We start from the raw sequence: 228875 nt of genomic DNA, 5'->3' as shown, positions 1-228875 counted from the left end.
TGCAGCACCTCCTGCGGCACGGCGAAACCGCCGTCGCGTGCGTCGAGCATGAAGTCGACCGCATAAGGCGTGGTAAAGGTCTCGATCGGGCTGGTGCCGCCCCAGAAGCTGAAGTGCCCATTGGCAGCCTGGAACGAGGCGATGCGTGCGAGCGCACTCTCCACCGCCGCCTTGCGTGCAGCCTCGCCGAGGCCCGCCGTGTTCAATGCATGCGCGGTCTTCTCGTCGAGGTAGAGCGCCGCATAACCCTTGCTGGTGGTCTGCTCGATGCAGCCATACGGATAGAGCAGCAGATCGTGCAGGGCCGCGCTGTAAGGCAACGGCGGCAGCATGCTCAGGGTCAGGCGGTTGCGCACCGTCGGCAGCACCAGGCCGCTCATCGCACTGCCATCCAGGCGTGCCGGCTTGCCCTCCTCGATCGCCATCGGCACGGTGCTCAGCACTTCCGGCCAGGCGTTACGCACGGCGAACTCGAAGTGGCGATCCACCTTGTAGTCGTTCAGTTCGGCGTGGATGTCGATCTTGGCCACGGCAACGCCGGCATCGGCGGCGACAGGCATGGTCAACGTCGTGCCGGCGCCATCCTTCAACGGCACGCTGCGGGTGGCATCGCTCACCTTGATAAGGCCATCCGCCTTCACGCTGACCTTGGCAACGCCGTCCTTACCCGAAAGATTCTTCAGGTCGATGCTGATCTTCGCCTTGTCGCCGGCCGCCATCACCCGTGGCGTGCTCGGCTCCACCACCAGCGGAGCGCGCACGGTGACCGCGCCGTCGGCGTTGCCGAAGCGCTCGTCCGCATAGGCCAGCGCGGCGAGCCGCAGGCTGCCGTTGAAGTCGGGCACCGGCAGATGCACCGTCGCCCGGCCCTGCGCATCGAACTGCACCGGCGCCGCGAACAGATCGACGATCTGCACCTTCGGGTTGAGGCGCGCACCGTGCGGCAAACCCTTGCCACTCATATCGCCGCCGTAGCGCAGCTTGGCTTCGGCACCCTCCATCGCCTCGATGACGCGGCTATACAGATCGTAAGCCTCCACGCTCAACGCGCGCTTGGCGAACATCCACACCCACGCGTCCGGCACCGGATAGCTGGTGATATTGAGCACGCCCTGGTCGACGGCCGAGACAGTGACGTAAGCCTTCTTGCCGGAGAGACCTTCCGCCTGCACCGTCACGTCGAGCGCATGCCCGGGGCGCATCAGTGCCGGAGCGGTGAGCTTCAGCGAAATGCGCCGGTCGTTGCGCTCCATCGCCACGTGCTCCACACCCATGGCGCGCGCCGGCGTGGTCTTTTCGGAAGCATCGCCGCCGCGGAACACCGTCGCCACCACGTAGACATCGTGGCGTTCCCATTCCTTGGTGACGGGGATCTCGAACGTCGCGCCGGCGGTGGCGTCGATAGTGCGGCTGTAGAGCAGATGATCCGATTCCACCAGCAGCAGGCCCGGACCATCGTGCGGCGGCGTCACCGTCACCTTCATGGTGTCGCCGGCGCGGTAGCGGGCCTTGTCCAGCGCAAGCTTCACCTTGTCCGGGCGCGCTTCTTTGCCGGTGTTCTGGTCTTCCCAGCTATAGCCGGCGAAGAACGGGAACACCGAAGTGAGCTTGGTTTCGGGGTCATAAACCTCCAGCCGATAGCCGCCCCATTGCACGGGGAAGTCCACTTTCGCGCGCTGGCCAGCGGCGACGTCGATGTCCTTCTCTTCCACGAGCGTCAGCTGCACGTTGGCGTTGGATTTCCATTCGTCGCCGTGTTCGTACAGCCAATAGAAGTCACGGCTTTCCTGCTGCAGGCGCACCTTCAAGTGCTTGCCCGCCACCAGCTTGCCGTCCATATCGGCACGCATCACTTCGAATGCAGCGCGCCCCTCGCTCGGCGCACCTTGCTTGGGATCGAACAGCGGACGGACGCCCGTCAAGACAGGCGCCGGCCAGTACACGCGATTGAGCATGCGCGTCACCGCACGGCCGCCGGTCTCGTACACGCTGCCGGACAACGTCGCCGTCAGCGGCGCCACGGGCTTCACTTCGTCGGGCAGGTCGATGTCCTGTTCCAGATGGCCTTGCGCGTCGAGCTTGGCGTCGAGCACGTCCGCGGCATCCTTGGGCAGATCCACCAGCGGGTCGCCGAAGAACACGTCGGCCAACGCCGGCAGCGGATGCACTTCGGGCTTGACCAGCAGCTTGGCCGTCACGCGGTTGCCATCGGCCGGCGCGCCATACAGATAGCTGGAAGACACCGCCAGCTTCAGCGGCTCGGACGGCGCCAGGCGCGCCTGCGGGCTGGAGAGATCGAGCTTCAGGCGCTCCGGAAGAAACTCCTCCACATGGAACGGAAAAGCCTGCACCGCTTCCTTGCTGGCCGGATCGAGGCGGAACTCCAGCTGCCACAGGCCGGTGGGCGCGTCCTCCGGAATGGTGCGGCTCAGTTCGAAATAGTTGAGGTCTTTCGGATCCAGCTTGGTATCGACCAGGCTGCGCCCATCGGGCTGCTTCAGGCGCACGAACAGCGCCTGCTGCTTCATCGCCCGTCCGTCGTAGTCGCGCAGCAGCGCGGAGGCGCGCAAGGTCTCGCCCGGGCGGTACAGGTCGCGGCCGGACCAGGCGAACACTTCGAACGGCGCCTGCTTGCGGCCCGTCACGTCGAAGTTGGAGATATCCAGCGCCGGCCGATTGAACGGCAGCACGGAGACGTCCTTACCCTTGCGGGCGATAAGCACGTCGGTGGGGTCGACCTTGTAGGCGATCAGCGCGTTGCCGTTGTCGTCAGTGGTGGCTTTCAGCTTGGCGGTGCCGTCGGCATTGTCCACCTCCACCGCGACGCCGCTTACCGGCGAGCCGTCATGCAGCGACGCCACATGCAGCAGCGCGTTGTCGCGATAGACGCGCAGATGCAGGCCCAGGTCGCTGACGAAGAACACCGCCGTGTCATAGCTGCCGGAGTACGTGCCGCCTTGCTTGAGCACCGCCATGTAGACGCCGGGCTGGGCCAGCTCTGCCACCTTCTGCACCGGGATATAGGTGATGGTGCGGGCATTCGGCTCGCCGTCCAGCGTGTAGTGATTGGCGTAGACCGATTCCCCCATGTCGGTGATGGGACGGCGGGTGCGCTTGTGGTCGTTGCAGCGATCCCAGGTGCTGATCTCGTGGCCGAGGTCGTAATTGTTGCGATGCTTGTTGGCTGGGAAGGCGCAGAACACATCCGAGATGGAGTCATCACGCACGCGGAAGAACTCGATATCCGCGTCGTGGACATTCATCGACACCAGCGGCAGGCCGCGCGATCCCCGTGCAGGCAATACGCTGCCCGAGGAAGCAAAGCCCACGGCAGCCGGCATATTGCCGGAATAGACATCGTGCTTCTGATCCGCGCCGATCGAACGCCCGTCGGCCGCCAATAACCCGCCGCGCACCTGCACCGCGTAATGCTGGTCGGCCTGCACGAACGGAAATACCAGCGTCTTGCCATCGTCCTTGAGGCTCCAGCTCCCGCTGATCGCTTCGCCATTGGAGCCGGCGACCGAAAGCAGCTTGTCGAAAGATTGTGCGGATGCCAGTGGTGCGTTGAACACCAAAGCCAGTTCCGTCCGCGTGTCCTCGGTACGAGAGCCTGCACTGAGCAGGGCAAAGGCAGCCTTTTCCGCCTGCCCCGCCGAGGACGCCGGCGCGGGGTGCCCCTGCAAGGCGGGCTTATCGCTTTCGTGATGGCCGCAACCGGCCAGGGAGACCGCCACGCACAGCGCAAAACCGACCACGCCAAAGACGCGGCCGCCAAACAGTTTCCGATCCATAGATATTCCCCCAAGGTACGAAAACAGTCTGGCACGCATTTATGGCCGAATCGAGGCTTGGGGGTAGCGCCTTGATTGAATCTGCATTTAATGGGGATGAGTCCAGCCCGTCCCGTTTTAACCGCCACTACCGGCGTAGGTTGGGGTGAGCCAACGGCGAACCCCAACATCGCGATACGCTTGAAGGTGCCGATGTTGGGGTTCGCCTGCGGCTCACCCCAACCTACGCCGTCGCCTCTGGATCAGGCGCCGGCCAGCGATTTCTCGATCCGCCGCATCAATCCATCGAACGCCCGATCGCTCAACCAGCGCCGCAGGAACAGGATCGTCCGCGCGCCTCCGCCTGTGGCGTAACGCGTGCGCGGACGCGAAGCGCGCAGCGCACGTGAGATCGTCTTGGCCACGACATCCGGCGGCGACACCATCGACGACTTGTCGCTCGCGGCGAACAGGCGCGCATGCATGGCGGCTTGTTCGGCGTAGGCGGTGTGGCCGGAGTAACGCAGCATGCCCTCCTGGGCAATGCCGGCCCATTCCGTGCGAATGCCGCCAGGTTCCACCACCACCACATCGATGCCGAACGGCGCCAGCTCCATGCGCAGGCAATCGCTCAATCCTTCCACCGCGAACTTGGTGGCGTGATACCAGCTGCCCAGCGGCTCGTGCATCTTGCCGCCGATCGAGGTGATGTTGACGATGGTGCCGGAGCGCTGCGCGCGCATCATGGGCAGGCAGAGTTGGATCAGGCGGGCCAGGCCGAAGACGTTGACTTCGAACTGGCGGCGGCCCTCGTCCAGGGGCACGTCTTCCAGCGAGCCGTAAGACCCGTAGCCGGCGTTATTGATCAGCGCATCCAGGCGCCCTTCGCGTTGGGCGATGGCTTCCACTGCCTGGACGATCGAAGCGTCGTCGGTCAGATCCAGCGGAAGCACCTGGATGCCGGCGTCGGACAAGCTTTTCATGCGGTCCACCCGGCGCGCGGCCGCGTAGACTTTGTATCCCTCCAGCGCAAGGCGGCGCGCGGTCGCCTCGCCTATGCCCGACGAGGCGCCGGTAATCAGTACGGTTTTGCTCATGGCCAGTCACTTGGTGGTTTGCGGACCCTGAGCCTAAACTAGGGCCTATACCCCCTAGTCAAGGCCTACGCCATGCTGATCGCTGAATTCTGCCGGCGCGCCGGGCTGACGCGCGACGCCGTACGCCTCTACGTCAAGCTCGGACTGATCAGGCCTAGCGCCGGCGCGTCCGGCAGCAACCGCTACCAGCAATTCCACGAGGCCGACGTCGATCGCATCGCCCTGATCAAGGTCGGCCAGCAACTGGGCTTTACGCTGAAACAGATCGTCACCTTGAACGAGGAATACGAAGCCGGCGGCATCGATCAGGCACGGCGGCTGGCGGTGATGCAGGCGCAATTGGCGCAGGTGGACGAGAAGGCCACGCAGCTCGGCAAGCTGCAGAGCTATCTGCGGGCGAAGATCGCCTGGATCGAAGCGGGCGAGCATGGCGACGAGCCGTCGTTCTGCGGGCTGGAGGTGGTTAATCGCATGGTGGGCGGCAAGCGCACGCGGCTTGCTTGAATGCGTTGAGGATAACTTCGGCCAACGAGGAGCCCGGCACCCGACGCCACCACCGTAGGTTGGGGTGAGCCGAAGGCGAACCCCAACGGCGCGATGCGTTGCAAGGTGGGAATTAATGGGGACAGGTGCAGTTATCTTTATTAATTGGACCCGCCCCCATTTTTATTACGTACTCCACGTAGCAAACAGCGAAATCCCCATACCCAGCGACACCAGGCCAGTGACCAGCTGCAGCAGCCGCAGGTACGGCGTTATTTCGTTGATGGAGCGGCCAGGCCGCAACACCGCGCGCTGCAGCCCGGCGGAATAAGGCAGCGCCGACGAAACAGCAAACACCGAAACAAGCGCCAGCACCGTAAGCGGCCCCGGCAGACCCGGCCGGCTGGCGAGGTGGAACTGGTTGTCGCCGAGGAGCAATACATTCCAGACCACGATGGCCAACAGGGCGGCGCTCCAGCGGAAAGCGAAGCCGGAAGGCCGCTCCACCGCCTTGCCTTGCGGCCTGAAACCCACGGAGCGGATGTCATCCAGCACCGCCTCCCTGTTTCCCATGCACCAGAAGACGACTTTCTCCGGATAGTCCAACCGGTTGTGGTTAATGCGAATGCCGCTGGACAGAATGGGGATGGAGCCATAGAGCTCGAACGACACCACTTCCTGATCGGTGAACGTATAGGTCCCGAGCGTTGAAAGCTTGAGTTCTTGCGCGCGGGCAGTCAGTGTTGCCAATGGCCATGACGCATTTACCCAGCCAATGCGCGACCCACCGGTGAACGACACTTCTTTCATGGCTTTGCCTGTCCTTGCTGTTGATCGGCCTGAAGCTGCCGGGCCTTGTCGTACAACTGCTGGGCCTTCGCCTGCTCGCCCTTTGCCTTGTACCCATCGGCCAAGCTGTCCCACGCATTGGCGGATGCGGGAAAGAACTCGGTATTCAGCGCCAGCACCCGGATGGCCGCGTCCGCGCTGAGGAATTCCAGCGCGGCATAGCCGGTGTTATTGATGGTGCGCTCCAGCGCTTCGCCCTGGAGTGGCGTGCCGGCCCGGATCTTCTTTCCGGCTTCCGGCCCAGTCGACGGCGCCAACGCATAAGCCATGAGCTTTTCCGACAGCACTTCCGCCGGAAACTTTTCCGGCGCTACCGTGGCCATAGCGCTGCCGATCAAGGTGCGCGACCAGACGTTCTTTGCGCTGCCGTTGCTCAGATAGATAAAGACATAGGTATCGTCGTCGAGGCTGTCCTTGTAGACGACGCGTACCCGCACCCGCGCACCGCCGTCATGTCCGGCATGCCGATAAGCCCCGCTCTCGCCGTATTCCCAGCCGGTGGAGAAGTCGCCCCGGCGACCGTCGGACAAGTTCTGCGGCTGCCAGAACTGCTGCAGCGAAGCCTTGCTTACGAGCTCGCCGGAACTCAACGCTTGCAAGAACCTCGCGAGGTCGTCCAGCGTGAGGTAAAGCTCCGCATGTCCATAGCTGTAGGCCGGCCACGCAATCTCGGTTTCCCGCTGCGGCTTGCCGTTCTTGCCGAGATAACCCAGGGCGACGCCGCTGGCCGGCAGCGAAGGCCGGCCCAGCCAGGTGTGCTTCAAGCCGAGTTTCCGGATGATGCGTTCGCCCGCAATCTGCGGATAAGGCTGGCCGTAATGCGCTTCGAGCAAAGCCGACAGCACCAGATAGTTGGTCTGCGTATAGCGCGCACGGGTGCCGGGCGCGAACAGCATCGGTTTAGGTCCAAGCGATGCGAAGACGTCCTGCATGCTGGCCGGGAAAGCCGTGGGCTGCTCGTTGTCGGAAAAATAATCCGGCACGCCGGAAGTGTGGTTGAGGAACTGGCGCACCGTGATTCCGCGCCAGCTTTCCGGCAATCCCTGCAGATAAAGACTGGCCGGTTTATCCAGATCCACCGCCCCCTGCTCGACCAGCTGCATCACCAGCGTGCTGACGAAAAGCTTGCTCAGCGAATAAACCGGAAAGATGGTGCGGGCAGTGATTTTTTCCTTGGCCTGGAGATTGGCATAACCATCCACGCCGCGAAAAACTTCCTTGCCGTTATGTGTCACCAGCACCGCCTGCCCGGCCATGCCGTAACGCTGCCCGTTGACCTGTAACTGCCGGTTCATGGCGTCCGACAGCGAGTCCTTGCCAGCGCAGGCGATGGCCGGCAGCAGCAACACAAGCACGAGTGCGACGATGGATAGACGACGAGTGTTCAAGGCCTTCCTTTTCCTTCGCCTAGTTCCTGAGCTAGCCCGATGAGCAAGCCTTCAGGCCCGCGGATATAGCAAAGCCGATACACGCTGCCGTAGTCGACCACCTCGCCCACCAGCTGCGCGCCATGCTTGCGCAGCCGTGCGAGCGTGTCGTTAAGGTCGTCCACGGCAAACATCACGCGCAGATAGCCCAGGGCATTCACCGGAGCGTTGCGGTGATCCGCCACGACAGTCGGCGCGAGAAAGCGGGAGAGTTCGAGACGGCTATGGCCATCCGGCGTGCTCATCATGGCGATCTCGACATGCTGGTCGCCCAGGCCCGTGACGCGGCCGGCCCATTCGCCTTCGATGGTGGCGCGGCCTTCGAGATTGAGGCCAAGCTCGCGGAAGAAGGCGATGGTCGCATCGAGGTCTTCGACGACGATGCCTACGTTGTCCATGCGTTTGATAGCCATGCGTTCTGTCTCCAAGCGCCAGTGTTCCGGCAACTGACGTTCCACGGGAACGGAGGCGACTGCCTCCCTCCCGCCTATGGTTGATTGAGCTGGATTCTCGCTAACCAGCGTGGCGCCACGTCGGGACTCTTTTCGAGCAGCAGCGCTTTGAAATCATCGAGCAACGTGTTCAGCGCCTCGATGAATTCGCTCGGGTCGAATGCAATGTCCTGCCATGCCTCATCGCCTTCGGCATCGGAGATATCGGAGCCCACGATGGAGAAGTAGCCCTGGCCATCCCGGCACGAGAACTCGAAAGCCGGCTGGCCCTGCTCTCCCTCGTCGAAGACATGGCACCCGCCATCTTCACTCAACGCCCTCGCCGCCCGCTGCAACTCCACCAGCCAATCGCGCATGCAGACATCGTCCGGCCCCCAATAACCCATATACGGAACAAGACGGCCCTGGATTTCAAGCCGGAGGCCGCCGTGGATATGGGCCTCCGGGGTCAACTGCTCCAATGGGCGCCGGGTGGTGCTGGCCACGACGGGGTTCTCCAGCCACATGCGCACGGTCGACGGCATGCCGCTCATTGCTCACCGGCGCCTTGTGCATTCAGGTCGATCCGGTTCTTGGTCGCGCCGTCCTCGAACACCGCCTTATCGAGACGCCATTTCCCCACGGCCTCCACCGCCAGAACGTAGACCGTGCCTTTGCCCTTGGGGCCTTCCACATTGAAAGCCAGATTGGCCCTTCCATCAGCGCCCGACACCTGGATGCTGCCGGTAGGGATACCTGGCGTGATAGGCGTGCCCAATAGCTGCGACACCTCGGTACTGGCCTGCACCTCGCTGACGGCGAGCTTGTAGGCGTCGGAGCTTTTCATGATGGAGATGACGCTCCAGAAGAGGCCGCCGACCGCCAGCACGAGCGCGACCAGGACAACCGGCCCCCACATGGCCCATTTGCGCTGCGTGCGCTTGAAAGCTTCAACGCTTTCCCAGCGCTTGTTCTGCCATGCCCATGCGCTGCCCTTGATGCCAAGAATGACCCACATCGGGATATTGACGATGGGCACGAACATAAGGAACGCGATGGGCGTGTTGTTTGCCGCGCCCCAGATCCAGGTGAGGAAGAAAGCGCCCCAGTTCCATTTGTCGATTTCCGGCGGTACGACTGCTTTGCGGCCGCCGCCTGATGTGTTTTCCATGCTCCCCCCAAAAGATTCAGTTGATGCGTAATGCCGATTCACGGCGTGAAGTTGGCCGACAGCCTGAGCTTGGCGTCGTTGCGAAGGTATGGCTTGACTCTCTTATGCACCGGAACGTTACGAAAGTGCTCCAGGAAGCAAGTAAAGACCGCGTTCTCTGCCATTCCACCAGCCGCGACAGCCCCGTTGATCAGTTCCGCTAGCGCTTTGCACTGCTTATCCGACAGCTCGACCCTGCCGAGCAATGGCATCAAAGCCATATATACGACATGGGGGTTTGAGCTAAGAGGAGACTCGCCGTCACGCCACTCAGCCCACTCGGATGCAAACTCGGGAATGATCGAGGACAGCTGGCGGACGAGGTCCGCTTGTGATGCAAAGTCAATAGCCATAGGTGGCTTCCATATCGAATTACGCCCACGTCCTTAGTTATCCGCCTCACCTTCCTCAACCTTCTCCGAGCGTCTCCACCACTCCCAAAGGAGCGCTGCCATCACAACAGCCGCGAACAGAACGAAGCCGCCCGTCTCCTCTCTTACCACCGGCGGCTCATTGCCCCTCTGCGTTATCACCACAAACTTGAAAGAAAGCAGCAGCACATAGTTTCGACGGTGGTAGCTTTCTCCGCCCTCGAATCGATCGCGCCCGCCCAGCACTAAAGGTGTCTGCCCTTTATATGCAGCAAGGGCTTCATTGAATGCCGGAAGCGGCGTCGAGCGGGACCAGAGCGACGCCAAGAAGATCCCGACGGCGCAGAACACCACAAGCCCGATCAGCCGCTTGATGCCGCTTGTTTTCAAGTAGACCCCCAAATCGGCCGAAAGACCCGACTAGCGCAACGGTGCCGCCACATCCGGCTTCTCAAACGCCACCGCATCCAACGCCGCCTCACTCGGCAGATCGCCGAATTCCCCCGTCCGCAGAAAGTCATATACCTTCGCCGCCAACTCCGGACGCGTGCGCAGCCACTGGAACGTCCCGCCATGCTGGGCGCGATGCAGAATCATCATGCGGCTGTTGGGGAACCAGGGCAGCATGGCGAGGGTGTTTTCCATCGGGGTCGAAGGATCCCAATCGCCCTGCACGAACAATACGGGTGTCGTATCCCGCACCGGGCGCCGGAAACTTTCGCCGGCATCCGGCGTGGCCCACTCGCCCTTGGTCGCCAGATAACCGGCGAAATTCCAGCTGCCGATGATCGGCAGCGCGGGATCGTTGCGTAGCAGCGCCTTACGCTCGGCGCTCATATCCAGGCCGATATTGATCAGCGGATTGATCAGCGAACGCGGCTCGCCCGCGCGGGCGGCCACGGCATCTTTGGCCCAGGCGTCGTAATGCCGGTGATAGAGATTGAGTACGAAGCGCGGGAAGGTGGCGGCGTGCTGCGAGGCGTCGAGCAATGCGGATTGGTAATCCTCCACGCCGAGCACCACGCGCTGCGTTTTGCCGCTGGCGTCTTTCACCGTGACGGTGACCGGCGCCTTGGCCAGGCGTTCGCGCACCTCCCACATGGCGGCAACCAGGCCGCCCGCCGGCAGCCAGGGTTTCAGCGCGGGATCCTGGTCCGCCTCCCACGCGATGCGCTGATAGACGGCGTAGACCTGCGAAGGCATGTCGTAGCCGTAATCGAGCGGCTCGGCCGAGGTAATCACCGCGCGCGCCACCAGCCCCGGATGGGCTTTCATCACGGCGAATGCCCATTGCGAACCGAAGCTCGCACCGAGCGCGCTGATTTTGTCGTAGCCGAGCGCGTGGCTGAGATCGGCCACGTCATCGGCAATCTCGTTAATGGAATAACCGGAGAGATCGGCCTGCGGATACGCGGCCTGCGCGCGCCGGGCCAGGTCGCGGGTGACGTCGATATCGTCGGCCGCCACAGTGGGCCGGTCCAGTGGCAAGGCCTTGCTGGGGATTTCCATGCGGTCGCCGCGCAGCGTATAGCCGCGCTGCTCGATCACGATCAGGTCGGCCACCTGCGCATAGGCCTGCCAGGCTTTGACACGCCGCTGCGCGGTGTCGTCGCGGTCGAGCACGATGTCCAGCATGGTGACGCCCGGGCCGCCCACCAGCAGCACGATCGGCGGCGCCTTGGTGGGGTGCGCCGCCTTGACCCGCGCAAAGCCGACGCCGATCAGCCGGCTGCCGGGTTTGGCGCGGTTCTCCGGCACGTAGAGCGTGCCGATTTCGTAGGGCATGGTGGTGCCGTCGTTGGCCGTGGCGACGCCGGTTTCGATCACCGTCTCGCCGGCGTGGCGGGGCGATTCGGTGGCGGCGGAGGACGACAGGCTGAAGAGCGTTGAGGCGGCGGCGAATGCGTAAGGCGCGATGCGGAACGTCATGGACCGGATCCTTTCCTTGGCGGTGCGGCGACGGAGGCTGGGCGGACTACCGCCGGCTTCTTTACCACAGGATGCGTGGGGTGCGCCTGGGCCGGATTGCCCATAAATAAAATGGCGGCAATCACTTCACGTGATTACCGCCATTTCTTTTGTTACCAAGGGGACGGGTGCCATTATTCCACCTTAACCAGCCTCGCCTCTTTGATGCGCAGCACTAGCAAGCAAGTCGCCGTAGCGGAACCAGCTCAGCATCCAGCCCTTCGCAATCCCGCTGGCTGCACCCGTACCAACGGGAGCCATCGGCCCTCCACTCTCCGCCCATGTTGTCATTCCCGAAGCTGCAGTTGTCGAATACGCATTCGACCAACCGACAGCCAGCGAACGAACCTCCGTGGAAGGCGCAATGCTTGAACGTAACGCCGACCAAGGTCGCCACGTTGAACATGCATAGATAGAAATCGCATTGTTCAAAGGTGCAGTCGATAAAGGAAGCATCGTTATGCAAGCCTTCGCCACGGATCCCGCGAAAGGTGCAGAAGACGAAGGCCTGGTCTTCCCAGGGAATCTCTTCTGGTGCGCAGTTCTCAAAGACTTCATTCTCGATTGGCATAAGGCCTTGTCCCTGATGCGCGGGATCCGTTCGTCGAAGCGGATGGCGAATGATTCGTTGAGAATTCTCCCCGAAGCATACGTTCGCGGAGTGGATATCCATCGACTTGAGCCGAGGCACTAGAGCTAAAGGTCAATGGTGCCACCCCGTTTTCCTCTGCTCGCGACACTCGGATTAGACCTAAATGCAGTTGGCAAAGTACGCATCCATGCAGCTTTTGGGGCATCGCGGTTGCGATACGGGCACCGGACTACAGACAACCCCAGGTTGCTTTGCTAGTTTTCTTCGCGTTGCCCGCGCTGTTGTTGAAGACGCGTCGCGGGCAACCATGGCAGCAATGTCGTGAGAGCGCGGGCCAAGGGTGCGTCAACACCCCTGACCCGCTAACCATCACCAACGCTTGGAGTTGATCATGGCTACCCCAGATCATACGGCACACGGCCGCCCGCCGATCCCCTCGGCGGCATCCTCACCACCCACTCGGGCTGTCCGACGACCACGCGGACACGGTTGAAGCACCGCGGTTTAAGAGTTTTCGCAGGAAAGATTCCGAGCCGTCCTACCCGGCGCGTCGCCTTGCGCGACGGCGAAAGCTTCTGACACCGCCACACATTTCATCCATCAAGCCGCCCGGCGCCCATCCTGTGGGCCTCCGGTGACCCCTCGAGTCCGTACGGTCGCGGCACGCCGAGCTTTCAGCGGCGTGCCGTTCTCGGACGAGGGCCGCGGCATCCAGCAAGGAGTTGCTTATGGACACTGTTTTCGGCGAACCCCGGATCGTGCGCCACGCCATCTACTACACCGCCCCGGAGGCGGGGCCGGATGCGTTGTTGAATGACGCCACGGAGTGGTTGCAGTACGCGTGCAGCTCAGTCCGATTGTTGGCGGAGCTGGTGCGAGAAGGCGGCGAGGTCGATGCGGACCGACTGCCGGTGATGTTGGAGGGGATTGGGGTGTTTATCGATATGGGGATGCGGTGCGCGGCGCAGGCGCATTTGAGGATGCAGTGGGGGCAGGTGCGGGAAGAGGTGGAGTCCGAAGGCGCGGAGCCATGATTGTCTCCAATTAACTACTCCTGCCCTCCTGGCAATTTTTGCTCCCCAATGTGTGCACACGCGGGGCGCGGCGCAGGCGCATCTGCGGATGCAGTGGCAGCAGGTGCAAGCGAAGGTCTAACTGCCGGTGAGCCCTGACTGATGTTCTTGCTCGTCATTCCGGCGTAGGCCGGAATCCAGTAGCGGTATGGTTTGATCGAAGCGATCCGTGTGCGCTATTGCGGCTGAGACGTTGCGTCTTTGCGACAGCGCGATCATCGGGCATTTCCGTCACTGGATTCCGGCCTACGCCGGAATGACGATAGGGCGTAACGACTGAATTCGTCACTTGCAAGAGGTAAGTGGCCCCGCAGCGAGAGCTCGACTGCAATGTGCAATGATCCTGTCGCGATATTTTACGACAAGCATTCACCGAAGCTTGATGCGCTACCGTCTTAATCTTCACCATTGCAGGGGGAAAGCCGAAAGGAGTTCGACGATGAAATTGTATGTAATGTCAGGATTGGTATCCGCGTTGCTGGTGTTTGCGCCTTATGTGCTCGCTACGGAGGGTGCGCAGGTAGCCTCCGTAAGTCAGCCGAGCTCAGAACAAAGCGGCTCCTTGGAGCTGGCTGCTGCTCCCATCAAGTCGCCACGCGATCTTGAGCTTCACCTCAAGAGCCATCCAGGCGATTCCCCTTTAATGGTGATGCCACCGCTCAATAGGCGGTTGTTCCTGGACAGCCTTCGGTTCAATGAGAAGGGAGTGACAACGCTCCGGTATGACGTCCTGGAATCGCTGACTCCCACGGAGGCGTACCAGATCCTGAGTCTGTTCGGCATGCAGGGATTGACGCCGCAGTTGAATCTTCGGGGCAGCTCGCCGCTCGATAAGAAGGTCATGTCCATCACCCCCTCTCTCTTGCCTTTGAAGGATTACTACTGCGAAGGCAAAGGTACGTGCAGGCAGGGAAGCAACGTCGCTTGTGGCGATGCTTGTTAAGCCCATCTGGCCTTATAAGGAGATTTCCCGATGAAGCAGTTGACCTTGCTCGTCCTTTCCCTCGGCATCACCGTCACCTCTTTCGCTGCAAATGCCTCCGACCAGAGCGACTCCCAAGCACTCGCCAGTGCACGGGCCAAGATGGACGTCGAGCTGGCGCTGGCCCCCGTTAAGACGGCCAACGATCTGACCAACTATATGGCCGCTCACCGGGACGGGAGCGCCTTCGATCAGCTCTCGCCTCTCAATAAAGAGCTGTTTCTCCGGTCCCTGACATTCGACAACCATGGACTCTCCAGCTTTAACTACGCAGCATTGAGTGGACTCAAGCCTGCTCAGGTGTATCAGGTCCTCGGCATATTCGGCATGCAGAGCATGACGACTGATACTCTGCAAAGGAACGGTGTGCGTACGAATGCCACTGGCATCACGCCGCTGCTCGAGCCCCTGAAGGGCTACCGCTGCGCGGGTGGCCATACCTGCATGACGGACGACACGGCCGCGTGCACCAGCAATTGTTGAACGATGAAAGGGGGCGTATCCCGCCCCCTTTCTTAGATGGGTCGGAGAGGAATCTGCATGTTGGCTCGGCTGCTGTTTTTCTTTGTAGTAACCGCAAGCGTTCTCTTTTCAGTTTCGGTGCGAGCAGGCGACGACGAGCTCACCAGCTGGGAGAAGGCTTATCTGGAGCTCGAAAAGGTATCGCGCGATAACGCCGGGTCCGAGGACAGAACCCATCTGATCTCCGCTAGCTACGCCAAGCTGTTCAAGAGCGTGGCGTCGACGGACTTGGCCAAGGTAACATCTCGGGACCTCCACGCCATGTTCATGGCAGCGGCATCCGTGGATTTCTACGAGACCACGGATGCGCATCTTTCGGATCTTCGCCGGGTCATCGCGGCGCTGGAAGATCGTCACGATGCATCCGCCGGCGAAGTCGAGAAATTCTACGCCGCCCTGTTCCAAGGCCGGAAATTCGATGAAATGGCAACGTTCTATGCCAGGCATCAGGACGCGGGCTTGGCAAAGCCCATCGCCTATCGTGGCGCGCCGGTCGGTGACGTGCGCCACGCAGTACTAAAGGTGGACCCCATCGGCAATGAAGTATCCGGAAGCCAAGTCGACCTCGACAAAGGAGCCCGCATCCTCGTGGTGGCTCATCCACTTTGCCATTTCACGCAGAACGCCACGGCGACCATCGAATCCGATGCCACCTTGGCGAAGGCTTTTGGATCAGCGTCTATATGGGTAGCACCGGCTGACCGTGGCGTCGACCTCGCCCCTTTCCAGGACTGGAACAAAAAGCACGTCGGCACACCGATGACTATCGCCTACGCTGCCGACGATTGGCCTGAGGTTCGCATCTGGCAGACACCCACCTTTATCTTTCTCAAGGATGGGAAAGTGACAGGAGAAGTCATTGGCTGGCCGAAGGAAGGGAATTCTGAAGCACTGCGACGGGAGATGTTGAAGCTTGGCTTGCTTCAAGCGCATTGAAGATGCATGACTCACGCTGGCGCGTAAGCGCCAGGAAGCTTATCGGCAAAGCCTACGTGATCGAGTCCATCCAACTACTTTCGTCCCCCTTGGCCAGTAATCAGGCTGGCAAGGCTGTCAAAGTCAGCCACCAGACCCGAGATAGTTACGTTGCGGCCATTGCGAAGCGAAATCTCAAGCTGAGCGCTTCGACTCCCATCGATTCGCTTTGCTTCAACGATGTCGGATATGGAGAACTCGCGTTTGAAGTAACTGCCCACGGACACGCGGCCACCTTCGATCGTCACGCGATACTTCAGAAAGTAGGCGCCAACGCTTGCTGCAAACAGCGCGAACAGCCAGAGGAAGCTCGCGAACTTCAGGAAGTCCATGTTTCCAGCGGCGCCGGGCAAGAAAGGCGCGCCGACGAAGAGAAGTCCGATACCGAACATCAGGTAAGCGAGCGCCAGGGGAAATTTGTAGACGAGGCGACCGTCAACCACTTGGTGACGAGTTCGAGATCCCAGCGCGGCGACCGCTGCGAGGACAACGCCTACTACAACAGGTGTCAATGGGGCAAGGTTCATCACTGTTGAATGTCCAAAATGAGGGTTCGTCTCTTCAATTTAGATAAGTTGGCAACTCAGCGAGGTCAGGTGGCAGAGAACGGAACCGAGATCAGAGCGAGTCCACTTTCGGCTCGAATCGATTCGGAAAACCCCAAACGCACAGCCGAGCACCAAGCCATACGCCAACCCCGGCCGAGAGTGGCAGTTCCCAAAGCCACCGGACTTTGGCGTCGAATACTCCCAGTACGAAATAGCCAACGCCAGCCGCCATCATGCACAGCCCGCCGACGTAGAACGTTTGAAGCGGCTCATTGAACCTCAGGGAGGTTGCATACAGCGTTGGGCGCATCCATCGCGCCTCGCTCCAAGGATTCATGGCTCGCATATCCCGCAGAGAAATACCGGCCGAACGGAAGTTTCGCCAGTTTTTGAGGATTAGTTTTGTAACTATCATTTTAAGCCTCTAATTTAATTAGCGCAGGAATATAAAAAACAAAAAGGCAGCATCGCTGCTGCCTTTTTGTTATAGCGCCAGCGCATAGACTTATCCGCACTTAGAATACCCACAATTCAAACAAGTCTGACACCCATCCATCAACACCAGCGCCTTCGTATTGCACTTGGCGCACAACGTAGCCCCCGGCGGGAACCCGTTGCTCGACTCACCCGCAGCCGCCTCAGCTTCAACGCTCGGCGCCGCCTGGCTCACCTCAGTGTTTTTTTTTGCGCCCGCCTCATAGGCCGCGCGCTTCTCGGCAATCAGACGCTTGGTCGACTCGTCCATCTCCGGGTCGTGGATCAACCCGATGGTCTTCATATGCTGCTCGATCACCGCGCCGATCTCGGCCACGATGCTGGGCATATAGATGCCGCCAGGCTTGAAGTAGCCGCCGCGGGGGTCGAACACCGCCTTCATCTCTTCCACCAGGAAGGTGACGTCGCCGCCCTTGCGGAACACGGCGGAGATGATGCGGGTGAGCGCGACGATCCACTGGAAGTGGTCCATGTTCTTCGAGTTGATGAAGATCTCGAAGGGGCGGCGCTGCTCGTGGGGCGTGCCGGCGTTGAGCACGATGTCGTTTACGGTGACGTAAAGCGCGTGCTCGAACAGCGGCGACTTGATCTTGTAGGTGGAGCCGACCAGCGTCTCGGGACGCTCCAGGCTCTCGTGCATCTGGATGACTTCCGCCTTGGGCGCCTCCTTGGGCGCGGCGGGAACGGCTACTGCGGCGGGCGCGGCCTTGTCCTCGGGCTTGACGACGTTATAGCCCTTGATCTTCTTTTCGATCTTGATCGCCATAGGGATGCTTCTTTTTTCTGATGTTGGCGGGAGGAGCGGCGCTGCACGGCCACAGGCCGGAAACGCACCGGCCCGGCACAAAGGCCGGGCCGGCACGTATTACGGCTTACTTCTTCTTGCGGGCGACCTTCTTGGCCGGCTTGCGCGCGGTCTTGACGGCGGCCTTCTTGCTGGCAGTGGACCTCTTGACCGCCTTCTTGGCGGTCTTCTTCACGGCGGCCTTCTTGGCCGTCTTCTTCACGGCCTTCTTGGCCGTCTTCTTGCTGCTGACCTTCTTTGCAGCCTTGCGGGCCGTCTTCTTCACGGCCTTCTTGGCGGTCTTCTTGGCGCCGGCCTTCTTGGTCGCCTTCTTCGCGACCTTCTTGGCGGCGGCCTTCTTCACCGCCTTCTTGGCGGTCTTCTTGGCGCCCGCTTTCTTCACCGCCTTCTTGGCGGCTTTCTTGGCGGTCTTCTTGGCAGCGGCCTTCTTCACTGCCTTCTTGGCGGCCTTCTTGGCCGGAGCGGCCTTCTTGGCAACCTTTTTAGCAGCCTTCTTGCGCGCCTTCTTGGGGGCGGCAGGGGCTTCGGCAGCAGCCGGGGCTTCCGGCATGGCCGGCGTGGCGATCGAATCGAAATCGGTATCAATGGACATCTGGGTTTCCCCTCCGACGTGAGTTCAGTACTTGGCGTGGGCCTGCGTGTATCAAGGCTTCAAAACAGCTTTCCGGACACAGGCCGACGGTTGCATGGCAACCGCCGGCCTGTGCTCAAAACTTGCCGTAATAGCCTTCCTTCAAGGCATCAAATAGGTTTGCGGCGGTGTGCAGCTCCCCGTCGTATTCCACTTCTTCGTTGCCTTTCAGTTCGATAACGCTACCGTCTTCCAATTCGAAGCGGTAGAGGGTGCTCTCAAGATCGGCTTCCTTCACCAGCACGCCCTGGAACGCGGCGGGGTTGAAACGGAAGGTCGTGCAGCCCTTGAGGCCCTGTTTATAGGCGTAGAAGTAGATGTCCTTGAAATCTTCGTACGGATAGTCCGTGGGCACGTTCGCGGTCTTGGAGATCGAGGAATCGATCCATTTCTGCGAGGCGGCCTGGATATCCACGTGCTCTTTGGGCGTGATGTCGTCGGCGGAGACGAAGTAATCCGGCAGCTTGGACTGCGGATCGTCGCTGAACGGCATGGCAGCGGCATTGATGAGGCCGCGGTAGGCGAGCAGCTCGTAGCTGTACACCTCGACCTTTTCCTTGGTCTTGCGGCCTTCGCGGATCACGTTGCGCGAATAGTGGTGGGCGAAGCTCGGTTCGATGCCGTTGCTGGCGTTGTTGGCCAGCGACAGCGAGATGGTGCCGGTGGGCGCGATCGAGCTGTGGTGGGTGAAGCGGGCGCCGACTTCGGCGAGCTCAGCCACCAGGTTCGGCGCCACCGAGGCCACGCGCTGCATGTAGCGGCTGTACTTGGCGTGCAGCACGCGGCCGGGGATGGCGTCGCCCACCTTCCAGCCGTCGGCGGCCATTTCCGGGCGCTTGCGCAGCATGTCGCCGGTGACGGTGAACTCCTGCGCCAGGATCGGGGCCGGGCCCTTTTCCTTGGCCAGGTCCAGCGCCACTTCCCAGCCGGCCACGGCCATCTCGCGCGAGACGTCCTCGGTGAAGGCCACCGCGTCGGCGTTGCCGTAGCGCATCTTCAGCATGGTGATGGTGCTGCCCAGACCCAAAAAGCCCATGCCGTGGCGGCGCTTGGACAGGATCTCGTTGCGCTGCTGCTGCAGCGGCAGGCCGTTGATCTCGACCACGTTGTCGAGCATGCGGGTGAACACCTTCACCACTTCGCGGTATTCGTCCCAGTCGAAGCGGGCCTTGGGGCCGAAGGGGTCGCGCACGAAGGTGGTGAGGTTGATCGAGCCCAGCAGGCAGGAGCCGTACGGCGGCAGGGGCTGCTCGCCGCAGGGATTGGTGGCGCGGATGTGCTCGCACCACCAGTTGTTGTTCATCTCGTTGACCTTGTCGATCAGGATGAACCCCGGCTCGGCGTAGTCGTACGTCGAGACCATGATCATGTCCCACAGATGGCGGGCGCGGATGTGGCCGTAGATCTTGCAGGCGACCAGGCCGTCCTCGCGGGACACGTAGTTCTGGTGGGTGGGCCACTCGCGCCACACCACCTTGGCCGGGTCGGTCAGGTCGATCTCGTCCTGCTCCTTCACGTGCACCGGGAAGACCATCGGCCAGTCCTGGTCGTGCTCCACCGCCTGCATGAAGCCGTCGGTGATCAGCAGGCTCAGGTTGAACTGGCGCAGGCGGCCGTCCTCGCGCTTGGCGCGGATGAATTCCTTGACGTCCGGATGGCTCACGTCGAACGTGCCCATCTGCGCGCCGCGGCGGCCGCCGGCGGACGACACCGTGAAGCACATCTTGTCGTAGATATCCATGAAGGACAGCGGGCCGCTGGTGTAGGCGCCGGCGCCCGACACGTAGGCGCCGCGCGGGCGCAGCGTGCTGAACTCGTAGCCGATGCCGCAGCCGGCCTTCAGGGTGAGACCCGCTTCGTGCACCTTCTCCAGGATGTCGTCCATGGAGTCGGTGATGGTGCCCGACACGGTGCAGTTGATGGTGGAGGTGGCGGGCTTGTGCTCCAGCGCGCCGGCGTTGGAGGTGATGCGGCCGGCGGGAATGGCACCGCGGCGCAGCGCCCACAGGAAGCGCTCGAACCAGTGCTGGCGCAGCTCCGGCGTGGCTTCCACTTCGGACAGCGCGCGCGCGACGCGCTGGTAGGTTTCGTCGACGCTGCCGTCGACCGGATCGCCCGACTTGGCTTTCAGGCGGTATTTCTTGTCCCAGATATCGTAGGACGCTGGCTGCAGCGGAATCATGGCGACGCCGTCTCGATTGATTTCCGCACCCACAGCTGGTGCACGCACAGTGCTCATCGGCTTCCTGACCTCCCGGTTTGGCCTCACGGCCCCGTTGTTTTTTCTTAGTCTGGTTTGGACCGTCCGCGCGTACGTCGCTGTGTGCGAGGCCGTGCCTGGCGTCCCCCTGCCGACTCTGCGACAACTCCCCCTAGAGCTGTCACTTTGGCACCAGCATTAGTTGGAGCGCCGGCGCCTATACACAAGATGTTGTGGTGCGAACGGAGGTGCAAGTTACCCCTGGGATCGTCCGATGTCAAAGATTTTTGCGCGCGATCACGTTCGGAACTGTCAGCGTTGAGTTACGTCGAAGTGAGCGGCTTTCCGACGCGCGTGTCGGTGCTTAGCTGATGTGCGCGACAGGTATTTCGGAGGGCTCGGTAGGGCTTGTCTGAAGCCGCTGTCGTCCCGACAAAGTGGCCGTGCCGCGCGTCTTAAGATGCCGGCCGGCCGATCGACCAGAACCGCCGCGTCCCTCGCCGGATGCGCTCACTCGAAAGGGAGTCGTTTTCCATGTCGCACCGCCGTATCCGTCCGCTCGCCGCCCTGTTCGCCGCCGTGCTCGGCCTGGCCGCGCCGCTGGCCAGCCAGGCTTCCCTGCCCGCTACCGTCGACGGCCAGCCGCTGCCCTCGCTGGCGCCGATGCTGGAGAAGGTGACGCCGGCGGTGGTGAACATCTCCACCAAGACGCGCGTGCAGGTGCGCGATCCGTTCTTCGACGACCCGGTGTTCCGCCAGTTCTTCGGCGTGCCCGGCACGCAGCGCGAGCGGGTGGCGCAGAGCCTGGGTTCGGGGGTGATCGTGGATGCGGCCAAGGGCTACATCCTCACCAACAATCACGTGGTGGGCGGCGCGGACGACATCACGGTAAGCCTGCAGGACGGCCGCGACTTCAAGGGCAAGCTGATCGGCACCGACCCGGACACCGACGTGGCGGTGGTGCAGATCCAGGCCACCGGATTGCAGGCGCTGCCCATTGCCGATTCCTCGAAGCTGCGCGTAGGCGATTTCGTGGTGGCGGTAGGCGATCCCTTCGGGCTCAGCCAGTCGGTAACGTCGGGCATCGTGTCGGCGCTGGGGCGTTCGGGCTTAGGGGGAACCGGCTACCAGAACTTCATCCAGACCGATGCCTCGATCAACCCCGGCAACTCCGGCGGCGCGCTGGTGAACCTGCGCGGCGAGCTGGTGGGCATCAACACCATGATTTTCTCGCCCTCCGGCGGCAACGTGGGCATCGGCTTCGCCATTCCCACCAATCTCGGCCGCGACGTGATGGAGCAGCTGATCGCGCACGGCAAGGTGAGCCGCGGCAACCTCGGCATCGAGACCCAGGACATTACCCCGCGCATCGCCCAGGTGCTGGGCCTGAAGAACGCCAGCGGCGCGGTGGTGACGCGGGTGAGCGCGGGCTCCGCCGCGGACGGCGCCGACATCGAGACCGGCGACGTGATCACCGCCATCGACGGCAAGCCGCTGCGCAACTCGCAGGAACTGCGCAACGCCGAGGGCCTGCTGCCGGTGGGCAGCACGGTGAAGCTGACGGTGCAGCGCAATGGCGCCAACCGCGAAGTGACCGCGAAGCTGACGCCGGAGAAGCTGGCGACGGTGGATGGGGCGGCGCTGGATCCGCGCCTGGCCGGGGTGACGTTCAGCGATCTGCCGCAGAGCCTGCGCAGCCAGGGCGTGGCTGGCGTGGCGGTGCAGAGTGTGAAGCCGGGGAGCCGGGCGGCGCTGGCCGGGCTGGGTGTGAGCGACGTGGTGATCGGCGTGGGGAATGCGCGGATTCCGAACCTGGCGACGTTGAAGCGGCTGGCCGGGGTGAAGCCGCGTCAATTGGTGCTGGTGGTGTCGGGGGATGAGGGTGTGCGGTACGTCGATGTGCGTTGATGCGACGCGCTCCAGAACATCGCGGCTTTAGCCCCTCTCCCACCGGGAGAGGGGTTGGGGTGAGGGTACGGGCGGAGTAGCAAGAGTGATGTACACCGCTCCGGCCGGACCCTCATCCGGCTGCCGCCACCTTCTCCCGGTGGGAGAAGGATTCAGGTGTGAGAACTGAGGGGTTCTCGCGAACGCTTTCACACTTCCGATGTTCTCCCGGGTGAACACGTGACGCCCGTCGCATCACCCCCTGATATCCACCCCTCCCGTCAGCCCCCATTTCATTTTCTTGCCCCACGATGGCAGGCGAGGGAGTTTCCGGGCGTTTTTTCTGACCCCGAGCGCATTGATTCGCTTGATTGTTCTCAAGCAGCCGGATGAAATACCGCAGCTTTGTCCGACGCATGCGCGCCATGACGGCAGTACGCGGTCCCATCTCCAGTCGAACCCCGGGGTTTCCCATACCTATGTCTTTCCGTCTCGCACGCATCCTTTCCGTCGCGCTGCTCAGCGTTGCCGCCGCTTCCGCGGCGCAGGCCGCGCCCAAAGCCAAGACTTCCAAGAAGCCCGCCCAGCCGGCCGCTCCCACGCTGGTCTGGCGCGGCGACCAGGCGACGGCGCGCGGCCTGGTTACCGACGTGGCCAAGGCCTACGAAAAAGCCGGCAAGGGCAAGATCGAGGTGCAGCCGTTCAACACGGTCTCGGGCCTGGATGCGGTGGCCAAGGGCACCGCCGATTTCGCCGGTTCCGCGCGCGGTCCGGACGGTACGGCCGAGAGCAGCCTGGTGTTCACGCCGGTGGCGTGGGATGCGCTGGTGATGATCACCTACCCGTCCAACCCGGTGAACAGCCTGACCCTGAGCCAGGTGCACGACATCTACTACGGCAAGATCACCAACTGGAAGGACGTCGGCGGCAACGATCAGGAGATCGACCTGTACGCCGTGGCCAGCCCCGGCGACGGCGTGGAATACAGCCTGCGCAAGCTGCTGTTCGGCCGCGGCAACCAGCCGGTGGCGGCGCCGCGCCTGTACGTGAACACCATGAAGCTGGAAGAGGCGGTGACGCTGGATCCGAAGGCGCTGGGCGTGACCACGCTGGCCGGCGTCAGCGGCAACCGCAAGGTGAAGACGATCAACATCAACGGCACCCCGCCGAGCCCGGCCACGGTGAAGGACGGCAGCTATCCGCTGTTCATCCCGGTCTACCTGATCACCAGCGACAACAGCCCGAAGGTGGCGCAGCTGAAGGTGTTCATGGACTTCCTGGGCACCGACGCCGCACGCGACGTGGCCCGCAAGCACGACCTGGTGCCGTACGACGAGGCGCCGGCGCTGGCCGAGCTGGACGTGTCGCGCCGCGCCAAGATCCTGGCCGAAGTGGGCGCCCGCCCGGTGTCGAACGAGCCGGCCGCGACGCCGACGCCGGTGGCCGCGCCCGGCGCGATGTACGCCTCGCGCGTGGCGACCTCGCCGACCTCCGAGCTGACCCAGCAGTCCAAGCAGGACCTGCAGGCGCGCAACGACGCCAGCGCCGAGAAGAAGGCCGAAGCCGTGGCCGCCGCCACCGGCGACAAGACCTACATCGTGGCCAAGGGCGACACGCTGTCGTTGATCGCCAAGAAGAATTCGGTGACCGTCGCCGACCTGCGCAGCTGGAACGATCTGAAGAACGACAACGTGAAGATCGGCCAGGTGCTGAAGCTGGGCCTCTGACGCGCACCGTGCGCATCCGGGCCCTCACGCTCGACCTCGACGACACGCTCTGGCCGGTACTCCCCGCGCTGGAGCGTGCCGACCAGGAGCTGGACGCCTACCTGCGCCAGCATTACCCCGACGTAGCGCGCGCCTGGCCCATTCCGGCCATGCGCGCCCTGCGTGCCCAGGTGGCGCAGGAACACCTGGAACTCGCCCACGACTTCACCGCCCAGCGCCACATCACCATGCAGCGCGCCTTCACCGCGTGCGGCATCGCGGAAGCGCCACTGGACGTGCTGTGGGACATCTACTTCACCGCCCGCAACAGCGTGGAGCTCTACGCCGACAGCCTGCCGGCCCTGCAACGCATCACCGCCACCTTCCCCGTCGCCAGCCTCACCAATGGCAATGCGGACCTCGACATGATCGGGATCCGCGCGCATTTCGCGCATCACATCTGTGCGCGGGATACCGGGATTGCGAAGCCCGATCCGCGGATTTTTTCCGCAGCCGCGGAACGTTTAGGGGTGGCGCCTGAGGAAATCCTGCATGTCGGGGACGATCCGGTGCTGGATGTGGCCGGGGCGCGCGAGGCCGGGTTGCGCACGGCTTGGATCAATCGTGAGCGCGTGGCGTGGCCGGAGGCGCTTGGGGCGCCACCGGAGTTGGATCTGGCCGATATGACGGCGCTGGCGGATTGGTTGGAGATACAGAGCGCTGCGAAGTGAAGCTCTTCTCCCCTCCGGGGAGTACGCGGGGAGCGCACAGGGATGTGCGCGGCTTTGAGGAGCGAGGAAGATGCCGGCAGGCAGATGAGGGAGCGCTCTAGCGACGACTCTTCAACGAAGCGAAGAAAAGCTCTTGGCTTTCTCGACCCTCAGCTCATTGCTCCGCCCGGCCCCTCACCCCGACCCTCTCCCCGGAGGGGAGAGGGGGATGTCGATTAACGCGAAAATCGAGCAAAGAGCACGCGGCGCAGCCGCGGCGTTCCGCTTGCGCGCTTTTGCTCTTGATCTCCCGGGTCCCCTTGGCGCCGGCGGTGAGGGCTGGACGAAAAGGCCCCGCAGGGGGCGGGGACACGATGTCCCCGCCTTTTTGATCAGGGCAAGGATGCCCTGTCAAAAAGCCCGGCCAGCCCTCACGGACCCGTAGGTGGCGTAGCCACCGGAGGGCGCCAAGCAGGGTGCCCTCTCTTTTTGGTTACTTTTTCTCTGGGCACGCAGAGAAAAAGTAACTCGCCCCGCGGCAGCGGGGCGAAACCCTCGCCAAAGGCGAGACCCACAAACCTCACCACGACAACCAAGCCATACAGTGGCTGGATTCCGGCCTACGCCGGAATGACGGCTAGGAAGTGGCGACGCAGTCGCCCAACCACCCAAAAGCGCGCATCATTGCGCGCCACGCCAAGCAAGCCGCGCCCCCGCGCGGCGATGGAGTCCCATGTCCCTGATCGAACGCAAACCCGGCGACCGCCAAACCATCGCCCTCGAAACCACCGACACGACCCACCTCGCCGCCAGCAAAAAACGCCTCAGCGCCGCCCAGCGCAAATGGCTGGAACAAACCGGCTTCGAAGCCGCCCCCGGCAGCATCGCCCTGCTCCCTGACGTCAACGGCAAGCTGCAGCGCGTGCTCGCCGGCGTCGACGCAGGCGATGCGCTCAACGCCATCGCCCACCTGCCGAAAACGCTGCCCGAAGGCAGCTACCACCTTGCCGACGAAGGCGTACTCGCCGACCCCGCACAGGCCGCCCTCGGCTGGGCCCTCGGCGCCTACGAATTCACCCGCTACCGCAAGGCCAGGCGCGCACCGGCCACCCTGGCCGTCAAGGCCGCCGAGCTGAAGACGCTGGCCCCGCTGGTCGACGCCACCGCGCAGGTGCGCGACCTGGTCAACACGCCCACCGAGGACATGGGCCCGAAGCAGCTCGCCGAAGCGGTGAACCAGCTCGGCAAGGCCTACAAGGCCAAGGTGCGCGAGTGGGTCGGCGACGAGCTGCTCAAGGCCAACTTTCCCACCATCCACGCCGTGGGCCGCGCCAGCCATCGCGCGCCGCGCCTGATCGAACTGACTTGGGGCAAGAGCGGCGATCCGCTGCTGTCCGTGGTCGGCAAGGGCGTGTGCTTCGACACCGGCGGCCTGGATCTGAAAGCCGCCGACGGCATGCGCTGGATGAAGAAGGACATGGGCGGCGCCGCGCACGCGATCGCGCTGGCGCGCCTGATCATGGACGCGAAGCTGCCGCTGCGCCTGCAGCTGCTGATCCCGGCGGTGGAGAACGCGGTGAGCGGCAATGCGCTGCGTCCGGGCGAGGTGGTGATCACCCGCGCCGGCCTCAGCGTGGAGATCGACAACACCGACGCCGAGGGCCGCCTGGTGCTGTGCGACGCGCTGACCTATGCGGGCGAGCAGCAGCCGGACCTGATCGTGGATTTCGCCACGCTCACCGGCGCCGCGCGCGTGGCGCTGGGGCCGGACCTGCCGGCGCTGTTCGCCAACCGCGACGAGCTGGCCGAGCAGGCGCTGGCCGCCGGCCAGGCCGTGCAGGACCCGCTGTGGCGCCTGCCGCTGTGGCGTCCGTACCGCAAGATGCTCGACTCCTACCTCGCCGACTTCGCCAACAGCGGCGCCTCGCGCCACGCGGGCGCGATCACCGCGGCGCTGTACCTGGAGCGCTTCGTCGCCGACACCACGCCGTGGCTGCACCTGGACACGTATGCATGGAACGATGGCGACCGCCCGGGCCGTCCGCGCGGCGGCGAGGCGATGGGCCTGCGCGCGCTGTTCGCGCTGCTGCAGAAGCGCTACGCGCGGGCGTAGCCCGCAGGTTGGAGTGAGCCGCAGGCGAACTCCAACGTTGCGCATCGGCAGGCGGCGGTATGCGTTGGGGTTCGCTGCGCTCACCCCAACCTACACCGGAAGCCGTGGACATCGCGGCCCAATTCGTGGGCGATGTCGGCCAGCACGCGCTGCAGGCGCAGCAGCACGTCGTCGCTGCGGAAGCGGCGCAGGCGGTAGCCCTTGCCTTCGAGGGTGCGGGTGCGCGCGCAGTGGTAGCACGGCGCGGCCTGCACGCGACCGTCGTCGATCTCGACGATCAGCCGCGCCGGCACGCAGACCATGTCGACCAGATAACCGGCGATCAGATGGTGGCGGCGGAAGCGGTAGCGGACGGTGTCCTCGCCCTGCAGCGCCAGCCACAGGCGGCGCTCGGCGTGGACGCATTGCTGGCGTTGCTGGTCGGCCTGGCGGCGGAGGTGGTGCATGGGGCGTTCCTGGCGATCGGGGGAAGCACAGTGGGCGCCTGCGCCCCCTGCCCCGGCCATCGGGCGTCGCCGCGCCGCACGGTCGGTTCGCGCCACGGCCGCAAGGCAGGTTCCAGCGACATCGTGTAGGCCGGCGCCAGTGCCGGCCGGCATGACCTTCGGCGATGTTGCCTAGGACACTTCACTGCCATGCTTAGTACTTCACTCACCGGGAGCCTCCCCATGCCGACCCTTCGCCCCCGCCTGCTCGCCCTGGGCCTGGCCGCCCTGCTGGGCACCCCCGCCGCCTTCGCCGCCGACACGCCGGAAAAGCTGCCCGAGCAGCCGCCGCTCAGCGCGCAGACGCAGCGTTCCGGCGGCGAAATGCCGGCCGAGCAGCAGCGGCTGAACTTCGATCACGCCGAGCTGCACTTCGCGGTGGACATCCCCAAGGAGACGCTGGACGCCACGGCGCGGCTCACCTTCAGCGCGCGCGCAGCGACCGACGTGCTGCTGCTGGACCTGGATCCGGAGCTGAAGATCAGCGGCATCGCACTGGACGGCAAGGCCTTGCCGACCAGCGCCTGGAGCAACCCTGACGGCCGCCTGCGGATTTCCCTGACCAAGCCGCTGGCCAAGGGCGGCAAGACCACGGTGGATATCCGCTACGGCGGCAAGCCGCACGTGGCCAAGCGCGCGCCCTGGGACGGCGGCTTCGTATGGGCCAAGACCGAGGACGGCCAGCCGTGGATCGCCACCGCGGTGGAAGGCGAAGGCTGCGACATGTTCTGGCCGTGCATCGACCATCCGATGGGCAAGCCCGACCTGGTCGACACCTATGTCACCGTGCCCAAGTCGCTGGCCGCGCCGGGCAACGGCGTGCTGGTGGACATCAAGGATGCGGGCGCGAATCACACCTACCATTGGCGCGCCAAGCATCCGACCACCTATGCGATCTCGCTCAATATCGGCCCGTTCGACGTGCTGAAGGGCGACTACAAGAGCCATTACGGCAACACCATCCCGATGCAGATGTGGTACCTGCGCGGCCACGAGGCGCAGGCGAAGCAGCTGTTCGGCGAGTTTCCGCGCATGCTCGACTTCTTCGAGGAGCAGATCGGCCCCTACCCGTTCGGCGACGAGAAGATGGGCGTGGTGGAAACGCCGCATCTGGGCATGGAGCACCAGACCATCAATGCCTACGGCAACGGCTACCCGCGCAGCGAGTTCGGCTTCGACTGGCTGCTGCAGCACGAGTTCTCGCATGAGTGGTTCGGCAACCAGGTGACCAATGTCGACTGGGACGACATGTGGATCCACGAGGGTTTCGGCACGTATATGCAGCCGCTGTACGGCCAGTATCTGTACGGCGACATGCCCTACTTCTCGATGCTGCAGACCGAGCGCACGGCGGTGAAGAACGTGCACCCGATCGTGGCCGGCCGCCATCAGTTCGAGCACGAGGTGTACGACGCCGACACCGGTCCGGCCAACGACATCTACTACAAGGGCTCGCTGATGCTGCACACGCTGCGGCAGACGATCGGCGACAAGGCCTTCTTCGAGACGGTGCGCCGGCTGGTATACGGCCGCCCGGATCCCAAGCCCGGCAATTTCGCACCGCACTATGCGACGACGCGCGATTACATCGATATCGTCAAGCAGGTGACCGGGAAGGATATGGGCTGGTTCTTCGATGTGTACCTGTACGAATCCGCATTGCCGGCGCTGGAAGTGAAGCGCGAGGGCGACACGGTGTCGCTGCACTGGAAGGTGCCGCACGACAAGCCGTTCCCGATGCCGGTAGAGGTGCAGGTGGGCGACGCCATGCAGACGCTGCCGATGGCGGATGGCAACGGTTCGCTGAAGGCGCCGGCCGGCGCGCTGGTGGTGGTGGACCCGCGCAGCAAGGTGCTGCGCGACCTGCCGCACGTCGACGCGTACCGGCAGTGGAAGAAGGAAGAGATGGAGAAGCAGGCTAAGGCGAAGAAGGGGTAATCGCCCGCCCTGCTTTTGCCCCCTCTCCCCTCCGGGGAGAGGGTTGGGGTGAGGGGCCGGTCGGAGCGAAGCACTGAGGGCTACCGCTACCTGAAAGCTCTACCTCGCTTCGCCCGAACCCGGCCGCAAGCCCCGCCCCCTCACCCCGGCCCTCTCCCCGGAGGGGAGAGGGAGGTGGAAGGCTCCGCCGAAGAACCAAACAACCGCCGCAACGTACGAAACACCACCCGCACCCCCCGCACGATCTTCGGCAACAACCACACCATCAACACCACGAACAAGCCCAGCACCACCAGCAGCGCCAGCGGGTGCTGCCACATCAGGTAGAACATGCCGGCCCAGGTGAGGTCTTCGCTCACGCTGGCGCCCCAGTTGCTGAAAGGCTCCGGCGAGGTGTTGATCAGCGCGCGCGTGCCGGACTTGGCCAGATGCGTGCTCGACACCAGCGCACCGCCGAGCAGCGCCGCGGCAGCCTGCATCGCCGGCGACGCGTCCTTGAACACTCCCCACGCCAGCAGCGTCCCGGCGGGGATGCGGATAAAGGTGTGGATCGCATCCCACGCGCTGTCGAACGCGGGAATCTTGTCGGCGAGGAATTCGCCGAGCATCAGCACGCCGGAGACGATCAGCACCCAATTGTCGCCGAGCATCTCCAGCCCCGGCGGCAGGTGCACCACGCCGAAACGGCCGAGCAGGCCGGCCAGGAAGACGGTGGCGTAGAGGCGCACGCCGCTGGCCCAGGCCAGGCCGCCGGCGAGCGCGACGTTCGATAGCGTGTCCATGGCGGGCCTCCGCGGGTGCGTCGGCGCTTATGTAGCACAGGCGTAGGTTGGGGTTCGCCTGCGGCTCACCCCAACCTACGCCGGGTGGTGCATGGGGCATAAAAAAAGCGGCGCTTTCGCGCCGCCTTTTGTACTTCTCTGCCGAGGCTCAGTGCGAACCGGGTGCCGCATTCGTCTCCGGCGTGGCCGCCGCGGTGGCGCTCGGCGAGAACTTGCCGCCGTACGGCAGCACCTCGGCCGCCAGCTTGGCGTCGCCCTTGATCAGGCCCACGGCGTCGAACAGGATGTGCGCCGTTTCGTCCAGCTGCGGGTCGGCGGCCTTCTTGGCGTCGTCTTCCTGCTTGAGCTGGGACTTCAGGCTGCGCTCGTTCGGGTTGAGGCCGTCGTCCAGGCCGTCGCGGTCGTCGTTGAAGCTGTTGCCGTCGATGGCCTTGTGGCGGGCGCGGAAGTCGGCCTGGATGCCTTCCTGTTCCTTGCGCTCGGCCTGGCGCTGGGCGAGGTTGAGCGAGATGGTGGTCTTGTCGCGCATCTTCCGGTACTGCGCCAGCTCGTCGAGCATCAGCTTCCAGCCCGGCGCCTTGGCCGCGCGCGCATCGTGCTTGGCCTGCAGCTGGCCCAGGTAGGCCTTCAGGTCGGCCACCGGCTTGTAGTCCGGCGCGGGCGCGATCTGCGTCCACTGCAGGGCGTTGTCGTAGGTGGATTCGCCGAAGTCCTTCTCGTCGCCGCTCTTGGGGAAGCCGATGTCCGGCGTCACGCCCTTGAGCTGGGTGGAGCCGCCGTTGATGCGGAAGAACTCGGCGATGGTCATCTTCAGCTCGCCCAGCTGCGGCTTTTCCTTGGTGCGGCTGGCGAAGCGGTCGAGGTCGACCAGGTTCTGCACGGTGCCCTTGCCGAAGGTGGGCTGGCCGATGATCAGGCCGCGGCCGTAGTCCTGGATGGCGGCGGCGAAGATTTCCGAAGCCGAGGCCGAGCCGCGGTTGACCAGCACCGCCATCGGGCCGCTCCAGGCCATGCCCGGATCGTCGTCGCCCTGCACGTCCACCTGGCCGCGCGCATCGCGCACCTGCACCACCGGGCCCTTGTCGATGAACAGGCCGGTGAGCTCGTTCGCCTCGGTAAGCGAACCGCCGCCGTTGTTGCGCAGGTCCATGATCACGCCTTCCACGCCGGCCTGCTTCAGCTCGCCGAGCAGCTTGGACACGTCGCGGGTGGCGCTCTTGAAGTTCTTGTCGCCTTCGCGGCGCGCGCCGAAGTCGGAATAGAAGGTGGGCAGGTCGATCACGCCGATCTTGCGGCTGACGTTGCCGTCCTTGATCTCGATGATCTTCTTCTTGGCGGCCTGTTCTTCGATGCTGACCTTCTGGCGCACCAGCGAGATCACCTCGTGCTTGCCGTCCACGCCCACGTCGGCGGGCAGGATCTCCAGCCGCACGGTGGTGTCCTTCTTGCCGCGGATCAGCTTGACCACGTCGTCGTTGCGCCAGCCGATCACGTCGACGATGGCGCCGTCGGCGCCCTGGCCCACGCCGACGATGCGGTCGCCCGCATGCACCTTGCCGGACTTGGCGGCCGGGCCGGCCGGCACCACTTCGCTGACCACCACGTATTCGTCGCGCACGCCCAGCACCGCGCCGATGCCTTCCAGCGACAGCTTCATGGAGATGTCGAAGTTTTCCGCCGCGCGCGGGCCGAGGTAGTCGGTGTGCGGGTCGGTGGATTCGGCATAGGCGTTCATGAACGACTGGAACGCGTCCTCGCCGTCCAGCTGGCGCACGCGCTCGATGTAGTTGGCGTAGCGCTTGTCCAGGGTCTTGCGGATCTCGTCGTCGCTCTTGCCGGCCAGCTTCAGGCGCAGCCAGTCGTTGGTGGTGCGCTCGCGCCACAGGGTGTCGAGCTCGGCCTGGTCCTTGGGCCAGTCGGCCTTCTTGCGGTCGTAGGCGTAGGTCTCGTTGGTGTCGAGCTTGAAGCCCTTCTTGAGCAGCTCGCGCGCGTAGCTCATGCGGTCGACGGCGCGCTGCACGTAGAGGTTGAACACCGAGAACGGGCCGGAGAGGTCCTGGTTCCAGATAGCGTCGTCGAACTGCGTCTTCAGCGGCGCGAACTTGGCCATGTCGGCCTGGGTGAAGAACACCTTCTCACCATCCAACGCGTCGAAGTAGGCCTTGAAGATCTTGGCCGACATGGCGTCGTCGAGCGGCTGCGCGTCGTAGTGGAAACGCGTGAGGAAGCGCGCGGAAAGCTGCGCCGCCTGGGCCTGGGTGAGCGTGGCCTTCAGCGGCAGCGACGAGGCCTTGCGGCCGGTGGTGCCGCCGGTGAGGTCCGCGGCCGACTGCGCTTGCGCGCCGCCGACGGTGAAGGCGAGCAGCAATGCGAGCGAGACGGTACGCAGTTTCATGAAGTTCTCTTTAGGCATGCTCGGTGACACCAGCGGCGTGGGCTTGCAGGTCGGCGTGATAGGACGAGCGCACCAGCGGGCCGGAAGCGACGTGGCCGAAGCCCATCGCCTCGCCGGCTTCGCGCAGCGCCTCGAATTCGTCGGGAGTCCAGTAGCGCACGACCGGGTGGTGATGCGGCGTGGGCTGCAGGTACTGGCCGATGGTGATCATGTCCACGTCATGGGCGCGTAGATCGCGCATGGTCTCCAGCACCTGCTCCATGGTCTCGCCCAGGCCCAGCATGATGCCGGACTTGGTGGGGACTTCCGGATGCTGCGCCTTGAAGCGCTTGAGCAGGTCCAGCGACCACTGGTAGTCCGCGCCGGGGCGCACTTCGCGGTAGAGGTGCGGCACGGTTTCCAGGTTGTGGTTGAACACGTCCGGCGGGAAATCCTTCAGCACTTCCAGCGCGCGCTCCATGCGGCCCTTGCCGCGGAAGTCGGGCGTGAGGATCTCGATCTTGATGTCGGGGCTGGCATGGCGCGTGGCGCGGATGCAGGCGGCGAAGTGCTCGGCGCCGCCGTCGCGCAGGTCGTCGCGGTCGACCGAGGTGATCACCACGTAGCGCAGGCGCATGTCGCGGATGGTCTCGGCCAGGCGGGCGGGCTCGAGCGGATCGGGCGCGGCCGGACGGCCGTGGGCCACGTCGCAGAACGAGCAGCGGCGGGTGCACACCTCGCCGAGGATCATGAAGGTGGCGGTGCCCTTGCTGAAGCACTCGTGGATGTTCGGGCAGGAGGCTTCCTCGCACACCGTCACCAGCGAGTTCTCGCGCAGGCGCGCCTTCAGCTGCTGCACGGCGTTGCCCTGCGGCAGGCGCACGCGGATCCAGCTGGGCTTGCGCAGCACGGGGGTGTCGGTTTCGAAGCCGGCGCGGTTGCGCGCGATCTTGTCGTTGCCGAGCTGCTTTTCGACCGCTTGTTTGTCGGCGGGCGTGCCGCTGACGACGCTGATCGGGATGACCTTGGAGGGGGACATATCGCTCATGTAGGCAAGCTCAGACCGCTACGCGAGCGGGTAGTTCGGGGATGACGGGAGCGGCGGACTCGGCGGTGAAATCGAACTGGCGGCAGAACTCCTCGACCAGTGCGTCTTCCACCTCCGCCAGCCGCGACGGACCGCCCAAGTCTAGCACCTGGGTGACCTGCAAACCCTTGTAGCCGCAAGGGTTGATGCGGTGGAACGGCTCCAGGTCCATGTTCACGTTGAAGGCCAGGCCGTGGAAGCTGCAGCCCCGCCGCACGCGCAGGCCCAGGGCGGCCACCTTGGCGCCGGCCACGTAGACGCCGGGGGCGCCGTCCAGGCGGGCCGCGCCGATGTTCCAGCGCTCCAGGGTGTCGATGATGGCCTGCTCGATCTTGCACACCATCTCGCGCACGCCGACGCCGGCGCGGCGCAGGTCGATCAGCGGATAGGCCACGATCTGGCCGGGGCCGTGATAGGTGACCTGGCCGCCGCGGTCCACCGGCACCACCGGGATCTCGCCGGGCGCCAGCACGTGTTCCATCTTGCCGGCCTGGCCCAGGGTGAACACCGGATCGTGCTCCAGCACCCACAGCTCGTCGGGGGTGTCGGGGCCGCGCTGGTCGGTGAACGCGCTCATGGCCTTCCAGGTCGCCTCGTAGGGCTGGCGGCCGAGGCGGCGGATTTTCAGCGGCTGGGACATGGGGACAACCGGGAAACGTAGAGGGTCGGGATGAGGTGCGGCCGGGTTCCGGGGCTTGCAAGGGCGCGGAGCGCGTCTCCGCGGCACCGATACGGCCGGCCCGAAACGGCGCGGGCCGGGAAAACCCGGCCCGCGCGTGGGATTACAGCGTGAAGCGGATATCCGGGTCGGCGCGCAGGCTGGCGTGCGCCTGGTCGTACTGCTCGCGGTTCTCGCAGCGGAAGCTGACCGTGACCGAGAGGAAATTGCCTTCGCGCGAGCTGCGGTGCTTCACCGTCTCGTGCAGCACGTGCAGGCCGATGCCCTCCAGGATCGCCGGCACGCGCTTGGGCAGGTCCGCATTGGCGTTGCCCATGGCGGTGATTTCGAATTCGCCGGGGAACTGGAAACCCTGGCCTTCGTTCTGCGCCTTGATCGAATCGATGTCCTGCATGGCGGTACCTCGTGCTTACTTCTTGGCTTCGTCAGGCTTCTTGTCGCTGTGGAACCACAGCATGATGCTGTCCCACAGGCGGCCGAAGAAGCCGGCCTGCGGCGCGTCCTCCAGCGCCACCAGCGGCAGGTTCTGCACCGGCTGGCCGTCCAGGGTGACGCGCAGCGTGCCGATCTGCTGGCCCTTGGTGAACGGGGCGATGAGGGTGGCGGGCACGTCCACGGTGGCCTTGAGCTTGTCGTAGTCGCCGCGCTTGACGGTGACCAGCACGTTCTCGCCCACGCCCAGCGGCACCTGGTCGGCCTTGCCCTTCCACAGGCGCGGCGTGGCCAGCGGCTTGTTGGCGTCGTAGAGCTTGTGGGTTTCGTAGAAGCGGAAGCCGTAGTTCATCAGCGCCAGCGCGGCATCGGCGCGCGCCTTCTCGCTGCTGGCGCCCATCACGATGGCGATCATGCGCGCCTCGCCCTGCTTGGCCGAGGCGGCCAGGCAGAAGCCGGCGGCGGCGGTGTGGCCGGTCTTGATGCCGTCGACGCTGGGGTCGCGCCACAGCAGCAGGTTGCGGTTGTGCTGCTTGATGCCGTTCCACTCGAAGTCCTTCACCGCCGAGATGGCGTAGTCCTCGGGGAAGTCGTGGATCAGCGCGCGCGACAGCAGGGCGATGTCGCGGGCGGTGGTGTAGTGGTTGGCGATCGGGTAGCCGGAAGCGTTCTGGAAGTTGGAATTGACCATGCCCAGCTGCTTGGCGTACGCGTTCATCAGGTTGGCGAACGCGCCTTCGCTGCCGGCGGTGTGCTCGGCCAGCGCGATGGCGGCGTCATTGCCGGACTGGATGATCATGCCGTACAGCAGGTCCTTCAGCGGCACCTGGCTGTTGAGCTTGAGGAAGCTGGTGGAACCGTCGGTGCCGGCGCCGCCGCTGCGCCAGGCGTTCTCGCTGATGGTCACCTGGTCGTTCATGTGGACCTTGCCGTTGGCGACCTCGGCCGAGACCACGTAGTCGGTCATCACCTTGGTGATCGAGGCCGGCTCCACGCGCACGTCGGGGTCCTTGGCGGCGAGCACCTGGCCGGTGGCGTAGTCCATCAGCACCCAGCTCTTGCCGTCCACGTCCGGCGGCGGCGGCACCGGCGCTTCGGCCACCACCGGCCGCGGCACGGGCGCGGGCTTCGGGGGCGTCTGCTGGGCGACGGCGGCGGTGCCGATCACCAGGGCGGCGATGGCAAACGGAGCGAGGGTACGGCGGAGGAGATTCATCGTTCTGAGAGGTCCGGTTTCGATAGGGCTGGCGCCGGAGCGCCGGAAGGGCAATGCGTCAGTCTACCGCGACCTGCGGACGCGGCAGTCCCATGTCTTCGATCCTGGCGGTGACTTCGTCGGCGCTGTCGACGTCGGCGATGGGTCCCACCCGCACGCGCCGCACGCTGCGGCCGTTGATTTGGGCATCCACCACCTGTACCGGCGCGAAATTCGCGCTGCGCAGCTTCTGCGCCACGCGCTCGGCATTGGCGTTGTCGGCGAAGGCGCCGACCTGCAGGTAGATGCCGGGCTTCGGCGGCGCACCGGCGCTGCTGCTGGCAACGGGTGCGGGCGGCGGGGGCGGCAGGTCCTGCAGCGGCTCGCCCGGCGTGATCGCGCGCACTTCCACCAGGCCGGTGCCCTTCGGGTACACGCCGATCTTCACCGCGGCGGCGTAGGAGAGATCGATCAGGCGGTTGTCGTGGAACGGCCCGCGGTCGTTGATGCGCACGACCACGCTCTTGCCGTTCTCCAGGTTGGTGACGCGCGCGTAGCTCGGCAGCGGCAGCGTCTTGTGCGCCGCGCTGAACTGGTACATGTCGTATTCCTCGAGGCTCGAGGTCTTGTAGCCGTGGAACTTGTTGCCATAGAACGAGGCGATGCCGCGCTCCACGTAGCCGCTCGCGTTCGGCAGCACGGTGTAGGTCTGGCCGAGCACGCTGTAGGGCGACTTGTTGCCGTACAGCGCGCGCGGTTCCACTTTCGGCACGGGCTCGACCAGCTTGCTGATGTCCGGCGGCGGGCCATCCGGCACGCTGTCGGCGTTGTCGCGGTAGCGGCTGCTCTGCGGGCGGCTGACGTCGTCGTCGACGCCGCGGCGCGAACCGCCCTCCGGCGACGGCCGGTACGCCCCGCCGCTGCTGCTGCGCCCCGGCGTATAGCCGCCGGATTTCGACGGCCGCGGCTTGCTGCCGCCGCAACCGGCCAGGGCGAGCATGGCGACCGCCAGCAGCGGCAGCGCGAGGCTAGGTTTCATCGACGCTCCCGCACGCCGTCGGCAATGGCCTGGGCGAGCTGGTGCACCGCCAGCGCGTACAGCGGGCTGCGGTTGTACTTGGTGATCACGTAGAAGTTCTGGAAAGTGAACCAGTACTCCGGCCCGTACGGCCCCTGCAGCGACTGCAGGCTGCTGCCCAGGCCCGGATCCATCGGCTGCAGCGGCGCATAGCCCCAGGCCATCAGCTGCTCCAGCGGCCACTGCGGCTTGGAATCCTTCACTTCGATCGGCCGCGCGGCGGCGTCGGGCTGCGCGCGCGCCACCACCGGCGCGCCGGTGACCCATCCATGCCTGGCGAAATAGTTGGCGACGCTGCCGAGGACGTCCGGCAGCGAATCGTGCAGGTCGATATGGCCGTCGCCGTCCTCGTCCACGCCGAAGTCGCGGATGCTCGACGGCATGAACTGGCCCCAGCCCTGCGCACCCGCATAGGAACCGGTGAGCGTATCCGGCGGGCCGGCGAGCATGCTGTCCGGCAGGCTCAGCAGCACCTTCAGCTGCTCGCGGAAGAACGCGGCGCGCGGCGGGTAATACAGGCCCAGCGTGACCAGCGCATCGAGCACCTTGTACTTGCCGGTGTTGCGCCCGTAGAAGGTTTCCACGCCGACGATGGCCACGATGTATTCCGGCGCCACGCCGTATTTCCTGCCGATGCGCTCGACCAGCTCGAGGTGCTGCAGATAGAACGCGATGCCGTCGTCGATGCGCTTGTCGGTGATGAAGATCGGCCGGTAGTCCTTCCACGGCTTGGCTTCGGCCGGGCGGCTGATGGCGTCGAGGATGCTCTGCTGTTTCTTCGCGCCGTCGAGCAAGGCGTTCAACCGGGCCGGATCCTTGCCGGTTTCCTTGGCGACTTCGGCGACCAGCTGCGCCTGTCCCGGGTGGGTCTGGGCCTGGGCTGTCGTCAGTGCGGCAGCGGCGGCGAGGCCCAGGGCGGCAATCCATTGCAGGGGACGGGGCATGGCAATCTCGGTCATCAGGCTACTTCGCTGTAAAACGCTGTGCGCGCAAGAGCCTAGCACGCATGGCGGCGCAAACCCTGGCGGAAAGCGGGCGTGCGCGGAGCCGGTTCAGTGACGCGAACCGCCGCGGCGCGGCTCAGTCGTGCATCTTGCGGTTGGCGTGGATCGACATCAGCACGCCGAAGCCGGTGAGCAGCGACACGGCCGAGGTGCCGCCGTAACTGATCAGCGGCATCGGCACGCCAACCACCGGCAACATGCCGGCGACCATGCCGCCGTTGACGAACACGTAGACGAAGAAGCTCATGCCGATGGCGCCGGCGAGCAGGCGCGAATAGGTTTCGCGCGCTTCCATGGCGATCCACAGGCAGCGGCCGATGATGAAGGCGTACAGCGCCATCACCGCGGCCACGCCGACCAGGCCGAACTCCTCGGCGAACACCGCGAAGATGAAGTCGGTGGTGTGCTCGGGCAGGAAGTCCAGGCGCGACTGCGTGCCGTGCTGCCAGCCCTTGCCGAACAGGCCGCCGGAACCCACCGCGATCTGCGACTGGATGATGTGCCAGCCGTTGCCCAGCGGGTCCGATTCCGGATCGAGCAAGGTGCGCACGCGGTTGCGCTGGTATTCGTGCAGGAAATGCCAGGCCACCGGCACCATGCCGCCCACCGCGGCGAGCAGGCTGCCGATCTTCCACCAGGCCATGCCGGACAGGAACAGCGCGAACGCGCCGGCGCCGGAGACCAGCACGGCGGTGCCCAGGTCCGGCTGCTCGGCGATCAGGGCGGCGGGAATGCCGATGAGAATGCCGACCGTGACGATGTCCTTCCACGACGGCGGCAGCTGCCGCGGGTGCAGGTACCACGCCACCATCATCGGCACGGTGAGCTTGAGCAGCTCCGACGGCTGGAACGACATCACGCCCAGGTTGAGCCAGCGCTTGGAGCCGCTGCGGATCTCGCCCACGCCGGCCACCACGATCAGCAGGAACACGCTGCCGGCGTAGAGCCAGGGCGTCCAGCCGCGCAGCACCGAGGGCGGGATGCGCGAGATCAGCAGCAGCAGCATGCCGCCGATGACGAAGCGCGCGGCCTGGCCGGTGATCATCGCCATGCTGCCGCCGCTGGCGCTGTACAGCGTGACCAGGCCGGTGATGGCCAGCAGCAGCAGGCCGAAGGCCAGCGGCAGGTCGATGCGCGGACGCGTCAGCAGGCGGCGCAGGAAGCGGGTCAGGCGGACCTGGAGTTCGTCGATCATTGATGGCCTCCGTCGTCCTGCTGGCCGCTGTCGTCGTGCCCGCTCTGATCACGATCGGACGGCAACTGCGCCGGCACATCGGCGGGCGTGGCCATCGGCGTGTCTTCCGGCACCTCCGGCACGCTGCTGGCGTTGGCCGGCAGGCCGCCCTGCTCCGGCGCATTGCGCGCGGGCACGGCGCCGCCCTGGCTGGCCAGCCAGGCTTCCATGATCTTGCGCACGATGGGGCCGGCGTCCGACGCGCCCCACGCGCCCTGTTCGAGCATCGCGGCCACGGCGATGCGCGGCGCGTCGGTGGGCGTGTAGCCGATGAACCAGGCGCGGTGGCGGGTGGCCAGGTAGGCGGTGTTCTTGTTGTTGTCGTAGTCGTTGCTGCGGCGGGAGAAACGCTCCGCCGTGCCGCTCTTGCCGGCCACCACATAGGGGAAGCCGGTGAACTGGCCCTTGCCGGTGCCTTCGGTGATCACCGCTTCCATGCCCTGGTTCACCACGTTCCAGTAGTTGTCCTTGTGGATCAGGGTGGGACCGCTGGGCGGATTGGGCAGCGGCACGCGCGACTCCTTCACCGCCGAGGTGGCCATCACCAGGCGCGGCGCATACGGCGTGCCGTGGCCGGCAAAGGTGGCCGTGGCGTGGGCGAGCTGCAGGGTGGTGACGTTCCAGTAGCCCTGGCCGATGCCGGCCAGGATGGTCTCGCCCGGGAACCAGCCGTACTTGCTGCGCGTGGCCTTCCATTCGCGCGAAGGCAGGATGCCTTCGACTTCGCCGAGCAGGTCGATGCCGGTCTTGTGGCCGAAGCCGAGACTGCCCATCCAGGCGCTGAGGCGGTCGATGCCCAGGTCCAGCGCGAGCTTGTAGAAGTAGGTGTTGGTGGAGTGCTGGATGGCGCGCACCATGTTCACCACGCCGTCGCCGCCGCGCTTGTCGTCGCGATAGCAGCGCTGCTGGCCGGGGATGCAGAACTCGCCGGTGGAAAGCACGGTGTCTTCCGGCCGCCGCACGCCGTACTCCAGGCCGCCCAGCGCGAGGAACGGCTTGACCGTGGAGCCTGGCGGGTAGGCGCTCTTCAATGCGCGGTTGAGCAGCGGCTTGTCTTCGGCGGTGGTGTAGGCGACGTAGTCGGTCTTGCTGATGCCGTTGACGAACAGGTTGGGGTCGAAGCTGGGCACGCTGACCATGGCCATGACCTGGCCGTTGCGCGGGTCGATCGCCACCGCCGAGCCCGGGCGGCCGGCGAAGGCGTCGGTGGCGGCCTTCTGCACGCGCGCATCGATGCTCAGGTACAGATTCTTGCCGGGCTTGGGCGCGTGGGTTTCCAGCACGCGCTGCACGCGGCCGTCGGCGTTCACTTCGACCAGCTCGTAGCCGGGCTCGCCGTGCAGCATGTCCTCGTAGGAGCGCTCCAGGCCGCTGCGGCCGACGTGGCTGGTGCCCTTGTAGCGGTCCGGGTCGAGGCGGTTGAGGTCGTCGGCGTCGATGCGGCCGACATAGCCGATGACGTGCGCGAACAGCTGCCCGTACGGGTAGCGGCGGGTGAGGTACGGCACCACGTCCAGGCCCGGGAATCGCCAGCGGTTGATGGCGAAGCGGGCGATCTCGTCTTCGGTGAGGTGCAGCTTCAGCGGCACGCTGTCGAAGCGGCGGTTCTGCTTGAGCTGCTTGCGGAAGGCTTCGACGTCGTCGTCGCCGAGCGGGATCACGTCGCGGATGCCGGCCAGCATGGCCGGCATGTCGGGCACCTGCTCGGGCACCACTTCGAGGCGGAAGGCCGGCACGTTGTCGGCCAGCAGCACGCCATTGCGGTCGAAGATCAGCCCGCGTGCGGGCGGGATGGCGCGCGGCTTGACGCGGTTGTTCTCCGAACGCAGCGCGAACTCGTCATGGCGCTGCACCTGCAGGTAGCTGTAGCGCACCACCAGCACGGAAAGGCCGAGCAGGATCAGCGCGAAGCCGACGAAGGCGCGCCAACGGAATAGGGTGCTTTCGCCCCGGGAGTCCTTGATCGAGCGGCGACGCAGGGCCATGGCGCTATTGCAGGCGCAGCCGCAGGCGCAGGTCGTCCATCAGCAGGAACAGGAACGGCCAGAGCGCGGCGCCGACGAACGGCGAGATCCACCAGGTGGCGGGCGGGAACGATTCGCCGGCAAAGGCGCGCACGATCAGCAGCACCACGCGGTCGTTCAGCAGCAGGGCCAGCACGGCCAGGGTCTGCTGCCACATCGGGAAGAAGCGCAGCCGCGAGCGGAAACGCAGCGCGATGAACACCAGCGCGCACAGGCGCATGGCCTGCTCGCCGAGCAGCACGCCGTCGAGCAGGTCCGCGCACAGGCCGATGCAGAAGGCCAGGCCCAGGCTGACGCGCTGGTCGCCGGCTTCCAGCGCCCAGTACAGCAGGAACAGCGCCGGCCAGTACGGCTTGAACGGCTGCAGCGCGCCGGGCAGCGGCACGAGCATGGACAGCAGGGCGAATGCCAGGGAACCGGAGAACCAGAGCAGGCCAACGCGTTGCTTGTTCATGGCACGGTGCTCGCGGAGGCGGGGGTTGCCGAGGCAGGAGTAGCCGAGATGGGCGTGACGCGCGGCAGCGTGGCTGCGGTGGCGGCCGGGGCGGGTGCGAGGTCGGCCGGCGGGCCGGCCTGGGTGGCGGGTTCCGGCGGGCCGGCGGGTTCGGCCTGGTCGTGCAGGATCAGCACGTCCTCGCTGCGGTCCAGATCGGCGGTGGGACGCGCGCGGCCTTCCAGGAACATGCCCGAAGCGCCCGGCTCCACGCCGCGGATTTCGCCCACCGGGAAGCCCGGCGGGAAACGGCCGCCGAGGCCGGAAGTAAGCAGCTTGTCGCCCGGGCGCACGTCGGCGGCCATGGAAATGTTGGGCAGGCTGAGCAGGTCGCCGTCGCGCGAGCCGTAGGCCACGGTGCGCAGGCCGGTGCGCTCCACCACCACGGGGATGGCGTGGTCCGGATCGGTCACCAGCATGACCAGCGAGGTGCGCGGCATCACTTCCACCACCTGGCCGATCACGCCGTGCGCGTCGATCACCACCTGGCCCTTCTTCACCCCGTCGCGCTCGCCGACATTGACCAGCATGCGGTGGCGGTAGCTGCCCAGGTCCACGTCGATGACGCGGGCCAGCTGGACGTTGAGTTCCAGGCTGTGCTGGGTGGCCAACAGCTCCTTCAGGCGCTCGTTCTGCTCGGCCACCGAGGCCATGCGATTGAGCTTGGCGTTGGCCAGCAGCAGGTCTTCGCGCAGGCGCTGGTTCTGCTCGGTGAGCAGCTGGCGGTCGGCGAAGGCCACGCTGAGGTTGCGCATGCCGGCGGCGGGCATGCCGGCGAGGCGGTAGACCGGTTCGACCACGGCCGAGGTGGTGTAGCGGATACGCCACATCCAGCCGTTGCGATGGTCCAGGACCATCAGCACCATGGCGAACGCGAGATAGAGGATGAGGCGCAGGGTGCCGGCAACCGTGCCGGCAAACAGGGGCGAGGAGTCCTCGCGAGCGAGTGCCATCCCCTGCCCCTTTAGCGCTTATTCGGCGGCGAAGAAGTCGCTGCCGTGCTGGTCGATCAGCTCCAGCGCCTTGCCGCCGCCACGGGCCACGCAGGTGAGCGGCTCGTCGGCCACCATCACGTGCAGGCCGGTCTCTTCGGAGATAAGGCGGTCCAGGTCGCGCAGCAGGGCGCCGCCGCCGGTGAGCACGATGCCGCGCTCGGCCACGTCGGAGCAGAGCTCCGGCGGGGTCTGCTCCAGCGCCGACTTCACCGCGGCGACGATGCCGGACAGCGGCTCGTGCAGCGCTTCCAGCACCTCGTTGGAGTTGATGGTGAACATGCGCGGCACGCCTTCGGCCAGGTTGCGGCCGGAGATTTCGATCTCGCGCACGTCGGTCTGCGGGAACGCGCAGCCGATCTCCATCTTGATGCGCTCGGCGGTGGATTCGCCGATGAGCGTGCCGTGGTTGCGGCGCACGTAGTTGATGATGGCCTCGTCGAAGCGGTCGCCGCCGACGCGGACCGACTGCGAGTAGACGATGCCGTTGAGCGAAATCACCGCCACTTCGGAGGTGCCGCCGCCGATATCCAGCACCATCGAGCCGCGCGCCTCGTGCACCGGGATGCCGGCGCCGATCGCGGCGGCCATGGGCTCCTCGATCAGGAACACGTCGCGGGCACCGGCGCCTTCGGCCGATTCCTTGATGGCGCGGCGCTCCACCTGGGTGGAGCCGCAGGGCACGCAGACCAGCACGCGCGGGCTAGGACGCAGCAGGCGCGAACGGTGGACCTGCTTGATGAAGTGCTGCAGCATCGCCTCGGTCATGGAGAAGTTGGCGATCACGCCATCCTTCATCGGACGCACGGTGGCGATGTTGCCGGGGGTGCGGCCCAGCATCTTCTTGGCGTCGCTGCCGACGGCGGCGACGGCGCGGGGGCCGCCCGGGCCACGATCCTGGCGGATAGCGACTACGGAAGGTTCGTTCAGAACGATGCCCTGTCCACGCACATAAATCAGCGTATTGGCTGTGCCCAGATCGATGGAGATGTCGTTGGAGAAGATCCCGCGAAACTTCTTGAACATGGGGCCGCCGTGCGTCGATCTGGCTAAAAAGTAAGCGCGCCAGTCTAAAGACGCGGACACTTGCGCGCAAGGACAATATCGTTAAGAAAGCCTTGTACGACGGGGTGATATGCCAACTTTCGCGCAGGCCGCATGAGTTGGATTTTTCAAAGAGTGATCGCCCTGGCGATCGGATATCGGTAAAATTCGCAACTTTGGCCGGGACGGTATCCCGGCCATTGGTCCGACCGCGCTTGCGCGGCCCGTTCACTAGCCCGGGGACACCCACGAATCATGTCTGCCGTTATCTGCGGTTCGTTGGCATACGACACCATCATGGTCTTCCAGGACCAGTTCAAGAACCACATCCTGCCCGACCAGGTGCACATCCTGAACGTGTCGTTCCTGGTGCCGCGGATGCGTCGCGAGTTCGGCGGTTGCGCCGGCAATATCGCCTATAACCTGAAGCTGCTCGGCGCCGATCCGCTGCCGGTGGCCACGGTGGGCCAGGATTTCGGCCCGTATCGGGCGCATATGCAGGAATGCGGGATCCGCCTGGATTATGTGCGCGAGTTCGGCGACCAGTTCACGCCGCAGTGCTTTATCACCACGGATCTGGATAACAACCAGATTACGGCGTTCCATCCCGGTGCGATGTTGAGCGCGCACGAAAATCATGTGCGGGATATTCCTGAGATCAGCTTCGCGATTGTCGCGCCGGATAGCCGCGATGCGATGCTGCAGCACGTGGATGAGTTTTCGGCGCGGAATGTGCCGTTTATTTTCGATCCGGGCCAGGCGATGCCGTTGTTCAACGGCGATGAGTTCCGCTCGATGATCGAGAAGTCGACGTATGTGATCGTCAACGATTACGAGTCGCAGCTGCTGCAGTCGCGTACGGGCTGGAGTGCGGAAGACATCGCGAGCCGGGTGAAGGCATACATCGTGACGCTGGGTCCGCGTGGGTCGCTGATTCATACCGATGGCATCACGCACGAGATCCCGCCGGCGCGCGAACGCAAGGTGGTGGATCCCACCGGCTGTGGCGATGCTTATCGTGCGGGCCTGATCTTCGGGATCATGCGCGGGAAGGATTGGCCGACGATCGGACGGATGGCGTCGCTGATGGGTGCGCTCAAGGTCGAATATCCGGGGACGCAGAATCAGCGCTTCGATTACGCGCTGTTTGCGACGGAGTTTGAGGAACAGTTTGGGTATGGGTTGGATTGACCTCAGTTAATTCAAATTGACTTGGGTTGGTTAATTCAAGTTGATGTGGAAAAGGCCTCCTGGATGGGAGGCCTTTTTTGTTTTGGGACTTGCTTGGTAGCACTTCTTTTGAAGCCGTCTGGCTTTGGTGGTGCGTTGCCCGTTGGCACGCAGCCAGTCGTTACCGGGACTGATCTGGTGCTAGACCGATCGCCAGGTCGCGATGGCCCGGCTCTTTACCCTGGATCGCTATCGCATCGATCACGCCGCGGCGGATACAAAATCCGTGACGATGCTGGCCGTCGGCGCTGACTTTGAGTTGCAAGGCGGGCAAGTGGATCGATTTCGCTAGCTTTGCCTAGCGCGAAAACGCTGATACCGCTACGCACCTGTGTTTGCTGGCAGATACGACGGGCGCTTCGAGTCGAGCTCAATGAGTGGAACGTCTGCCATGCGCTGCAGGCCTGCATTGCTGACGCGAGAGCGCCGCATTTTCGACTTGAAGGCTGCTGCAGATTATCTATTCGGATTAACTCGTGCCGCATCGAGTGCTAATGACGGCGTGGATATCGAGCACATGGCGGAGCTAATGCAGTGATTATGTTCGGACCAAGAAAAAACCCTCACCGAGACGGTGAGGGTTTTTAGGATAAAGCCCCTGGCGATGACCTACTCTTGCATAGCAAGCTACACTACCATCGGCGCAGCTGCGTTTCACTTCCGAGTTCGGGATGGGATCGGGTGGGGCCACAGCGCTATCGTCGCCAGGGAAGGGGTGGGGGCAGCGCAGTTTGGTGCGCCAAGCCCCGCAAAGGGGTAAACGAGTGACAAGCGTCTGGTGAATCGGGATGTTCGCTAAGGATTATGCGAAGCGTCTTGGGGTTATATGGTCAAGCCGCACGGCTCATTAGTACGCGTAAGCTCAATGCATTGCTGCACTTCCACACCGCGCCTATCAACCACCTAGTCTAGATGGGGCCTTAAGGAGTCTCTGGGACTCGGGAGATCTCATCTTGGGGCGTGCTTCCCGCTTAGATGCTTTCAGCGGTTATCACTTCCGTTCGTAGCTACCGGGCAATGCCATGGGCATGACAACCCGAACACCAGCGGAACGTCCACTCCGGTCCTCTCGTACTAGGAGCAGCCCCCCTCAAATCTCCAACGCCCACGACAGATAGGGACCGAACTGTCTCACGACGTTCTGAACCCAGCTCGCGTACCACTTTAAATGGCGAACAGCCATACCCTTGGGACCGACTACAGCCCCAGGATGTGATGAGCCGACATCGAGGTGCCAAACACCGCCGTCGATATGAACTCTTGGGCGGTATCAGCCTGTTATCCCCGGAGTACCTTTTATCCGTTGAGCGATGGCCCTTCCATACAGAACCACCGGATCACTAAGACCTACTTTCGTACCTGCTTGATCCGTCGATCTCGCAGTCAAGCACGCTTATGCCTTTGCACACAGTGCGCGATGTCCGACCGCGCTGAGCGTACCTTCGTGCTCCTCCGTTACTCTTTGGGAGGAGACCGCCCCAGTCAAACTACCCACCACACACGGTCCCCGATCCGGATTACGGACCTAGGTTAGAACGTCAAGCACTTCAGGGTGGTATTTCAAGGATGGCTCCACCGAAACTAGCGTCTCGGTTTCATAGCCTCCCACCTATCCTACACAGAAGAACTCAACGTTCAGTGTGAAGCTGTAGTAAAGGTTCACGGGGTCTTTCCGTCTTGCCGCGGGAACGCTGCATCTTCACAGCGATTTCAATTTCACTGAGTCTCGGGTGGAGACAGCGCCGCTGTCGTTACGCCATTCGTGCAGGTCGGAACTTACCCGACAAGGAATTTCGCTACCTTAGGACCGTTATAGTTACGGCCGCCGTTTACTGGGGCTTCGATCAAGAGCTTCGCCTTGCGGCTGACCCCATCAATTAACCTTCCAGCACCGGGCAGGCGTCACACCCTATACGTCCACTTTCGTGTTTGCAGAGTGCTGTGTTTTTGATAAACAGTCGCAGCGGCCAGGTTACTGCGACCCTTCTCAGCTCAGCTACGCACGTAGCCACCAAAAAGGGCGCACCTTCTCCCGAAGTTACGGTGCCATTTTGCCTAGTTCCTTCACCCGAGTTCTCTCAAGCGCCTTGGGATTCTCACCCTGCCTACCAGTGTCGGTTTACGGTACGGTTTCTCTGCAGCTGAAGCTTAGTGGCTTTTCCTGGAAGCGTAGTATCAGTCACTTCGCCCTAAAGGGCTCGTCTCGGTGCTCGGTGTATGTGATCCCGGATTTGCCAAAGATCACCACCTACCGCCTTTCCCCGGGACAACCAACGCCCGGTAGACCTAACTTTCTCCGTCCCCACATCGCACTGCAGACAAGTGCCGGAATATTAACCGGCTTCCCATCGACTACGCATTTCTGCCTCGCCTTAGGGGCCGACTCACCCTGCGCCGATGAACGTTGCGCGAGGAAACCTTGGGCTTTCGGCGTGCGGGCTTTTCACCCGCATTATCGTTACTCATGTCAGCATTCGCACTTCCGATACCTCCAGCAGGCTTCTCAACCCACCTTCACAGGCTTACGGAACGCTCCTCTACCGCGCACACAAAGTGTGCACCCCGAGCTTCGGTGTAGTGCTTAGCCCCGTTAAATCTTCCGCGCAGGCCGACTCGACCAGTGAGCTATTACGCTTTCTTTAAAGGGTGGCTGCTTCTAAGCCAACCTCCTGGCTGTCTGTGCCTTCCCACATCGTTTTCCACTTAGCACTAACTTTGGGACCTTAGCTGCGGGTCTGGGTTGTTTCCCTTTTCACGACGGACGTTAGCACCCGCCGTGTGTCTCCCGTACAGTCTGTCCTGGTATTCGGAGTTTGCCATGGTTTGCTAAGTCGCGATGACCCGCTAGCCATAACAGTGCTCTACCCCCAGGAAGATACATACGAGGCGCTACCTAAATAGCTTTCGAGGAGAACCAGCTATCTCCGAGTTTGTTTAGCCTTTCACTCCTATCCTCAGCTCATCCCCATCTATTGCAACAGATGTGGGTTCGGTCCTCCAGTGCGTGTTACCGCACCTTCAACCTGGCCAAGGATAGATCACTCGGTTTCGGGTCTACTGCCAGAGACTATGCGCCCTATTCAGACTCGGTTTCCCTTCGCCTCCCCTAGACGGTTAAGCTCGCCACTGACAGTAAGTCGCTGACCCATTATACAAAAGGTACGCAGTCACCCTTGCGGGCTTCCACTGCTTGTACGTATACGGTTTCAGGGTCTATTTCACTCCCCTCTCCGGGGTTCTTTTCGCCTTTCCCTCACGGTACTTGTTCGCTATCGGTCGGTCAGGAGTATTTAGCCTTGGAGGATGGTCCCCCCATGTTCAGACAGGGTTTCACGTGCCCCGCCTTACTCAATTTCACACAACGTGCCTTTTCGCCTACAGGGCTATCACCTGCTATGGCCGGCTTTTCCAAACCGTTCGGCTAAAACATGCTGTGCTTTTGGGCTAGTCCGCGTTCGCTCGTCGCTACTGACGGAATCTCGGTTGATTTCTTTTCCTTCGGGTACTTAGATATTTCAGTTCCCCGAGTTCGCTTCACAGAGCTATGTATTCACTCAGTGATACTGCTTACGCAGTGGGTTTCCCCATTCGGACATTGCCGGATCAAAGCTTGTTGCCAGCTCCCCGACACTTTTCGCAGGCTGCCACGTCCTTCATCGCCTCTGACCGCCAAGGCATCCACCGTATACGCTTGGTCGCTTGACCATATAACCCCAAGTCGCCTCGGGATCACACGTCCAAACAACGCGTTCGCTTAATTGCCTCAACGACACATCTCGATTCGGTTTCGAACCAAGACGCTTGTCACTCGTTTACATTTTCAAAGAACACGAAATCGGCCACAGTGCCGTCTCGCTTCAAAATCTTTTTGTGTGCGCTACATATCCGCGTGGAACTGGTGGAGCCAGTCGGGATCGAACCGACGACCCCCTGCTTGCAAAGCAGGTGCTCTCCCAGCTGAGCTATGGCCCCTTAGTGGTGGGTCTGGGAGGACTCGAACCACCGGCCTCACCCTTATCAGGGGTGCGCTCTAACCACCTGAGCTACAGACCCATAAAGCTTTCGAGGCCGCCCCTTGCGGAGCGCGCCTTTCACGCCATTGGCGTGCGGATATGCAGGTGTCTTGTGTGGACGTCTTACGTCAGCGGTTCTGTCGTTCTCGAAAGGAGGTGATCCAGCCGCACCTTCCGATACGGCTACCTTGTTACGACTTCACCCCAGTCATGAACCACTCCGTGGTCGTCGCCCTCCTTGCGGTTAGGCTAACGGCTTCTGGAGCAACTCACTCCCATGGTGTGACGGGCGGTGTGTACAAGGCCCGGGAACGTATTCACCGCAGCATAGCTGATCTGCGATTACTAGCGATTCCGACTTCACGAAGTCGAGTTGCAGACTTCGATCCGGACTGGGATCGGCTTTCTGGGATTGGCTCCACCTCGCGGTATTGCAACCCTCTGTACCGACCATTGTAGTACGTGTGTAGCCCTGGCCGTAAGGGCCATGATGACTTGACGTCATCCCCACCTTCCTCCGGTTTGTCACCGGCAGTCTCCTTAGAGTTCCCACCATTACGTGCTGGCAACTAAGGACAAGGGTTGCGCTCGTTGCGGGACTTAACCCAACATCTCACGACACGAGCTGACGACAGCCATGCAGCACCTGTGTTCTGATTCCCGAAGGCACTCCCGCATCTCTGCAGGGATTCCAGACATGTCAAGGCCAGGTAAGGTTCTTCGCGTTGCATCGAATTAAACCACATACTCCACCGCTTGTGCGGGCCCCCGTCAATTCCTTTGAGTTTCAGTCTTGCGACCGTACTCCCCAGGCGGCGAACTTAACGCGTTAGCTTCGACACTGATCTCCGAGTTGAGACCAACATCCAGTTCGCATCGTTTAGGGCGTGGACTACCAGGGTATCTAATCCTGTTTGCTCCCCCACGCTTTCGTGCCTCAGCGTCAGTGTTGATCCAGATGGCCGCCTTCGCCACTGATGTTCCTCCCGATCTCTACGCATTTCACCGCTACACCGGGAATTCCACCATCCTCTATCACACTCTAGCTCTCCAGTATCCACTGCCATTCCCAGGTTGAGCCCGGGGATTTCACAGCAGACTTAAAGAACCGCCTACGCACGCTTTACGCCCAGTAATTCCGATTAACGCTTGCACCCTTCGTATTACCGCGGCTGCTGGCACGAAGTTAGCCGGTGCTTATTCCTCAGGTACCGTCAGCCCCGCCGGGTATTAGCCGGCAGTATTTCGCTCCTGATAAAAGTGCTTTACAACCCGAAGGCCTTCTTCACACACGCGGCATTGCTGGATCAGGCTTTCGCCCATTGTCCAATATTCCCCACTGCTGCCTCCCGTAGGAGTCTGGGCCGTGTCTCAGTCCCAGTGTGGCTGATCATCCTCTCAGACCAGCTATCGATCGTCGCCTTGGTGAGCCATTACCTCACCAACTAGCTAATCGAACATCGGTCCATCCAACCGCGCGAGGTCTTTCGATCCCCCGCTTTCTCCCGTAGGACGTATGCGGTATTAGCGTAAGTTTCCCTACGTTATCCCCCACGTCTGGGCAGGTCCCGATGCATTACTCACCCGTCCGCCACTCGCCACCCACAGTATTGCTACTGCTGTGCTGCCGTTCGACTTGCATGTGTTAGGCATGCCGCCAGCGTTCAATCTGAGCCAGGATCAAACTCTTCACTTAAGTTTTCGAACATCCGAAGATGCTCTATCTTTCTGAAGCGTTGTCCTAACCATAAAACGTCAAGCTTTTGAATTGACTCTTAGGTTAGACGCTTGCATTTGTTGGACATGAATCCATCCAACGCAAGACGCCCACACAAGTCACCTGCGCACACTGTCAAAGATCAATCACTTGCGATCCGTTCTTCGAATCGCCCCGAGACGTTTCGTCCCGGGTGAGCCGCCCATTCTACATCGTCTTTCCGGTCCGTCAACACCTGCAGCGAAGAATTTTCATCGTGCCGTGTTGCCGTGGAACCCTTCGTCGAAGGCGTTTCGTCGAAGGGGCGAGAATCATATCGTCCATCCAGGAATCTGTGAAGGGGTTGCGCGGAAAATTTTTCCATCAGATGACAATCCGCGCCCCGCTACACTCGCGCGCATCCACTCACCTATAGAGAAGGACTCGAGGTAGCGATGAAAAGCCTGCTAGTAGCGCCCCTGTTGTTCGCCATCACCGCATGCGCCGCCGCGGCGCCTTCGTCACAGCCCAGCGTGACGCTGCACGGCAAGCGTTTCACCACCGAGTTCGCCATTACCGATGCCACGCGTGCGCGCGGCCTGATGATGCGCACCTCGCTCGCGCCCGATCACAGCATGCTGTTCGTGTTTCCCGATACCGATCAGCGCTCGTTCTGGATGAAGAACACGCTCATCCCGCTCGACATCCTGTACTTCGATGCCGACCGCAAGCTGGTCTCGATGCAGCTCGACGTGCCGCCGTGCAAGGCGGACCCGTGCGCCACCTACCCGAGCAATGCCCCGGCCCGCTACGTACTGGAGCTGCCCGCGGGTACCGCCGGCCGCATCTATGCGACGCCGGGCGACGAACTGACGGTGGAAGGAAACGTCGGCAAGGTGGAGTGATCGGCCGTTGCGGCCTGATCGTGTGCGATGGGCACGCCGATGCGGAATGGAATCAGCGATTCGGGAAGCAGCTTTTCCAGGGCATCCCAATCGTCTTCGAACGGTACGAACTGTTGCATGTGAGGCTCCCTGCTGAAGCGTCCCTCTGCGAGGGACGCGGGAGCATCAGAACACGCGGTCCGGTCAATGCGATGGCAAATTCGGGCCGCGTGCTGACAGAAGCGGGAGCGCTTTCAGTCGACCTCGACCATTTCGAAGTCGGCCTTGGTCGCGCCGCAGTCCGGGCAGGTCCAGGTATCGGGCACGTCTTCCCAGCGGGTACCCGGATCGATGCCTTCGTCGGGCACGCCCTCGGCTTCGTCATAGATAAAGCCGCAGACCACGCACATCCACTTCTTGTTGGGAGAGCCCTGACTCATCGTTATTGCGCTGCTTGAAAAGGGAACAAGAGGCGCATTCTCGCAACTCGGCCGGCCGTGCGGAAGCGTACGGCGACCATTCGCCACCAGATTCCATGCATCCGAAGCTCAGAAACCCCGGCCTCTACGCCATTACCGACGGCCCCCGCGACGGCCTGCTGGCCGCCGTGGCCCAGGCGCTGGAAGGCGGCGCCCGCCTGGTCCAGTACCGCGACAAGAGTACCGACCCGGCCCGCCGCCATGCCGAAGCCGCCGCGCTGCGGCAGCTCTGCGCCGGCCATGGCGTGCCGCTGATCGTCAATGACGACGTCCGGCTCGCCGCCGCCATCCAGGCCGACGGCGTGCATCTGGGCGAGCACGATCCCGCGCTCGCGGCCGCCCGCGCGGCGCTGGGCGCGCAGGCGATCATCGGCGTGTCCTGCTACGACTCGCTCGAACGCGCGCAGGAGCTGGCCGCGGCCGGCGCCGACTACCTCGCCTTCGGGGCCTTTTTCCCGTCGCCGACCAAGCCGCTGGCCCGCCGCGCCGCGCCGGAACTGCTGCGGCAGAGCGCCGCGCTGGGCCTGCCCCGTGTGGCGATCGGCGGCATCACGCCGGACAATGCCGGCTCCCTGGTGGACGCCGGCGCGGATTATCTGGCGGTGATTTCCGCCCTGTTCGGCGCCGCCGACGTGCGCGCCGCCGCGCAAACCTTCTCCGCCCTGTACACCACTGCTTCCGGAACCCCGCGATGACCAACCACGAACTCTTCCAGCGCGCCAAGCAACTGATGCCGGGCGGCGTGAACTCGCCCGTGCGCGCCTTCAAGTCGGTCGGCGGCGAGCCGTTCTTCACCGCGCGCGCCGATGGCGCCTATCTATGGGACGTGGAAGGCAAGCGCTATATCGACTACGTGGGTTCGTGGGGCCCGATGATCGTCGGCCACAACCATCCGCGCGTGCGCGAAGCGGTGGAGCGGGCGATCAAGGACGGTCTTTCGTTTGGCACGCCCTGCCCCGCCGAAGTCACCATGGCCGAGACCATCACCCGCCTGGTGCCGTCGGTGGAGATGGTGCGCATGGTCAATTCCGGCACCGAAGCCACCATGTCGGCGATCCGCCTGGCCCGCGGCGCCACCGGCCGCAGCAAGATCGTGAAGTTCGAAGGCTGCTACCACGGCCACGGCGACAGCTTCCTGGTGAAGGCCGGCTCCGGCGCGCTCACCTTCGGCGTGCCCACCTCGCCCGGCGTGCCGAAGGCGGCGGCGGACCTCACGCTCACCCTCGCCTATAACGACCTGGCCGCGGCCGAGACGCTGTTCGCCGAGCACGGCAGCGATATCGCCGGCCTGATCATCGAGCCGGTCGCCGGCAACATGAACTGCATCGCGCCGAAGGACGGCTATCTGCAGGGCCTGCGCGATCTATGCACGCGCCACGGCGCGCTGCTGATCTTCGACGAGGTGATGACCGGCTTCCGCGTGGCGCTGGGCGGCGCGCAGGCGCATTACGGCATCACGCCGGACCTGAGCACCTTCGGCAAGATCATCGGCGGCGGCATGCCGGTGGGCGCCTATGGCGGCCGCCGCGAGCTGATGGAACAGATCGCACCGGCCGGCCCGATCTACCAGGCCGGCACGCTCAGCGGCAATCCGGTGGCGATGGCGGCGGGCCTGGCCATGCTGGAGCTAATCCAGGAACCGGGCTTCTACGACCGCCTCGCCGCGCGCACGCGCCTGCTGGCCGATGGCTTCCAGGCGGTGGCCGACGGCGAAGGCGTGCCGTTCAGCACCAACCGCGTGGGCGGCATGTTCGGCCTGTTCTTCACCTCGGAGAAGGTCGAAAGCTACGCCCAGGCCACCGCGGCCGACACTGCCGCGTTCAGCCGCTTCTTCCACGGCATGCTGGAGCGCGGCGTGTATCTGGCGCCGTCGGCGTTCGAAGCCGGCTTCCTGTCCAGCGCGCACAGCGACGAAGACATCGCCGCGACGCTGGAAGCGGCCCGCCAGACCCTGCGCGCCACTCGCGCCTGAAACGAAACCGGCGCCGCGTTCGCACGCGGCGCCGGATACCCGTACGAAGTGGATCAGCGCTTGCCGACGAAATCGGTCAGCGCCGCGCGCAGGCGCGACAGGCCTTCGGCCAGATCCGCATCGGTGATGTTCAGCGGCGGCACGAAGCGCAGCACATCGGGGCCGGCCTGCAGCACCAGCAAGCCGTGCGCCGCGGCGTGATCGAGCACTTCGCCTGCGCGCCCCTTGTACGGCTCCGCCAGCACCGCGCCGATCATCAGGCCGCGGCCGCGCACGCCCTCGAACAGGTGCAGTTCCGCATCGATCGCCGCCAGCCCGTCGCGCAGCGCCTGCGCCTGCCGCGCGACATTCGCCATCAGCTCCGGGGAACCCAGCTTGCGCAGCGCCACCCGCGCCACCGCCGCGGCCATCGGGTTGCCGCCGAAGGTGGTGCCATGCGCGCCGTACTGCATCACTTCGGCCACCCTGGGGCCGGCCAGCATGGCCCCGACCGGGAAACCGCAACCCAGCGCCTTGGCCAGGGTGACGATGTCCGGCGTCACACCGTCCTGCGCATGCGCGAACAGCGTGCCGGTGCGGCCCATGCCGCACTGGATCTCGTCCAGCACCAGCAGCGCCTCGTGCGCGTCGCACAGTTCGCGCGCGCGGCGGATAAAGGCCGGCGACGCGGGCACCACGCCGCCTTCGCCCTGCACCGGCTCCAGCATCACCGCGGCTACGTCGCCCTGGGCGAACGCCGCTTCCAGGCCGGCGACGTCGTTGAAATCGAGATAGCGGAAGCCGCCCGGCAGCGGCTCGTACTGTTCCTGGTACTTCGGCTGCGCGGTGGCGGTCACCGCAGCCAGGGTGCGGCCGTGGAAGGAACCGCGGAAGGTCAGGATCACGCGCTGTTCCGGCGCGCGGCCCTTGGAGGCGGCCCACTTGCGCACCAGCTTGATCGCGGCCTCGTTCGCCTCGGTGCCGGAATTGCACAGGAACACGCGCTCGGCGAAGCCCGACGCCTGCACCAGCTCCTCGGCCAGGCGCAGCGGCGGCTCGGTGTAGAACACGTTGCTGCTGTGCCAGAGCTTGTGCGCCTGGGTCACCAGCGCGTCGAGCAGGTCCGGGTCCTGGTGGCCCAGCGCGTTCACCGCGATGCCGGCGCCGAGGTCCACGTAGTCGCGCCCTTCGGTATCCCACACGCGCGCGCCTTTGCCGTGATCCAGTACGACCTCGCGGGGTCGGTACACCGGCAGCCAGTAGCGCTTGCCGAGTTCGATCAGGGACGACGAGGAATCCTGCGCGTGCATGTAAAGGGCTCCGGGCATTGCCATGCGGCAACACCGCTGAATGGTTGAGTGGGGAAAACGCCTGCTTGGGAGCGGGGCGTCCCGCATCGTAGAACCAGCGCCCGCGCATTTCCACGCGCCATGCGCGGGCGTTGTCCGCCCGGGCGTTACAGCGGCACGCCGGTGTTACATCTCTTCACGGAGGTTCCGCGCCTTGCGGGGGGCCATCGCGCTGCGCCGCGCCCAGCCATCGGTGCAACACCGCTGTTACAGCAGCCCTGGAGGCGTTTTCGCAAGCCGTTGAAATTGTTCGGCACTGCTCGTGCCGGGAGGCTGGCACGCCACTTGCCCTATGAATCAGCGACCCAGTTCAAAGCCATCCCCTCCGATGGCGACGCGGGCGGTAACCCGGCGATCCCTGTGGCCGGGCACCAACGGAGGCCCCCGGCTGACCCCTGTAGGCCGGGGGCCCTCCGTCTCTTCCTTGCCCGCATTCCGGACCTGGACGTAGGTTGGGGTGAGCCAAAGGCGAACCCCAACAGTGCGAGACGTCAGGATGCGGCCATGTTGGGGTTCGCTGCGCTCACCCCAACCTACGGCGCTGCGCCGGAATGACGAACTGCGATCAGCGCAGCTGTTCCAGCGCCAGCCCATGCTTCTTGCACAGGCGATAGATGGTGACGCGCGAGACCTTCAGCCGCCGCGCGCACTCGCTCACGTTGAAATGGCATTCGCGCAGGCAGCTGATCACCGCCTCGCGCTCCGCGGCCACGCGCGCGCTGCCCAGCGTGGCGCGGCCCGAGGGCATCTGCGACACATGGGCCAGGTCCAGGTCTTCCGGCGTGATCAGCGCATCCTCCGCCACCACCGCCGCGCGCTGCACGCGGTTGAGCAGCTCGCGCACATTGCCGGGCCAGCCGAAATGGCGCATCGCCTGGCGCGCGGCGCTGCTGAAGGTGCGCGCGTGGCTGCCGTGGTGTTCGCGGAACGCGTCGAGGAAATGCTGGGCCAGCAGCACCACGTCGTCCTCGCGCTCGCGCAGCGCCGGCATATGCAGGCGCAGCACGTTGAGGCGGTAGTACAGGTCTTCGCGGAAGCGGCCCTGTTCCACCGCGCGCTCCAGGTCCACGTGCGTGGCCGCCAGCACGCGCACGTCCAGGGTGATCGATTGGCTGCTGCCCACGCGCTCCAGCGTGCCTTCCTGCAGAAAGCGCAGCAGGCTGGTCTGCGCGTCGGCCGGCAGGTCGCCCACCTCGTCGAGAAAGACCGTGCCGCCGGCCGCGGTCTCGAAATGGCCCAGGCGCCGCGCATTGGCGCCGGTGAAGGCGCCGCGCTCGTGGCCGAACAGTTCGGACTGCACCAGGTTCGGCGGCAGCGCGCCGCAGTTGATCGCCGCGAACGGGCGCCCGGCGCGCCGCGACAGGCTGTGCAGCGCGCGCGCCGCCACTTCCTTGCCGGTGCCGGTTTCGCCGGTGATCAGCACCGGCAGGTCCACCGGCGCGTACTTGCGCACGCTGGCGATCACCGCGCGGGTGGCCTTGCTGTGTCCGGTGATGCCCAAGTCGTCCGGCTCCGCCGCGACGATGTCGCCGCCGAGATAACCCAGGGAATCGAGCAGGCGGTCGACGTCGACCGGTGCGGTGAAGACATCGACGCAGGTGTCGATCATGCCGCCCAGGGCCGGCTCGCCGGCCGGCATCTCCGCCGGCATCAGCGCCAGCCAGGGCAGGCCCGGGTGGGCGTCCATCACCAGTGCCATCGCGGTCATGCTCGCGGCCTCGGCTTCGCGCAGATCCGCCACCGCCACCACGGTATTGCCGCCGCGCGTGCCGATGCCGCCCACGGCGGAAGCGTCGGCGACGCGGACATACCAGCCGGCCCGGTTAAGACGCATGCGCTCGGTGGCGCTGGGCTGGCCGAACCACACGACGCAGCGCTTGGCGTCTGCCTTGCTCACAGCCATGGGCCTTTCCCCCGTCGCCGGTCTCGGACGTGGCGCGGTCTCCCAGCCGCACCCTGCGGTCACGTTCCGCAGTCCCTTCCCCCGGGGTTGCTACAGAAGTGTGATATGCCTCACACGTTATAGGTTCACGGGTGTCATGGGCACCGGCCGAATGGACGGCGCAGGGTCAGCCAGATGGGGGAGCGGGCGCCCGGCGCGCCCGCTGAACGGCACTCACCAGACGCCGGTATTGGCCATCGAGGCCCACGGTTCCTGCGGCGGCAGATGGCCGCCGCGCTGCAGCAGCTCGATCGAGATCAGGTCCGGCGAGCGCACGAAGGCCATGTGGCCGTCGCGCGGCGGGCGGTTGATGGTGTAGCCCAGGTCCTGCAGGTGCTGGCAGGTGCGGTAGATGTCGTCGACCTCGAAGGCGAGGTGGCCGAAATTGCGCGCGCTGCCGTAATCCTCGTCGGAGCCCCAGTTGTAGGTGAGCTCCACCTCGGCTTCCGGCGAGGCCGGCGCGGCGAGGTAGATCAGGGTGAACTTGCCGGCGGCGCTTTCCATCCGCCGCGTTTCCTTCAGCCCCAGCCCTTCGCAGAAGAAACGCAGGCTGGCGTCGACGTCGCGCACGCGGACCATGCTGTGCAGGTACTTCATGGGTTGTCCTCTTCAATCCAGAAACAGATCGGGCAGCAGCGGCTTCGACGGATCGACGGCGTACGGGGCGAAGTCGGTGACGCCCGCCTCGCGCAGCACCTCCTCGTCGATCAGGAACTGCCCATGGAACCCCTGGGCCGGCCGCACCAGTACCGCATGCGCGGCGTCGGCGACGATCTCCGGCTTGCGGCAGCGGGGCACGTCGACGCCGGGAATCATGTTCAGCGCATCGGTGGCCACGATGGTGCGCGGCCACAGCGCATTCACCGCCACGCCCCGCGGGCCGAATTCGCCGGCCAGGCCCAGGGTGACGAAGCTCATGCCCATCTTGGCCAGCGTGTAGCCGGTATGCGGCGCCCACCATTTGGGATCGAGCGAAGGCGGCGGCGCCAGCGTGAGGATGTGCGGGTTGGCGGACTTCAGCAGATGCGGCAGGCAGGCCTGTGCGCACAGGAACGAACCGCGCGCATTCACCTGCTGCATCAGGTCGAAGCGCTTCATTGGCGTGTCGAGCGCGCCGGCCAGCCAGATCGCGCTGGCGTTGTTGACCAGGATGTCGATGCCGCCGAAGGCTTCGACGGTGGCGGCGACCGCCGCTTTCACTTCGTCCTCTTCGCGGATGTCGCACTTGATCGCCAGGCCCTTGCCGCCGGCGGCGTCCACTTCCGCCGCGGCGGTGTGGATGGTGCCGGGCAGTTTCGGATTCGGCACGCTGCTCTTGGCCGCGATGGCGACGTTGGCGCCGTCGCGCGCGGCGCGCAGCGCGATCGCCAGGCCGATGCCGCGCGAGGCGCCGGTGATGAACAAGGTCTTGCCCTGGAGACTCGCCATGGCCTTGCTTCCCGCTGGAAAACGCCAAGTGTAGGAGCGGCCAGGGCATGCGCAAAGCGCATGGAGGATCGGGCAAGTTTTAAACGTTCACGCCGTCTTTCGATCAGGCTTTCTGGAAGCGCGGCAGGATGTGCTGCAGCTCGGCCAGGCGGCGCACCGGGTCGGTCAGTTCCAGCAGGCGCTGGTGTTCTTCCAGTTCCAGCGGCAGCAGTTCGGCCAGGCGGAAGCCGAGCCAGCTGGCATCGTCGTAATCGGCCGTGGTGGCGTGGCGCCATTGCGGCGCCATGTGCTCGAGCAGGCGGCCCAGGATGGTCTGCAGCAGGGCGAACTCGACCGGCACGGTGTCGCTGCGCTCGGCGGGCCAGTGCTCCACCTGGCCGGTGACCAGGCCGTCGGAGCGCACGCGCGTGCGCGCCACGCGGAAACGTTCCTCGCCCTGCGCGACGATGCCGAGCAGGCCGTCGTCGCCATGGCTGAAGTCGATGATGCGCGCCAGCGTGCCGACCGCGGCCGGCATGGCCGGCTCGCCCACTTCCTGGCCCTTGAGGATCAGGCACACGCCGAAACCGGTGCCGCGGCGCGAGCAGTCGCGCACCATGTCCAGGTAGCGCCGCTCGAACACGCGCAATGACAGATGCCCGCCGGGATACAGCACGGTCGAGAGCGGAAACAGCGGCAGTTCGTCGGGCAGCGGCATGGCCATGGGGTGGCAGTGTAGCCAGTCGGCATCACTGGACGGCGACCGGCCCGGCACCGCACAGTGTTCCGACCCCATCGTGCCGTTTCCCCGCAGGAGCCCCGCCGGATGTCCGCCGCCGAACTGCCGCTCACCCTGCTCGACCCTGTCGCCCTGCCCGCCGCGCCCGTGTTGCAGGTGCGGGGCCTGGTCAAAGCCTTCGACAAGCGCGAAGTGCTGCGTGGCGTGGACTGGACGGTGCCGGCCGGGCGCGTGATCGGCCTGCTCGGCCGCAACGGCGCCGGCAAGACCACCTTGCTGCGCTGCCTGCTCGGGCTGTCGCCGATCGACGGCGGCGAAGTGCAGCTGCTCGGCGCGCCGATGATCGAACCGGGCGGCGAGCGCATGCATCGCATCGGCTTCGTGCCGCAGACCTTCGATCTGTTTCCGTGGATGAAGGTGCGCGCGTATCTGGATTTCACCGCCGCGTTCTACGCGCGCTGGGACCACGCGCTGGCCGCGCGCCTGCTGGAAAGCTGGGAGCTGGATCCGAAGCAGAAGATCGGCCAGCTCTCGCAGGGCCAGCGGCAGAAGCTGGCGATCGTGCGCGCGATCGCGCCGCAGCCGGACCTGCTGGTGCTGGACGAACCCGTCGCCAGCCTCGACCCGCAGGCGCGCCGCGCCTTCATGACGGAACTGCTGGAGCTGATGCGCCACCCGGGCAAGACGGTGATCTTCTCCACCCACATCACCGCGGACCTGGAACGCGCCGGCGCCGATATCGCGCTGCTGCGCGATGGCCGCATCCAGTTCACCCGTCCGCTGGCGGAACTGCGCGAGCGCTTCGTGCGCGCGGTGCTGACGCGGGCGGAAGGCTGGCCGCAGACACCGACCGTGGCAGGACTGTTGAAAGCCCATGCATCCGGCGCGGAATTGCAGATGCTGCTCGAAGACGCCGACCCATCCGCGCTGCGCGCGCTGGCCGAGGACAGCGGCGCGGCGCTGCGCACCGAAACGCCGTCGCTCGAAGACCTGTTCGTGGAACTCGCATGAAAGCGGTCTGGCAACTGTGGCTGCAGTTGTGGAAGCGCATGCCGGTGCTGGCCGTGCTGTCGATGCTGATGTGCCTGACCGGCCTGGTGCTGGCGCTGATCGCGATGCTGGATGCGCGCGTGGCCTACCTGGGCATGGGCTTCGTCGCCTTCGCCTCGTGGTTCTGGCATATCGGCCTGGGCCAGGTGCTGCGCGGCGTGTGCCGGCCGGAAAGTTTCCTGTTGCCGGGCTTCCGCTCGCGGCTGGCCTGGCTGGGCGTGGCCGGCGTGGTGCAGTGGGTGCTGCTGCCGGGCGCGCTGCTGGTGCTGGCGGGGCCGCCGCATGGCGCGCTGATCATCGCCGGCCTGTTCGTGGTCGCGTCGCTGGGCCTGGCGCTGGGTTGCGGGCGCCGCGTGAGCCTGGCGATCTGGGCAGTGTTTATCGCGGCCGGCTGGATGCCGCGGCTGGCCGCGCAGGTGACGACGGTTGCGCTGGCTTCGCCGTGGACCGCGCCCTTGCTGTTCCTGTGCGCGGCCTTGCTGATCCGCTACGCGCTGGCGCCGCTGCTGCGCATCCAGGATGTCGAAACGCCCACCTCGCCGCTGGAGAACGCCAGCATCGGCCGCAACAGCCAGTCCGCGCTCGACGACACGCCTTCGCGGCGCGGTGCGTGGAATCGCTGGCTGGGCGAATTGTTCGACCGCGCCGCGCAGCGCGCGCTGGAGCGCAGCCTGCAGACCTATCGCCAGCGGCCCAGCGCCGCGGGCCGCCTCGCCCTGGTGCGGCGCCTGCTGCTGCCGCACGACAACCCGCAGGCGATCGCGCTGCGCCTGGTGCTGGTCGCCGGCATGGTGGCGATCTATTTCCTGGCGGTGATGCATCGCCAGCATTTCGATGCGGCGGTGATCGGCGCCTACGCCGTGCTGCTCACCATGGCGCGCTTCCCGCAGCTGGGCCGCGGCATGCTGCGCATGCGGCCGAACCTGGCCGACCTGTATCTGACCCTGGCGCCGGCCACGCGCGGCGAATACCAGAAGATCATGGTCGACGCGCTGATACTGCTGGTGCCGGTAAGCGTGCTGACCGCGCTGGCGTACACGCTGCTGGGCAGCGTGCTGGCGCATGCGGCGGAGCCGCTGCGGATGCTGCTGACCGCGGCCATCGTCGCCACTTCCGCCAGCCTGGTGGCGCTGGCGGTGCATCTGATCGGACCGGAAGGCAGTTTCGGGCGCGGCGCGATCAACCTGGTGCTGATCTTCGGCGCGATGGCCACCTACTGGGGCGGCTACTGGCTGCTCGGCGCGCTGGGCCTGGCCTGGGGCGCGCTGGCGCTGGGCACGGTGACGATCAGTTTCGGCGGTGGCGTGTGGTACGCCGCGCAGCGCGAATACCAGCGGCGGGCGCCGCGCTTCGACGCGCCGCTGGGCTGACGCACCGCAGGTTGAGGCTTTAGCCGCGCAGCGCTTCGACGAAGCGGCGCGGCGCGTTTTCAAAACCGCCGTTGGACATGAACACCACGTGGTCGCCGTCGCGCGCCTGCGCGCGCAGCGAGGACACCAGCGCATCCACCGACGGCACCGTGGCGCCGCGGCCTTGCAGCGCGTCGGTGACGCGCTTGGCATCCCACGGCAGCTCGGGGCGATGCAGGAACACCACGCCGTCCGCATCGGCCAGCGACGGCGCCAGCCCTTCGGCATGCGCGCCCAGGCGCATCGAATTCGAACGCGGCTCCAGCGCCACCAGGATGCGCGCCTGGCCCACCTTGGCACGCAGGCCGGCCAGGGTGGTGGCGATGGCGGTGGGGTGGTGGGCGAAGTCGTCGTACACGCGCACACCGGCTACTTCGCCGACCAGTTCCATGCGGCGCTTGACGCTTTCGAAGGTGGCGAAGGCCGGCAGCAGTGCGCGCGGATCGGCGCCGGCCGCGGTGGCGGCGGCGAGTGCGGCCAGCGCATTCATCACGCTGTGGTTGCCGAGCAGCGGCCAGCGCACTTCGCCCAGCAGCTCGCCGTTGCGGTGCACGGCAAAGGCCGAGCCGTCCGCTTGGAGCAACTGCGCCTGCCAGTCACCCTGGCCGATACCGAAGGTTTCCACCGGCGTCCAGCAACCCATGGCCAGCACTTCGGCGAGACGCTCGTCGTGCGCGTTGACGATCAGGCGGCCGTTGCCGGGCACCGTGCGCACCAGATGATGGAACTGGCGCTGGATCGCGGCGACGTCGGGGAAGATGTCGGCGTGGTCGTACTCGAGGTTGTTGAGGATGGCGATGCGCGGGCGGTAGTGCACGAACTTGGAGCGCTTGTCGAAGAACGCGCTGTCGTATTCGTCCGCCTCGAGCACGAACGGCTTGCCGCTGCCGAGCCGCGCGGAGATACCGAAATTGCCCGGCACGCCGCCGACCAGGAAGCCCGGCGCCAGCCCCGCGCTTTCCAGCAGGTGCGCCAGCAGGCTGGTGGTGGTGGTCTTGCCGTGGGTGCCGGCGACGGCCAGCACTTCGCGCCCGGCCAGCAGCGTTTCGCCCAGCCACTGCGGGCCGGAGACATAGCGCAGCTGCTGGTCGAGCATGTACTCGATGGCGGGGTTGCCGCGCGTCATCGCATTGCCCACCACGATCAGATCGGGCTTTTCGCGCCCCTGCAGATGCTCGGCGGTGTAGCCCTGCATCAAGGTGATGCCGAGCGCCTGCAGCTGGTCGCTCATCGGCGGGTAGACGTTGGCGTCGGAACCTTCGACCGGCAGGCCGAGTTCGCGCGCCAGCGCGGCGACGCCGCCCATGAAGGTGCCGCAGATGCCGAGGATGTGCAGACGCATGGAGAACCTGTCGAACGCGTGGCGCGGCGCGTGGCCGTCACGAAAAGAGAGATGCCGGATGAAGAACGGGCCGCGCGTGGCGGCCCGTGTCCGGATCAGCCGTTGGCGGCTGCCGATTCCTGCGCGAGCGCGCGCTTGACGCGTGCGGTGACTTCGTCGAGTTCGCCCACGCCGTCGACCACCTGCAGCTGGCCGCGCTTGGCGAAGAAATCCGCCACCGGCGCGGTCTGCTCGGCATAGACCTTCAGGCGGTCGCGCACCACGGCCGGATCGTCGTCCTTGCGGTGCTCGGCTTTGAAGCGGATCTCGACGCGGCCGATGATGGCTTCGTCCGGCACGTCCAGCTTCACCACCGCGTCCAGCGGCTGGCCGATCTTGGCCAGCAGGTGGCCGAGCGCTTCGGCCTGGGCGACGTTGCGCGGATAGCCGTCGAGGATGAAACCGTTCTTGACGTCGTCCTGCGACAGGCGTTCTTCCAGCATGGCCAGCAGGATGTCGTCGGACACCAGCTTGCCCGCATCCATCACCGCCTTGGCTTTCAGGCCGGTGGGCGTGCCCGCGGCCACGGCCGCGCGCAGCATGTCGCCGGTGGAAATGTGCGGCACGCCGAGTTCAGCCTTGAGGCGCGCAGCCTGGGTACCTTTGCCCGAGCCGGGCGGGCCAAGAAGGACGAGTCGCATAATGCTCCGAGGTTCCGTGTCGCCGCGGCACGCTGCCGCTGGCCGCAGGAAAAGAAAATTGACAGTCACGTTAACGTCTGTGGGGGGTGCCGTCAAACGAGATGGCGCGCTCATTTGCGCCAAGTCACTGTTGCAAAAGCGTTCTCCCCACCGCGTACGATTGCCGCACTGCAACGATCATCCTAGGAGATAGCCCATGAAGCGTTCGTCTCGATCCTCTGCCGGCCGCCTTTTGTATGCCCAGTCCGGCGGCGTGACCGCGGTGATCAATGCCACCGCCGCCGGCGTGATCGAGGCTGCCCGGGCCAAGGGCGTGCAGGTGTACGCCGCGCGCAACGGCATCCTGGGCGCGCTGCGCGAGGAACTGATCGACACGTCGAAGGAAACCGCGGCCGCCATCGCGGCCCTGCGCCACACGCCGGGCGGCGCGTTCGGCTCCTGCCGCTACAAGCTCAAGTCGCTGGAGGCGAACCGCGCCGAGTACGAGCGCCTGATCGAAGTGCTGCGCGCGCACGACATCCGCTGGTTCCTCTATAACGGCGGCAACGATTCGGCCGACACCGCGCTGAAGATCTCGCAGCTGGGCAAGGCGATGGGCTACGACATCCGCTGCATCGGCGTGCCCAAGACGGTGGACAACGACCTGGCGGTGACCGACTGCTGCCCCGGCTTCGGCTCGGTGGCGAAGTACACCGCCGTCTCCACGCTGGAGGCGAGCCTGGACGTGGCTTCGATGGCGGACACTTCGACCAAGGTGTTCATCCTGGAAGTGATGGGGCGCCATGCGGGCTGGATCGCCGCGGCCGCGGGCCTGGCCGGCGACAGTGCGGATGCGCCGCCGCATCTGATCCTGTTTCCCGAGCGGGTATTCGACGAAGCCGCGTTCCTGGCCAAGGTGAAAGCGACGGTCGAGCGCGTGGGCTGGTGCACGGTGGTGGCTTCGGAAGGCATCCGCAATGCGGAAGGCCAGTTCCTTGCCGAAGCGGGCGGGCGCGATGCCTTCGGCCATGCGCAGCTGGGCGGCGTGGCGCCGGTGCTGGCGGCGCTGGTGAAGGAGAAGCTCGGCTACAAGTACCACTGGGCGTTGCCGGATTATCTGCAGCGCTCCGCCCGCCATCTCGCTTCGAAGACCGATGCCGACCAGGCCTACGCGGTGGGCAAGGCGGCGGTGGAGTACGCGCTGGCCGGCCAGAATGCGGTGATGCCGGTGATCGTGCGCACCGCGGATGCGCCGTATCGCTGGAAGATCGAATCCGCGCCGCTTTCGAAGATCGCCAACCGCGAGAAGAAGATGCCGGCTTCTTTCCTTACGCGCGACGGCTTCGGCATTACGGCCGCGGCGCGGCGCTACCTCGCCCCGCTGATCCAGGGCGAGGCGCCGCTTCCGTATGGCAAGGATGGGTTGCCGAAGTACGTGCAGCTGAAGAACCTGGCGGTGGCCAGGCAGTTGCCCGCGTTCAAGCAATGACCGCGTGCTGGCCGGCGTGCTGCGCGCGCTCGGCCAGCAGGGTGTCGACCAGTTCGTCCACGGCCGCCTCGGCTGCGCTCAGCGAGGCCGCCAGGCGGTCGCCGCCGAATTCGTCGTATTCGACGGCAACGCTGCGCACGTCGGTGATGCCGATATAGCCGAAGGCCGTGCACACGGCGGGTTCGACGTGATTCATGGCTTCGATGCGGCCGCCCGGGCCGTAGCCGTAGTCGCCGCGCGAACCCAGCAGCACCAGGGTGCGGGGGCGTTCGTCCAGCAATGGCCAATAGGGTTCGCCGGCGCGCGCGCGGTCGAAGCCGAAGCTGCGGCCGACGCGCACGATGTTGTCGATATAGGCCTTGAAGCCGCTGGGCACGCCGAAGTTGTACATCGGCACGCCGGCGACGATCAGGTCGGCGCCGATCAGTTCGTCGACCAGCGCGTCGCTTTCGGCGAGGCGCTGCTGCATCCATGGGGCGCGCTTGGCCTCCGGGGTGAAGGCGGCATGGATCCAGGCGCCGTCGACCGGGGCGGGCGGGGATTGGCCGATATCGCGGTAGAGCACCGGGTCCGACGCGCGGGCGGCGTGCCAGCGGGCGGCGAAGCGGGCGCTGAGGCGGCGGGTATGGGAACCGTAGGCGTGGAGGTCGGAACGGCCGACACGGGCGCTGGCGTCGAGATGCAGCAGGGTGGTCATAAGGTTTCCTATGCATGAACTCCATTCACGGAATGGAGAATGAGGCGCATGCTAGGGAGCCTTACTTACGCTGAAAAACGATGGTTTCTCACCCGATGGATGAGCTGAATTCATCTTTGGCGCGCCGCCTGCCGCCCCTGGGCGCGCTGAAGGCATTCGAGGCAGCCGCGCGCCACCAGAGTTTCCGGATGGCGGCGGAAGAGCTTTCCGTTACCGCCACGGCGGTGAGCCATCAGATCCGCCAGCTCGAACGCCTGCTCGGCGTGGCGCTGTTCGAACGGCAGGTGCGCAAGGTGACGCTCACGGCGGAAGGCCGGCTGTTGTTTCCGGCCTTGCGCGAGAGCTTCGACCTGATAGCGGCAGCGGTGGCGCCGCTGCTGCGGCCCAGGCGGCGGCGGATGCTTACGGTTTCCGCCACGCCGGCTTTTGTTGCGCGGCTGCTGGTACCGCGCTTGGCGGCGTTCCAGGCCAGCCATCCGGAGCTGGACCTGCGCCTGCATGCGTCGACGCAGCCGGTGGATTTCGCCGCGCAGCAGATCGATGCGGCGATCCGCTACGGCAAGGGTCCTTATCGGGACCTGCGCAACGAACCGCTGCTGCATACGCAGTTCGCGCCGATGTGCAGCCCTGCACTGAAGCTGCGCACGCCGAAGGATCTCGCGCGCCATCCGCTGCTGCATTTCCAATGGCAGCCGAGTTTTCGGGAACCGCCGGACTGGGCGGCGTGGCAGCGGGCGGCGGGGTTGCGCACGCTCGATGTTGCGCGCGGCGTTACGTTCAGTGACGAGACTCATGCGATCGATGCGGCGATCGCCGGCCAGGGCGTGGCGCTGCTGAACACCGCGCTGGTGGCCGACGAACTGGCGCGCGGCACGTTGGTGCAGCCGTTCGGGCCGGCGCTGGATGGGATGGATTACCAGCTGGTGTATCCGCCGGCCGCGGAAAGCGACCCGGCGCTCGCGGCGCTGCGCGAGTGGCTACTCCATTTGAGTTGAGCCCCTTCTTCAACTCAAATGGAGTTGAGTGCTTCCATTCCGCTTAATCACATCAAATTGAATTGAACGGGTTCTTCAAATCAATTTGATTTGAAGTGTCCGCACGCTACGGAAAGAAACGCGTGAGGCTGGCGCGGTACGCCAGATAGTCCTGGATATCGTTATGCCCCGCCTCCGGCACCACCTGCAGCAGCGGCGGCGTGGCAAAGCTGGCCGCCAGCGCGGCAGTGCGCTCGGCCGGCATCAGCTGATCCTCGCCGGCGCGCACGATCAGCACCGGGCAACGCACCTGCGGCGCATAACGCCAGGAATCGAAGCGATCGCGTGCCAGCCAGTCGACCGGAAACCACGGATAGAAGCCCTGCGCCACACGCACCAGGCTGTCGAACGGCGTCACCAGCGCCAGCCGCTCAACGGGCCGCCGCGCCGCCAGCTGCACCGCAACGCCACTGCCCAGGCTGCGCCCCAGCACGGCCACCGAAGCGTGGTCCTTCGCCACCCGGTCGAACCAGGCAAGCGCATCGGCCACGAGCGCCTGCTCCGTGGGCTCGCCCTCGCTGGCCGCATAGCCGCGATAGGGCAGCAGATAAACGGTGCGCTCAGGAAACCACCGCGCCAGCTCCTCGCGCGCATCCTCGACCCGCTCGCCATTACCGCCGAAATACAGCAGGGCACGCGGCTTGCCGGGATTGACCACCCAGCCGCGCAAGGTCACGCCCTGGTTGACCAGCACCAGGTCCGGCGCATGCGCCACGCGCCAGCTGAACTCGGGGTGGTAGATCATGCCGCGCTGGTTGAAGTACAGCGCGGCCGCGAAAGCGATGTAGAGCAATCCAGCCAATACGGCCATCACGCCGATAACGCGCAGGAACACTCAGCGATCCCTGCCCGCCGGCTGCTTCTCGTCGACCGTCTCGATACGCGTCACCCTGCCCGCCTTCAATGTGATGCGGATGGTCCGCTCCATGGCGCGCGACGATACCGCATCCGGCAGCACCAGCTCGCCGCTGTACCACTCGGCGAACACCGGCTTGCCCGGCGCCACGCCGAACAGTTCCGGCAGCGTGGCGCGATGGCATTCGCCGGCATACACGGCCGCGTCGATGCAAAGCCAGGTATCGATGTCCACCAGGTAGAGGCGGTCGTCTTCCAGGCGCCAGCGGCCGGTATAGCCGCGCTCGTCGTCGGTGGCGCTGCGCAACGGCGCCGGCATGAAGCGCGGCCGCTCGCGGCCGGCGTAGTGCTGGGCCAGCGGATCGCCCAGCACGTCGTAGGTGCGGCCGTGCCATTCCAGGCGTTCCGGCGGGGAAAACGCCTGTGCCGCCCACGGCAGCAGCAGGCAGGACAGCGCGAGCCGCCCCGGCCACCTGTGCGCAAAGCTTTTCACTGGCCGCTTCATGGGGCGCAGCTTGCCACAAGGTCTTGCGAGCGCCTGTACGCCTTTCGGCAAGGGCGCGCGAGCCGCGTCACGCTTCCGCATCGGCCATTTCGCCAGCGACATGGAACAAGCCGACCGGCCGGCGCAGGTTGTCCATCCGCTCCCGCGGGGCCGTGCCGGCTCCCTTCACCAGGAGCGTGTTCCGGCGGATCGTCTCGATCACATGGCGCACGGCAACGCCGATCTCACCGATGCGGTCGGACTGCCGCGACTGTTCGCGCTGATTCCCGTCACCGTGCGACACCTGCACGGCGCCTTCCACGATGCGCTGCAGTGCCTGCGGCCAGGGCCATGCCCCATGCCCCCATGTCCCATGCCGGCTTCAACCATGCCGCGGCTGTCCTCGATCCGGTGGCGGAAGTCGCGTGCCGCCTCGGTGCGGCGCCGGGCCAGCCGGCGCACTCGCCGGCGACCACGGCAGCGGCCGTCCCGCTGCCGCAGCTCAGAAGAAATCTTATTTCAAATCAATCATTTCAATTCGATAGAACAACGGTGTCATGGCGGTGACACGGCTGACCGCCAGATGAAGATCCTGTGACGAATAAGCCCCGGCGTTCAGACGCAGCTTTCTACGATCTTTCCTAACGACGGCAGTCCGTCGGGAGGAGCGCATATGAAGACGCCAAGCAAACAGTTCTTCGGCAAACAGTTCCTCGGCAGCCTGTTCCTCGCCGCCGGCCTGCTGCTCGGCAGCGGCGCCGCGCTGGCCGACAACGACCATGGCCGCGGGCACGACCGCGGCGACCGCCATGGCCACTACGACCGCGACCGCGGCCATGGCAACTGGGAACGCAGGGACGGTCATCGGGATTGGAGCCGCCGCGACTGGGACCGCCACGACCATTGGCGCGGCCCCGACCGCGGCTGGCACGACGACCGCCGCTACTACCACGGCGGCTACTACCGCCCGCACCATCGCTGGGCGCGCGGTGAGCGCTATTACGGCCCGGTCTACGTGGTAAACGACTACCGCTACTACCGCCTGCGCCCGCCGCCGTACGGCTATCACTGGGTGCGCGACGATGGCGGCTATCTGCTGGTCGCCATCGGTACCGGCATCATCCTGGACATGGTGCTCAACTAGGCGGCACGCGCGGCCAGGGAAGGAATTTGGTGAAGGCGGTGTCTACGGACACCGCCTTTTTCTTGCGCCGATGCAATCGCCATGGCCTGCGCGTTGCGTCGCACAACAAAAGCCTCGCCGACCTCTGCCTATACTCGCCGGACCCGCCCGCAAAGGGCGGTCACTACAACCGGGATGGGGAGGCTTCGATGCTGCAGCAGTATGGCTTGTGGATCGTGCTTGCATGTGCGGTCGTGGCAGTTCTGTATGGCGCGCTCTCGGTGCGCTGGATCTTGGCGAAATCACCGGGCAACGAGCGCATGCAGGAGATCGCCGCGGCGATCCAGCAAGGTGCGCGGGCCTACCTCAACCGGCAGTACGCCACCATCGGCGCCGTCGGCGTGGTGCTCTTCATCGTCATCGGCCTGGCCCTGGACTGGGGCACGGGCATCGGCTTCGCCATCGGCGCGGTGCTGTCGGGCGCCACCGGCTATATCGGCATGAATGTCTCGGTGCGCGCGAACGTGCGCACGGCCGAGGCGGCGCGCGGCGGCTTGGCCGCGGCGCTCAACGTCGCGTTCCGCGGCGGCGCGATCACCGGCATGCTGGTGGTCGGCCTGGCGCTGCTGGGCGTGGCGGCGTACTACGCGGTGCTGCGCCACCTGGGCTACGAGGGCATGCGCGCCCTGCACGCCCTGGTCGGCCTGGCCTTCGGCTCTTCGCTGATCTCGATCTTCGCGCGCCTGGGCGGCGGCATCTTCACCAAGGGCGCGGACGTCGGCGCCGACCTGGTCGGCAAGGTCGAGGCGGGCATTCCCGAGGACGACCCGCGCAACCCGGCGGTGATCGCCGACAACGTGGGCGACAACGTCGGCGACTGCGCCGGCATGGCGGCCGACCTGTTCGAGACCTACGCGGTGACCCTGATCGCCACCATGCTGCTGGGCGGCGTGATGGCCGAGCAGGCCGGCGCCAACGGCGTGCTGTTCCCGCTGCTGCTGGGCGGTGCCTCGATCATCGCCTCGGTAATCGGCACCTTCTTCGTGCGCTCGCGGCCGGGCGGCAAGATCATGAATGCGCTGTACGCCGGCGTGGCGGTGTCCGCCGTGCTGGCGGCGATCGCGTTCTGGCCGATCACCAGCCAGCTGATGTCCGAATCCGCCTACGGCGTGGGCAAGCTCTACGGCTGCGCGCTGATCGGCCTGGCCCTCACCGGCGCCATGGTGGTGATCACCGAGTACTACACCGCCACCGAATACGGCCCCGTGCGCCACGTGGCTCAGGCGTCCACCACCGGCCATGCCACCAACATCATCGCGGGCATCGGCGTGTCGATGAAGTCCACCGCGCTGCCGGTGCTGGCGGTGTGCGCGGCGATCTGGGGCGCGTTCGCGCTGGCCGGCCTGTACGGCATCGCCATCGCGGCCACGGCCATGCTGAGCATGACCGGCATGGTGGTGGCGCTGGACGCCTACGGCCCGATCACCGACAACGCCGGCGGCATCGCCGAGATGGCCGAACTGCCGCCGGAAGTGCGCGGCGTCACCGACCCGCTCGACGCCGTCGGCAATACCACCAAGGCGGTGACCAAGGGCTACGCCATCGGCTCGGCCGGCCTGGCCGCGCTGGTGCTGTTCGCCGACTACACGCACAACCTCAGCCAGCACCTGGGCGTGAGCGACTTCCGCTTCGACCTCTCCAACCACTACGTGATCATCGGCCTGCTGATCGGCGGCCTGATCCCCTACCTGTTCGGCGCGATGGCAATGGAAGCCGTGGGCCGCGCGGCGGGTTCGGTGGTGGAAGAGGTGCGCCGCCAGTTCCGCGAGATCAAGGGCATCATGGAAGGCACCACCAAGCCGGACTACTCGCGCGCGGTGGACATGCTGACCAGGTCCGCGATCAAGGAAATGCTGGTGCCCTCGCTGCTGCCGGTGCTGGTGCCGGTGCTGGTGGTGTTCGGCTTCAAGTGGCTGGGCGGCGCCGAGGCCGGCGCGCAGGCGCTGGGCGGCGTGCTGATCGGCACCATCGTCACCGGCCTGTTCGTGGCCATCTCGATGACCACCGGCGGCGGCGCCTGGGACAACGCCAAGAAGTACATCGAGGACGGCCACCACGGCGGCAAGGGCTCGGACGCGCACAAGGCGGCCGTCACCGGCGACACCGTGGGCGATCCCTACAAGGACACGGCGGGTCCGGCGGTGAATCCGCTGATCAAGATCATCAACATCGTGGCGCTGCTGCTGATCCCGCTGCTCTGAATCCGGCGCCATCCATTTAGACGTCTAAACTTCGGACGTCCATACAGAAAAAGCGGCCCGCAAGGGCCGCTTTTTCTTTGCCCGTCACGTTCACGCAAGCAGGCAGCAAGTCCGGCGTAAGTTTCAGCGATCGTCGCGCAAGGCCCTACGGCCGCGCATGTCTCTGTAAATCATTGACGTCGCAGCAATGTGAAAAATACCTATACGTTTTTTGTTACGAACGTGTTGACCCATTCGTAAGTCTTCGCTAGAACCGATCTAGGCCGGAAGTCATCCGGCCACGGGGGAAACGCAATCCGACGCGCATTTCTGGTTCCTGGGGAGGAACCGGAGCAGGTTCTTGCGGCCTGCTGCCGCCGGAGTGCGTCCCCTTTTGACCGCGCGGGGCCCGCACCCGCGCCTTTCGAATTCATCTCTGGGGGAGTCTGTTGTAATGACCATCACCACCTTCACGGCGGCGCGTTCGCTGCGCTATTCCGCACTGACGCTCGCCATGGGCCTCGCGTTCGCCAGCACCGGCGCGCTCGCGCAGTCCAACACCACCGGCTCGATCTTCGGCCAGATCGCCGCCAAGCAGGGCACCACGGTCGTCGCCGAAAACACCGAGACCGGCTTCAGCCGCACCGCTACCGTGGACGACAGCGGCCGCTACCGCTTCTCCACCCTGCCGGTGGGCAAGTACAAGGTGACGCTGCAGAACAATGGCGCCTCCGTCAGCACCCGCGACAACATCGTGGTCGCCATCTCCAGCGGTACCGAGGTGTCCTTCGGCGCGGCGGCCGCGGCCGGCGGCGACGCGAAGAACCTCGAGGGCGTGTCGGTGGTGGCCTCCGCGCTGCCGGCGATCGACGTGTCCTCGGTGGACACGCGCACCGTGCTCACCTCCGAGCAGCTCAACAAGCTGCCGATCGCGCGCAGCGTCGGCGCCGCCGCCCTGCTCGCGCCGGGCGTGGTGGAGAACTCCAGCTACAGCACCACCGGCTTCGGCAACATCCCGAGCTTCGGCGGCGCGGCTTCGTCGGAGAACGCGTACTACATCAACGGCTATGCCGTGACCAACCCGCTGCAGTCGCTGGGCGCCACCACCCTGCCGTTCGACGCGATCGACCAGGAGCAGGTGCTCACCGGCGGCTACGGCGCCGAGTTCGGCCGCTCCACCGGCGGCGTGATCAACATCGTCACCAAGCGCGGCTCCAACCAGTGGAAGGGCGGCGTCTACGCCATCCTGCGTCCGGAAGCGCTGCGCGCCAACCCGCGCAACAACTACTTCCCGAAGACCGGCTACTACGGCCCCGGCAGCGCCACGCCCACCGACGGCACGCTGTACTGGTACCGCAACAAGAACCAGTACTCGTACAACACCTACGGCGCCTACTTCAGCGGCCCGCTGATCAAGGACAAGCTGTTCTTCTACGTCGACGGCGAGATGACCAAGCAGAGCGGCAACGCCGTCGCTTCGTTCTCCAACTCGTCCAGCACCACCGCCAAGACCGGCTGGAACGACTACACCTACAAGATGCCGCGCTGGACGGCGAAGATCGACTGGAACATCACCGACAGCAACATCCTGGAATTCACCGGCGTCCAGGACAACATCGTCTACGACTCCAGCCGCTACGCGTTCAACTACGGCGACTCCTCGCACGGCAACGTCAAGAACGGCGGCGTGCACCAGAAGGACAGCAGCCGCCTGTACATCGCCAAGTACACCAGCTACGTCACCGACGACCTGACCGTGTCGGCGCTGGTCGGCAAGCAGAACCTCGAGCATCTGCAGCAGCCGTTCGGCTATGACCCGAACTGCCCGTACATCTCGTCCTCGGCGACGGTGCAGGCCCCGGGCCTGACCTACAACGCCTGCCAGCAGGGCGCGGTGACCTCGCTGCTGATCCCGGGCGCCAACGACAAGACCCACGGCTGGCGCCTGGACGTCGAGTACCGCCTCGGCGACCACACCCTGCGTGCCGGCTACGACGCGCAGACGGCCGAATCGCTCACCGGCTCGTCCTATCCGGGCGGCTACGCCTGGGTGTACGGCTGGCAGAAGGACCCGACCATCGGCATCGATGCCAGCCACGGCGTCGCCTCGCCGGCCTCGGCCGGCGGCCTGGGCACGCAGGGCTATTTCGTCTCGCGCGCCTACAACACGCAGAACGCCAAGGTGAAGACCGAGCAGCAGGCCCAGTTCATCGAGGACCGCTGGCAGATCTCCGACCGCTGGCTGCTCTCGCTGGGCCTGCGCAACGAGCAGTTCACCAACTACAACGGCAACGGCGAGGCCTATGCGCGCCAGCGCCACCAGCTCGCCCCGCGCATCGGCGCGGCCTGGGACGTCTACGGCGATTCCTCGCTGAAGCTGTTCGCCAACGCCGGCCGCTATCACCTGGCCATGCCCAATAACGTGGCGGTGCGCGGCGCCTCCGGCTCGCTGATCACCAACGAGTACTACACCTACACCGGCGTCGACCCGAAGACCGGCGCGCCGACCGGCCTGACCGCGGTCGCGGTGGACCGCAGCAAGGGCTACACCTGCGGCAACACCAATGCCATCTCCAGCAACCTGGAATGCGGCACGGCGCCGGATCCGCGCACTGTAGCGGCGAAGGGCCTGAAGTCGCATTACCAGGACGAGTACATCGCCGGCATGGAGCAGCAGCTCTCCCCGACCTACAACTGGGGCGCCAAGCTGACCTACCGCAAGCTGCGCAGCGCAATCGACGACACCTGCGCCCCGGCGCTGGGCGGCGCCTGCTTCCTGTTCAACCCGGGCACCACCAACACCTTCCTGCAGGAACAGGCCGACGGCAGCTTCAAGGCCGTCACCTACACCCGCGAGCAGCTGGGCCTGCCCGAACTCAAGCGCAAGTACTACGCGCTCGACCTGTTCCTGGAGCATCCGTTCGCCGACAAGTGGTACGGCCGCGTCGACTACACCTACTCGCGCAACTACGGCAACACCGAAGGCCAGCTGGCCTCCGACCTGGATACCGGCAACGGCGGCCAGGCCGACGTGTCGACCACCCAGGACTGGGACCTGCCGCAGCTGATGGTCGGCTCCAACGGCCTGCTGCCGAACAACCGCAAGCACCAGATCAAGGCGTTCGGCTACTTCCAGGCCACCGAGGAATGGCGTTTCGGCGCGTCGCTGATCGCCGCCTCGGGCCGTCCGAAGAACTGCACCAGCCACTACCCGACGGCCGACAAGGGCCTGTACAGCGGTGCGGCCTACTGGTTCTGCGGCCTGTCCGGTTCGGGTACGGCTCCGGGCAGCGCGGGCTACAAGCCGGCGGCCGCGGACTACGCCTTCTCGCCGCGCGGCTCGCACGGCTCGGCGCCGTGGACCTACCAGCTGAACCTCAACGTGGCCTATTCGCCGGCCTGGCTGAAGGAGCTGACCCTGCAGCTGGACGTGATCAACGTGCTCAACCGCCAGGTGGCCACGGCCTACAACTATCGCTACGAGACCAGCTCGCGCAACACGCCGAACCAGCTCTACCTGCGTGAACTGAACGTGTCGGACCCGCGCTACTTCCGCATCACCGCGCGCTACGACTTCTAAGCGAAAGGCATTACACAACAACCGAGCCCGGCGCCAGGCATGGCGCCGAGGTCTTCGGGTCTCCCCGAGTGCCGCCGGTTCTCCCGGCGGCTTTTTTTTGCGTCGCGGGCCGGTTTCGTGTTCCATGGCGAACTGCTTGAATGGTCCGACCGCCTCCCCCGCAAGGAATCACGGTGAACAAGCTCGCCCTTTCCCTCCTGATGGCCTTTTCCATGACCGGCATCGCCCACGCCGCCACGCCTCCCGCCACCGACGCCAACCTGTGGCTGGAAGACATCGACGGCGCGAAACAGCTCGACTGGGTGCGCCAGCACAATGCCGAGACGGTAAAGAAATACGCCGACACGCCCGAGTTCAAGCAGCTCGACGCGCGCATCCTGGAAGTGCTCGACTCCAACGCGCGCATTCCGTTCGTGGCGAAGATCGGCGACCACTACTACAACTTCTGGCGCGACAAGGAACACCCGCGCGGCCTGTGGCGGCGCACCTCGCCCGCCGAGTACGCAAAAGAACAGCCTGCCTGGGAGACGGTGCTCGATCTCGACGCGCTGTCCAAGGCGGAGCAAGAAAACTGGGTATGGCACGGCGCCGACTGCCTGAAGCCGGCCAATAAGCGCTGCCTGCTGATGCTCTCGCGTGGCGGCGCCGACGCCGACGTGGTACGCGAGTTCGACCTGGCCTCGAAGCAGTTCGTCAAGGACGGCTTCGCCCTGCCCGAGGCCAAGACCCAGGTCACCTGGAAAGACCAGGACACCTTGTACGTGGCCACCGATTTCGGCCCCGGCTCGATGACCGCCTCCAGCTATCCGCGCATCGTCAAGGAATGGAAGCGCGGCACGCCGCTATCGTCGGCCGCCACCGTATACGAAGGCAAGCACGAGGACATGAGCATCTCCGCCGAGCGCGATCACACGCCCGGGTTCGAGCGCGACTTCGTGCACCGCCAGATCGCCTTCTACGACAGCGAGACTTTCCTGCGCGGCAAGGACGGCAAGCTCGTCAAGATCGACGTGCCCAGCGACGCCAGCACCGACGTGCAGCGCGAATGGCTGCTGGTCACGCCGCGCAGCGACTGGACGCTGGGCGGCAAGACCTACAGATCCGGCTCGCTGCTGGCGGCGAAGTTCGACGACTATATGGCCGGCAAGTACCGGGACGGCAAGCTGCCGCTCACCGTGCTGTTCGAACCCACCGAAAGCACCGCGCTGGACGCCCACTCGTGGACGCGCCATCACCTGATCCTCAACGTGATGGACAACGTGGTGAACCGCCTGGAGGTGCTCACGCCGCAGGATGGCGCGTGGAAGCGCGAAAGCCTGGGCGGCGCGCCGGAGCTCTCCACCATCGCCGCGACCGGCATCGACGCGGACGACAGCGACGATTACTTCCTCACCGTCAGCGGCTTCCTGCAGCCGACCACGCTGTACGCCGGCACGCTCGGCAGCGGCGAGCCGCAGGCGATCAAGCACAGTCCGGCGTTCTTCGACGCCTCCAGGTACCGCGTCAGCCAGCATTTCGTGGCCTCCAAGGACGGCACGCGCGTGCCCTACTTCGAGATCGCCTCCAAGGACCTGAAGGCCGACGGCAAGAACCCCACCCTGCAGTACGGCTATGGCGGCTTCGAGATCTCGCTGCAGCCGGCCTACAGCGGCAGCGTGGGCCGCGCCTGGCTGGACAAGGGCGGCGTGTACGTGATCGCCAATATCCGCGGCGGCGGCGAATACGGCCCGCGCTGGCACAAGGCGGCACTCAAGGCCAACCGCCTGCGCGCCTACGAGGATTTCGCCGCGGTCTCGCAGGACCTGATCAAGCGCGGCATTACTTCACCGGCGCACCTGGGCGCGATGGGCGGCAGCAACGGCGGCCTGCTGATGGGCAACATGCTCACGCTGTATCCGCAGCTGTACGGCGCCATCGTCAGCCAGGTGGCGCTGCTGGACATGCAGCGCTACACGCATCTGTCCGCCGGCGCTTCGTGGATGGCCGAATACGGCGATCCGGACAAGCCGGAGGAATGGGCCTGGATCAAGGCCTTCTCGCCCTACACCAATGCCAAGGCCGGGCAGAAGTATCCGCCGGTGCTGTTCACCACCTCGACGCGCGACGACCGCGTCGGTCCCGTGCATGCCCGCAAGATGTACGCAAAGCTGGCGGGGCTGGGCTACGACGCCGCTTTCTACGAGAACATCGAAGGCGGCCATGGCGCGGCGGCGGACAACAAGCAGTCGGCCTTCATGAATGCGCTGGGCTATACGTACTTGTGGGAGCATCTGAAGTAGGGTGAGCCGAAGGCGAACCCCAACGGGTCCAGCATGGTCATTGCTGCGTTGGGGTTCGCCGTGCTCACCCCAACTTACTCACCGCCCCGTCCAGTCGATATCGCATGAAATCCTTCCACAAGACCCGCCCCGAACTGCGCGATTGGATCCTGGCCACGGCCCGCGGCGGCCACACGCCGCTGGAAGTGGTCAAGCTGATGCAGGAAGCCGGCTACGACCAGCAGCAATGCCACCGCGCGGTGGCCGAAGTGCTGGGCGTGCCGCTGGCCGCATTGAACGCCACCATCCCGCGGGCCGGGGCGAAGCGCACCACGCATCCGGCCGCGCCTTGCAGCATCGCGGACGGCCATCCGGTGCGCGTCAGCACCAGCCTGGACAGCCCCGTGGTGCGCGTGCTCGACGGCCTGCTCACCGACGGCGAATGCGAAGCACTGATCGGCCTCGCTTCGCCGCGCCTGGCCCGCTCGCTGACCGTGGACGAAGCCGGCCGCCACCAGACCGACGAGCGCCGCACCAGCAACGGCATGTTCTTCAGCCTCGGCGAGACGCCGCTGATCGAACGCATCGAGCGGCGCATCGCGGAACTGGTCGATCTGCCGGTGGATCACGGCGAAGGCCTGCAGGTGCTGCACTACCGGCCCGGCCAGGAATACGAGCCGCATTTCGACTGGTTCGATCCCACCCAGCCGGGCTTTACCGCGGTGACTGCACGCGGCGGCCAGCGCATCGCCAGCATCGTGATGTACCTCAACACGCCCGAGGAAGGCGGCGGCACCGGTTTCCCGGCGGCCGGCCTCACCGTCACGGCCCTGCGCGGTTCGGCCGTCTATTTCGCTTACGACACCGGCGACCAGAGCTCGCTGCACGCCGGCCTGCCGGTGCTCAAGGGCGAAAAATGGATTGCCACCAAGTGGTTGCGCGAGCGCCCCTACCAGCGCTGAGCGCGCCGCGGCACTGACGCCGCCCTGAACCCGCCGGCCCGGCCTGCTGCGACGCAGCAGCCTTTGCCGTATGCTTGCGAGCTCTCCCCAAGCCTTATCCAGTCAAGGAATCACCATGGGTCTGCATCTCGTCTCCGCCGGCCGCGACGTGCCGAACGAAATCAACGTCATCATCGAAATCCCCAAGGATTCCGAGCCGGTCAAGTACGAGGTGGAGAAAGAAAGCGGCGCGATCTTCGTCGACCGCATCCTGTCCACGCCGATGCGCTACCCCTGCAACTACGGCTACGTGCCGGGCACGCTGGGCGGCGACGGCGACCCGCTGGACGCGCTGGTGATCCTGCCGCTGCCGCTGGTGCCGGGCTCGGTGATCCGCTGCCATCCGGTCGGCATGCTGAAGATGACCGACGAAGCCGGCGCCGACGAGAAGCTGGTGGTGGTGCCGGTGGCCAAGATCTTCAACGGCTACTCGCACATCAAGGACATCAAGGAAGTCTCCGGCCACTGGCTGGAGCGCATCGGCCACTTCTTCGAGCACTACAAGGACCTGGAGAAGGGCAAGTGGGTGAAGGTCGAGGGCTGGGCCAATGCGGACGACGCCAAGGCGGAGATCCTGAGCGGCATCGAGCGCTACAAGGCCGAGAAGAAGGGCTGATCCGCCGCTTCCGCCGTTAAAAAACGCCCCGCATCGCGGGGCGTTTTTTGTTTGGACGGCCGCGGAAACTCAGATCGTATCGACCACGCCGCCATCCACGCGCAGCGACGCGCCCGTCGTCGCCGAGGCCTGCGGCGAGCAGGTGTACACCACCATGTTCGCCACTTCTTCCGTGCTGGCGATGCGCTGGATGATCGAGCTGGAACGGTGCGCCTTGACGAACTCGTCGCCGATCTGTTCGTAGCTCTTGCCTTCGCGCTCGGCCTGCTCGCGCACAAGGTCCTTGAAGCCGTCGGACAAGGTCGGTCCCGGCAGCACGCTGTTCACGGTGACGCCGCTGCCCGCGGCCACCTTGGCCAGGCCGCGTGCGATCGAGAGCTGCGCGGTCTTGGTGAAGCCGTAATGCACCATCTCCACCGGAATGTTCAGGCCCGACTCCGAGGAGATGAACACCACGCGGCCCCAGTTGCGCTCCAGCATGCCGCGCATGTAGTGGCGCGACAGGCGCACGCCGGACATCACATTGGTCTGGAAGTAGCGCTCCCATTCCGCGTCGTCGATATCGAAGAACGGAACGAGCCCGAAGATGCCGGCATTGTTGACCAGGATGTCGACGCTGGGCACCGCATCGGTCAGCGCTTTTGCGCCCGCGGCGGTGGACAGGTCCGCTGCCGCGCCTTCGATGTTCGCGCCGTGCAATTGCTTGCGCAGCTTGTCGACCACCTCCTGCACGGTGCCGGGATGGCGGCCGTTGATGATCACGTTGGCGCCCGCCTGCGCCAGGCCGGTGGCGATAGCCAGGCCGATGCCGGCGGTGGAGGCGGTGACCAGGGCGTTCTTGCCGGAAAGATCGATGTGCATGGGCTTACCTCGGAAAGGAAATCAGCGGGTGATGGAAGCTGCGCGGCAACGGGCCATGCTGTCGCAGAGGGTGTTGCAAAAAGGTGCATGGAACGCTCAGGAAGACTTGCCCGGCGCCGGCAGCTGCCCCAGCTGCTGCAGCACGGTGAGGTTGTCTTCCAGATGCCAGTTGTCGGTGATGCGGCCGCCGGCCACGCGGTAGATGTCGGTGGCGATGAAATCGATCGCCTGGCCGCGGCCCTGCGTGTCCTTGAAGCGCCCGGTGAAATGCCCGCGGAAATGCAGGTGCGTCACCACGCGGTCGCCGGCCACCAGCATCTGCTCGATCTCGCAGCTCAGGTCCGGGATCGCCGCGCGCATGGTCTTCGACGCCGCCAGCGGACCGGCCAGCCCTTGCGCGCGGCCCGGCGGTGGCGTGCGGTCGGTGAAGCCCGGTGCCAGCGCGGCCTTGGCCAGCGCTTCGTCGCCGGTATTCCAGAACGTGTCGTAGCGGCGCGCGGCCAGCATCTGCGCCTCGGCCTGCGCCTTCGGCAGGCTGCCGTCGACGATCAGGGCGCGCGGCTGCAGCAGCGCAGGTTCGGCAGGTGCAGCGGCGGCGAGCGAAACGGCGGCGACGGCCGAAAGCGCACAGAGCGAGCGGAGCATGGGATCAACCTCGATAGTCGCCGCCGCGGGACGCGGCCGGCCGATGAGGGAGATGCTAGCTTTTCGATTTGCGACGACATAGCAGCCCGAAGCGTAGACAGCTTTTCCAAAACGGAAAAGATCGGCCTCGTGTTTGACCCCCGCCGCGCCCGCCTAGATACTCTACCCCAGTATAGATACCGGACCCCGGGCATGCCCCACTCCCTCCCCGAAAAAAAGCGCGTCCTCGGCCGCGTGCGCCGCATCCGCGGCCAGCTCGAAGCATTGGAGCGCGCGCTGGAAGCCGGCGCCGACTGCGCCCCGGTGATGCAGCAGATCGCCGCCGTGCGCGGCGCGGTCAACGGCCTGATGGCCGAGGTGATGGAGGCGCATATCCGCGAGGAATTCGGCGCGCCCGCCGCCTCCGACGAACGCCGCGCCGAACGCGTGCGCGAGATGACCGAGCTGGTCCGCTCCTATCTGAAATAAGCCCTGCCCTTTCTTTGTTGCCGTTTGCTGGAGACACACACCATGAAATCACGCGCCGCCGTCGCCTTCGGACCGGGCCAGCCGCTGCAGATCGTCGAGATCGACGTCGCCCCGCCGCGCAAGGGCGAAGTCCTGGTCCGCATCACTCATACCGGCGTCTGCCATACCGACGCCTTCACGCTCTCCGGCGACGATCCGGAAGGCATCTTTCCCGCGGTGCTCGGCCATGAAGGCGGCGGCATCGTGGTGGAAGTGGGCGAAGGCGTCACCAGCGTGAAGCCGGGCGACCATGTCATTCCGCTTTACACGGCCGAATGCCGCCAGTGCAAATTCTGCCTCTCCGGCAAGACCAACCTGTGCCAGGCCGTGCGCGCCACCCAGGGCAAGGGCCTGATGCCGGACGGCAGCACGCGCTTCTCCTACAACGGCGAGCCGGTCTACCACTACATGGGCACCAGCACTTTCAGCGAATACACCGTGGTGCCGGAAATCTCGCTGGCCGTGGTGAATCCGCAGGCGCCACTGGAAAAGGTCTGCCTGCTCGGCTGCGGCGTCACCACCGGCATCGGCGCCGTGCACAACACCGCCAAGGTGAAACCCGGCGACACCGTGGCCGTGTTCGGCCTGGGCGGCATCGGCCTGGCGGTGATCCAGGGCGCGGTGCAGGCCAAGGCCGGGCGCATCATCGGCATCGACACCAATCCGGGCAAGTTCGAACTGGCGCGCGCGATGGGCGCCACCGACTGCGTGAACCCGAAGGACCATGCCAAGCCGATCCAGGAAGTGATCGTCGAACTGACCGACGGTGGCGTCGACTTCAGCTTCGAATGCATCGGCAACGTGGACGTGATGCGCGCCGCGCTGGAGTCCTGCCACAAGGGCTGGGGCGAGAGCGTCATCATCGGCGTGGCCGGCGCGGGCCAGGAAATCCGCACGCGTCCGTTCCAGCTGGTGACCGGCCGCGTGTGGCGCGGCAGCGCGTTCGGCGGCGTCAAGGGCCGCACGCAGTTGCCGGGCATGGTGGAGCAGGCGATGAACGGCGAGATCCGGCTCGATCCGTTCATTACGCACAACTTGCCGCTGGAGCGCATCAACGAGGCGTTCGACCTGATGCACGAAGGCAAGTCGATCCGCACCGTGATCCATTTCTGAGACCACCGGCGTCTTCTGACGCGGCAGCCATCACGTTTCTCTTGCGGGCGGGACCACAGCATCGTGGCCCCGCCTTTTTGTTTCAGGAGTCCCGCGATGTCCGGCAGCCAGCGTTTCCTGACCGTCTATTCCGGCGTGCTTACCGCCGTGTTCGCCGTCACCGTGCTGAGCGGCTTCATCGACGCACCGAAAAAGCTTTCGCTCGAGCAGCTCGACGTGCAACGCATCAATATCCGCGAACCGGACGGCACGCTGCGGCTGGTCGTGTCCAATACCGACAAGGCGCCGGGCATCTACATCAGGAACAAGGAATACCCGCATCCCAGCCGCAAGACCGCGGGCATGATCTTCCTCAATGACGAAGGCACCGAGAACGGCGGCCTGATCTTCGGCGGCGAAAAGAGCGCCGATGGCACCAGGCAGAGCTACGGCCATCTATCGTTCGATGCCTACGAGCAGGACCAGACCATGACCCTGGACGCCAGCCAGGACGGCGACGCGCACAGCAACCGCATCACCCTGATCGACCAGCCGCCCTTCCCCATCCTGGAGCTGATCCAGCTGCTGGACCAGATCAAGAACCTGCCGCCGGAAGAGCAGACCAAACGCATCGAGGCGTTCTACGCCTCGCACGGCGGCAAGCCGAAAACACGCCTGTCGATGGGCCGCGGCCAGGACGGCACCGTCGGACTGGGCATGATGGACGCACAGGGCCGCCCGCGCCTGCTGCTGATGGTGGCGGCGGATGGCACGCCCAAGGTGCAGACGCTGGACGAGCACGGCAAGGTCACCGGCGAGTTGCCCGTCGCCGCAGCGCACTGAGGCGCTACGGCTGCGCGTAGAAGATCAGGCGGTTGCCGAACGGATCGTGCGCCGCCAGCTCGCGCAGGCCCCATGGCATGGTTTCCACGCCGGGGCGGCCATAGCGGTACTGCTTCGCGCTCAGCTCGGCATGCAGGGCGTCGATATCGTCGATCGCGATGCGTACCACGGCGCCGGGGCTGGCGTCGCCGTGGTGCTCCGACAGATGCAGTGCGCAATCGCCGCGCGATACCTGCATGTACAGCGGCGTGCCCGGCTCGAAGCGGTGTTCCCAGTCCACCGCGAAGCCGAGGAAGTCGAGATAGAACTCGCGCGCCTTGGCGATATCGAACATGCGCAGGACGGGAATCACGGGGCCGAGCTTCATGGACGGCGTCTCGCGGGAGGGCGGAGGCGCCATCGTACGCTCAGCGCTGCGCCGTGTAGCGCCGCATCGACTCCTCGAAGCTCAGCCGCGGCGCCACGATGCTGCCATCGGGCTGCAGCTTGCCGCCCAGCGGGTCGATCGGCTCGATCAGGTAGGCGTCCTGGCCGGGATCGAGGCCATCGACGATCACATCGAACGTCGTCGCGCGTGATGATGCCGGCGTAAACCAGTGGATGTTGTCCTTCTCGGTGGTCATCGCGGCGGCGTCGCCGATGCCGCCGACGTGATCGCCGGTGGGACGGATGCGCAGCGCGCCTTCTTCCTCGCCGATGCGGTCGAAGGTGCGGATGCGCACCTTGCCTTCCACCACCATATGCGCCGAAGCCATGTGCCGGTGCGCGTGCGGCGTGATCACGCTGGACGGACCGAACTCGAACAGCGCCGCGGCGTAGGCGAGATGGCGCGGCTCGCCCTGCGCGTCGAGGAAGCGCAGGCTGCGTTTCACCGGGTCGCGCATGAAAGGCACGTTGCGGGTGGCATGGGCGCGCATCGCTTCGGCCATCAGTTCGGCCACGTCCACTTCGCGCGCCAGGCGGTTGACCTCGTCATGCCAGGCCATGTGCGCGACCGTGCCGGCGCGCAGGGCGTGGGCCAGCTCGTCCTGGCGATCGATCCAGTAGCGGGCCGAGAGGCCGCGACGCGGAATCGCTTCCGTCGCGTGTGCTTCGCGCAGCAGGGCATAGAGTGCAAATGACGCGAATGAAGCCGTGCGCAGAAAGTTGCGGCGGCCTTGCTGCATTTCATCTGGCATGGCGACCCTCAATCCTCAAGAGCGAATCCTTCTCCTTTCGGGAGAAGGTGGCGGCAGCCGGATGAGGGTTCGGCCGGAGTACAACGCCCCACTCCGCCCCGACCCTCACACCGACGCTCTCCCGTCGGGAGAGGGGCTAATCCCTGCCGCCTGCGCAGCCTGCCCCACACTCAAGGCACCACCGCGACCACCGGATGGCGCTGTTCATTTTCCAGCCAGCTACGCGCCGCCGTTTTGCGTAACCTTGCGCGGCTGCACGCCTTCCTCAGGGTTCCTTCCCATGTATACGCCTCAAGAACCGCACTCGCGTGCGGCGCTTCCGCTCGCCCCTTCGCTGGACCCGTCGCTCGCCGATGCCCATATGCCGCGCCGGTTCCGGCCGCTCAGCACCCGCGTGGTGTGGATCGGTGCGCTGGCCATGCTGCTGGGCGCGCTCGTCGCCCTGGTGGCGCGCGCGCTCACCGGGCTGATCGGGCTGGTCACCAATCTCGCCTTCTACGGCCGCTGGAGCTTCGAGTTCTCCAGCCCCGCGGATAACCATCTCGGCCTGTGGGTCATCGCCATTCCGGTGATCGGCGGCCTGATCGTGGGCGTGATGGCGCGCTTCGGTTCTCGCGCCATCCGCGGCCACGGCATTCCCGAGGCGATGGAACAGGTGCTGCTCAACGAGAGCCGCATTCCGCCGCGCATCACCTGGCTCAAGCCCGTGTCCTCCGCCATCGCCATCGGCACCGGCGGCCCGTTCGGCGCGGAAGGCCCGATCATCGCCACCGGCGGCGCGCTGGGTTCCCTGGTCGGCCAGCTGCTGCATGTCACCGCGGAAGAGCGCAAGACCCTGCTTGCCGCGGGCGCGGCCGCCGGCATGGCGGCGGTGTTCAATGCGCCGGTATCGGCGGTGCTGCTGGCGCTGGAGCTGCTGTTGTTCGAACGCCGCGCGCGCTCGCTGATTCCGGTGGCGCTCGGCGCCGCGGTGGGCACCGGCGTGCGCTTCGCGCTGGAAGGCAGCGAGGCGATGTTCGCCATGCCCGCGCTGGCCGCGCCCGATATGCGGGCGCTGCTGGCCTATCTGGTGCTGGGGCTGATCATCGGCGCACTCAGTGTCGGCATCACGCGCGTGGTCTATGCGATCGAGGACGGCTTCGAGAAGCTGCCGATCCACTGGATGTGGTGGCCGGCACTCGGCGCCGTGGTCACCGGCATCGTCGGCTATGTCCTGCCCACCACGCTGGGCGTGGGCTACACCAATATCAGCGCGGTGCTCGGCGGCCAGCTCGGCCTGGGCGCGATGCTGGCGCTATGCCTGCTCAAGTTCGTGTCGTGGTCGATCTCGCTGGGCAGCGGTACCTCCGGCGGCACGCTGGCGCCGCTGTTCACCATCGGCGGTGCGCTCGGCGGCGTGTTCGGCACGCTGGCCGTCACCTATCTGCCCTGGCTGCACGTGGATCCGCGCATGGCCGCGCTGGTGTGCATGGCGGCGATCTTCGCCGGCGCTTCGCGCGCCTTCCTCACTTCGGTGGTGTTCGCGTTCGAGACCACGCAGGAACCGCACGGCCTGCTGCCGCTGCTGATCGGCTGCGCCGCCGCGTATCTGATCTCCGGCCTGCTGATGCGCAACACCATCATGACCGAGAAGATCGCGCGCCGCGGCGTGCGCGTGCCGGCCGACTACGCGGCCGATTACCTCGACCGCATCCTGGTGCGCGACGCCTGCTCGCGCGAGGTGGTGATGCTGCCGGCGGAGCAGACGCTGGAGGCGACGCGCGCATGGCTGGAGATCGGCGGTGTCCAGGCGCAGCACCAGGGCTTCCCGGTCGTGGATGCCAACGGCGCGCTGCGCGGCGTGGTCACGCGCCGCGACCTGCTCGACCGGCAGATCGCCGGCGACCGCACGGTGGGCGAGCTGGTGAAGCGCCCCGCGCTGGTGGTGCGCGAGGACCACAGCCTGCGCGAAGCCGCCGACCACATGGTCGAGGCGAATGTGGGCCGCCTGATCGTGCTGGGCGCGGATGGCGGCCACCGCATGGTCGGCATCATCACCCGCGGCGACCTGCTGGCGGCGCATGCACGGCGCCTGCGCGAAACCCACGTCACCAGCCAGACGCTGGGCCGCCGCCCCGCTACGCCCTGAGGCTTACTTCCGGCGCGCCGCGCCGGAAGTCTTCGCCTGGCCGCACATCGGCGGCCAGGCTTCTGCCCCCTGCGGCTGCCACACGAAGAACTCGCCCGACTCCGGCTCGCCCGTGTCGCGCGCGAACAGCAGCGACTTGCCGCTGGGCGAGAACGCCGCGCCGATCTCGCTGCCGTTGACGTTCACCTCGGGGCCGAGCTTTTCCTTCTTCGTCCACCGATGGCCATCCCAGTGCGACTGGTACAAGCCGCCGTCGGCCATCACGATCAGGCGCTTGCCGTCCGGCGACGGCAGCGGCTCGTATTCGTCGCCCGCGGTGTTGATGGCGGGGCCGGCGTTCTCCACCGTCCACTGACCGGGACGGGTTTCCTTCGCGCGCCAGATATCGTTCTTGCCCAGGCCGCCCGCGCGGTTCGAACCGAAATAGAGCCAGCCATCCGGCGCCATGCGCGGGAACCACTCGGCCTCGCCGGAGTTCACCGGTTCCGGCAAACGCACCGGCTTCTGCCAGCTGCCGTCAGCGTTGCGGTCGGCGCGCCAGATATCCAGGTCCTTGCTGTTCTGGCGTCCCGTGGCGCGGGTCGAGATGAAGTAAATGCTGCGCCCATCCGGCGTGAACCAAGGATCGGCTTCCGCACCCGGCGCCGCGAACGGCGTATCCACCGGCGTCGACCATTGCCTGCCATCGCAATGCGAGGTGAGGATGCGCCAGCCTTTGAATTCCTTGGAACTGCGCACAAAGTAGAGATCGCCGGTGCGCGGGTCGAAGGCGGGGTGGGATTCGAACAGGTCGCTGGAGACGCCGGGTGGTGTCCATGGGTGCACCGTCGATGGTGCTTCTTTTGCCGCGGCGCAGACCGGTATCAGCATGGCGAGCAAGGCGGACAGCGGACGCTTCATGGCAAGTACCGTGAGTTCCCCGGAGTGCGAGGATGGTATGCGCTGACGCTGCCGCCTGCCTTGGTACTTCTGGCACATAGGCAACGGCCGGGCGGTGCCGCGGCACTTCCTACACCGTCATTCCGGCGCAGGCCGGAATCCAGTAGCGGCGGCGTTCGGTTATCGCGCCGCCGCTGGGTCAGAACCTTCCGCGATTTCGCGACAACCGAGCTGTGACGCCACTGGATTCCGGCCTGCGCCGGAATGACGGCGTGGTGGTGCTCAGGCCGACTGGAACAGTGCGATGCTTTCGGTGCTGACCTTGCCGTCCGCGCGCAGCCACGATTCGGCTGCAATCACCTTGGTGCATGGACCAAAGCTCGCGACGCGCACGGGGCGGTGCGCCGCTTCACGCCTGATCGCACCCAGCACGCTACGCATCACCTCGCCAGTAAACGGCGTGTACAAATAGAACAGCGTCGCTTTCGAGAAATCGGCTTCGCGCGCATCGCCGCACTCGAACGCAATACGTCCAACACCGAGGCTCTGCGCGCAACGCTGCGCCGCGTCCACGTACGCTTGCTCGCGCTCGACGCCGATAGCACGTGCCGCGGTGGTCATGGCGACCAGCATGGGCACGATGCCCAGGCCGGCACCCAGATCCATCACCACGTCGTGCTTGCTCAGCTCCGCGCGGCGAATCAATTCGAAGATATGGCGTGCGGGCGTCGGTTGGTAAAACACCATTTCCGGCGGTAGCGGCGCGACGTCGTCCGGCTCGTCGAGTGCCAGCACGCCGCTGACCAGATCGTCGCGATCGTCGTAGCCATCGCCCTCGGGCGCGGCTTCCAGCGCATCGATCCACGGCGCCAGCGCGTTCTTTCCGTCGCGGATGTCCTGGCGAAGCGCGGCATAGAGGCCGCGGTTGATCTCTTCGAAGTTTGCGCGCAACGCCTCGGCGCGCATGAGCAGTTCCGCGTCGCCGCTGCTTTCCGCATGCAACTCCAGGCGATCCAGCACGTCGAGCCGTTCGCGCAAACGGATCGGCTCGCGCAAGGAAACTTCGCCCTCGGCGTATGCGATCCACTCCCGCAGCCCCGCCGGCATCAGCCCATCTCCCCGAACTTCTCGCGATACAGCGTCGCCGCCCAATCGACGAACACGCGCACGCGCGGCGACAGCTGGCGGTGGTACGGATACATCGCCGACACCGGCAAGCCCGGCGAATGCCAACCGCCGAGCACTTCGACCAGGCTGCCGTCGTCAAGGTGTTCCTGCACGCGATAGCGCGGCAGCTGGATCAGGCCGCAGCCCTGCTGCGCGGCGACGAGATAGCTCGATGCGTCGTTCACGGCCAACCACCCGCCGAGCGCGTACTCGCGCAACTGCCCATCCACCACCAGCTCGAACGGATAGGTGTGCTCACGCCCGCTGGCGAAGAAACCCACGGCCTGATGGCGCAGCAGGTCTTCCGGATTTGCCGGCACGCCATGCCGCGCCAGATAGTCCGGGCTCGCGCAGATCGCTTCCGGCATCACCGCCAGCCGCCGCGCGACCAGGCTGGAATCCTTCGGCGTGCCGGCGCGGATCACGCAGTCGATGCCTTCGCGCACCAGGTCGACCAGGCGGTCGCCGCTGCTGATCTTCAGCTCCACGTGCGGATAGCGCTGGCGGAATTCGTTGATCCGCGGCAGCACGATATGCGTGGCGTGCGCGCCGTGCAGGTCCAGCCGCAGGGTGCCGCGCGGGTTGGCGGCGGTATGGCCCAGCGCGGCTTCGGCGTCTTCCAGTTCCGCCAGCAGGTGCACGCAGCGCTCGTAATAGGCCTGCCCGTCCAGGGTGGGGCGCACCTGGCGGGTGGTGCGTTCCAGCAGGCGGGTGCCGAGGCGGGCTTCCATGTCCTTGATGGCGTAGGTGGCCGTGGCGCGCGGCAGGCCGCGCTCGTCGGCGGCGCGGGAAAAGCTGCCGAGCTCGACGATGCGGGTGAACAGGCGCATGGCGTCCAGGCGGTCCATGGGGCCGATTATTCAATAGAGATGAATAGATATGCCAGTTCCAGGCGATTTATCCGCTCCAGGTAAAACAAAAGAATGCTCCCACACCAACCCAAGGCCCGGTCCCGGGCCACCCATCACCCTCGGAGAGCATCCCCATGAGTCAGCAGCAGAAGACAGCCCTGGTCACCGGCGCCTCGGGCGGCATCGGCCGCGCGATCGCCTTGCGCCTCGCCGCGGACGGCTTTGCCGTCGCCGTGCATTTCGCCGGCAACCCGGCCACCGCCGGCAAGGTGGTGAAGGAGATCGAACAGGCCGGCGGCCACGCCGCCGCCATGCAGGGCGACGTCGCCGAACCGGAAGACATGCGCCGCGTGTTCGACGCCGCCGCCCAGCTCACCGGCGCGGTCGACGTGGTGGTGCACAGCGCCGGCATCATGAGCAACCTGCCGATCGCCGGCGGCGACCTGGCGCAGTTCGACCGCCTGATCCGCACCAACCTGCGCGGCGCCTTCGTGGTGCTGGGCGAGGCGGCGCAGCGGGTGCCGCCGGGCGGCCGGATCATTGCGCTGTCCACCAGCGTGATCGGCAAGGCCTTCCCCACCTACGGCCCCTACATCGCCTCCAAGGCGGGCGTGGAAGGGCTGGTACATGTGCTGGCCAACGAGCTGCGCGGCCGCAACGTCGCGGTGAATGCCATCGCCCCCGGCCCCGTCGGCACCGAGCTGTTCTACCAGGGCAAGAGCGAACAGCAGATCGCCCAGATCGCCAGCCTCGCGCCGATGGAGCGCCTGGGCACGCCGGACGACATCGCCCGCGCCGTGGCCTTCCTGGCCGGCCCCGATGGCGCCTGGGTCAACGCGCAGGTGCTGCGCGTGAACGGCGGCATGGTCTGAAACCCCCACAGCCCGATTCGAGGACAAACCCCATGCAGCAGATCATCCTGATCACCGGCGCCTCCAGCGGTTTCGGCGCCCTCGCCGCCCGCGCCATGGCCCGCGCCGGCCATACCGTCTACGCCAGCATGCGCGATACGCAAGGGCGCAATGCCGCGCAGGTGGAAGCCGTAAAGACTTATGCGAAAGAGCATGGCGTGGACTTGCGCACGGTCGAGCTGGACGTGCAGTCGCAGGACTCCGCCGACGCCGCCATCGCGCACATCGTGACCGCGCACGGCCGCCTCGACGTGGTGGTGCACAACGCCGGCCATATGGTGTTCGGCCCCGCCGAAGCCTTTACGCCGGAACAGTTCGCCCAGCTCTACGACGTGAACGTGCTGGGCACGCAGCGGGTCAACCGCGCCGCGCTGCCGCAGCTGCGCAGGCAGGGCCGGGGCTTGCTGCTGTGGGTGTCCAGCAGCAGCACGCGCGGCGGCACGCCGCCGTATCTCGCGCCCTACTTCGCCGCCAAGGCGGCGATGGATTCGGTAGCGGTGAGCTATGCGGGCGAACTGGCGCGCTGGGGCATCGAGACCTCGATCATGGTGCCGGGCGCGTTCACCAAGGGCACCAACCACTTCGCGCATTCCGGCACGCCGGCGGACAAGGCGCGCGCGGCGCAATACACGGAAGGTCCGTACCGGGGTTTCGAAGAGGAAATTCTGCATGGCCTGGCCGCGTGCGAACCGGCGGATGCGGATGTGGCTACGGTGGCGGATGCGATGGTCGACATCGTCAACCTGCCGTTCGGCAAGCGTCCGTTCCGCGTGCATGTGGATCCGGCGGATGACGGCGCGGCCGTGGTGGCGGCGGTGGCGGATCGGATTCGCGCGGATTTTCTGCGGAGGATTGGGCAGGAAGCGCTGCTGTCGCCGCGGGTGGTGGTGCAGTAACTGGACTCAGTTCCTCAAGCTTGAACCCTTCTCCCTTCGGGAGAAGGTGGCGGCAGCCGGATGAGGGTTCGGCCGGAGCGATGCACATCATTCTTGCGCTCCGCCCGTACCCTCACCCCAACCCCTCTCCCGATGGGAGAGGGGCTCAAGCTCGTTTCAGTCCCAGGCCGGCGCCAGGCTCGCCGGATTGGCAAGACGCTCCCCACGATCCAGCGTGGCAATGCGCGCCATATCCTCATCGTCCAGCTTCAGCTTTTCCGCTTCGAGATTACTGGCGAGGTTCGCCCGCTTGGTCGACGACGGAATCACCGAATATCCCAGCCGCAGCGCCCAGGCCAAGGCCACCTGCGCCGGCGTGGCGCCATGGCGCCTGGCGATATCCACGATCACCGGATCCTGCAGCACCTTGCCGTAGGCCAGCGTCATGTACGACGTGAGATGGACACCCTGCGCCTTGGCGAATTCCGCCAGCTTGCGGTTCTGCAGATAAGGATGGATTTCCACCTGATTGGTGGCGATGTTCGCGGCGCCAGCCAGATCGATGCTCTGGCGCAGCAGGTCGACGGTGAAGTTGGACACGCCGAACTGCTTCGTCAGCCCCGCCGCCTGCGCTTCGCGCAGCGCATCCAGCGATTCGTTCAACGGCACCGCACCCTTGGGCGAAGGCCAGTGGATCAGGGTGAGCTCGACGTGATCCGTGCGCAAGCGCTGCAGGCTTTCGCGCAGGCTGGGGATCAGGCGCCCGGGCGCGAGGTTATCGGTCCAGATCTTGGTGGTGATGAACAGCTCGCTGCGCGGCAGCTGGCTGTCGGCCAGCGCCTGGCCGATATCGGCCTCGTTGTCGTAGATCTGCGCGGTGTCGATGGCGCGGTAGCCGACATCGAGCGCGTCGCGCACCGAGTCGATGACGGTCTGGCCCTTGAGGCGGAACGTGCCGAGGCCGAAGGCGGGGATGCTCATGGGGAGACTCCGTAACAGGGAAAGGAAATCAATGGCCGCCCGCGTAGGCCGAAGCGCGGCTTGCGATGGCGGCGAACTGCGGGTCGCGGCGGTCCAGGCGTCCGCTCCAGGCGGTGAGCGCCAGCGCGCCCAATACCACCAGCGCGCCGATCCACGCGGTGTGGATGAGGCCGACGTGGGCGACGATCAAGCCGCCGCCCCAGGCGCCGCCGGCGATGCCGAGATTGAACGCGGCGATGTTCAGGCCCGAGGCCACGTCCACCGCCTGCGGCGCATAACGCTCCGCCTGCTGCACCACGTACACCTGCAGGCCCGGCACATTGCCGAACGCCACCGCGCCCCAGGCCAGCACCGTGAGCAGCGCCAGCCACGGCACGTGCGCGGTGAAAGTGAGCACGCCGAGCACGGCGGCCAGGCCGAGGAAGATCACTTTCAGCGCGCCGATCGGGCCGCGCCGGTCGGCCAGCCTGCCGCCCCACAGATTGCCCACCGCCACCGACACACCGTAGACCAGCAGCACCAGGCTCACCGCGCCTTCGCTGAAACCGGTGACGTTCTGCAGGATCGGCGAGAGAAAGGTGAAGGCGACGAAGGAGCCGCCATAGCCCACCGCGGTCATCGCATACACCAGCAGCAGCCGCGGCTGGCGCAGCACGGCGGCCTGTTGCAGCAGCGAGGCCGGCGCCTGGTGCGGGATATCGCGCGGCACGAAGGCCAGGCTGCCGAGGAAGGCGATCACGCCCAGCGCCGACACCGCCAGGAAGGTGGACTGCCAGCCCAGGTGCTGGCCGATGAAGGTGCCCAGCGGCACGCCGGTCACCAGCGCCACGGTCAGGCCGGTGAACATGATGGCGATGGCGCTGGCGGCCTTTTCCTTCGGCACCAGGCTGGTGGCGATGGTCGAGCCGATCGAGAAGAACACGCCATGGGCAAGGCCGGTGAGCACGCGCGCGATCACCAGCGCTTCATAGCCCGGCGCTTTCCAGGCCAGCAGGTTGCCGATGGTGAACAGCACCATCAGCGACAGCAGCAGCGCCTTGCGCGGCACGCGGCCGGTGAGCGCGGTAAGCAGCGGCGCGCCGAGCGCGACGCCCAGCGCGTACAGGCTGACCAGCAGCCCGGCGGACGGCAGGCCGACGCCGAGGTCGCCCGCGATGGTGGGGATGAGGCCGACGATGACGAACTCCGTCGTGCCGATGGCGAAGGCGCTGATGGTCAGCGCCAGCAGGGCAAGCGGCATGGTTGCGCTCCGGATCTTTGAAAGAATGCGCCTAGTTTCGGCACGCGACTCTTTCAGAAAAACCTGCTAAACAGCGAAAGAGTCTTGCCCAGGAAGCAATAATGAAGACCAGCTTGGACGAGTTGCAGACCTTTGCGACCGTGGTGGACACCGGCTCCATCACCGCCGCGGCCGAGCAGCTGGGCCAGACTGTCTCCGGCATCAGCCGCTCGCTGAGCCGGCTGGAGGGCAAGCTGGACACCACCCTGCTCCGCCGCACCACGCGGCGGCTGGAGCTGACCGAGGAAGGCCGGTTTTTTCTGGACCGCGCGCGGCAGATCGTGGCCGCGGTGGAAGACGCCGAAGACGAGATGACCGCGCGCCGGCAGAAACCGGCCGGGCGCCTGCGCGTGAACGCGGCCTCGCCCTTCATGCTGCACGTGATCGTGCCGCTGGTCGGCGGTTTCCGCGCGCGCTTTCCGGAGATCGAGCTGGAACTCAATACCAGCGACCAGATCATCGACCTGCTGGAACAGCGCACCGACGTGGCGATCCGCATCGGCGCGCTGCGCGATTCCACCCTGCATGCGCGGCCGCTGGGCCTGAGCCGCCTGCGCATCCTGGCCAGCCCGGCTTATTTGAAGCAGCGCGGCCAGCCGCGCCATGTGCGCGATCTGTCGCGCCACAGCCTGCTGGGCTTCACCTTCACCGAAACCTTGAACGACTGGCCGCTGCGCCACGCCCAGGGCGACAGCCTGCGCATCGCGCCCACCCTGCTCGCCTCCAGCGGCGAAACGCTGCGCCAGCTCGCGCTGGCCGGCGACGGCATCGCCTGCCTGGCCGACTACCTCACCGCGCAAGACCAGGCCGAGGGACGGCTGGTGCAGGTGCTGGCGCGCGACACGCTGGACGTGCGCCAGCCGATCAACGCGGTGTACTACCGCAATACGCAATTGGCATCGCGTATCCGCTGTTTCCTGGATTACGTCGCCGAGGCAATGACACCGGCGTAGGTTGGGGTGAGCCAAAGGCGAACCCCAACGGCGCGGACACCTGCAGGTTTGTTGGGGTTCGCTGCGCTCACCCCAACCTATGCCTATGCCGGATTCGGGGCTTTACGCAGCTCTTCGCACAGATCGAACACCGCATCGTCGATGCGTTCGACCGCGTCGGCCAGCGCCAGCGCGTGCTCGGGCAGGCGCACCATCGGCGCACCGTCCAGCGCCAGCGGATTGGCGGGGCCGGACTGCAGCGCTTCCAGCTCGTGGATGGCTTCGCGCAGGTCTTGCTTCGCCTGCTCGCTCTTCAGGGTGGGGCCGAAGTCGTGCTGGAACGCCTTCATCTGCGTCAGCAGGGTGGTGGTGTAACCGCGCGCTTCGTACAAGGTCTCGTCGGCATGGCGCCACGGCAGGCCGCCGCGGCGCATGGCCAGGGCGGAGGCGACGATGGGCCAGCGCGGCGGCGTGAATTCGCCGGGATGCGGCGGGATCATGCCGGCGGCCAGGCGCTCCTGCAGCGTGTCGAGGCGGTCGCTGACCACTTCCAGGTAGTCGGCCAGCGCGGCGGCGCTGAGATAGAAATGCGCGTTGTCCGGGTCGTCGTCGGTCAGGCGGTCGAGATAATCGAGCAGATGGTCGGCCACCTTGCGGTACTGGCTTTCGGCGCTGCGCAGCGGCAGATGGCCGGGACGGCTGGCGAGCAGCGCGTCGGCGGCGGCCAGGTCCTTGTCTTCCATCAGCGGCGCCTGCGGCCGCGCGAAGTCTTCGCGCAGGGCGTGCAGCAGATCGCGCGAGGCCATCAGCGAACCGCGCTCCCAGCCGGGCGTGTCCTGCATGTCCGCGCCCTGTGGATGATGGTGGCCGCGCAGCGGATGCGCATGCCGGCCGGCCAGGCCCTGCACCGCGCGTATCACGCTGATGGTGGTGGCGGCGCCCGGCGTCATCGGCCGCTTCATCGCCACCTGTTCGGTGCGCGGCGGCGTCGATGGGTTGACCAGGTTCGGCTCGCGGTCCCACCACCACAGCGCGATGCAGGCGATCAGCAGGGGCAGGGCCAGCGCGACCAAGGCCACGCGCAAGACGGCGTGGTTCGGCCTGGCGGTCGGGTCCGTCGCTTGCATCGGTGGATTTCCTCGGGCTCCGGTCGGGGCATGAACGCGCTAAAGGTAGCGCGGGATGACGCGGCGAGACAGCGCGGCGCTTCAGAAAAAAGCCGCGCGTCGCAGGGACGCGCGGCTTCGGCCGGGCCAGCGCCTCGCGGCTCAGGCGCGGTGGTAGACCTCCGAACCCTGCTCGCGGAACTCGGCGGCCTTCTCCGCCATGCCCTCGTCCAGCGCGGCGGTCTCGTCGACGCCGTGCTCGGCGGCGTAGTCGCGCACGTCCTGGGTGATCTTCATCGAGCAGAATTTCGGCCCGCACATCGAGCAGAAGTGCGCGGACTTGTGCGCGTCCTTGGGCAGCGTCTCGTCGTGGAATTCCTTGGCCTTTTCCGGATCCAGACCCAGGTTGAACTGGTCGTCCCAGCGGAACTCGAAGCGCGCCTTGGACAGCGCGTTGTCGCGCACCTGCGCGCCGGGGTGGCCCTTGGCGAGATCCGCCGCGTGCGCGGCGATCTTGTAGGCGATGATGCCGTCGCGCACGTCCTGCTTGTTCGGCAGGCCGAGGTGTTCCTTCGGCGTGACGTAGCAGAGCATGGCGGTGCCGAACCAGCCGATCATCGCCGCGCCGATGGCCGAGGTGATGTGGTCGTAGCCCGGCGCGATGTCGGTGGTCAGCGGCCCCAGGGTGTAGAACGGCGCCTCGTGGCACTTCTCCAGCTGGCGCTCCATGTTTTCCTTGATCAGCTGCATCGGCACGTGGCCGGGGCCTTCGATCATGGTCTGCACGTCGTGCTTCCAGGCGATCTGGGTGAGCTCGCCCAGGGTGTCCAGCTCGCCGAACTGGGCGGCGTCGTTGGCGTCGGCCACGCAGCCCGGGCGCAGGCCGTCGCCGAGGCTGAAGGACACGTCGTACGCCTTCATGATTTCGCAGATTTCCTCGAAGTGCGTATAGAGGAAATTCTCACGGTGATGGGCCAGGCACCACTTGGCCATGATCGAGCCGCCGCGCGAGACGATGCCGGTGACGCGCCGGGCCGTGAGCGGCACGAAGCGCAGCAGCACGCCGGCGTGGATGGTGAAGTAGTCCACGCCCTGTTCGGCCTGCTCGACGAGGGTGTCGCGGAACAGCTCCCAGGTGAGTTCCTCGGCCACGCCGCCCACTTTCTCCAGCGCCTGGTAGATCGGCACGGTGCCGATCGGCACCGGCGAGTTGCGGATGATCCACTCGCGGGTTTCGTGGATGTTCTTGCCGGTGCTCAGGTCCATCACCGTGTCGCCGCCCCAGCGGATCGACCACACCAGCTTCTCCACTTCCTCGGCGATGCCGGAGGACACGGCGCTGTTGCCGATGTTGGCGTTGATCTTGGTAAGGAAATTGCGGCCGATGATCATCGGCTCGCTTTCCGGATGGTTGATGTTGGCGGGGATGATCGCGCGGCCGCGGGCCACTTCGTCGCGCACGAATTCCGGCGTGATCAGGCGCGGCAGCGAGGCGCCGAAGGACTGGCCCGGATGCTGGTTGCGCAGCGCGCTCTCGGCCAGCGCCTCGAGCTTCTGGTTCTCGCGGATGGCGATGTATTCCATCTCCGGCGTGACGATGCCCTGGCGCGCGTAGTGCATCTGCGTGACATTGGCGCCGGCCTTGGCGCGCAGCGGCTGGCGCAGGTGATGGCGGAAGCGGATCGGGTCCAGCTTGGCGTCGGCGGCGCGCTGGCGGCCGAAGTCGGAGCTGAGGCCGGTGAGGCGCTCGACGTCGCCGCGCTCTTCGATCCAGGCCGCGCGCAGGGTGGGCAGGCCGGCGGCCAGGTCGACCTGGTAGCTCGGGTCGGTGTACGGGCCGGAGGTGTCGTAGACGGTGACGGGCGGGTTGTCTTCGCCGCCGAACAGGGTGGGCGTCCTGGCCTGGCAGATTTCGCGCAGCGGCACGCGGAGGTCGGGGCGGCTGCCCTGCACGTGGATCTTCCGCGAACCGGGGATCGGCCGGGTAACGGCCTCGGAGAGTTCCTGCGCGGCGCGCGCGAGATCGTTGGGCTGGGCATTCATCGGCGTGGCGTCCTTCGTGAGGCGGGGAAACACGAAGCGGCGGCGCCGGAGGCACGAACTGCCTGGGTTCAGCAGGCTTGGGATCGTGCGGCGAAGCTCCCTACACCGGTGCTAACCGGATCAGGTTCGAAGGGACTCTCTCAGCCGACCGTGGTCGGCACCCCCGCTTCCAGAAGGCTGATATTCAAGCACGAATCGCCGGATACGGGCGAGTACGCGGCGTGAAGAGGGGGATTCAGCGCGGCAGGTAGGCGCGCAGGAAGGTGGACACGCCGGCGCGGGCGTTCGATTCCACCTCGCTGGCGAAGGCGTCCTGGCAGCCGTCGCAGCCGAACATGCGGCGCAGCACGAGGTCGCCCTTGATCAGGGCCAGGAACTGCACGCTGGCCTGGGCGACGTTCTCGATCTCCAGCTTGCCGTCGTCAACCGCCTGTTCCAGCAGGCGTTCCATCAGCTTGTGCGTGCGGGTGGGGCCTTCTTCCCACAGCAGCTTGCCGTAGCGCGGATTGCCCTGGCGGCAGTCGCTGAGGATGGCGCGGAAGGTGCCGACGTTCTTCGGGTCGCAGTCGATGTGGGCGTGGGTCATGGCGACGCGCATGAGCAGGTCGCTGATCTCCGTGGCCGGGTCGTACAGGTAGGTGTCTTCCGGCAGCAGGTCCTGGATGTGCGCGCGGATCACCTCGCGGAACAGGTTGTCCTTGTCGCCGAAGTGGCTGTAGACGGTGAGCTTGGACACGCCCGCCTCGGCGGCCACGGCGTCCATGCTGGTGCCGGCGAAGGCGTTGCGCACGAACAGGCCCTTGGCGGCCTCCAGGATCGCGGCGCGCTTCTCCATGTCCTTAGGGCGGCCAGGACCCTGGGGCTTGGTTTGCGCGATCGTGTTCATGCCGTTCTACACCTTCACAAAGGGATAACCGGGGTTTAGTATACGCGCCGGTTTACTTATTTTCCACCGCCGTCCTGAACGGCCGACCCATGACCTCTACTATCGCAGAACTCACTCTCAGCGGCCCTTATCGCCATGCCCAGCGCATGCTTGCCGCGTGGCTGGAGCATGGCCAGGCGCTTGCCCGCCGCCGCGCTTTCGCCGTGCGCGTGGCGCTGGCCGCGCTGAATGCGCCCGAGCGCCACCGCATCGCGCGCTGGCTGGCGTGGCTGGCGGTCGCGGCGGAAAGCCGCCGGCAGCCGGCCCTGCTGCCGCGCATCCGGCTGCTGGATGCGGCGCTCGGACAAGCGACCGAAGATGCGTTCGCACGCCTGCCGGTGGACATCGCCGCCAAGCGGGCGGATAACCGTCGCCTGACGGCTTGAGTGTCCGCGGACACCGCGCTGCGCATGACTTCCGTCAGCTCGTCGCGGTGACTTCCGGCACTTCGTGGGGAAGCAGGCAAGCTCCAGGCTTTTGAACATTGTCGGGACTGGTCTAAGCGCTTATCCTTTCTGACCTTTTTTCGACTTTGCACGGGACGTAGGCTGACCATGGCGATGAACTTCGAACAGGCGCGGCAGAACATGGTGGAAAACCAGGTGCGCCCCTGGGAGGTGCTGGACGCGCGCGTGCTCGACGTGCTCGGCCGCCTGCACCGCGACCAGTTCGTCGCCCCGGAGCATCGTGCGCTGGCCTATGCCGACGTCGGCCTGCCGATCGGCCATGGCGAGAGCATGCTCAAGCCGGTGCTGGAAGGCCGCGTGCTGCAGGCGCTGGAGCTGAAGGAAACGGAACACGTGCTGGAAATCGGCACGGGCTCGGGCTTCCTCACCGCCTGCATGGCCAGCCTGTCCGGCCATGTCACCAGCGTCGATATCCATGCCGACTTCATCGCCGCCGCGGCGCAGCGCATCGCGCAGGCGGGCATCGACAACGTGACGCTCGCCACGGGCGAGGCGGTCAAGGCCTGGCAGCCTGCCGGCCAGTTCGATGCGGTGGTGGTAACCGGCGCCGTGTATGAAATTCCCCAGCGTTTCCTCGGCTGGCTCAAGCCGGGCGGCCGCCTGCTGGCGGTGCGCGGCGAGTCGCCGGTGCAGCAGATGGTGCTGCTGACCCACGAGGGCGAAGGCCGCTATCGCGAGGAGAGCATCCTCGAGACCGACCTGCCCTACCTGGTGCACGCCGAGCCGCCGCGCAAATTCGTTTTCTGACCTGACCCGATTTCCCATTCCCCAAGAGGCAACCCATGCGTTTGAAGCTTCTGACCCTTGCCCTGGCCCTGACGGCGCTTCCGTTGTCCGGCCACAGCGAGGATTTGCTGGATGCATACCGAGAAGCCCGCGCTAACGATCCGGTGCTGGCGCAGTCCGACGCCAACCGCCAGGCCACCGGCGAGGGCATCACGCAGGCGCGCGCACTGATGCTGCCGCAGCTGAGCGCGGGGTTGACCTTCAACCAGTACAGCGGCAACAACAGCCAGGACTCCGCCGGCGGCCATTCGCGCTCGCGCACCGAGAACGCCACCCTGAGCCAGAGCGTGCTGGACATCAGCAAGTGGACGGGCCTGAAAACCGCCCGCTCGCAGTCCGACGCGCAGGAACAGCTCTACCAGGCCGCGCTGCAGAACCTGTACGTGCGCGTCACGCAGGCCTACTTCGGCGTGCTCACCGCGCAGGACACGCTGACCTTCAACAAGGCCAACGAAGAAGCCTACCGCCAGGCCTACGAGCAGGCGGACCAGCGCTTCAAGGTCGGCCTGGCCGCGATCACCGACGTGTACCAGGCCAAGTCGTACTACGAGCTGGCCAAGGCGCAGACCATCTCCGCCGAGAATTCGCTCAACGACGCCAAGGAAGCGCTGCGCCAGATCACCGGCCAGCCGGTCACCGAGCTGAAGAAGCTGCGCGACGACCTGCCGATGGACGCGCCCTCGCCGGCCGACCCGAACACCTGGGTGGAAGAGGCGCTCAAGCACAACCCGAACGTGCTCTCGCAGCAGTACAGCGTGGAAGCGGCCGAGCACAGCATCGACACGGCGCGCGCCGGCCACCTGCCGACCATCAACGCCACGGTCACCCGCGGCCAGACCAATGCCTGGGCCGAGAACGGCGGCCTGGTCACCCCCGGCAACGGCCGCTGGGGCACCACCGCCGGCCTGACCCTGTCGGTGCCGATCTTCGAAGGCTTCGGCACCCAGTCACGCGTGCGCCAGTCGATCTACAACCGCGACGCGGCGCAGGATTCGCTGGAATCCACCCGCCGCCAGGTCTCGCGCGACACGCTCAACTACTACCGCTCGGTCGGCGCCGGCATCCTGCAGGTGCAGGCGAACCGCGCTTCGGTCGAATCCGGCCAGAAGGCGCTGGAAGCCACCCGCGCCGGCTTCGACGTGGGCACCCAGACCATGCTGAACGTGCTCAACGCGATTCAGACCCTGACCCAGGCGCAGAGCAGCTACTCGCAGGCGCGCCACGCCTTCATCCTCAACAAGCTGCAGCTGAAGCAGTCGGCGGGCACCATCGACATGCCCGACCTGGAAGCGGTCAACGCGCTGCTGCAGTAAGCAGGTTCAGCACGCGCAAACGAAAAGGCCGGGCATTGCCCGGCCTTTTTTCATGCCCTGAACGAGCCGCTCATTCCTGCAGCTGCTTGTCGATCAGCTCCATCACCCGCTGCACCGCGCCGCGCTCGCGGTCGAACACCACCTGCGCATGCAGGCCCATGCTCTTGCGCCGCTCCGCGTCGCGCAGCAGCTGCAGCACGGCGGTGCCCAGCTCGCTGGCGTCGTTGAGGCGCACCGCGGCGCCTTCGCCGATCAGGGTCAGGGTGATTTCCTCGAAATTGAAGGTGTGCGGCCCCACCAGCACCGGCCGCGACAGCGCCGCCGGCTCCAGCACGTTGTGCCCGCCGATCGGCACCAGGCTGCCGCCGACGAAGGCGAGGTCCGCCGCGGCGTAGAACTGCATCAGCTCACCCATGGCGTCGATCACGAACACCTGGTGCGCAGCGGTCGGCACGCGGTCGGCGCTGCGCGTGGCCATGCTGAAACCCAGGCTGCGCACCGCGCTTTCCACCAGCTTGAAACGCTCCGGATGGCGCGGCGCGATCAGCAGCAAGGCGTCCGGCAGGCGCTTGAGCACCTGCAGGTGCGCTTCCAGCACGGGCAGCTCCTCGCCCTCGTGCGTGCTGCCGGCGATCCACACCGGCCGCAGATGGCCCCATTGCCGGCGCAGCTCCTCGCCGGCCTGCACCGCGGCATATGGCACCGGCATGTCGAATTTCAGATTGCCGCTGACCACGATGCGCGCCGGCTCCACCCCCAGCAGCCGGTAGCGCGCCGCGTCGGTGCGCGACTGCGCCGCGATCTGCCGCACGCAGCTCAGCGCCGAGCGCACCAGCCCCTGCAGCGGGCGGTAGCCGCGCAGCGAGCGCTCGGACAGGCGCGCGTTGACGATCATCAGCGGAATGCCGCGCTTCTTGCAGGCGAAGTAGAGATTCGGCCAGATTTCGGTCTCCACGATGATCGCCAGCCGCGGCCGCACCCGCTGCATGAAGCGCGATACCGCGAACGGCAGGTCGTACGGCAGGTACACGTGGTACACGCTGTCGCCGAACAGCTGGCGCACGCGCTCGGAGCCGGTCGGCGTCACCGTGGTCACCACCAGCGGCGCATTGACGTAGGCCTCGCGCAGCGACTTGATCAGGGGCTCGGCCGCATTCACCTCGCCCACCGACACCGCATGCACCCAGATGCTGCCGCGCAGGGTCGGGCCGCGGTAGAAGCCGAAGCGCTCGCGCCAGCGCCGGTGGTAGTCGCGGTAGCGCACGCCGCGCGCCAGCAGCCGCATCACGATGATCGGCGTCACCAGGTACATCGCGAGGGTGTAGAGATAGCGCAACGGCGGGGCTCGAAAGGGCAGGCGCGGCAGTATAGCCAGTGCCTCCGCGCGGGGCAGGCAAACACCCGGCCGCGGCCCCCGCTCTTGCTACAATCGCGGCCCTCATGCCCGGTGCACCTCGTCCCTCCTTCCAAGCCAAGCTGCTGTCCCCGGTCCAATGGCCGGCGTGGCTGGGCGTGGGCATCCTGAAACTGGTCGCACGCCTGCCGCGCCGCGCGCTCATGACCGTGGGCCGCAGGCTGGGCGTGCTTATCCAGCATTTCCCCTCGCGCCGCCGGCACATCGCCGAAGTGAACATCGCGCTGTGCTTTCCGGAGCTGTCCGCGCCGGAGCGGGCCGCCCTGGTGGACGCGCACCTGCGCGACATCGGTCTGATGATGATGGAGTTCGCGCTGGGCTGGATGGGCACCGAGCGCGCGATCGAACGCGTGCCGGTGACGCTGGAAGGCCTGGAGCACCTGGAAGCCGCGCGGGCGCAGGGCAAGGGCGTGCTGCTGGTCGGCGGGCATTTCTCGCATCTGGAGCTGTGCGCGCGGCTGGTATCGCGGCATATCCGCATCGCCGGCATGTACCGGCGCATGGATTCGGCGGTGTTCGAATGGGCCGTGCTGCGCGCGCGCCTGGACTACGCCGCCGCCATGTTCGACAAGGACGACATCCGCGGCACGGTGAAGTACCTGCGCAGCGGCGGCACGCTGTGGTACGCGCCCGACCAGGACATGCGCAGCAAGGACAATGTCTTCGTGCCGTTCTTCGGCGTGCCGGCGGCGACCATCACCGCGACGCATCACCTGGCGCGCCTGTCCGGTGCGCTGGTCGTTCCGTTTTTCCATCGCCGCCTGCCCGACGGCCGCGGCTATGCACTGCGCCTGGGTGCGCCGCTGCAGGATTTCCCCAGCAGTGACGCCGCGTTCGACACCGCGCGCGTGAATGCGAGCATCGAGCAGATGGTGCGCGAAGCGCCCGAGCAATACCTGTGGGTGCACAAGCGCTTCAAGACGCGCCCGCCGCGCAGCCCGGAAGTTTATTGAGCCGCGACAGGCAGGCGACAGACTGCTCAAGTACAAGGCATGCGCGGTTTCCCCATTCTTGCGCGCCATGTCCATTCGTTTGTTCTTGCGCTCGCTACGCCATCGTCATGACTGGCGCGGCGCCGCGCCAAAACGCATCGCCTCCGGGCTGAAATACCTGCTGCGCTGCGCCCGCATGGCGCGGCGGCAATCCGCGTGGCTGCAATTCGTGTACGGCTCGCCGCGGCTCAGCGCGATCCTCGCGCAGGATCCGCGGCTGCTGGAGCGTTGGCATCACCATTACATCAATCGCCGGTTCGGCCGCGCGCGCCGGATGGAGATCGTCGCCGATCATTTCCGCTTCGCCTTCGTGCAGTTGCCCGAAGACATGGCCGACGGCGTCTATCTGCACGGCGGCTACCGCATTGGCGCGCTGACGCTGAAGGACAACAGCGAGCTGCGCATCGAACTGCGCCGCCCCACCGGCCGCAGCCGCGAAGGCGAGCTGGCGCTGTGCCTGACCAACAGCAGCGACCAGATGCTGTCCTCCGCGGTATTCACCGTGGCCGACGAAGGCAGCAGCCTGCTGATCGGCTGCATGCAGGGCGCGTCGGCGGAGCTGGGTCGCGAAGCGGTGCGCGAGCTGACCAGGCAGTGCCATGGCCTGCGCCCGAAGAATCTGCTGTTCTCGCTGCTGCTGGCTTTCGCCGCCGAATACGGCATCGAACGCGTGCGCGGCATCGCCAATCTGGCGCATCCGTTCGCCGGCGAGGCGGACAAGATCAAGGCCGACTACGACGCCTTCTGGCAGGAATGCCAGGGCGAGCCGCTCACTGACGGCTTCTACGCCCTGCCCGCGCAGGAGCCGCTGCGCGACGAGACCCAGGTCGAGAGCAAGCACCGCTCCGCCTTCCGCAAGCGCGAGGCGCTGCGGCGCGAGGCCTGCGGGCTGCTGATCACGGCGCTGCGCGGCCAGGTGTGGCCGCTGGACCGGGCGGCATAAGCCAATGGACGGCTAAACGTCCTTGCGCTCCGGCGCAGGGATACGTGTTTCCCTCTGCTCCGCCCGCGTCGCCTCGTAAAGCTTGGCGTACTTCAGGAACGCATAGAACGCGTGGATGCGCGCGGCGATAAAGCCCGCCCAGCCCGAGCGGTAATGCCCGCGCAGCAGGTAGTAGCGGAAGAACGCGGCCCAGGCATTGGTGAGCATGCGCAGGCGCAGGCCGCTGGCGCGGCGGCCGGCCAGGTCCGCCACCTGCAGGCTGGAATAGCGGTTGGCCTTGTCCACTCGGCCGGCGATGTCGCGCTCGCCGTAGTGGTCCATCACCAGGTCCAGCACGCCGACGCTGCCGTCGACAGTGACTTCCTCGTGCACGCGGTGGCCGCTCATGCGCGCGCGGCGGCGGTCGAACAGGCGCACGTAGTGATTGAGGCGGCTGCGCGGCGACTGCCATTGCCAGAAGATCCATTCGCGGCGCCACAGCAGGTAGCCGGCATGCGCCGGCTGCGCGAGCACGTGCTGGATGATCTGCGCGGCGTTCGCCGGCATGGCTTCGTCGGAGTCGAGCAGCAGCACCCAGTCGTGCCGCGCCAGGTCGATGGCCGCCTGCTTCTGCGCGCTGTAGCCGGCGAAGGGCTGGCTCTCGACGCGCGCGCCGTAGTGCGCGGCGATGGCGAGCGTAGCGTCGGTGGAGCCCGAATCCAGCACCACCACCTCGTCGGCCCAGCGCACGCTGGCCAGGCAGGCGTCGAGCGTGGCGGCGCTGTTGTAGCTGGTCAGCACCACCGACAGGGGCTCACGCGCCATCGGCGTCCTCCGCGGCCACGTACAGGCTGGCGCACCACAGGCCCAGCACCCAGGCGAACAGCAGGCCCCACCACGCCGAATAGAAAGCCAGATGGGTATTGAGCGGGAACAGCATCACGCCCAGCGCCACCGTGGCGGGAAATGCGCGGGCGCGCGCCGCCGCTCCCGCCGCATGCCAGCGGCGTATCGCCAGCACCGCGCCGGCCAGCCACAGCGCGAGGCCGGCCAGGCCGGTTTCGCTCAGCACTTCCAGCACCACCTGGTGCGCATGGCAGGCGCCCTCGCCCGCGCCGCAGTTCTCGCCGGTGGCCACGAAGTGGTCGTCCGGCGGCGCCACCTGGCGATAGACGTAGCGATAGCCGCGCACGCCGACGCCGTTGAGCGGATGCGCTTCGAACATCCACCAGCTGGTGCGCCAGATATCCAGCCGTCCGCTGAGCGCCGTATCCACCGCGTGGTCCGACGCCCGGAAGGCGAGCAAGGTCTTTTCCATGCGCGCGTGGAAACGCTCCGAGGTCTTCCATGCCAGTCCGCCGGCGGCCGCGGCGACCAGGGTGCCGGCGCAGCAGATCAGCACGAAGCGCCTGGCCGAGCCGGCCTCGCGCCAGGCGAAGGCCAGCACCACCAGCGCGTAGGTAAGCCACGATGCACGCGATCCTGAGAGCAGCACCGGCCCGAGCAAGGCCAGCGCGGCCAGCCCCAGCCCCAGCCGTCCCCAGCGCCAGCGCGCGGCCCATAGCGCGAACGGCGCCAGCACGGCGAGCGAGGGGCCGAGCTTGAGATTGTCGGCGCCGAAAATGCCGGACACGCGCTCCTGCTCCGCATGCCCGCCCAGGCTCCAGCCGGTCAGCGCCTGCACCCAGGCATCCAGTACCCACACGGCGAGCACGGCGGCGACGGCGACATAAAGCGCATCGAGCTTGCCGGCGCGGCGGATGGCGAAGCACGCATACAGCCCCAGCGGCACGTAGCGCAGCAGCGCCGCCACGGTCGACCAGCTCTTGCCCGGCGCCACCGCCCCGAAGCACGACAGCAGCGCCGCGCCGATATACGCGCCCAGCAGCCACAGCAGCAGCCGCGCGCCGGCATGCTCGCCCAGCGCGCGCGGATGCCGCGCGAACAGCAGCACGACGCCGAGCAGGCACAGGAAGGTGCCCAGCTCCGAGCTGCGCCCGAACGGCAGCAGCGCGATCACCAGCCAGAACGGCAACAGCGGCGAGCGCAGGGCGGCCTTGAGCGCAGGGAGAACAGGCATGCGGGAACCCGGTAGGAAAAGCCGGGGCATTGTAGGCGAGCCGCCACCCTGCTCGTCATTCCGGCGCAGGCCGGAATGACGAGCGGGTCAGCCGGCGACCACTTCCTCGTACAGCGCCAGCGTGGCCTGCTGCATGTCCGACAGGCGGTAGCTCTGCAGCATCGGGATCGGCGGCGCCACGCGCAGCAGCTCGGCCGCGCGCTCCACCAGGCGTTCGCGGTCGCCGACCGGCACGCGGCCGGCCGGATACAGCTCGGCCAGCAGCTCGCCGACGCCGCCGTGGGCATAGCCCAGCACGGGGCGGCACAGCGACAGCGCCTCGACCACGGTGCGGCCGAAGGATTCGGGCTTGTTCGACAGCTGCAGCACCAGCGCCGACACGGCGTAGATGTCGCGCACGTCGTTGCGCGGCGGGGTCAGCACCACCTGGGACTCGATGCCGCGCGCACTGATCAGCTCGCGCAGCTCGGCCACGTAGGCTTCGCGGCCCGGCTCGATCACGCCCAGCAGCAGCAGGCGCGCGTCGATGCCGCGGCGCTTGAGTTCCGCGATCAGCTCGACGGCGTCGTGATGGCCCTTCAGCCGCGTGCCGCGGCCCGGCAGGGTCAGCAGCGGCGCGCCGGCCAAGCGCGGGAATTCGGTGAAGAAGGCCTTCTGCCAGGCATCGTCGGGGCGATGGCCGTACGGAAACGCCTCAGGGTCGATGCCGCGGGGAATCACCCGCACGCGCGAGGGTTCCAGCCAGCGGTAGTGGCTGAGCACGTAGTCGCGCAGGGTCTGCGAGACGGCGATCACCCGCTCGCCGCGCAGCATGATGGAGCTGTAGCGCCCGGGCGTATTCAAGCCGTGCACGGTGGTAACGAAATGCGGGCGCGGCTGCAGCCCGCGGATCGCCCACCAGCCCAGCCAGGCCGGCAGGCGCGAGCGGGCGTGCACGATGTCCGGCTTCAGCTGCGCCAGCACGCGGCGCAGGGCGCCCACCCGCAGCAGGGTGCGCAGCGACTTGCGGCCGATGTCCAGGCTGATGTGCTCGCTGCCCTCGGCTTCCAGCTGGCCGGCCAGGCGGCCGCCGGCGGAGATCACCACCGAACGGTGACCGGCCTGCACCAGCGCGCGCGCGACTTCCAGCGCCGACCGCTCGGCCCCACCGGACTGCAGGGCCGGGATCAGCTGGACCACGGTCAGCGACCGGGCTGGCGCGGCAACGGCGGACATGGACGGTTCGAGTAAAGCCTTCATCCTTGGGGACAAGCAGCAATCGTGCCGATTGCCGCCTGAAGTTCGATGCGGTGCCTTGCCTGGCCCCGGCCGGTTCAGTCGTTCAGGACGTAACGCGCGCCGCAGTAGGGACAGCTGGATTCGCCGCCGTCCTCGACGATCGGCAGGTACACCTTCGGGTGCGAGTTCCACAGCGCCATGCCGGGCAGCGGGCAGGACAAGGGAAGGTCCTTGCGCGTCACTTCATAACGATTTTCGGCATTGGCCAAAATCTGCCGTGCGGGCTCGGCGGGGGAAGCGGGCATGGGATCAAGCTCCAGACTGGACATCGGGCCGACAATGGTAGCAGGCTGCACCGCCCGGCCGGCGCGGCGGGCACAGGGAAGAAACATGCTGTGAACCGGCTCCGGGCCGATTGTCATCGGGCGGCTGCATCATCGGCTGCCCCGGCGGACCACCGCCGCACCATCCAGCTTGAAGGGGAACATCCAATGGATTTCGGAAAGATCATGGCCCGCGCGCGGGCGATCCTCACCACGCCCAAGACCGAATGGCCGGTCATCGCCGCGGAGCCGGCCACCGTGCAGGGCCTCTATACCAGCTACATCCTGGTGCTGGCCGCGCTGCCGGCCGTCGCCGGCTTCATCAAGAACAGCCTGATCGGCGTCAGCCTGATGGGCATGACCTGGCGCGCGCCGTTCGGCTCCGGCCTGGCCGGCATGGTGCTGCAGTACGTGCTGTCGCTGGTGCTGGTCTATGTGATGTCGCTGATCGTCAACGCGCTGGCGCCAAGCTTCGGCGGCCAGAAAGAGCCGGTGCAGGCGCTGAAAGCCGTGGCCTATGCCTGGACCGCCAGCTGGGTCGCCGGCGCTGCGGTGATCCTGCCCTGGATCGGCTGGCTGATCGCCATCGCCGGCGGCATCTACTCGATCTACCTGCTCTACCTGGGCCTGTCGGCCACCATGCAAAGCCCGGTGGAGAAGACGGCCGGCTATACGGCCGTGAGTATCATCATCGGCATCGTGCTGGGCTGGATCGTCAGCATGATCGTGGCCGGCGTGGTCGGCACCGCGGCACTGACCGGCGCCGCCATGAGCGGCGGCCACGTCACCTTCAGCGGCGACAACGGCAGCGTCACCGTCGACAAGGACAGCGCGGCCGGCAAGCTGGCCGAGATGGGTGCGCGCGCCGAGCAGGCCAGCAAGGAGCTGGAGGCCGCGCAGAAGTCCGGCGACACCTCCGCCCAGCAGGCCGCGATGAGCAAGATGATGGGCAACGACGGCAACGTGCAGTCGCTGTCGGCCGACCAGATCAAGGCCTTCCTGCCCGACAGCGCCGGGGGCCTCAAGCGCCAGAGCCTGTCGGCCGAGCGCAGCGCCGGCGTGGGCGTGCAGATCACCGTCGCGCACGGCCAGTACGGCGACGGCAGCCGCAACATCGAGCTGGAAATCTCCGACACCGGCAGCATGAAGGGCATGATGGCGGTGGCCAATGCCTTCGCCGCCGAGTCCGAGCAGCAGACCGACAACGGCTACGAGAAGACCTACAGCAAGGACGGCCGCCTGGTGCACGAGTCCTGGGACAAGGTCAACAAGACCGGCGACTACACCGTGGTGGTCGGCCAGCGCTTCTCGGTGAAGGCCAGCGGCAACGCGGAGATCGACCAGCTCAAGGACGCCGTCAACAGCGTGGACCTGAGCAAGCTGGAGTCGCTGAAGAACGAAGGCGTCAGCAAGAACTGACGCCCCGCCGGCAACGCGCAAATAAAAAGCCCGCGCCATCACGGCGCGGGCTTTTTTCATGCGGCGCCGCGAACGGCGCCGGCATGCATCAATCCGCCTTCGGCACCGAAGCCTCGGTGGTGATGTGGATCTTGATCTCGTCGCTGACGTTCGGCACGTAGGCGCCCATGCCGAAATCCGAGCGCTTCACCGTGGTGCTGGCGTCGAAACCCACGGTCTGCACCTTCAGCATCGGGTGCACGCCGCTCTTGTTGAGCTTGGCGTCCAGCACCACCGGCTTGGTCACGCCGTGCACGGTCAGGTCGCCGGTCACCTTGTACTTGCCGCCGCCGAGCGACTGCACCTTGGTGCTCTTGAAGGTGATGTTGGCGAACTTGTCGGCGTCGAAGAAATCCGGCTTCTTCAGGTGCTCGTCCAGCTTGGACACGTGGGTGTCCAGGTTGGCCAGCGGCAGGGTCACTTCGACCGAGGACTTGGCTGCGTCCTTCTCGTCGAACACCAGGGTGCCTTCGCCCAGGCCCAGGTTCGCGGTCGGGTTGGAGAAGCCGAAGTGGTTCCAGCTGAACAGCACATTGGTGTGGCCCGGGTCGAGCTTGTAGGTGACCGGGTCGGCCTGCGCGGTGACGGCGGCGCCGATCAGGCCGGCGAGAACGAGGTAACGAAGTGCACGCATGGGTAGTTCTCCGTGGAAGAGGGGGCTGCGGTTAAAGGCGGACGCATCGCGCTCAGGCGATGCGGCACGCCTCCTCGAACGACAGGCGCGGGTTGCGCGGGAACAGGTCGCGGCTGGCATCGCCGTAACCGAGATTGATCAGGAAGTTGGACTTCACGCTGGGCGTATCGGCGAAGAACGCCTTGTCCACGCCGGCGTTGTCGAAGCCGGACATCGGGCCGCAGTCCAGGCCCACCGCGCGCGCCGCGATGATCAGGTAGGCGCCCTGCAGGGTAGCGTTGCGGAATGCGGTGGTGTCGATCATCGGCTGGTTGCCGACGAACCAGCTGCGCGCATCGGCATGCGGGAACAGGCGCGGCAGGTGCTCGTAGAACTCGTGGTCGACGCCGACGATGGCGGTGACCGGCGCCTTCATGGTCTTGGCGCGGTTGCCTTCGGACAGGAACGGCTCCAGCTTGGCCTTGGCCTCGGCCGACTTCACGAACACGATGCGCGCCGGCGAGGAGTTGGCGCTGGTGGGGCCGAACTTGGCCAGCTCGTAGACCTGGCGCAGCACCTCGTCGCTCACCGGCTTGTCCAGGAAGGCGTTGTAGGTGCGGGCCTCGCGGAACAGCTGGTCGAGGGCGGCCTCGGAAAGCAACTCGCTCATGGGTATCCTTCGATAGAACGCGCCGGGCGGCGCCGTGGCCCCGAAGTGTACGGGCACGCAAGGGCGAACAGGACTGGGCCGGACAGAACGTACTGTGGCGAGAATCGAAACAATCCCGGGCCAGCACCCCGCATGACCAGGCTGCACGGCGAATGCTTGGTGGTCACCGACGGCCGCGCCGGCAACGACCGCCAGGCCCTGGCCCTGGCCGAAGCGCTGGGCCTGCCGTTCCGCCATCTGGTGCTGGGACTGCGCGCGCCCTGGTCCTGGTTCGCGCCGCGCCTGCTGCCCGGCGGCCGCTTCGCCCTGCCCGCGCCGCAGCGCCGCGGCATCGTGGTGCCGCCGTGGCCGGCGGTGATCGTCGGCTGCGGCCGCGCGGCGGCGTATTACACGCGGCTGGTGCGCGAACTGTCCGAAGGCGGCAGCTATGCGGTGCAGATTCTCGATCCGCGTATCGATCCGCGGCATTGGGACACGGTGATCGCGCCACGCCATGACGGCCTGGACGGACCGAACGTGCTGCATCCGCTGGGCTCGCTCAATCCGGTCGACGACGCCTGGCTGGCCGAAGGCCGCGACGTCTGCCCCGCCTTCGGCGACTTGCCGCAGCCGCGCGTCGCGGTGCTGGTGGGCGGGCCGCGCAAGGGGATTCCGATCGACGCTGCGTATGCCCACGCCCTGGCCGAGCGGCTGGTGGCGCAGCAGCGGCGCGACGGCGGCAGCCTGCTGGTGCTGGCCTCGCGCCGCACGCCGGCCGGCGTGGTCGCGGTGCTGCGCGAACGCCTCGCCGGCATTCCCGGCGTGGTGTGGAGCAGCGAGGAAGACGGCGCCAATCCCTACCCCGCCGCCATGGGCTGGGCCGACCGGCTGGTGGTGACGCCGGACTCGATCAACATGCTTTCCGAAGCCTGCGCCATCGGCTGCGCGGTGCAGACCCTGGTGCGCGCACCGCTGCCCGGCAAATTCGCGCGGTTCCACCAGGCGCTGCGCGAAGCGGGGCTGCTGCACGGGCTGGACGACACGCCGCCCGCACGGCAGACGCCGCTGCGCGAAACCCGCGCCATCGCCGAGACGGTGCGCCAGCGCATCGCGGCGCGCAACGCCAGCCGCAGCTAGACCGTCGTCGCCTTCGCGGCGAACGCGAAGCCGAGCTCCGCCGTCACCCGCCGCACTTCTTCGCTCAATGCATCCAGCGCCGGCTCGCGCGGCGCGATGCGCGAACGCAGGTCCAGCGTGCAGGCCAGCGCACGGCGCAGCAGTTCGCCATGCGCGCGCGCGAACACCTCGGCTTGCGCATCGTCGAGCAGGCCGCTGGTGCGGCAGGCTTCGATCAGCGCCGCGTTCGCGGTGGACAGCAGCAGCAGCGGCCGCTCCGCCGCGTGCGCCAGCACCAGGCCCTGCAGGGCGAACTCGATATCGAGCAGGCCGCCGTGGCCTTGCTTCAGATCGAACAGGCGCTCGTCGGAACGGTCGCGCTCGGCGCGCCAGCGCCGGCGCATGTCGCTGACGTCGGCCAGCACGCGGGCACGCTCGCGCGGCACGGCGAGGATCTCGCGGCGCACGTCGAGCAACTCCGCATTCAACGCGGCATCGCCGGCCACCGGGCGGGCGCGCAGCAACGCCTGGTGTTCCCACGTCCATGCGCGGCTGCGCTGGTATTCGGCGAAGGCTTCCAGGCTGCTGACGAGCAGACCCTTGGAACCGTCGGGACGCAGCCGCGTATCCACTTCGTACAGACGCCCGGCGCGGGTCAGCACGGTCAGCCAGTTCATCACGCGCTGCGCCAGGCGCTGGTACCAGCGCGAGCCTTCGATCGGGCGCGCGCCATCGCTCATCGCATGGGCGCGGCGGGTGTCGTAGACGAAGACCAGGTCCAGGTCGGAGGCGAAGCCCAGCTCCTCGCCGCCGAGGCTGCCGTAGCCGAGCACGGCGAAGCCGCTGCCTTCGCCCGGCAGGCGGCCGTGCTGTTCGGTGAGTTCGCGTTCCGCCAGCGCCATCACCGCGATCACCACCGACTCCGCCAGCGCACCGAGGCGGCGCGCCGTGGCGACCGCGTCGGCGCGGCCGTCGTTGAAGGCCAGGCCGAGGCGGAACGCCGTGCTGGCCTTGAATTCGTTGATGCGCTCCAGCTCCGCTTCGGCCTCGCGCTCGTCCAGCGTGCCCAGCACGCGGCTGATTTCCGCGCTGATATCGGCGCGCTTGAGCGGCAGTTGGTCGATGCGCGGATCGAGCACGTCGTCCAGCAGCAGCGGCTGCGCGATCACGCGCTCGGCGAGGAAGGCGCTGCGTGCGAACAGGTCGGCCAGGCGTCGCCGCGCCGCCGGCTGTTCTTCCAGCAAGGCCAGATACGAGGAGCGCCGCGCCACCGCCTGCACCAGCCGGCACAGGCGCAGCAGGCCCGGCACCGGCGCCGCGCTGTCGCGCGCCAGCGCCAGCAGCTGCGGCATCAGGCGGTCGAGCTGTTCGCGCGAACGCGGCGGCATGGCGCGCACCGTTGCGGCCTGCGGCAGCTTGAGCAGCGCCTCGGCGGCTTCGGCGCCGGGCTGGAAACCTGCCGCTTCGAGCAGGCCGGGATCGATCTCTTCCGCGCAGACGCGCCGCCACAGCGCCACGTCTTCCACCGGCACGCTCGCGGTGCGGCCGCCCTGCGGCACCAGCACCTCGGCGAATTCCTCGCTGACCACGGCGCGATGGCGCGCCAGTTCCGCCGCCAGCGCTTCCCACGAGGCATGGCCCAGGCCGAGCGCGATGCGCTCGCGGCTCAGTGCGTCTTCGGGGATGTCGTGCGTCTGCGCGTCGCGCAGCATCTGCACGCGGTTTTCCACCCGGCGCAGGAACACATAGGCCTCGCGCAGCGCCTTGGCGCGCGAGGCGGCGATATGGCCGCGCGCCTCGCAGGCGGTCAGCGCCGGCAGCAGGCCGCGCACGCGCAGGCTCGGTTCGCGGCCGCCGCGGATCAGCTGGGTGAGCTGCACGATGAATTCGACTTCGCGGATGCCGCCGGGGCCGAGCTTGAGATTGTCGGCCAGGTCCTTGCGCGCCACCTCGGCGTCGATCAGCGCCTTCATTTCGCGCAGGCCGGCGAAGGCGGTGTAGTCCAGGTATTTGCGGAACACGAACGGCCGCAGCAGTTCCTGCAGCTGCTTGCCCGCGTTACGGTCGCCGGCTACCGGGCGCGCCTTGATCCAGGCGTAGCGTTCCCAGTCGCGGCCTTCGCTCTGGTAGTACTGCTCCATCGCGCTGAACGGCAGCGCGAGGCGACCCGCATTGCCGAACGGGCGCAGGCGCAGATCGACGCGCGCGCAGATGCCGTCGACGGTGGGCTCGGCCAGCAGGCGCACCAGCTGGCGGCCCATGCGCACGAAGTATTCGCTGTTGTCGAGCGGCCGCGGGCCGTCGCTCTGGCCGCTGTGCGGATAGGCCAGCACCAGGTCGATATCGGAGGAGAAATTCAGCTCGCTGCCGCCGAGCTTGCCGAAGCCGACCACCACCATGCGCTGCAGGACGCCCTCGTGGTCGCGGCCGTGGCCATAGCGCGCGGCCAGCGCGCGTTCGGACCAGCCCAGCGCGGCGCCCAGCAGCGCCTCGTAGAGCACGCTGGTGGCGGACAGCGTCTCGGGCAATTCGTCCAGCCCGTTGACGTCGCGGAACACCAGGCGCAGCGCCTCGGCGTGGCGGAAGCGGCGCAGCGTGGCCATGCAGGCGGCTTCGTCCGGATCGAGCCTGAGCGTCTCGATGCGCGTGCTGGCGTCGCCACCGGCGCGCAAGCGTTCCAGCCCCTGCGGCGCCAGCAGCTGCGGCTGGCGGAACCAGATGTCGTAGGCGAAATCGCTGGCCAGCAGGGCGCGGCGGATGCGCTCGGCCACGCCGGCGTCGTCGTGCAGCGCAACACCGGCCAGGCGGCAGCGCGCGGCCAGTTCGGCGTAGCGGTCGTCGATCAGGGCGCGTAGCGCCGGGGATTCCTTGGGCTGCATCCGGACATTGTGCCTTCCGCGCCGGTGTGCCGTCTGCGCCCGTCCGCGCGATGCCAAGATGACCGGCAGATGACCGCGAGATCCTGCACGGCAGGGGCTCGTGCACGCGCCGCTTCGCCATCACGTTGGCACTGCTCGAAAAGTACGCAAGCACCACGAACGCCGAACACCTGGTTCATGCCGGCATCGTTACATTCCGATGTCCGAGCCATGACAGCGCAATCCCCCTAGGACTGCCATGACCAAGACCCTCAATCCAGCCGCCAGGCCCGGCCTGGCCCGCCGCGTCGCCCTCCCCTTGATGCTGGCGGTGGCCTTCGTGCTGTTCACCGGCTGGCTCGACGGCGGCGAAGGCGTTGCGCCGCAGCAGCTGTTCCAGCAGCCGCTGTACCTGCTGGCCAATGCACTGCCGGGGCTGCTGCTGGCCCTGCTGCTGATGGTGCTGAGCCGGCGTCCGCTGCTCTCGTTCGGCCTGGCCTTCCTGCTGCAGGGCGTGCTGTACGGCGTCAATGCGCTGAAGGTGAGGCAGCTGGGCACGCCGCTGATGCCGGCCGATTTCCGCATGCTCGGCCAGCTGCGCAAGGGCGGCCTGCATCTGCTCGGCGGCTATCTGCCGACCACGCCCTGGCCGTACCTGGCGCTGGCCGCCGGCATCGCCCTGGTGGTGCTGGCCTGGCGCAAGGAGCTGCCGCTGTTCCCGCGCCGGACCCGCGGCAAGCGCCTGCTCGCCGGCGCCTCGGTGCTGGTGGTGCTCGGCTCGCTGCTGGGCGGCGCGCCGGCCTGGGGCCGCTTCTACGACGGCGAAACGCTGTGGATGGAGCCGTGGTCGGCCTCGTCCACCGCGCAGCATTCGGGGCTGGTCAGCTCGCTGATGATGTTCCATCTGCATTTCGGCCAGCAGCGCAAGAAGGCCGACCCCAATGCGGCGATGCAGCTGATCGGCCAGGCCGACGGCGCGCTGCGCGAACGCATGCGCGGCGCGTCGGGCGATACCGGCGCCATGCCCGACATCGTGGTGGTGCAGAGCGAATCGTTCTTCGATCCGGCCATCCTCAAGGGCTTCGAGCACCACGACCTCACGCCGAACCTGCACCGCCTGGCGCAGCAGGGCTACAGCGGCGCGCTGCACGTGCCGACCTTCGGCGGCGGCACCATCCGCACCGAGTTCGAGGTGTTGACCGGCCTGTCGCTGCGCTACTTCGACGACCTGCAGTTCCCGTACCTGCAGCTCAACACCAAGGTGGTGCCGGGCATGGTGCGCACGCTGCGCTCGCACGGGTATCGCACGATGGCGATCCACGGCAACAACCCCGCCTTCTGGAACCGCAGCACGGCGTTCCGCGCGATCGGCTTCGACCGTTTCGTGTCGCAGGGCGGCTTCGTCAACGCCAAGGACCTGGACGGCCAGTACATGGCCGACCGCGCCATGACCGACGAAATCATGGCGCAGCTCAAAGATGCCGGCCCGCCGCAGTTCCTGTTCGCCATCAGCATCGAAGCGCACGGCCCCTACGACGTGACGCCGGCCGATGCGGTCAAGCGCGATGCGATCCCCGTGCCGGACGGCCTTGCCGCCGAGGACAAGACCGAACTGCGCAACTACCTCTATCACATGCAGCACGCCGACGAAGAACTGGGCCGCCTGGCCAGCCTGCTGGCGCAGCGCGAGCGCCCCACCCTGCTGCTGTTCTACGGCGACCACCTGCCGGGCTTGAGCGGCAGCTTCGAAACGCTGGGCTTCGTCGACGGCAAGGACATGCTGAGCGAGCCGGGCACCTGGCTGCTGGTCGATCCGCGCAACCAGGTGCAGCCGCAGCGCGAGGATCTCGCCTCATGGATGCTGCCGGGCAAGGTGCTGGAGCAGGCCGGCATCCACGACGATGCGTACTTCGCGCTGACCCAGGTACTGGCGCCGCAGCTGGCCGCGCTCACCCGCGCACCGGGCGCGCCGCCGCAGGCCGAAGACGGCAGCGAGCAGCGCATCGATGCGGCGATGGAGAGCGTGGCGCTGCTGCGGCTGAAAGGAAAACTCGACCGCATGCTGCCGCGCGCCGATGCGCTTTCGGAACATACCGGCTTCGCGCAGGAAGGCGCCGCACCCGCCGCCGCCACCGAAGGCGCGCATCAGTGATGCCGCGCAAGGCGCATTCCCACTAGCTGCGCGAAAGAAAACAAGAGTGCGCGGAACGCGTTTTTCATCGGCACGCACCGGCGATTCAGCGACATGTCCGCCGGCTTAAGCAAACCGGAGCAGCCCGAAAAAATTCAGGATTCAGCAGGCAAACCGCCTCTAGCGTGATTCCACCGCGGCACGTTGCGTCGCGGCACTCACATCGGAGGTTTACCCCATGCGTAAGACCCTGCTTGCTGCTCTCGTCCTCTCGGCCACCGTGCTGACCGCCCCCGCCTTCGCCCAGGCCCAGGCGGCCGCCAAGGCCGGCGCGAGCGTCAATGCCGGCACCTCGGTGCAGGACGCCACCAAGGCGAGCGCGAACCTCAACGCCGGCGCCGCGGTGCAGGACGTCACCAAGACGACGGACCAGGTTGCCACCAAGACCGCCGAGAGCGCGACCGACACCGTGAAGAAGGCGACGCACAAGGCCAAGCACGCCGGCCACAAGGCGGCCAAGACCACCGAGTCGGCCGCGAGCGATGCCACCGGCGGCGCCGAAGCCGCCACCTCGGTGAAGGCCGGCGCGAAGGTCGAGACGCCGGTCGCCGGCGCCGCGGTCGGCGCGAAGACCGACGCCAAGGCGGAAGCCGGCGGCAAGTAAGCGATCCAACCGACGCGGCGCCAAGGGCGCGCCCGCATCGAGCAACCCCGGGAGGTGGACTCCCGGGGTTTTCTTTTGGGCAAAGAAAAACCCCGCCGTAGCGGGGTCCTTCTCACGGATCAAGCATGCCGCCCGATCACTTCACCGCCGCTTGCCCCGCATCCGCGGATTCGCCGAACAAGTCGATGTAAGCCTGATAACGGAACAACCGGTTGCGCCGATAGCCGGTGGCTTCGGCAAGGATGCCCAAGGCGACCAGCCGCGACACCAGGTTGTTGGCCGCGGTATAGGTCGTAGTGGTCAGCGCCTGCACGTCGGCCACCGCAACGATCGGGCGTCGATACAGGTATTCCAGGAGCTTGTGCCCATTGCCCGCGGCGCGCCCCAATCCTTCGGTGACTCTGGCGCGATGGTCTTCGCGCAGCAGAAGGATGCGTCGCGCGGTCTCCGTAGCTTCGCGGCTGACGCTCACCACGCCACGCAGGAAGAACGCCAGCCAGCCTTCCCAATCGCCCTTGTCGCGCACGGCCTGCAGTCGCTCGTAGTACTCGGCGCGGTGCTGCTTGAAGAAATGCGACAGGTAGAGGACCGGTTTCCCAAGAATGTCCCGCTGGCACAGCAGAAAGGTGATCAGCAGACGGCCGACGCGTCCATTGCCATCGAGAAAGGGATGGATGGTTTCGAACTGCGCATGCGCCAGCCCTATTTGCATCAACGCCGGCAGCGCGCTCTGCGCGTGCAGGAAGGTTTCCAGCGCGCCAAGCGCGTTCGGCACCTCGTGCGGCGGTGGTGGAACGAAGCTGGCTTCGCTCAAGGTGCAACCCGAAGCACCGATCCAGTTCTGCGAATGGCGCAGTTCGCCGGGCGTGAGGCGCATGCCGCGCACGCCTTGCAACAGGCGCTCGTGAATTTCGCGAATCAGGCGCACCGACACCGGCAGTTCCTGCAGCCGGCCCAGGCCATAGTTCATGGCACTGACGTAATTGACCACCTCGTCGACGTCGCGCGGCCGGTCCGGGGTCAGGATGTGCGCTTCGGCGGCCAGCAGGTCCTGCAATGAACTCTGCGTGCCTTCGATCTGGCTGGAAAGCACGGCCTCCTTGCGTACGTACATGAAGACGAACAGATCGGGATTGGGCAGGGTTTGAATCGAACCGTCGAGGCGGCCCAGCGCACGATCGGCAAGCGACAGCAACGCCTGCAGCTCGTCGTCCATCCGCAACGCGGGCTTCGGTGGCAGTGGGTTCGGATGAAAAGCGCGGTAACCACTGGGCTGGGCGATATAGCGCCCGGCACGCTGGTTACGGTCCCCGGCCGGAGAACGGGCCCTCGGCGTGTTCATGCAAGGCAAACTTGCATAAGGAGGGATTCTCTTTCCATATTAAAGCCTACCTACAATATAGAGGCGCTTTGGCGCCATGTACAAGGCGACCAATGATATGGAGTACGGCCGATCCTGCCCCTCGCTGGATGGCCAATATCAGACGACATCCCTCTGCTCTCGCCCCCGCCGCCCCAAAAAGAAAACCCCGCACAAGGCGGGGTTCTCCTCGAAGCTGATAACAGATGGGGCGGATCAGAAATCCATGCCGCCCATGCCGCCCATGCCGCCGCCCGCACCGTGCGAGTGGGCTTCTTCCTTCTTCGGCAGCTCGGTCACGGCCGCTTCGGTCGTGATGATCGAGCCGGCCACCGAGGCGGCGTACTGCAGCGCCGAGCGGGTGACCTTGGTCGGGTCCAGGATGCCGAAGGCGATCATGTCGCCGAACTCGCCGGTGGCGGCGTTGTAGCCGAAGTTGCCCTGGCCTTCCTTCACCTTGTTGGCGATGACGGAGGGCTCTTCGCCGGCATTGGCCACGATCGCGCGCAGCGGAGCTTCCAGAGCGGCGGTGGTGATCTTGATGCCGTGGTTCTGGTCTTCGTTGGCGCCCTTCAGGCCGACCACGGCCTTCAGCGCACGGATCAGGGCGACGCCGCCGCCCGGCACCACGCCTTCCTCGACGGCCGCACGGGTGGCGTGCAGGGCGTCTTCGACGCGGGCCTTCTTTTCCTTCATTTCCACTTCGGTGGCGGCACCGACCTTGATCACGGCCACGCCGCCGGCCAGCTTCGCCACGCGCTCCTGCAGCTTCTCGCGGTCGTAGTCGGAGGAGGTCTCCTCGATCTGCGCCTTGATCTGGCCGATACGCGACTGGATCTTCTCCGCTTCGCCGGCGCCGTCGATGATCGTGGTGTTTTCCTTGGTGACCACGATCTTCTTCGCGCGGCCGAGATCGGCGATGGTCGCCTTCTCAAGCTGCAGGCCCACTTCCTCGGAGATCACCTGGCCGTTGGTCAGGATGGCCATGTCTTCCAGCATCGCCTTGCGGCGGTCGCCGAAGCCCGGAGCCTTCACGGCGGCCACCTTGACGATGCCGCGGATGGTGTTGACCACCAGGGTGGCCAGCGCCTCGCCTTCCACTTCCTCGGCGACGATCAGCAGCGGCTTGCCGGCCTTGGCCACGCCCTCGAGGATCGGCAGCAGCTCGCGCACGTTGGAGATCTTCTTGTCGTACAGCAGGATGAAGGGGTCATCCAGTTCGACCTGCTGCGACTGCTGGTTGTTGATGAAGTACGGCGACAGGTAGCCGCGGTCGAACTGCATGCCCTCGACCACGTCCAGCTCGTTGTCCAGGCCCGAGCCTTCCTCGACGGTGATCACGCCTTCCTTGCCGACCTTCTTCATGGCGGTGGCGATGATTTCGCCGATGGCCGAGTCGGAGTTGGCGGAGATGGTGCCGACCTGGGCGATCGCCTTGTCGTCGGCGGTCGGGTTGGAGAGCTTCTTGAGCTCTTCCACGGCCGCGACCACGGCCTTGTCGATGCCGCGCTTCAGATCCATCGGGTTCATGCCCGCGGCGACCGCCTTCAGGCCGTCCTGGATGAAGGCCTGGGCCAGCACGGTGGCGGTGGTGGTGCCGTCGCCGGCCACGTCGGAGGTCTTGGAAGCGGCTTCCTTGACGATCTGCGCGCCGATGTTCTCGTACTTGTCGGCCAGCTCGATTTCCTTGGCGACGGAGACGCCGTCCTTGGTCACGGTCGGGGCGCCGAAGCTCTTCTCGAGCACCACGTTGCGGCCCTTGGGACCCAGGGTCACCTTGACCGCGTTGGCCAGGGTGTTGACACCCTTGAGCATGCGGGCGCGGACGTCTTCGCCAAAGCGGACTTCTTTTGCAGCCATGATCTGTATTCCTTTGAATGCTTGAATGAGGGGATGGGAAGAGAAGCGGGAGAGGCTGCTTAGCCTTCGATCACCGCAACGATGTCGTCTTCCTTCAGGAAGACCAGCTCTTCGCCGTCGATCTTGATTTCCTGGCCGGCGTACTTGCCGAACAGCACCACGTCGCCTTCGTTCACCGACATCGGGCGGACCTTGCCGTCTTCCAGGATGCGGCCGGCGCCGGCGGCGATGACCTTGCCGCGGGTCGGCTTCTCGGTGGCGCTGTCGGGGATGACGATGCCACCGGCGGAAACGCGCTCTTCTTCGAGGCGCTTGACGATGACGCGGTCGTGCAGCGGACGCAGCTTGCTCATGGTGATGGGCTCCAGCTTGGGTTTGAGTGGATCGAAAAAGGGGTCCCCGGAACGGCGCCTGCGGCGCTGTTAGCACTCCCGGTGGGTGAGTGCCAATTCTAGCGACGCAGGAATCCCCCGCAAGAGGCTTTGTTCCGAAGCTGCAAGGGCTAATGGGGAAGGCCGGCGGGGCTTTCAAGGGGCGGCGGGGCATGCGGCGGCGGGGAGCCCACGCTAGGCTCCCCACCATGACCGACCCCGTCCTGCTGTGCTACTGCACCTATCCCGACTCCGCCAAGTCCGCCGGATTCGCCAGAACCCTGGTGGAAGAAGGGCTGGCCACCTGCGTGAACCGCCTGCCCGGGGTGCGCTCGACCTACCGCTGGCAGGGCAAGGTCAGCACCGAGGTCGAGGAATTGCTCCTCATCAAGACCACCGCGGCGCGCTTCGAGGCCCTCAAGGCGCGCGTGCTGGAACTGCATCCCTACGAGCTGCCGGAGCTGATCGCGGTGCCGGTGGAACGCGGCCACGAGGCTTATCTGGACTGGGTCCGGGCCGGCGTGCTGATCTGATCTGGCGCCGCCTGATCCGGCACGGTCAGCCGGGCATCCGGCCGGGCCACGAACACCACCAGGAAAGTCGCCGGCTCCGTGCCGCTGACATTCGCCGTGCCCAGGTGATGCGCCCCGGCCGGCTCGAACCAGCTCTCGCCGGGGCCGTATTCCCGCGCCGGCTCGCGGTCGACCTGGCTGCGCACGCGGCCGGACAGCATGTAGACGAAGGCGTCGGCCTCGTGATGGTGTGGCTTGGACTGCTGGCCGGGGGCGAAGGTGACGGTCAGCGCGACCAATTTCCTGCCGGGCGCCTGAGTCAGTGGCGCGGTGAGCAGCGGATGTTCCTCGGCCGCCAACGCCGGCAGAGCGACGCCGGCGACGAGCCCAAGCGCGAAAACACAGCGAAGCAAGGTGGACATGGCGGCCTCCCTCAACGCGCGGTCAAAGTCTTGAGCGCCTGATCCAGCGGCGCCCCGGCCTGCTCGACGCGGGCGGTGATGCGCCCCTGCGCATCGAACAGCAGCACCGTCGGCACGTGGGTCACGCGGAAGCGGCGGAACAGCGCGCCCGAATCGTCCAAGGTCAGCGGCATGCCAATGCGGTGCTCGTCGCGGTACTTCACCAGCTCGTCGTGCGCGGCCCACAGGCCGGAAGCGACGCCGACCCAGCGCAGCTTCGTGTCATGCGCCGACAGCGCGCCGACCTGTTCGCGCATCGCGCGGCAGCTCCTGGAAAGCTCGGGCCGGCTGGTCGCCAGGTAGGACTCGCACCAGGGCGACAGGAACACCAGCGCCGTCGGCTTGCCTGCTTCCGGCAGCGACAGATGCTTGCCGTCCAGCATGGCGGCGTCGAACGCGGGTACGCGGTCGCCGGTGTCGTAATGCGCCTCCTGCTTCGGCGCCGCCGCACCGGCCGCGGCCACGCCGCTGCTGCCGCGCGCTGCCTGCAGCGCGGCATCGAGCCTGGCGTTCGCCTCGTGGCCGACGTAGAGGATGCGGCCGTCGCGCCCGATCACCACGTGCTGCGGCGTCACGCGCAGATGGAAGGCCTCGCCCAGCGAGCCGTCGTCGAACACCAGCGGCATCTTCAGGCCCATCTCGTCGCGGTACTTGCGCACGTCTTCGATGGTTTCGTCGAAGCCGACGCTGATGGCGATCACCGCCAGGTCGGGGCCGGCTTCCTCGTAGGTCTTCTTCAGATGCGGCATCTGCTCGCGGCAGGGCACGCACCAGGTGGCCCAGAACTTCAGATACACCGCCTGCTTGCCGTACAGGCTGGCCAGATCGATGGTCTTGCCGTCGATGGTCTTCACGGTGACGCGCGGCGCCGGCTGGCCGACCAGGCTCTTGCCGGCGGCTTCGGCGCGCTGCTGGCCGGATTGCGCCCAGGCCGGCGCGGCGGCCAGGCCCAGCAGGAGGAGACAGCAAAGGAGGAGGCGATGCATGGCGGGGAGATCCAGGCTGAGAGTGGGCGCCATGCTCCGCTTCCGGTGGTCCGGTTTTAAGGACCACTTCCGGCCAATGCTTGGGGACCACTTCGCTCAGCGCGGCAGCAGCCGCGCGATGCGGCGCACCGCCTCCTCCATGCGCCGGGCCTCCATCAGCCCGTAGCCCAGCGCCAGGCCGTTGGAGGCGACGCGCCCGAACGTATAGCCATCCAGGCCTTCGATGCGCACGCCCTGCCCGGCCGCCTGTTCGACCAGCACATCCGTACGCAGCTTGGCCGGCAGCCTGGCCGACAGATGCAGCCCGGCGTCGGAAGGCCAGGCTTCCAGTCCATGGCGCGCCAGCGCATCGAGCAAGGCCTCGCGCCGCTCCGCATAGACGTTGCGCATGCGCCGCACATGGCGCGCCAGATGTCCCTCGGCAATGAAGGCCGCCAGCGTGTCCTGCGCGGGCACGTCGCAATGCCAGTCGGCCAGTTCCTTCGCCGCCGCAAGCGCCGGCAGCAGCCATGGCGGCGCCACCACGTAGCCGATGCGCAGCGCGGGGAACAGGCATTTGGAAAAAGTGCCGACGTAGCAGACCGAGCCTTCGCGATCGAGCGTCTGCAGCGCATCCAGCGGCCGCCCGCCGTAGCGGAATTCGCCGTCGTAGTCGTCCTCGATCACCGTGGCGCCGCGTGCCGCGGCATGTGCCAGCAGCTCCGCGCGGCGGCGCGGCGACATCGACATGCCCAGCGGGAACTGATGCGACGGCGTCACGTAGATCACCCGCGCCTCGGCGGGAATCCGTTCCACCACGATGCCTTCGCCGTCCACCGGCACCGGCACCACCTTGGCGCCCGCCGCGGCAAACGCCGCGCGCAGTGGCGTATAGCCGGGATCCTCTACCGCGACCACGGTGCGCCCCGGCGTCACCAGCACGCGCGCCAGCAGGTCGAAGGCCTGCTGCGCGCCGCTGGTCACCATCACGTCGTCCGGGTCGCAGGCCACCGCGCGCGCGAACGACACATGCTGCGCGATCGCCTCGCGCAGCACCGGCCGCCCGCGCGACTGCCCCGACATCGACGGCAACCGCGACACGCCGCGCAGCGCACGTGCCGACAGCCGGCGCCACACCTCGAACGGAAACTGCCGCGTATCCGGCACGCCCAGGCGGAAATCGTAGGCGAACGCGCCCGGCGGCGGCGACGGCGCGGGCGGGCGCGCCTCGCGCCAGTACGGCGCCAGCCGGCGGTCGCCGCCGGCCTCGGCCGCGGTGGAGCGCGCGCGGGCGCGGCGTTCCATCAGGTCGGCCACGTAGTTGCCGGCGCCGCGCCGCGCGACCACATAGCCCTCGCTCAGCAGCAGGTCGTAGGCCGCCACCACGGTGTTGCGCGACAGCTGCAGCGCCTGGGCCAGTTCGCGCGTGGCGGGCAGCCGCAGGCCGGGTTTCAGGCGGCCGTCCAGGATCGCCGCGCGCAGTTGCGCATGCAGCGCGGCCTGCCGCTGGCGCGACCCCTTGGCCGGCAGCTCCAGCGGGAACTCGAACGGATGATCCATGGCCTGCCCCGCAAAGTGGACCCCAATAATTGTCGCATTGTGGTCCTTTTGCCAGACCATCGAACGACCTAGCCTGCACCCGTCGCCATTCCCGCCTAAGGCCGCCGCCATGATCGAGCTCTACTACGCCGCCACCCCCAATGGCCTGAAAGCCCGCCTGTTCCTGGAAGAGGCCGGCATTCCCTACCGCCTGGTCCCGGTCAGCCTGAGCAAGGGCGAGCAGTTCAAGCCGGCATTCCTGGCCGTTTCGCCGAACAACAAGATCCCGGCCATCGTCGATTACGAGCCCACCGACGGCGGCGCGCCGCTCACGATGTTCGAATCGGGCGCGATCATGCTTTACCTCGCCGAGAAGACCGGCCGCCTGATCCCGTCGGACCTGCGCGGCCGCACCGAGGTGCTGCAGTGGCTGTTCTGGCAGATGGCCGGCCTGGGTCCGATGGCCGGGCAGATCGGGCATTTCAATGTGTACGCGCCGGAGAAGGTGCCCTACGCGATCGACCGCTACACCCGCGAAGTGCACCGCCTGTACGGCGTGCTCGATCGCCGACTGGAAGGGCGCGAATTCATCGCCGGCGAATTCTCCATCGCCGACATCGCCTGTTACCCGTGGATCGTTCCGCACGAAGCACATGGGCAGGACCTGGAGCAGTTTCCGAACCTGTCCCGCTGGTTCCGCACGATGGCGGCGCGTCCCGCCACGCTGCGTACCTACGAAGGCGTGGAAAACGCGTACGCGCCGAAGCAGGCGCTGACGGAAGCGGAACGCCAGGTGCTGTTCGGGCAGGGCAAGTCGGCCACCGTCCCTTGATGACTACCTCCATGAAGGAACCCTTCTCCCTCCGGGAGAAGGTGGCGGCAGCCGGATGAGGGTACGGCCGGAGCGAAGCACATCACTCTTGCGCTCCGCCCGCACCCTCACCCCAACCCCTCTCCCGGTGGGAGAGGGGCTCAAGCTTCCAACTTCCCTCTTTCACCATGAGCTTTCACGCCATGAAGAAATCCGATCTCGCCGCGCTGCTCTTGCTGGGTGCCCTGTGGGGCGCGTCGTTCCTGTTCATGCGCATGGGCGCGGACCAGTTCGGCGGCATGGCGCTGGCCGGGCTGCGCGCGATCGGCGCGGCGCTGTGCTCGCTGCCGCTGCTGGCTTCGCGCGAGCGGCTGGCCGAGATGCGCCGGCACTGGCGGCCGATCGTGGTGGTGGGCATGAGCAATTCGGCGCTGCCATTCGTGCTGTTCTCCTACGCGGCGATGAGCTTGCCGGCGGGCGTGTCGGCCATTTCCGACGCGATCGGGCCGCTGCTGGTGGCGCTGTCGGGCTGGCTGTGGCTGGGCGAGAAGCTGGACGGCGCGCGCACCGCCGGCCTGGCCGTGGGTTTTGCCGGCGTGGTGTGGCTGATCGCCGGCAGCGTGGGCTTCGGCCATGGCGGCGGTTCGGCCTGGGCCATGGCGGCCTGCGTCGGCGCCAACGTCTGCTATGCCTTCGGCGCGCATTACGGCCAGCGCCGCCTGCGCGGCGTGTCGCCGCTGGCGGTGGCTACCGGCAGCCAGCTGGCCGCGGCCATCGCGCTGCTGCCGCTCACGGTGTGGCTGTGGCCGGCCAAGATGCCGGGCGCGCAGGCCTGGTTCGCCATGTTCGGCCTGGCCGCCGCCTGTACCTCGCTGGCCTACGTGCTCTTCTACCGCCTGATGGCGCGCGTCGGTGCGACCCGCACGCTGGCGGTGCTGTACCTGATTCCGGTGTTCGGCGCGCTATGGGGGCTGATGTTCCTGGGCGAGCCGGTCACCTTGTCGATGGCCGGCGGCTGCGTGGTGATCCTGCTCGGCGTGGCGCTGACCACGGGGCTGATCCGCCCGCGCAGCCTTCCCGCGGCCACGCCGGAACAAGCCTGACGTCCCCGCTGTCCTCCCCCGGCCGGCGCTGCGCAGGCCGGCTGCGCCATAATCCGAGATCGCCCGCGTCCCCGCGCCGGGCACGCCCTTCGCTGGAGCCGCAATGCAACCGATCCGCCTGATCCGACCGACGGCGCGCTTCCCCGCCCTCGCCTGGCCCGCTCTTATCCTGCTTGGCCTGGCCCTGCTGCTGTCCGGCATCGGCAACGCCCTGGCGCAGGACGACGACGGCATCCTGCCGGTGACCGAGGCCTACAAGCTGAAGGCCGACGCCTCCACGCCGGGTGTGCTGAAGCTGCACTGGGACATCGCGCCGGACTACTACCTCTATCGCGGCCGCATGAAGTTCACCGGGGCGGAAGGCATCACCGCCGGCGAGGCGAAGCTGCCCGACGGCGCCAGGCATCACGACGAATACCTCGGCGATGTGGAGATCTACCACCACGAAGTGGATGCCACCGTGCCCTACACCGTGGCCGCCGGCACGCAGCGGCTGAAGATCGCCGTGCGCTACCAGGGCTGCCACGAGGTGGAGCCGAAGATCTGCTATCCGCCGCATACCGAACAGCTGGACCTGCCGCTGCCCGCCGGCACCGCGCAGGCCGACGCCGCCGCGCCGCAGACCCTGGGCGCCGCGCTCGCCCAACTCGGCGGTACGCCGCCCGGCGCCGCACCCGGCACCGACAGCGCGCCGCTGCCGGCCGAGCAGGCGTTCCGCTTCGAAGCCCTGGCCCGCTCGCCGAACCAGCTGCTGCTGCGCTGGACCATGCCCAAGGGCTATTACCTGTACCGCGACCAGACTTCGCTGCATCTCAATGCCGCGGGCTTGAAGCTGGGCCAGCCGCAGTGGCCGCAGGGCACGACCAAGCAGGACCCGCACTTCGGCAACGTCACCGTGTACTTCGACCAGGTCGAGCTGCCGGTGGCGATCGAGGGCGACACCTCGAAGCTCAAGCAGGTGGCGGTCGAAGCCAGCTTCCAGGGCTGCCAGGACGGCGGACTGTGCTATCCGCTGATGTCGCGCGCGGTCACCGTGGACCTGGCCGGCGGCGCCGTCGCCACCGGCGAGACCGTGGCGGGCCCGGCGCCGGAAACGCGCCCCGCCGCCGCGCTGGACGTGAGCCTGTGGGCCGCCCTGCTGCTCGCCCTGGGCGGCGGCCTCGTGCTGAACCTGATGCCGTGCGTGCTGCCGGTGCTGTCGATCAAGGCGGTCGGCCTGATCGAAAGCGGCGAGAGCCCCGCGCACCGGCGCCGCCATGCGCTGGCCTATACCGCCGGCGTGCTGGTGAGCTTCGTGGTGCTGGGCCTGGTGATCCTGTCGCTGAAAGCCGCCTGGGGCGCGCAGCTGCAGAAGCCGCTGGTGGTGGCCACGCTGTCGCTGGTGATGCTGGCGGTGGCGCTGTCGATGTCCGGCGTGGTGCAGTTCGGCGCCTCGCTGGGCAATACCGGCAGCGGCCTGGCGAGCCGCGCGGGCCTGGCCGGCGATTTCTTCACCGGCGTGCTCGCGGTGGTGGTGGCCAGCCCCTGCACCGCGCCGTTCATGGGCAGCGCGCTGGCTTATGCGCTGGCCGCGCCGACCGCGCAGGCGATGCTGGTGTTCGTGATGCTGGGCTTGGGTCTCGCCCTGCCCTTCCTCGCCGTGGGCTACGTGCCGGCGCTGGCGCGCCTGCTGCCGCGGCCCGGCGCATGGATGGACACGCTCAAGCAGGTGCTGGCCTTCCCGATGTACCTGGCCGCCGCCTGGCTGGCCTGGGTGCTGGCCAACCAGCGCGGCGCCGACGCCGTGGGCCTGCTGCTGGTGGCGGGCGTGATGCTGGCGATGGCGCTGTGGTGGTTCGAGCGGGCCCGCTATCGCAGCGCCGGCGCGCGTGTCCTGGCCGTGCTGCCGCTGCTGCTTGCGCTCGCGCCGCTGTATTACCTGGCGCATCTGCCGCCGCCGGTGGCGGCCGCCAGCGCCGCGGAAGGCACCGTCGCCTTCACCCCGGCCAAGCTGGCCGAGCTGCGCAAGGCCGGCACCCCGGTATTCGTGGACATGACCGCCGACTGGTGCATCACCTGCAAGGCCAACGAGCACACCGTGCTGGCCACCGACGCCTTCCACGACCTGCTCAAGCGCACCGGCGCCGTCTATATGAAGGGCGACTGGACCAACGAAGACCCGGACATCACCGCCTTCCTGCAGCAGTACCACACGCCCGGCGTGCCGCTGTACGTGGTGTTCCCGAAGAACGGCGGCGAAGGCCGCAAGCTGCCGACGGTGCTGACCGCTTCCCTGGTCGAGCAGGCACTGACCGAGGCGGCGAAGTAATGCTCAGCCGCGGCAACTGGCTGATCCTCGGCGCGGCGGTGCTGGTCGCCGCGCTGGGCGGCTGGCTGCAGCACGCCAGCCGGCAGGCGCATGCGCCGGGCGGGGTGCAGGCGGCGAAGGTGGGCGACATGCGTCCGGACCTGGCCCTGCCGGGGCTGGACGGCAGGGAACATCGCCTGTCCGAGTTCCATGGCCGCCGCGTGCTGCTCAACTTCTGGGCCAGCTGGTGCGGCCCCTGCCTGGACGAGATGCCGGCGCTGGCCAGGGCGCAGGCGAAATTCGGCGAACGGGGCGCCATCATCATTGGCATCGCCATGGACGAACCGGCCCGGGCGCGCGCGTTTCTGGCCGCCCATCCGGTGAACTATCCCATCCTGCTCGGCCAGCTGGAAAGTCCCAGCACCTCGCTGCGGCTGGGCAACGCCGGCGAAGTGTTGCCGTACAGCGTGCTGCTGGACGGCAACGGCCGCATCCTCGATGCACGCCGCGGCGCCCTGGACGCCGCCACCCTGGAACGCTGGCTGGCAGCCCCGGCCGCGCCCTGAGGCCATTCCGGCAGCCATACGGCCTCGCACGGTTTAACGCGAACTTCTCCGCCGAACATCGCCGATCTGCGCCGAACTGGACAACATTGCCGACTGCGCGCACACTCCCGCCGGTCGCCGGGTCCTGCCCGGTCCCGTTGAAGGTTTCGGCGTGGCGAAGATCCTGGTCCTGCACGGACCCAACCTCAATCTGCTGGGCGTGCGCGAACCGGACATCTACGGCCGCGCCACGCTGGCCGACATCAACTCTGCCCTCGCCGCGCGCGCCCAGGCCGCCGGCCACGAGCTGGCCTGGTTCCAGTCCAATGCGGAGCACGAGCTGATCGGCCGCATCCACCAGGCTCGCGACGAGCAGGTGGCGATCATCCTGTTCAATCCCGGCGCCTTCACCCACACCAGCATCGCCCTGCGCGACGCGCTGGCCGGGGTGGCGATCCCGTTCGTGGAAGTGCACCTCTCGAACGTGCATGCGCGCGAACCGTTCCGCCGCCACTCCTACCTGGCCGACGTCGCCGTGGGCGTGATCTGCGGCTTCGGCGCGGACAGCTACCGGCTGGCCCTGGAAGCGGCGCTCAGCCGCCTGGAGCGGGCCGCCTCCTGAGCGCCCGCCACCTCAAGCATTCCCTTCCCTGCCGCCGCGGCGGCACCAACGAAAAGGTTTGACCGATGGACCTGCGCAAGATCAAGAAACTGATCGACCTGCTCGAGGAATCCAACCTCGCCGAGCTCGAGATCAAGGAAGGCGAAGAAGTCGTGCGCCTGTCGCGCGTGCCGAAGGGAACCGTCAACGTGGCGGCCGCCCCCGTGATGGCGCCGGTGATGCAGGCCCCCGCCCCGGCCGCCGCTCCCGCGCCCGCCGCCGAAGCCGCTCCCGCCAGCACGCTGCCGGCCGGCCACGTGGTGAAGGCGCCGATGGTCGGCACCTTCTATGCCTCGGCCACCCCGGGCGCCGCTGCTTTCGTCAAGGTCGGCCAGCAGGTCAAGGCGGGCGAGACGCTGGGCATCATCGAAGCCATGAAGATGTTCAACCAGATCGAAGCCGACGTCGGCGGCACGGTGCAGGCCATCCTGGTCGAGAACGGCCAGCCAGTGGAGTTCGACCAGCCCATGTTCGTGATCGCCTGAGCGGCCGACGACCATGCCCATGCTGGAAAAAGTCGTCATCGCCAACCGGGGGGAGATCGCGCTGCGCGTGCTGCGCGCCTGCCATAGCCTCGGCATCAAGACGGTCGCCGTGCATTCCACCGCCGACCGCAACCTCAAGCACGTCGGCCTGGCCGACGAGTCGATCTGCATCGGCCCGGCGCCGTCGGTCGACAGCTACCTCAATATCCCGCGCATCATCGCCGCGGCCGAGATCACCGACGCCCAGGCCATCCACCCGGGCTACGGCTTCCTGTCCGAGCGCGCCGACTTCGCCGAGCAGGTGGAGCAGTCGGGCTTCATCTTCATCGGCCCGACCGCGGACGTGATCCGCCTGATGGGCGACAAGGTGGAAGCGATCCGCGCCATGAAGGCCGCGGGCGTGCCCTGCGTGCCCGGCTCCGGCGGCCCGCTCGGCGACGAAGTGGACGAGAACATCCGCATCGCGCGCGAGATCGGCTACCCGGTGATCATCAAGGCCGCCGGCGGCGGCGGCGGCCGCGGCATGCGCGTGGTGCGCACCGAGGCGCACCTGGGCAACGCCATCACCATGACCAAGCAGGAGGCCAAGGCGGCCTTCGGCAACGATCAGGTGTACATGGAGAAGTTCCTGGAGAATCCGCGCCACGTGGAAATCCAGGTGCTGGCCGACGGCCAGGGCCATGCCATCCACCTGGGCGAGCGCGACTGCTCGATGCAGCGCCGCCACCAGAAGGTGGTGGAAGAAGCACCCGCGCCGGGGATCACGCCGGAACTGCGCGAGCAGATCGGCAAGGTCTGCGTCGACGCCTGCCTGCGCATCGGCTATCGCGGCGCCGGCACCTTCGAATTCCTGTTCGAGGGCGGCCGCTTCTACTTCATCGAGATGAACACCCGCATCCAGGTGGAGCACCCGGTGACCGAGCTGATCACCGGCATCGACCTGGTGCGCGAGCAGCTGCTGATCGCCGGCGGCGAGAAGCTGTCGATCCGCCAGGAAGACATCAAGATCCACGGCCACGCCATCGAGTGCCGCATCAACGCGGAGGACCCGGACAGCTTCCTGCCCTCGCCCGGCACGGTGAAGCGCTTCGAAGCCCCGGGCGGCCCGGGCGTGCGCGTCGACACGCATCTGTACGACGGCTACAAGATCCCGCCGAACTACGATTCGATGATCGGCAAGCTGATCGTGCACGGCCCCGACCGCGAGACCGCCATCGCGCGCATGCGCCTGGCCCTGGCCGAGACGGTGATCGAAGGCGTGAAGTGCAACATCCCGCTGCAGCAGCGCATCATGGCCGACGTCGGCTTCCAGCACGGTGGACAGAACATCCACTACCTGGAGAAGCGCATGGCGGAGCAGAAGGAACAGCAGCACTAGCGTTGACCTTCCATGCTGGAATCCTTCTCCCTCCGGCGACCCGAAGGTAGTCCCCGTGGGAGAGAAGGTGCCGGCAGGCGGATGAGGGTTCGGGCGGAGCGGTGCGCATCACTCTTGCGCTCCGGCCGTACCCTCACCCCAACCCCTCTCCCCGCGGGAGAGGGGCTTTATCTTCCGGCCGCCTCGCGGCTCCATCACTGCATTGCCGCCCATGCCCTTTCTCGAACTCACCCTCACCATCCGCTCCGAACAGCAGCCGCGCGTGGAAGAAGCGCTCGAGGACATCGGCGCGCTGTCCGTGACCCTGCAGGACGCCGATGCGGAAACGCCGGACGAGCAGGCCATCTTCGAACCGGGCGTGGGCGAGCTGCCGCTGTGGCCGACCATCACCTTGAACGCGCTGTTCGACGAGCACGCCGACCGGCGCGGCCTGACCGAGGCGCTGGGCGAACTGCTGCCATGGCTGGAACCGGACCAGGTGCAGTACCGCGACGTCGCCGATCAGGACTGGGAGCGCGCGTGGATGGATACCTTCAAGCCGATGCAGTTCGGCCGCCGGCTGTGGATCTATCCGTGGAACATCGAACCGCCCGCCGATGACGAAGCGGTGGTGGTGCGCCTCGATCCCGGCCTGGCCTTCGGCAGCGGCACCCATCCCACCACGGCGCTGTGCCTGGAATGGCTGGATGCGCAGGCGCTGCAGGGCCGCACCGTGGTCGACTACGGTTGCGGCTCGGGCATTCTCGCCATCGCCGCGCTCAAGCTCGGCGCCGCCAGCGCGGTGGGCGTGGACAACGACCCGCAGGCGCTGACCGCCTCGGCCGACAATGCCGAACGCAACGAAGTGTCCGAGCGCCTGGCGCTGTTCCTCCCCGAAGACCTCATGCCGGAGGCCGCTCCTGCGCATCCTGCGCCCGCGGCACTAGCGCATCCATGCGCGTCGCCGGCCGACGTCTTCATCGCCAACATCCTGGCCGGCCCGCTGGCGGAACTGGCCCCGACCTTCGCCGCCGCGGCGAAACACGGTGCCCCGTTCGCCATCTCGGGCATCCTCAAGGGCCAGGAAGAAGAACTGCTCGAGCGCTACGCCGAATGGTTCACGGATCTGCGCGTGGACGTGCGCGAGGACTGGGTGCGCATCAGCGGACGCCGCCGCGCCGCGTGAAGCCGGCGCCAAAGCGCCGATGCGGTTGCATATTCGCCGGCGCGTTTGCGGCTACCCTTTACAGGTCGACGCGCCACCGACTCTACTTGCCGCATGTACGCCCAATGCCCCGACTGCCTGACCGTGTTCTCGATGGATGCGGAAATCCTTGCGCAGGCGCGCGGCCGCGTCGTGTGCGGGCATTGCCATGGCCAGTTCAACGCGCTGGACAATCTCAGCGGCCAGCTGCCGCCGGAGCCGTTCCAGCGCCTGCCTGAGCGCGGCGCCGCCGGCGCGCCGCCGCAGGTGGAAACGGCGGTGTACCGGCCGCGCCCGGAGCCGCAGACCTTCGCGGCCGACGCCGGCGCGCCGGGCTCCGGCGAAGATTTCGCCCAGCTGAAGTTCTCCCCGCGCTTCGCGCGCGAAGCGCGCAGCAGCGGCGCGCGCCGCTGGCCGTGGCTGGTGGCGTGCCTCATCCTGCTGTTGCTGCTGTGCGCGCAGCTGGCCTGGGCCAAGCGCGAGGACCTCGTCGCCGATCCCACCACCGGCCCCTTGCTGCGCCAGCTCTGCGCAGGCGTCGGCTGCAACCTGCCGCTGGTGCAGGACACCACGCAGCTGCGCCTGCTGGCGCGCGACGTGCAAGCCCACCCGTCGGTGCCCGGCGCACTGCTGATCAGCGCCACCGTGCACAACGACGCCGGCTTCGACCAGCCCTGGCCGGTGGTGGTGGTGACCTTGTCCGACGTGGACGGCAAGCGCCTCGCCATGCGCCGCCTGCGCCCGTCCGAATACCTTGGCGACGGCGCCGCGGTCGCGCAGGGCCTGTCCGCCGGCGGCAATGCCGCGCTGGTGCTGGAAGTCGAAGACCCGGGCAACAAGGCGGTGGCCTTCGAGATCGGTTTCGAATGAACCGGGCCGTCCGCTAAGAAAATCAGTACTTAAAATTCTCCGGTCACAGGGGTAAACTCTCACCCCTTCGACTGCTGTTCGGCGTTCCATGCGAGCCGCCGCCCGCGGTACCAGCCAAAGCAACATGTGGCGACCCATGCAGTCGCCGCGAAGTCATGTGAGGGAGATGTCCGTGAACGCCGTCAGACTGCCTGCTGCCGAGGCCGCCAAGGAGTCCTCGTCGCAGAGCGCGTTGAGCGAATGCGTTACCCGCACCGTCCGTCGCTATCTCGCCGATATCGGCGACACCGAGTGCGCGGAAGGTCTGCACGCGCTCGTCATCCGCGAAGTGGAAGGCCCGCTGCTGCGCGAAGTACTCGCCTGGCACGACGGCAACCAGAGCCGCGCCGCCACCGCGCTCGGCATCAACCGCGCCACGCTGCGCAAGAAGCTCGCCGCCCACGGCCTGCTCTGAAGACTCGACGCGGCGCGCTGCCGCATCGAGGGGTCAAGGATGTCCACCGCTGTAATCCGCCCCGTCACCGAAGCCGACCACGCAGCGATCGTCGCCTTGTGGGAAGCCGCCGTGCGCGCCACGCATGATTTCCTCACCGAAGCAGACATCGTCTTCTTCCGCGGCTTCCTGCCCGGCATCTTTGGACATCTAAACGTCCAGGTCGCCGAGCTCGAAGGCCGCGTCGCCGGCTTCATCGGCATTTCCGAGCGGCATATCGAAGCGCTGTTCGTGCACCCTTCGCTGCACCAGCGCGGCATCGGGCGGCAGCTGCTGGATGCGGTGGTTTCCAGCGATCCGCGCGTCCCCTGGACGGTGGACGTGAACGAGCAGAACCCCGGCGCCACGCATTTCTACGAGCGCTACGGCTTCGTGCGCATCGGCCGCTCCGAGCTGGATGCAAGCGGACGTCCATTTCCCCTGCTGCACCTGGTGCTGCGCCGCTGAGCGCGCCAACCCGGGGAGCCGCGGCGCTATAATTGCGCCTTTCCCGCAGGAACCCGCCTCATGTCCGCAGCTTCCACGGCGCCGATCCGCCGCGCCCTGCTCAGCGTCTCCGACAAACACGGGCTGATCGACCTGGCCCGCCGCCTGTCCGCCAAGGGCATCGAGCTGCTCTCCACCGGCGGCAGCGCCAAGGCGATCCGCGAGGCCGGCCTGCCGGTGCGCGACGTGAGCGACCTGACCGGTTTCCCGGAAATCATGGACGGCCGCGTCAAGACCCTGCACCCGAAGGTGCATGGCGGCCTGCTCGGCCGCCGCGGCACCGACGACGCGGTGATGGCGCAGCTGGAAATCGCGCCGATCGACCTGCTGGTGCTGAACCTGTATCCGTTCGAGGCCACCGTGGCGCGCGCGGACTGCACGCTGGAACAGGCCATCGAGAACATCGACATCGGCGGCCCCGCCATGCTGCGTTCGGCGGCGAAGAACTGGAACGACGTGGGCGTGCTCACCTCGCCCGACCAGTACGACGCAGCGCTGCAGGAGATCGAGCAGCACGGCGGCCTGTCGCGCGCCACGCGCTTCAAGCTGGCGGTGGCCGCGTTCAACCGCGTGTCCAACTACGACGGCGCGATCAGCGACTATCTCTCGTCCATCCATCTCAACGAGACGCAGGACGCGATCGCCAGCAAGGACCTGTTCGGCGCCCAGGCCAACGGCCGCTTCGTCAAGCTGATGGACCTGCGCTACGGCGAGAACCCGCACCAGCACGCCGCCTTCTACCGCGACCTGTATCCGGCGCCGGGCACGCTGGCCACGTTCCGCCAGATCCAGGGCAAGGAACTCTCGTTCAACAACATCGCCGATGCCGACGCCGCATGGGAATGCGTGCGCAGCTTCGCCAAGCCGGCCTGCGTGATCGTCAAGCACGCCAACCCGTGCGGCGTGGCGGTGAGCCTCGAGGGCGTGGGCCGCGCCTACGACCTGGCCTACCAGACCGATCCCACCTCGGCCTTCGGCGGCATCATCGCCTTCAACCGCGAGCTCGACGGCGCCACCGCGCGCGCCATCGTGGAGCGCCAGTTCGTGGAAGTGGTGCTGGCCCCGGCCTATGCGGAAGACGCACTGCTGGCCTTCGCCAGGAAGGGCAACGTGCGCGTGCTGCTGATCCCGCCGCCGGCCGACGGCGACCTGCGCAGCCCGCATCCGGGCGCCGACGTGCGCCGCGTGGGCTCGGGCCTGCTGATCCAGACCGCGGACCGCGGCATGGTCACCGCGGAAGACCTCAAAGTGGTGACCAAGCGCGCACCGACCGAAGCGGAAGTGCACGACCTGATCTTCGCCTGGAAGGTGGCCAAGTACGTCAAGAGCAATGCCATCGTCTACGCGCGCAACCGCCAGACCATCGGCATCGGCGCCGGCCAGATGAGCCGCGTGTACAGCGCGCGCATCGCCGGCATCAAGGCGGCGGACGAGAAACTCGAAGTGCGCGGCTCGGTCATGGCCTCCGATGCGTTCTTCCCGTTCCGCGACGGCATCGACGCGGCGGCGCAGGCGGGCATCACGGCGGTAATCCAGCCGGGCGGCTCGATGCGCGACGCGGAAACGATCGCCGCGGCGGACGAGCACGGCATGGCGATGGTGTTTACCGGGATGCGCCACTTCCGGCACTGATCGGTAAACCGACGTAGGTTGGGGTGCGCCGAAGGCAAACCCCAACATCGCCACCTTCAAGCGCATCGCACCGTTGGGGTTCGCCTTCGGCTCACCCCAACCTGCGCCTAAGCGCCGCGCGTCTCCGCGGCGCCCTTCCACTCCGTCGAACGCGCCGCATACCGCCGCGCCAGCACCGCGCAGGTCATCAGCTGGATCTGGTGGAACAGCATGATCGGCAGCACGATCGCGCCCAGCGGATGGCCGGCGAACAGCACCTTGGCCATCGGCACGCCGCTGGCGAGGCTCTTCTTGGAGCCGCAGAACACGATGGTGATCTCGTCCGCGCGGTCGAAGCCCAGCGCGCGTGCGCCATAGCGCGTCACCAGCAGCGCGATCGCCAGCAGTACCGCGTTCACCACCAGCAGCCCGCCGAGCACCGGCAGCGGCACCTGCTTCCACAGGCCTTGCAGCACGGCGGCGCTGAAGGCGGTGTACACCACCAGCAGGATCGAGCCCTGGTCCACGTAGGACACCAGGCCGCGATGCTTCGCCACCCAGCCGCCGATCCAGCGCTGCGCGACCTGGCCGGCCACGAAGGGCACGAACAGCTGCAAGGTGATCGAGCCGATCGCCTCCCACGACATGCCGCCCTGCCCGTGCGATTCCAGCATCACGCCCACCAGCAGCGGCGTGATCACGATGCCCAGCAGGCTGGAGGCCGAAGCCGAGCAGATCGCCGCCGCAACATTGCCGCGCGCGATCGAGGTGAAGGCGATCGACGACTGCACCGTCGACGGCAGCGCGCACAGGAACAGCACGCCCAGGTAGAGCTCCGGCGTCACCAGCGGCGCCAGCAGCGGACGCAGCAGCAAGCCCAGCAGCGGGAACAGCACGAAGGTGCTGGCCAGCACGGTCAGGTGCAGCCGCCAATGCGTGGCGCCGGCCACCACCGCTTCGCGCGACAGCTTGGCGCCGTGCAGAAAGAACAGCAGCGCGATGGCCACGTCGGTCAGCACCTCGAACACGCTCGCGGCGGCGCCACGGCAGGGCAGCACGGTGGCCAGCGTCACAGTGAGGATCAGCGCGCAGGTGAAACGGTCGGGAAGGAAGCGGCGGAGGGACATGGCCGTGGGCTGGTCGGGCGGGATCGGGGCCTATTGCAGCGTCCGGCCATTGATAAATCAAATCGTTTTATCTTATTCACTGATACGATCAGCGCATGAATGTCAGCCTGCGCCAGCTCCGCGCCTTCCTCGCCGTGGCCCGCCTGCAGCACTTCCGGCGCGCCGCCGAGAGCCTGCACCTGACCCAGCCGGCGATCAGCCGGCATATCGCGGAGCTTGAGGCCGAGCTGGACGTGCGCCTGTTCGACCGCAACACCCGCGAAGTCGTCCCCACCGAAGCCGGCCGCTATCTGCAGGGCGCGGTGGAGCGCGTGCTGGACGAACTGGAAGGCGTGCTCGCCCACGTGCATTCGGAAAGCGAGCGGCGGCGCGGCAAGGTGCGCGTGGCCTCGGTGCCCACCCTTTCCGCGGGCCTGATGCCGGCCAGCATCGCCGCCTGCGCGCGCGACTATCCGCAGCTTACGGTGCAACTGCACGACCAGGCGCAGACCCTGGTGCTGGACAGCGTGCGCAGCGGCGAAGTGGATTTCGGCCTGGCCATCGAGCCGGCCGACCGCGAATCCTTCGATACGGAAACCATCCTGCGCGATCCGTTCGTGCTGGTCTGCCGCGCCGATCATCCCTTCGCCGCGCTGGCCGACGTGCCATGGAAGAAGCTCAAGGGCCAGCCACTGGTGCTGCTCGACCAGACCTCCGGCAGCCGCCGCCTGATCGACCGCCAGCTCGCCGCGCAGCGCATCGATCCGCAGGTCGCGCAGCAGGCCGGCCACACGCTCACCGCATTCCGCATGGTGGAAGCGGGCCTGGGCGTGAGCGTTGCGCCGCAGCTGTCGCTGCCCGCGCCGGGCGCGCTGGTGGCGCGGCCGCTGGTGCCGGTGGTGCATCGCGAAGTCACCCTGGTCCGCCGCCGCCATCGCTCACTGTCGCCGGTGGCGGCGCTGGTGTGGGAACGCATCCGCGATACCGCGGCGATCCTCGCCGACGCACGCCGGAAGATCACGCCGCGTTGAGCCGCGCCCGCCTAGCGTCGGCGGTTCCCCGCAGGAGAACGCCATGCGCTATCAGCTCTATTACTGGACCGGCATCCAGGGCCGCGGCGAATTCGTGCGCCTGGCACTGGAAGACGCAGGCGCGGATTACGCCGACGTCGCACGCGAGCAGGGCGACGACGCCATCCTGCCGTTCCTGCGCGGCGAGCGGCCCGGTGCGCGGCCGTTTGCGCCGCCGTTTCTGAAAGCGGGGCGCCTGGTCATCGCGCAGACCGCGGAAATCCTGTTCTGGCTCGGTCCTCGCCACGCGCTGGTGCCGGGCAGCGAAACCGGACGCCTGTATGCGCATCAGCTGGAGCTGACCATTTCCGATCTGGTGGTGGAAGCGCACGACACGCATCACCCGATCGCCAGCGGCCTCTACTACGAAGACCAGCGCCCGGCCGCGAAGCAGCGCGCGGAGGATTTCCGCAAGCACCGCATGCCGAAGTATCTGGGCTATTTCGAAGACGTGCTCGACAAGGCTGGCGGCCACTACGCAGTGGGCCGCCATTCGTACGTCGACCTGTCGCTGTTCCAGGTGATGAGCGGCCTGGCCTATGCGTTCCCGGAAGCGATGAAGCGCATGCGCAAGAAAGTACCGCTGCTGAGCGCGCTGGCCGAAAGAGTCGCCGAACGCCCGCGCATCGCCGCCTATCTGGATTCGCCGCGGCGCATTCCCTTCAACGAGATGGGTATCTTCCGCCATTACGCCGAACTCGATGGCTGACCGTAGGTTGGGGTGAGCCGCAGGCGACTGCGAAGGCAGGATGCCGTAGCGAACATCCGCGCAGCGGATGGCCCGAAGGGCTGGCTGCTGATGCAGCCAGTAACCCCAACATCGCCACCTTGATGCGTATCGCATCGTTGGGGTTCGCCGATGGCTCACCCCAACCTACGCCGTGCGTCGACCGATGCTTCAGAAGATCGCGATCACCAGCGCGCCCGCAAGAATCAGCGCACCGCCCAGCAGGGTCGGCCAGCTCGGCTTCTCGCCCAGCACCAGCAGCCCCAGCACGATCACGAAGGCCACGCTGAGCTTGTCGATCGGCGCCACCTTGCTCACCGGCCCCAGCTGCAGCGCGCGGTAGTAGCACAGCCACGACAGGCCGGTGGCGATGCCCGACAGCACCAGGAACAGCCAGGCCTGCCACGACAGGCCCGCGGGCCGCGCCCACTCGCTGCGCAGGCTCAGGATGCCGGCCGTCACCACCAGGATCACCACGGTGCGGATGAAAGTGGCGAGGTTGGAATTGATCCCCGCCACGCCGAGCTTGCCGAACAGTGCGGTGAGCGCGGCGAAGAACGCCGAGCCCAGCGCAAACAGCAGCCAGCTCTCGCGCAGGTTCATGCCGGGCTTAGGAGCCGCAGGAGGGCTCGCCCTCGGCCGGACGGCTCTTGCCCCACTCCAGCACCTTGTACATCACCGGTTTCACCGGCTCGCGCGGGCCGCTCTGGCTGACCTGGCTGTAGTTGCCCTTGGGGTCGACCAGATAGATCTGCTCGGGGCCGAACTTCGGCTTCACCACCACCTGGTACAGCGAGCCGCTGCGGCGGTATTCCTGGATGGTGTTGTCGTCCTTGGTGCACTCGGTGACCTGCGGCTCGTCGGCCGGCCCGGCACCCGGCTTCGCGGACGTGGCGGGCGACTTGGGCGAGCTCTGCGCCGTGGCCGGCTTCGGCGGCTGGGTGGCCTTGACGCCCGGGTCGTTCATGCCCGGCGGCGGCGGCGCCGGCGGCAGCGACTGGGCCGACTGCGCGAACACCGGCGCGGCGGCGAAAACACCCAGGGCAATGAACAAGGCGGCAGGCTTCATATCGGATCTCCTCGCGAAGTCCCGAGCATAGCAGCGGGGCCGCGCCGCACCGTGAAGCGCGGCAACACGGCACATCGGCGCTACACTCGCGCTTCCCTTCCGGCCGGCGACCGCCCGCATGGCGCGCGGCCTGCCTTCTTCTCCCAGGCTTCCCGTGGCGTCCATGTCCAAGCTCATCCTCATCGACGGCTCTTCGTATCTCTACCGCGCCTTCCACGCGCTGCCTCCGCTGACCAATTCGCAGGGCGAGCCCACCGGCGCGCTGTTCGGCGTGGTCAACATGCTGCGCGCCACCTTGAAGGCCAGGCCCGACTACGTGGCCTTCGTCAGCGACGCGCCGGGCCCCACCTTCCGCGACGCGCTGTACGACCAGTACAAGGCCAACCGCCCGCCGATGCCGGACGAACTGCGCGCCCAGGTCGACCCGATGCTGGCCATCGTCGGCGCGCTGGGTTTTCCGATCCTGCGCGTCGACGGCGTGGAAGCGGACGACGTGATCGGCACACTGGCCGTGCAGGCGCATGCGCGCGGCATCGAGGTGGAGATCTCCACCGGCGACAAGGACCTCGCCCAGCTGGTGCGCCCCGGCGTGACCCTGGTCAACACCATGACCAACACCACCATGGACGACGCCGGCGTCATGGAAAAATTCGGCGTGCGGCCGGAGCAGATCATCGACTACCTCACCCTGGTGGGCGACTCGGTGGACAACGTGCCCGGCGTGCCCAAATGCGGCCCCAAGACCGCCGCCAAGTGGCTGGCCGAATACGGCTCGCTCGACGGCCTGATCGCGCAGGCCGACAAGGTGGGCGGCAAGATCGGCGAGAGCCTGCGCGCGGCGCTGCCGCAGCTGCCGCTGTCGCGCGAACTGGTGACGATCCGGCTGAACGTGCCGCTGGACCGCGGCGTGGAAGAACTGCAGCTGCGCGACCGCGACACCGACCAGCTGCGCGAGCTGTACACCCGCTACGAATTCAAGGCCGCGCTGAAGGAGATGGAAGGCGGCGAGTCCGCCGCGCCCGCACCCGCCGCTGCAGCCGTGGCGTCCACGCCGGTATCGGCGCAGCCGACAGGCGATCTCAGCGGCCCCGGCCGCTACGAACTGGTCACCACCGAAGCGCAGCTCGACGCCTGGCTGGACAAGCTGCGCACGGCCGAACTGATCGCCTTCGACACCGAGACCACCAGCATCGACGCGATGCGCGCGGAAATCGTCGGCCTGAGCCTGTCGGTGGAAACCGGCGAAGCCTGCTACGTGCCGCTGACGCACGACTATCCCGGCGCACCGCAGCAGCTGCCGCGCGACGAAGTACTGGCCAGGCTGAAACCCATCTTCGAAGACCCCGCGCGGCCCAAGCTCGGCCAGCACGCCAAGTACGACATCAACATCCTGTCGCTCTACGGCATCGTGCTGCAGGGGCTGAAGCACGATTCGATGCTGGAATCGTACGTGTGGAACGCCACCGCCACGCGCCACGACATGGATTCGCTGGCGCGCAAATACCTTGGCTACGACACCGTGAAGTACGAGGAAGTGGCCGGCAAGGGCGCCAAGCAGATTTCCTTCTCGCAGGTGGACGTGGACACCGCCTGCCGCTACGCCGCCGAAGACGCCGACGTCACCCTGCGCCTGCACCGCGCGCTGTGGCCGCTGCTGCAGACCGAGCCGAAGCTGCTCGGCGTGTACGAGAACATCGAGATCCCGCTGGTGCCGGTGCTGGCCGGCATGGAGCAGCGCGGCGTGCTGATCGACGTATCGAGCCTGCGCCTGCAAAGCCAGCAGCTGGGCAAGCGCATGCTGGAACTGCAGCAGCAGGCGTGGAAGGCCGCCGGCCACGATTTCAGCCTGGACTCGCCCAAGCAGCTGCAGAATGTGCTGTTCGACGAACTCGGCCTGCCGGCCAAGCTGCGCACGCCGACGGGGCAGCCGTCGACCAACGAGGAAGCGCTGGAAGCGATCGCTGACGAGCATCCGCTGCCGCGCCTGATCCTGGACTACCGCGGCCTGGCCAAGCTGCGCTCCACCTATACCGAGAAGCTGGCCGAGATCGTCAACCCGCGCACCGGCCGCGTGCACACCAGCTATCACCAGGGCGCGGTGGCGACGGGGCGCGTGTCGTCTTCCGATCCCAACCTGCAGAACATCCCGGTGCGCACCGAGGAAGGCCGGCGCATCCGCCAGGCCTTTATCGCGCCGCCGGGCTGGAAGGTGATGGCGGCGGACTACTCGCAGATCGAGCTGCGCATCATGGCCCACCTGTCCGGCGACGAAGGCCTGCTGCGCGCGTTCCAGGAAGGCGGCGACGTGCACCGCGCCACCGCCGCCGAAGTGTTCGGCCTGCCGCCGGAACAAGTCAGCGCCAACCAGCGCCGCGCCGCCAAGGCGATCAACTTCGGCCTGATGTACGGCATGAGCGCATTCGGCCTGGCGCGCCAGCTCGGCGTGGACCGCGGCGAAGCCAGCGACTACATGGCGCGCTACTTCGCCCGCTATCCCGGCGTGCACGCCTTCATGGACGCCACGCGCGAGCAGGCGCACCGCGACGGCTACGTCGAAACCATCTTCGGCCGCCGCCTGTACCTGGAGAACCTCAGCAACCGCAACCAGGCCCTGCGCGCCGGCGCCGAACGCGCCGCGGTGAATGCGCCGATGCAGGGCAGCGCGGCCGACATCATCAAGCGCGCCATGATCTCGGTGGCCGCGTGGCTGAAGGGCCGCGACGACGCCCACATGCTCATGCAGGTGCACGACGAACTGGTATTCGAAGTGCGCGCGGACGCGGTTGACGAGGTACGCGCCGCGGTGGTGCAGCGCATGTCCGGTGCGGCCGAATTGCGCGTGCCCTTGCTTGTGGAGGCTGGCGTCGGCGCCAACTGGGACGAGGCGCACTGAGCTTTCGCGGCATTTGGAATTTCCAAATGAACAGCCAATGAATTTTTTTCGGAAACTTGCTGCAACTTTTCCAGCCTCGGACGTTCTATAGACACGGACGTACGCAACGGCGTCCGCGGCTCACCACCTCCCTGGATGAGCCATCGGCAAGGCGGACCTTCCCCTGGGATCCGCAGCCACGCCCCGAGGGTCCCCCCCTGGCCCTCGGGGCTTTCTTTTGCCCGCGGTCTTTTCCCCGTCGTCATCCTCTTTTCCCCCTGGCGAAAAGACGGCGCAAGGCCAAAACCGCTAGCATCCCCGCCTGACCCGGCCCATGCGTCCGCCGGGCGAGGTCGCGCCACGTGCAGAAGAAAGGCAAAGCCACTTCCTTCGATATCGCCCACCTGGCGGGCGTCTCCCAGTCCACGGTGTCGCGCGCCCTGCGCGGCAGCCCGCTGGTGAGCGAGGAAACGCGGCTGCGCATCCAGGAGGCGGCCGACCAGCTCAAGTACAAGGTCGACAAGAACGCCTCCAACCTGCGCACCCGCCACTCCGGCACGCTGGCCCTGCTGCTGTTCGAGGATCCCACCGCGGACGACTCGCACATCAACCCGTTCTTCCTGTCCATGCTCGGCTCGATCACTCGGGCTTGCGCCCAGCGCGGCTACGACCTGCTGGTCTCGTTCCAGCAGCTCTCGCACGACTGGCACGCCGACTACGCCGACACCCGCAAGGCCGACGGCATCCTGCTGCTCGGCTATGGCGATTACCTGGCCTATCGCGACAAGCTGGAGAAGCTGGTGGCCCAGGGCACCCACTGCGTGCGCTGGGGCGCGGTGCTGCCGGACCAGCCGGACGTCTCGATCGGCTGCGACAATTTCCGCGGCGGGCAGGACGTCACCACGCATCTGCTGGCCCAGGGCTGCAAGCGCATCGCCTTTCTCGGCGACGCCTCCAGCCATTACCCCGAATTCTTCGACCGCTACCGCGGCTATGCCGACGTGCTGGAGAAATCCGGCCTCAGCGTCGATCCCGCGCTGCAGGTGAACGGGGAAAGCACCGAGCAGTCCGGCTACACCGCCCTGGAAACGCTGCTGGCGCGCGGCGCGCGGTTCGATGCGGTGTTCGCGGCCAGCGACCTGATCGCCATCGGCGCGATGCGTGCGCTGGCCGACCAAGGGCTGAGCATCCCGGGCGACGTTGCCGTGGCCGGCTTCGACGACATCCCCATGGCCAGCTTCGTCAATCCGCAGCTGACCACGGTGCGGCAGGACACGCGGGAGGCCGGCGAGGCGCTGGTGGATAACCTGCTGCGGTTGATTCGCGACGAGCCGGCGGAGAGCGCGATGCTGCCGGTGAAGCTGGTGGTGCGGAAATCCAGTCTGCGCGGGCGCTGACATGTAGGTTGGGGTGAGCCGCAGGCGAACCCCAACATCGCCGCCTGCCAGCTCATCGCACTGTTGGGGTTCGCCTGCGGCTCACCCCAACCTACGCCATCACGCCGCACTCGGCTCGCGCACCCGCAGCACGCACAACCCCGACACGAACAGACTGACCCCGCCCAGCACCAGCGCATAGATCGGCTGGCCGTGGAAGAACGCGCGCAGCAGCAAGCCCAGCACGCTGGCCGCGAGCAGCTGCGGGATCACCACGAAGAAATTGAAGATGCCCATGTACAGGCCCATCTTGTGCGCCGGCAGGTTGTCCGACAGCAGCGCGTACGGCAGCGACAGGATCGAGGCCCACGCAAAGCCCACGCCCACCATCGACAGCAGCAGCCAGCGCGGATCGTGGATCAGCAGGAAGGACAAAAATCCCGCGCCGCCCAGCCACACGTTCACCAGGTGGCTGATGCGGATGCCCCAGCGCCGCACCATCCACGGAATCACGATCGCCGCGATCGCGGCAAAACCATTGTAGGCGGCGAACAGCACGCCCACCCAGTTGGCGCCTTCGTTATAGGCCGCCGAATGCGGATCGCTGCTGCCGTAGTGCACCTGGGTGACGCCCGCCGTGGTGTAGATCCACATCGCGAACAGCGCGAACCACGAGAACAGCTGCACCCAGGCCAGCCGGCGCATTGCCTCGGGCATGCCGAACAGGTCGCCCAGCACCTGCGCCGCCGGCCCGCGGCTGGCGGTACGGCCCAGCCACAGCAGGGCGACGCCGAACAGGCTCATGCCGCCGGTCAGCAGGAACAGCTCCTTCTCCAGGTGCAGGCTCGCCACCACCAGGGTCAGCGCCAGGCCCGCCGCCAGCCAGCGCAAGCCCCAGCGCGAGGCGGAGCGGCGATCCACCGCGGTCTCCTCGGCCGGCTCGTGCCCGAATGCGCTCAGCTGCTCCGGCGGGTATTCGCGCGTGGAGCACACCGTCCACAGCACGGAACCGAGCAGCACCGCGCCGCCGGCATAGAACGCATAGCGCACCGTGTCCGGAATGCCGCTGGCACCCGGCGCATTGCTCACGCCCAGGCGCTCCAGCATCCACGGCAGCGCCGAGGCCACCACCGCGCCCAGCCCGATAAAGAAGCTCTGCATCGCATAGCCCAGCGGACGCTGGCGCGGCGGCAGCTGGTCGCCGACGAAGGCGCGGAACGGCTCCATCGAGACATTGATCGACGCATCCAGGATCCACAGCAGCCCCGCCGCCACCCACAGCGCCGGCGCATTGGGCATCCACAGCAGGCCCAGCGTGGCCAGCACGGCGCCGACCAGGAAATACGGGCGGCGCCGGCCCAGCGGGGTCCAGGTGCGGTCGGACAGATAGCCGACGATCGGCTGCACGATCAGCCCCGACAGCGGTGCCGCCACCCACAGCATGGGGATGTCGCCCACGTCCGCGCCCAGCGTCTGGAAGATGCGGCTGACGTTGGCGTTCTGCAGCGCGAAACCGAACTGGATGCCGAGAAAGCCGAAGCACATGTTCCAGATCTGCCAGAACGACAACGCGGGTTTTGCATTCGTTCTGCTCGTCGTGGGGCTGCTCGTCGTGGGGCTGCTCGTCATGGGGCAGTGCTTCCGGGCGCCAGAGGAGCGATCAGCATATCGCCGACCTCGGCCCGGTTCAGCGGTCCGCCATCGCCGCCCTGCCCGCCGGTGTAGTGAGCGAAGTGACTCAGGTACGACATGTTGAAGCCCGGCGCCAGCTCCACGCTGCAATGCTGGCCCTGCCTGGCCTCGAAACCGCCGCTGGTGGAACGCTGCCTGCCTGCGCTGTGCGGCAGCACCAGCACCACCGGCTGGGCCTGGGCACCTTCGCAACTGACGGTGGCGACCTGCACGGCGGCGGTGATGCCGGTGTTGATCGGGCCATGGTCGTTGGCGTAGTCGAGCGACAGCTGGAAGCGGCCGCTCGCAGGCGCCGTCCACGTGCGCGGCCAGGTGCCGCCGATGCGTGCTTCCGCGCCCTTGCAGACGGTGGGGCTGTGCAGCGATTCGATGCCGTGCCCGTCCACCCGCGTCAGGCTGAGGCACTGCTGCGCAGCCGCGCGCTCCAGCGTGACGTCGCGCACGGCGCCGCGCCGCTCGCCGTTGACGTACAGCACCAGGTCGCCATCCGCCTGGATACGCCATTGCTTGCCATCGGCCGTGACCTTGGGCGCGGCGGGCGTGGCAGGCGCATACAGCGGCGCATTCCGCCGCAAGGCTGGCGCATCCACGCGTATCGCCTTGAGCGCCACCTCGATGCTGTTGCCCTCGCGCTTTTCGCCGCCAGCCACCAGCAGGTTGCCGTCCAGCGCCGCGGGCCGCACCAGCACGATGCGCCGGCCGCCGAGATCCAGGCTGATGCGCTGCCCGTCGCCGAACAACAGCGGCACCAGCGCCACCGGCAGCTTCGGCGTGACCTTGCCGTCCTCGCCCAGGCCGAACACGCCCTGGATCACCATGTCCAGATACGCGCCCACCGACCACAGCTGCCGCGGCGAATCGACCACCGGCCCGCTGAGCGGGCCTTCGTCGACGTGCACCGACTGCGTGGCCAGCTCGAAGTTTTCCATGTTCGATCCGGCCAGCGCCGCACCGCGCATCAGCGAGCGCAGTTCGTGCTCGATGCGCGCCGGATCGTTCACCAGGCGCGCCGCACGCAGCGCGTACTCGCTGACGAAGGGCCAGATCGCGCGGTTGTGATAGATCGGCTGGTCCTTGCGCTCCGGCCAGATCACCGGGCTGCCGGATTCCCAGGTTGGATAGGCGGCCAGGGCCTCGCGCGCACGCACGGGGTCCGCCACGCCGCTGGTGATCGCCAGCGAAAGACCCAGCAGATCGTAGGCTTCGTACGGCACCGGATGATCCGCGCCGCCGATGTAGCTCATGTACATGTGGCGATCGGCACGCCAGAAGTGCGCATTGATCGCCTGCTTCAAGGCGTCCGCCTGGGTTTCGTACGCGGCGGCCGATTCGCCGCGCCGCGGCGCGAGCTTCGCCGCCAGGCGCAGCGCTTCGTAATGCAGCACATTGGTGGACAGCGAGAACGACTGGCCGATAAAGGCCACGTTATTCTTCGTCCACTCCGGATAGGTCTGCTCGCGCCAGTCGAGAAAGGACGTCTCGCCGCGATACAGCCCGAACGATTCATCGAACGCATAGCGCCGGTCCTGCGCCAGCGTATCCAGCAGCGCGCGCCAGGTTTCGTCGGCGAAGGCCGCATCGTCCAGCAGATGCCGCGCGCCGAGGAACCACACCACGCGGTCCGTGCTGATCGGCCAGCTGCCGCCGGAACCGGTGTCCTGCATCGCATACAGCCCGTTCGGCACGCCTGGCGCGCGCACGTCGGAAAGCTTGAAACGCAACGAAGCTTTCGCGCGCTGCGGATCCAGCCGCCACAGCGACAGATCCACCGCGTACGAGAGATCGCGCGTCCACACGTAATGCCACTTCTCGCCGGTCTCGAAGCAAGCGCAGGGAATCGCCTGGCCGTGGTCGAAGGCGTCGTCGCGGATCGCCTGCACCGAATCCAGCCGCAGATCGTCCTGCGCCATCGCGAACAGGCCGTCGAACAGCGGACTGGCAGTGTGCGAAACCAGCTTCTGTGCGCCGATGCGGCGCTGGCCGAACGGGCCGTGCAGCATGTAGCTGCCGTCGGAGGCGGTCGTGACGACCGCCTCCTTGTCCTGCCAGTCCAGCTTGTCGCGCCAGCTGTCCGCCGCTCCCGGGCCGGCGGCGAGCATGCCGGCCAGGAGTGCCACCGTCAGCACGCGAACACCTTGCGCTTGCTCTGCATCGTCATCTGCCTCTGGTCATTGCGCGAGGATCGCGCCGTAGTGTCCATTGACGGACACCACTACGTTGCCGCCGCTCACCGTGTACGTGTTGCCGCTCAGCAGGTCGGTGACGGCGCTGCCGTTCGCCATGCTGAGCTGCCAAACCGGAACGGTGACCGAATGGGCGCTGCTGTCATTGTTAAGCGCCACCGCGATGCGATGGCTGGCATCGAAGCGGCCGTAGGCATAAAGCTTGTTGCCGTCGTCCGTAAGCAGGCTCATGAACGACCCCGTGCGCAGCGCCGCGTACTGGTTGCGGATGGCGATCAGCTTCTGCGTCAGCGCCACCGCCGCATTGGTCGTGGTGCCTTGCGTCCAATCGAAGGTGCGGCGGTTGTCCGGATCGTTGCCGCCCTGCATGCCGTACTCGTCGCCATAGTAGATCGTCGGCGTGCCCACGTAGGTCATCTGGAAGATCAGCGCCAGATAGGTTTTCCAGATATCGCCGCCGGCGCGCTGGCCGAAGCGCTGGATATCGTGGCTGCTGAGGAAGTTGGCCATGGTCTGCTGCACGTTGCCGGGATAATTGGCGCGCGTGCCGTGCAGCCAGCTGTCGAACTGGCTCGACGGAATGCTGGCGGCATTGCCGCTGTAATCCTGGCCGGTGATCCACTCCGATACCGGCTGCGTGAAGCCGTCGTAGTTGAGTGCGCTGTCCCATTCCTTGCCGTTGCCGGTCCACGGGTTGGCATTGCCCCAGAACTCGCCCAGGATCTCGGCGTTCGCATTCACCGATTTCACCGCCGTGCGCAGCTCAGCCATGATCTGGTGGTTGGTGGCGTCGCTGCCGTTGTTGCCGCCGGCGTCGATGTACTGCGGCGCATCCAGGCGCCAGCCGTCGATGCCGTAGGGCGAAGCGAGCCAGGTCTTCACCACCGAGGTCGAGCTGCCATAGATCTGGTTGCGCACCGCCGACCCGCTGGCGGCGTAATCCAGCTTGGGCATGGTCGAGTAGCCATAGAAGCTGGAATACGTGTTCGGCCATTGCTGGAACGTGTAATAGCCGTACCACTGGCTCGACGTCGACTCGTACGCGCCCTGCGTGCTCCACCAGTTGTAGCGGTCGAACCACTGGCTGGTATCGCCGGTGTGGTTGAACACGCCGTCGAGCATCACATAGCCCTTCGGGCCGTTGCTGCTGGAGTGCACGTCGGCGATCAGTGTCTGCAAGGTGGTGTTGCTGCCGAAGGCCGGATCGACGTGGTAGTAGTCCTCGGTGTCGTACTTGTGATTGGTGGGCGAGGTGAACACCGGGTTGAGGTAGACGATGTTCGCGCCCAGCGTCTGCTTGATATAGCCCAGCTTCTGGTCCACGCCGGCCAGGTCGCCGCCGAAGAACACCAGGTTGTTGGAGCCGCTGCCGGTGGCGAACACGCTGCCGCCCCAGGCCACTTTCTGCGTGGACTGCCCGCCGTAGGTGTACTGGCCGGTCTGCACGTCGTTGCTGGTGTCGCCGTTGTAGAAGCGGTCCGGGAAGATCTGGTAGATCACGCCGTTCTTCATCCAGTCCGGCGTCTTGAAGCCCGGGATCAGATAGAAGTCGCCGGAGGATGGCTCGCTGCTGCTGGTGCCGGCCGCGTTGTACCAGGCGGTGGAACTGCCGTCGTTGAGCTGGAAGCGGTAGTACTTCTCGGACGAGCTGGCCGGCACGGTGCCCTGCCAGTAGTCGAAGGTGCCGGTGGCATCGTTCGATGCCCAGTGCATCGCCACCCAGTGGAAGGCGCCGTCCGCGCTGTCGTAGTACTTGATGTTGGCGCTGGTGATGTCGCCCTTGTAGGTGCGAAAGCTGAGCGTGACGGTCTGCGCGGCCGTCGGCTCGGGGTGGTCGATAAACAGCGGACCCTGGTCGTGGAACAGGCCGGCCCATTCGACATTGTTGTCGTTGCTGGCCGCCTGCGCCGCCATGGGCAGCGCGAGGATGGCGCTGGCCAGGGCGGACAGCGCAAGGCCGCGTGCGGAACGGTGCATCGCTACGATCGAACGCATCATGTTGCCCCTCTCATCGGTGGATGGAACAACCCCCTTTCACTTGAACTCCAGCGCGCGCCGCACGACGTAGGTTGGGGTGAGCCCCAGGCGAACCCCAACGTGGCGTTGCGTTGGGGTTCGCCTGCGGCTCACCCCAACCTGCGCCGCATTCATCGCAACGCGATATGCGCGACTTGCCCCGCCGGCACGCGCACCCAGGTCACCGGACCGAAGCGGTCGCTGCCTTGGGCCCAGCCCGCGCCGTCGTGCTTGCGCAGCGCGGCTTCGCTGCCCAGGTCGCGCAAAGGCTGGCCGTCTTCGCTCACCGCGGCGGCGGCGATGCCATGCACCTTCACCAGGTACCAGCCCAGCGCGGGCTTGAAGCTTCCTTCCGGCGCGGCGGTTTCGAAGCTCACGCCTCGATCCGCACGCTGCACCGCCAGCGTCTGCAGGAAGTATTCGCCCTGCTCGTAGGCATAGGTGGCGCCGTCATCGTCGTAGTAGGGAAAGCTGGTGCGCTGCGCGGACGGAAACACCTCCAGCTCCACTTCGCGCAGCGGCTGCTGCCCCACGTAATCCTGCGGCGCCTGCATCGGCACGATGGCGCCCTCGCGCACGAACAGCGGCAGGTCCGACCAGGTCTTCGCATCGAGCGCGTAGCGCACCTTCTGCCCGCCGTCACAGGCCTTGCCGCTGGCGTAGTCGAACCAGCGCCCGGCCGGCAGATAGATGTCCTTCGATGCCTGGCCCTGCTCCACCACCGGCGAGGCCAGCAGATAGTCGCCGAACATCCACGCGTCCACGTCCTCACGCACGTTCGCATCGTCCGGCCAGCCGAACAGCAGCGGCCGCACCAGGCCGACGCCGGTGGCGCGGCGCTGATATTCGTAGCTGTAGATATAGGGCAGCAGCGCATAGCGCAGGCGGATCGCCGCGGCCGCGGCCCGCTCCGCCACCGGCCCGTAGACCCAGGGCTGGCGCTTGATGCCCAGCTCGCCATGCACGCGGAAGATCGGCGTGAACGCGCCGAACTGGATCCAGCGCGCGTAGTTCTCCGGCGTCAGCCCGCCCGTTACCGGATCGGCCTGCTTGCCGCTTTTCTGGAAACCGCCGCCGTCCATGCCCCATTGCATGGCGCCCGCATTGATCGCGCTGAGCATGCGCTGGCGCTGCGCCTTCATGCTGGCGAAGCCGGTGGCGATGTCGCCGGACCACAGCCCATAGGCGTAGCGCTGCGCGCCGAGATAGAAGTTGCGGTTGATCGACCACACGCGCTGCCGGCTGTAGGCGCGCTGGCCGTCGTACAGCGCGCGCTGCATGTTGAGGAACTGCGTGTCGCTGTCCAGCGTGTCCGCCTCGTCGTTCCACCAGCCGGCCATGCCGGTATCGAAGGCGTGCTTCAAGGTGTCGTTGAAGAACCAGGTGCGCGCCGCGGGCTGGTCGAAATCCAGGTCGCGCACGGTCTTGTGCGAGAAATAATCCGGCGCCGGCTTGCTCTTCGCCGACCACAGGCCGTGCTCGGTGGCATAGCGGCCTTCGGCCGTATCCACATGCAGGCGCGGCTTCATGATGCCGGTCAGGTGCATGCCCTTCGCCTCGAGCGCCGCCTTCAGGCTGCCGTCGGCGCCGCCGGGAAACTTGTCGGGATTCCAGCGGAACTCGCCGTACTGATCCGCGCCCCAGGCCTTCCAGTCGAAGTCCAGGGTGAAGTTGTCGAGCGGGATGTGCCTGGCGCGATACGTATCCACCAGCTGCAGCAGCTCCTGCTGGTCGATGCCCCACTGGCTGTTGGTAAAGCCCATCGCCCACTTCGGAAACAGCGGCGAACGCCCGCTCACCCGCGCCAGCGCAGCGAACAAGGCCTTAGGTTGGCCGAGGAACACGTAGACCGTGCGGATCGGCTGCTGTTTGCGGCCACGTACGCGAAGCTCGCTCCCGTCCAGCGCGAAGTTTGCACCTTCCGCATCCGCCAGCAGGCCGTAGCCGGCCGTGCTCCACACGAACGGGGCGCCGGCAAAGCCTTGCTCGCCCGCCTTGGCCACCTGCTTGCCGGCACGCTGCAGGCCGCCGTCCGCGCGCTCGAACGCGCCATAGCCGCGGATGCCGTACAACGGATCGGCCGCGGCATGGCGCGCCCGCACTTCGCCGCGGCCCAGCGCGGCGAGATCGACGCTGAGCAGCTCATGGCCATCGCGCAGCGCCACCAGGGCGCCATCGCGCAGCACCCAGTGCGCGGCCTGGCTGGCATCGCTGCCGGCCGGCGCCTTGTCGTCGAGTGCTGGATCGATCACCAGCGTGGGCATGGGCTTGGCGCCATCGTTCGGCAGGAAGGCAATCCTGGCGATATCGGGCGCGAGGTAATGCACGGTCACGGAGCCCTGCGCCAGCTGCAGCGAAGCCGGCGCCGGCGGCTGTCCTGCCGCGTCCGTGGGTTCCGCCGCCACCGTCATCGCGAACGCTCCGAGCCAAGCGAAAACCACGGCACGCCGGCGCAGGCTCACTGCAACACCACCGTCGCATAGGCCGGCAGCGAAAGTTGGCCGTTCGCCAGCGTCGCGCCCGGCGCCGTATGCAGGCGGATCGCGGAGAACGCCTTCGCGCTGTCCGCATCGAGCTTGAAGCTCACGGCTTTGCCCGACAGGTTGTGCACCACCAGCGCGCGGCTGTCCGCGGTGGCGCGCTCATAAGCCACCAGCACCGGGTTGCCGGTGGCGACCACTCGCAGGGCGCCGTCGCGCAGCGCCGGCACTTCCACGCGCCAATGGATCAGCGTGCGATACAGATTGAGCAGCGAATCGGGCTGATCCTGCTCGGCCTGCACCGACACGTCGCCACCCTGCTTCGCGCTATAGGCCTTCCAGCGGCTGTCCCCCGGCGCCCCCGGCGTGCGCTGCCAGCGCATCGGCTCGCGCAGGTTCTCGTCCGGCTTGCGGCCGAGCATGCCCAGCTCTTCGCCGTAGTAGATGTACGGCCGGCCAGGCAGCGTCAGCAGCAGCGCCGCCGCCGTGCGCATGTGCTGCTGGTTGCCGTCGAGCTGGCTCAGCACGCGCACCTGGTCGTGATTGGAGAGGAATGGCGCATCGGCGTAGTCGTCGCCGGCCGCCGCATGGAACGCGGCGTAGGTGTCGGTCAGCAGCGCGGGCAGCTTGCCGGCCCGTTCCTGTCCCGCACTGGCGATCATCTGCGCGGCCAGCGGGAAATCGAAGACCGAACCCAGCGCCGGCAGATACGGCGCCAGTTCGCCGGGCACCGTCGCCGATACTTCGCCGACCAGGTACACGCCCGGATGCGTCTGCCGCAGTCCCTGGCGGAATTCGCTCCACCACTGCGCGTTCTTGCGGATCGGTTCCGGCTTGCCGTTGTCGCTCTTGAGGTCGTCGTAGATATGCCGCGCGGCATCCAGGCGGAAACCGTCCGCGCCCTTGTCCAGCCAGAACTTGCCGATCGCGATCATCTCGCGGCGCACCGCCGGCTCGTCGTAGTTGAGGTCGGGCATGGCGCCGGTGAAGTCGCCCAGGTAGTACTGCTTGCCGTTGGCATGCCAGGCGGGGCTCAGCACCGCGCTGATCGCTTTCAGGTCGGTGCCCTTGCCGGCCCAGGTATACCAGCGGCGGTATTCGCTGTTCGGATCCAGCGCGGACTTGAACCACGGGTGCTGGTCGCTGGTGTGGTTGATCACCAGGTCCAGGATCACCTCGATGCCGCGCTTGTGCGCCTCGCTCACCAGCCGCTCGAAGTCGGCCATGCTGCCGTACTGCGGGTTGATGCCTTCGTAGTCGGTGACGTCGTAGCCGTGATAGCTGGGCGAGGGGTTGATCGGCATCAGCCAGATGCCGCTGACGCCCAGCGACTGCAGATAGTCGAGCTTGGCGGTGACGCCGTTGAGATCGCCGATGCCGTCGCCGTTGGTGTCGTACCAGGCGCGCACGAAGATCTCGTACCAGACGCCGGAACCTTGGCTTTTCGGGGCGGAGGGGGCGGCGGCGGGCGGGGTGGAGTCGGCGGCGTGAGCGACGCCAAGAGCCAGAACGAAAGCGGCGGTCAAACGGCTTAATGCGCGAAACAGCGGCATGACTTGCTCCAATCAGTACGCCAGGCCGAGCCTCTACGCCCTGGCTAGGGAATCCCTCTCCCGTCGGGAGAGGGTGCCGGCAGGCGGGTGAGGGTTCGGCCAGCGCGCAACGTTGAGGCTTCGCCGCACCCTCATCCGCCTGCCGGCACCTTCTCCCAGCAGGAGAAGGGAATCACTCGGAGAGTGTGCGCAATGGACGCCACACTCTCCTTATCGTTGCTTACAGCTTGAACTCCACGCCCAGATAGCTGGTGCGCCCGAAGTACTGGATGGTGCCCGTCTGCGACGGATCGGCACCGAAGTACGTGCGCGTAGGCTGGTTGCTGATGTTGAGCATCTGGTAGACCACGCGCCACTGCTTATTCACGTCGTACGAGGCCTGGAAGTCGTACACCGTCTCGGCCGCGAACGTCACCATCTGGTTGGTCACCGCGATCTGCGTGTCGGAAGCGAACTTCGAGCGGTAATTGCCGGAGAGGCGCGCCGAGAACGGACCGTTGTCGTAGAACACCGCAAGGCTCGCCACACGCTTGGACAGACCCGGCAGACCGATGTACGAGGTGGGGCCGCCCAGCGTGGTCGGGTTGCTCACCGTGCTGGAGGTCAGCGCGAAGTTGCCCTGCACGCCCAGCCCCTTCCACATGCCGGGCAGGAAGCCGGTCTTGGAGAAGGCCAGCTCCAGGCCGCGCACCTTGCCGCCCTTGGCGTTGTAGGCGGTCTGGTAGTCGCCGTTGAGATAGGGCTTGCTGGTGGTCGGATCGATCGGCACCGGGATGCCCACGGAGGCGAAGTCGAAGTTGTGGTAGGTCACCTGCTGGATGAACGACTTGATGTCCTTGTAGAACACGCCGGCGCTGATCACGCCGCTGGAGTCGTCGAAGTAATGCTCGTAGCCAAGGTCGTACTGCGTGGCGCGCAGCGGATCGAGCAGCGGACTGGTGCCGCCCCACACATTGTACTGGCCGGCGGACACCCACGAACCGGAGCCGGCGAGCATCGTATTGATCGGCGGACGCGCCAGCACCTTGGCGGCGGAGAAGCGCAGCTGGTCGTCGTCGGTCAGGTGGTAGATCAGGTTCATCGACGGCAGCCAGTCCGAATAGGTCTTGCCTACTGTGAGCGGCGCGTAGTCGCTGCTGGTGTAGCCGTTGCCGTCGGTGATCGGCACACCCGCGCCGTTGCCCACCTGCTGCAGGCCGTGGCTGTACTGCGACTGGTGCGAGTAGCGCACGCCGACGTTGCCGGTCAGTTCGTGGCCGCCTACCTGCGCGTCGATATCGGCCATGAAGAACAGGTCGCGGGTCTTCTCGTCGACTTGGCCGCTCTGGATCATCGACCAGCTGTTGTTGTGGATGTCCTTGACCGGATTTGCCGTGATGCCGTGCGCGGCGAGAATGGCCGGGCCATTGAGCTGCAGGAAGCACGGCAGGCCGGCGAAGTCGCCCTTCCAGCAGCGCACCTTGGCAGCGCCGGCGGGTATGGTCAGCGCCTGCTGGCCGTAGCCGGCGGAACCGTTGTTGCGGAAGTCCGTGCCCCACTCCGAACCGTAGACATAAACCTCGCGGTCGGCGTTGTAGGTATGGTTGTTCATGTATACGCCGGCTTCCAGCGCCGAGAACCATGCACTATTGGGCAGGTCGTACTTCACGCTGGTGCGGAACGCCTTCATCTTGTCGTGATAGATGTAGGGATACACGCCGTAGCGCGATAGGCCCATCTTGCTCAGGTCGGTGTACTGGTTCGGATTGGCGTACGACACCGTGCCGATGTCGCGCCCGCGCAGCTGGTAAGTGGCCGACTGCGCCATCAGCTGCTGGCCGGCGGTGCCCAGGCCGCTATACGGGTCGGCCGTGGTGTCCACGTTGATCTGGTTGCTGGAGGCGCGCGACAGCGAGATGTCCGAGTCGATATGCCAGTTGTTGTGGTTCCACTTCAGGTTGATGCCGCTGGAGAACACGCTGGTCTTGGTCGTGTAGTTGTCCGCGGTGGTCTCGTTGGAGAACTGCGTGGTGCCGTCGCCGCTGACCGTGCCACCGGTCATCGTGCCCAGGGGCCCGAGCACCGCGTTGTTGATCTGGGTGTTGTTGCCGTAGATCGCCTGCGTGCGGTAGCCGTAGCCGAACGAGGTGTTGTTGAACTTCGAATAGAACGCGTCGCCGGAAATCTGCAGCTCACTGGTGGGTTTCCACACCACGGTGGCCATTTCGCCGGTGCGGCGCTCGTTGCCGCCGTTCTGCTGCATCTGGAAGCCGCGCGTCAGGTACGCCTTGCGGCCATCGGCCAGGGTCACCTGGTTGCCGTCGCTCTCCTCGCCCACGAACTGCTCGGACACGTGCGGCTGATACATCTGCGCCACGCCCAGGCCGATACCCAAGGTGTTGTCGAGGAACTTGCCCTGGTAGGCCGCGCTCAGGCGATAACCCTTGGCATTGGCGCCGGCCACGTCGCTGGCCTGGCTGTTGTAGCTGCCGCGCGCGTCGACGTTGAGGTTCTGTTCTTTCGGCGCTTCCAGGGGATTGGCCGTCTGCAGGCCGATGGTGCCGCCCACGCCGCCGGTGACCAGCGAAGCCTGCGAGGACTTGTACACCGTGGCCATATTGATCAGTTCGGACGGGTACTGGTCGAACTGGATGTAGTTGCTGCCGCTGGTGGACGGCTGCTCGCGGCCATTGAGCGTGGTCTGGATGAAGTTGCCCGACAGGCCGCGGATATTCACCTGCGAGGCCTGGCCGGCGATACGCTCGGCCGAGACGCCCGGCAGGCGGGTCAGCGCGTCGGCGATCGACTGGTCGGGCAGGCCGCCGATGTCGGCCGAGGTGATCACGTTCTGGATGGTGTCGGCGTAGCGCTGGTAGTCGATCGACTTCTGCACGCTGTTGCTGTAGCCGGTCACGGTGATGCCAGCGAGGCTCTTGGCGAGCTGCTCTTCGTTGCTCTTCTTCCGGCCGTCCTGCGGCTCGGACGTCTGCGCGGCGCTCGACTGCGGCGCGTCCTGGGCGGATGCGGCGGGCTGCGTGGCGGCGGGCGCACCGTTATCGGTGCCGGCCGGAGCCGCCTGGATGCCGACGGTGAAGCACAAGCCGGCCGACGCCAGCGCCATGGCCAATACGTTGCGTTTCAGGATCACCTTGTCCCCTCCCCAGGGCTTGAATCGTCACTACGAATGCAGGCTCGCGCGGGTGCTGCGGCCGGCTTGTCTTGTGAATCGCGTTTTCACGTGGCGGCCATGGTAGGACCGGCTTTCCGGAGGGGATGCAGTTATGCATACGTATTCATGCGGGGGTTTTTTTGTGCACTCATGACAAAAACCCGATGGCGCGGCCGTTGCGGATCACCTGCATCCGGCGCTGCTTCCCCTGCGACCGATGCCGCGCCTGGCGCTACTTGCCACGATCCAAGCCACGTCCGTGCACAGGCCGCGCAGATGCCGCACGCATGGTGCTGCGCTGCAAAATCCTCGTTTCCTGAATACGTATGCATGAAACCCGTTGCCGCCGTGGCCTGCCTTTAAGCTGCCCCGCAACCTGCACGCCGCCTTGCCGCCGCGTGCGCGAAAAGCCTCGGGATTACGGGACATGAGTGAAACACCCTGGTGGCGCGGAGCCGTCATCTACCAGATCTACCCGCGCAGCTTCCTGGATACCGACGGCGACGGCGTGGGCGACCTGCCCGGCATCGTCGACCGCCTGGACTACATCGCGGGCTTAGGCGTAGACGCGATCTGGATCGCGCCGTTCTTCCGTTCCCCGATGGCCGACTTCGGCTACGACATCGCCGACTACCGCGCGGTGGATCCGCTGTTCGGCAGCATCGAGGACTTCGACCGCCTGCTGGCGAAAGCGCATGCGCTGGGCCTGAAAGTGATGATCGACCAGGTGCTCAGCCACACCTCGGACCAGCACGAATGGTTCAAGGAAAGCCGCGCCAGCCGCGACAACGCCAAGGCGGACTGGTACGTGTGGGCCGACGCGAAGGACGACGGCAGTCCTCCCAACAACTGGATGTCGCTGTTCGGCGGCGTGGCCTGGCAGTGGGAGCCGCGGCGCGGGCAGTACTACCTGCACAACTTCCTGACCTCGCAGCCGGATCTCAACTTCCATCACCCGGACGTGCAGCGCGCGGTGCTGGACAACGTGCGGTTCTGGCTGGACAAGGGCGTGGACGGGCTGCGCCTGGACGCGATCAACTTCTGCTTCCACGACCGCCAGCTGCGCGACAACCCGCCCAAGCCGCAGGCGATGCGCGTGGGCCGCGGCTTCAGTCCGGACAACCCCTACGCTTTCCAGTATCACTACTACAACAACACGCAGCCGGAGAACCTCGCGTTTCTCGAAGAGCTGCGCGGCTTGCTCGATCGCTATCCCGGTGCTGCGGCGCTGGGCGAGATCTCCTCGGAAGACTCGCTCGCCACCATGGCCGAATACACCAGCGGCCATCGCCTGCACATGGGCTACAGCTTCGAACTGCTCACCGACGATTTCAGCGCAGCGCATATCCGCGGCACGGTGGAGCAGCTCGAAACGCAGATGACGGAAGGCTGGCCGTGCTGGGCCATCTCCAATCACGACGTGGAGCGCGTGCTCAGTCGCTGGGGTAACGGCGATGCGTCGGTGCGCCTGGCCAACCTGCTCACCGCGATGGTGTGTTCGCTGCGCGGCTCGGTGTGCGTGTACCAGGGCGAGGAACTGGCGCTGACCGAAGCCGAGGTTCCGTACGAAGCCTTGCAGGACCCCTACGGCATCACCTTCTGGCCTACCTTCAAGGGCCGCGACGGCTGCCGCACGCCGATGCCCTGGGACGAAACGGCGAACGCGGGTTTCAGCAGCGGCGCGCCGTGGCTGCCGGTGCCGGCCGCCCACCGCGCCTTGGCGGTGTCGCGGCAGGAGCTCGATCCCGCCTCCGCCCTGCACGGCTTCCGCGGCTTCATGCAGTGGCGGCATGCGCAGGCGGAACTGCGCTGGGGCGATATCCGTTTCCTCGACGCGCCCGAGCCGGTGCTGGCCTTTACCCGCACGCACGCGGGGCAGACGGTGCTGGCGGCCTTCAATCTCAGTCCGTCGCCCGTGACGATAGCGCTGCCGGCGGCCGGCGAGCGCATCGGCGGCCATGGGCTGGCCGAGGGCACGCTGGAAGGCGGCGAACTGCGCCTGCCGCCGCACGGTCTGCTGTTCGCCCGGCTGGCATGAGCGGGGCGTCTTTTGCGTTCACGGTGGGCCGCCTATGATCGGCGCACCGTGTCGAAAGGAGTTCCCGCATGCGCGCTGTACTGATCGTTCTTGGACTGATCCTGGTCGCCGCCGGCATCTGGGTGCTGGCCGGACAGGCCTTTTACCAGCAGACCGACACGCTGGTGCAGCTGGGCTCGGCGAAGATCACCGCGACGCATGACAAGGCGGTGCCGACGTGGATGGGCATCGCCGGCATCGTAGTCGGTGCGTTGCTCGCCATCGGCGGCTTCGTGCGCAAGGGCTGAAGCAAAAACGCCAGGCGTAGGTTGGGGTGAGCGCAGCGAACCCCAACGTCACCGCCACGCAAACGCCACGTTGGGGTTCGCTGCGCTCACCCCAACCTACGCCGGCGCTTCTACAAAGGGGTCAGGTTGGCGTACGCCGCCACCAGCCACTTGCTCCCCGCCCCTTCGAAATTGATCTGCAGCCGCGTATGCGCGCCGCTGCCCTCGGCGCTCACCACCACGCCTTCGCCGAAGCTCGGATGGCTCACGCGCTGTCCGAGCTTCACCGGCAGATCCTCCTGCAGCGACGACGAAGCCGATTCGGCGAAACGGCCGGCATACAGCGGCCGCGTCACCTGCACGCGCGGGCGCACTTCGTCGACCAGGTCCGGCGGTACCTCGGCCAGGAAGCGCGACGGGCGCGCCAGCATTTCCACGCCGTGCATGCGGCGCGATTCGGCATAGGTGATCACCAGCCGCTCGCGCGCACGGGTGATGCCGACATAGGCCAGGCGGCGCTCTTCTTCCAGGCGCCCTTCGTCCTCGACCGAGCGCTGGCTGGGGAACAGGCCCTCTTCCATGCCGACCAGGAACACCACCGGAAACTCCAGGCCCTTGGCCGAATGCAGGGTCATCAGCTGCACGCAGTCGTCCCAGGATTCGCCCTGCCCTTCGCCGGCTTCCAGCGCCGCATGCGAGAGGAACGCCGACAGTTCGCTCAGGCCCGCCTCGATATCTTCCGCGGTCGGCTCGAAACGGCTGGCCACGTTGACCAGCTCGTCCAGGTTCTCCACCCGCGATTCGGCATTGCCGCGGCTGTCCTTCTCGTAGAAGTCGCGCAGGCCGGTATGGGTGATGGCGTGTTCCATCTGCTCTGAGAGAGCGAGCGAGGGAACGGGGAACGGGGAACGGGGAACCTGGGCGCTATCACCCATACCCGTATCGCCCGCGCTGTTCCCTGTTCCCCGTTCCCCGCTCCCCGCCCCACTAAAGGTGCGCGCCATCTCGTCGATCATCTGCAGGAAGGCCTTCACCGCGTTCTTCGCGCGGCCGGCCAGTTCGCGGCCGCCGGCCAGCTCGTTCAAGGCCGCTTCCCACAGCGAGGTGCCTTCGCCGCGCGCGCGCTTGCGCAGCGCGTCGAGCGTGCGGTCGCCGATGCCGCGCGGCGGCGTGTTCACCGCGCGCTCGAAGGCCGCGTCGTCGTGGCGGTTGGCGGACAGGCGCAGATAAGCCAGCGCATCCTTGATTTCCGCGCGCTCGAAGAAGCGCAGGCCGCCGTAGACGCGGTACGGGATGTCGCGCTGGATCAGCTGTTCTTCGAAATTGCGCGACTGCGCATTTGACCGATACAGGATGGCGCAGTCGCGCGCATCGCCATGCTCGGCGATGTATTCGCGGATGCGCTCGACCACATAGCGCGCCTCGTCCTGCTCGTTGTACGCGGCATACACGGCGATGCGCTCGCCGTCCTCGCCGTCGGTCCACAGCTGCTTGCCGAGACGGCTGCCATTGCGCGCGATCACCGCGTTGGCGGCCTTGAGGATGGTGGAGGTGGAGCGGTAGTTCTGTTCCAGCTTGATGGTCTTGGCGCCGGGAAAATCGCGCAGGAACTGCTGCACGTTCTCCACCTTGGCGCCGCGCCAGCCGTAGATGGCCTGGTCGTCGTCGCCCACCACGAATACTTGGCCCGCGCTGCCGGCGAGCACGCGGATCCACGCGTACTGCAGCGTGTTGGTGTCCTGGAATTCGTCGATCAGCAGGTAGCGCCAGCGCTGCTGGTAATGCTCCAGCACCGCGGGGTTCTTCAGCCACAGCTCGTGCGCGCGCAGCAGCAGCTCGGCGAAGTCGACCAGGCCGGCGCGCTGGCAGGCTTCTTCGTAGGCCTGGTAGATCTGCACGAAGGTGCGCGTGACCGGATGGTCGCGATGCTCGATGCCGCCAGGCCGCTTGCCTTCGTCCTTCCAGCTGTTGATCTGCCAGGTGGCCTGGCGCGGCGGGAACTTGGCCTCGTCCAGGCCCAGCCCCGCGACCACGCGCTTGACGATGCGCTGCTGGTCGTCGGCGTCGAGGATCTGGAAACCTTCCGGCAACCCCGCCTCGCGCCAGTGCCGGCGCAGCAGGCGGTGCGCGATGCCGTGGAAGGTGCCGACGGTGAGGCCTTGCGTGCCGGCGCCGATCAGCGCATCCAGACGCCCGCGCATTTCGCCCGCGGCCTTGTTGGTGAAGGTCACCGCCAGGATCGCCCACGGCGGCACCTGCAATACCTGGGTCAGCCAGCCGATGCGATGAGTGAGGACGCGGGTCTTGCCGGAACCCGCGCCGGCCAGCACCAGATAGTGCCCGGGTTGCGCACAGACGGCTTCGCGCTGCGCGTCATTGAGCTTGTCGATCAAATGCGAGACATCCATCGGGCAATTGTAGCCGGCCCGTGGGGCTTGGCAGAGAGTCGGGAATAGGGAATAGGGAATAGGGAATCGGAAGAGCGGGGCGCCACAAGTCTCGTGGTCACCTGCTTTCACCGATTCTCTATTCCCTATTCCCGATTCCCTTCCCCAGCTGAACGCAAGAACCTGTCCGCGAACCGAGGCGGCGGAGCGCCGGTCTCCAGCATGTCCTCACCCGCAAGCTGCCGCCATGAACTGGTCGCCCAAGACGAAACCGCTGGACCACGATATCTGCGTCCACATCTTCACCGCCTCGGCCGCGATGGTCGGCGTGTGCATCACCGTTATCGGCATCCTGCGCGTGGCCGTCTCGATGCGCCGCATCGACCTGATCGGCAACGACCTGCTGGCACTCAACACCATCCTCTACCTGCTCGCCTGCCTGCTTTCGTATTGGGCGCTGCGCACGCGCAGCCTCAGCCGCAATCACCGGCTGGAGCGCGTGTCGGACGTGCTGTTCCTGCTGGCGCTGACCTTGACCACGGTCAACGCGGGCTTTCTTACCTGGGCGGTGTCGAAGGGCTGAACCTGCCTTGCCGCCGCGGCGCCTTATTGAGGCAGGCGCGGCACGCCGTGTTCGCTGCGCTCTTCCACCGCCACCGGACGCGTATCCAGGCGCGGGCCGCGCAGCTTGTCCTGCGGCAGCGGCAGCACCGCGGCGCCGCGATGGAACGCCAGCGCGTTGCGGTAGCACTGCCTGGCCAGCGCGTCGTCGCCTTCGCCGGCATAGGCATCGCCCAGCGCCTCCCACACTTCGGCGGTGGGCTTGAGCGCGAGCGAGCGCTCCAGGTACGCATGCGCCTTGCTCCACAGCTTCAGCCGCACGCACATGCGGCCCAGGGTGAGCAGCAGGTAGGGATCGTTCGGATGCGTGTCGAGCCAGCCTTCGGCGCGGCGCAGGCGCGCGTCGAGGCTGTCGTCGCCCAGAACGCCATAGGTTTCGATCAGCAGCGGCGACCATTCGCGGCGCAGCGCGGATTCCACTTCGTCCATCGCCGCCAGCGCCATGCCGAAGCCGGACGCGGCGCGCGCATAGGCGTCGATCGCGGCCGGCGCGCGGCGCTGCGACTTCGGCAGCTGCGACCACAACTGGTTGAGCGCGGCGCCATCCGGCGCGGCGCGCAGCGAAGCGGACAGGATCTGGCCTTCCAGCACGGCGTAATTCTTCGAGCCGAGCGCGCCGCTTTTCTGCAGCGGCTCCAGCGCCTCGCGGGCACGGCGGAAATCGCCGGTGTCGAGCGCCGCGATGGCCAGCTCGCGCCAGCCGCCGGGGCTGAGCGTGCCGGCGTCGGCCTCAGGCGCCAGCAGCGCCAGCGCTTCGGCGGCCTTGCCGTCGCGGCGCAGCACGCGGGCGCGCAGCACGCGCGCCGCGCGCGGCGAGGACTGGCCGGCCTCGGCCAATGCCTCCAGCGCGCGGCCATGTTCGCCGCGGCGCGACGCCGCTTCCGCCGAGGCGAGCAGCGCGGGACCGCGCAGGCTGTCCAGGCGGGAGGCGCGGTTGAGGTCGCGCTCGGCGTCGCCGTGGCGGCCTTCCATCAGCGCGACCAGGCCGTCGCCCAGGCGCTGCCGGCTGATCCGGCGATGGCGGCGCGACAGCGCGCCGAACGGCCAGCGCGCCAGCCGCCAGGCCAGCCCGAGCAGGCCCCAGATGACCAGCAGCGCGACCACGGCCGCGACCACCGACATCTCCGCCTGCCAGCCGCGCAATTGCACGAGCACATAACCAGGGTCCGCGGCCACCCAATGCCAGCCGAACGCGGCGACCGCGGCCACGGCCACCAGCAGCAGGATCCAGCGCCACAGGTTCATGGCCTGGCCCCGGCTTCGGGCTTCGCTTCCGCTTTCGTTTCCGCGGCGGGACGCAGCGCATGCACCGCGCGCAGATTGCGCAGCTCGTTGAGCGCGGCGCCCAGCTGCACCGGCGCGACCACCGGCAGCTGGTGCTGCAGCTCGGCCAGCTTCGCGCGTGCCTGCTGCACCGGTGCTGCGTTGACGTCGAACTGCGCGGCGAGGTTGGCGTCGGCGCGCTTGAGCGCATCCGCGTAGCCCTCGGCGTCATAAGCCAGCAGCGCGGCCTGCGCCTGCGCCAGGTCCAGCCCGACCAGTTCGCGCGCAAAGCGCGCATCGGCCACGGCCAGCGGCGCGGTGTTGGTGCGCTGTACGCGGATCACGTCGCCGAGCGAGCGGCGCACGCGCGCCCATGCGGTGTCGGCGGCGGCGGCATCCTCGGCATGATCCAGCGGCTTGAGCGGCCACGCGGCAGAAGCCGCGCGCAGCCCGATGAGCGCGTCGAGCGCGGCGGCCTGGCCGGCCGGCTGGCTCCTGGCCAGCGCTTCGCGTTCGGCGCCGACGCTCTGGCGCAGGCCGGAGAAGGCGCCGTCGTTCACCGCGGCGAGGGTCTGGTCGGCCAGCGCGTAGGCCGCGGCGGCGCCCTGCGCGTCGTGGAACAGCGCATAGCGTTCCTTGCCCATGCGCAGCAGGGTTTCGGTTTCGTCCAGCAGCATGCCGTCGTGGCCGGACAAGGTCTTGTCCGACAGCTTGGCGACGGCGTCTTCGAGATTGCGCGTGCGCTCGGACTGGCCGAGCAGCTCCTCGCGCAGCGAGCGGTTGACCTGGTCGGCGTCGCCCAGGCGCTGGCGCAGCAGGCCGCGCTCGTTCTCCATCGCTTCGAGCGCGCGCTCCATGTTGGCCACGCGCGTCTCCAGTCCCGCGGCGGTCTGCGTGGCGCCGCGTACGCCGGTTTCCTGCACGTACTGGCGCCAGCCCACGTAGCCGGCGCCGCCGAGGGCGACCAGCGCGAGCAGCGTGGCAAGGGCGACGGTGCCGCCGCGGCGCGGCGCGGCGGAAGGGGCGGGCGCGGGCGCGCCGCTCGATGACATGGCGTTGTCCTGGCTCATGCGCGCCATGCTAGCAGCCCGCGTGCGCCGGTTCGCATCAAACGGGCGTGAAAAGCGTGCGTTCCGCGCCGAGGACTAGCGCCGCGCCGCGGCGGCCAGCAGATCCGCGGCCATGGCCGACGCGGCGATGCGCACGCGCGCGAAACCCGCGGCCCGCGCCGCCGCGGCCAGCCGTTCGCTGCTCGCGATGGCGGTGGCGGCGCACAGGCGGCTCCAGGCGGCGGGCGGCAACAGGGCGCGCAGGTTGTCCAGCGCCTCGGCGCTCGACAGCAATACGCGTGCCGAGCGCGGCAGCGCCGCCACCGCGTCGACATGCCCGCGCAGCAGCCGCGGCGCCACGCGGCGATAGACATGCAGTTCGCGCAGTTGCGCGCCGCGCGCGGCGAATTGTTCGCGCAGCAGGCCGCGGCCGCCGGGCGCGCCGATCAGGGCCACGCGGCGTCCGCGCAGATCCTGCAGCGCGGGCTGATCGAGCAGGCCTTCGCTGTCCTGCCGCTGTGGCGCGATCGCCGCGATGCCGTGCCGGCGCAGTGCGCGCGCCGTGCCCTGGCCCACCGCCAGCACCGTGGCACGCGTGCGCAGCGGCGCGAGCCGCGCGGCGAAGCGCACCGCGGCGGGACTGGTGAAGACCAGCACTTCATCGCGCAGCGCCGCGCGCAGCGCCGCGGTGGCACCGCGCGCATCCTCGGCGCCGCGCAGCGACAGGCCCGGCAGTGACAGCGGCTCGCCGCCGAGCGCGCGCACCTGGCGCGCCAGCGCGGCAGCGGTGCCGGCGGGCCGCGTGATCACCACCGCGCGGCCGGCGAGCGAACAGGGAACAGGGGCGCTGGCTCGGCTCATGGCTTGCCTGACGAGGAAACACCCGGAGTGTACCGAGGCCGCGCGTGGCGCGCGTTCTTGCGGCGCCGCCACGCGACTTGCGGCCCATCCCGCGCCACCGGGACCACGCTAGACTTGGCGGCTCCCCATCCCCCGTTTCCCCGCGCGGCATCTTTCGTATGAGCATCACCGCCTCGTCCGCCCAGGACCTGATCGCCTTCATCCGCGACTCGATTCCCCTCGCGCACAGCATGGACCTGCGCCTGCACAGCCACGACGAGGAGCACCTGGCCGTGCTCGCGCCGCTGCCGCCGAACATCAACGACAAGGGCTGCGCCTTCGGCGGCAGCCTGGTCAGCCTGATGACGCTCAGCGGCTGGGGCCTGGTGGAGCTGGAACTGCGCCGCCGCGGCTTCGACTGCGATGTGTTCGTGGCCGAATCGAACGTGCATTACCTGGCGCCGGTGTGGGAGGACTTCCTCAGCGAGGCGCGCCTGGCCCACGGCGCCAGCTGGGACGCGTTCTTCCACACCTTGCGCACGCGCGGCCGCGCACGCATCGAAGTGGCCTGCCAGGTGCCCGGCGAGCAGCCGGACAAGCCCGCCGCCACCCTGAGCGCGCGCTTCGTCGCAAAACGCCGGGACTGAGGAAGCGGGCGAGCCGCCGCTTGCGGCAGAATGGGCGGGTCTTTCTTGGGGGAATGCGCCATGCGCCGCCTGCTCGTCCTTGCCGTCCTGCTGTTCACCCTGCTGGTTTCGGGCTGCGCCTCCGACAAGCGCAACCAGTCCCTCACCAATACGCTCAATGCCTATGCCGGCGTGGTCCGCTGGGGCGATTTCGGCAATGCGCTGCAGTTCGTCGACCCCAAGGTGCGCGCCGAGCACCCGCCGACCCCGCTGCAGATGTCGCGCTTCGAGCAGTTCCGCGTGACCGGCTACGACGACGGCAACGGCCCCTCGCCCAGCGGCGAGAACGAAGTGCGCCAGGTGGTGGCCATCAGCATGGTCAACAACAACACCCAGGCCGAGCGCACGGTGATCGACCGGCAGATCTGGCATTACGACCCGGAAACCAACCATTGGTGGCTGATGACGGGGTTGCCGGATATCACGGTAGCCCAATAAGCCTGCCCTCAATTCCCAAGCTTGAACCTTCTTCCTCCGGCGACCCGAAGGTAGTCCCCGTGGGAGAGAAGGTGGCGGCAGCCGGATGAGGGTCCGGCCGAAGCGAGGCGCTTCGCTCCGCCCGAACCCTCACCCCAACCCCTCTCCCGACGGGAGAGGGGCTTTCCCCCCTATAATCGTCGGCTGACTCTCCCTCACCGCCCGCGCGGACCCCATTCGCATGAACGATTTCCTGCACAAACTGCCCCAGTTCATCGGCAACCATCTGGCGCTCGCCGCGCTGTTCGTGATCCTGCTGGTGGCGATCATCGTGCTGGAAATCATGCGCCTGCTGCGCAAGTACAAGGAGCTGACGCCGGCCGGGCTCACCCTGCTGATCAACCGCGAGAGCCCGCTGCTGATCGACCTGTCCGCCTATGCGGACTTCGAGAAAGCCCACGTCCCCGGCGCCCGCCACGTGGCCATGAGCCAGTTCGACCCCGAGCAGAAGGACCTGGCCAAGGCCAAGGAACTGCCGGTGGTGCTGATGGACAAGGACGGCCGCAGCACGGACAAGGCCGCGCAGCGCCTGATCAAGGCCGGTTTCGGCAAGGTCTACACCCTGGGCGGCGGCGTGCTGGCCTGGCAGCAGGCGCAGTTGCCGGTGGCCAAGGGCGGCAAGTAAGGCCCCGCCCCGCCTTCGTTGGATGCGGAAAGCGCGCCCCGGGCGCGCTTTTTCGTCTGGCTCAGGCGTGGGCCAGGCCAGCGCGGCCGGCCAGGATCTGCGCCAGCACGTCCGGCGCGTACTCGAAGGAGTCGTAGTACAGCCGCTCTTCCGGCAGGCCGGCGTCGAGGAACAGCTTGCGGCCGGCATCGATCATCGCCGGCGGGCCGCTCATGTAGACGTCGTGGCCGGACAGGTCCGGCAGGTCTTCCAGCAGCGCCTCGTGCACCAGGCCCATGCGCAGGCCGCTGGCGGCGGCCTGTTCCGGGTCGGACAGCACCGGATGGAAGCGCAGCGCATGCGCCGTGCGTTCCCAGCCGCGCGCCAGCTCCATCAGGTACAGGTCGGCGGCGTTGCGCGCGCCCCAGTAGATCTCGATCCGGCGGCGCGTACCGAGTGCGACGAAGTGCTCCACGATCGCCTTCACCGGCGCGAAGCCGGTGCCGCCGGCCATGAACACCATCGGCCGCTCCGAATCCTCGCGCGCCACGAAGGTGCCCAGCGGCGCCTCGATGCGCAGCCTGTCGCCCACGCGCAGACCGTCGGCCACCCACGAGGTGAAGCCGCCGCCGGCCACGTGGCGCACGTGCATCTCGATCGAACCGTCCGCACGCGGCCCGCTGGCGATGGAGAACGGACGGCGCCGCCCGTCTTCCAGCAGCACGTCCAGGTATTGTCCCGGCAGCCAGTTCAGCCGCGCCTCGCCGGGTGCGGGCTCCAGGCGCAGGCCGACCACGTCCGGCGCCAGCGCGGTTTTTTCCGCCACCACCACGTCCAGGCGGCGGCGTGCGATGTCTTCCACCGAGGTCACTTCGCGCGCGGCGATCACCAGGTCGCCGCACGGCACCGCCTGGCACAGCAGCACCGCATGCTGGGCCGGCGAGGTGCCGCTCAGGGCCAATGGAGGATTGCGCGGATACTCGCAGCGCCCCTCCAGCAGGGTGGCCTTGCAGCTGCCGCAGACGCCCGCGCGGCACGAATACGGCAGCGCGATGCCGGCGCGCTGCGCGGCTTCCAGCACGGTTTCGCCGGGCTCGACCGGGAAGCGGCGGCCGGACTGCTTGAGGGTGACGGTGAACACGGATCGATTGTCGCGGCGACAGCGGTCGACCGACAATGCGGTCTTCACCGCGGAGTATCAACCATGACAGCCATCTGGAAGCAGGACACAAGCCTCGACCGCCTCAACGGCTGGAGCCCCGATACCATGATGGAAGCGCTGGGGATCCGCTTCACCGCGGTCGGCGACGACTGGCTGCAGGGCACCATGCCGGTGGACCGTCGCACCCACCAGCCCTACGGCCTGCTGCACGGCGGCGCCTCGGTGGTGCTGGCCGAGACCCTGGGCAGCACGGCGGCGATGCTTACCCTGGACCCGGCTCAAGAGGCCGCGGTGGGCCTGGACATCAATGCCAACCACATCCGCGGCGTGCGCAGCGGCATCGTGGTGGGTACCGCGCGCAAGGTGCATATCGGACGCAGCACGCAGGTGTGGGAGATCCGCATCGAGACCGAAACCGGCGAGCTGGTGTGCATTTCGCGCATCACGATGGCGGTGATTCCGTCGCGGGTGGTCGGACTGAAGTAATCGTGGAGCCCTTCTCCCCGCCGGGGAGCACGCGGGGAGCGCACATGGATGTGCGCGGCTTTGAGGAGCGAGGAAGGTGCCGGCAGGCGGATGAGGGGCGGGTGCTCGCGGAAGAAGATCGACGAAGCGTCGCTCGCTTTTGCGTTCCCGCTTCATCGCTCCGTAGGTCCCCCTCACCCCAGCCCTCTCCCCGGAGGGGAGAGGGAGGCGAGAGCTGCGCGATAATCGCCGGATGTCCCAAGACGCCCCCTACGCCACCCTCACCCCGGACCACGTCCTCGATGCCGTCGCCGCCTGCGGCCTCTATCCCGATGGCCGCCTGCTCGCGCTCAACAGCTACGAAAACCGCGTGTGGCAGGTGGGCATCGACGATGCGCAGCCGGTCATCGCGAAGTTCTACCGCCCGCAGCGCTGGAGCGATGCGGCCATCCTCGAAGAGCACGCCTTCGCGCAGGAGCTGGCCGAGGCGGAATTGCCGGTGATCGCGCCGCTCGCCATCGCTGGACGGACGCTGCTGCATCACGCCGGCTTCCGCTATGCGCTGACGCCGCGCCGCGGCGGCCGCGCGCCGTCGCTGGAATCGGCCGACCAGCTCGAATGGCTGGGGCGGCTGATCGCGCGCATGCATCTGATCGGCGCGCGCGCGCCGTTCGCGCAGCGCGGCCGCATCGACCGCGCCAGCCTGATCGAACAGCCGATGCAGGCCGTGCTGGCCTCGCCGCTGCTGCCGGCGCATGTGCAGTCGCGCTACCGCGTCGCCGCGCAGCGCGTGGACGAAGCGGTGGCATTGCGCATGGAAGCCGTCGGCCCCGTGCGCCAGCTGCGCCTGCACGGCGACTGCCATCCGGGCAATGTGCTGTGGACCGATGGCGGCCCGCACTTCGTCGACCTCGACGATGCGCGCATGGGCCCCGCGGTGCAGGACCTGTGGATGCTCGCCAGCGACGACGCCGGCATGGAAGCGCTGCTCGCCGGCTACGAGCAGTTCCGCGAATTCGACCGCATCGAACTGGCCCTGGTGCCCGCGCTGCGCGCGATGCGCCAGCTGCACTACGCCGGCTGGATCGCCGCGCGCTGGCACGATCCGGCTTTTCCCGCGGCGTTCCCGTTTGCGGGCGAAGCGCGCTGGTGGGACCAGCACGTCGACGACCTGCACGAACTGGCGGACAGCCTGGGCGCCTGAGCGGCGCCCGGCTGTCGCCGGGCTTCAGTGATACGGCGGCGGATCGACGCCCAGCACGTTCTTCAGCACCACGTCGAGCTGGTGCGCCGAGGCCGGCTTCTCCTCGCTGTTCACCGGGAACGGATTGCCCGCGATGATGCTGCCGCGCATCAGCACGCCGGGGCCGCTGCCGAACAGGCCATGATCGACGTTGCCGGCGACCAGGCCGTTGTGGTTCGCCAGGTCGTCCCAGTTGCCGTCGTTGCGGTCGGTGCGCTGGAACTTGGCCGGGTCGCCGCCCACCGTATCGAGCGAGGACACCATCGCGCCGGCGAAGGTCTTCTGCTGGTCGGCGCCCAGGCCGTTGAACCAGGCCATGGTCTGCTGCGCATTCATGCCGTGCAGTTCGCCGTAGCGCATCAGCATGTTGGCGGCCGGCTGGTCGTCCTTGCTGTGCCAGGCGCCCAGCGCCTGCGCGGCGCTCTGGTTGTAGCCCAGGCCCTGCAGGAAGGCCTCGCGGCCCGGCATGGCGGCATCGTTGTCCTTCTTGCTCTGGTAGGCGATCAGGCCCACCGTGCCCAGCGCGACCAGGCCGATGCCGATCGGGCCGGCCCAGCTGCCCCAGCCCGCCCCGCCGGCCAGCGCCGCGCCGAGCATGCCCTCGCCGCCGACCGCGGCATTGCCCGCGGCCCACATGATCGAACCCACGCCGGTGGTGGCGTACAGCGCGCCCTCGGTGCCGTCGCCCTTGCCGAAGGCGTCGACCGATTTCCAGATGTCGATGCCGCCGGACAAGATGTTCACCCAGTGATCCACCGAGCGCTGGCCCACCGTGCCCCACAGGCTTTCCTTCGGCGCCCAGCCCACGCTGGTCACCAGGCCCGCGGTCTTCTGGCTGAAGCCGGCGGCGCCGATCAGCGCGGACATGTCGTTGCGCAGTTCCTCGGTGCCGGTCTTGCCGGTGCCGACCTTGTCGAAGGCATTGGCCAGGCTCAGGCCCGCGGCGCCGACGCTGAAGGCGCGGAACAGCGTGCTGACCGCCGTGCCGTTGTCGAAGCCCTTGATCTTGCCGAGCTTGCCGTCGGTGTCCTTGAGGCCCGACTTCAACGACTCGTTCAGCGCATCCGGCGTCTTGGCATCCTTGGCCAGCGCATCGAAGTCGGAAAGATTGCCCTTCAGCACGTCGGTGGCTTCTTTCAGGCTGCCGACCTTGTCGCCATCCAGGCCCAGCACCACCGCCAGCGACTTGTTGTTGCCCAGGTCGTCGAGCTGCTGGATCACCTTGGTGCGCGTCGCCACGTCATTGCTCCTGGACAGCTGCTCGCGCAGGTCGTCCAGGCGGCCCTTGACGTAGTTGGTGCCCAGCTCCTGGGTCAGCTTGCGGCCGGCCTGGTCGGCGACCTTGCCGTACTGCGCCCACTGGTTGAGCAGGGCCTGGCCCGGTTCGCCCTTGAGGATGGTCGGGTCGTTCTGCACGGCCAGGCGCATGGCGGCGGCGTTGTTGTCGCTGCCGAGCAGCTTGCCGATGGTGTCGTTCACCGCCTTCTGGTCGCCCGGATGATTGGCCGCCCACTGCGCCAGCGCGGTCTGCTGCGAGAGCAGCAGCTTGCCGTCGTCGGCGATCAGCTGCTGCGCATCGGCCACCTGCTTCTCCCAGTCCGGGCCCTTCATCTGCTTGTACTTGTCGATCGCCGCCTTCAGCTGGTCGGCCGTCATCGACTTGCCTTCCTTGGCGATCAGGCTGTTCAACTCGCCGGTGAGCTTGACGTAGGAGTCGATCGCGCCGTCCACGCGGTAATGCGTGTTCTCCACCGTCTTGAACAGTTCGGCCTTGGTCTGCTCCACCCAGGGGCCGGTGATGCGCTCGTAGCCGCCGTGGCTGACCTTGTCGACGAAGCTCAGCGCCAGGGTCGGATCGTCCGACTGCGCCGCCATCGAGGTAAGCATCGACTGCGTATGCATGCCGCCGGCGACGATGCGCGGGTCGGGCAGCTGGCCGGCGAGATCGTCCGCCAGCGATTGCGCCGCGGCCGGATCGCTCTGCCGCAGCGTGCCCACCACGGTGGACAGGCTGGTGAGGATGTTGCCGGAGTGGCGCTGCTCGTTGTCGTACAGAAACGCGAAATGCGTGAGCTGCTCCATCTGCGTGCGCCCCTGCGCGGCGATGGAGGCGCGCGCGGCGGGCGAACTCAAGCCCGCCATCAGCTCGGCGTAGCGGCCGGCGGATTCGTCGGCCTGCCTGGCCTTCGGCTCGATCTGGTTGCTGTTGGTGAGCTGCTCTTCCTTGTATGGCTGGGCGGCCCAGTTGGCAGCGTCCTGCACGGTCCTGGCGAAGCCGGGGTTCGCTTCGGCCAGCTTGCGCACCTGGTCGGAGCTGGCGTTCTTCAGCGAGGTGTCCAGCGCCAACAGCTTGTCCTTCGGCGAGGTGTAGCCGGCGCGGTCGTTGGCGGCGACCAGGCTGTCGGCTTCTTGTTTGTCCACCGCGTGCTGGATCGCGGCATCGCCCTGGTAGCGGCCGAGGATGTCGGTACGCGCGGCTTTTTCGCGCTCGGCCAGGCTCGGCGGCTGTTCGCCCAATTGCTTGCGCTGCTGCGGGGTGAGGCCGTCGTTCACCGGCTCCTTCAGGCGCGCCTGCACTTCGTCGTTGACGGCCTGGTCGAGCTTGTCCTGCAGGCCGGGCAGGTCCGCGCTGCGGTTGTCGGCCACCGCCTCGTTGTAGTTGTTGAGCGCGCGGTTCACCTGCTGCTGCGGGGTGGGCGCCGGCGTCGGCACGCCCGCCACGGCCGGCGCGTTCGCCGGAGGCATCTTCAGCACGTCGCCGGGCATGATGCGGCCGCCGGCAACGGCCGGATTGGCCTGCTGCAGCGCTTCCACGCTGGTGCCGAACTTCCTGGCGATGCCGTCGAGCGTGTCGCCGTGCTCCACGCGGTACTTCTCCGGCGGCGGCGGCGGGGGCGGCGGCGGGGTATAGGCGGGGATGCCGAGATCGCGCGGGATCGCCATGATCGTAAGCCTTTACGAAGAAAACGGGGGAGCCGCTATTGGAGAACCCCGCACCGGGAGCCGCCTACTGGGGCTAACCCTAGGTCGGGACTGGACTTCGCCCTGTCATGAACGCCGTCGCATTGTGACCGCCCCATGTCGCCCGCCCTCGAAAGAACTTGCCGGACGGAACTTCCTTCCGCACCCCGGCGCGGGCATGCTTGCCGCTTCGCTACCGCGACCGACGCCAAGGGAAAGCCGGGATGAAACGCTCAAGGACCGCCGCCCTGCTGCTGATGAGCAGCGTGCCGCTCTGCCTCACCGCCTGCGGCGACGACGAGGCCACCCGCGAGGGCCTGTACACCTCGGTGGACGCCTGCGTGGCGCAGACCAGCGACCGCGCCACCTGCGAACAGGCCTTCGCCAAGGCCAAGGCCGACGCCGCCGAGAACGGCCCGCGCTTCGCCAACCGCCAGGAATGCGCGGCCACCTACGACTGGGACCGCTGCGAGGAACGCCGCGACAGCGGCGGACACTCCTTCTTCGGGCCGATGATGGCCGGCTTCTTCGTCTCGCAGATGCTGCGCAACGGCAGCGTCACCCCGGGCTTCACCGGCGGGCCGGCCTTCCGCAACAGCGCCGGCCAGTGGCAGCAGCCGGATCCGAACGACCGCCGCACCACCCCAGGCGGCGGCGCGGGCGGCTACAGCGCCTACAGCGGCGGTTCGCGCGCGATGGTGCCGGTGAGCGCCACGCCCGACCGCGCCGTCACCGTCAGCCGCGGCGGCTTCGGTTCCTCCTTCCGCGGCCGGGCTGGCAGCTGATGCGCCGCATCGCCATCCGCGAGCGGCCGGACTGGCGCGCTCGCGCCGAGGACTGCGGCTTCGTCTTCCACACCATCGACGGCGAGCCGTACTGGGACGAGTCGGCCTACTACGCCTTCTCGCTGCGCCAGATCGAAGACGACATCGAAGCGCCGACCGAAGAACTGCACGCCATGGCGCTGGACCTGGTCGACGGCATCGTCGCCAGCGAGCAGCAGCTGCGCCGGCTGGCCATCCCCGAGCCGTACTGGGACTGGATCGCGCGCAGCTGGCGCGAACGCCAGCCGCATCTCTACGGCCGCATGGACTTCGCCTACGACGGCCGCAGCCCGGCCAAGCTGTACGAGTTCAACTACGACACGCCGACCTCGCTGTTCGAGGCCGCGTTCTTCCAGTGGGAATGGCTGGAAAACCAGCTCGCGCGCAACGGCCTGCCCGCCGGCGCGGACCAGTTCAATTCCATCCAGGAAGCCCTGATCGAAGCCTTCGGCGCGATCGCGCGCGACATCGCGCGGCCGTTCCTGTTCGCCGCCTTGCGTGAATCCGCCGAAGACCGGGGCACCGTCGGCTACCTGCGCGACTGCGCGCTGCAGGCCGGCATCGACAGCGGCGAGATCGCCATCGAGGACATCGGCATCAGCGCGGACGGGCGCTTCACCGACCTGGACGACCGCGTGATCGGCGCGCTGTTCAAGCTGTATCCGCTGGAGGATCTGTTCCGCGAGGAGTTCGGCCGCCATCTGCCCGGCTCGCGCCTGCAGCTGATCGAGCCTCCATGGAAGGCCGTGCTCAGCAACAAGGGCATCCTGCCCCTGCTGTGGGAAAAGCACCGCGGCCACCCCAACCTGCTGCCCGCCGCGTTCGACGACGGCGCCGCGCTGCAGCCCGGCTGGGTGCGCAAGCCGCTGCATTCGCGCGAAGGCGCCAACGTCGCCATGCACCTGCCGGACGGGCGCCGCGTGGAAACCGGCGGCCCCTACACCGGGCCGTGCATCCGCCAGGCCTGGCATCCGCTGCCGGACCTGGGCGGCGCCTTTCCGCTGATCGGCAGCTGGGTGGTGGCCGACCGCGCCTGCGGCATGGGCATCCGCGAGGACCGCTCGCCGGTGACGCAGGACGGGGCGCGCTTCGTGCCGCATGCGATCGTGGATGAGCCGCGCGGCGTGCTGATGGCGTAGGTTGGGGTGAGCGCCAGCGAACCCCAACACACACCCGCACCTTAGCGACGCCCATGTTGGGGTTCGCTGGCGCTCACCCCAACCTACGCACTGCCGTTCCGTCCGGCTAAGCTTGCGGCTCTTTGGCCGACGGAACCCTCGCGTGCGCAGCTTTCTTTTCCGCCTGATCGGCATCCTCGAAGTCGCCGGCGGCTTCTACGGCCTGGTGACCATGCTGCGCCGCCTGCTGCCGCTGGGCAGCACGCACGATTCGATCGTGGCGGTGATCGGGCTGGCGCTGTACGGCTTCGTGCTGGTGGCGGGCTTCGAGCTGCTGGGCAATACCGAGCGCGGGGTGACCTTCTCGCGCATCGCCCAGCTGCTGCAGCTGCCGCTGATCGCCATGCCGGTGCTCAGCTACGGCTTGCACTGCGGCGCCTTCGTGAATATCTACGCCACCCTGCAGTCCTCGCCGCACCTGGGCCTGGACTGGCATATCGGTTCGCAGGGCTTCGTGCTGGCGGTGGCCGGGCCGGCCGTGTCGCGGCTGGGCATCAATCTGCTGGCCCTGCTGTCCTGGCTGGCGCTGCGGTTGCGCTGATCAGGGAACGGGGAACGGGGATCAGGGAACGGGAAAAGCCGGGAGCGCGCGGCGCCTTTGTTCCCCATTCCCCGATCCCCGTTCCCCGCTCCGTTATCATTCTCCGATGAACAGCCCCGCTTCCCCCTCCCTGCCCGTCATCCGCCTGAAGTCCGACCGCACGCCCGGCCACCCCTGGGTGTGGTCCGCGCAGGTGCACAAGCCCGCCGAGCGGCTGCCGCCCGGCAGCGTGGTGGAGGTGCTGGACGCCAAGGACCGCTTCGTCGGCCGCGCGTTCTGGAACGGCCATGCGCGCATCGCGCTGCGCCTGCTCACCGCCGACGCGGACGAAGCCATCGATGCCGGCTGGATCGCCGCGCGCATCGCCCGCGCCGTGCAGCTGCGCCGCGACTGGCTGGCGCTGGACCAGGCCACCGACGCCTGGCGCGTGGTGCACAGCGAAGGCGACGGGCTCTCCGGCCTGATCGTGGACCGCTACGCCGACATCCTGGTGATCGAATACTTCGCCGCCGGCATGTGGAAATTCCGCGAGGCGATCCACGCCGCGCTGCTGCAGCACTTTCCCGGCGCACGCTTGTACTGGTTCGCCGAAAGCCACGTGCAGAAGCAGGAATCCTTCGACTGCCGCGCCGCCGAGGCGCCCGCGCCGGTGGAAGTGCACGAGCACGGCCTGCGCTTCCATGCCGCGCCGGGCCTGGGCCACAAGACCGGCTTCTTCGCCGACCAGCGCGACAACCGCGCCCGTTTCGCCGAGCTGGCGCGCGGCCGCCGCGTGCTGGACCTGTGCTGCAACGCCGGCGGCTTCGCCGTGCATGCGCTGGCCGGCGGCGCCAGCGAGGCCACCGGCGTGGACATGGACGCGGGCATCCTGGAGGTGGCGCGCGCCAATGCGGCCGCCAACGGCGTGGATGCCAGGTTCGAACAGGCCGACATCTTCGACTGGCTGCGCGCGGCCGTCGCGCGCGGCGAGCAGTACGACGCCGTGGTGCTGGACCCGGCCAAGCTCACCCGCGACCGCAACCGCGTGGTCGATGCGCTGAAGAAGTACTTCGCCATGAACCGCCTCGCGCTGGACGTGATCCCGCCGGGCGGCCTGCTGCTGACCTGCTCCTGCACGGGGCTGGTGAGCGAGGCGGATTTCCTGGAAATGCTGCGCCGCGTGGCGCTCAACGCCGGCCGCGAGATCCAGGTGCTGGAAGCGCGCGGCGCCGGCCCGGACCATCCGGTGCGCAGCGACGTGCCGGAAGGGCGTTATCTGAAAGCGGTGTTCTGCCGGGTCTGGTAAGGCCCGTCAGCCAACGGACACAAAAGGATCGAAGAGGAATCGACCGTATGCGCAGGATCGCCGCCAGCTTCGCGCTCGCTTGTCTGCCGTTGTGCGCCGTCCATGCCCAGGGGAATCCTGGCGCCAAGCCGCGCGTTCCGATCGAAGACACCTACATCATCGTGCCGAAGTACGCGGCGGAGTACACGCTGGCGCGCAGCGTGAACCACGGCGACGAGGGCCAGTTCGCCGGCGGCGTGGCCTTGACCTTCAGCGACTCGGCATCGCCCGCGCTCAGCACCGACATGATGATCTACCCCATCGGCGGCAGCGCCAGCGTCGCCTCGATGGAGGCGAAGTTCCGCGGCGACGTCGAGGTCGCCGAGGCGAAAGGCCAGTACATCGTCACGCAGTGGAACGACGCCACCGACTTTGTGCTGCGCCGGCCCGACGGCAGCGCGTGGCCGGGACGCATCATGTCGCTGCGCTTGAAGGCGGGGGACGGCGAAATCGACTCGCGTACGTATCTGTTCCACCACGGCATCTACGCCTACATGCTGCGCATCGACGTACCGGCCGGCCAGGGCGGCGACCTGCTCACCGTCGAAGACTCGCTGGCGCGCGCGCTGCTGACCTCGATCCAGGTGGTGAGCGTCGGCAGCTGCGGCAAGCAGATGAGCATCAGCATGCGCCCGCCCGGCGTACCGGCTCCCGCCGGCTACACGGACGGCATCTCGGCGGACGGTTTCAGCATCTCGGTCGGCCAGGAAGACGTCGAGAGCAACGGCAAGGAGCTGGTCGCCAACCTGCAGTCCGGCCGCGGCATGTTCGGCCGCATGCGCCTCGCCGCCGCGCGCCAGATCGCCAACGGCTGCACCTCGACGCCCTACGCGCCGCCGGCCGCCTCGGACGAACTGGCCGTGCTGCGGCTGCATTTCCCGGCCGATTACTGGCAGCTCACGCCGGTACCGCACTGAGCGGTCCCGGCGGATGAGACGCGGGCGCGTACACTTGGCGCCTTGCCGTATGGAACCGCCATGTCGCTTACCGAAGTCCTGCTGCTTGTCCTGATCCTGCTCGCCCTGGCCGCGCTGGCCTTGCTGGCCGTGCTGCTGCGTTCGCGCGACGGCGGCGGCCTGCACGCGCGGCTGGATGCGCTGAAAGACGATGGCGAGCGCCTGCAGCGCAGCCTGCGCGAGGAGCAGCGCTCCGGCCGCGAGGAACTGCAGCAGGGCTTCGACCGCTTCCGCGTGCATATGGGCGAGCAGCTCGGCGGCATGAGCCAGCACCAGGCCGAGCGCATCGACGGCTTCGGCCAGCGCCTGAACGTGCTGACCGAACGCACCGATGCCGGCCTGCAGGCGCTGGCCCAGCGCCTGGCCGAGGACGCGCGCCACAGCCGCCAGGAGCTCACCCTCGCGCTCAACCGCTTCGGCGAACAGCAGCAGCAGCGCCTGGCCGCGCTCACCGCCGACAACGAAAAGCGCCTGGGCGAAGTGCGCGCCACCCTGGAGAGCAAGCTCAAGGCGATCCAGGACGACAACGCCGCCAAGCTCGAACAGATGCGCGCCACCGTCGACGAGAAACTGCAGAACACGCTGGAGACGCGCCTGGGCCAGTCCTTCCAGCTGGTCTCCGAGCGGCTGGAAGCGGTGCAGCGCGGCCTGGGCGAGATGCAGAGCCTGGCCACCGGCGTGGGCGATCTCAAGCGCGTGCTGACCAATGTGAAGACGCGCGGCACCTTCGGCGAAGTGCAGCTCGGCGCGCTGCTGGAGCAGATCCTGATTCCCGAGCAGTACGCCGCCAATATCGCCACCGTGCCCGGCTCGGCCGAGCGCGTGGAATACGCCATCCGCCTGCCCGGCGGCCAGGACGAGCAGCCGGTGTGGCTGCCGATCGACGCGAAATTCCCGGTGGAGGACTACCAGCGCCTGCTCGACGCACAAGAGGCGGCCGATGCCGACGCCGCGCTCGCCGCCGGCCGCGCGCTGGAAGTGCGCGTGCGCGAAGAAGCCAGGCGCATCCATGGCAAGTACGTGGCGCCGCCGCACAGCACCGACTTCGCCATCCTGTTCCTGCCCACCGAAGGCCTGTACGCCGAAGTGATCCGCCGCCCCGGCCTGTCCGACCTGCTGCAGCGCGACTACCGCATCACCCTGGCCGGCCCCACTACCCTCACCGCCCTGCTCAACAGCCTGCAGATGGGCTTTCGCACGCTGGCGATCGAGAAGCGCAGCAGCGAGGTATGGCAGCTGCTGGCAGCGGTGAAGACGGAGTTCGGCAAGTTCGCCGGCGTGTTGGAGAAGACCCGCAAGAAGCTTACGGAAGCGAGCAATGTGATCGATCAGGCCGGTGTGCGTACGCGGGCGATCGAGCGGAAGCTGCGGCACGTGGAGACGCTGCCGGGGGAGCAGGTGCAGCAGTTGCTGGGGGAGGCGCCGAGCAGCGAGGCTGAGGAAGAGGACGAAGCGAGCGACTAGCAGGCGTAGGTTGGGGTGAGCGCAGCGAACCCCAACACAGGCACATTTGGGCGCATCGCATTGTTGGGGTTCGCTGCGCTCACCCCAACCTACGCCGAGCGATGAACCCGCCGCTTATGCCAGCGCGTGCGCCGCCGCCTCCGCGATCAGCCGACCCTCCGGCCGCACGCCCGTGTACAGCACGAACTGCTCCACCGCCTGCAACACGATCACCTCCGCCCCGGTGATCACCAACTTCCCCTTCGCCCGCGCCAGCCGTATCACCGGCGTCTCCGGCGGCAACGCCACCACGTCGAACACCACGCTGGCGCGCTCCACTTCCGCCTCGGTGAACGCCAGCGCATCCACCTCCGGCCCTTCCATGCCGATCGGCGTCACGTTGATCAGCAGCTGCGCCTCGACGCCGCGCATATCCGGCGCCCACGCATAACCGCAACTCTCCGCCAGCGCCCGGCCCGTGGCCTCGTTGCGCGCCACGATATGCCCACGCTTGAAACCCTTGTCGCGCAACGCACACGCTACCGCCTTCGCCATCCCGCCACTGCCGCGCAGCGCCAGCGTGAGATCCGGCGAAACCCGATGCTGCTCGATCAGGCGCGCCACCGCGATGTAATCGGTGTTGTACGCACGCAGCTGCCCATCGTCGTTGACGATGGTGTTGACCGAATCGATCGCCTTGGCCGAGGCATCGATCGCATCGACCAGCGGAATGCAGGCTTCCTTGAACGGCATCGACACCGCGCAGCCGCGGATGCCCAGCGCGCGGATGCCGCCGATGGCTGCGGGCAGGTCGCGCGTGGTAAAGGCCTTGTAGACGTAGTCCAGGCCGAGCGCTTCATACAGGTAGTTCTGGAAACGCGTACCGAAATTGCCGGGGCGGCCGGACAGCGACATGCACAGCTGGGTGGTACGGGAAATGCGCAGGGTCATGGCGTACTCGCTACTTGAATCGTCAGCGGGACCATAAAGAGCCGGGGTGCGATCGATCAACCCCATCTCCATCGACCGCAGACCCATCAACCCCGTCGGCCGCGGCAAGGCGTTCCATCCCACGCATCGAGCCGCGATGCCTGCCGGAGCCTTCCCATGAAAACCCTGCTGATCGCGCTGGCCCTCGCCGCCGGCCTGGCCCACGCCGCACCCGCCAGTGCCGTAGGCCGCCTGCTGGATCTGAGCGTGTACGACCGCGACACCGGGCGCAGCCTGCCCGTCTACCAGCACCACGGCCGCTACTACGTGGCCGGCGAACCGGGCCACCGCTACCGCATCGCGCTGCGTAGCCGCAGCGGCGAGGACCTGCTGGCGGTGCTGTCGGTGGATGGCGTCAATGCCGTCTCCGGCCAGACCGCCGGCTGGTCGCAGGCCGGCTACGTGCTGGACCCGCGCGCGAGCACCGACGTGCTGGGCTGGCGCAAGAGCCTCAGCCAGGTGGCCGATTTCGTCTTCACCGATATCGGCCAGAGCTACGCCGCGAAGACCGGGCGGCCGGACAACGTCGGCGTGATCGGCGTGGCGGTGTTCCGCCGCAAGCCGCAGCCGGTCTATGAGCCGCCGATGGTGAGCGAGATAGCGGCCTCGCCCGCGGCACCTGCCGCTGCCGATGCCGCCCCGTCCGCAATGCGCGGCGCGGAGCAGCGTGCCGCCAAGGCCAGCGCACCGCTGGGCACCGGCCACGGCGAGCGTGAGTATTCCTCGGTCACCGAAGTGGAATTCGAACGCGCCTCCAGCTCGCCGGACGAAGTGGTCGCGCTGTACTACGACACCTGGAACAACCTCGCCGCGCAATGCGTGATCCCCTGCGAACGGCCACGCCCGGTGCGCCCCGAGCCCTTCCCGGGCCGCTTCGTACCGGACCCGTGAGGCGCCGGGGCTTGACGCTGGCGCTACACTTGACCGCCTGCGCCACGTAAGGAACCCCCATGAGCGATCAGCACCCCAGCGACGTCACCCCCGAGCAGGCCGAGGAAGCGGTACGCGTGCTGCTGCGCTGGGCTGGCGAGGATCCGTCGCGCGAAGGCCTGCTCGACACGCCCAAGCGCGTGGTCAAGGCCTACCGCGACTGGTTCTCCGGCTACCTCACCGATCCGGGCGAGTATCTGCGCCGCACCTTCGAGGAAGTGGCCGGCTACGACGAGATGGTGGTGCTGCGCGACATCGAGTTCGAAAGCCACTGCGAGCACCACATGGCGCCGATCGTGGGCCGCGCCCACGTCGGCTACCTGCCGACCAACCGCGTGGTCGGCATCAGCAAGCTGGCGCGCGTGGTGGAAGCCTATGCGCGCCGCTTCCAGGTGCAGGAAAAGCTCACCGCGCAGATCGCGCAGTGCATCCAGGAAAACCTGCACCCCGCCGGCGTGGCCGTGGTGATCGACGCCAGCCACGAATGCATGACCACCCGCGGCGTGCACAAGCGCGGGGTGTCGATGGTCACCAGCCAGATGCTGGGCTCGTTCCGCGACGACGCGCGCACCCGCGCCGAATTCCTGCAGTTCATCGGCATCCGCGGCGGCGTGCGCTGATGCGCGCCGTGCTGGCGGCGGCCCTGCTGGCGCTGCCGTGCCTGGCCGCCGCGCAGGGCTATCCGCGCACGCCGGCCGAATACCTCAGGCTGATGGATACCGACGGCGACGGCCGGGTCAGCGAGCAGGAGTACGTGGATTACCTGAGCGCCGGCTTCCGCCGCATGGACGCCAACGGCGACGGCGTGCTGGAGCCGGAGGAACTGCCCGGCGGCCATGGCAAGCCGATCACCCTGCGCAGCCACCAGGACAATCTGCGCCGCCAGTTCCACAAGCTGGACCGCAACCACGACGGCTACCTGGACGCGAAGGAACTCGCGGCGCCGCCGGCCTGAGGGTTTTACCCCGGACGGGCGCGAACGGAGGATGATGCGGCGCTACAACGCGCGTCACGCACCTTGCGCTATCGTTCGCGCTTTCATCCCGCCGGCCGACCATGGACCAGCCAGTCACCACCGTCACCGAGCCGCGGCGCCGCGCGGCGGTAGCGTTTATCTTCGTCACCGTCCTGCTGGACATGCTGGCCTTCGGCATCGTGATCCCCACGCTGCCGCATCTGCTCGAACAGCTCGCCGGCGGCGGCATCGCCACGGCGGCCTCGTGGGTGGGCATCTTCAGCACCGTCTTCGCCGTGGTGCAGTTCATCTTCGCGCCGATCCAGGGCGCGCTGTCGGACCGCTTCGGCCGGCGCCCGGTGATCCTGATCTCCAACCTCGGCCTGGCCGTGGATTTCATCGTGCTGGCGCTGGCGCCCACGCTGTGGCTGTTGCTGCTGGGACGCATCCTGCTGGGCATGACTGCGGCCAGCTTCACCACCGCCAATGCCTATATCGCCGACATCACGCCGAAGGAAAAACGCGCCGCCGCGTTCGGCATGCTCGGCGGCGCCTTCGGCCTGGGCTTCATCATGGGCCCGGGCGTGGGCGGCGTGCTGGGCGAGATCTCGCTGCGCCTGCCGTTCTGGGTGGCCGCGGGCCTGGCGCTGTGCAATTTCCTCTACGGCCTGTTCGTGCTGCCCGAGTCGCTGCCGAAGGAGCACCGCACCGCGCGCTTCGAACTGCACAGCGCGCATCCGCTGGGCTCGCTGAAGCTGCTGCGCCGCGACCCGGTGCTGCTTGGGCTGGGCACGGTGATGTTCCTGGTCTATCTGGCGCACTACGTGCTGCAGACCACCTTCGTGCTGTATGCCGACTACCGCTACGGCTGGGGCACCCGCGCCGTCGGCCTGGTGCTGATGCTGGTGGGCGCCTGCGACGGCTCGGTGCAGGCCTTCCTCACCGGCAAGCTCACCCCGCGCTGGGGCGAGCGGCGCGTGCTGGTGGCCGGCATGCTGTGCGGCATCGGCGCCTTCCTGCTGATGGGCCTGGCCAACGTGGGCTGGGTGTTCCTGCTCGGCATTCCGCTGCTGGCGCTGTGGGGCCTGTCCGGCCCGCCGGTGCAGGCGATCATGACGCAGCAGGTCGACCCCAGCGAACAGGGCCGCCTGCAGGGCGCGATCACCAGCCTGGGCAGCTTTGCCGGCATCTTCGGCCCCACCTTGTTCGCGCAGATCTTCTCCTTCTCGATCATGCCCGGCACCCCGCTGCACCTGCCCGGCCTGGCCTTCGTGGTGGCGGCCGCGCTGCTGGTGATCGGCACGCTGATCGCCGCGCGCACCGCGCGGCGCGTGACCGATCCCTCGCTGACCCGCCACGAGGAACCCACGCCCTGCGCCGCCGCCGTACCCCATGACCTTTCGCCGGTTGCCGCCACGCAGCCGGCCGATGCCGACCCCGTCCACTCCTCGGAGCCATCCTCATGACGCTTTCCATGTACCAGGCCTCGGTGCCCGTATTCCTGCGCGCGCTGGCCAACCTGCAGCACGTGCTGAAGAAGGGCGAAGCCCACGCGCACGCCAAGGGCATCACTTCCGACGTGCTGCTGCAGACCCGCCTGATCCCCGACATGCACCCGCTGGTGCGCCAGGTGCAGATCGCCACCGACATGGCCAAGAACGGCACCGCCCGCCTGGCCGGCGTGGAGCCGCTGAAGTTCGAAGACACCGAAACCAGCTTCGAGCAGCTGCATGCGCGCATCGAGCGCGCGGTGGAATACATCAAGGGCTTCAAGACCGAACAGCTCGACGGCAGCGAAGGCCGCACCGTCACCATTAAGACCCGTACCGGCGAACAGCAGTTCGAAGGCCAGGCCTATCTGCTGCACTTCGTGCTGCCGAACCTGTTCTTCCATTGCACGACGGCGTACGCGATTTTGCGTGCGGCGGGGGCGGAGTTGGGGAAGTCGGATTTCATGGGGAAGATGTAAATCCCCTCTGCAGCGCCGTCCGCATGGGCGGCGCTGACTTGATTGCACCCGCCCAGGCCGCATCTCCCATCCGTTCCCCTATCGGATACCCGCCATGGCCAACAAGCTCAAGATCGATTTCGTTTCCGACGTGGTCTGCCCCTGGTGCGCGGTGGGCCTGGGTTCGCTGGATGAGGCGTTGCGCCGGCTTGAGGGTGAGGTGGAAGTGGAGATTCATTTCCAGCCGTTCGAGCTCAATCCGCAGCTGGCGCCGGAGGGCGAGGATGTGGGCGAGCATCTGGCGCGCAAGTACGGCAGCACGCCGGAGCAGATGAAGCAGAACCAGGAGACGATCCGCCAGCGCGGGGCCGATGTGGGTTTCACCTTCAACCTGGATAAGCGCAGCCGCATCTACAACACGTTCGATGCGCACCGCTTGCTGCATTGGGCGGAAACGCTGGGGCGCCAGGGTGAGCTCAAGCGCGCGCTGCTGGGTGCGTATTTCACCGATGGGCGCAATGTGAGCGACCGCGAGGTGTTGGTGGATGCCGCCAGCAAGGTCGGCCTGGATGCGGCCGAGGCGCGCAAGGTGCTCGACGAGGGTCGCTATGCGGATGAGGTGCGGGCGCAGGAGGCGTTCTATCAGTCGCAGGGGGTGCGGGCGGTGCCGTCGGTGATCGTCAATGATCGGTATTTGATTCAGGGTGGGCAGCCGCCGGAGGTGTTTGAGGATAGCTTGCGGCGCATCGCTGCTGAGGGGTGATTGGGCGCTTGCGCGTCGGCTCTTTGCTCGTCATCCCGGCGTAGGCTGGGATCCAGTAGCGACTAGGTGCGGTTGTCGCGACTTGGCCGCTTATGCAGCGGGCATTTCGGACGCCTGCCGGCGCCCGAGTCACTTTCTCTTTGCTGGCTCAAAGAGAAAGTAACCAAAGAGAAATAGCCTCAAGTCAAAGGCTCGCGACGCGACTAGAAGGAGCAGTGGGCGGCTGCGGTAACTTGATTAACCTGGGTCTACACGAAACCACAGTGCGTTTACGTAGCGGGTGCTTCAACGTGCCGTGGCGAAGAGGATGTTCAAGGACTGGTGCCAGCTTCTGCTCTTCGTTCCTGCATGCCTCACGACTTCACCCCTCTCCCCTCCGGGGAGAGGGCAGGGTGAGGGGCCGGGCGGAGCACAACGTTAATTCTTGCCGTGGCGTAGGTTGGGGTGAGCCGCAGGCGAATCCCAACACCCGCACCTTCCCGCGCCTCGCCATGTTGGGGTTCGCCTATGGCTCACCCCAACCTACGCCGTGCGCTTACGCGACGAACAGGGCCAAGCCCAAAAGCTGGCCTCGGTCATTGAACATCCTCTTCGCCACGGCACGTTGAAGCACCCGTTACGCAAACGCACTGCCGTTTCGTGTAGACCCAGGTTAATCAGGTTACCGCAGCCGCCCACCGCTCCTTCTAGTCGCGTCGCGAGCCTTTGCTCTGAGGCTATTTCTCTTTGGTTACTTTCTCTTTGAGCCAGCAAAGAGAAAGTGACTCGGGCGCCGGCAGGCGTCCGAAATGCCCGCTGCATAAGCGGCCAAGTCGCGACAACCGCACCTAGTCGCTACTGGATCCCGGCCTACGCCGGGATGACGACAAGGGGCAAGCCCCCCAACCCCCTCCCCACCCCCTACAATCAACAACCACCCAAAAAAGCCGCCCCCCGGCGCAGCCCCGCCGCCCCCCATGCTCACCGACGAAACCAAGGAATCCATCCGCACCGCGTACACGCGCCTGAAGGAAGGCCTCCCCGGCTTCCGCGCCCGCGCGTCACAAGGAAAGATGATCGCCGAGGTCGCCAAAGCCCTGTCGGTAGAAGGTGGCGCCGCCATCATCGAAGCCCCCACCGGCACCGGCAAATCGATGGCCTACCTCATCGCCGGCGTCGAAGTCGCGCGCGCGCAGAAAAAGAAACTGCTGATCGCCACGGCCACCATCGCCCTGCAGGAACAGCTCGTCCAGCGCGACATCCCGCTCTACCTCAAGCTCAACGGCCGCGAAGCCAAAGTCGCCCTCGCCAAAGGCCGCGGCCGCTACGTATGCCCGCGCAACCTCGCCATGGCCGCCAACAGCCTGCAGGACACCGCGCAGATGGGTCTCGGCTTCGAGGCGGACCTCGCCCTGTGGTCCAAGCCCCCGGCCGAACGCGACAAGCAGGTGCTGAACAAACTCGTCGGCGCATTCGACCGCCACGAATGGGACGGCGACATGGACAACGCGCCGGAAACCCCCGGCGACCTGCTGCGCGCCATGATCACCACCAGCGCCGGCGGCTGCACCGGCCGCAAATGCGCGCAGTTCATGGCCTGCCCGTTCTTCGCCGCGCGCCGCGCGGTGGGCGATGCGGACATCATCGTCGCCAACCAGGACCTGGTGCTGGCCGACCTCACCATGCCGCGCGAGGAAGACGGCTTCGGCGGCGTGATCCTGCCCAAGCCCGACGAAGTGCTGTACATCTTCGACGAAGGCCACCACGTGCCGTCGAAGGCCATCGACCGCGGCGCCGCCGAAGTGCATATGAGCGCCACCGTGCGCCAGCTCAGCCGGCTGGGCCGGCAGATCCACGCGGCGTACTCGCTCACCGACAAGGAAGTGATCGGCAAGCTCGCGCTGGATGCCGGCGACGAAAAACTGCAGGAACTGAGCGACGCGCTGGAAGAACTGGAAAAAGACATCCGCCTGCACTGGCTGCCATCGCCCAACGACGAGGAGCCGATGTACCGCGGCTCGCTCGGCCAGCTGCCGGAATCCTGGGTGGAGCATGCGCGCGTGCTGTACGTGTTCACCGGCGAGATCGAGCGCTGGGTCGGCGCCGTGCGCCGCGCTGTGCTGGAGATGACCGAGAGCGGCCCCACCAACGAAGCGCTGTCGCGCGAGCTGGGCATGGCGCTGGAACGCATCGATCGCCAGCTGCGCACCTGGCGCGCCTGGTCCAGCGAGGACCGCGAAGGCGGCCCGCCGCTGGCGCGCTGGGTCACGCTGTCCGGCGACCAGCAGCTGGTCTGCCATGCGTCGTCGGTATCCGCCGGCGGCCTGCTGCGCAGCGTGCTGTGGGAGAACGCGAGCGCCGTGGTGATGACCTCGGCCACGCTCAGCGCCGGCGGCAATTTCCGCACCTTCGCGGATGCTGTCGGCCTGCCCGACAGCGCGGTCACGCTCAGCCTGCCCTCGCCGTTCAATCTCGCCGCGCAGGCGCGGCTGGAAGTGCCGGCGCTGCGCGCCATGCCGGATGCGCGCGAGGAACACGCGCAGGAGATCAGCGACTGGCTCGCCGCGAATCTGGACTGGGCCGCCGGCAACCTGGTGCTGTTCACTTCGCGCGCCAAGCTCGACCGCGTACTGCAGAAGCTGCCGATCGAATGCGTGCGCAAGGTGCGCGCGCAGGGCTCGCTGGGCAAGGCGCAACTGGTCGCCGAGCATATTGCGGATGTCGAAGCCGGCAAGGGCAGCACGCTGTTCGGCCTGGCCTCGTTCGGCGAAGGCCTGGACCTGCCCGGCAAGCTGTGCGAGACGGTGGTGATCACCCAGCTGCCGTTCGCCGTGCCCACCGATCCGGTTGGTGCCACCTATGCCGAATGGCTGGAATCGCGCGGGCGCAATCCGTTCATCGAAGTGACCGTGCCCGATGCCACGCGCCTGCTCACGCAGTACTGCGGCCGCCTGATCCGTACCGAGACCGACCACGGCCGCATCGTGCTGCTGGACCGCCGCGTGGTGACCAAGCGCTACGGCGAGCGCATGCTCAATGCGCTGCCGCCGTTCGCGCGCGCGATCGAGCGCGCGGCGTGAGCATCGTGCGCGGTGCCGATATCGCGGTGACGCCGTGGAAGAACGGCATGGGGCGCACGCGCGAATTGGCCGTCCATCCGGCGGGTGCGGCCCTAAGCGATTTCGATTGGCGCGTGAGCGTGGCCGAGGTGGACAGCGCGGCGCCGTTCTCCGCGTTTCCCGGCGTGGATCGGCAGATCGCGCTGCTGGAAGGCGCGGGTTTCGCCATGCGCTTCGCGGACGGCAGCGAGCATCGGCTCGATGAACCCTGCGTGCCGTTCGCCTTTGCCGGCGAGGCGTCGGTGGACGTCACGCTGATCGAAGGCGCCACGCGCGATTTCAACCTGATGCTGCGGCGTGGCGTGGCGGACGGCCGCATCGAAACCTGGCGCGCGGGCACGCATGCACTGGCTGGCGTGGTTCTCATCTATGCCACCCGCGCGGAAATCGTCACGCCGGAAGGCCGCCTGCAGACCGGCGACGTGTGGCATGTGCCGGATGGCACCCAAGGCACGCTGGCGCTGGACGGCGAATCCATCGCGCTCGCCGTACGCCTTCATCGGCGCGCCGTTTAGCGCTCTATACTCGCCCCCATCCATCCGGAAGGGGTTCCCGATGACGCTGCTGATCCTGGGTCTGCTGCTGTTCCTGGGCGTGCATTCCATCAGCATGCTCGCTCCCGGCTGGCGCACGCGGCAGATCGCGCGCTTCGGCGACATGGGCTGGAAAGGTCTGTACTCGCTGGCCTCCGTCGTCGGTCTTGTCGTGCTGATGATCGGCTTCCGCGACGCCCGCCTCGCACCGGTGCTGCTGTACGTGCCGCCGCTGGCGCTGCGCCATCTCAATGCGCTGTTCACCCTGGTGGCGTTCGTGCTGTTCGTCGCCGCCTACGTGCCGCGCAATCACTTCAAGGCCCGGCTCGGCCATCCCATGCTGGCCGGCGTGAAGGTGTGGGCGTTCGGCCATCTGCTGGCCACCGGCATGCTGCACGACGTGCTGCTGTTCGGCGCCTTTCTGCTGTGGGCGACTACCGATTTCGTGATCTCGCGGCGGCGCGACCGCGCGGCCGGCACGGTCTACCCGGCCGGTACGCTGCGCGGAACCCTGGTGACGATCGCCGTCGGCGTCGCCGCCTGGGCTTTCTTCGCGTTCTACCTGCATCTGCGCTGGATCGGCGTCAACCCGATGCACTGAACCCGCACGTTCTTGCGCCCATGGCTCAGCGTAGGTTGGGGTGAGCCGCAGGCGAACCCCAACATCATCACATTGAGGCGTATCGCATGGTTGGGGTTACTGGCTGCATCGGCAGCCAGCCCTTTGGGCCATCCGCTACGCGGATGTTCGCTACGGCATCCTGCCTTCGCAGTCGCCTGCGGCTCCCCCCAACCCACGTCGGATTTGAGAAGTAGGTCGAGGGGTGTAGGGAGTCATCTCCCCCATCGCAACGCAGCGCGCTAGAGTGCTCGCACCCTTTATCCGTTCCCGTAAGGAACCCTCCATGGCCGCTTTCCTGCTCTGGCTGTTGCTGCTGGTGTTCTGCTGGCCGATCGCCCTGCTGGCGCTGGTGCTGTATCCCATCGTGTGGCTGCTGACCCTGCCGCTGCGCCTGGTGGGCATCACGGTCAACGCAGTGTTCTCCTTCCTCGGCGCCTTGCTGATGCTGCCGGCGCGCATCCTGCGCGGCCGTCCCGCCTGAGCGGGTGGAGAAACCGAACGCCCCCTCCTGCGACCGCAACCGCGAGCCTATCCTCGCGGTGCTGCGCGAACACTTCGCCGGCCGGCGCGACGCGCTGGAGATCGGCAGCGGCACCGGACAGCACGCGGTGTACTTCGCCGCGGCGATGCCATGGCTGAGCTGGCAATGCTCGGACCGCGTGGAAAACCTGCCCGGCATGCAGCTGTGGCTGGACGAAGCCGGGCTGCCCAATACGCCCGCGCCATTGCAGCTCGACGTCGGCGGCGCCTGGCCGGCGCACCGCTACGACGCGGTGTTCAGCGCCAACACGCTGCACATCATGAGCTGGCCCGAAGTCGAGACCTTGTTCGCGCGCTTGGCCGATGCGACCACGGATGATGCGGTGCTGGCGATCTACGGCCCCTTCAACTACGGCGGCCACTACAGCAGCGACAGCAATGCAGTCTTCGATCAGTGGCTGAAGGCGCGCGGCGCGCATATGGCCATCCGCGATGCCGAAGCGGTGAACGCACTGGCCGCGCGTGCGGGCTTCCATGCGGTGGCCGATATCGCCATGCCAGCCAACAACCGCTGCCTGGTCTGGCGTCGCGGCTAGTCCATTTGGCCGGCTCGCCGTGCCAAGCACCGCCACGGGTGGCATCATGGCCTATCGCCACGCGCCGGCTCATCTATCCGTGCAAGCCATCGACACGCTCACGCCCTGCCCTTGCGGCAATCCCGCCGGCTATCTGCGCTGCTGCGGGCCGCTGCACGAAGGCGCGGCGGCGGCCACTGCCGAAGCGCTGATGCGTTCGCGCTACAGCGCCTACGTGCTAAAGCGCGAGGATTACCTGCTCGCCACCTGGCACGCCAGCACACGGCCGGCCACGCTCAAGCTCGGCGCGCAGCAGCCGGCGCCGACCTGGCTGGGGCTGACCGTGAAGCGGCACGAGAGCGAAGGCGACCGCGCCATCGTCGAATTCATCGCACGGCTGCGCTACGGCGGCGGCAAGGCGCAGCGGATGCATGAGATCAGCAGCTTCGTGCGCGAGGATGGGCGGTGGTACTACGTCGACGGCAGCTTCCCTGACGCGTGACGTAGGTTGGGGTGAGCCACAGGCGAACCCCAACGATGCGCAAGGTACCAAGGTGGCGAACGTTGGGGTTACTGGCTGCATCAGCAGCCAGCCCTTCGGGCCATCCGCTACGCGGATGTTCGCTACGGCATCCTGCCTTCGCAGTCGCCTGCGGCTCACCCCAACCTACCGCCGAAGCTCATCGCCGTCTCACCCTCTTCGCGCCCATTCGGCCCGAAGCGCCGCTCCACGATCACGCCGCGCCCATCGTGCCCCAGCGCCACCACTGTGCTGGCACGCGTGCCGTACAACTCGCCGCGGATGAAAGCCGAAGACAGCCAACGCTCGCGTTCCAGGCCCACGCCGGTGTCGGGTAGTTGTTCGTCCGGTGCGCGATGTTCGTCGGCCAGCGCGGCGAACAGCGGCGCGAAGTCGTCGCCCTCGCCATGCGTGGCCAGCCAGCTTTCCAGATGTCCCATCAAAGCGCGCGTCTTCGGCCACGGCGTATTGAAGTCCGCATTGGACAGGCCATGCACGCCCGCCACCACCGCCTGCGCCTTCGGCACGGGACGGTTGCCGAGATAGAACGCCGCAGCCGTATCGAAGGTGAGCAGGTTGAACGGCCGGTAGCCCGACGCCGCGGCCTGCAAGGCCTGCGCATGCGACGCGGCATCGGCCGCGCCGGCGAGGTAATCCGTCGCCAGCAATCCACGCGACGCGCCGAGCTGCGGATCGCGCGGGTCGCGCACATTGGTCACCACGCAGCAGCGGCCGGTATCGGTCACGCCCAGCCAGGTGCCGCCCGCTTCCAGGTCACGGCCGCCGATCGTCACGCCGTCGCTCCAGCGCGCCAGCGGCGCGCTCGGACGCGCATGGAACTCGTCGCGGTTGCCGGCCAGCAGCAGGCGCCAGCGCGGGTGGGCCTGCCAGGCGAACGCGATCAGGCACATGGCGTCAGCACGGCCGCTGCCCGGCGCGGCGGCGCACCGCCTCGGCCCAGCGGCGCGCGACGGCGGGGGAAGTCATGCACACCGCGTCGTCGGTGACGGTGGTGACGGCACGCTCCAGCAGCTGGATATCGGCCTCGTGCTGGCGCGCCACGTGCGGATCCTCGAAGAACAGCGCGCGCTGGCAGCGCCGCTCCAGCACCAGGTCGGCGATCTGCGCATCGCCGCCCATCGGGCCGCTCTGGTAGCGCTGCACCCAGTCCTGCTCCTGCGGCCAGCCGCGGCTCCAGGCCAGCTCGTTGAGGCGCTGGCCGGTGGTGCCGGTGGCGATGCGTTGCGCGAAACGCGACAGCACGTCGAAATGCTCGGCGGCATAGGCCACCATCTGCGGCTTCATCGCATCGTGCGCGATCAGCGCCAGCGTCTGGCGCTCCAGCGCGTGCAGCGCGTCGGCGCCCGGGTCCGGCGCGAAGCCGGCCAGGATGCGCTCCTGCTCCACCCAGTCGCGCGCCGAGGCCACGGTGGAGATAAACGGCTTCTGGTGGATCACGCACTGGCGCTTCAGCGCAATCGCTTCGGGGAAGATCGACGAAGGGTCGACCGGATGCATCAGGTACACCGCGCCATCGAGCACGCGCCCGGATTCGGGCAGGCCGACGATCTCCGCCACCAGCTTCATCAGGCCACCGTCGCGGCCGTAGGGATAGCGCACCAGGCCGTCGTAGTCGCCCAGCACGCCGTCGCGCACGATCGCATCGTAAGTGCGGCCCACCGCATGCAGGCGGATGCCCAGTTCGCGGATGCCTTGCCGGCTGGCGCGCAGCCAATGGAACAGCGCGGATTCCGCATGGCTGTGGTGGGCTTGATTGGCGGCCAGGCCGATGCGCATCTGCGGTTTCCCCTGCGGGTGGATGGATCGAACGCAGAGCGTACCGCGCGCGGCTGCATGGCGGGGACAAACGCCGGCTTCCTCGGCACAAAAAAAGCGGCGCGCCGGCTACCGGCGCGCCGCCTGGATTCCCCTCCCGTTCAGAGCTTCAGTTTCACGCCCAGGTTGTAGAAGCGGCCGACCAGGCCCGCCTGCGCGTAGGTCGGGTTGTAGTTGGCGCCGCCGCCGGCGTAGTTGGACGGATCGAACGGTGCCTTGCGGTCGAACAGGTTCATCACCGAGCCGGTGATCGCGATGTGGTCGTTGATCTGGTAGCTGCCGGTCAGGTCCATGTAGGTGAACGAGCCGATGCGGCAGCTGACCGGGATCACGGTCAGGCAGTTGCTCGGATCGGTGCCGGCATCGAGCGCGTAATTGGCCATGCCGCTGACGTGGTACAGCGTGCCGGTGATCGTGGCCGGACCCCACTCGAAGGTGTTGGCCCAGGACATGCGCCGCCGCGGCGTGCCGGCGCCGGAGGAGAGCTGGTACGGCCCGTGCGTGCCCACGAACTGCTGCTTGGTGCCGTCCGGCAGGGTCAGCGTCCAGTTGAAGATCTGCGTGCCGCTGAACTGGCTGATGTAGTGCATGTCGTGGTTGAAATCGAAATGGGCCTGCAGGTCCACGTCGATGCCGGTGGTCTTCAGCGAGGTGGCATTGATGTACAGGCTGTCGATCTCCGCCGGCCGCGGCAGCGCGTTCGGATGCAGCGGGTCGGGCGTATCCGGGATCACGATCACGCCCGGCGCCTGCGGCAGGCCCGCGTAGTAGTTGGCCAGCGCGGCGGAGGCGTCGGCCGGTCCGATCACGTTCTCCTTCTTGATGTTGAAGTAGTCGACCGACACGTTCAGCCAACTCGTCGGCTGCACCAGCACGCCCAGGGTGTAGTTGCGCGCCTTCTCCGGCTTGATGTCCTTGTTGGCCAGCGTGGCCAGCGACAGCGCGTACTGATTGACGTAGCCGTTGCCGCTGCCGCCGTGCGCGGCGATGAAATCCGCCGGCGGCGTGTGGTTGATGAAGCCCTGCGACGAGCTGGACCCGTTCTCGGAGAAGCTGGGCGCGCGGAAACCCTTGGAATAGGTGCCGCGCAGCGCGATCCAGTCGAACGGCTTCCACTTGATGCCGACCTTGGGCGTGAAGTGCGTGCCCACGTCGGAGTAGTGGTCCAGGCGCCCGGACACGTCCAGTTCCAGCGATTCGAGCAGTGGCGCGTTGAACTCCACATAGCCGGCAGACACATTGCGGCTGCCCTTGGTCTGCGCATTGCCCAGGCCCTGGAACTCGAAGTTCGGATTGAGCGTGGGGTCGTCGATCGACTCGTGGCGGAACTGCGCGCCGAGGGCGAAGCCGAGCGGACCGCCGGCCATGTCCCACAGCGAGCGGTTGGCGGCCAGGTCCAGCGAGTCCAGGTCCGAGGTGGAGGTCTTGTCGTAGCCCGGCGCCAGCGCCGCGCGCACCCGCGGGCTGTTCGCCGCGGGGTTGGCGAAGTTGTAGGTGCCGTTGGTGACGGCGTCGAGCAGCGCGGCGTAGTTGATATAGCCGTACTGCTTGGTGTCCAGCCAGTCGTGGTTGATCACCGCGGTGACGTCGTAGTTCCATTCGCCGAACGCGCCGGACACGCCGCCGACGATGCGCGCGTTGTGGTTGTCGTAATTGAAGCCGTTGGCCATGTCGCCGAACGCGTAGTTGATCAGCGCGTAGTCGTTCGGGAACGGATTGCTCGGATTGCCCGGCGGCAAGGCGATGCTGTTGGTGTTGTGCGGCGTGCTGGACTGCAGCTGCCGCGGCAGGCCCGGCACCCAGGTCTTGGCCTCGAAGTAGCTGGCCGACAGATAGGCCCGCGTGGTGTCGTTGATCTTCATGGTGAAGCGGCCATAGATGCCGCCCTGCTCCATCGCCGGCTGCACCTGGCCGTACAGCGACTGGAAGTTCTGCTCGCAGTAGCTGCCGGTGTCGTCGGTGACGCCGATCGAATTGCTGCCGCAGGGACGCAGCGGCTGCGCCAGCGCGCCGGCGTTGGGCGTGCCGCTGGTGAGATCGCCGGGGCGGGTCAGCGAGCCGGGCGTCACCGAGCCGTACACCGAGCCGGTGCGCTGCCCCGGCTGGCCGATGTTGAGGTCGGGGCCGCCGATCGAGCGCAGGTCCTGCGTGTTGAACGGGAAACCGCGCTGGCGCAGCCAGATCGGGTTGTCCTTCTGGTACTGGATGGCGATGTAGCCGTTGTGGCCGTCCTTCTCCAGGTCCCCCGCGCCGGCCAGCAGGGTGGCCTTGCGGGTAAAGCCGCCGCCGTGCTGCGAGGTGCCGACGTCGACGGTGCCCTCCACGCCCTTGTAGTTGGGCTTGAGGATGATGTTGACCACGCCGGCGATGGCATCGGCGCCGTACAGCGAGGAAGCGCCGTCCTTCAGCACTTCGATGCGGTCCACCGCGGCCAGCGGAATGGTGTTGAGGTCGACGAAGGAACGCTGGCCGTCGTCCGCCACCGGATAGCTGGCGGCGCGATGGCCGTCGACCAGCACCAGGGTGGAGTTCACCGTCAGGCCGCGCAGCGCGACGCCGGAGGAACCGGCGGCGAAGCCGTTGGCGAAGGCATTGGGAATCGAGCCGCTATTGTCGGCGGAGATCGAGCGGACCACGTCCGAGACCGTGGTCATGCCGCTGCGCTGGATCTGCTGGGCGGTGAGCACGGTGACCGGCGACGGCGTTTCCACGTCGATGCGCGGCACGGCCGAACCGGTCACGGTGATGGTCTGCAGTTGCTTCGCCTGCTCCTGCGGAGGCGGCGGCGGTGGAGCTGGAGTGGCTGCGTCTTGGGCAAACGCAGCCCCGACCGGAGCAAACAATAAACCGGCCAGGGTCAGTGCAAGCTGGTTGCGCTTCATGGGGATGGCCTCTCTTTGTTTGTTAAGGCATTGCGCCAGAGAGCCCATCAGCCGGGTGGGGGAACGCGCCGCGTCGGGCGCATGCTTAATGGGCTCGAAAGAGAGTCAAGCACTTTAAGGTTGGCTTCACAAGTCCATTACAACGCAAACTAAGTATTTGATGGCGCAATATTTTGCGCGCAATGTAGTTTGCATAAGGCGTGCCTGAAAGAGCCCGACATAATCAGGACATATTAGGCGGAAGCGGATTTATCCATTAATCCGCTTATTTGGAACGTTCCAAGCCGGTCGGGTAATTCCGGAAATTCCCGAATAATCATTCGGCAAGAAAAAAAACGCCGCCCTTCCGGGCGGCGCAGGTTTTTTCCGATGCCGGGACCGGCTCAGGCCAGCAAGGCCTGCGCGATCGACCCGCCCGCTTCGCGTCCGTCATACACCGCGCGCACCACCAGGTCCGCGCCGCGCACGTTGTCGCCGCCGGCGAAGATGCGCGGATGGCTGGTCTGGTGCGGCAGCTGGCCGGCGGCGCCGGTGACGATGCGGCCGGAGCGGTCCAGCGCCACGCCGTGCGAGCGCAGCCAGTCCGGCGGGCTGGGCAGGAAGCCGAAGGATTGGATCACCACGTCGGCGCGAAGCTCGGCCTCGGTGCCGGGCACGTTCTGCGGACGCGCGCGGCCGTGGCCGTCCTTGACCAGGGTGGTGTCGATCACGCGTACCGCGCGCACCTTGCCCTCGGCGTCGCCCAGAATCTGCAGCGGCTGGCGCTGGAACAGGAATTCCACGCCTTCCTCGCGGCTGTACTTCACCTCGCGCGCGGAGCCGGGCATGTTCGCTTCGTCGCGGCGGTAGACGCAGGTGACCGAAGCGGCGCCCAGCCGGATCGCGGTGCGGTTGCAGTCCATGCCGGTGTCGCCGCCGCCCAGCACCACCACGTGCTTGCCGCGGAAGTCGAAGGCGTGCGGCGCCGGTTCGTCGCGCAGCAGGCGCTCGGTGTTGGCGATCAGGAACGGCAGCGCGTCGTGCACGCCGTGCAGTTCGCGGCCCGGCAGCTCCGCATCCACGTAGGTGTAGGCGCCGGTGCCGACGAAGACGGCGTCGTAATCGTCCAGCAGCTGGCCGAATTCCACGTCGCGGCCCACTTCGCGGCCGAGCAGGAAACGCACGCCCATGCCTTCGAGCACGTCGCGGCGCGTGCGCACCACGCCCTTGTCCAGCTTGAACGGCGGGATGCCGAAGGTGAGCAGGCCGCCGATCTCGTTCTGGCTGTCGTACACGTCGGCGGCGATGCCGGCGCGGCGCAGGCGGTCGGCGCAGGCCAGGCCGGCCGGGCCGGCGCCGACGATGGCCACGCGCTTGCCGGTTTCGCGCACGCGCGAGAGATCCGGCCGCCAGCCCTGGCGCAGCGCCTCGTCGGTGACCCAGCGCTCGATGCTGCCGATGGTGACCGCGCCGAAATCGGTCTGCTCCAGCGTGCAGGAGCCTTCGCACAGGCGATCCTGCGGGCAGACGCGGCCGCAGATTTCCGGCAGCGGATTGGTTTCGTGCATCAGCGTGGCCGCTTCGAGTATGCGGCCGTCCTGCACCAGCTTCAGCCAGTTCGGAATGTAGTTGTGCACCGGGCAGGCGTGTTCGCAGTACGGATTGCCGCAGTCGATGCAGCGCTCGGCCTGGCCGGCCGCCTGCGGCGCCGCGAAGTCGCCGGCGATCTCGCCGTAGCCGAGCACGCGGATGGCGACCGGCACGGTGCGCGGCGTCTGGCGTTCGACGTGGAGGAATTGGAATGACTTATCTGGCATGGGAGCTGGGAGTCGGGAATAGAGAATAGGGAATAGGTGCACTAGGAAAGCGTGAGGGGATTCGGCGGTTTTCGCTCGATGGGACGAAGCGAGGCGCCCATGGCTACCGCGACCTCATGCCTATTCCCTGTTCCCCATTCCCTGTTCCCTTGCGCTGGCGGCAGCCCCATCACGCCGCACTCCTCAATTCTTCCGCCAGCGCATCCAGGCTCGCGGCCTTCGGCTTCACCAGCCAGAACTTGTACTGCAGGCCGCGGAAGTCGCGCAGGATCTGCCGGCCCCAGTCGCTGCCGGTCAGCTCCACATGGCGCGACACCAGGCCGCGCAGGTGCTGCATGTAGTGCTCCATGCCTTCCGGCGAGATGCGCAGGATGTCGACCAGCTCGTGGTTGTAGCAATCCACGAAGTCGCGCTCCAGGTCGAGCACGTAGGCGAAGCCGCCGGTCATGCCCGCGCCGAAGTTCAGGCCCACCTTGCCCAGCACCGCCACCACGCCGCCGGTCATGTATTCGCAGCAGTGGTCGCCGGCGCCCTCCACCACCGCCAGCGCGCCGGAGTTGCGCACGGCGAAGCGCTCGCCCGCGCGCCCGGCGGCGTACAGCTCGCCGTCGGTGGCGCCGTACAGGCAGGTGTTGCCGATGATCGCGGCGTCCTGGCTGGCGAACGGCGAGTCCAGCGGCGGACGTACCACGATGCGGCCGCCGGCCATGCCCTTGCCCACGCCGTCGTTCGCTTCGCCGACCAGGTCGATATGCACGCCGCCGGCATTCCACGCGCCAAGACTTTGCCCGGCCGCGCCTTCCAGGCGCAGCACGATCGGCTGGTGGTCCATGCCGTGGTCGCCCCAGCGGCGCGCCACCTCGCCGGACAGCCGCGCGCCGATGGCGCGGTCGGTGTTGGCGATGGCATAGCGGAATTCGCCGCCGCTGCCGTCGGCCACCGCCGCGCGCGTGTCGTGCCCGATGCGCGTGGCCAGCGCCGCGTCGTCGCGCATCGGATTGCGCGGCAGGGTGCAGGCGAAGTCGACGTCCGCGCCCAGCGTCTCGCCCTGGATCAGCGGGCGCAGGTCCAGCTTGTGCTGCACCGGCGTAGCGCCTTCCAGCTGCTGCAGCAGGTCGCTGCGGCCGATGATCTCGGACAGGCTGCGCGCGCCCAGCCGCGCCAGATGTTCGCGCACGTCTTCGGCCACGAAGCGGAAGTAGTGCATGACCATTTCCGGCAAGCCGATGAAGTGTTCCTTGCGCAGCACCGCGTGCTGGGTGGCGACGCCGGTGGCGCAGTTGTTCAGATGGCAGATGCGCAGGTACTTGCAGCCCAGCGCCACCATCGGGCCGGTGCCGAAGCCGAAGCTTTCCGCGCCCAGCAGCGCGGCCTTCACCACGTCCAGGCCGGTCTTCAGGCCGCCGTCGGTCTGCAGCCGCACGCGGCCGCGCAGGTCGTTGCGGCGCAGGGTCTGCTGCGTCTCGGCCAGGCCCAGCTCCCACGGCGTGCCGGCGTACTTGATCGAGGTGAGCGGACTGGCGCCGGTGCCGCCGTCGTGGCCGCTGACGGTGATCAGGTCCGCGCCGGCCTTCACCACGCCCGCGGCGACGGTGCCCACGCCGGCATGGCTGACCAGCTTCACCGAGACCAGGGCGCCGGGATTGACCTCCTTGAGGTCGTGGATCAGTTCGGCCAGGTCTTCGATCGAATAGATGTCGTGATGCGGCGGCGGCGAGATCAGGCCGATGCCCGGCTTGGCGTAGCGCAGCCGCGCGATGGTGGCGTCCACCTTGTGGCCCGGCAGCTGGCCGCCCTCGCCCGGCTTGGCGCCCTGGGCGATCTTGATCTGCAGCACTTCGGCGTTGACCAGGTAAGCCGGCGTGACGCCGAAGCGCCCCGAGGCGACCTGCTTGATCTTGGACATCTTCTCGGTGCCGTAGCGCGCGGGATCTTCGCCGCCCTCGCCGGAGTTGCTGCGCGCGCCGAGCCGATTCATGCCGATCGCCAGCGCCTCGTGCGCTTCGGGCGACAGCGCGCCCAGCGACATGCCGGCCGAGTCGAAGCGCGAGAGGATGCTCTGCACCGATTCCACTTCGTCCAGCGGCACCGCCTCGCCCAGCGGCTGCGGGCTGAGCAGGTCGCGCAGCGCCGATGGCGGGCGGCGGTCGACGAAATCCGCATAGGCGCGGTAGTCGGCCGCCTCGCCGGAACGCACCGCCTTCTGCAGGCTGGCGATCACGTCCGGGTTGTACATGTGGTATTCGCCGCCGTGCACATACTTGTACAGGCCGCCGGCGCGCAGCGACTGCGCTTCGTTCCAGGCCTCGGCCGCGAGCAGGCGCTGGTCCTGCTCAAGCTCGGCGAAACCGGCGCCGCCGATGCGCGAGGGCGTGCCGGGGAAGCACAGCGCCACCACCTCCGGCGCCAGGCCGACGATCTCGAACAGCTGCGCGCCACGATAGCCGGCGACGGTGGAGATGCCCATCTTGGAGAGGATCTTGAGCAGGCCCTTGCGGATGCCGCGGCGATAGCTGCGGCCCACTTCCATGCGGTCGCTGGCGATATGCCCTTCGCGGCCCAGCTCGAACAGGCTCTGGTAGGCCAGCCACGGATAGATGGCAGTGGCGCCGTAACCGATCAGGCAGGCGAACTGGTGCGGATCGCGCGGCGCGGCGGTCTCCACGATGATGTTGCATTGACATCGCAGGCCTTCGTCGATCAGGTGCGCATGCACCGCGCCGGTGGCCAGCAGGGAGTGGATCGGCAGCAGGCCGCGCTCCGGGTAGCGGTCGCTGAGGAAGACCAGCGCGCCGCCCGCGCGCACCGTCTGCGCCACTTCGCGGCAGAGCCGGCGCAGCGCGTTCTCCAGGCCTTCTTCCGGCGCGTACATCAGGTCGAAGCGCGGCGTGCCGCCGAACTGCGGCAGGGCCAGCAGCTGGCGCAGCTTGCGCTGGGAGAGGATCGGCGAGTTGATCAGGATCTGCTTCGCGTTCTCCGGCTGCAGCTCGAACGGATTGCCCTCCGGACCGATCTGCGTCACCAGCGACATCACCAGCTTTTCGCGCAATGGATCGATCGGCGGATTGGTCACCTGCGCGAACGCCTGCCGGAAACGGTCGAACAGCGGGCGCACCTGGCGCGACATCGCCGCGATCGGGGTGTCGTCGCCCATCGAGCCGGTGGCTTCCATTTCCAGCTCGGCCAGCGCCTTGAGCACCGACTCGCGCTCTTCGCGCGACAGCCCGTAGAGCTTCTGGTAGCAGCGCAGCTGCTCGGCCGGCAGCGGTTCGGCGGCCAGCGAAGGGTCGATCAGGTCGGATTCGAGATAGCTGACGCCCGCGCGCAGCCAGTCGCGGTACGGCGCGCGGCGGCGGTTGATGTCGTCGATGTCGGCGTTGCGCAGCAGGCGCCGGTTGGCGAAGTCGACGGCGATCATCTCGCCGGGGGCGAGGCGGCCCTTGGCGACCACGCGCGCGGAGGGCACGTCCCACAGGCCGGCTTCGGAGGCGACGATCAGGTGATTGTCGTCCGACAATGCCCAGCGCGCCGGGCGCAGGCCGTTGCGGTCCAGCGTGCAGGCGGCGTAGTGGCCGTCGCACATCACCAGGCCGGCGGGGCCGTCCCAGGGTTCGCTGTGCAGGGCGTAGTACTCGTAGAAGGCGGCGAGGTCCTCGTCGATGCCTTCGCGCGCGGCAAAAGCCGGCGGCACCAGCACGCGCATCGCGGCGATCAGCTCCAGGCCGCCGGTGGTGAGCACTTCCAGCGCGTTGTCGAGGCTTTCGGAATCGGAACCGGTCTGGCGCACCAGCGGCCCGAGGTCGCCCAGCTCCACCAGCGGCGAGCGCAGGATCGATTCGCGCGCCTGCATCCAGCGCCGGTTGGCGCGGATGGTGTTGATCTCGCCGTTGTGCGCCAGCAGGCGGAACGGCTGGGCCAACCTCCACTGCGGCGTGGTGTTGGTGGAAAAGCGCTGGTGGAACACCACCGCGTCGGAGACCAGGGCGGCGTGGCCCAGGTCCGGATAGACCTCGCGCAGGCGCCCCGGCGCGGCCATCGCCTTGTAGCCGATGACCTGGGCGGACAGGCTCACCACATAGAAATGCGCATCCTGCGCCAGCGCGGTTTCGGCGCGGCGGCGGGCGCGGAACAGGGCGCGCTCGAAGGCGTCGTCGTCCTGGCCCTGCGCCTCCACGAAGATCTGCCGCACGCGCGGCCGCGCGGCGGCGGCAAGCGGGCCGCAGGCGTCGGGATTGACCGCCACCTCGCGCCAGCCGGCCACGCGCAGGTTTTCCTCGCGCACGAAGGCTTCCAGGGTGGCGCAGGCTTCGTCGCCCTCGCCGGCCGGATCAAGAAACACCAGCCCCGCCGCGAAACGCTCGCCCACCGACAAGCCCGCTTCTTTCGCCAGCGCCGCCAGCCAGGCCTGCGGTTTGTGCACCAGCACGCCGCAGCCGTCGCCGCTGATACCGTCGGCGTTGACGCCGCCGCGGTGCGAAAGTTTGGCCAGCGCGTCGAAGGCGGTATCGACCACCCATGCGCTGGCGCGGCCGTCGATCTGGGCGACCAGACCGAAACCGCAGCTGTCGTGTTCGAACGCGGCGTCGTACAGCGCCGGTGCACCTGCCTGGACCATCTTGCCTCCCCGGCCGACGGATGTGAGGGACACACACTCTCAGCGGTGCGTGACGCACCACTGCCCGCGCGTGGGTGTTGAATCGACTAAAGCATAGTTGGTGCGCCGCGTCAAAGCGATTCGGACGGCCAAATGACGGGCAACTTTCGGATATGTTTTAGATCTGACCATACCAGTCCTGGCGAACCGGCCTGGACCCGGCCGCGAAAAACCCCCGCCATCTAAGCTCCAGCTAAGGCTGATCTGGCATCGCGCGCGCGTCGCGGCGAGCTTCGTTTAGGCGTCCAAACGGCCATACCAGTTTCTTTGCGCAAGTCACACCAGCGCAACGGAATCGTCAAATATCCCGCCCACGATGCGCCGCTTTAACTCCTTCCCAACACAGCGGCGCCTCGCATGCCCATTCCGAACCGCAAGTTCTTCGTCCGCGCCGCCCGCACGGACCTCCCCGCGCTGAGCGCCCTGGTGGCCGGTATCCGCCGGCATGTGCTGCCGGCGCCGTGGTGGCTGCTGGCGGCCGGTTTCTGCGTGGCCGGCACGGCCGCGGCGACGGATACGCCGACCGAGAACCCCGCGCGCCCCGCCGCCCAGCCGGCGGCCAGGCAGCTGGAAGAGGTGGAAGTCCGCGCCAATACCGCCAGCTCGGCCCTGGTGCAGGCGCCGACCCAGGCCGAGCTCGACATCACCCAGCCGCAGTCGGTGATCGGGCTGGACTACATCGCCAACCACGTGGCGCCCACCGCCGACTACGCCGCCATCGCGGCGATCGCGCCGGGCGTGTCCACCATCGGCGTCAGCGGCCCGGGGCTGGGCGAAGCCAAGCAGATGACCATCCGCGGCTTCAACGACAACCAGTACAACGTCACCTACGACGGCATCCCGTTCGGCGACACCAACGACTTCAGCCACCACACCAGCAGCTATTTCCCCGCCAAGATGATCGGCCAGGTCACCGTCGACCGCGGCCCCGGCGGCGCCAGCCAGATCGGCCAGGCCACCTTCGGCGGCACGGTGGCGCTGCGCTCGAAGGATGCGCGCGACGAGTTCTCGTTCATCCCCACCCTGAGCTACGGCAGCTACGACACCACGCTCACCCACCTGGAACTCAACAGCGGCCGCCTGGACAGCCTGGGCGGCGCCAAGCTGATCGCCAGCGCGCAGTACAACGACACCGACACCGCCCGCACCCACTCGCCGATGAGCCGCAAGACCGGCTACATCAAATACGTGCAGCCGCTGGGCGAGGCGACCGAGCTGACCTTCCTCAGCAACTACAACTACATCCGCTTCAACAACCCGGACAAGACCGACCTCACCCAGCAGCAGATCGACACGCTGGGCCGCGACTTCGGCCTCAACACCAACCGCGCCAGCACCGACTGCTATTGCTACAACTACCAGACCAAGCAGACCGACCTGGAATACCTGGGCCTGAGCAGCGCGCTCAGCGACACCTGGCGCCTGGACGACAAGCTCTACACCTACGCCTACGACAACAACAGCCACGAAAGCCCGTACGTCGGCACGGCGGCGTCGAAGACCAACATGGGCGGCTACGACAAGATCAACAACTACCGCGCCTGGGGCAACACGCTCGAGGCCGCGCGCACTGACGACCACGGCCAGCTCAAGCTGGGCGGCTGGTACGAATACATCGACAACACCCGCTACAGCGTGGCGCTGGACTACGGCCTGGGCGGCATTCACGACGTCAAGAAGGGCAAGCCGGACAGCAGCGCCTACAAGTACACGATGGTCGATCGCCTGCGCACCACCCAGCTGTATGCCGAATACGCCTGGCGCGTGACCGACGCCTTCACCCTCACGCCCGGCGTGAAGTACGACCGCGCCACGCGCTATATCGACGCGCCGATCAACCAGACCACCAAGCTGCCGCTGAACTACCAGCAGACCTGGGACAAGACGCTGGGCTCGCTCACCGCCAATTACCTGCTGAGCAGCGAGTGGAGCGTGTACGCGCAGGCGGCGCAGGGTTTCCTGTCGCCCAACCTCAACCAGTTCTATGTGCCGAACCCGCGCGAGAGCCGCACCAAGCCGCAGGAAACGATGAACTACCAGGCCGGCACGGTGTACAAGACCGACCGCTTCAACGCCGATGCGGACGTGTTCTATATCGACTACCAGAACTTCCCGCTGATCGGCACCGACCCGGTCACCCACGACCCGATCTACGCGCTGGCCAAGGGCGCCACCATGAAAGGCGCGGAAGCGGAAGCGACGTATTACGTCGGCGAAGGCATCAGCCTCTATGCCAACGGCTCGGTGATCGACGCGACGTTCAAGCGCTCCAACCTGCGCATGCCCACCGTGCCGTCCGGCACCGCGGCGCTGGGTTTCCTGTACGACAACGGCGGCTTCACCGGTTCGCTCACCGGCAAGTTCGTCGGCGGGCAGCGCGTGTACAACAGCGACCTCAATCCCGACGTCGCCGCCTCCGCCACCGCCAGCGGCCACAGCAGCGGCTGGTGGACCACGGCGCTCAGCCTCGGCTACGGCCAGAACCTCGCCGGCTCGGTGATCAAGAGCTACAAGATCCGCCTGCAGGTGGACAACCTGTTCGACCAGCACAAGCAGGTGATCGACGCGATCAAGGGCACCACGCCTTACTACCTGGTGCTGCCGGGCCGCAGCTGGTTCGCCTCCGTGTCGCTTGCCTTGTGATCCGGGAGATATCGATGATCCTCGCCCACTCCGTTCGCCGCGCGCTGCTGTGCGGCCTGCTGCTGCTTGCCGGCGCCGCTCACGCCGACGGCGCCACGCGTTACCTCGACGATGCACGCCTGCACCAGCTGCAGTCGGTGCTCGCGCCGCCTTCGGTGCCGGGTTCGCCGGAAGACCAGGCCGACCGCGCCGTCACCGACCAGGCCTACGCTCATCGCAGCGATGCCGATAACGCACTCTCGCACCAGGAAGAAAGCTTCGACGTGTTCGCCTTCGCCCGCGTGCTCGGTCCCGGCTTCGATGCCGCCAGGCTGCCGCGCACGGCGGCGCTGTTCGCCGAAGTGCAGAAGGAAACCGGCAAGGCGGTGAAGGAAGCCAAGAACCACTGGGAGCGTGAGCGCCCATGTCCGCTGGACAGCTGCCGCAAGGACCCGGAAGGCGACGAAAAGGATCTGAAGAAAAAGAGCTACGGCTACCCGAGCGGGCACAGCACGCGCGCCACGGTGTTTGCCATCCTGCTGGCCCAGGCGCTGCCGGGCCGCGCCGATGCGGTCGCCGGCTATGCGCGCGACGTGGGCTGGCGCCGGGTGGTGCGTGGCGTGCATACGCCGCAGGATATTTATGCGGGGCGGGTGTTCGGGCAGGCTTTGGCGGCTGCATTCCTGGCCAATCCGGCGCTGAAGCACGATCTGGATGCGGCCGCGAAAGAACTGAAAGACGCTGGACTCGCCGCCGCTCCCTAATTGAGTCCTTCTCCCTCCGGCGACCCGAAGGTAGTCCCCGTGGGAGAGAAGGTGCCGGCAGGCGGATGAGGGTTCGGCCGGAGCGAAGCACATCACCCTTGCGCTCCGCCCGGACCCTCACCCCAACCCCTCTCCCAAAGGGAGAGGGGCTCAAGCACCGGCTCTTTGCTACCATTCTGGACCGCCTTCCGCCTGCCGCCCGTCCATGCTCAACCCGCAACAATTGGCCGCAGTCGAGCACTGCGACAGCCCCCTGCTCGTGCTGGCCGGCGCCGGCTCCGGCAAGACCAGCGTGATCACGCAGAAGATCGCCTACCTGATCCAGCGCCGCCGGCTGGCGCCGTCGAAGATTGCCGCGATCACCTTCACCAACAAGGCGGCGAAGGAAATGCGCGAGCGCGTGGCCAAGCTGATCAGCAGCGAGGACGCCGCCGCGCTCACCGTGTGCACTTTCCACGCGCTGGGCCTGAAGTTCCTGCAGATCGAACATGCGCGCGCCGGCCTGCGCAAAGGCTTCTCGGTGCTGGACGCCGACGACAGCGAAGTGATCATCAAGGAACTGGCGCCCAAGGGCGCCAAGCCGGACGTGCTGTTCGGCATCCGCAACCTGGTCAGCCGCGCCAAGAACGCCGGCCTGTCGCCGGAAGAAGCCACCGCCGCCGCGCGCAGCCCGCGCGAGCTGGACGCGGCGATGATCTACACGCTCTACCAGTCGCGCCTGGCCGCGTTCAACGCGGTGGACTTCGACGACCTGATCCGCCTGCCGCTGCGCATCCTGGAAAGCGACGAGGAGTGCCGCAACGCCTGGCGCGAGCGCCTGCGCTACCTGCTGGTGGACGAATACCAGGACACCAACGACGCGCAGTACCGCCTGCTCAAGGCCCTGGCCGGGGAGCGCGGCGGCTTTACCTGCGTGGGCGACGACGACCAGTCCATCTATGCCTGGCGCGGCGCCAATCCGGAAAACATCGACCAGCTCAGCAAGGACTGGCCGTCCCTGCGCGTGATCAAGCTGGAACAGAACTACCGCTGCGGCCGCCGCATCCTGCGTGCGGCCAACAAGCTGATCGCCAACAATCCGCATCTGCACCAAAAGAAGCTGTGGAGCGAGCATCCGGAAGGCGCGCAGATCCGCGTGCTGGAGTGCAAGGACAACGAGCACGAGGCCGAGCGCATCGCCGCCATGGCCGTGACGCTGGCGGAGAAGCACAAGGCGCGCTGGCATGAGATGGCCATTCTCTACCGCGGCAATTTCCAGGCCCGTCCGCTGGAAAAAGCGCTGCGCCTGGCGCGCGTGCCGTATCACCTGACCGGCGCGCTGAGCTTCCTCGACCGCGCCGAGGTGAAGGACCTGCTGTGCTATCTGCGCCTGCTGACCAACCCCAGCGACGACGCGGCTTTCCTGCGCGTGGTGAACGTGCCCAAGCGCGAGATCGGCGCCACAACACTGGAAAAGCTCGGCCAGATCGCGCAGACGCGCAACGCCTCGCTGCTCGACGCGGCGCGCAGCGATGGCGTGCTGCGCCAGCTTTCGCCGCGCCCTGCCGCCGCGCTGGCCGGCTTCACCCAGCTGATGGACGAATTGCGCAGCGCCTCGGTGCATTCGAGCGCGGCGGATCTGGTGGAAACGGTGCTCAAGCGCACCGGCTATGCCAGCGAGATCGCCGCCAGCACCACCGACACCGCCTTGCGCGAACGCCGGCTGGGCAATCTGCGCGAGCTGGCGGACTGGTTCCGCGCGATGCAGCGCAATGACAGCACCACGGGCGACCTAGCGGCGCAGCTGGCGTTGCTGAGCCATGCCGATCGCGACGAACCCGGTAACGCGCTGCGCATGATGACGCTGCATGCGGCGAAGGGATTGGAGTTTCGCTTCGTGTTTATCGTCGGCTGCGAGGAGGGCACGCTGCCGCATGACGGTGCGATGGACGAGGGGCGTGTCGATGAAGAGCGCCGCCTGATGTACGTGGGTATTACGCGTGCCAAGGAAATGCTGACCTTGTCGTGGTCGTCCAAGACCAAGCGCTACGGCGAGGTGCACAGCAACCAGCCGAGCCGGTTTCTGCATGAGCTGCCGCAGGACGATCTGCATTGGCAGGGGAAGGATCCGGAGGCGGACAAGGAAGTGGTGCGCGAGACTGCCGAGTCGCATATGGCGAAGATCAAGGCGATGCTGGCGGGGAATTGAAGAGCGGGCGGGTGAGGCGACGCTCGGCTTCTCGCTCCGGCCGGCCCCTCACCCCGGCCCTCTCCCCGGAGGGGAGAGGGGGCACGATGAGGTGATCGGGATGCGTAGCCTCCAAGTTGGAACTCTTCTCCCCTCCGGGGAGAAGATGCCGGCAGGCAGATGAGGGGCCGCTCTTGCGACACCCCATCGCTCAATGCCGCCGGCGGCGCCGGCGGTGTTCCATCATGGTGCCGATGATGCTGCCGGGATTCGCCGCATTGACCACCACGGTCGGGTAGTCCGTATTGAGCGGCACCAGTTCGAAGATCTCGTGCCCTTCCGCATCGCGACCGCGGCTGCGGTACTTCTTGAAGGTGGCGCTGCCGTCGCTTTCGATGCGCGCCACCACGAAGTCGCCCGGCAGGGGCTTTACCGCCGGGTCGATGATGACGATGTCGCCGGGGTGGAATTCCTCCAGCATCGACTCGCCGGTGATTTCCAGCGCAAAAGCCAGCCGGCCCAGATCCTGCGCCAGCTCCGCGTCCACGCTCACGCTCTGCTCGGCGTAGCCGCGCGGATAGGGATCGGCCGCCTCGCGGCCGTGGCCGGCCTGCACCATCGAGATCACCGGCAGCTGGCGCACGTCCGGCTGGGCGGCGCGCAGGCCGCTGGGCACCTCGCCGCGGCTGTCATCTTCCTTGCCGGTGCGCAGGTAGCGCACCGAGACGCCCATGATGCCGGCGGCCATCTCAAGCGCCGCGACGCGGATGTTGTCTGCTTCGATCACACCCGCCTCCCACTGGCTGATGGCCGACCCGGAATACCCGATGCGGCGGCCCAGCGCGCGCTGGGAGATGCCCGCGCGCTCGCGGGCGGCTTTGAAGCGTTCGGCGAAGTTACTCATGCGTTAAGTCTACTTGGCGTTCTGCTAAGTGTAATTGACAAACAGTGCCAAGTAAACTTATCATTGTCCTACGGGAATCGTCCGCTCCGGACGCCTCGCCCGACGCTCCATCCATCGCCGAACAGGGAGGAATTCGATGAACGTACGCAAGCTCCTGGCCCGCCTCAATCCTTCGATCGCACGCTTCGAAGTGCACCACGGCGGCCAGTCCGAACTCACTCCCCAGGACATCGCCGGCGCCTTGGGCATGATCGAGGACCGCCTCGCCCGCGAAGTGCTGTGCACCGTGTGGTGGCCCGATGGCGCCCAGCTGCAGCGCGCCGAGCTGGACCGCATCGTGCGCGAGGCGCAGCTGCGCGAATGGATGCGCCTGCGCCGCGAGCTGGAAGCCGCGAAGCTCGCGCTGCACGTGGCCGAGGACGATATCGACGGCACCCACGGCACCCGCAACGCTCAGCGCGCCGCCTTGCAGCGCGCCACCGAAACCCTGGACGAAGTGAAGGCGCGCCAGTGGCCCGCGGTCGGTCCGATCTACCGCGCCGTGCGCAACGCGGTGCTGACCGAACTGGCCACGCCGCAACTGTGCACGCATTGCGAGGGACGCGGCGAAGTGTTCGCGCAGGACCGGCTGGTGGCCTGCCCGCACTGCGAAGGGCACGGCCGCACGCCGGTGAGCGACCGCAAGCGCGCGGCGATGATCGAGCGCGACGAAGCGGGTTATCGCCGCGTGTGGCGTCCGGTGTACGAGTGGACGCTGGCTTTGTGCGCAGGCGCGGAAACACGCGGCGCTCGTGCGCTGGAACATGCACTGGCACCTGCATGATCGCGTGCAGATGCGGAATCGACGCTTCCGCACTTCCCAAGGAAAATGCATAGCGTGGGATGTTTCGGCGAACGACGCATCGCATCGGATCTTCGCATCAAGGCCGCTCACCGAGCGGCCTTTTTCTTTTCATGGTTCGCCGCTGCGGAATCGACGCTTCCGCACTTTCCGACGAAAATACGCAGCATGGGCCATCGAGCGAACGGCGCACACGCCGCGCCCCTCACGCGTAGACACGCAACGCCCTCCCCTCCCCAGGCCGCCATGCGCGGCCTTTTGCTTTCATGGAGATCACTCATGACCGAACCCGCCATGGCGATGGCGGCGGCCGCCAGCCTGGGCCTCGCCGCAGCGCTGCCTGGCGTGGACGGCAACGCGCTGATCGGCGCGTTCGCCGGCGCCACGCTGTTTGTCGTCTCGTCCAAGGAGCTGCCGATCTGGCGGCGCCTTGCCTATCTCGGCGTGTCGATCGCGCTGGGTTACCTGGCCGCGCCGGAGGTGATGCGCTGGCTGCCGTTGCAGGCGTCGGGTGTCGCTGCGTTTCTCGGTGCGGCGCTGGGCGTCACCGTCACGCTGGGCCTGCTCGAGCGCGGCCGCACCTTCGACCTCGACGCCTGGCTGCGCAGCCGGGGAGGCCCGCATGCGTGACCCCGTCGAACTGCTCACCCTGTTCGCCTGCAGCTCGATCTGCCTGCGGCTGATCACCTACCGGCGCGCGCCGGATGCACGCTACCGCCCCTGGGTCTCGGCCTGCGCCTGGCTGCTGATCGTGTGCAGCGGCGGCCAGGCCATCCATATCGCGCTGGGCCACGCGGCGCCGGGCGAGACCACGCCGTGGCAGCTCGGCATCCTGCTGGTGCTGGCCGCGCTGCTGCACGTGGCGCGCGGCAATCTGGCGCGCGTGCTGAGGCTGGACGCATGAACGCCATGGGCATGCACACCAGCGCGCTCGGCGTGGCGCTGATCAAGCAGTTCGAAGGCTTGCGCACCTGCGCTTATCTCGATGCCGCGGGCATCTGGACCATCGGCTACGGCCACACCGGCGATGACGTGCGCTCCGGTTTTCGCATCGATGCCGCGCAGGCGGATGCGCTGCTGCGCAAGGACCTGGGCACGGCGGAAGAAGCCGTGCGCGCCTGGGTCACGCAGCCGCTCGCCCAGCCTTCGTTCGATGCGCTGGTGAGCTTCGTGTTCAACGTCGGCGCCACCGCGTTCGCCGGTTCCACCCTGCTGCGCAAGCTCAACGAGGGCGACATGGAAGGCGCCGCCGCCGAGTTCGAACGCTGGCGCTACGCCGGCGGCCGCGTGCTGCCGGGGCTGCTGCGCCGGCGCATCGCCGAGCGCACGCTGTTCCTGTCGCCGCATCCGGCCGGCGTCGCGCTGCGGAAGTGACGCTTCCGCGCTTTCACCCCTAATCTGGCTACAACGCGACATCGCATCCAACGCAGCGCCATGCATCCGAACCCGCCCATCGAGGCGGGTTTTTCTTTTTCCGCCACGGGAACCCGCCATGAGTTTCACCAACATCAATGCCGCGCTCGTCGCCGGCTACCAGGCCGCCGCGCTCAACCTGCCCACCGCCTACGAAGGCACTGACTTCGCGCCGACCACCGGCCAGCCCTGGGCCGCCTTATCCGTGCTGCCGCTGCCGGTCGTCGGCGGCAGCCTGGGCGCGGCCGGCAACGACCGCCACACCGGCACCTTCCAGATCGACCTCAACGACGCACCGGGCGGCGGCATCGCCCGCCTCCTGTCGCTGGCCGACACCCTGCGCGGCTATTTCAAGGCCGGCCGCCAGCTCGACGGCAACGGCTTGCCGGTGCTGGTCAACAGCACCAGCCGCAGCGTGGTCACCAGCAAGGACGGCTGGCTGCGCATGTCGGTGATCGTCGCCTGGTCCGCCTGGACCGACCACGGCTGAGCCGTGACCTCTCCGCTTGTTCGACCCGGGCCTTCTCGGCCCCACCCGTGCGGCCGCCTGCCGCGCGTTTCTTTCCATCAAGGAGCATCCGCATGACCATCGCCACCGGCAGCCGCCACAGCCTCGCCTACATCGCCGAGGCCACCTACGGCGCCACGCCCGCCACGCCGGCGTTCCGCCAGCTGCGCCACAAGAGCACCACGCTCGCCCTCACCAAGAACACCTTGCAGTCCGAAGAACTGCGCGGCGACCGCCAGATCGCCGACCTCCGCCACGGCACCGTCCAGGTGGGCGGCGACATGCAGGGCGAGCTGAGCTACGGCGCCTACGACGACCTGTTCGCCGCCGCGCTCGGCGGCAACTGGAACGCCAACGTGCTCAACGCCGGCACCGCGCGCACCAGCTTCACCCTCGAGCGCCACTTCGCCGACATCGGCCAGTACCTGCGCTACACCGGCTGCGAGATCAACGGCCTGCATTTCGACGTGCAGCCGGGCGCCATCGCCAACGTCACCTTCGACGTGATCGGCCAGGGCGAAGCCGTGGACGCCAGCGCCGTGGCCGGCGCCACCTACGTCAACGCCGCGGCCAACCGCCCGATGGATGCGCTCAGCGGCGCGATCAAGGAAGGCGGCACGGTGCTGGGCGTGGTGACGGAGCTGAAGCTGGACCTGGCCAACGGCATCGAGCCGCGCTTCGTGATCGGCAGCGCCAAGACCCTGCAGCCGAGCATCGGCCGCAGCAACCTCACCGGCACGCTTACCGCGTATTTCCTGGACGGTTCGCTGCTGTCGAAATTCATCGGCGAGACCGAGAGCTCGCTGGAGCTGACCCTGTCCGACGGCACCAACAGCTATGTGCTGTACCTGCCGCGCATCAAGTACACCGGCGGCCAGGCCGACGTGGCCAACGACGGCCCGGTCACCTTGTCGCTGCCGATCCAGGCCCTGTACGACAGCGCGACCGGCACCCAGCTGCGCATCACCCGGAGCGGCGCATGAGCGGCATGGACGACTTCAGCATCCGCCAGCGCGCCAACGACGGCCGCCGGATCGCGCTGAGCCTGCCCGACGGTTCGCCCACCGACCACTGGCTGCAGATCCGCAGCCGCTGGTCGGATGCGTTCCGCCAGGCGCGCGACGAAGCGATGCAGCAGATGGCCCGCGTGGCGCAGGCCGGCGAGGCGGAGCTGGAAGCGGCGCTGGAGCAGAGCACGCTGGCGGTGCGTGCCGCGCTGGTCTCGGCGTGGAGCTTCGACGAGCCCTGCGTGGCGGCGAACGTGCAGGCCTTCCTGCGCGAAGCGCCGCAGATCGCCGAGCTGGTGGACCGCGCCGGCGCCGACGATCCGGCTTTTTTCGGCAACGCCTTCGCCAGCTCGCCGACTGGCTGAAGGCGCAGCAGCAGCTGGCCCGCCCCACCGGCGCGGGCGGCCAGCCGCTGCAGCGGCATCTCGAAGCGGTGCAACGCCAGCTCGGCCGCATGCCGGCGGAGCTGGCCGACCGCCCGGCATGCCCGGCGGAACTGGCCTATCTGGCCGAGTGGCTGGCGCAGTTGCCCACGCCGCTCACCCATACGGAACTCCATCACTGGACGCAGCTCACCGCCCGGCGACTCGATCGCTGGGAAGTGGAAGCGCTGGTGATGCTCGACAGGATACGCAGCGATGGCTGATATCGACAGCAACAGCCTCAATAATTTCGTGACCGCCTTGAACAAGGCGAGCAAGTCGCTGGGCGACATGCAGAAGGCGATGGATGCGGCGACGAAGTCGACGCAGAGCGCCGGCAAGGCGGCGGATGGAGCCGCCAAGACCACGCAGGATGCGGCCAAGACCACCACCAAGGCAGTCGCCCCCACCGCCAAGGTGATCGAAGACGCAACCAAGAAGATCAAGGACGACTTCTCCAAGGACGTACTCGCCGCATTGAATGCCGACGGCAAGGACGCGACCAAGGCACGCGTGAAGACGCGTGACGACCTATACAACGACCTCAAGCGCGGCCTCGCCGACACCACGACCAACGAGCTGGTCAAAGCCGCGGGTGCCGCCAATACGGATCGCCTGTGGCCGAACGCCTATCTCGGCGCCTTTGTAGGCGGCTTCGTCAAGGAACCAACTGCCGCCGCGGCAGCAGTGGGCGCCGCCGGTAACGCAACCGCCGGCGCCGGAGCAAAAGCCGACGCGTCGGCCGGCACCGCTACGGCGACCAAGAAGGCAGATGCCGCCAAGAGCACGGACTTTCTTGTCGACCTGGCATCCCAAGCCGGCGAGAAGATCCGCGGCTCGCTCGGCGACATGCTGTTCAACGTGCTCGACGGCAACTTCAAGAAGGTCGGCAAGAGCTTCCGCGACATGCTGCGGCAGATGCTGGCCGACGCAGCAGCGTCCCAGATATCCAAACTCGCGGGAGCTGCGCTGGGCTGGGTGGGTAACGCGATCGGCGGTATGTTCGGCGGCGGCAGCTCGATGCTTCCGCAGTACAGCACCATGTTCGGCGGCAGCACCGGCGGCTACTCGGCGTCGATCTTCGGCGACTTTCCAGTAGCCGCGAACGGCATGGCCCTGCAAAGCGGCACGCAGCTGCGCGCCTTCGCCCGCGGCGGCATCGTCAACAGCCCCACGCTGTTCCCCATGGCCACCGGCACCGGCCTGATGGGCGAAGCCGGCCCGGAAGCGATCATGCCGCTTACCCGCGGCGCCGATGGCCGCCTCGGCGTGCGCAGCAGCCGCGATGGCGGCAGCGGCGTCAATAACAACATCAGCATCACCGTCAACGTCGGCGCCAACGGCAACGCGCAGAGCGATACGCAGGCGCAGAGCGACGACGCCGGCCGCCAGCTCGCATCGATGGTGGAAGGCAAGGTCAAGGAAGTCATGGCGCGCGAGCAGCGCCAGGGCGGCATTTTGTGGAGGATGCAGCATGCCTGAAGTATTCAGTTGGGTTCCGCAGGTGGAGCCGCAGGGCCAGACCACCTTCCGCGTGCGCAGCGCGCAGTTCGGCGACGGCTACACCCAGACCGTCACCGACGGCATCAACAACCGCGTGGACAGCTGGCCACTCTCGTTCGACGGCGACGGCAGCTACATGGCGCCGATCAAGGACTTCCTCGATCGCCACGCCGGCGCCGCCTCGTTCCAGTGGACCCCGCCGCTGGGCGCGCCGTCGCTGTTCCGCTGCGCCGGCTACACCCTGGTGCCGCGCGCGGCCGGCAACTACACGTTGTCGGCCACCTTCCAGCAGGTGTTCGCGCCATGAGCGTCTACGCCGATATCCAGAAGCTGGAACCCGGCGCGGAGATCGAGCTGTTCGAGCTGGATGCGCGCTCGATCACCGGCGGCGGCACGGGCGACGTGCTGCGTTTCCACGGCTATACGCAGGTCGGTTCGATCTGGTGGCAGGGGCTGGAATACGCGCCCTGGCCGATCCAGGCCGAGGGCTTCGAGCTCAATCCCGACAAGCCGCCGATGCCGATGCTCAGCGTGGGCAATGTCGACGGCCGCATCACCGCGCTGTGCCTGGCCTACCAGGACCTGGTCGGCGCGCTGCTGATGCGCCATCGCACCTTCGGCCGCTATCTCGATGCGCGCAACTTCGCCGACGGCAATGCCAGCGCCGATGCCACGCAGGAGTTTCCGCCGGACAAGTGGTTCCTGGAGCGCAAGGCCAGCGAGACCAGCACGCTGGTGCAGTTCGAACTCGCCAGCGCGCTGGACTTCGGCCAGCAGCAGCTGCCCGGGCGCACGATCATCGCCAACAGCTGCAGCTGGCTGCAGCGCGGCGGTTATCGCGGGCCGTATTGCGGCTACACCGGCGGCCCGGTGGCGAAGGCGGACGACACGCCGACCAGCGATCCGGCACAGGATGTGTGCGGTGGGCGGCTGTCGTCGTGCAAGCTGCGCTTCGGCCAGAACAACCCGATCCCGTTCGGCAGCTATCCAGCCGCCGGGTTGCTGCGCACATGAACCCGGCCACCCTGGACGCCTTCCGCGCCCACGCGATGGCCGACTATCCGCGCGAAGCCTGCGGGCTGGTGGTGGTGGTCAAGGGGCGCGAGCGCTATATCGCCTGCCGCAATCTCGCCACCACGCCGAGCGAGCATTTCGTGCTGGCCGCGGAGGACTATGCGGCGGCCGAGGAGCTGGGCGAGATCGTGGCCGTCATGCATTCGCATCCCGATGCGCCGGCGCATGCGTCGGAGGGTGATCGGGTGGCGTGCGAGGCGTCCGGGTTGCCGTGGTGGATCGTGGCGGTTGTCGTCGGTGCCGATGGCAATCCGCAAGCGGGTGAGCTTTCGTGCATCGAACCCGGCGGTTATGAAGCGCCGCTGGTCGGAAGGCCGTTCCATCACGGCGTGCTGGATTGCTGGAGCTTGTGCCGCGATTGGTATGCGCGGGAAATGGGGCTGGTGCTGCCCGACCCGGTGCGGCATGACAACTGGTGGGACGATGGTTGCTCCGATCTTTATTCCGACAACCTAGCCGCCGCGGGTTTCGTACCGGTCGATGCCAAGGACATTGAGCGCGGCGATCTGGTGCTGATGCAGATCAGGAGCCGTAACCTGGTGCCGAACCATGCGGGCATATATCTAGGAGATGGCTTGTTGCTGCATCACATGCACGGACGGCTTTCCAGCCGCGATGTGTATGGCGGCTATTGGATAGAAAACACTCGGCTGATCGCTCGCCATACGGAACGCTGATACCCCTGCCGAAGTTTCTTGCGCTACCCTCTCGCCACCTAGAGGAGGAGAGCAGGATGCGCAGGATGTATTTGGTCGTTCCCATGGTCATGGCGCTCGCCGGTTGCGTGACCAAGCCGCCCAGGCCCGATCAGCTTCGAACGCCGACACCGGACCGGTTGCTGGCATTTCAGGATCCGTCCGACGGCGATGCCACGGTGATCGTTACCCGCGACGTGGGTTTCCAGGGCAGCGGCTGCTACGGCGCCGTCTTCGTCGACGGCAAGGTGGTGGCCAAGGTCGCCACCGGTGAACGCATCACGCTGCATATCCCGTCGGGCGACCACGTGCTCGGCACATGGAACACCGGCTCAGGCCTGTGCGGCTACCGCGAAGGCAAGGACCGCCGAGAAACCGCCGTCACGTTGAAGACAGGCGAAACGCGCCGGTTCCGCATCATTATCGACCCCAACGCAGGCCCCTCGCTCGCACCGACCACCATCGAGTGAGCCGCATCCATCGTCATCCATCCGAACCCCGCTACGGCGGGGTTTTTTTTATGCCTGGGTTTCCATCTATGAAACAACCAAGAACCGTTCGCCTGTACGGACGCCTCGGCGCTCTGTTCGGGCGTCAATTCAAGCTCCATCTCGATTCCGACACCCCGGCCGAGGCAATCGCCGCGCTGTGTTCGCAGATCCGCGGATTCCGCGCCTACCTGGCGTCGGCGAAGGATCGCGGCACGGGTTTCGCCGTGTTTGTGGGCAAGCGCAACCTCAAGGAGGACGAGCTGTCCGCGCCGTCCGGCACAGATGACATCCGCATCGCGCCGATCCTGCTCGGCAGCAAGAGCGGCGGCCTGTTCAACATCATCGCAGGCGCGGTGCTGTTCGTGGTCGGCGGCTTTATCTCCGGATGGACCATGGGCGCGGGTGCCGGTATCGGCGGCTACATGATGGAGGCCGGCCTCGGAATGATGCTCGGCGGCGTCGTGCAGATGCTTTCGCCCCAGCCCAGGGGATTGAAAGCCGGAGATCGCCCCGACAACCAGCCCAGCTACGTCTTCAACGGCGCCGTCAACACGCAGGCCCAAGGCAACCCTGTCCCCGTGCTCTACGGCCGCATGGTCGTCGGCTCCGCCGTCGTCTCTGCCGGCATCCATGCCGAGGACTACGCACCGGCCACTGCAGGCGTTGGCGGCGGCGTAAATCTCAACGGCCGCGTGCTCAAGAACTTCTACGAGAGGTAGACATGACTTCCACCATTCAAGGCGCCAAGGGCGGCGGCAGCCAGCGCACGCCCGTCGAGTCGCCGGACAGCCTGCGCTCGATCGCCTACTTCCGCATCCTGGACCTGGTCAGCGAGGGCGAGATCGGCGGCCTGGTCAACGGGCTGCAATCGATCTACCTGGACGAGACGCCGCTGGCCAACGCGGACGGCTCGCTCAACTTCCAGAACGTGCACGTGGAAACGCGCACCGGCACGCAGGACCAGGAGGAAGTGCCTGGCTATCCGGCGGTGGAGAACGAGATCAATGTCGGCGTGGAGCTCAAGCAGAGCACGCCGTGGGTCCGTTCGCTGAGCAATACCTCGCTCTCGGCGGTGCGCGTGACCATCGGCGTGCCGGGCCTGTCCAAGGCCAATACGTCCAACGGTGATATCAACGGCTACTCGGTGCAGTACAAGATCGAGGTGCAGACCGACAGTGGCGCGTGGCAGCTGGCCTATACCGGCGCGATCACCGGCAAGACCACCAGCAAGTACCAGCGCAGCCACCGCATCGACCTGCCGGCGGCGCAGAGCGGGTGGAACGTGCGCGTCACGCGCATGACCGCCAATGCCAACAGCTCGTCGATCGCCGACATCACCACCATCGACAGCTATACCGAGGTGATCGACGCCAAGCTGCGCTATCCCAACAGCGCGCTGCTGGGCATTTCCGGCGACGCCGCGCAGTTCAGCAATATCCCCAGCCGTGCGTACGACCTGTGGGGCCGCATTATCCAGGTGCCGAGCAACTACGATCCGCTGGCGCGCACTTACAGCGGTGTGTGGGACGGCAGCTTCAAGCCGGCGTGGACGGACAATCCGGCTTGGATCTATTACGACCTGTCGACGCACCCGCGCTACGGACTGGGCCATCTGATCACCGCGGCCCAGGTGAACAAGTGGGAGTTGTACCGTATCGCGCAGTATTGCGACCAGCCGGTGAGCGACGGCAAGGGCGGCACCGAGCCGCGCTTTACCTGCAACGTGTTCCTGCAGACCGCCAGCGATGCGTACAAGCTGCTGAGCGACCTGGCCAGCGTGTTCCGCGGCATCTCGTTCTGGACGGGCGGCGCCATCACGGCTTCCGCCGATATGCCGGCGGACCCGGTGTATGCGTACAGCGCGGCCAACGTGATCGGCGGCCAGTTCACCTATGCGGCGAGCACGCGCAAGACGCGCTACACGACCGCGCTGGTGACCTGGAACGACCCCAGCGATTTCTATCGCGCCAAGGTCGAGTACGTGGAAGACCGCACGGGTCTGGCACGCTATGGCATCCAGCAGACCACGCTCACCGCGTTCGGCTGCACCTCGCAGGCGCAGGCTCAGCGCGCGGGCCAGTGGGTGCTGCTTACCTCGCGGCTGGAAACCGATACGGTGACGTTCAAGGTCGGCCTGGATGGCACCATCGCGGCGCCGGGGCAGATCGTCCGTATCACGGACCCCGCCCGTGCCGGCAAGCGCCAGGGCGGGCGTGTCCATCAGGCCACGCGGACCGTGGTGACGGTGGACCAGGCGCCGGAGCAGGTGGCGGTCGGCGATCGGCTGACGGTGATGTTGTCCACCGGCGTATCGGAGACGCAGGCCATTACGGCGATCGATGGTGTGCAGCTCACCGTGGCGGCTCCGGGCTTCTCGGTGCAACCGGAAGCGGAAGCCGTATGGGTGGTGGAGAGCGACACGCTCGCCGCGCAAACCTACCGCGTGCTGTCGGTGATCGAGGACAAGTCCTCCAGCGATATCAGCTACACCATCACCGCTTTGCAGCACGTGCCGGGCAAATTCGCGGCGATCGACAACGGCGCGATCATCCAGATCCCGCCGATCAGCGCGCTGCCCGCCTCGACGCAGGCGCCGCCGGCCAACGTGCAGCTCAATGGTCATGTGGTGATCACGCAGGGCATCGCCACGAACGTCGTGACGATTGCATGGGATGCGGCGGCCGGCGCCACCAGCTACCAGGTGGAGTGGCGGCGCAACGATGGCGAGTGGGTGAGCGCGGGGCGCACGTCCGGCTTGTCCGTCGATGTGGAAGGAATCTACACCGGCACTTACATCGCACGCGTTCGTGCGGCCAGCCCGGGTGGCGTGGTGTCGTTGCCGGCCTTGTCGGCAGCCACCGACGTGCTGGGCAAGACCGGTGCGCCGCCGGTGGTCGCCACGCTGAAAGCCACGCCGAAAGTGTGGGGCATCCATCTGGAATGGAGCTTCCCCGCCGGCACCGACGACACCCAGCGTACCGAGGTATGGCGCTCGAATACGCCGAATCTGCAGGACGCCACCAAGATGGCCGACCTGGCCTATCCGCAGAACTCGCTCGACATCGATGGCCTTGCCGCAGGCGTGTCGTTCTACTTCTGGGTGCGGCTGGTGGACAAGACCGGCAACATCGGTGCGTTCTATCCCAACGGCGCCGGCTTGCCGGCCCAGTCGAGCAGCAGCCAGGCCGATTATGAGCCGGTGATCACCGGACTGATCGGACAGACGGAGCTGGGGCAGCAGATTCTCGAGGGCGTCGATCTCGCTACGTCGGACATGGCTGGCGACGCGGGGGAATGGGCTGGCGACAGCGGGCATTTCGCCGGCACCTGGACGCTGCTGGATGCCGTGCAGGACGGCGACCGGTCGATGGCCAAGCGGGTGGATCTGGTGCAGGCCACGGTGGACAACACCAGCGCCGCCGTACAGCAGACGTCGCAGGCGGTGGTCGATCTCAATGGGAAGGTCAGTGCCACGTGGACGGTGAAGTGCCAGGTCAGTTCCGATGGGCGCATCTATGGTGCGGGCATGGGCCTGGGTGTGGAGCAGCAGCCGGATGGATCGTATCAGTCGCAGGCGCTGTTTCAGGCGGATCGGTTTGCGGTGATCAATACCGCCAACAATAACGTTACTGCGCCGTTCGTTATCCAAAATGGGCAGACGTATATCCGGCAGGCGTTGATTGGGGATGGGTGGATTGACAACGCCAAGATCGGAAGCGTCATTCAGTCGACCGCTACTGGTGCCGGCGGAGCGCCGCGCTGGAAGCTGGACAAGAACGGCTCGCTGACGATGACTGGTCCGGCTGGCGGCGGATACCTTACGGTCAACGACAGCCTAATCCAAGTTTTCGACGGAAATGGTGTGCTTCGTGTACGCATGGGGATCTGGTAATGACACAAGGATTCCAGGCTTACGACGGGAACGGCAATCTTCTGATCGACGTTACGACTCGTCTGTGTCGCATTACGGGAAGCGCCTCTATTCCTGCAGGCGACACCAACCAGCTAACCGTACCTAATGCTAGTCAGGGGACTATCTGGTGGATGATCGTGCCCAACGTGGCAAGCAACTACCGGCCACTGATCACTGTGAGTGGCAACGTCATAAGGTGGAGCCCGCGCCCCTACGTTACTGATCTGGTCGCATCCACCCTTCTATATGGAGTCTACTAATGAGCGAAGCGGGCCTGCAGATTTTCAATGCGGACGGCCAGACGGTGACTGTCGATAGTACGTACCGCAATTTCGCGCTTCGCACGAAGGGAGTTGCCACCACGACCCAGGCATCTGGCTTCTCGTCTTACGTCGATTTCCAACTCAGCGGCTTGACTATACCCATGATCGCCACCAAGAGCACCATTACAAGCGCGGCCAGAGTGGCAAACGTGGGGAACGGTAACTTCATATTTCGAATTTACGCGAACTCAGATCCTGGAGCTCAAATCCCGTATTACATCTTCGACGTTCCAACGCCATCTGATTCACGCTTTGGCCTTAACGTATTCGACGGCGCGGGAAATCTCACCTTCGACGCAACGGGCGGCAAGTATCTACGCGTCGTAGATTTTATCCAATGGGACGCCGGCATTAGCAAGTCATATCAACCCGGACGCGAGTACGCCTGCATATTCAACGATTACGGACTACGGGTAGAACCTCCAGCGAAGAACATTCGAATCTACGGCGCAAAAATCAACGCCGAAGTCATGACTTCAACGTTGATGGTCATCGAAACGTACTACGGCTCAAGCTTTATGTATTACTTGCCGCAATACATGGTGATTGATGTGACCAATTACTAGGAAATCCTCCGCCGTCGTGGCGGCTATCGTCTGCACGACAGCACATCACTTCTTTCCCGAAGTCGCCGCAAGGCGGCTTTTTTCCTGGACCACCAAATGGCTCAACAGCACATCAATCTCGGCGTTCAGCCCGACGGTAAGGACGGCGACACTAATCGCACTGCCTGGGCAAAATCCGAGTCGAACTTCAGTGAACTATACGGCGGCGCGTTGAGCGCCATTTCGTTTAAGAACCAACTGATCAACGGTGACTTCGACATCTGGCAACGTGGCACCAGCGGCTTTCCAACCACCGGATATGCTTATACAGCCGATCGCTGGAAGATCCTTAGCCCTGGCTCGGCAATCACCGTCAGTCGCCAGCAGTTCACCCCTGGGCAATCCGATGTACCCAACAACCCTAGGTACTTCATCAGGAATGCAGTCACATCGGTCGCAGGTGCGAACAACTGCTGCATACTCGCGCAATTCATCGAAGATATCTTTCGATTGAGCGGCCAGACGGTGACCGTCTCTTTCTGGGCCAAGGCGGATGCTGCACGCAAGATCGGGGTCAGCCTGGATCAGAATCCAGGCAATGGTGGAAGCACGAGCGCACAGGTTCAAGGCGCAGGACAGGCCGTTCAGCTGTCGACGACCTGGCAGAGGTTTACCTTGGTGTTCACTGTGCCTTCCATCGCCGGACTGTCACTCGGCACCAACTCGAACGACTCGACATCGCTGAACTTCTGGCTGGATGCGGGCGGCACGTACAACGCCCGCTCCGGAAGCATCGGTCAACAGTCTGGCGTATTCGACATTGCACAGGTGCAGGTTGAAATCGGCGGATATGCGACGAGCTTCGACGATCGCCCTACCGCGATCGAGATCGGCCTGTGCCAGCGCTACACCCAAATCGTCAATGGTGGCGGACTGACCGGCGTCACGCTCAGCCCGACCACCATTCTTTTCGCCGGCCAATGGCCCACCATGCGCGCGAACCCCACGGTCACCCTATTGAAGACCAGCTTCTCCGCAGCAACCTATGAGCTCCTGGCCGGAGCGGCCTGGGTTGGGGGCTCCAATTGCGCGCTGTCCCAGCCGGGCGTCACCTCGCAAAGCATCGTCTCGGCAGTCAACGGATTCTCGGGGCTTACCTCCGGCCAACCCGTGCTCATCAATAACGTCGGCGCGAATATTCTCCTGCTTGACGCGGAACTCTGATCCCGCTGCAGAGCAGCCTGTTACCCGATGCGTCCCCAAAGCCGCTGCAAGCGGCTTTTTTATTTGGACTACCCCAATGTCACAACAACACATCAACCTCGGCACCCAATCCGACGGCAAGGACGGTGATACCAATCGCGCTGCCTGGGAGAAGACCGAGCACAACTTCAACGACTTGTATGGCGGCGCCATGTCCGTGCAGGCGATGAAGAACAAACTGATCAACGGCAAACTCGACATATGGCAGGCTGGCGCCGCGGCAACGGCCACTTCGGTGAACGCGATCGCCTGGGGTCCGGATCGTTATCTCGGCCAGGCCTATAACGGCTCCGCGGGCACGGGCAGCTCGACGATCACGCTGAATCAGCAGGCTTTCGCCACGGGGCAGGACGTGGTGCCGGGCAATCCGAAGTGGTTCGCGCGCCTGCAAGCGACGGCAGTAGGCCCGCAGGGCGGCACGGGATCGATGATACGTACGCTGCAGTACATCGAGGATGTGTCGACTCTGGCCGGCGGCATGGCTACTTTATCGGTCTGGTTGAAGGCCGACTCCCCGCGCAACATCGGCTTCGCGCTGCAGCAGAATTTCGGCAGTGGCGGATCGACTTCCGTCATGGCGGCGCAGACGACTTTCGCCGTAACGACGGCCTGGCAGCGTTTCACCTTCAGCTTCCCGGTACCGTCCATCGCCGGCAAGACGCTCGGCGACGGCCACAACCTCTCGCTCAGCCTGTATCTCTACAAGCAGGACAACTCGGACAACACGACGTTCGCGCCACTTGGCTCCTGGGCCACCGGCATCTATCTCGACTTCGCCATGATGCAGCTCGAAGCTGGCAGCATCGCCACGGATTTCGATGCTCGGCCGTTCGCCATCGAGGAGCTGCTGTGCAAGCGCTATTGCACGACGAGCCGGTCCCTCCTCATCGGCCGCTGGAGCTCCGCCACCAGCGTCCGCTTCTATAACGACTTTGAAGTGCCCATGCGGCGTGCGCCCAGTTGCTCGCTATTGCTCAGCGCGTTCCAGGCCGAGGCCACGCAGGTTGCGATCTATACGATCAACGGTGCGCAGCTCATTAACCTCCTGAGCGATAACCGGCGTTCTCTCATGGACGTCACTGGCACGATCAGTGGAGGCACGCCTTCGGCTGGCGCCATGGCACAGCTGAACCAGCCGCAGGTGTTTCTTTTTCGAGCCGAATTCTGAAGCCGTGCGGTCATCTTCCTACGCCAGCTGATTCTCCGTCCGGGCGCTTCAGGCGCCCGATATCTTTTTGCCAGGAGTCGACATGGCCATTCAACTGATCAACCTCGGCACCCCGCCGAAGGGCGAGGACGGCGATACCAATCGCACCGCCCACAACAAGTGCAACGACAATTTCACCAATCTGGACAGCCGCGCCACTACCGCCCAAGCCGGCGCCGACAGTGCCAATCAGCTGGCCGGCACCGCCAAATCAACAGCCGACGCTGCCAAGGCCACCGCCGACCGGGCGCTGCCGAAGGCCAACCCGTTGTTCACCGGAAGCATCAGCAAGATCGGCGTGCCCAACGAATTCTGTTACTGCGTATCCAATACCGGCACCGACCGCGGCATCGGCGGATCGTGGGGAGAGTGGACGCAAGGCCGGACGCCAGCCATCCAGGTGGATGCGATGAGCAACGTCTCCGCCTATATGTTGGCCCGCTTCACTCGCTGGGGTGCGCGCCATCTGGCCGCTATCGACGCCTACGAAGGCGGATCGGGCAGCTCCGCGCCGCAGCTGCATTTTCACGTCGGTGGATCGCAGAATGCCTTCCAGTTCCTGGAGGGCGGCAATGCGGTCTTCGCCGGCACGTTGACGCAGAATTCGGATTATCGAATCAAGCAGGATGTCGTCGGCATCGATCCCGCCGCCGCCGCATCGAGCCTGCGGTCCGTCCGGCCGGTCGAGTATTCGGATAATCGCGAACCGCAGGACGCCCCACGCCGCGCCGGCATGATTGCCCACGAACTCGCGCAGTCGTTCCCCCTGCTCGTCGAGGGTGCGAAGGATGCGGTACGCCGATCGGTTCGCCTCGAAGGCGACACCACGCCTTATATGCCGGGGACGGAACCCGTCGACTATAAGCCGCCGACGCAGGTCGAGTACGACGAGCCGGCACTTCAGAACGTCAACTACGTCGGCCTGGTGCCTTATCTCATCGCCGCATGGAAGCACACGGACGATCTGCTCCAGCAAGCCATCGCGCGCATTACCGCACTGGAGCAGCACCCCTCTGAGCCACCGGGCTGATCGTCGGCGCACTGGTATCGCCTCGCCGCTCCCGTTAGCTTGTGCACTCCCACACGGCGCCCGCTTCGACCCGGCGCCCGCTGCACAAGGACGTCACATGAACCACCCCGCCCAGCGCTCCAACCTCCCCTGGCTCGCCGCCGTCACCGCCATGCTGATGGTGGTGGCGTGGCATTGCGTCACCTTCGGCCTGATGATGCTGCGCGCGCCGTCGGATAACGAACAGATCTTCACTTATCTGACGATGACGCTGAAGACAATAGGCGAAGGGTTGCTGGTGCAGGGCGGGTTGGCGTTCCTGGTCGCGCAGTGGCACGGCGAGCGCCGTCAGGAATGGGCGTTCCAGCGGCCGCTGCTGCTGATGGCTGTGTTCGCCGGAAGCTTGCTGGGCTGGGACATTGTGATCATGGTGCTGTACCAGGGCATGTTCATGCTGTTTGGCACGGCGATGATGGGGCATGGCTTGCAGACCGGCATCTTCGCTTTCGGCCTGGCGCTGGACGTCGTGGTCATCGCATCGTCGTGGTGGCTGGCCTTGCTGGTCTGCCGAAAGGACAGGATCGCCATGCCGCCACCGGCGGGCCAGCGCACGCGTGCGGCGGGCCTCGCCGGATGGATGCAGGCGACGGCGGTGGTCGTGGGCATGGCGCTGCTGTATCCGTTGGTCAACGCGTACGACGCCTATTCGCCGGTGATCGTGATAAGCACCTGGATCGGCGCAGTGCTGGCCGGCGCGCTCGCCTTCGGTGGCGCATGGCTTGGTTTGCCGCGCAACCTGTCGCTGGTGCGGGTGGGCCGGCTGTTGAGCGCGAGCGTGCTTGCGTTCGTGTGTGCTTATCTGCTGCTGGCCGGTGTTGGCGTCGTGGTGGCGCTGCTGATCTTCGGCGGCAGCGGCCACGTGGACGACGTAATCGCCATCGCGATCCTGGTCGCTCTTGGCCTGATCCCGCTGCTGGGCATGCTCGGCTTCCAGTGGCTGTGGACGCGCGTGCTCTATACAAAGGTGCGGCGCGCAGCGAACTAGCCCACCGGCTAGCTTTTCATCCCGTCAAGCGGCCTTCCGGCTTCGTCCGGAACGGGCCGCTTTGCCGTGCCTGTGGCATGGCCATCCCAACCTCTTGCCGCCCACGGGCAATCTCACAGGAATCGCCATCCATGGCACAGCAGCACATCAACCTCGGCACCCAATCCGACGGCAAGGACGGCGACACCAACCGTGTGGCCTGGCAGAAGACCGAAGCCAACTTCAACGAGCTTTACGGCGGCGCGCTCAGCGTCGCCACTTTCAAGAACCGCATCGTCAACGGCAGCTTCGATATCTGGCAGCGGGGCACCAGTTTCTCGTCGACAGGTTACTGCGCCGACCGATTCCTGGTGCAGCAGACCGGGACCACGATCAATGCCACGCGGCAGGCGTTTGCGATCGGCCAGTCCGCGGTGCCCGACAATCCGGCGTACTTCATGCGCTGCGCCGTCAGCTCCGTCGCCGGAGCAGGCAATGCCTGCTATCTGGCGCAGCGCATCGAAAGCGTAGCCTCGCTCGCCGGCAAGCGGGTAACCGTGTCGTTCTACGCCAAGGCCGATGCCGCCAGGAAGATCGCGCTCGAAGCCACGCAATATTTCGGCAACGGCGGGCCGGCTTCCATCAATGCCATCGGAGTCACCAGCTTCAACGTGACCGGCGACTGGCAGAGGTTCTCCGCGACCTTCGACGTTCCCGCGCTGGTCAATACCTCCATGGGCCCGTACGGTGACGATTTCCTGCAGATCGCACTGTGGATGGATGCGGGCGGCAACTACAACGGCCGGACGAATACGCTGGGCCAGCAATCCGGCACGTTCGACTTCGCCCAGGTACAGCTGGAGATCGGTGGCGCCGCGACGTCCTTCGACGTACGCCCCAAGGCGATCGAACAGCAGCTGTGCAACCGCTATTGCTATGCCTTCAACGCAGCCATCGGCACAGGCATTGGGGTAGGCACGCAGCACAACGCCACCAGCACCTTCGTCCCGCTGCCGCTTCCCACGGCCATGCGTGCCTCGCCGTCGATGCGCAATCTCGGATCGCCTATTCGCTGGGTGGGGGCAGCTTCCAATACGACCGACCCCGCACTGGGCGTGATCAATCAGGGGCTGGTATGCCTGATTTTCACGGTGTCCGGCGGCGCGCAATGGTCCAGCGGCTATGCGGCTTCGTCGGGCGGTCCGCTTTATCTGTTGATGGAAGCGGAGTTGTAACGGCCGAGGGACTGCGCGATTAAATCAGCCGCTCCGCCTCCAACTCACTCTTGAGATACGCATAGTAAATCGGCGCCGCCACCAACCCCGGCAGCCCGAATGCCGCCTCCACCAGCAACATCGCCACCAGCAATTCCCACGCACGCGAACGGATCTGCGTCCCGACGATGCGCGCGTTGAGGAAGTACTCCAGCTTGTGGATCAGGATCAGGAAACCCAGCGCCGCCACACCCACGCCCAGCGATACCGACAGTCCGGCGATGGTGATGGCGGTGTTGGAGATCAGGTTGCCGATCACCGGCAGCAGGCCGACGATGAAGGTGAGTACCACCAGGGTCTTGGCCAGCGGGATGTGATAGCCCATCAAGGGCATCACGCCGAGCAGGAAGATCGCGGTGAACACCGTGTTGATCAGCGAGATCTTGATCTGCGCGAACACGATGTTGTGGAAGGCCTCGGCCAGGCGCTGGCAGCGCAGGCCGAGCGCGGCGGCCAGCGGGCCGACCTGGTGCGCGGGGCGCGTGCGGCTGAGCGCGACGATGCCGCCCAGCACCATGCCGATGATGATGTGCACCAGCACGCGGGCGGTTTCCTTGCCCAGCGACTGCAGGCTTACCGAGTGCTTGTGGGTGAGTTCCAGCGCCATCACGCGCAGCTCGTCCACGCTGTCCGGCAGCCAGCCCACCACGGCGGCGGGCAGCTGCTGGCGGGCTTTTTCCACCAGCGGCATCAGCTGGTCCTGCCACAGCAGTTCCGGGTTGCCCAGCTCGGTGCGGAAGAAGCTCAGCGCGCCGAGAATCAGCAGGATCAACAGGCCGACCACGATCACCGCCAGCAGCGCCACCACCAGCACGCGCGCGCGGTCGCCGGGGATGCGCTTGCCGAGCAGCGGCGCGCTCGATTGCACGATCTCGTACACCAGCAACCCGGCGAACAGCGCCGGCAGCAGGCGCAGGCACAGCACCAGCAGCAGGGCGGCGCCGGCCAGCACATAGGTGGTGATGCGGATCGGCAGGCTGGGCTGGCGAGGCTGGGGCAGGCTGGTTTCCATGCGGGCTTGGGGCAGTCCAGGGAGCCCGCAGTCTGTCAGCAGCGCATGGCGGTCGCCACCCCGGGAAGGCAGGGGTGGGAGCGTGGCTTCAGGAAAGCCGGCAGGGCCTTTCCCCTGGCGTAAACTGCGGCGATTCTGTCCGCTCGCTTTATCTACAGGGAAAACCATGCGTATTCGTCTGACGGCGTCATTCGCCGCCCTTGCCCTGCTCGCCGGCTGCTCGGCTCAGCATGCCACCAAGCCGTCCGCTGTTGCGCCAGCCGCGCAGGCTGCGGCCGCCAGGCCCGC

General features: G+C 66.9%; 198 protein-coding genes, 2 tRNA genes, 3 rRNA genes and 1 riboswitch (2 of these 204 running past the window's edge). Of the genes, 108 read left to right on the top strand and 95 right to left on the bottom strand.

Translation table 11 applies throughout. The features are described 5' to 3' along the window. Both ISN75_RS01945 and ISN75_RS01940 read right to left on the bottom strand, forming a co-directional pair. Nucleotides 1-3794 carry the 5' portion of an alpha-2-macroglobulin gene (locus ISN75_RS01945; protein ID WP_343821751.1) on the bottom strand. 1189 nt of this gene lie to the left of the window's left edge, so the window shows 3794 of its 4983 coding nt (coding positions 1-3794); the start codon lies at nt 3792-3794; its stop codon lies off the left edge, out of view. A gap of 242 nt (nt 3795-4036) precedes the next feature. Continuing rightward, the gene (locus tag ISN75_RS01940; RefSeq protein WP_343821753.1) at nt 4037-4870 is read right to left on the bottom strand and encodes an oxidoreductase; all 834 of its coding nucleotides are present in this window, start codon (nt 4868-4870) and stop codon (nt 4037-4039) included. A 72-nt stretch (nt 4871-4942) separates the two neighbouring features. On the opposite strand from ISN75_RS01940, the gene ISN75_RS01935 reads away from it, so the two are divergent. Continuing rightward, nucleotides 4943-5374 (top strand): MerR family transcriptional regulator, encoded by a 432-nt coding sequence (locus tag ISN75_RS01935; protein WP_343821754.1) that lies wholly within the window; start codon nt 4943-4945, stop codon nt 5372-5374. Between the two features lie 165 nt (nt 5375-5539). On the opposite strand, the gene ISN75_RS01930 is transcribed toward ISN75_RS01935, so the two are convergent. The 9 genes from ISN75_RS01930 to ISN75_RS01890 form a co-directional block, all read right to left on the bottom strand. Continuing rightward, a complete protein-coding gene (locus ISN75_RS01930) occupies nt 5540-6163 on the bottom strand; it encodes a hypothetical protein (protein WP_343821755.1) in 624 nt (207 codons plus the stop codon). Further along, entirely contained in the window at nt 6160-7590 is a 1431-nt protein-coding gene (locus ISN75_RS01925) for a serine hydrolase domain-containing protein (RefSeq protein WP_343821757.1), read from the bottom strand. The genes ISN75_RS01930 and ISN75_RS01925 overlap by 4 nt, the downstream gene beginning before the upstream one ends. Next, entirely contained in the window at nt 7587-8087 is a 501-nt protein-coding gene (locus ISN75_RS01920; RefSeq protein ID WP_343821758.1) for a VOC family protein, read from the bottom strand. The genes ISN75_RS01925 and ISN75_RS01920 overlap by 4 nt, the downstream gene beginning before the upstream one ends. A gap of 29 nt (nt 8088-8116) precedes the next feature. Next, nucleotides 8117-8605 carry a hypothetical protein gene (locus tag ISN75_RS01915; RefSeq protein WP_423385119.1) on the bottom strand — a complete coding sequence of 163 codons (489 nt, stop codon included), beginning with the start codon at nt 8603-8605 and terminating at the stop codon, nt 8117-8119. A 5-nt stretch (nt 8606-8610) separates the two neighbouring features. Further along, on the bottom strand, nt 8611-9231 hold the full coding sequence (locus tag ISN75_RS01910) for a cytochrome c oxidase assembly factor Coa1 family protein (RefSeq protein ID WP_343821761.1): 621 nt from the start codon (nt 9229-9231) through the stop codon (nt 8611-8613). A gap of 38 nt (nt 9232-9269) precedes the next feature. Beyond that, complete coding sequence (locus ISN75_RS01905) at nt 9270-9623, bottom strand: hypothetical protein (RefSeq protein ID WP_343821764.1); 354 nt, start codon at nt 9621-9623, stop codon at nt 9270-9272. Nucleotides 9624-9656: 33 nt separating this feature from the next. Next, nucleotides 9657-10031: a hypothetical protein gene (locus ISN75_RS01900; RefSeq protein WP_343821767.1), complete on the bottom strand. Its 375-nt coding sequence runs from the start codon at nt 10029-10031 to the stop codon at nt 9657-9659. Nucleotides 10032-10061: 30 nt separating this feature from the next. Beyond that, entirely contained in the window at nt 10062-11570 is a 1509-nt protein-coding gene (locus ISN75_RS01895) for an alpha/beta hydrolase (protein WP_343821769.1), read from the bottom strand. A 214-nt stretch (nt 11571-11784) separates the two neighbouring features. Next, nucleotides 11785-12180 carry a pentapeptide repeat-containing protein gene (locus tag ISN75_RS01890; protein WP_343821772.1) on the bottom strand — a complete coding sequence of 132 codons (396 nt, stop codon included), beginning with the start codon at nt 12178-12180 and terminating at the stop codon, nt 11785-11787. Nucleotides 12181-12929: 749 nt separating this feature from the next. Here ISN75_RS01890 and ISN75_RS01885 point away from each other — a divergent pair. The 4 genes from ISN75_RS01885 (at nt 12930) to ISN75_RS01870 (ending at nt 15714) form a co-directional block, all read left to right on the top strand. Beyond that, the gene (locus ISN75_RS01885; protein WP_343821774.1) at nt 12930-13235 is read left to right on the top strand and encodes a hypothetical protein; all 306 of its coding nucleotides are present in this window, start codon (nt 12930-12932) and stop codon (nt 13233-13235) included. A gap of 478 nt (nt 13236-13713) precedes the next feature. Then, a complete protein-coding gene (locus ISN75_RS01880) occupies nt 13714-14217 on the top strand; it encodes a hypothetical protein (RefSeq protein WP_343821777.1) in 504 nt (167 codons plus the stop codon). Nucleotides 14218-14247: 30 nt separating this feature from the next. Further along, nucleotides 14248-14739 (top strand): hypothetical protein, encoded by a 492-nt coding sequence (locus tag ISN75_RS01875; protein ID WP_343821779.1) that lies wholly within the window; start codon nt 14248-14250, stop codon nt 14737-14739. Between the two features lie 57 nt (nt 14740-14796). Next, nucleotides 14797-15714: a hypothetical protein gene (locus ISN75_RS01870; protein WP_343821782.1), complete on the top strand. Its 918-nt coding sequence runs from the start codon at nt 14797-14799 to the stop codon at nt 15712-15714. A 74-nt stretch (nt 15715-15788) separates the two neighbouring features. Here the strand turns inward: ISN75_RS01870 and ISN75_RS01865 are convergent, their stop codons facing one another. From ISN75_RS01865 to ISN75_RS01850, 4 genes are all read right to left on the bottom strand, one after another. Next, complete coding sequence (locus ISN75_RS01865; protein WP_343821785.1) at nt 15789-16280, bottom strand: hypothetical protein; 492 nt, start codon at nt 16278-16280, stop codon at nt 15789-15791. Between the two features lie 526 nt (nt 16281-16806). Further along, on the bottom strand, nt 16807-17562 hold the full coding sequence (locus tag ISN75_RS01860; RefSeq protein ID WP_343821786.1) for an NrdJb: 756 nt from the start codon (nt 17560-17562) through the stop codon (nt 16807-16809). A 106-nt stretch (nt 17563-17668) separates the two neighbouring features. Next, a complete protein-coding gene (locus tag ISN75_RS01855; protein ID WP_168649621.1) occupies nt 17669-18151 on the bottom strand; it encodes a histidine biosynthesis protein HisIE in 483 nt (160 codons plus the stop codon). A 157-nt stretch (nt 18152-18308) separates the two neighbouring features. Further along, nucleotides 18309-20471, bottom strand: a complete 2163-nt coding sequence (locus tag ISN75_RS01850; protein ID WP_167258531.1) for an adenosylcobalamin-dependent ribonucleoside-diphosphate reductase — start codon at nt 20469-20471, stop codon at nt 18309-18311. A 495-nt stretch (nt 20472-20966) separates the two neighbouring features. Here ISN75_RS01850 and ISN75_RS01845 point away from each other — a divergent pair, with 495 nt between their 5' ends. From ISN75_RS01845 to ISN75_RS01830, 4 genes are all read left to right on the top strand, one after another. Then, nucleotides 20967-22340, top strand: a complete 1374-nt coding sequence (locus tag ISN75_RS01845) for a Do family serine endopeptidase (protein ID WP_167258529.1) — start codon at nt 20967-20969, stop codon at nt 22338-22340. A 458-nt stretch (nt 22341-22798) separates the two neighbouring features. Further along, complete coding sequence (locus tag ISN75_RS01840) at nt 22799-24046, top strand: LysM peptidoglycan-binding domain-containing protein (RefSeq protein WP_167258527.1); 1248 nt, start codon at nt 22799-22801, stop codon at nt 24044-24046. 8 nt (nt 24047-24054) lie between these two features. Next, nucleotides 24055-24756, top strand: a complete 702-nt coding sequence (locus ISN75_RS01835) for an HAD family hydrolase (RefSeq protein ID WP_343821788.1) — start codon at nt 24055-24057, stop codon at nt 24754-24756. 712 nt (nt 24757-25468) lie between these two features. Beyond that, on the top strand, nt 25469-26848 hold the full coding sequence (locus ISN75_RS01830; protein ID WP_343821789.1) for a leucyl aminopeptidase family protein: 1380 nt from the start codon (nt 25469-25471) through the stop codon (nt 26846-26848). An 80-nt stretch (nt 26849-26928) separates the two neighbouring features. Here the strand turns inward: ISN75_RS01830 and ISN75_RS01825 are convergent, their stop codons facing one another. After that, nucleotides 26929-27294 carry an endonuclease domain-containing protein gene (locus ISN75_RS01825; protein WP_343821790.1) on the bottom strand — a complete coding sequence of 122 codons (366 nt, stop codon included), beginning with the start codon at nt 27292-27294 and terminating at the stop codon, nt 26929-26931. A gap of 222 nt (nt 27295-27516) precedes the next feature. Between ISN75_RS01825 and ISN75_RS01820 the strand changes: the two genes are divergently transcribed. Further along, nucleotides 27517-29271, top strand: coding sequence for a M1 family metallopeptidase (locus ISN75_RS01820; RefSeq protein WP_343821793.1), 1755 nt, complete (start codon nt 27517-27519; stop codon nt 29269-29271). A 140-nt stretch (nt 29272-29411) separates the two neighbouring features. Here the strand turns inward: ISN75_RS01820 and ISN75_RS01815 are convergent, their stop codons facing one another. From ISN75_RS01815 to ISN75_RS01755, 13 genes are all read right to left on the bottom strand, one after another. Then, on the bottom strand, nt 29412-30053 hold the full coding sequence (locus tag ISN75_RS01815) for a DUF4126 domain-containing protein (RefSeq protein WP_168649626.1): 642 nt from the start codon (nt 30051-30053) through the stop codon (nt 29412-29414). A gap of 148 nt (nt 30054-30201) precedes the next feature. Further along, nucleotides 30202-32448, bottom strand: a complete 2247-nt coding sequence (locus ISN75_RS01810; RefSeq protein ID WP_167258515.1) for a carboxy terminal-processing peptidase — start codon at nt 32446-32448, stop codon at nt 30202-30204. Nucleotides 32449-32458: 10 nt separating this feature from the next. After that, the gene (gene lipA, locus ISN75_RS01805; RefSeq protein WP_167258513.1) at nt 32459-33475 is read right to left on the bottom strand and encodes a lipoyl synthase; all 1017 of its coding nucleotides are present in this window, start codon (nt 33473-33475) and stop codon (nt 32459-32461) included. A gap of 10 nt (nt 33476-33485) precedes the next feature. Continuing rightward, nucleotides 33486-34154 (bottom strand): lipoyl(octanoyl) transferase LipB, encoded by a 669-nt coding sequence (lipB, locus tag ISN75_RS01800; RefSeq protein ID WP_167258511.1) that lies wholly within the window; start codon nt 34152-34154, stop codon nt 33486-33488. 142 nt (nt 34155-34296) lie between these two features. After that, entirely contained in the window at nt 34297-34587 is a 291-nt protein-coding gene (locus ISN75_RS01795) for a YbeD family protein (protein WP_167258509.1), read from the bottom strand. Between the two features lie 15 nt (nt 34588-34602). After that, complete coding sequence (locus tag ISN75_RS01790; RefSeq protein ID WP_167258507.1) at nt 34603-35841, bottom strand: D-alanyl-D-alanine carboxypeptidase family protein; 1239 nt, start codon at nt 35839-35841, stop codon at nt 34603-34605. A gap of 58 nt (nt 35842-35899) precedes the next feature. Beyond that, nucleotides 35900-36859 (bottom strand): septal ring lytic transglycosylase RlpA family protein, encoded by a 960-nt coding sequence (locus tag ISN75_RS01785; protein ID WP_168649630.1) that lies wholly within the window; start codon nt 36857-36859, stop codon nt 35900-35902. Next, nucleotides 36856-37842, bottom strand: a complete 987-nt coding sequence (mltB, locus tag ISN75_RS01780) for a lytic murein transglycosylase B (RefSeq protein WP_423385118.1) — start codon at nt 37840-37842, stop codon at nt 36856-36858. Before mltB ends, ISN75_RS01785 begins: the two co-directional genes overlap by 4 nt. A gap of 136 nt (nt 37843-37978) precedes the next feature. Then, a complete protein-coding gene (gene rodA / locus ISN75_RS01775) occupies nt 37979-39097 on the bottom strand; it encodes a rod shape-determining protein RodA (RefSeq protein WP_167258501.1) in 1119 nt (372 codons plus the stop codon). Continuing rightward, nucleotides 39094-41121 (bottom strand): penicillin-binding protein 2, encoded by a 2028-nt coding sequence (mrdA, locus tag ISN75_RS01770; protein ID WP_167258499.1) that lies wholly within the window; start codon nt 41119-41121, stop codon nt 39094-39096. The genes rodA and mrdA overlap by 4 nt, the downstream gene beginning before the upstream one ends. 4 nt (nt 41122-41125) lie before the next feature. Then, entirely contained in the window at nt 41126-41614 is a 489-nt protein-coding gene (mreD, locus tag ISN75_RS01765) for a rod shape-determining protein MreD (protein WP_167258497.1), read from the bottom strand. Next, nucleotides 41611-42606, bottom strand: a complete 996-nt coding sequence (gene mreC / locus ISN75_RS01760) for a rod shape-determining protein MreC (RefSeq protein ID WP_343821804.1) — start codon at nt 42604-42606, stop codon at nt 41611-41613. The genes mreD and mreC overlap by 4 nt, the downstream gene beginning before the upstream one ends. An 18-nt stretch (nt 42607-42624) precedes the next feature. Beyond that, nucleotides 42625-43671: a rod shape-determining protein gene (locus tag ISN75_RS01755; protein ID WP_167258493.1), complete on the bottom strand. Its 1047-nt coding sequence runs from the start codon at nt 43669-43671 to the stop codon at nt 42625-42627. Between the two features lie 273 nt (nt 43672-43944). Here ISN75_RS01755 and ISN75_RS01750 point away from each other — a divergent pair, with 273 nt between their 5' ends. Then, nucleotides 43945-44880, top strand: a complete 936-nt coding sequence (locus tag ISN75_RS01750) for a carbohydrate kinase family protein (protein ID WP_167258491.1) — start codon at nt 43945-43947, stop codon at nt 44878-44880. 635 nt (nt 44881-45515) lie between these two features. On the opposite strand, the gene rrf is transcribed toward ISN75_RS01750, so the two are convergent. From rrf to ISN75_RS01725, 5 genes are all read right to left on the bottom strand, one after another. Continuing rightward, a 5S ribosomal RNA gene (gene rrf / locus ISN75_RS01745) occupies nt 45516-45628 on the bottom strand. Between the two features lie 117 nt (nt 45629-45745). Beyond that, a 23S ribosomal RNA gene (locus ISN75_RS01740) occupies nt 45746-48624 on the bottom strand. Nucleotides 48625-48815: 191 nt separating this feature from the next. Beyond that, nucleotides 48816-48891, bottom strand: a tRNA-Ala gene (locus ISN75_RS01735). A gap of 4 nt (nt 48892-48895) precedes the next feature. Beyond that, nucleotides 48896-48972 (bottom strand) — tRNA-Ile (locus ISN75_RS01730). Between the two features lie 109 nt (nt 48973-49081). After that, nucleotides 49082-50628, bottom strand: a 16S ribosomal RNA gene (locus tag ISN75_RS01725). The 16S, 23S and 5S rRNA genes sit together here with 2 tRNA genes alongside, the layout of an rRNA operon. 455 nt (nt 50629-51083) lie before the next feature. On the opposite strand from ISN75_RS01725, the gene ISN75_RS01720 reads away from it, so the two are divergent. Beyond that, nucleotides 51084-51533, top strand: coding sequence for a DUF192 domain-containing protein (locus ISN75_RS01720; RefSeq protein WP_343819075.1), 450 nt, complete (start codon nt 51084-51086; stop codon nt 51531-51533). A gap of 233 nt (nt 51534-51766) precedes the next feature. Here the strand turns inward: ISN75_RS01720 and ISN75_RS01715 are convergent, their stop codons facing one another. Further along, a complete protein-coding gene (locus ISN75_RS01715) occupies nt 51767-51952 on the bottom strand; it encodes a rubredoxin (RefSeq protein WP_167255379.1) in 186 nt (61 codons plus the stop codon). A gap of 95 nt (nt 51953-52047) precedes the next feature. Here ISN75_RS01715 and thiE point away from each other — a divergent pair, with 95 nt between their 5' ends. Together thiE and hemL are read left to right on the top strand one after the other, a co-directional pair. After that, entirely contained in the window at nt 52048-52686 is a 639-nt protein-coding gene (thiE, locus tag ISN75_RS01710; RefSeq protein WP_167255377.1) for a thiamine phosphate synthase, read from the top strand. Then, nucleotides 52683-53963, top strand: a complete 1281-nt coding sequence (gene hemL, locus ISN75_RS01705; RefSeq protein WP_343819078.1) for a glutamate-1-semialdehyde 2,1-aminomutase — start codon at nt 52683-52685, stop codon at nt 53961-53963. Before thiE ends, hemL begins: the two co-directional genes overlap by 4 nt. Nucleotides 53964-54016: 53 nt before the next feature. On the opposite strand, the gene ISN75_RS01700 is transcribed toward hemL, so the two are convergent. The 5 genes from ISN75_RS01700 to ISN75_RS01680 all read right to left on the bottom strand — a co-directional run bounded on the left by ISN75_RS01700 (nt 54017) and on the right by ISN75_RS01680 (nt 59358). Continuing rightward, the gene (locus ISN75_RS01700) at nt 54017-55252 is read right to left on the bottom strand and encodes an acetylornithine transaminase (protein WP_343819079.1); all 1236 of its coding nucleotides are present in this window, start codon (nt 55250-55252) and stop codon (nt 54017-54019) included. A gap of 604 nt (nt 55253-55856) precedes the next feature. Next, on the bottom strand, nt 55857-57194 hold the full coding sequence (locus ISN75_RS01695; RefSeq protein WP_167255372.1) for a sigma-54 dependent transcriptional regulator: 1338 nt from the start codon (nt 57192-57194) through the stop codon (nt 55857-55859). A gap of 213 nt (nt 57195-57407) precedes the next feature. Then, on the bottom strand, nt 57408-57830 hold the full coding sequence (locus ISN75_RS01690; RefSeq protein WP_343819082.1) for a VOC family protein: 423 nt from the start codon (nt 57828-57830) through the stop codon (nt 57408-57410). A gap of 12 nt (nt 57831-57842) precedes the next feature. After that, nucleotides 57843-58661, bottom strand: a complete 819-nt coding sequence (locus ISN75_RS01685) for an SDR family oxidoreductase (RefSeq protein WP_167255368.1) — start codon at nt 58659-58661, stop codon at nt 57843-57845. 103 nt (nt 58662-58764) lie between these two features. Beyond that, complete coding sequence (locus tag ISN75_RS01680) at nt 58765-59358, bottom strand: LON peptidase substrate-binding domain-containing protein (RefSeq protein ID WP_168649202.1); 594 nt, start codon at nt 59356-59358, stop codon at nt 58765-58767. A gap of 108 nt (nt 59359-59466) precedes the next feature. Here ISN75_RS01680 and ISN75_RS01675 point away from each other — a divergent pair, with 108 nt between their 5' ends. After that, a complete protein-coding gene (locus ISN75_RS01675) occupies nt 59467-60390 on the top strand; it encodes an ABC transporter ATP-binding protein (RefSeq protein WP_167255366.1) in 924 nt (307 codons plus the stop codon). Further along, nucleotides 60387-61799, top strand: a complete 1413-nt coding sequence (locus ISN75_RS01670) for a hypothetical protein (RefSeq protein ID WP_167255364.1) — start codon at nt 60387-60389, stop codon at nt 61797-61799. Before ISN75_RS01675 ends, ISN75_RS01670 begins: the two co-directional genes overlap by 4 nt. 19 nt (nt 61800-61818) lie before the next feature. On the opposite strand, the gene mpl is transcribed toward ISN75_RS01670, so the two are convergent. Then, on the bottom strand, nt 61819-63180 hold the full coding sequence (gene mpl / locus ISN75_RS01665; protein ID WP_343819084.1) for a UDP-N-acetylmuramate:L-alanyl-gamma-D-glutamyl-meso-diaminopimelate ligase: 1362 nt from the start codon (nt 63178-63180) through the stop codon (nt 61819-61821). 95 nt (nt 63181-63275) lie between these two features. Then, entirely contained in the window at nt 63276-63860 is a 585-nt protein-coding gene (locus ISN75_RS01660) for an adenylate kinase (protein ID WP_167255360.1), read from the bottom strand. Between the two features lie 196 nt (nt 63861-64056). On the opposite strand from ISN75_RS01660, the gene ISN75_RS01655 reads away from it, so the two are divergent. Further along, the gene (locus ISN75_RS01655; RefSeq protein WP_343819086.1) at nt 64057-65328 is read left to right on the top strand and encodes a 6-phosphofructokinase; all 1272 of its coding nucleotides are present in this window, start codon (nt 64057-64059) and stop codon (nt 65326-65328) included. On the opposite strand, the gene ISN75_RS01650 is transcribed toward ISN75_RS01655, so the two are convergent. After that, on the bottom strand, nt 65318-66025 hold the full coding sequence (locus ISN75_RS01650; RefSeq protein WP_343819088.1) for an FMN-dependent NADH-azoreductase: 708 nt from the start codon (nt 66023-66025) through the stop codon (nt 65318-65320). The two genes, ISN75_RS01655 and ISN75_RS01650, sit on opposite strands and share 11 nt — an antisense overlap. A 95-nt stretch (nt 66026-66120) precedes the next feature. Here ISN75_RS01650 and gcvA point away from each other — a divergent pair, with 95 nt between their 5' ends. Continuing rightward, entirely contained in the window at nt 66121-67020 is a 900-nt protein-coding gene (gene gcvA / locus ISN75_RS01645; RefSeq protein WP_343819090.1) for a transcriptional regulator GcvA, read from the top strand. Between the two features lie 106 nt (nt 67021-67126). On the opposite strand, the gene ISN75_RS01640 is transcribed toward gcvA, so the two are convergent. The 3 genes from ISN75_RS01640 to ISN75_RS01630 form a co-directional block, all read right to left on the bottom strand. Further along, nucleotides 67127-67894 carry an alpha/beta hydrolase gene (locus ISN75_RS01640; RefSeq protein ID WP_343819092.1) on the bottom strand — a complete coding sequence of 256 codons (768 nt, stop codon included), beginning with the start codon at nt 67892-67894 and terminating at the stop codon, nt 67127-67129. Further along, a complete protein-coding gene (locus ISN75_RS01635; protein ID WP_343819094.1) occupies nt 67895-68407 on the bottom strand; it encodes a hypothetical protein in 513 nt (170 codons plus the stop codon). 79 nt (nt 68408-68486) lie between these two features. Then, nucleotides 68487-68720 carry a hypothetical protein gene (locus tag ISN75_RS01630; protein ID WP_343819096.1) on the bottom strand — a complete coding sequence of 78 codons (234 nt, stop codon included), beginning with the start codon at nt 68718-68720 and terminating at the stop codon, nt 68487-68489. Nucleotides 68721-69071: 351 nt separating this feature from the next. On the opposite strand from ISN75_RS01630, the gene ISN75_RS01625 reads away from it, so the two are divergent. The 6 genes from ISN75_RS01625 (at nt 69072) to ppa (ending at nt 79216) form a co-directional block, all read left to right on the top strand. Next, nucleotides 69072-69542: an RcnB family protein gene (locus ISN75_RS01625; protein ID WP_343819098.1), complete on the top strand. Its 471-nt coding sequence runs from the start codon at nt 69072-69074 to the stop codon at nt 69540-69542. 188 nt (nt 69543-69730) lie between these two features. Beyond that, nucleotides 69731-71782, top strand: coding sequence for a sodium-translocating pyrophosphatase (locus ISN75_RS01620; protein WP_343819100.1), 2052 nt, complete (start codon nt 69731-69733; stop codon nt 71780-71782). A gap of 433 nt (nt 71783-72215) precedes the next feature. Beyond that, the gene (locus ISN75_RS01615) at nt 72216-75341 is read left to right on the top strand and encodes a TonB-dependent receptor (RefSeq protein ID WP_208399740.1); all 3126 of its coding nucleotides are present in this window, start codon (nt 72216-72218) and stop codon (nt 75339-75341) included. Between the two features lie 173 nt (nt 75342-75514). Continuing rightward, entirely contained in the window at nt 75515-77620 is a 2106-nt protein-coding gene (locus tag ISN75_RS01610; protein WP_343819103.1) for a prolyl oligopeptidase family serine peptidase, read from the top strand. A 104-nt stretch (nt 77621-77724) separates the two neighbouring features. Continuing rightward, on the top strand, nt 77725-78561 hold the full coding sequence (locus tag ISN75_RS01605) for a 2OG-Fe(II) oxygenase (RefSeq protein WP_168649182.1): 837 nt from the start codon (nt 77725-77727) through the stop codon (nt 78559-78561). 115 nt (nt 78562-78676) lie between these two features. Further along, complete coding sequence (gene ppa, locus ISN75_RS01600) at nt 78677-79216, top strand: inorganic diphosphatase (protein ID WP_167255341.1); 540 nt, start codon at nt 78677-78679, stop codon at nt 79214-79216. A gap of 69 nt (nt 79217-79285) precedes the next feature. Here ppa and ISN75_RS01595 read toward each other — a convergent pair whose 3' ends face one another. Together ISN75_RS01595 and ISN75_RS01590 are read right to left on the bottom strand one after the other, a co-directional pair. Next, entirely contained in the window at nt 79286-80077 is a 792-nt protein-coding gene (locus ISN75_RS01595; RefSeq protein WP_343819107.1) for an SDR family oxidoreductase, read from the bottom strand. A gap of 96 nt (nt 80078-80173) precedes the next feature. Beyond that, complete coding sequence (locus ISN75_RS01590) at nt 80174-80722, bottom strand: ester cyclase (RefSeq protein ID WP_343819111.1); 549 nt, start codon at nt 80720-80722, stop codon at nt 80174-80176. A 192-nt stretch (nt 80723-80914) separates the two neighbouring features. Between ISN75_RS01590 and ISN75_RS01585 the strand changes: the two genes are divergently transcribed. The 3 genes from ISN75_RS01585 to ISN75_RS01575 all read left to right on the top strand — a co-directional run bounded on the left by ISN75_RS01585 (nt 80915) and on the right by ISN75_RS01575 (nt 83164). Beyond that, nucleotides 80915-81190 carry a metal/formaldehyde-sensitive transcriptional repressor gene (locus tag ISN75_RS01585; RefSeq protein WP_167255335.1) on the top strand — a complete coding sequence of 92 codons (276 nt, stop codon included), beginning with the start codon at nt 80915-80917 and terminating at the stop codon, nt 81188-81190. Nucleotides 81191-81232: 42 nt separating this feature from the next. Continuing rightward, complete coding sequence (locus ISN75_RS01580) at nt 81233-82342, top strand: S-(hydroxymethyl)glutathione dehydrogenase/class III alcohol dehydrogenase (RefSeq protein WP_343819114.1); 1110 nt, start codon at nt 81233-81235, stop codon at nt 82340-82342. Nucleotides 82343-82438: 96 nt separating this feature from the next. After that, nucleotides 82439-83164 carry a hypothetical protein gene (locus ISN75_RS01575; RefSeq protein ID WP_343819116.1) on the top strand — a complete coding sequence of 242 codons (726 nt, stop codon included), beginning with the start codon at nt 82439-82441 and terminating at the stop codon, nt 83162-83164. A 4-nt stretch (nt 83165-83168) separates the two neighbouring features. On the opposite strand, the gene ISN75_RS01570 is transcribed toward ISN75_RS01575, so the two are convergent. Both ISN75_RS01570 and ISN75_RS01565 read right to left on the bottom strand, forming a co-directional pair. Continuing rightward, nucleotides 83169-83531, bottom strand: coding sequence for a glyoxalase superfamily protein (locus ISN75_RS01570; protein WP_167255329.1), 363 nt, complete (start codon nt 83529-83531; stop codon nt 83169-83171). 40 nt (nt 83532-83571) lie between these two features. Next, the gene (locus ISN75_RS01565; RefSeq protein WP_167255327.1) at nt 83572-84342 is read right to left on the bottom strand and encodes a hypothetical protein; all 771 of its coding nucleotides are present in this window, start codon (nt 84340-84342) and stop codon (nt 83572-83574) included. Nucleotides 84343-84703: 361 nt separating this feature from the next. Here ISN75_RS01565 and ISN75_RS01560 point away from each other — a divergent pair, with 361 nt between their 5' ends. Beyond that, nucleotides 84704-86470: a chloride channel protein gene (locus ISN75_RS01560; RefSeq protein WP_167255419.1), complete on the top strand. Its 1767-nt coding sequence runs from the start codon at nt 84704-84706 to the stop codon at nt 86468-86470. 3 nt (nt 86471-86473) lie between these two features. On the opposite strand, the gene ISN75_RS01555 is transcribed toward ISN75_RS01560, so the two are convergent. From ISN75_RS01555 to ISN75_RS01545, 3 genes are all read right to left on the bottom strand, one after another. Further along, a complete protein-coding gene (locus ISN75_RS01555) occupies nt 86474-87370 on the bottom strand; it encodes a hypothetical protein (RefSeq protein ID WP_343819118.1) in 897 nt (298 codons plus the stop codon). 261 nt (nt 87371-87631) lie between these two features. Continuing rightward, complete coding sequence (locus ISN75_RS01550) at nt 87632-88456, bottom strand: hypothetical protein (RefSeq protein WP_343819120.1); 825 nt, start codon at nt 88454-88456, stop codon at nt 87632-87634. Further along, on the bottom strand, nt 88456-89364 hold the full coding sequence (locus tag ISN75_RS01545) for a LysR family transcriptional regulator (RefSeq protein ID WP_343819122.1): 909 nt from the start codon (nt 89362-89364) through the stop codon (nt 88456-88458). The genes ISN75_RS01550 and ISN75_RS01545 overlap by 1 nt, the downstream gene beginning before the upstream one ends. 137 nt (nt 89365-89501) lie before the next feature. On the opposite strand from ISN75_RS01545, the gene ISN75_RS01540 reads away from it, so the two are divergent. After that, nucleotides 89502-90239, top strand: coding sequence for an SDR family oxidoreductase (locus tag ISN75_RS01540; protein ID WP_343819124.1), 738 nt, complete (start codon nt 89502-89504; stop codon nt 90237-90239). 32 nt (nt 90240-90271) lie between these two features. Further along, complete coding sequence (locus tag ISN75_RS01535) at nt 90272-91174, top strand: SDR family oxidoreductase (protein WP_343819126.1); 903 nt, start codon at nt 90272-90274, stop codon at nt 91172-91174. Between the two features lie 156 nt (nt 91175-91330). Here the strand turns inward: ISN75_RS01535 and dkgB are convergent, their stop codons facing one another. Both dkgB and ISN75_RS01525 read right to left on the bottom strand, forming a co-directional pair. Next, nucleotides 91331-92134, bottom strand: coding sequence for a 2,5-didehydrogluconate reductase DkgB (gene dkgB, locus ISN75_RS01530; protein ID WP_343819128.1), 804 nt, complete (start codon nt 92132-92134; stop codon nt 91331-91333). A 28-nt stretch (nt 92135-92162) separates the two neighbouring features. Then, on the bottom strand, nt 92163-93374 hold the full coding sequence (locus ISN75_RS01525; RefSeq protein ID WP_343819130.1) for an MFS transporter: 1212 nt from the start codon (nt 93372-93374) through the stop codon (nt 92163-92165). Nucleotides 93375-93475: 101 nt separating this feature from the next. Between ISN75_RS01525 and ISN75_RS01520 the strand changes: the two genes are divergently transcribed. Continuing rightward, on the top strand, nt 93476-94366 hold the full coding sequence (locus ISN75_RS01520; protein ID WP_167255311.1) for a LysR family transcriptional regulator: 891 nt from the start codon (nt 93476-93478) through the stop codon (nt 94364-94366). 83 nt (nt 94367-94449) lie between these two features. Here ISN75_RS01520 and ISN75_RS01515 read toward each other — a convergent pair whose 3' ends face one another. The 3 genes from ISN75_RS01515 to ISN75_RS01505 form a co-directional block, all read right to left on the bottom strand. Next, a complete protein-coding gene (locus ISN75_RS01515) occupies nt 94450-95472 on the bottom strand; it encodes a DUF2333 family protein (RefSeq protein WP_167255309.1) in 1023 nt (340 codons plus the stop codon). Nucleotides 95473-95613: 141 nt separating this feature from the next. After that, the gene (thiC, locus tag ISN75_RS01510; protein ID WP_167255307.1) at nt 95614-97494 is read right to left on the bottom strand and encodes a phosphomethylpyrimidine synthase ThiC; all 1881 of its coding nucleotides are present in this window, start codon (nt 97492-97494) and stop codon (nt 95614-95616) included. An 80-nt stretch (nt 97495-97574) separates the two neighbouring features. Continuing rightward, nucleotides 97575-97669, bottom strand: a riboswitch (TPP riboswitch). Between the two features lie 60 nt (nt 97670-97729). Further along, nucleotides 97730-98380, bottom strand: coding sequence for a TetR/AcrR family transcriptional regulator (locus tag ISN75_RS01505; RefSeq protein WP_167255305.1), 651 nt, complete (start codon nt 98378-98380; stop codon nt 97730-97732). Between the two features lie 89 nt (nt 98381-98469). Here ISN75_RS01505 and ISN75_RS01500 point away from each other — a divergent pair, with 89 nt between their 5' ends. The 3 genes from ISN75_RS01500 to ISN75_RS01490 all read left to right on the top strand — a co-directional run bounded on the left by ISN75_RS01500 (nt 98470) and on the right by ISN75_RS01490 (nt 100985). Next, nucleotides 98470-98805 (top strand): hypothetical protein, encoded by a 336-nt coding sequence (locus ISN75_RS01500; RefSeq protein WP_167255303.1) that lies wholly within the window; start codon nt 98470-98472, stop codon nt 98803-98805. 168 nt (nt 98806-98973) lie between these two features. Continuing rightward, nucleotides 98974-99633, top strand: coding sequence for a protein-L-isoaspartate O-methyltransferase family protein (locus ISN75_RS01495; protein WP_167255301.1), 660 nt, complete (start codon nt 98974-98976; stop codon nt 99631-99633). Between the two features lie 35 nt (nt 99634-99668). Further along, complete coding sequence (locus tag ISN75_RS01490; RefSeq protein WP_168649171.1) at nt 99669-100985, top strand: TolC family outer membrane protein; 1317 nt, start codon at nt 99669-99671, stop codon at nt 100983-100985. Between the two features lie 70 nt (nt 100986-101055). Here ISN75_RS01490 and waaA read toward each other — a convergent pair whose 3' ends face one another. After that, on the bottom strand, nt 101056-102321 hold the full coding sequence (gene waaA, locus ISN75_RS01485) for a lipid IV(A) 3-deoxy-D-manno-octulosonic acid transferase (RefSeq protein WP_167255297.1): 1266 nt from the start codon (nt 102319-102321) through the stop codon (nt 101056-101058). A 104-nt stretch (nt 102322-102425) separates the two neighbouring features. On the opposite strand from waaA, the gene lpxL reads away from it, so the two are divergent. Both lpxL and ISN75_RS01475 read left to right on the top strand, forming a co-directional pair. Beyond that, the gene (gene lpxL, locus ISN75_RS01480) at nt 102426-103352 is read left to right on the top strand and encodes an LpxL/LpxP family Kdo(2)-lipid IV(A) lauroyl/palmitoleoyl acyltransferase (protein ID WP_343819135.1); all 927 of its coding nucleotides are present in this window, start codon (nt 102426-102428) and stop codon (nt 103350-103352) included. 67 nt (nt 103353-103419) lie between these two features. Next, a complete protein-coding gene (locus ISN75_RS01475) occupies nt 103420-104334 on the top strand; it encodes a VirK/YbjX family protein (RefSeq protein ID WP_343819137.1) in 915 nt (304 codons plus the stop codon). A 12-nt stretch (nt 104335-104346) separates the two neighbouring features. Here the strand turns inward: ISN75_RS01475 and ISN75_RS01470 are convergent, their stop codons facing one another. The 4 genes from ISN75_RS01470 to ISN75_RS01455 all read right to left on the bottom strand — a co-directional run bounded on the left by ISN75_RS01470 (nt 104347) and on the right by ISN75_RS01455 (nt 107916). Then, nucleotides 104347-105138, bottom strand: coding sequence for a glycosyltransferase family 2 protein (locus tag ISN75_RS01470; protein WP_167255291.1), 792 nt, complete (start codon nt 105136-105138; stop codon nt 104347-104349). Beyond that, entirely contained in the window at nt 105128-106393 is a 1266-nt protein-coding gene (locus ISN75_RS01465; protein ID WP_343819139.1) for an O-antigen ligase family protein, read from the bottom strand. Before ISN75_RS01465 ends, ISN75_RS01470 begins: the two co-directional genes overlap by 11 nt. Before the next feature lie 87 nt (nt 106394-106480). Then, nucleotides 106481-107608, bottom strand: a complete 1128-nt coding sequence (locus ISN75_RS01460; protein ID WP_168649168.1) for a glycosyltransferase — start codon at nt 107606-107608, stop codon at nt 106481-106483. Between the two features lie 98 nt (nt 107609-107706). Further along, nucleotides 107707-107916, bottom strand: coding sequence for a zinc-finger domain-containing protein (locus ISN75_RS01455; protein ID WP_167255417.1), 210 nt, complete (start codon nt 107914-107916; stop codon nt 107707-107709). A gap of 186 nt (nt 107917-108102) precedes the next feature. On the opposite strand from ISN75_RS01455, the gene ISN75_RS01450 reads away from it, so the two are divergent. Then, nucleotides 108103-109353 carry a Yip1 family protein gene (locus ISN75_RS01450; protein WP_343819142.1) on the top strand — a complete coding sequence of 417 codons (1251 nt, stop codon included), beginning with the start codon at nt 108103-108105 and terminating at the stop codon, nt 109351-109353. Nucleotides 109354-109441: 88 nt separating this feature from the next. Here the strand turns inward: ISN75_RS01450 and ISN75_RS01445 are convergent, their stop codons facing one another. Together ISN75_RS01445 and ISN75_RS01440 are read right to left on the bottom strand one after the other, a co-directional pair. Then, nucleotides 109442-110026: a YceI family protein gene (locus tag ISN75_RS01445; RefSeq protein WP_167255283.1), complete on the bottom strand. Its 585-nt coding sequence runs from the start codon at nt 110024-110026 to the stop codon at nt 109442-109444. 52 nt (nt 110027-110078) lie between these two features. Continuing rightward, nucleotides 110079-110675 carry a malonic semialdehyde reductase gene (locus tag ISN75_RS01440; RefSeq protein WP_167255281.1) on the bottom strand — a complete coding sequence of 199 codons (597 nt, stop codon included), beginning with the start codon at nt 110673-110675 and terminating at the stop codon, nt 110079-110081. A gap of 132 nt (nt 110676-110807) precedes the next feature. Between ISN75_RS01440 and ISN75_RS01435 the strand changes: the two genes are divergently transcribed. After that, nucleotides 110808-111791, top strand: coding sequence for a mitochondrial fission ELM1 family protein (locus ISN75_RS01435; protein WP_343819144.1), 984 nt, complete (start codon nt 110808-110810; stop codon nt 111789-111791). On the opposite strand, the gene glnE is transcribed toward ISN75_RS01435, so the two are convergent. After that, the gene (gene glnE, locus ISN75_RS01430) at nt 111788-114649 is read right to left on the bottom strand and encodes a bifunctional [glutamate--ammonia ligase]-adenylyl-L-tyrosine phosphorylase/[glutamate--ammonia-ligase] adenylyltransferase (RefSeq protein ID WP_343819146.1); all 2862 of its coding nucleotides are present in this window, start codon (nt 114647-114649) and stop codon (nt 111788-111790) included. The two genes, ISN75_RS01435 and glnE, sit on opposite strands and share 4 nt — an antisense overlap. A 238-nt stretch (nt 114650-114887) precedes the next feature. Between glnE and ISN75_RS01425 the strand changes: the two genes are divergently transcribed. After that, nucleotides 114888-116780: an LTA synthase family protein gene (locus tag ISN75_RS01425; RefSeq protein WP_343819148.1), complete on the top strand. Its 1893-nt coding sequence runs from the start codon at nt 114888-114890 to the stop codon at nt 116778-116780. A 217-nt stretch (nt 116781-116997) separates the two neighbouring features. Then, nucleotides 116998-117423: a hypothetical protein gene (locus ISN75_RS01420; RefSeq protein ID WP_343819150.1), complete on the top strand. Its 426-nt coding sequence runs from the start codon at nt 116998-117000 to the stop codon at nt 117421-117423. 136 nt (nt 117424-117559) lie between these two features. Here ISN75_RS01420 and ISN75_RS01415 read toward each other — a convergent pair whose 3' ends face one another. The 3 genes from ISN75_RS01415 to groES form a co-directional block, all read right to left on the bottom strand. After that, nucleotides 117560-118639 carry a Fic family protein gene (locus ISN75_RS01415; RefSeq protein WP_343819152.1) on the bottom strand — a complete coding sequence of 360 codons (1080 nt, stop codon included), beginning with the start codon at nt 118637-118639 and terminating at the stop codon, nt 117560-117562. A 360-nt stretch (nt 118640-118999) separates the two neighbouring features. Then, nucleotides 119000-120643 carry a chaperonin GroEL gene (gene groL, locus ISN75_RS01410; protein ID WP_167255267.1) on the bottom strand — a complete coding sequence of 548 codons (1644 nt, stop codon included), beginning with the start codon at nt 120641-120643 and terminating at the stop codon, nt 119000-119002. A gap of 59 nt (nt 120644-120702) precedes the next feature. Continuing rightward, entirely contained in the window at nt 120703-120996 is a 294-nt protein-coding gene (groES, locus tag ISN75_RS01405; protein WP_026634928.1) for a co-chaperone GroES, read from the bottom strand. A gap of 227 nt (nt 120997-121223) precedes the next feature. On the opposite strand from groES, the gene cutA reads away from it, so the two are divergent. Continuing rightward, entirely contained in the window at nt 121224-121547 is a 324-nt protein-coding gene (gene cutA, locus ISN75_RS01400; protein WP_167255265.1) for a divalent-cation tolerance protein CutA, read from the top strand. Here cutA and ISN75_RS01395 read toward each other — a convergent pair. The 3 genes from ISN75_RS01395 to ISN75_RS01385 all read right to left on the bottom strand — a co-directional run bounded on the left by ISN75_RS01395 (nt 121511) and on the right by ISN75_RS01385 (nt 124512). Then, entirely contained in the window at nt 121511-121948 is a 438-nt protein-coding gene (locus ISN75_RS01395; protein WP_167255263.1) for a cupin domain-containing protein, read from the bottom strand. The two genes, cutA and ISN75_RS01395, sit on opposite strands and share 37 nt — an antisense overlap. A gap of 11 nt (nt 121949-121959) precedes the next feature. Further along, nucleotides 121960-122973, bottom strand: a complete 1014-nt coding sequence (locus ISN75_RS01390; protein ID WP_343819156.1) for a TlpA disulfide reductase family protein — start codon at nt 122971-122973, stop codon at nt 121960-121962. A gap of 96 nt (nt 122974-123069) precedes the next feature. Next, nucleotides 123070-124512 (bottom strand): PLP-dependent aminotransferase family protein, encoded by a 1443-nt coding sequence (locus ISN75_RS01385; RefSeq protein ID WP_343819158.1) that lies wholly within the window; start codon nt 124510-124512, stop codon nt 123070-123072. A gap of 109 nt (nt 124513-124621) precedes the next feature. Here ISN75_RS01385 and ISN75_RS01380 point away from each other — a divergent pair, with 109 nt between their 5' ends. The 12 genes from ISN75_RS01380 to purH all read left to right on the top strand — a co-directional run bounded on the left by ISN75_RS01380 (nt 124622) and on the right by purH (nt 136425). Beyond that, complete coding sequence (locus ISN75_RS01380) at nt 124622-125323, top strand: glutathione S-transferase N-terminal domain-containing protein (RefSeq protein WP_343819160.1); 702 nt, start codon at nt 124622-124624, stop codon at nt 125321-125323. A gap of 182 nt (nt 125324-125505) precedes the next feature. Continuing rightward, a complete protein-coding gene (locus ISN75_RS01375; protein WP_343819162.1) occupies nt 125506-126405 on the top strand; it encodes a DMT family transporter in 900 nt (299 codons plus the stop codon). Nucleotides 126406-126508: 103 nt separating this feature from the next. Continuing rightward, a complete protein-coding gene (locus ISN75_RS01370) occupies nt 126509-128713 on the top strand; it encodes a protein-disulfide reductase DsbD (protein ID WP_343819164.1) in 2205 nt (734 codons plus the stop codon). After that, nucleotides 128713-129258, top strand: a complete 546-nt coding sequence (locus ISN75_RS01365; protein ID WP_343819165.1) for a TlpA disulfide reductase family protein — start codon at nt 128713-128715, stop codon at nt 129256-129258. The genes ISN75_RS01370 and ISN75_RS01365 overlap by 1 nt, the downstream gene beginning before the upstream one ends. A 151-nt stretch (nt 129259-129409) precedes the next feature. Beyond that, entirely contained in the window at nt 129410-129859 is a 450-nt protein-coding gene (gene aroQ, locus ISN75_RS01360) for a type II 3-dehydroquinate dehydratase (protein ID WP_168649155.1), read from the top strand. Nucleotides 129860-129924: 65 nt separating this feature from the next. Further along, a complete protein-coding gene (accB, locus tag ISN75_RS01355; RefSeq protein WP_168649154.1) occupies nt 129925-130383 on the top strand; it encodes an acetyl-CoA carboxylase biotin carboxyl carrier protein in 459 nt (152 codons plus the stop codon). A 19-nt stretch (nt 130384-130402) separates the two neighbouring features. Further along, complete coding sequence (gene accC, locus ISN75_RS01350; RefSeq protein WP_343819170.1) at nt 130403-131761, top strand: acetyl-CoA carboxylase biotin carboxylase subunit; 1359 nt, start codon at nt 130403-130405, stop codon at nt 131759-131761. Nucleotides 131762-131972: 211 nt separating this feature from the next. After that, nucleotides 131973-132926, top strand: coding sequence for a 50S ribosomal protein L11 methyltransferase (prmA, locus tag ISN75_RS01345; RefSeq protein WP_167255243.1), 954 nt, complete (start codon nt 131973-131975; stop codon nt 132924-132926). A 93-nt stretch (nt 132927-133019) separates the two neighbouring features. Next, nucleotides 133020-133814, top strand: coding sequence for a zinc-ribbon and DUF3426 domain-containing protein (locus tag ISN75_RS01340; protein WP_168649152.1), 795 nt, complete (start codon nt 133020-133022; stop codon nt 133812-133814). 166 nt (nt 133815-133980) lie between these two features. Continuing rightward, nucleotides 133981-134268 carry a helix-turn-helix domain-containing protein gene (locus ISN75_RS01335; protein WP_051548587.1) on the top strand — a complete coding sequence of 96 codons (288 nt, stop codon included), beginning with the start codon at nt 133981-133983 and terminating at the stop codon, nt 134266-134268. Between the two features lie 39 nt (nt 134269-134307). Then, entirely contained in the window at nt 134308-134754 is a 447-nt protein-coding gene (locus ISN75_RS01330) for a GNAT family N-acetyltransferase (RefSeq protein WP_343819172.1), read from the top strand. A gap of 60 nt (nt 134755-134814) precedes the next feature. Next, a complete protein-coding gene (purH, locus tag ISN75_RS01325) occupies nt 134815-136425 on the top strand; it encodes a bifunctional phosphoribosylaminoimidazolecarboxamide formyltransferase/IMP cyclohydrolase (RefSeq protein ID WP_167255238.1) in 1611 nt (536 codons plus the stop codon). Nucleotides 136426-136532: 107 nt separating this feature from the next. Here the strand turns inward: purH and ISN75_RS01320 are convergent, their stop codons facing one another. After that, entirely contained in the window at nt 136533-137531 is a 999-nt protein-coding gene (locus ISN75_RS01320; protein ID WP_168649151.1) for a bile acid:sodium symporter family protein, read from the bottom strand. A 95-nt stretch (nt 137532-137626) separates the two neighbouring features. Between ISN75_RS01320 and ISN75_RS01315 the strand changes: the two genes are divergently transcribed. Then, a complete protein-coding gene (locus tag ISN75_RS01315; RefSeq protein WP_168649150.1) occupies nt 137627-138541 on the top strand; it encodes a LysR family transcriptional regulator in 915 nt (304 codons plus the stop codon). Between the two features lie 43 nt (nt 138542-138584). Further along, nucleotides 138585-139289, top strand: a complete 705-nt coding sequence (locus ISN75_RS01310; RefSeq protein WP_343819173.1) for a glutathione S-transferase — start codon at nt 138585-138587, stop codon at nt 139287-139289. 189 nt (nt 139290-139478) lie between these two features. Here ISN75_RS01310 and ISN75_RS01305 read toward each other — a convergent pair whose 3' ends face one another. Then, nucleotides 139479-139910, bottom strand: a complete 432-nt coding sequence (locus ISN75_RS01305; protein WP_167255230.1) for an EamA family transporter — start codon at nt 139908-139910, stop codon at nt 139479-139481. Nucleotides 139911-139917: 7 nt separating this feature from the next. Beyond that, nucleotides 139918-140376 carry a DUF2782 domain-containing protein gene (locus ISN75_RS01300; RefSeq protein ID WP_168649148.1) on the bottom strand — a complete coding sequence of 153 codons (459 nt, stop codon included), beginning with the start codon at nt 140374-140376 and terminating at the stop codon, nt 139918-139920. 163 nt (nt 140377-140539) lie between these two features. Here ISN75_RS01300 and polA point away from each other — a divergent pair, with 163 nt between their 5' ends. Continuing rightward, nucleotides 140540-143269: a DNA polymerase I gene (polA, locus tag ISN75_RS01295; RefSeq protein WP_343819174.1), complete on the top strand. Its 2730-nt coding sequence runs from the start codon at nt 140540-140542 to the stop codon at nt 143267-143269. Between the two features lie 341 nt (nt 143270-143610). After that, a complete protein-coding gene (locus ISN75_RS01290; protein ID WP_168649146.1) occupies nt 143611-144645 on the top strand; it encodes a substrate-binding domain-containing protein in 1035 nt (344 codons plus the stop codon). Nucleotides 144646-144744: 99 nt separating this feature from the next. Here the strand turns inward: ISN75_RS01290 and ISN75_RS01285 are convergent, their stop codons facing one another. The 6 genes from ISN75_RS01285 to ISN75_RS01260 form a co-directional block, all read right to left on the bottom strand. Continuing rightward, nucleotides 144745-146253, bottom strand: a complete 1509-nt coding sequence (locus ISN75_RS01285) for an MFS transporter (RefSeq protein ID WP_343819175.1) — start codon at nt 146251-146253, stop codon at nt 144745-144747. After that, nucleotides 146250-148442 carry a Six-hairpin glycosidase-like protein gene (locus tag ISN75_RS01280; RefSeq protein ID WP_343819176.1) on the bottom strand — a complete coding sequence of 731 codons (2193 nt, stop codon included), beginning with the start codon at nt 148440-148442 and terminating at the stop codon, nt 146250-146252. The genes ISN75_RS01285 and ISN75_RS01280 overlap by 4 nt, the downstream gene beginning before the upstream one ends. A 42-nt stretch (nt 148443-148484) precedes the next feature. Next, nucleotides 148485-150497, bottom strand: a complete 2013-nt coding sequence (locus tag ISN75_RS01275) for a glycoside hydrolase family 13 protein (protein ID WP_343819177.1) — start codon at nt 150495-150497, stop codon at nt 148485-148487. A 149-nt stretch (nt 150498-150646) separates the two neighbouring features. Continuing rightward, complete coding sequence (locus tag ISN75_RS01270) at nt 150647-152926, bottom strand: TIM-barrel domain-containing protein (RefSeq protein WP_343819178.1); 2280 nt, start codon at nt 152924-152926, stop codon at nt 150647-150649. 47 nt (nt 152927-152973) lie between these two features. Continuing rightward, a complete protein-coding gene (locus ISN75_RS01265; RefSeq protein WP_343819179.1) occupies nt 152974-154548 on the bottom strand; it encodes an alpha-amylase family glycosyl hydrolase in 1575 nt (524 codons plus the stop codon). Between the two features lie 220 nt (nt 154549-154768). Continuing rightward, complete coding sequence (locus ISN75_RS01260) at nt 154769-157675, bottom strand: TonB-dependent receptor (RefSeq protein ID WP_343819180.1); 2907 nt, start codon at nt 157673-157675, stop codon at nt 154769-154771. 448 nt (nt 157676-158123) lie between these two features. Here ISN75_RS01260 and ISN75_RS01255 point away from each other — a divergent pair, with 448 nt between their 5' ends. Further along, entirely contained in the window at nt 158124-159734 is a 1611-nt protein-coding gene (locus tag ISN75_RS01255; protein ID WP_167255212.1) for an alpha-glucosidase family protein, read from the top strand. Between the two features lie 68 nt (nt 159735-159802). Further along, entirely contained in the window at nt 159803-160021 is a 219-nt protein-coding gene (locus ISN75_RS01250; RefSeq protein WP_167255210.1) for a hypothetical protein, read from the top strand. A gap of 110 nt (nt 160022-160131) precedes the next feature. Here the strand turns inward: ISN75_RS01250 and ISN75_RS01245 are convergent, their stop codons facing one another. Continuing rightward, complete coding sequence (locus tag ISN75_RS01245) at nt 160132-162408, bottom strand: 3'-5' exonuclease (protein ID WP_168649140.1); 2277 nt, start codon at nt 162406-162408, stop codon at nt 160132-160134. Nucleotides 162409-162634: 226 nt separating this feature from the next. Here ISN75_RS01245 and ISN75_RS01240 point away from each other — a divergent pair, with 226 nt between their 5' ends. Further along, on the top strand, nt 162635-162970 hold the full coding sequence (locus tag ISN75_RS01240; RefSeq protein WP_026634959.1) for a hypothetical protein: 336 nt from the start codon (nt 162635-162637) through the stop codon (nt 162968-162970). A 23-nt stretch (nt 162971-162993) separates the two neighbouring features. Here the strand turns inward: ISN75_RS01240 and ISN75_RS01235 are convergent, their stop codons facing one another. The 3 genes from ISN75_RS01235 to ISN75_RS01225 all read right to left on the bottom strand — a co-directional run bounded on the left by ISN75_RS01235 (nt 162994) and on the right by ISN75_RS01225 (nt 166181). Then, nucleotides 162994-164253: a heme biosynthesis HemY N-terminal domain-containing protein gene (locus tag ISN75_RS01235; protein WP_168649139.1), complete on the bottom strand. Its 1260-nt coding sequence runs from the start codon at nt 164251-164253 to the stop codon at nt 162994-162996. Further along, complete coding sequence (locus tag ISN75_RS01230; protein WP_246866808.1) at nt 164250-165341, bottom strand: uroporphyrinogen-III C-methyltransferase; 1092 nt, start codon at nt 165339-165341, stop codon at nt 164250-164252. Before ISN75_RS01230 ends, ISN75_RS01235 begins: the two co-directional genes overlap by 4 nt. Nucleotides 165342-165416: 75 nt before the next feature. After that, complete coding sequence (locus tag ISN75_RS01225; RefSeq protein ID WP_168649137.1) at nt 165417-166181, bottom strand: uroporphyrinogen-III synthase; 765 nt, start codon at nt 166179-166181, stop codon at nt 165417-165419. 158 nt (nt 166182-166339) lie between these two features. Between ISN75_RS01225 and ISN75_RS01220 the strand changes: the two genes are divergently transcribed. The 3 genes from ISN75_RS01220 (at nt 166340) to ISN75_RS01210 (ending at nt 167948) form a co-directional block, all read left to right on the top strand. Next, the gene (locus ISN75_RS01220; protein ID WP_168649136.1) at nt 166340-166807 is read left to right on the top strand and encodes a YiiD C-terminal domain-containing protein; all 468 of its coding nucleotides are present in this window, start codon (nt 166340-166342) and stop codon (nt 166805-166807) included. A 60-nt stretch (nt 166808-166867) separates the two neighbouring features. Next, nucleotides 166868-167284 (top strand): hypothetical protein, encoded by a 417-nt coding sequence (locus ISN75_RS01215; RefSeq protein ID WP_168649135.1) that lies wholly within the window; start codon nt 166868-166870, stop codon nt 167282-167284. Between the two features lie 220 nt (nt 167285-167504). Further along, nucleotides 167505-167948, top strand: a complete 444-nt coding sequence (locus tag ISN75_RS01210; protein ID WP_167255196.1) for a rhodanese-like domain-containing protein — start codon at nt 167505-167507, stop codon at nt 167946-167948. A gap of 61 nt (nt 167949-168009) precedes the next feature. Here ISN75_RS01210 and ISN75_RS01205 read toward each other — a convergent pair whose 3' ends face one another. Next, nucleotides 168010-169068, bottom strand: coding sequence for a 2Fe-2S iron-sulfur cluster-binding protein (locus ISN75_RS01205; RefSeq protein WP_343819307.1), 1059 nt, complete (start codon nt 169066-169068; stop codon nt 168010-168012). A gap of 63 nt (nt 169069-169131) precedes the next feature. Here ISN75_RS01205 and ISN75_RS01200 point away from each other — a divergent pair, with 63 nt between their 5' ends. Together ISN75_RS01200 and ISN75_RS01195 are read left to right on the top strand one after the other, a co-directional pair. Then, nucleotides 169132-169575 (top strand): hotdog fold thioesterase, encoded by a 444-nt coding sequence (locus tag ISN75_RS01200; protein ID WP_343819181.1) that lies wholly within the window; start codon nt 169132-169134, stop codon nt 169573-169575. 232 nt (nt 169576-169807) lie between these two features. Then, complete coding sequence (locus tag ISN75_RS01195) at nt 169808-170758, top strand: serine/threonine protein kinase (RefSeq protein WP_343819182.1); 951 nt, start codon at nt 169808-169810, stop codon at nt 170756-170758. A gap of 24 nt (nt 170759-170782) precedes the next feature. Here the strand turns inward: ISN75_RS01195 and ISN75_RS01190 are convergent, their stop codons facing one another. Continuing rightward, a complete protein-coding gene (locus ISN75_RS01190; protein ID WP_343819183.1) occupies nt 170783-173740 on the bottom strand; it encodes a LysM peptidoglycan-binding domain-containing protein in 2958 nt (985 codons plus the stop codon). A gap of 242 nt (nt 173741-173982) precedes the next feature. Here ISN75_RS01190 and ISN75_RS01185 point away from each other — a divergent pair, with 242 nt between their 5' ends. From ISN75_RS01185 to rmuC, 6 genes are all read left to right on the top strand, one after another. Next, on the top strand, nt 173983-174543 hold the full coding sequence (locus tag ISN75_RS01185; protein ID WP_168649130.1) for a DUF1190 domain-containing protein: 561 nt from the start codon (nt 173983-173985) through the stop codon (nt 174541-174543). Next, entirely contained in the window at nt 174543-175721 is a 1179-nt protein-coding gene (locus ISN75_RS01180; protein WP_343819184.1) for a glutathionylspermidine synthase family protein, read from the top strand. The genes ISN75_RS01185 and ISN75_RS01180 overlap by 1 nt, the downstream gene beginning before the upstream one ends. A 142-nt stretch (nt 175722-175863) precedes the next feature. Then, nucleotides 175864-176301 carry a hypothetical protein gene (locus ISN75_RS01175; RefSeq protein WP_167255182.1) on the top strand — a complete coding sequence of 146 codons (438 nt, stop codon included), beginning with the start codon at nt 175864-175866 and terminating at the stop codon, nt 176299-176301. A 106-nt stretch (nt 176302-176407) separates the two neighbouring features. Beyond that, nucleotides 176408-177586, top strand: a complete 1179-nt coding sequence (locus tag ISN75_RS01170) for a class I SAM-dependent rRNA methyltransferase (RefSeq protein WP_343819185.1) — start codon at nt 176408-176410, stop codon at nt 177584-177586. Nucleotides 177587-177633: 47 nt separating this feature from the next. Next, complete coding sequence (locus ISN75_RS01165) at nt 177634-178542, top strand: hypothetical protein (protein ID WP_343819186.1); 909 nt, start codon at nt 177634-177636, stop codon at nt 178540-178542. Between the two features lie 60 nt (nt 178543-178602). After that, nucleotides 178603-180045, top strand: a complete 1443-nt coding sequence (gene rmuC, locus ISN75_RS01160; protein ID WP_343819187.1) for a DNA recombination protein RmuC — start codon at nt 178603-178605, stop codon at nt 180043-180045. Nucleotides 180046-180159: 114 nt separating this feature from the next. Here rmuC and ISN75_RS01155 read toward each other — a convergent pair whose 3' ends face one another. Beyond that, nucleotides 180160-180975: a shikimate 5-dehydrogenase gene (locus ISN75_RS01155; protein WP_343819188.1), complete on the bottom strand. Its 816-nt coding sequence runs from the start codon at nt 180973-180975 to the stop codon at nt 180160-180162. A gap of 156 nt (nt 180976-181131) precedes the next feature. On the opposite strand from ISN75_RS01155, the gene ISN75_RS01150 reads away from it, so the two are divergent. From ISN75_RS01150 to ISN75_RS01095, 12 genes are all read left to right on the top strand, one after another. Next, nucleotides 181132-181905 (top strand): hypothetical protein, encoded by a 774-nt coding sequence (locus ISN75_RS01150; protein ID WP_343819189.1) that lies wholly within the window; start codon nt 181132-181134, stop codon nt 181903-181905. A gap of 59 nt (nt 181906-181964) precedes the next feature. After that, nucleotides 181965-182564, top strand: coding sequence for a GTP cyclohydrolase I FolE (folE, locus tag ISN75_RS01145; protein ID WP_167255170.1), 600 nt, complete (start codon nt 181965-181967; stop codon nt 182562-182564). After that, nucleotides 182564-182899 carry an EF-hand domain-containing protein gene (locus ISN75_RS01140; protein ID WP_167255168.1) on the top strand — a complete coding sequence of 112 codons (336 nt, stop codon included), beginning with the start codon at nt 182564-182566 and terminating at the stop codon, nt 182897-182899. Before folE ends, ISN75_RS01140 begins: the two co-directional genes overlap by 1 nt. A gap of 101 nt (nt 182900-183000) precedes the next feature. Continuing rightward, the gene (locus tag ISN75_RS01135; protein WP_167255166.1) at nt 183001-184365 is read left to right on the top strand and encodes a TCR/Tet family MFS transporter; all 1365 of its coding nucleotides are present in this window, start codon (nt 183001-183003) and stop codon (nt 184363-184365) included. Further along, a complete protein-coding gene (locus ISN75_RS01130; RefSeq protein WP_167255164.1) occupies nt 184362-184868 on the top strand; it encodes a DUF1993 domain-containing protein in 507 nt (168 codons plus the stop codon). The genes ISN75_RS01135 and ISN75_RS01130 overlap by 4 nt, the downstream gene beginning before the upstream one ends. A 94-nt stretch (nt 184869-184962) precedes the next feature. After that, the gene (locus tag ISN75_RS01125; protein ID WP_343819190.1) at nt 184963-185610 is read left to right on the top strand and encodes a DsbA family oxidoreductase; all 648 of its coding nucleotides are present in this window, start codon (nt 184963-184965) and stop codon (nt 185608-185610) included. A 956-nt stretch (nt 185611-186566) separates the two neighbouring features. Then, nucleotides 186567-188669, top strand: coding sequence for an ATP-dependent DNA helicase DinG (gene dinG / locus ISN75_RS01120; RefSeq protein WP_343819191.1), 2103 nt, complete (start codon nt 186567-186569; stop codon nt 188667-188669). Beyond that, complete coding sequence (locus ISN75_RS01115; protein ID WP_343819192.1) at nt 188666-189223, top strand: HutD family protein; 558 nt, start codon at nt 188666-188668, stop codon at nt 189221-189223. The genes dinG and ISN75_RS01115 overlap by 4 nt, the downstream gene beginning before the upstream one ends. Before the next feature lie 40 nt (nt 189224-189263). Beyond that, nucleotides 189264-189842: an NnrU family protein gene (locus ISN75_RS01110; protein ID WP_343819193.1), complete on the top strand. Its 579-nt coding sequence runs from the start codon at nt 189264-189266 to the stop codon at nt 189840-189842. A gap of 304 nt (nt 189843-190146) precedes the next feature. Then, on the top strand, nt 190147-190344 hold the full coding sequence (locus tag ISN75_RS01105) for a hypothetical protein (RefSeq protein ID WP_167255156.1): 198 nt from the start codon (nt 190147-190149) through the stop codon (nt 190342-190344). A 4-nt stretch (nt 190345-190348) separates the two neighbouring features. Beyond that, nucleotides 190349-190939 carry a DUF938 domain-containing protein gene (locus ISN75_RS01100; protein WP_343819194.1) on the top strand — a complete coding sequence of 197 codons (591 nt, stop codon included), beginning with the start codon at nt 190349-190351 and terminating at the stop codon, nt 190937-190939. A 46-nt stretch (nt 190940-190985) separates the two neighbouring features. Beyond that, entirely contained in the window at nt 190986-191420 is a 435-nt protein-coding gene (locus tag ISN75_RS01095) for a YchJ family protein (protein ID WP_210427845.1), read from the top strand. Between the two features lie 155 nt (nt 191421-191575). On the opposite strand, the gene ISN75_RS01090 is transcribed toward ISN75_RS01095, so the two are convergent. The 5 genes from ISN75_RS01090 to gltB form a co-directional block, all read right to left on the bottom strand. Beyond that, the gene (locus tag ISN75_RS01090; RefSeq protein ID WP_343819195.1) at nt 191576-192349 is read right to left on the bottom strand and encodes an NRDE family protein; all 774 of its coding nucleotides are present in this window, start codon (nt 192347-192349) and stop codon (nt 191576-191578) included. A 4-nt stretch (nt 192350-192353) separates the two neighbouring features. After that, nucleotides 192354-193235, bottom strand: coding sequence for a methylglyoxal synthase (locus ISN75_RS01085; RefSeq protein WP_167255150.1), 882 nt, complete (start codon nt 193233-193235; stop codon nt 192354-192356). 140 nt (nt 193236-193375) lie between these two features. Then, entirely contained in the window at nt 193376-196156 is a 2781-nt protein-coding gene (locus ISN75_RS01080; protein WP_167255148.1) for a TonB-dependent receptor, read from the bottom strand. 383 nt (nt 196157-196539) lie between these two features. Next, nucleotides 196540-197952, bottom strand: coding sequence for an FAD-dependent oxidoreductase (locus ISN75_RS01075; protein WP_167255146.1), 1413 nt, complete (start codon nt 197950-197952; stop codon nt 196540-196542). 169 nt (nt 197953-198121) lie between these two features. Continuing rightward, entirely contained in the window at nt 198122-202567 is a 4446-nt protein-coding gene (gene gltB, locus ISN75_RS01070) for a glutamate synthase large subunit (RefSeq protein ID WP_343819196.1), read from the bottom strand. 396 nt (nt 202568-202963) lie between these two features. On the opposite strand from gltB, the gene ISN75_RS01065 reads away from it, so the two are divergent. From ISN75_RS01065 to ISN75_RS01055, 3 genes are all read left to right on the top strand, one after another. Then, complete coding sequence (locus ISN75_RS01065) at nt 202964-205249, top strand: TonB-dependent receptor (protein WP_343819197.1); 2286 nt, start codon at nt 202964-202966, stop codon at nt 205247-205249. Nucleotides 205250-205263: 14 nt separating this feature from the next. Further along, the gene (locus ISN75_RS01060) at nt 205264-205992 is read left to right on the top strand and encodes a phosphatase PAP2 family protein (protein ID WP_343819198.1); all 729 of its coding nucleotides are present in this window, start codon (nt 205264-205266) and stop codon (nt 205990-205992) included. Between the two features lie 205 nt (nt 205993-206197). Continuing rightward, complete coding sequence (locus tag ISN75_RS01055) at nt 206198-208180, top strand: UvrD-helicase domain-containing protein (protein WP_343819199.1); 1983 nt, start codon at nt 206198-206200, stop codon at nt 208178-208180. Between the two features lie 190 nt (nt 208181-208370). Here ISN75_RS01055 and ISN75_RS01050 read toward each other — a convergent pair whose 3' ends face one another. Continuing rightward, on the bottom strand, nt 208371-209063 hold the full coding sequence (locus tag ISN75_RS01050; protein WP_214569920.1) for a LexA family protein: 693 nt from the start codon (nt 209061-209063) through the stop codon (nt 208371-208373). Between the two features lie 136 nt (nt 209064-209199). Between ISN75_RS01050 and ISN75_RS01045 the strand changes: the two genes are divergently transcribed. The 21 genes from ISN75_RS01045 (at nt 209200) to ISN75_RS00945 (ending at nt 227536) form a co-directional block, all read left to right on the top strand. Continuing rightward, entirely contained in the window at nt 209200-209886 is a 687-nt protein-coding gene (locus tag ISN75_RS01045) for a hypothetical protein (protein WP_343819200.1), read from the top strand. Between the two features lie 297 nt (nt 209887-210183). Then, a complete protein-coding gene (locus ISN75_RS01040) occupies nt 210184-210534 on the top strand; it encodes a putative holin (protein ID WP_167255131.1) in 351 nt (116 codons plus the stop codon). Further along, nucleotides 210527-210808, top strand: a complete 282-nt coding sequence (locus tag ISN75_RS01035) for a phage holin family protein (protein WP_167255129.1) — start codon at nt 210527-210529, stop codon at nt 210806-210808. The genes ISN75_RS01040 and ISN75_RS01035 overlap by 8 nt, the downstream gene beginning before the upstream one ends. Next, entirely contained in the window at nt 210805-211278 is a 474-nt protein-coding gene (locus ISN75_RS01030; protein WP_243868059.1) for a lysozyme, read from the top strand. The genes ISN75_RS01035 and ISN75_RS01030 overlap by 4 nt, the downstream gene beginning before the upstream one ends. A 118-nt stretch (nt 211279-211396) precedes the next feature. Beyond that, on the top strand, nt 211397-211807 hold the full coding sequence (locus ISN75_RS01025) for a phage tail terminator-like protein (RefSeq protein WP_167255127.1): 411 nt from the start codon (nt 211397-211399) through the stop codon (nt 211805-211807). 92 nt (nt 211808-211899) lie between these two features. Continuing rightward, complete coding sequence (locus tag ISN75_RS01020; RefSeq protein WP_343819201.1) at nt 211900-212808, top strand: phage tail tube protein; 909 nt, start codon at nt 211900-211902, stop codon at nt 212806-212808. Beyond that, a complete protein-coding gene (locus tag ISN75_RS01015; protein ID WP_343819202.1) occupies nt 212805-213197 on the top strand; it encodes a hypothetical protein in 393 nt (130 codons plus the stop codon). Before ISN75_RS01020 ends, ISN75_RS01015 begins: the two co-directional genes overlap by 4 nt. Nucleotides 213198-213265: 68 nt before the next feature. Continuing rightward, a complete protein-coding gene (locus ISN75_RS01010) occupies nt 213266-213478 on the top strand; it encodes a phage tail assembly chaperone (RefSeq protein ID WP_167255121.1) in 213 nt (70 codons plus the stop codon). Next, nucleotides 213471-214736, top strand: a complete 1266-nt coding sequence (locus ISN75_RS01005; protein WP_343819203.1) for a hypothetical protein — start codon at nt 213471-213473, stop codon at nt 214734-214736. Before ISN75_RS01010 ends, ISN75_RS01005 begins: the two co-directional genes overlap by 8 nt. Beyond that, nucleotides 214729-215064 carry a phage tail protein gene (locus ISN75_RS01000; RefSeq protein WP_167255117.1) on the top strand — a complete coding sequence of 112 codons (336 nt, stop codon included), beginning with the start codon at nt 214729-214731 and terminating at the stop codon, nt 215062-215064. The genes ISN75_RS01005 and ISN75_RS01000 overlap by 8 nt, the downstream gene beginning before the upstream one ends. Continuing rightward, a complete protein-coding gene (locus ISN75_RS00995; protein ID WP_343819204.1) occupies nt 215061-215771 on the top strand; it encodes a phage minor tail protein L in 711 nt (236 codons plus the stop codon). Before ISN75_RS01000 ends, ISN75_RS00995 begins: the two co-directional genes overlap by 4 nt. Next, nucleotides 215768-216508, top strand: a complete 741-nt coding sequence (locus ISN75_RS00990) for a C40 family peptidase (RefSeq protein ID WP_343819205.1) — start codon at nt 215768-215770, stop codon at nt 216506-216508. Before ISN75_RS00995 ends, ISN75_RS00990 begins: the two co-directional genes overlap by 4 nt. Before the next feature lie 65 nt (nt 216509-216573). Then, complete coding sequence (locus ISN75_RS00985; protein WP_343819206.1) at nt 216574-216996, top strand: hypothetical protein; 423 nt, start codon at nt 216574-216576, stop codon at nt 216994-216996. A 68-nt stretch (nt 216997-217064) separates the two neighbouring features. Then, the gene (locus ISN75_RS00980; protein ID WP_343819207.1) at nt 217065-217736 is read left to right on the top strand and encodes a tail assembly protein; all 672 of its coding nucleotides are present in this window, start codon (nt 217065-217067) and stop codon (nt 217734-217736) included. Between the two features lie 2 nt (nt 217737-217738). Then, nucleotides 217739-220909, top strand: a complete 3171-nt coding sequence (locus tag ISN75_RS00975; RefSeq protein ID WP_343819208.1) for a host specificity protein J — start codon at nt 217739-217741, stop codon at nt 220907-220909. Between the two features lie 280 nt (nt 220910-221189). Then, entirely contained in the window at nt 221190-221819 is a 630-nt protein-coding gene (locus tag ISN75_RS00970) for a hypothetical protein (protein WP_343819209.1), read from the top strand. A 96-nt stretch (nt 221820-221915) separates the two neighbouring features. Then, nucleotides 221916-223022 carry a carbohydrate binding domain-containing protein gene (locus ISN75_RS00965; RefSeq protein WP_343819210.1) on the top strand — a complete coding sequence of 369 codons (1107 nt, stop codon included), beginning with the start codon at nt 221916-221918 and terminating at the stop codon, nt 223020-223022. Between the two features lie 76 nt (nt 223023-223098). Then, nucleotides 223099-224229, top strand: coding sequence for a hypothetical protein (locus ISN75_RS00960; protein ID WP_343819211.1), 1131 nt, complete (start codon nt 223099-223101; stop codon nt 224227-224229). Nucleotides 224230-224311: 82 nt separating this feature from the next. Next, on the top strand, nt 224312-225298 hold the full coding sequence (locus ISN75_RS00955) for a tail fiber domain-containing protein (protein ID WP_168648893.1): 987 nt from the start codon (nt 224312-224314) through the stop codon (nt 225296-225298). Nucleotides 225299-225395: 97 nt separating this feature from the next. Beyond that, entirely contained in the window at nt 225396-226322 is a 927-nt protein-coding gene (locus tag ISN75_RS00950; RefSeq protein WP_343819212.1) for a hypothetical protein, read from the top strand. Between the two features lie 131 nt (nt 226323-226453). After that, complete coding sequence (locus tag ISN75_RS00945) at nt 226454-227536, top strand: carbohydrate binding domain-containing protein (protein WP_343819213.1); 1083 nt, start codon at nt 226454-226456, stop codon at nt 227534-227536. Nucleotides 227537-227555: 19 nt separating this feature from the next. On the opposite strand, the gene ISN75_RS00940 is transcribed toward ISN75_RS00945, so the two are convergent. Continuing rightward, nucleotides 227556-228587: an AI-2E family transporter gene (locus ISN75_RS00940; RefSeq protein WP_167255094.1), complete on the bottom strand. Its 1032-nt coding sequence runs from the start codon at nt 228585-228587 to the stop codon at nt 227556-227558. Between the two features lie 166 nt (nt 228588-228753). On the opposite strand from ISN75_RS00940, the gene ISN75_RS00935 reads away from it, so the two are divergent. Then, on the top strand, nt 228754-228875 hold the 5' portion of the coding sequence (locus ISN75_RS00935; protein ID WP_343819214.1) for a 5'-nucleotidase, lipoprotein e(P4) family. It continues 769 nt past the right edge of the window; 122 of the gene's 891 nt are visible here — the first part of the coding sequence; it begins with the start codon at nt 228754-228756; its stop codon lies off the right edge, out of view.

The organism is Dyella marensis (genome assembly GCF_049532885.1).
Lineage (GTDB): Bacteria > Pseudomonadota > Gammaproteobacteria > Xanthomonadales > Rhodanobacteraceae > Dyella_D > Dyella_D marensis.
The sequence above is the reverse complement of the archived record's forward strand: the minus strand, read 5'-3'. Positions and strand labels throughout refer to the sequence as shown.

Excerpts from the sequence above, each read along its gene's own strand:
- ISN75_RS01940 (WP_343821753.1), bottom strand. The coding sequence starts at position 4,870 with ATGAGCAAAACCGTACTGATTACCGGCGCCTCGTCGGGCATAGGCGAG.
- ISN75_RS01935 (WP_343821754.1), top strand. The coding sequence starts at position 4,943 with ATGCTGATCGCTGAATTCTGCCGGCGCGCCGGGCTGACGCGCGACGCC.
- ISN75_RS01930 (WP_343821755.1), bottom strand. The coding sequence starts at position 6,163 with ATGAAAGAAGTGTCGTTCACCGGTGGGTCGCGCATTGGCTGGGTAAAT.
- ISN75_RS01915 (WP_423385119.1), bottom strand. The coding sequence starts at position 8,605 with ATGCCGTCGACCGTGCGCATGTGGCTGGAGAACCCCGTCGTGGCCAGC.
- ISN75_RS01910 (WP_343821761.1), bottom strand. The coding sequence starts at position 9,231 with ATGGAAAACACATCAGGCGGCGGCCGCAAAGCAGTCGTACCGCCGGAA.
- ISN75_RS01905 (WP_343821764.1), bottom strand. The coding sequence starts at position 9,623 with ATGGCTATTGACTTTGCATCACAAGCGGACCTCGTCCGCCAGCTGTCC.
- ISN75_RS01895 (WP_343821769.1), bottom strand. The coding sequence starts at position 11,570 with ATGACGTTCCGCATCGCGCCTTACGCATTCGCCGCCGCCTCAACGCTC.
- ISN75_RS01890 (WP_343821772.1), bottom strand. The coding sequence starts at position 12,180 with ATGCCAATCGAGAATGAAGTCTTTGAGAACTGCGCACCAGAAGAGATT.
- ISN75_RS01885 (WP_343821774.1), top strand. The coding sequence starts at position 12,930 with ATGGACACTGTTTTCGGCGAACCCCGGATCGTGCGCCACGCCATCTAC.
- ISN75_RS01880 (WP_343821777.1), top strand. The coding sequence starts at position 13,714 with ATGAAATTGTATGTAATGTCAGGATTGGTATCCGCGTTGCTGGTGTTT.
- ISN75_RS01875 (WP_343821779.1), top strand. The coding sequence starts at position 14,248 with ATGAAGCAGTTGACCTTGCTCGTCCTTTCCCTCGGCATCACCGTCACC.
- ISN75_RS01870 (WP_343821782.1), top strand. The coding sequence starts at position 14,797 with ATGTTGGCTCGGCTGCTGTTTTTCTTTGTAGTAACCGCAAGCGTTCTC.
- ISN75_RS01865 (WP_343821785.1), bottom strand. The coding sequence starts at position 16,280 with ATGAACCTTGCCCCATTGACACCTGTTGTAGTAGGCGTTGTCCTCGCA.
- ISN75_RS01860 (WP_343821786.1), bottom strand. The coding sequence starts at position 17,562 with ATGGCGATCAAGATCGAAAAGAAGATCAAGGGCTATAACGTCGTCAAG.
- ISN75_RS01855 (WP_168649621.1), bottom strand. The coding sequence starts at position 18,151 with ATGCCGGAAGCCCCGGCTGCTGCCGAAGCCCCTGCCGCCCCCAAGAAG.
- ISN75_RS01850 (WP_167258531.1), bottom strand. The coding sequence starts at position 20,471 with ATGAGCACTGTGCGTGCACCAGCTGTGGGTGCGGAAATCAATCGAGAC.
- ISN75_RS01845 (WP_167258529.1), top strand. The coding sequence starts at position 20,967 with ATGTCGCACCGCCGTATCCGTCCGCTCGCCGCCCTGTTCGCCGCCGTG.
- ISN75_RS01840 (WP_167258527.1), top strand. The coding sequence starts at position 22,799 with ATGTCTTTCCGTCTCGCACGCATCCTTTCCGTCGCGCTGCTCAGCGTT.
- ISN75_RS01830 (WP_343821789.1), top strand. The coding sequence starts at position 25,469 with ATGTCCCTGATCGAACGCAAACCCGGCGACCGCCAAACCATCGCCCTC.
- ISN75_RS01825 (WP_343821790.1), bottom strand. The coding sequence starts at position 27,294 with ATGCACCACCTCCGCCGCCAGGCCGACCAGCAACGCCAGCAATGCGTC.
- ISN75_RS01820 (WP_343821793.1), top strand. The coding sequence starts at position 27,517 with ATGCCGACCCTTCGCCCCCGCCTGCTCGCCCTGGGCCTGGCCGCCCTG.
- ISN75_RS01815 (WP_168649626.1), bottom strand. The coding sequence starts at position 30,053 with ATGGACACGCTATCGAACGTCGCGCTCGCCGGCGGCCTGGCCTGGGCC.
- ISN75_RS01810 (WP_167258515.1), bottom strand. The coding sequence starts at position 32,448 with ATGAAACTGCGTACCGTCTCGCTCGCATTGCTGCTCGCCTTCACCGTC.
- lipA (WP_167258513.1), bottom strand. The coding sequence starts at position 33,475 with ATGAGCGATATGTCCCCCTCCAAGGTCATCCCGATCAGCGTCGTCAGC.
- lipB (WP_167258511.1), bottom strand. The coding sequence starts at position 34,154 with ATGTCCCAGCCGCTGAAAATCCGCCGCCTCGGCCGCCAGCCCTACGAG.
- ISN75_RS01795 (WP_167258509.1), bottom strand. The coding sequence starts at position 34,587 with ATGCAGGACATCGATTCGATCAAGGCGCAGAACGAAGGCCAGGGTTTC.
- ISN75_RS01790 (WP_167258507.1), bottom strand. The coding sequence starts at position 35,841 with ATGAATCTCCTCCGCCGTACCCTCGCTCCGTTTGCCATCGCCGCCCTG.
- ISN75_RS01785 (WP_168649630.1), bottom strand. The coding sequence starts at position 36,859 with ATGAAACCTAGCCTCGCGCTGCCGCTGCTGGCGGTCGCCATGCTCGCC.
- mltB (WP_423385118.1), bottom strand. The coding sequence starts at position 37,842 with ATGCCCCGTCCCCTGCAATGGATTGCCGCCCTGGGCCTCGCCGCCGCT.
- rodA (WP_167258501.1), bottom strand. The coding sequence starts at position 39,097 with ATGATCGACGAACTCCAGGTCCGCCTGACCCGCTTCCTGCGCCGCCTG.
- mrdA (WP_167258499.1), bottom strand. The coding sequence starts at position 41,121 with ATGGCCCTGCGTCGCCGCTCGATCAAGGACTCCCGGGGCGAAAGCACC.
- mreD (WP_167258497.1), bottom strand. The coding sequence starts at position 41,614 with ATGAACAAGCAACGCGTTGGCCTGCTCTGGTTCTCCGGTTCCCTGGCA.
- mreC (WP_343821804.1), bottom strand. The coding sequence starts at position 42,606 with ATGGCACTCGCTCGCGAGGACTCCTCGCCCCTGTTTGCCGGCACGGTT.
- ISN75_RS01755 (WP_167258493.1), bottom strand. The coding sequence starts at position 43,671 with ATGTTCAAGAAGTTTCGCGGGATCTTCTCCAACGACATCTCCATCGAT.
- ISN75_RS01750 (WP_167258491.1), top strand. The coding sequence starts at position 43,945 with ATGTCTGCCGTTATCTGCGGTTCGTTGGCATACGACACCATCATGGTC.
- ISN75_RS01720 (WP_343819075.1), top strand. The coding sequence starts at position 51,084 with ATGAAAAGCCTGCTAGTAGCGCCCCTGTTGTTCGCCATCACCGCATGC.
- ISN75_RS01715 (WP_167255379.1), bottom strand. The coding sequence starts at position 51,952 with ATGAGTCAGGGCTCTCCCAACAAGAAGTGGATGTGCGTGGTCTGCGGC.
- thiE (WP_167255377.1), top strand. The coding sequence starts at position 52,048 with ATGCATCCGAAGCTCAGAAACCCCGGCCTCTACGCCATTACCGACGGC.
- hemL (WP_343819078.1), top strand. The coding sequence starts at position 52,683 with ATGACCAACCACGAACTCTTCCAGCGCGCCAAGCAACTGATGCCGGGC.
- ISN75_RS01700 (WP_343819079.1), bottom strand. The coding sequence starts at position 55,252 with ATGCACGCGCAGGATTCCTCGTCGTCCCTGATCGAACTCGGCAAGCGC.
- ISN75_RS01695 (WP_167255372.1), bottom strand. The coding sequence starts at position 57,194 with ATGGCTGTGAGCAAGGCAGACGCCAAGCGCTGCGTCGTGTGGTTCGGC.
- ISN75_RS01690 (WP_343819082.1), bottom strand. The coding sequence starts at position 57,830 with ATGAAGTACCTGCACAGCATGGTCCGCGTGCGCGACGTCGACGCCAGC.
- ISN75_RS01685 (WP_167255368.1), bottom strand. The coding sequence starts at position 58,661 with ATGGCGAGTCTCCAGGGCAAGACCTTGTTCATCACCGGCGCCTCGCGC.
- ISN75_RS01680 (WP_168649202.1), bottom strand. The coding sequence starts at position 59,358 with ATGCCGCTGCCCGACGAACTGCCGCTGTTTCCGCTCTCGACCGTGCTG.
- ISN75_RS01675 (WP_167255366.1), top strand. The coding sequence starts at position 59,467 with ATGTCCGCCGCCGAACTGCCGCTCACCCTGCTCGACCCTGTCGCCCTG.
- ISN75_RS01670 (WP_167255364.1), top strand. The coding sequence starts at position 60,387 with ATGAAAGCGGTCTGGCAACTGTGGCTGCAGTTGTGGAAGCGCATGCCG.
- mpl (WP_343819084.1), bottom strand. The coding sequence starts at position 63,180 with ATGCGTCTGCACATCCTCGGCATCTGCGGCACCTTCATGGGCGGCGTC.
- ISN75_RS01660 (WP_167255360.1), bottom strand. The coding sequence starts at position 63,860 with ATGCGACTCGTCCTTCTTGGCCCGCCCGGCTCGGGCAAAGGTACCCAG.
- ISN75_RS01655 (WP_343819086.1), top strand. The coding sequence starts at position 64,057 with ATGAAGCGTTCGTCTCGATCCTCTGCCGGCCGCCTTTTGTATGCCCAG.
- ISN75_RS01650 (WP_343819088.1), bottom strand. The coding sequence starts at position 66,025 with ATGACCACCCTGCTGCATCTCGACGCCAGCGCCCGTGTCGGCCGTTCC.
- gcvA (WP_343819090.1), top strand. The coding sequence starts at position 66,121 with ATGGATGAGCTGAATTCATCTTTGGCGCGCCGCCTGCCGCCCCTGGGC.
- ISN75_RS01625 (WP_343819098.1), top strand. The coding sequence starts at position 69,072 with ATGAAGACGCCAAGCAAACAGTTCTTCGGCAAACAGTTCCTCGGCAGC.
- ISN75_RS01620 (WP_343819100.1), top strand. The coding sequence starts at position 69,731 with ATGCTGCAGCAGTATGGCTTGTGGATCGTGCTTGCATGTGCGGTCGTG.
- ISN75_RS01615 (WP_208399740.1), top strand. The coding sequence starts at position 72,216 with ATGACCATCACCACCTTCACGGCGGCGCGTTCGCTGCGCTATTCCGCA.
- ISN75_RS01605 (WP_168649182.1), top strand. The coding sequence starts at position 77,725 with ATGAAATCCTTCCACAAGACCCGCCCCGAACTGCGCGATTGGATCCTG.
- ppa (WP_167255341.1), top strand. The coding sequence starts at position 78,677 with ATGGGTCTGCATCTCGTCTCCGCCGGCCGCGACGTGCCGAACGAAATC.
- ISN75_RS01595 (WP_343819107.1), bottom strand. The coding sequence starts at position 80,077 with ATGCACATCGATCTTTCCGGCAAGAACGCCCTGGTCACCGCCTCCACC.
- ISN75_RS01590 (WP_343819111.1), bottom strand. The coding sequence starts at position 80,722 with ATGCTCCGCTCGCTCTGTGCGCTTTCGGCCGTCGCCGCCGTTTCGCTC.
- ISN75_RS01585 (WP_167255335.1), top strand. The coding sequence starts at position 80,915 with ATGCCCCACTCCCTCCCCGAAAAAAAGCGCGTCCTCGGCCGCGTGCGC.
- ISN75_RS01580 (WP_343819114.1), top strand. The coding sequence starts at position 81,233 with ATGAAATCACGCGCCGCCGTCGCCTTCGGACCGGGCCAGCCGCTGCAG.
- ISN75_RS01575 (WP_343819116.1), top strand. The coding sequence starts at position 82,439 with ATGTCCGGCAGCCAGCGTTTCCTGACCGTCTATTCCGGCGTGCTTACC.
- ISN75_RS01570 (WP_167255329.1), bottom strand. The coding sequence starts at position 83,531 with ATGAAGCTCGGCCCCGTGATTCCCGTCCTGCGCATGTTCGATATCGCC.
- ISN75_RS01565 (WP_167255327.1), bottom strand. The coding sequence starts at position 84,342 with ATGCCAGATGAAATGCAGCAAGGCCGCCGCAACTTTCTGCGCACGGCT.
- ISN75_RS01560 (WP_167255419.1), top strand. The coding sequence starts at position 84,704 with ATGCCGCGCCGGTTCCGGCCGCTCAGCACCCGCGTGGTGTGGATCGGT.
- ISN75_RS01555 (WP_343819118.1), bottom strand. The coding sequence starts at position 87,370 with ATGAAGCGTCCGCTGTCCGCCTTGCTCGCCATGCTGATACCGGTCTGC.
- ISN75_RS01550 (WP_343819120.1), bottom strand. The coding sequence starts at position 88,456 with ATGCCGGCGGGGCTGCGGGAGTGGATCGCATACGCCGAGGGCGAAGTT.
- ISN75_RS01545 (WP_343819122.1), bottom strand. The coding sequence starts at position 89,364 with ATGGACCGCCTGGACGCCATGCGCCTGTTCACCCGCATCGTCGAGCTC.
- ISN75_RS01540 (WP_343819124.1), top strand. The coding sequence starts at position 89,502 with ATGAGTCAGCAGCAGAAGACAGCCCTGGTCACCGGCGCCTCGGGCGGC.
- ISN75_RS01535 (WP_343819126.1), top strand. The coding sequence starts at position 90,272 with ATGCAGCAGATCATCCTGATCACCGGCGCCTCCAGCGGTTTCGGCGCC.
- dkgB (WP_343819128.1), bottom strand. The coding sequence starts at position 92,134 with ATGAGCATCCCCGCCTTCGGCCTCGGCACGTTCCGCCTCAAGGGCCAG.
- ISN75_RS01525 (WP_343819130.1), bottom strand. The coding sequence starts at position 93,374 with ATGCCGCTTGCCCTGCTGGCGCTGACCATCAGCGCCTTCGCCATCGGC.
- ISN75_RS01520 (WP_167255311.1), top strand. The coding sequence starts at position 93,476 with ATGAAGACCAGCTTGGACGAGTTGCAGACCTTTGCGACCGTGGTGGAC.
- ISN75_RS01515 (WP_167255309.1), bottom strand. The coding sequence starts at position 95,472 with ATGCAAGCGACGGACCCGACCGCCAGGCCGAACCACGCCGTCTTGCGC.
- thiC (WP_167255307.1), bottom strand. The coding sequence starts at position 97,494 with ATGAATGCCCAGCCCAACGATCTCGCGCGCGCCGCGCAGGAACTCTCC.
- ISN75_RS01505 (WP_167255305.1), bottom strand. The coding sequence starts at position 98,380 with ATGAACACGATCGCGCAAACCAAGCCCCAGGGTCCTGGCCGCCCTAAG.
- ISN75_RS01500 (WP_167255303.1), top strand. The coding sequence starts at position 98,470 with ATGACCTCTACTATCGCAGAACTCACTCTCAGCGGCCCTTATCGCCAT.
- ISN75_RS01495 (WP_167255301.1), top strand. The coding sequence starts at position 98,974 with ATGGCGATGAACTTCGAACAGGCGCGGCAGAACATGGTGGAAAACCAG.
- ISN75_RS01490 (WP_168649171.1), top strand. The coding sequence starts at position 99,669 with ATGCGTTTGAAGCTTCTGACCCTTGCCCTGGCCCTGACGGCGCTTCCG.
- lpxL (WP_343819135.1), top strand. The coding sequence starts at position 102,426 with ATGCCCGGTGCACCTCGTCCCTCCTTCCAAGCCAAGCTGCTGTCCCCG.
- ISN75_RS01475 (WP_343819137.1), top strand. The coding sequence starts at position 103,420 with ATGTCCATTCGTTTGTTCTTGCGCTCGCTACGCCATCGTCATGACTGG.
- ISN75_RS01470 (WP_167255291.1), bottom strand. The coding sequence starts at position 105,138 with ATGGCGCGTGAGCCCCTGTCGGTGGTGCTGACCAGCTACAACAGCGCC.
- ISN75_RS01465 (WP_343819139.1), bottom strand. The coding sequence starts at position 106,393 with ATGCCTGTTCTCCCTGCGCTCAAGGCCGCCCTGCGCTCGCCGCTGTTG.
- ISN75_RS01460 (WP_168649168.1), bottom strand. The coding sequence starts at position 107,608 with ATGTCCGCCGTTGCCGCGCCAGCCCGGTCGCTGACCGTGGTCCAGCTG.
- ISN75_RS01455 (WP_167255417.1), bottom strand. The coding sequence starts at position 107,916 with ATGCCCGCTTCCCCCGCCGAGCCCGCACGGCAGATTTTGGCCAATGCC.
- ISN75_RS01450 (WP_343819142.1), top strand. The coding sequence starts at position 108,103 with ATGGATTTCGGAAAGATCATGGCCCGCGCGCGGGCGATCCTCACCACG.
- ISN75_RS01445 (WP_167255283.1), bottom strand. The coding sequence starts at position 110,026 with ATGCGTGCACTTCGTTACCTCGTTCTCGCCGGCCTGATCGGCGCCGCC.
- ISN75_RS01440 (WP_167255281.1), bottom strand. The coding sequence starts at position 110,675 with ATGAGCGAGTTGCTTTCCGAGGCCGCCCTCGACCAGCTGTTCCGCGAG.
- ISN75_RS01435 (WP_343819144.1), top strand. The coding sequence starts at position 110,808 with ATGACCAGGCTGCACGGCGAATGCTTGGTGGTCACCGACGGCCGCGCC.
- glnE (WP_343819146.1), bottom strand. The coding sequence starts at position 114,649 with ATGCAGCCCAAGGAATCCCCGGCGCTACGCGCCCTGATCGACGACCGC.
- ISN75_RS01425 (WP_343819148.1), top strand. The coding sequence starts at position 114,888 with ATGACCAAGACCCTCAATCCAGCCGCCAGGCCCGGCCTGGCCCGCCGC.
- ISN75_RS01420 (WP_343819150.1), top strand. The coding sequence starts at position 116,998 with ATGCGTAAGACCCTGCTTGCTGCTCTCGTCCTCTCGGCCACCGTGCTG.
- ISN75_RS01415 (WP_343819152.1), bottom strand. The coding sequence starts at position 118,639 with ATGGACGACGAGCTGCAGGCGTTGCTGTCGCTTGCCGATCGTGCGCTG.
- groL (WP_167255267.1), bottom strand. The coding sequence starts at position 120,643 with ATGGCTGCAAAAGAAGTCCGCTTTGGCGAAGACGTCCGCGCCCGCATG.
- groES (WP_026634928.1), bottom strand. The coding sequence starts at position 120,996 with ATGAGCAAGCTGCGTCCGCTGCACGACCGCGTCATCGTCAAGCGCCTC.
- cutA (WP_167255265.1), top strand. The coding sequence starts at position 121,224 with ATGACCGACCCCGTCCTGCTGTGCTACTGCACCTATCCCGACTCCGCC.
- ISN75_RS01395 (WP_167255263.1), bottom strand. The coding sequence starts at position 121,948 with ATGTCCACCTTGCTTCGCTGTGTTTTCGCGCTTGGGCTCGTCGCCGGC.
- ISN75_RS01390 (WP_343819156.1), bottom strand. The coding sequence starts at position 122,973 with ATGCATCGCCTCCTCCTTTGCTGTCTCCTCCTGCTGGGCCTGGCCGCC.
- ISN75_RS01385 (WP_343819158.1), bottom strand. The coding sequence starts at position 124,512 with ATGGATCATCCGTTCGAGTTCCCGCTGGAGCTGCCGGCCAAGGGGTCG.
- ISN75_RS01380 (WP_343819160.1), top strand. The coding sequence starts at position 124,622 with ATGATCGAGCTCTACTACGCCGCCACCCCCAATGGCCTGAAAGCCCGC.
- ISN75_RS01375 (WP_343819162.1), top strand. The coding sequence starts at position 125,506 with ATGAAGAAATCCGATCTCGCCGCGCTGCTCTTGCTGGGTGCCCTGTGG.
- ISN75_RS01370 (WP_343819164.1), top strand. The coding sequence starts at position 126,509 with ATGCAACCGATCCGCCTGATCCGACCGACGGCGCGCTTCCCCGCCCTC.
- ISN75_RS01365 (WP_343819165.1), top strand. The coding sequence starts at position 128,713 with ATGCTCAGCCGCGGCAACTGGCTGATCCTCGGCGCGGCGGTGCTGGTC.
- accB (WP_168649154.1), top strand. The coding sequence starts at position 129,925 with ATGGACCTGCGCAAGATCAAGAAACTGATCGACCTGCTCGAGGAATCC.
- accC (WP_343819170.1), top strand. The coding sequence starts at position 130,403 with ATGCTGGAAAAAGTCGTCATCGCCAACCGGGGGGAGATCGCGCTGCGC.
- prmA (WP_167255243.1), top strand. The coding sequence starts at position 131,973 with ATGCCCTTTCTCGAACTCACCCTCACCATCCGCTCCGAACAGCAGCCG.
- ISN75_RS01340 (WP_168649152.1), top strand. The coding sequence starts at position 133,020 with ATGTACGCCCAATGCCCCGACTGCCTGACCGTGTTCTCGATGGATGCG.
- ISN75_RS01335 (WP_051548587.1), top strand. The coding sequence starts at position 133,981 with ATGTCCGTGAACGCCGTCAGACTGCCTGCTGCCGAGGCCGCCAAGGAG.
- ISN75_RS01330 (WP_343819172.1), top strand. The coding sequence starts at position 134,308 with ATGTCCACCGCTGTAATCCGCCCCGTCACCGAAGCCGACCACGCAGCG.
- purH (WP_167255238.1), top strand. The coding sequence starts at position 134,815 with ATGTCCGCAGCTTCCACGGCGCCGATCCGCCGCGCCCTGCTCAGCGTC.
- ISN75_RS01320 (WP_168649151.1), bottom strand. The coding sequence starts at position 137,531 with ATGTCCCTCCGCCGCTTCCTTCCCGACCGTTTCACCTGCGCGCTGATC.
- ISN75_RS01315 (WP_168649150.1), top strand. The coding sequence starts at position 137,627 with ATGAATGTCAGCCTGCGCCAGCTCCGCGCCTTCCTCGCCGTGGCCCGC.
- ISN75_RS01310 (WP_343819173.1), top strand. The coding sequence starts at position 138,585 with ATGCGCTATCAGCTCTATTACTGGACCGGCATCCAGGGCCGCGGCGAA.
- ISN75_RS01305 (WP_167255230.1), bottom strand. The coding sequence starts at position 139,910 with ATGAACCTGCGCGAGAGCTGGCTGCTGTTTGCGCTGGGCTCGGCGTTC.
- ISN75_RS01300 (WP_168649148.1), bottom strand. The coding sequence starts at position 140,376 with ATGAAGCCTGCCGCCTTGTTCATTGCCCTGGGTGTTTTCGCCGCCGCG.
- polA (WP_343819174.1), top strand. The coding sequence starts at position 140,540 with ATGTCCAAGCTCATCCTCATCGACGGCTCTTCGTATCTCTACCGCGCC.
- ISN75_RS01285 (WP_343819175.1), bottom strand. The coding sequence starts at position 146,253 with ATGACGAGCAGCCCCACGACGAGCAGCCCCACGACGAGCAGAACGAAT.
- ISN75_RS01275 (WP_343819177.1), bottom strand. The coding sequence starts at position 150,497 with ATGATGCGTTCGATCGTAGCGATGCACCGTTCCGCACGCGGCCTTGCG.
- ISN75_RS01270 (WP_343819178.1), bottom strand. The coding sequence starts at position 152,926 with ATGACGGTGGCGGCGGAACCCACGGACGCGGCAGGACAGCCGCCGGCG.
- ISN75_RS01265 (WP_343819179.1), bottom strand. The coding sequence starts at position 154,548 with ATGCCGCTGTTTCGCGCATTAAGCCGTTTGACCGCCGCTTTCGTTCTG.
- ISN75_RS01255 (WP_167255212.1), top strand. The coding sequence starts at position 158,124 with ATGAGTGAAACACCCTGGTGGCGCGGAGCCGTCATCTACCAGATCTAC.
- ISN75_RS01250 (WP_167255210.1), top strand. The coding sequence starts at position 159,803 with ATGCGCGCTGTACTGATCGTTCTTGGACTGATCCTGGTCGCCGCCGGC.
- ISN75_RS01245 (WP_168649140.1), bottom strand. The coding sequence starts at position 162,408 with ATGGATGTCTCGCATTTGATCGACAAGCTCAATGACGCGCAGCGCGAA.
- ISN75_RS01240 (WP_026634959.1), top strand. The coding sequence starts at position 162,635 with ATGAACTGGTCGCCCAAGACGAAACCGCTGGACCACGATATCTGCGTC.
- ISN75_RS01235 (WP_168649139.1), bottom strand. The coding sequence starts at position 164,253 with ATGAACCTGTGGCGCTGGATCCTGCTGCTGGTGGCCGTGGCCGCGGTC.
- ISN75_RS01230 (WP_246866808.1), bottom strand. The coding sequence starts at position 165,341 with ATGAGCCAGGACAACGCCATGTCATCGAGCGGCGCGCCCGCGCCCGCC.
- ISN75_RS01225 (WP_168649137.1), bottom strand. The coding sequence starts at position 166,181 with ATGAGCCGAGCCAGCGCCCCTGTTCCCTGTTCGCTCGCCGGCCGCGCG.
- ISN75_RS01220 (WP_168649136.1), top strand. The coding sequence starts at position 166,340 with ATGAGCATCACCGCCTCGTCCGCCCAGGACCTGATCGCCTTCATCCGC.
- ISN75_RS01215 (WP_168649135.1), top strand. The coding sequence starts at position 166,868 with ATGCGCCGCCTGCTCGTCCTTGCCGTCCTGCTGTTCACCCTGCTGGTT.
- ISN75_RS01210 (WP_167255196.1), top strand. The coding sequence starts at position 167,505 with ATGAACGATTTCCTGCACAAACTGCCCCAGTTCATCGGCAACCATCTG.
- ISN75_RS01200 (WP_343819181.1), top strand. The coding sequence starts at position 169,132 with ATGACAGCCATCTGGAAGCAGGACACAAGCCTCGACCGCCTCAACGGC.
- ISN75_RS01195 (WP_343819182.1), top strand. The coding sequence starts at position 169,808 with ATGTCCCAAGACGCCCCCTACGCCACCCTCACCCCGGACCACGTCCTC.
- ISN75_RS01190 (WP_343819183.1), bottom strand. The coding sequence starts at position 173,740 with ATGGCGATCCCGCGCGATCTCGGCATCCCCGCCTATACCCCGCCGCCG.
- ISN75_RS01185 (WP_168649130.1), top strand. The coding sequence starts at position 173,983 with ATGAAACGCTCAAGGACCGCCGCCCTGCTGCTGATGAGCAGCGTGCCG.
- ISN75_RS01180 (WP_343819184.1), top strand. The coding sequence starts at position 174,543 with ATGCGCCGCATCGCCATCCGCGAGCGGCCGGACTGGCGCGCTCGCGCC.
- ISN75_RS01170 (WP_343819185.1), top strand. The coding sequence starts at position 176,408 with ATGAACAGCCCCGCTTCCCCCTCCCTGCCCGTCATCCGCCTGAAGTCC.
- ISN75_RS01165 (WP_343819186.1), top strand. The coding sequence starts at position 177,634 with ATGCGCAGGATCGCCGCCAGCTTCGCGCTCGCTTGTCTGCCGTTGTGC.
- rmuC (WP_343819187.1), top strand. The coding sequence starts at position 178,603 with ATGTCGCTTACCGAAGTCCTGCTGCTTGTCCTGATCCTGCTCGCCCTG.
- ISN75_RS01155 (WP_343819188.1), bottom strand. The coding sequence starts at position 180,975 with ATGACCCTGCGCATTTCCCGTACCACCCAGCTGTGCATGTCGCTGTCC.
- ISN75_RS01150 (WP_343819189.1), top strand. The coding sequence starts at position 181,132 with ATGAAAACCCTGCTGATCGCGCTGGCCCTCGCCGCCGGCCTGGCCCAC.
- folE (WP_167255170.1), top strand. The coding sequence starts at position 181,965 with ATGAGCGATCAGCACCCCAGCGACGTCACCCCCGAGCAGGCCGAGGAA.
- ISN75_RS01140 (WP_167255168.1), top strand. The coding sequence starts at position 182,564 with ATGCGCGCCGTGCTGGCGGCGGCCCTGCTGGCGCTGCCGTGCCTGGCC.
- ISN75_RS01135 (WP_167255166.1), top strand. The coding sequence starts at position 183,001 with ATGGACCAGCCAGTCACCACCGTCACCGAGCCGCGGCGCCGCGCGGCG.
- ISN75_RS01130 (WP_167255164.1), top strand. The coding sequence starts at position 184,362 with ATGACGCTTTCCATGTACCAGGCCTCGGTGCCCGTATTCCTGCGCGCG.
- ISN75_RS01125 (WP_343819190.1), top strand. The coding sequence starts at position 184,963 with ATGGCCAACAAGCTCAAGATCGATTTCGTTTCCGACGTGGTCTGCCCC.
- dinG (WP_343819191.1), top strand. The coding sequence starts at position 186,567 with ATGCTCACCGACGAAACCAAGGAATCCATCCGCACCGCGTACACGCGC.
- ISN75_RS01110 (WP_343819193.1), top strand. The coding sequence starts at position 189,264 with ATGACGCTGCTGATCCTGGGTCTGCTGCTGTTCCTGGGCGTGCATTCC.
- ISN75_RS01105 (WP_167255156.1), top strand. The coding sequence starts at position 190,147 with ATGGCCGCTTTCCTGCTCTGGCTGTTGCTGCTGGTGTTCTGCTGGCCG.
- ISN75_RS01095 (WP_210427845.1), top strand. The coding sequence starts at position 190,986 with ATGGCCTATCGCCACGCGCCGGCTCATCTATCCGTGCAAGCCATCGAC.
- ISN75_RS01090 (WP_343819195.1), bottom strand. The coding sequence starts at position 192,349 with ATGTGCCTGATCGCGTTCGCCTGGCAGGCCCACCCGCGCTGGCGCCTG.
- ISN75_RS01085 (WP_167255150.1), bottom strand. The coding sequence starts at position 193,235 with ATGCGCATCGGCCTGGCCGCCAATCAAGCCCACCACAGCCATGCGGAA.
- ISN75_RS01080 (WP_167255148.1), bottom strand. The coding sequence starts at position 196,156 with ATGAAGCGCAACCAGCTTGCACTGACCCTGGCCGGTTTATTGTTTGCT.
- ISN75_RS01075 (WP_167255146.1), bottom strand. The coding sequence starts at position 197,952 with ATGCCAGATAAGTCATTCCAATTCCTCCACGTCGAACGCCAGACGCCG.
- gltB (WP_343819196.1), bottom strand. The coding sequence starts at position 202,567 with ATGGTCCAGGCAGGTGCACCGGCGCTGTACGACGCCGCGTTCGAACAC.
- ISN75_RS01065 (WP_343819197.1), top strand. The coding sequence starts at position 202,964 with ATGCCCATTCCGAACCGCAAGTTCTTCGTCCGCGCCGCCCGCACGGAC.
- ISN75_RS01060 (WP_343819198.1), top strand. The coding sequence starts at position 205,264 with ATGATCCTCGCCCACTCCGTTCGCCGCGCGCTGCTGTGCGGCCTGCTG.
- ISN75_RS01055 (WP_343819199.1), top strand. The coding sequence starts at position 206,198 with ATGCTCAACCCGCAACAATTGGCCGCAGTCGAGCACTGCGACAGCCCC.
- ISN75_RS01050 (WP_214569920.1), bottom strand. The coding sequence starts at position 209,063 with ATGAGTAACTTCGCCGAACGCTTCAAAGCCGCCCGCGAGCGCGCGGGC.
- ISN75_RS01045 (WP_343819200.1), top strand. The coding sequence starts at position 209,200 with ATGAACGTACGCAAGCTCCTGGCCCGCCTCAATCCTTCGATCGCACGC.
- ISN75_RS01040 (WP_167255131.1), top strand. The coding sequence starts at position 210,184 with ATGACCGAACCCGCCATGGCGATGGCGGCGGCCGCCAGCCTGGGCCTC.
- ISN75_RS01035 (WP_167255129.1), top strand. The coding sequence starts at position 210,527 with ATGCGTGACCCCGTCGAACTGCTCACCCTGTTCGCCTGCAGCTCGATC.
- ISN75_RS01030 (WP_243868059.1), top strand. The coding sequence starts at position 210,805 with ATGAACGCCATGGGCATGCACACCAGCGCGCTCGGCGTGGCGCTGATC.
- ISN75_RS01025 (WP_167255127.1), top strand. The coding sequence starts at position 211,397 with ATGAGTTTCACCAACATCAATGCCGCGCTCGTCGCCGGCTACCAGGCC.
- ISN75_RS01020 (WP_343819201.1), top strand. The coding sequence starts at position 211,900 with ATGACCATCGCCACCGGCAGCCGCCACAGCCTCGCCTACATCGCCGAG.
- ISN75_RS01015 (WP_343819202.1), top strand. The coding sequence starts at position 212,805 with ATGAGCGGCATGGACGACTTCAGCATCCGCCAGCGCGCCAACGACGGC.
- ISN75_RS01005 (WP_343819203.1), top strand. The coding sequence starts at position 213,471 with ATGGCTGATATCGACAGCAACAGCCTCAATAATTTCGTGACCGCCTTG.
- ISN75_RS01000 (WP_167255117.1), top strand. The coding sequence starts at position 214,729 with ATGCCTGAAGTATTCAGTTGGGTTCCGCAGGTGGAGCCGCAGGGCCAG.
- ISN75_RS00995 (WP_343819204.1), top strand. The coding sequence starts at position 215,061 with ATGAGCGTCTACGCCGATATCCAGAAGCTGGAACCCGGCGCGGAGATC.
- ISN75_RS00990 (WP_343819205.1), top strand. The coding sequence starts at position 215,768 with ATGAACCCGGCCACCCTGGACGCCTTCCGCGCCCACGCGATGGCCGAC.
- ISN75_RS00985 (WP_343819206.1), top strand. The coding sequence starts at position 216,574 with ATGTATTTGGTCGTTCCCATGGTCATGGCGCTCGCCGGTTGCGTGACC.
- ISN75_RS00980 (WP_343819207.1), top strand. The coding sequence starts at position 217,065 with ATGAAACAACCAAGAACCGTTCGCCTGTACGGACGCCTCGGCGCTCTG.
- ISN75_RS00975 (WP_343819208.1), top strand. The coding sequence starts at position 217,739 with ATGACTTCCACCATTCAAGGCGCCAAGGGCGGCGGCAGCCAGCGCACG.
- ISN75_RS00970 (WP_343819209.1), top strand. The coding sequence starts at position 221,190 with ATGAGCGAAGCGGGCCTGCAGATTTTCAATGCGGACGGCCAGACGGTG.
- ISN75_RS00965 (WP_343819210.1), top strand. The coding sequence starts at position 221,916 with ATGGCTCAACAGCACATCAATCTCGGCGTTCAGCCCGACGGTAAGGAC.
- ISN75_RS00960 (WP_343819211.1), top strand. The coding sequence starts at position 223,099 with ATGTCACAACAACACATCAACCTCGGCACCCAATCCGACGGCAAGGAC.
- ISN75_RS00955 (WP_168648893.1), top strand. The coding sequence starts at position 224,312 with ATGGCCATTCAACTGATCAACCTCGGCACCCCGCCGAAGGGCGAGGAC.
- ISN75_RS00950 (WP_343819212.1), top strand. The coding sequence starts at position 225,396 with ATGAACCACCCCGCCCAGCGCTCCAACCTCCCCTGGCTCGCCGCCGTC.
- ISN75_RS00945 (WP_343819213.1), top strand. The coding sequence starts at position 226,454 with ATGGCACAGCAGCACATCAACCTCGGCACCCAATCCGACGGCAAGGAC.
- ISN75_RS00940 (WP_167255094.1), bottom strand. The coding sequence starts at position 228,587 with ATGGAAACCAGCCTGCCCCAGCCTCGCCAGCCCAGCCTGCCGATCCGC.